The sequence below is a fragment of the Planktothrix pseudagardhii genome (assembly GCF_904830925.1).
In the GTDB taxonomy this organism is placed as follows: Bacteria; Cyanobacteriota; Cyanobacteriia; order Cyanobacteriales; family Microcoleaceae; genus Planktothrix; species Planktothrix tepida.
Genome location: NZ_LR882967.1, coordinates 3,229,600 through 3,460,285, shown reverse-complemented (window position 1 = coordinate 3,460,285; position 230,686 = coordinate 3,229,600). Strand labels below are relative to the sequence as shown.

General features: G+C 39.9%; 168 protein-coding genes and 6 pseudogenes (1 of these 174 cut by a window edge). 89 read left to right on the top strand and 85 right to left on the bottom strand.

Annotated elements, in window-relative coordinates; genetic code table 11:
- Positions 1–59, bottom strand: the 5' portion of a protein-coding gene (locus NMK36_RS14590; RefSeq protein ID WP_072720721.1) for a hypothetical protein. 310 nt of this gene lie to the left of the window's left edge; 59 of the gene's 369 nt are visible here — the first part of the coding sequence; the start codon lies at positions 57–59; its stop codon lies off the left edge, out of view.
- Positions 60–117: 58 nt separating this feature from the next.
- Here NMK36_RS14590 and NMK36_RS14585 point away from each other — a divergent pair, with 58 nt between their 5' ends.
- From NMK36_RS14585 to NMK36_RS14575, 3 genes are all read left to right on the top strand, one after another.
- The gene (locus NMK36_RS14585) at positions 118–1,920 is read left to right on the top strand and encodes a hypothetical protein (RefSeq protein ID WP_072720720.1); all 1,803 of its coding nucleotides are present in this window, start codon (positions 118–120) and stop codon (positions 1,918–1,920) included.
- A gap of 49 nt (positions 1,921–1,969) precedes the next feature.
- A complete protein-coding gene (gene thiO, locus NMK36_RS14580; RefSeq protein WP_254174041.1) occupies positions 1,970–3,061 on the top strand; it encodes a glycine oxidase ThiO in 1,092 nt (363 codons plus the stop codon).
- Between the two features lie 86 nt (positions 3,062–3,147).
- Positions 3,148–3,756: a hypothetical protein gene (locus NMK36_RS14575; protein ID WP_254174040.1), complete on the top strand. Its 609-nt coding sequence runs from the start codon at positions 3,148–3,150 to the stop codon at positions 3,754–3,756.
- Here the strand turns inward: NMK36_RS14575 and NMK36_RS14570 are convergent.
- The 3 genes from NMK36_RS14570 to pgl all read right to left on the bottom strand — a co-directional run bounded on the left by NMK36_RS14570 (position 3,737) and on the right by pgl (position 6,026).
- Positions 3,737–4,243 carry an FHA domain-containing protein gene (locus NMK36_RS14570; RefSeq protein ID WP_254174039.1) on the bottom strand — a complete coding sequence of 169 codons (507 nt, stop codon included), beginning with the start codon at positions 4,241–4,243 and terminating at the stop codon, positions 3,737–3,739. The genes NMK36_RS14575 and NMK36_RS14570 overlap by 20 nt on opposite strands.
- A gap of 265 nt (positions 4,244–4,508) precedes the next feature.
- Positions 4,509–5,246: an FHA domain-containing protein gene (locus NMK36_RS14565; RefSeq protein ID WP_072720717.1), complete on the bottom strand. Its 738-nt coding sequence runs from the start codon at positions 5,244–5,246 to the stop codon at positions 4,509–4,511.
- A 60-nt stretch (positions 5,247–5,306) separates the two neighbouring features.
- Complete coding sequence (gene pgl, locus NMK36_RS14560) at positions 5,307–6,026, bottom strand: 6-phosphogluconolactonase (protein ID WP_254174038.1); 720 nt, start codon at positions 6,024–6,026, stop codon at positions 5,307–5,309.
- A 360-nt stretch (positions 6,027–6,386) separates the two neighbouring features.
- On the opposite strand from pgl, the gene NMK36_RS14555 reads away from it, so the two are divergent.
- The 4 genes from NMK36_RS14555 to NMK36_RS14540 are packed head-to-tail and all read left to right on the top strand — an operon-like array spanning position 6,387 to position 9,518.
- On the top strand, positions 6,387–7,592 hold the full coding sequence (locus NMK36_RS14555) for a hypothetical protein (protein WP_254174037.1): 1,206 nt from the start codon (positions 6,387–6,389) through the stop codon (positions 7,590–7,592).
- An 11-nt stretch (positions 7,593–7,603) separates the two neighbouring features.
- Positions 7,604–7,762, top strand: a complete 159-nt coding sequence (locus NMK36_RS14550) for a hypothetical protein (RefSeq protein ID WP_222425265.1) — start codon at positions 7,604–7,606, stop codon at positions 7,760–7,762.
- Positions 7,763–7,783: 21 nt separating this feature from the next.
- The gene (locus NMK36_RS14545) at positions 7,784–8,932 is read left to right on the top strand and encodes an AAA family ATPase (RefSeq protein WP_072720715.1); all 1,149 of its coding nucleotides are present in this window, start codon (positions 7,784–7,786) and stop codon (positions 8,930–8,932) included.
- Positions 8,922–9,518, top strand: a complete 597-nt coding sequence (locus tag NMK36_RS14540; RefSeq protein ID WP_072720714.1) for a hypothetical protein — start codon at positions 8,922–8,924, stop codon at positions 9,516–9,518. The genes NMK36_RS14545 and NMK36_RS14540 overlap by 11 nt, the downstream gene beginning before the upstream one ends.
- Positions 9,519–9,541: 23 nt before the next feature.
- Here the strand turns inward: NMK36_RS14540 and NMK36_RS14535 are convergent, their stop codons facing one another.
- From NMK36_RS14535 to NMK36_RS14520, 4 genes are all read right to left on the bottom strand, one after another.
- Positions 9,542–10,720 carry an LptF/LptG family permease gene (locus NMK36_RS14535; RefSeq protein ID WP_072720713.1) on the bottom strand — a complete coding sequence of 393 codons (1,179 nt, stop codon included), beginning with the start codon at positions 10,718–10,720 and terminating at the stop codon, positions 9,542–9,544.
- Positions 10,717–11,445, bottom strand: coding sequence for an LPS export ABC transporter ATP-binding protein (lptB, locus tag NMK36_RS14530; RefSeq protein WP_072720712.1), 729 nt, complete (start codon positions 11,443–11,445; stop codon positions 10,717–10,719). The genes NMK36_RS14535 and lptB overlap by 4 nt, the downstream gene beginning before the upstream one ends.
- 22 nt (positions 11,446–11,467) lie before the next feature.
- Positions 11,468–12,013, bottom strand: a complete 546-nt coding sequence (locus NMK36_RS14525; RefSeq protein ID WP_072720711.1) for an LptA/OstA family protein — start codon at positions 12,011–12,013, stop codon at positions 11,468–11,470.
- Positions 12,014–12,217: 204 nt separating this feature from the next.
- Entirely contained in the window at positions 12,218–12,994 is a 777-nt protein-coding gene (locus tag NMK36_RS14520) for a LemA family protein (protein WP_072720710.1), read from the bottom strand.
- 225 nt (positions 12,995–13,219) lie between these two features.
- Here NMK36_RS14520 and NMK36_RS14515 point away from each other — a divergent pair, with 225 nt between their 5' ends.
- The 4 genes from NMK36_RS14515 to NMK36_RS14500 all read left to right on the top strand — a co-directional run bounded on the left by NMK36_RS14515 (position 13,220) and on the right by NMK36_RS14500 (position 20,639).
- The gene (locus NMK36_RS14515; protein ID WP_072720709.1) at positions 13,220–16,021 is read left to right on the top strand and encodes a cation-translocating P-type ATPase; all 2,802 of its coding nucleotides are present in this window, start codon (positions 13,220–13,222) and stop codon (positions 16,019–16,021) included.
- Positions 16,022–16,323: 302 nt separating this feature from the next.
- On the top strand, positions 16,324–17,835 hold the full coding sequence (locus NMK36_RS14510; RefSeq protein ID WP_254174035.1) for a NupC/NupG family nucleoside CNT transporter: 1,512 nt from the start codon (positions 16,324–16,326) through the stop codon (positions 17,833–17,835).
- A gap of 474 nt (positions 17,836–18,309) precedes the next feature.
- Entirely contained in the window at positions 18,310–20,115 is a 1,806-nt protein-coding gene (locus NMK36_RS14505) for an SLC13 family permease (RefSeq protein WP_254174034.1), read from the top strand.
- Positions 20,116–20,438: 323 nt separating this feature from the next.
- Positions 20,439–20,639 carry a hypothetical protein gene (locus NMK36_RS14500; protein WP_190518822.1) on the top strand — a complete coding sequence of 67 codons (201 nt, stop codon included), beginning with the start codon at positions 20,439–20,441 and terminating at the stop codon, positions 20,637–20,639.
- A 132-nt stretch (positions 20,640–20,771) separates the two neighbouring features.
- On the opposite strand, the gene NMK36_RS14495 is transcribed toward NMK36_RS14500, so the two are convergent.
- Positions 20,772–21,092: a DUF302 domain-containing protein gene (locus NMK36_RS14495; RefSeq protein WP_254174033.1), complete on the bottom strand. Its 321-nt coding sequence runs from the start codon at positions 21,090–21,092 to the stop codon at positions 20,772–20,774.
- A gap of 204 nt (positions 21,093–21,296) precedes the next feature.
- On the opposite strand from NMK36_RS14495, the gene NMK36_RS14490 reads away from it, so the two are divergent.
- On the top strand, positions 21,297–22,508 hold the full coding sequence (locus NMK36_RS14490; protein ID WP_072721577.1) for an ISAzo13 family transposase: 1,212 nt from the start codon (positions 21,297–21,299) through the stop codon (positions 22,506–22,508).
- Positions 22,509–22,730: 222 nt separating this feature from the next.
- Here NMK36_RS14490 and NMK36_RS14485 read toward each other — a convergent pair whose 3' ends face one another.
- The 7 genes from NMK36_RS14485 to NMK36_RS14455 all read right to left on the bottom strand — a co-directional run bounded on the left by NMK36_RS14485 (position 22,731) and on the right by NMK36_RS14455 (position 30,689).
- Positions 22,731–23,003: an acyl carrier protein gene (locus tag NMK36_RS14485; protein ID WP_190519008.1), complete on the bottom strand. Its 273-nt coding sequence runs from the start codon at positions 23,001–23,003 to the stop codon at positions 22,731–22,733.
- Between the two features lie 209 nt (positions 23,004–23,212).
- On the bottom strand, positions 23,213–24,022 hold the full coding sequence (locus NMK36_RS14480; RefSeq protein ID WP_254174032.1) for an acyl-CoA desaturase: 810 nt from the start codon (positions 24,020–24,022) through the stop codon (positions 23,213–23,215).
- A gap of 222 nt (positions 24,023–24,244) precedes the next feature.
- Positions 24,245–25,177 (bottom strand): acyl-CoA desaturase, encoded by a 933-nt coding sequence (locus NMK36_RS14475; protein WP_072720703.1) that lies wholly within the window; start codon positions 25,175–25,177, stop codon positions 24,245–24,247.
- A 37-nt stretch (positions 25,178–25,214) separates the two neighbouring features.
- Positions 25,215–26,168, bottom strand: a complete 954-nt coding sequence (locus tag NMK36_RS14470; RefSeq protein WP_072720702.1) for an acyl-CoA desaturase — start codon at positions 26,166–26,168, stop codon at positions 25,215–25,217.
- Positions 26,169–26,240: 72 nt separating this feature from the next.
- The gene (locus NMK36_RS14465; protein ID WP_254174031.1) at positions 26,241–27,227 is read right to left on the bottom strand and encodes an acyl-CoA desaturase; all 987 of its coding nucleotides are present in this window, start codon (positions 27,225–27,227) and stop codon (positions 26,241–26,243) included.
- Positions 27,228–27,287: 60 nt separating this feature from the next.
- Positions 27,288–29,033 (bottom strand): fatty acyl-AMP ligase, encoded by a 1,746-nt coding sequence (locus NMK36_RS14460; RefSeq protein ID WP_254174030.1) that lies wholly within the window; start codon positions 29,031–29,033, stop codon positions 27,288–27,290.
- Between the two features lie 156 nt (positions 29,034–29,189).
- Positions 29,190–30,689, bottom strand: a complete 1,500-nt coding sequence (locus NMK36_RS14455; RefSeq protein ID WP_254174029.1) for an FAD-linked oxidase C-terminal domain-containing protein — start codon at positions 30,687–30,689, stop codon at positions 29,190–29,192.
- Between the two features lie 50 nt (positions 30,690–30,739).
- On the opposite strand from NMK36_RS14455, the gene grxC reads away from it, so the two are divergent.
- Complete coding sequence (grxC, locus tag NMK36_RS14450; RefSeq protein ID WP_072720698.1) at positions 30,740–30,997, top strand: glutaredoxin 3; 258 nt, start codon at positions 30,740–30,742, stop codon at positions 30,995–30,997.
- A gap of 49 nt (positions 30,998–31,046) precedes the next feature.
- On the opposite strand, the gene gshA is transcribed toward grxC, so the two are convergent.
- The 3 genes from gshA to NMK36_RS14435 all read right to left on the bottom strand — a co-directional run bounded on the left by gshA (position 31,047) and on the right by NMK36_RS14435 (position 34,277).
- Positions 31,047–32,168 carry a glutamate--cysteine ligase gene (gshA, locus tag NMK36_RS14445; protein ID WP_072720697.1) on the bottom strand — a complete coding sequence of 374 codons (1,122 nt, stop codon included), beginning with the start codon at positions 32,166–32,168 and terminating at the stop codon, positions 31,047–31,049.
- A gap of 5 nt (positions 32,169–32,173) precedes the next feature.
- On the bottom strand, positions 32,174–33,211 hold the full coding sequence (locus tag NMK36_RS14440) for a sterol desaturase family protein (protein WP_254174028.1): 1,038 nt from the start codon (positions 33,209–33,211) through the stop codon (positions 32,174–32,176).
- An 85-nt stretch (positions 33,212–33,296) separates the two neighbouring features.
- Entirely contained in the window at positions 33,297–34,277 is a 981-nt protein-coding gene (locus NMK36_RS14435; protein WP_072720695.1) for a DMT family transporter, read from the bottom strand.
- Between the two features lie 301 nt (positions 34,278–34,578).
- On the opposite strand from NMK36_RS14435, the gene NMK36_RS14430 reads away from it, so the two are divergent.
- Together NMK36_RS14430 and NMK36_RS14425 are read left to right on the top strand one after the other, a co-directional pair.
- The gene (locus tag NMK36_RS14430; protein ID WP_254174027.1) at positions 34,579–35,814 is read left to right on the top strand and encodes an RNA-guided endonuclease InsQ/TnpB family protein; all 1,236 of its coding nucleotides are present in this window, start codon (positions 34,579–34,581) and stop codon (positions 35,812–35,814) included.
- A gap of 131 nt (positions 35,815–35,945) precedes the next feature.
- Positions 35,946–40,937 carry a type I polyketide synthase gene (locus NMK36_RS14425; protein ID WP_302184667.1) on the top strand — a complete coding sequence of 1,664 codons (4,992 nt, stop codon included), beginning with the start codon at positions 35,946–35,948 and terminating at the stop codon, positions 40,935–40,937.
- A gap of 182 nt (positions 40,938–41,119) precedes the next feature.
- On the opposite strand, the gene NMK36_RS14420 is transcribed toward NMK36_RS14425, so the two are convergent.
- The 9 genes from NMK36_RS14420 to NMK36_RS14380 form a co-directional block, all read right to left on the bottom strand.
- Positions 41,120–43,090, bottom strand: a complete 1,971-nt coding sequence (locus NMK36_RS14420; RefSeq protein ID WP_254174026.1) for a hypothetical protein — start codon at positions 43,088–43,090, stop codon at positions 41,120–41,122.
- Between the two features lie 116 nt (positions 43,091–43,206).
- Positions 43,207–43,683 (bottom strand): DUF6575 domain-containing protein, encoded by a 477-nt coding sequence (locus tag NMK36_RS14415; protein ID WP_072720691.1) that lies wholly within the window; start codon positions 43,681–43,683, stop codon positions 43,207–43,209.
- Positions 43,684–43,687: 4 nt separating this feature from the next.
- Positions 43,688–44,116, bottom strand: a complete 429-nt coding sequence (locus NMK36_RS14410) for a hypothetical protein (protein WP_072720690.1) — start codon at positions 44,114–44,116, stop codon at positions 43,688–43,690.
- A 97-nt stretch (positions 44,117–44,213) separates the two neighbouring features.
- Complete coding sequence (locus tag NMK36_RS14405) at positions 44,214–45,371, bottom strand: NAD-dependent epimerase/dehydratase family protein (protein WP_072720689.1); 1,158 nt, start codon at positions 45,369–45,371, stop codon at positions 44,214–44,216.
- Positions 45,372–45,429: 58 nt separating this feature from the next.
- A complete protein-coding gene (locus NMK36_RS14400; protein WP_072720688.1) occupies positions 45,430–46,020 on the bottom strand; it encodes a chromophore lyase CpcT/CpeT in 591 nt (196 codons plus the stop codon).
- A 132-nt stretch (positions 46,021–46,152) separates the two neighbouring features.
- Positions 46,153–46,674, bottom strand: a complete 522-nt coding sequence (locus NMK36_RS14395) for an ElyC/SanA/YdcF family protein (RefSeq protein WP_254174025.1) — start codon at positions 46,672–46,674, stop codon at positions 46,153–46,155.
- A gap of 19 nt (positions 46,675–46,693) precedes the next feature.
- The gene (locus tag NMK36_RS14390; RefSeq protein ID WP_254174024.1) at positions 46,694–48,028 is read right to left on the bottom strand and encodes a tetratricopeptide repeat protein; all 1,335 of its coding nucleotides are present in this window, start codon (positions 48,026–48,028) and stop codon (positions 46,694–46,696) included.
- A gap of 5 nt (positions 48,029–48,033) precedes the next feature.
- Entirely contained in the window at positions 48,034–49,437 is a 1,404-nt protein-coding gene (locus tag NMK36_RS14385; RefSeq protein WP_072720685.1) for an ATP-binding protein, read from the bottom strand.
- A gap of 147 nt (positions 49,438–49,584) precedes the next feature.
- Complete coding sequence (locus NMK36_RS14380; protein ID WP_072720684.1) at positions 49,585–50,595, bottom strand: CHAP domain-containing protein; 1,011 nt, start codon at positions 50,593–50,595, stop codon at positions 49,585–49,587.
- Between the two features lie 189 nt (positions 50,596–50,784).
- Here NMK36_RS14380 and NMK36_RS14375 point away from each other — a divergent pair, with 189 nt between their 5' ends.
- Together NMK36_RS14375 and NMK36_RS14370 are read left to right on the top strand one after the other, a co-directional pair.
- Positions 50,785–52,557 carry an ATP-binding protein gene (locus NMK36_RS14375; RefSeq protein WP_254174023.1) on the top strand — a complete coding sequence of 591 codons (1,773 nt, stop codon included), beginning with the start codon at positions 50,785–50,787 and terminating at the stop codon, positions 52,555–52,557.
- Complete coding sequence (locus NMK36_RS14370; RefSeq protein ID WP_254174022.1) at positions 52,535–54,091, top strand: serine/threonine-protein kinase; 1,557 nt, start codon at positions 52,535–52,537, stop codon at positions 54,089–54,091. The genes NMK36_RS14375 and NMK36_RS14370 overlap by 23 nt, the downstream gene beginning before the upstream one ends.
- Before the next feature lie 61 nt (positions 54,092–54,152).
- Here the strand turns inward: NMK36_RS14370 and NMK36_RS14365 are convergent, their stop codons facing one another.
- A complete protein-coding gene (locus NMK36_RS14365) occupies positions 54,153–54,326 on the bottom strand; it encodes a hypothetical protein (protein ID WP_186440430.1) in 174 nt (57 codons plus the stop codon).
- A 286-nt stretch (positions 54,327–54,612) separates the two neighbouring features.
- Here NMK36_RS14365 and NMK36_RS14360 point away from each other — a divergent pair, with 286 nt between their 5' ends.
- Entirely contained in the window at positions 54,613–55,707 is a 1,095-nt protein-coding gene (locus NMK36_RS14360; protein ID WP_254174021.1) for an NB-ARC domain-containing protein, read from the top strand.
- A 42-nt stretch (positions 55,708–55,749) separates the two neighbouring features.
- Here NMK36_RS14360 and NMK36_RS14355 read toward each other — a convergent pair whose 3' ends face one another.
- Complete coding sequence (locus tag NMK36_RS14355) at positions 55,750–56,898, bottom strand: esterase-like activity of phytase family protein (protein WP_245824322.1); 1,149 nt, start codon at positions 56,896–56,898, stop codon at positions 55,750–55,752.
- 133 nt (positions 56,899–57,031) lie between these two features.
- Between NMK36_RS14355 and NMK36_RS14350 the strand changes: the two genes are divergently transcribed.
- Positions 57,032–58,357, top strand: coding sequence for a tetratricopeptide repeat protein (locus NMK36_RS14350; protein ID WP_254174020.1), 1,326 nt, complete (start codon positions 57,032–57,034; stop codon positions 58,355–58,357).
- Positions 58,358–58,392: 35 nt separating this feature from the next.
- Here the strand turns inward: NMK36_RS14350 and NMK36_RS14345 are convergent, their stop codons facing one another.
- The gene (locus tag NMK36_RS14345; RefSeq protein ID WP_072720680.1) at positions 58,393–59,046 is read right to left on the bottom strand and encodes a GNAT family N-acetyltransferase; all 654 of its coding nucleotides are present in this window, start codon (positions 59,044–59,046) and stop codon (positions 58,393–58,395) included.
- A gap of 208 nt (positions 59,047–59,254) precedes the next feature.
- On the opposite strand from NMK36_RS14345, the gene NMK36_RS14340 reads away from it, so the two are divergent.
- Positions 59,255–60,436 (top strand): RtcB family protein, encoded by a 1,182-nt coding sequence (locus tag NMK36_RS14340; protein WP_254174019.1) that lies wholly within the window; start codon positions 59,255–59,257, stop codon positions 60,434–60,436.
- 104 nt (positions 60,437–60,540) lie between these two features.
- On the opposite strand, the gene NMK36_RS14335 is transcribed toward NMK36_RS14340, so the two are convergent.
- Positions 60,541–61,392 carry a DUF3598 family protein gene (locus NMK36_RS14335; protein WP_072720678.1) on the bottom strand — a complete coding sequence of 284 codons (852 nt, stop codon included), beginning with the start codon at positions 61,390–61,392 and terminating at the stop codon, positions 60,541–60,543.
- A 29-nt stretch (positions 61,393–61,421) separates the two neighbouring features.
- On the opposite strand from NMK36_RS14335, the gene NMK36_RS14330 reads away from it, so the two are divergent.
- The 6 genes from NMK36_RS14330 to NMK36_RS14305 all read left to right on the top strand — a co-directional run bounded on the left by NMK36_RS14330 (position 61,422) and on the right by NMK36_RS14305 (position 72,630).
- Positions 61,422–62,375: an SAM hydrolase/SAM-dependent halogenase family protein gene (locus NMK36_RS14330; protein ID WP_072720677.1), complete on the top strand. Its 954-nt coding sequence runs from the start codon at positions 61,422–61,424 to the stop codon at positions 62,373–62,375.
- A gap of 157 nt (positions 62,376–62,532) precedes the next feature.
- Positions 62,533–62,838 (top strand): YkvA family protein, encoded by a 306-nt coding sequence (locus NMK36_RS14325; protein ID WP_072720676.1) that lies wholly within the window; start codon positions 62,533–62,535, stop codon positions 62,836–62,838.
- A gap of 170 nt (positions 62,839–63,008) precedes the next feature.
- Positions 63,009–64,343 (top strand): 5-histidylcysteine sulfoxide synthase, encoded by a 1,335-nt coding sequence (gene ovoA, locus NMK36_RS14320; RefSeq protein WP_072720675.1) that lies wholly within the window; start codon positions 63,009–63,011, stop codon positions 64,341–64,343.
- A gap of 157 nt (positions 64,344–64,500) precedes the next feature.
- The gene (locus NMK36_RS14315) at positions 64,501–64,758 is read left to right on the top strand and encodes a helix-turn-helix domain-containing protein (RefSeq protein ID WP_072720674.1); all 258 of its coding nucleotides are present in this window, start codon (positions 64,501–64,503) and stop codon (positions 64,756–64,758) included.
- Between the two features lie 24 nt (positions 64,759–64,782).
- Positions 64,783–70,167 (top strand): ATP-binding protein, encoded by a 5,385-nt coding sequence (locus tag NMK36_RS14310; RefSeq protein ID WP_254174018.1) that lies wholly within the window; start codon positions 64,783–64,785, stop codon positions 70,165–70,167.
- Between the two features lie 156 nt (positions 70,168–70,323).
- On the top strand, positions 70,324–72,630 hold the full coding sequence (locus tag NMK36_RS14305; RefSeq protein ID WP_254174017.1) for a GAF domain-containing protein: 2,307 nt from the start codon (positions 70,324–70,326) through the stop codon (positions 72,628–72,630).
- 11 nt (positions 72,631–72,641) lie between these two features.
- On the opposite strand, the gene NMK36_RS14300 is transcribed toward NMK36_RS14305, so the two are convergent.
- On the bottom strand, positions 72,642–74,051 hold the full coding sequence (locus NMK36_RS14300; RefSeq protein WP_254174016.1) for a proton extrusion protein PcxA: 1,410 nt from the start codon (positions 74,049–74,051) through the stop codon (positions 72,642–72,644).
- 164 nt (positions 74,052–74,215) lie between these two features.
- Between NMK36_RS14300 and NMK36_RS14295 the strand changes: the two genes are divergently transcribed.
- The 3 genes from NMK36_RS14295 (at position 74,216) to NMK36_RS14285 (ending at position 87,109) form a co-directional block, all read left to right on the top strand.
- Complete coding sequence (locus NMK36_RS14295) at positions 74,216–76,372, top strand: recombinase family protein (RefSeq protein WP_254175190.1); 2,157 nt, start codon at positions 74,216–74,218, stop codon at positions 76,370–76,372.
- Positions 76,373–76,860: 488 nt separating this feature from the next.
- Entirely contained in the window at positions 76,861–80,496 is a 3,636-nt protein-coding gene (locus NMK36_RS14290; RefSeq protein WP_254174015.1) for an Ig-like domain-containing protein, read from the top strand.
- Positions 80,497–80,641: 145 nt separating this feature from the next.
- Positions 80,642–87,109: an Ig-like domain-containing protein gene (locus NMK36_RS14285; protein WP_302184663.1), complete on the top strand. Its 6,468-nt coding sequence runs from the start codon at positions 80,642–80,644 to the stop codon at positions 87,107–87,109.
- Positions 87,110–87,188: 79 nt separating this feature from the next.
- Here the strand turns inward: NMK36_RS14285 and NMK36_RS14280 are convergent, their stop codons facing one another.
- The 3 genes from NMK36_RS14280 to NMK36_RS14270 all read right to left on the bottom strand — a co-directional run bounded on the left by NMK36_RS14280 (position 87,189) and on the right by NMK36_RS14270 (position 90,181).
- Entirely contained in the window at positions 87,189–87,797 is a 609-nt protein-coding gene (locus NMK36_RS14280; protein WP_083580113.1) for a hypothetical protein, read from the bottom strand.
- 375 nt (positions 87,798–88,172) lie between these two features.
- Positions 88,173–89,132 (bottom strand): GGDEF domain-containing protein, encoded by a 960-nt coding sequence (locus NMK36_RS14275; RefSeq protein ID WP_254174014.1) that lies wholly within the window; start codon positions 89,130–89,132, stop codon positions 88,173–88,175.
- Between the two features lie 11 nt (positions 89,133–89,143).
- On the bottom strand, positions 89,144–90,181 hold the full coding sequence (locus tag NMK36_RS14270) for an IS630 family transposase (RefSeq protein ID WP_072718165.1): 1,038 nt from the start codon (positions 90,179–90,181) through the stop codon (positions 89,144–89,146).
- A 393-nt stretch (positions 90,182–90,574) separates the two neighbouring features.
- On the opposite strand from NMK36_RS14270, the gene NMK36_RS14265 reads away from it, so the two are divergent.
- The 5 genes and pseudogenes from NMK36_RS14265 to NMK36_RS14245 all read left to right on the top strand — a co-directional run bounded on the left by NMK36_RS14265 (position 90,575) and on the right by NMK36_RS14245 (position 95,563).
- Positions 90,575–90,961 carry an MAPEG family protein gene (locus tag NMK36_RS14265; RefSeq protein ID WP_072720667.1) on the top strand — a complete coding sequence of 129 codons (387 nt, stop codon included), beginning with the start codon at positions 90,575–90,577 and terminating at the stop codon, positions 90,959–90,961.
- Between the two features lie 56 nt (positions 90,962–91,017).
- Positions 91,018–91,245: a hypothetical protein gene (locus tag NMK36_RS14260; RefSeq protein WP_072720666.1), complete on the top strand. Its 228-nt coding sequence runs from the start codon at positions 91,018–91,020 to the stop codon at positions 91,243–91,245.
- A gap of 10 nt (positions 91,246–91,255) precedes the next feature.
- Positions 91,256–92,866, top strand: a complete 1,611-nt coding sequence (gene hpsL, locus NMK36_RS14255) for a hormogonium polysaccharide biosynthesis protein HpsL (protein WP_072720665.1) — start codon at positions 91,256–91,258, stop codon at positions 92,864–92,866.
- Positions 92,867–93,134: 268 nt separating this feature from the next.
- Positions 93,135–94,531 (top strand): annotated as a pseudogene (locus NMK36_RS14250) (GGDEF/EAL domain-containing response regulator).
- 3 nt (positions 94,532–94,534) lie between these two features.
- Complete coding sequence (locus tag NMK36_RS14245; RefSeq protein WP_254174013.1) at positions 94,535–95,563, top strand: GGDEF domain-containing response regulator; 1,029 nt, start codon at positions 94,535–94,537, stop codon at positions 95,561–95,563.
- 1 nt (position 95,564) lies between these two features.
- Here NMK36_RS14245 and NMK36_RS14240 read toward each other — a convergent pair whose 3' ends face one another.
- From NMK36_RS14240 to NMK36_RS14225, 4 genes are all read right to left on the bottom strand, one after another.
- On the bottom strand, positions 95,565–96,860 hold the full coding sequence (locus NMK36_RS14240) for a recombinase family protein (protein WP_072720663.1): 1,296 nt from the start codon (positions 96,858–96,860) through the stop codon (positions 95,565–95,567).
- A complete protein-coding gene (locus tag NMK36_RS14235) occupies positions 96,857–97,219 on the bottom strand; it encodes a VOC family protein (protein WP_072720662.1) in 363 nt (120 codons plus the stop codon). The genes NMK36_RS14240 and NMK36_RS14235 overlap by 4 nt, the downstream gene beginning before the upstream one ends.
- 169 nt (positions 97,220–97,388) lie before the next feature.
- Positions 97,389–98,186 (bottom strand): phycobilisome rod-core linker polypeptide, encoded by a 798-nt coding sequence (locus NMK36_RS14230; RefSeq protein ID WP_072720661.1) that lies wholly within the window; start codon positions 98,184–98,186, stop codon positions 97,389–97,391.
- Between the two features lie 136 nt (positions 98,187–98,322).
- Positions 98,323–98,829 (bottom strand): phycobilisome protein, encoded by a 507-nt coding sequence (locus NMK36_RS14225; RefSeq protein WP_072720660.1) that lies wholly within the window; start codon positions 98,827–98,829, stop codon positions 98,323–98,325.
- Between the two features lie 477 nt (positions 98,830–99,306).
- On the opposite strand from NMK36_RS14225, the gene ftsH4 reads away from it, so the two are divergent.
- Positions 99,307–101,205, top strand: coding sequence for an ATP-dependent zinc metalloprotease FtsH4 (gene ftsH4 / locus NMK36_RS14220; RefSeq protein ID WP_254174012.1), 1,899 nt, complete (start codon positions 99,307–99,309; stop codon positions 101,203–101,205).
- A gap of 87 nt (positions 101,206–101,292) precedes the next feature.
- Here ftsH4 and NMK36_RS14215 read toward each other — a convergent pair whose 3' ends face one another.
- The gene (locus NMK36_RS14215; RefSeq protein ID WP_254174011.1) at positions 101,293–102,360 is read right to left on the bottom strand and encodes a sugar transferase; all 1,068 of its coding nucleotides are present in this window, start codon (positions 102,358–102,360) and stop codon (positions 101,293–101,295) included.
- 404 nt (positions 102,361–102,764) lie between these two features.
- Between NMK36_RS14215 and ftsH the strand changes: the two genes are divergently transcribed.
- The 6 genes from ftsH to NMK36_RS14185 all read left to right on the top strand — a co-directional run bounded on the left by ftsH (position 102,765) and on the right by NMK36_RS14185 (position 111,403).
- Positions 102,765–104,618: an ATP-dependent zinc metalloprotease FtsH gene (gene ftsH, locus NMK36_RS14210; RefSeq protein WP_254174010.1), complete on the top strand. Its 1,854-nt coding sequence runs from the start codon at positions 102,765–102,767 to the stop codon at positions 104,616–104,618.
- A gap of 93 nt (positions 104,619–104,711) precedes the next feature.
- Complete coding sequence (locus NMK36_RS14205) at positions 104,712–106,271, top strand: type I restriction-modification system subunit M (protein WP_254174009.1); 1,560 nt, start codon at positions 104,712–104,714, stop codon at positions 106,269–106,271.
- A gap of 68 nt (positions 106,272–106,339) precedes the next feature.
- On the top strand, positions 106,340–106,579 hold the full coding sequence (locus tag NMK36_RS14200) for a hypothetical protein (protein ID WP_072720656.1): 240 nt from the start codon (positions 106,340–106,342) through the stop codon (positions 106,577–106,579).
- Entirely contained in the window at positions 106,576–106,989 is a 414-nt protein-coding gene (locus NMK36_RS14195; protein WP_072720655.1) for a putative toxin-antitoxin system toxin component, PIN family, read from the top strand. Before NMK36_RS14200 ends, NMK36_RS14195 begins: the two co-directional genes overlap by 4 nt.
- Before the next feature lie 28 nt (positions 106,990–107,017).
- Positions 107,018–108,034, top strand: coding sequence for a restriction endonuclease subunit S (locus NMK36_RS14190; RefSeq protein WP_254174008.1), 1,017 nt, complete (start codon positions 107,018–107,020; stop codon positions 108,032–108,034).
- 219 nt (positions 108,035–108,253) lie between these two features.
- Complete coding sequence (locus tag NMK36_RS14185; protein ID WP_254174007.1) at positions 108,254–111,403, top strand: type I restriction endonuclease subunit R; 3,150 nt, start codon at positions 108,254–108,256, stop codon at positions 111,401–111,403.
- A 189-nt stretch (positions 111,404–111,592) separates the two neighbouring features.
- On the opposite strand, the gene NMK36_RS14180 is transcribed toward NMK36_RS14185, so the two are convergent.
- Positions 111,593–112,099 (bottom strand): MogA/MoaB family molybdenum cofactor biosynthesis protein, encoded by a 507-nt coding sequence (locus NMK36_RS14180; protein ID WP_254174006.1) that lies wholly within the window; start codon positions 112,097–112,099, stop codon positions 111,593–111,595.
- An 89-nt stretch (positions 112,100–112,188) separates the two neighbouring features.
- Positions 112,189–112,527 carry a photosystem II reaction center protein Psb28 gene (psb28, locus tag NMK36_RS14175; protein ID WP_072720651.1) on the bottom strand — a complete coding sequence of 113 codons (339 nt, stop codon included), beginning with the start codon at positions 112,525–112,527 and terminating at the stop codon, positions 112,189–112,191.
- Positions 112,528–112,712: 185 nt separating this feature from the next.
- On the opposite strand from psb28, the gene NMK36_RS14170 reads away from it, so the two are divergent.
- The 8 genes from NMK36_RS14170 to NMK36_RS14135 all read left to right on the top strand — a co-directional run bounded on the left by NMK36_RS14170 (position 112,713) and on the right by NMK36_RS14135 (position 122,050).
- Positions 112,713–113,522: a tetratricopeptide repeat protein gene (locus NMK36_RS14170; protein ID WP_072720650.1), complete on the top strand. Its 810-nt coding sequence runs from the start codon at positions 112,713–112,715 to the stop codon at positions 113,520–113,522.
- Between the two features lie 359 nt (positions 113,523–113,881).
- Positions 113,882–115,285 carry a sugar porter family MFS transporter gene (locus tag NMK36_RS14165; RefSeq protein ID WP_072720649.1) on the top strand — a complete coding sequence of 468 codons (1,404 nt, stop codon included), beginning with the start codon at positions 113,882–113,884 and terminating at the stop codon, positions 115,283–115,285.
- A gap of 205 nt (positions 115,286–115,490) precedes the next feature.
- Entirely contained in the window at positions 115,491–116,573 is a 1,083-nt protein-coding gene (gene psbA, locus NMK36_RS14160) for a photosystem II q(b) protein (protein WP_254174005.1), read from the top strand.
- 336 nt (positions 116,574–116,909) lie between these two features.
- Positions 116,910–117,656, top strand: coding sequence for a DUF502 domain-containing protein (locus tag NMK36_RS14155; protein ID WP_072720647.1), 747 nt, complete (start codon positions 116,910–116,912; stop codon positions 117,654–117,656).
- Positions 117,657–117,868: 212 nt separating this feature from the next.
- Positions 117,869–118,510 carry a transcription antitermination factor NusB gene (gene nusB / locus NMK36_RS14150; RefSeq protein WP_072720646.1) on the top strand — a complete coding sequence of 214 codons (642 nt, stop codon included), beginning with the start codon at positions 117,869–117,871 and terminating at the stop codon, positions 118,508–118,510.
- A gap of 129 nt (positions 118,511–118,639) precedes the next feature.
- Complete coding sequence (ftsY, locus tag NMK36_RS14145; RefSeq protein ID WP_072720645.1) at positions 118,640–120,217, top strand: signal recognition particle-docking protein FtsY; 1,578 nt, start codon at positions 118,640–118,642, stop codon at positions 120,215–120,217.
- Between the two features lie 173 nt (positions 120,218–120,390).
- Complete coding sequence (locus NMK36_RS14140; protein ID WP_072721160.1) at positions 120,391–121,863, top strand: GAF domain-containing SpoIIE family protein phosphatase; 1,473 nt, start codon at positions 120,391–120,393, stop codon at positions 121,861–121,863.
- A complete protein-coding gene (locus NMK36_RS14135; protein ID WP_083580112.1) occupies positions 121,832–122,050 on the top strand; it encodes a hypothetical protein in 219 nt (72 codons plus the stop codon). Before NMK36_RS14140 ends, NMK36_RS14135 begins: the two co-directional genes overlap by 32 nt.
- 118 nt (positions 122,051–122,168) lie before the next feature.
- Here the strand turns inward: NMK36_RS14135 and NMK36_RS14130 are convergent, their stop codons facing one another.
- Both NMK36_RS14130 and NMK36_RS14125 read right to left on the bottom strand, forming a co-directional pair.
- The gene (locus tag NMK36_RS14130) at positions 122,169–122,678 is read right to left on the bottom strand and encodes a hypothetical protein (RefSeq protein ID WP_072720644.1); all 510 of its coding nucleotides are present in this window, start codon (positions 122,676–122,678) and stop codon (positions 122,169–122,171) included.
- A gap of 293 nt (positions 122,679–122,971) precedes the next feature.
- A complete protein-coding gene (locus tag NMK36_RS14125) occupies positions 122,972–124,636 on the bottom strand; it encodes a tetratricopeptide repeat protein (protein WP_254174004.1) in 1,665 nt (554 codons plus the stop codon).
- 239 nt (positions 124,637–124,875) lie between these two features.
- Here NMK36_RS14125 and NMK36_RS14120 point away from each other — a divergent pair, with 239 nt between their 5' ends.
- On the top strand, positions 124,876–125,235 hold the full coding sequence (locus NMK36_RS14120) for a hypothetical protein (protein ID WP_083580111.1): 360 nt from the start codon (positions 124,876–124,878) through the stop codon (positions 125,233–125,235).
- A 66-nt stretch (positions 125,236–125,301) separates the two neighbouring features.
- Here the strand turns inward: NMK36_RS14120 and NMK36_RS14115 are convergent, their stop codons facing one another.
- Positions 125,302–125,580 carry a YggT family protein gene (locus NMK36_RS14115; protein ID WP_072720642.1) on the bottom strand — a complete coding sequence of 93 codons (279 nt, stop codon included), beginning with the start codon at positions 125,578–125,580 and terminating at the stop codon, positions 125,302–125,304.
- Positions 125,581–125,794: 214 nt separating this feature from the next.
- Here NMK36_RS14115 and psbX point away from each other — a divergent pair, with 214 nt between their 5' ends.
- Both psbX and NMK36_RS14105 read left to right on the top strand, forming a co-directional pair.
- Positions 125,795–125,914: a photosystem II reaction center X protein gene (gene psbX / locus NMK36_RS14110; RefSeq protein WP_072720641.1), complete on the top strand. Its 120-nt coding sequence runs from the start codon at positions 125,795–125,797 to the stop codon at positions 125,912–125,914.
- Positions 125,915–126,115: 201 nt separating this feature from the next.
- The gene (locus NMK36_RS14105; protein WP_072720640.1) at positions 126,116–126,946 is read left to right on the top strand and encodes a Ycf66 family protein; all 831 of its coding nucleotides are present in this window, start codon (positions 126,116–126,118) and stop codon (positions 126,944–126,946) included.
- A gap of 129 nt (positions 126,947–127,075) precedes the next feature.
- Here NMK36_RS14105 and NMK36_RS14100 read toward each other — a convergent pair whose 3' ends face one another.
- Both NMK36_RS14100 and lpxB read right to left on the bottom strand, forming a co-directional pair.
- Positions 127,076–127,507: a GNAT family N-acetyltransferase gene (locus NMK36_RS14100; protein WP_072720639.1), complete on the bottom strand. Its 432-nt coding sequence runs from the start codon at positions 127,505–127,507 to the stop codon at positions 127,076–127,078.
- A gap of 75 nt (positions 127,508–127,582) precedes the next feature.
- Complete coding sequence (lpxB, locus tag NMK36_RS14095; protein ID WP_222425263.1) at positions 127,583–128,776, bottom strand: lipid-A-disaccharide synthase; 1,194 nt, start codon at positions 128,774–128,776, stop codon at positions 127,583–127,585.
- A gap of 290 nt (positions 128,777–129,066) precedes the next feature.
- Here lpxB and NMK36_RS14090 point away from each other — a divergent pair, with 290 nt between their 5' ends.
- From NMK36_RS14090 to gntT, 4 genes and pseudogenes are all read left to right on the top strand, one after another.
- The gene (locus NMK36_RS14090) at positions 129,067–131,559 is read left to right on the top strand and encodes a VIT domain-containing protein (RefSeq protein WP_254174003.1); all 2,493 of its coding nucleotides are present in this window, start codon (positions 129,067–129,069) and stop codon (positions 131,557–131,559) included.
- Between the two features lie 5 nt (positions 131,560–131,564).
- On the top strand, positions 131,565–132,560 hold the full coding sequence (gene dusA / locus NMK36_RS14085; RefSeq protein WP_072720637.1) for a tRNA dihydrouridine(20/20a) synthase DusA: 996 nt from the start codon (positions 131,565–131,567) through the stop codon (positions 132,558–132,560).
- A gap of 398 nt (positions 132,561–132,958) precedes the next feature.
- Positions 132,959–133,126: pseudogene (locus NMK36_RS14080) on the top strand (transposase); the annotation flags it as partial.
- Between the two features lie 39 nt (positions 133,127–133,165).
- Positions 133,166–134,533: a guanitoxin biosynthesis MATE family efflux transporter GntT gene (gene gntT / locus NMK36_RS14075; RefSeq protein WP_254174002.1), complete on the top strand. Its 1,368-nt coding sequence runs from the start codon at positions 133,166–133,168 to the stop codon at positions 134,531–134,533.
- A gap of 114 nt (positions 134,534–134,647) precedes the next feature.
- On the opposite strand, the gene NMK36_RS14070 is transcribed toward gntT, so the two are convergent.
- From NMK36_RS14070 to NMK36_RS14045, 6 genes are all read right to left on the bottom strand, one after another.
- Positions 134,648–134,917: an acyl carrier protein gene (locus NMK36_RS14070; RefSeq protein ID WP_254174001.1), complete on the bottom strand. Its 270-nt coding sequence runs from the start codon at positions 134,915–134,917 to the stop codon at positions 134,648–134,650.
- Positions 134,918–134,936: 19 nt separating this feature from the next.
- Positions 134,937–136,556: an amino acid adenylation domain-containing protein gene (locus tag NMK36_RS14065; RefSeq protein WP_245824320.1), complete on the bottom strand. Its 1,620-nt coding sequence runs from the start codon at positions 136,554–136,556 to the stop codon at positions 134,937–134,939.
- A 112-nt stretch (positions 136,557–136,668) separates the two neighbouring features.
- A complete protein-coding gene (locus NMK36_RS14060; RefSeq protein WP_072720632.1) occupies positions 136,669–137,814 on the bottom strand; it encodes an acyl-CoA dehydrogenase family protein in 1,146 nt (381 codons plus the stop codon).
- Between the two features lie 10 nt (positions 137,815–137,824).
- Positions 137,825–139,606, bottom strand: a complete 1,782-nt coding sequence (locus tag NMK36_RS14055) for a choline/carnitine O-acyltransferase (protein ID WP_254174000.1) — start codon at positions 139,604–139,606, stop codon at positions 137,825–137,827.
- A gap of 25 nt (positions 139,607–139,631) precedes the next feature.
- A complete protein-coding gene (locus NMK36_RS14050; RefSeq protein WP_072720630.1) occupies positions 139,632–140,603 on the bottom strand; it encodes a TauD/TfdA family dioxygenase in 972 nt (323 codons plus the stop codon).
- Positions 140,604–140,677: 74 nt separating this feature from the next.
- Entirely contained in the window at positions 140,678–144,931 is a 4,254-nt protein-coding gene (locus NMK36_RS14045) for an amino acid adenylation domain-containing protein (RefSeq protein WP_254173999.1), read from the bottom strand.
- 250 nt (positions 144,932–145,181) lie between these two features.
- Between NMK36_RS14045 and NMK36_RS14040 the strand changes: the two genes are divergently transcribed.
- The gene (locus NMK36_RS14040) at positions 145,182–146,300 is read left to right on the top strand and encodes an ISAs1 family transposase (RefSeq protein WP_254173998.1); all 1,119 of its coding nucleotides are present in this window, start codon (positions 145,182–145,184) and stop codon (positions 146,298–146,300) included.
- 233 nt (positions 146,301–146,533) lie between these two features.
- On the opposite strand, the gene NMK36_RS14035 is transcribed toward NMK36_RS14040, so the two are convergent.
- The 3 genes from NMK36_RS14035 to NMK36_RS14025 form a co-directional block, all read right to left on the bottom strand.
- Positions 146,534–146,902 carry an MATE family efflux transporter gene (locus NMK36_RS14035; RefSeq protein ID WP_254173997.1) on the bottom strand — a complete coding sequence of 123 codons (369 nt, stop codon included), beginning with the start codon at positions 146,900–146,902 and terminating at the stop codon, positions 146,534–146,536.
- A complete protein-coding gene (locus NMK36_RS14030; RefSeq protein WP_254173996.1) occupies positions 146,886–147,248 on the bottom strand; it encodes a hypothetical protein in 363 nt (120 codons plus the stop codon). The genes NMK36_RS14035 and NMK36_RS14030 overlap by 17 nt, the downstream gene beginning before the upstream one ends.
- 147 nt (positions 147,249–147,395) lie before the next feature.
- Entirely contained in the window at positions 147,396–148,316 is a 921-nt protein-coding gene (locus NMK36_RS14025) for an IS5/IS1182 family transposase (protein ID WP_072717485.1), read from the bottom strand.
- A 238-nt stretch (positions 148,317–148,554) separates the two neighbouring features.
- On the opposite strand from NMK36_RS14025, the gene NMK36_RS14020 reads away from it, so the two are divergent.
- On the top strand, positions 148,555–148,833 hold the full coding sequence (locus tag NMK36_RS14020) for a hypothetical protein (protein ID WP_254173995.1): 279 nt from the start codon (positions 148,555–148,557) through the stop codon (positions 148,831–148,833).
- Between the two features lie 8 nt (positions 148,834–148,841).
- Here NMK36_RS14020 and NMK36_RS14015 read toward each other — a convergent pair whose 3' ends face one another.
- The 4 genes from NMK36_RS14015 to NMK36_RS28795 all read right to left on the bottom strand — a co-directional run bounded on the left by NMK36_RS14015 (position 148,842) and on the right by NMK36_RS28795 (position 160,519).
- A complete protein-coding gene (locus NMK36_RS14015; protein WP_437126717.1) occupies positions 148,842–149,009 on the bottom strand; it encodes a hypothetical protein in 168 nt (55 codons plus the stop codon).
- A 131-nt stretch (positions 149,010–149,140) separates the two neighbouring features.
- A complete protein-coding gene (locus tag NMK36_RS14010) occupies positions 149,141–149,881 on the bottom strand; it encodes a GNAT family N-acetyltransferase (protein WP_072721152.1) in 741 nt (246 codons plus the stop codon).
- A 38-nt stretch (positions 149,882–149,919) separates the two neighbouring features.
- On the bottom strand, positions 149,920–150,741 hold the full coding sequence (locus tag NMK36_RS14005) for a sulfotransferase (protein ID WP_072720626.1): 822 nt from the start codon (positions 150,739–150,741) through the stop codon (positions 149,920–149,922).
- A 76-nt stretch (positions 150,742–150,817) separates the two neighbouring features.
- Positions 150,818–160,519, bottom strand: coding sequence for an FG-GAP-like repeat-containing protein (locus NMK36_RS28795; RefSeq protein ID WP_302184661.1), 9,702 nt, complete (start codon positions 160,517–160,519; stop codon positions 150,818–150,820).
- An 86-nt stretch (positions 160,520–160,605) separates the two neighbouring features.
- Between NMK36_RS28795 and NMK36_RS13985 the strand changes: the two genes are divergently transcribed.
- The gene (locus NMK36_RS13985) at positions 160,606–161,718 is read left to right on the top strand and encodes an IS630 family transposase (RefSeq protein WP_254172743.1); all 1,113 of its coding nucleotides are present in this window, start codon (positions 160,606–160,608) and stop codon (positions 161,716–161,718) included.
- Here NMK36_RS13985 and NMK36_RS13980 read toward each other — a convergent pair.
- On the bottom strand, positions 161,715–163,472 hold the full coding sequence (locus NMK36_RS13980; protein ID WP_254173994.1) for a DUF4347 domain-containing protein: 1,758 nt from the start codon (positions 163,470–163,472) through the stop codon (positions 161,715–161,717). The genes NMK36_RS13985 and NMK36_RS13980 overlap by 4 nt on opposite strands.
- Positions 163,473–164,024: 552 nt before the next feature.
- Between NMK36_RS13980 and NMK36_RS29000 the strand changes: the two are divergent.
- The 6 genes and pseudogenes from NMK36_RS29000 to NMK36_RS13960 all read left to right on the top strand — a co-directional run.
- Positions 164,025–164,168, top strand: a pseudogene (locus NMK36_RS29000) (hypothetical protein); the annotation flags it as partial.
- Between the two features lie 183 nt (positions 164,169–164,351).
- Positions 164,352–164,528: a hypothetical protein gene (locus NMK36_RS13975; RefSeq protein WP_254173993.1), complete on the top strand. Its 177-nt coding sequence runs from the start codon at positions 164,352–164,354 to the stop codon at positions 164,526–164,528.
- A 552-nt stretch (positions 164,529–165,080) separates the two neighbouring features.
- Positions 165,081–165,218 (top strand): DUF4347 domain-containing protein, encoded by a 138-nt coding sequence (locus NMK36_RS13970; protein WP_254173992.1) that lies wholly within the window; start codon positions 165,081–165,083, stop codon positions 165,216–165,218.
- Positions 165,206–165,538, top strand: a pseudogene (locus NMK36_RS28995) (DUF4347 domain-containing protein); the annotation flags it as partial. The gene NMK36_RS13970 and the pseudogene NMK36_RS28995, both read left to right, overlap by 13 nt.
- Positions 165,539–165,553: 15 nt before the next feature.
- Positions 165,554–171,100 (top strand): Ig-like domain-containing protein, encoded by a 5,547-nt coding sequence (locus NMK36_RS13965; protein WP_254173991.1) that lies wholly within the window; start codon positions 165,554–165,556, stop codon positions 171,098–171,100.
- Positions 171,101–171,246: 146 nt separating this feature from the next.
- A complete protein-coding gene (locus NMK36_RS13960) occupies positions 171,247–171,477 on the top strand; it encodes a bromodomain-containing protein (RefSeq protein ID WP_072720619.1) in 231 nt (76 codons plus the stop codon).
- A 6-nt stretch (positions 171,478–171,483) separates the two neighbouring features.
- Here NMK36_RS13960 and NMK36_RS13955 read toward each other — a convergent pair whose 3' ends face one another.
- Positions 171,484–172,737, bottom strand: coding sequence for an FAD-dependent hydroxylase (locus tag NMK36_RS13955; protein WP_254173990.1), 1,254 nt, complete (start codon positions 172,735–172,737; stop codon positions 171,484–171,486).
- A 152-nt stretch (positions 172,738–172,889) separates the two neighbouring features.
- Between NMK36_RS13955 and NMK36_RS13950 the strand changes: the two genes are divergently transcribed.
- Positions 172,890–173,966: a glucokinase gene (locus tag NMK36_RS13950; protein ID WP_254173989.1), complete on the top strand. Its 1,077-nt coding sequence runs from the start codon at positions 172,890–172,892 to the stop codon at positions 173,964–173,966.
- Positions 173,967–174,254: 288 nt separating this feature from the next.
- On the opposite strand, the gene NMK36_RS13945 is transcribed toward NMK36_RS13950, so the two are convergent.
- Positions 174,255–175,037 (bottom strand): MBL fold metallo-hydrolase, encoded by a 783-nt coding sequence (locus NMK36_RS13945; protein WP_254173988.1) that lies wholly within the window; start codon positions 175,035–175,037, stop codon positions 174,255–174,257.
- A gap of 58 nt (positions 175,038–175,095) precedes the next feature.
- On the opposite strand from NMK36_RS13945, the gene NMK36_RS28990 reads away from it, so the two are divergent.
- Complete coding sequence (locus tag NMK36_RS28990; protein ID WP_367997186.1) at positions 175,096–175,209, top strand: AAA family ATPase; 114 nt, start codon at positions 175,096–175,098, stop codon at positions 175,207–175,209.
- 103 nt (positions 175,210–175,312) lie between these two features.
- Here the strand turns inward: NMK36_RS28990 and NMK36_RS13940 are convergent, their stop codons facing one another.
- From NMK36_RS13940 to NMK36_RS13915, 6 genes are all read right to left on the bottom strand, one after another.
- The gene (locus NMK36_RS13940) at positions 175,313–175,780 is read right to left on the bottom strand and encodes a hypothetical protein (RefSeq protein ID WP_254173987.1); all 468 of its coding nucleotides are present in this window, start codon (positions 175,778–175,780) and stop codon (positions 175,313–175,315) included.
- Positions 175,781–175,855: 75 nt separating this feature from the next.
- On the bottom strand, positions 175,856–180,463 hold the full coding sequence (locus tag NMK36_RS13935) for an nSTAND1 domain-containing NTPase (protein WP_254173986.1): 4,608 nt from the start codon (positions 180,461–180,463) through the stop codon (positions 175,856–175,858).
- Positions 180,464–180,501: 38 nt separating this feature from the next.
- Positions 180,502–181,899, bottom strand: a complete 1,398-nt coding sequence (locus tag NMK36_RS13930) for a caspase family protein (RefSeq protein ID WP_254173985.1) — start codon at positions 181,897–181,899, stop codon at positions 180,502–180,504.
- Positions 181,900–182,015: 116 nt separating this feature from the next.
- Entirely contained in the window at positions 182,016–184,109 is a 2,094-nt protein-coding gene (locus tag NMK36_RS13925) for a caspase family protein (RefSeq protein ID WP_254173984.1), read from the bottom strand.
- A gap of 57 nt (positions 184,110–184,166) precedes the next feature.
- The gene (locus tag NMK36_RS13920) at positions 184,167–185,081 is read right to left on the bottom strand and encodes a peptidoglycan-binding protein (RefSeq protein WP_254173983.1); all 915 of its coding nucleotides are present in this window, start codon (positions 185,079–185,081) and stop codon (positions 184,167–184,169) included.
- A 58-nt stretch (positions 185,082–185,139) separates the two neighbouring features.
- Positions 185,140–186,036, bottom strand: a complete 897-nt coding sequence (locus tag NMK36_RS13915; protein WP_254173982.1) for a glycoside hydrolase family protein — start codon at positions 186,034–186,036, stop codon at positions 185,140–185,142.
- A gap of 410 nt (positions 186,037–186,446) precedes the next feature.
- Between NMK36_RS13915 and NMK36_RS13910 the strand changes: the two genes are divergently transcribed.
- The 5 genes from NMK36_RS13910 to NMK36_RS13890 all read left to right on the top strand — a co-directional run bounded on the left by NMK36_RS13910 (position 186,447) and on the right by NMK36_RS13890 (position 193,153).
- Positions 186,447–187,592 carry an iron-containing alcohol dehydrogenase family protein gene (locus NMK36_RS13910; protein ID WP_072720615.1) on the top strand — a complete coding sequence of 382 codons (1,146 nt, stop codon included), beginning with the start codon at positions 186,447–186,449 and terminating at the stop codon, positions 187,590–187,592.
- Between the two features lie 171 nt (positions 187,593–187,763).
- Positions 187,764–188,966 carry an aspartate aminotransferase gene (locus tag NMK36_RS13905; RefSeq protein WP_254173981.1) on the top strand — a complete coding sequence of 401 codons (1,203 nt, stop codon included), beginning with the start codon at positions 187,764–187,766 and terminating at the stop codon, positions 188,964–188,966.
- Between the two features lie 89 nt (positions 188,967–189,055).
- Positions 189,056–190,252 carry a class I SAM-dependent methyltransferase gene (locus NMK36_RS13900; protein ID WP_254173980.1) on the top strand — a complete coding sequence of 399 codons (1,197 nt, stop codon included), beginning with the start codon at positions 189,056–189,058 and terminating at the stop codon, positions 190,250–190,252.
- Between the two features lie 545 nt (positions 190,253–190,797).
- Complete coding sequence (locus NMK36_RS13895; RefSeq protein ID WP_254173979.1) at positions 190,798–191,460, top strand: PEP-CTERM sorting domain-containing protein; 663 nt, start codon at positions 190,798–190,800, stop codon at positions 191,458–191,460.
- A gap of 835 nt (positions 191,461–192,295) precedes the next feature.
- Complete coding sequence (locus NMK36_RS13890; RefSeq protein ID WP_254173978.1) at positions 192,296–193,153, top strand: PEP-CTERM sorting domain-containing protein; 858 nt, start codon at positions 192,296–192,298, stop codon at positions 193,151–193,153.
- Between the two features lie 263 nt (positions 193,154–193,416).
- On the opposite strand, the gene NMK36_RS13885 is transcribed toward NMK36_RS13890, so the two are convergent.
- Complete coding sequence (locus tag NMK36_RS13885) at positions 193,417–194,103, bottom strand: potassium channel family protein (protein WP_072720610.1); 687 nt, start codon at positions 194,101–194,103, stop codon at positions 193,417–193,419.
- Positions 194,104–194,188: 85 nt separating this feature from the next.
- On the opposite strand from NMK36_RS13885, the gene NMK36_RS13880 reads away from it, so the two are divergent.
- The gene (locus tag NMK36_RS13880) at positions 194,189–195,412 is read left to right on the top strand and encodes a cation:proton antiporter (protein WP_254173977.1); all 1,224 of its coding nucleotides are present in this window, start codon (positions 194,189–194,191) and stop codon (positions 195,410–195,412) included.
- Between the two features lie 456 nt (positions 195,413–195,868).
- Here the strand turns inward: NMK36_RS13880 and NMK36_RS13875 are convergent, their stop codons facing one another.
- The gene (locus NMK36_RS13875; protein WP_083580107.1) at positions 195,869–197,518 is read right to left on the bottom strand and encodes a glycoside hydrolase family 10 protein; all 1,650 of its coding nucleotides are present in this window, start codon (positions 197,516–197,518) and stop codon (positions 195,869–195,871) included.
- A 286-nt stretch (positions 197,519–197,804) separates the two neighbouring features.
- On the opposite strand from NMK36_RS13875, the gene NMK36_RS13870 reads away from it, so the two are divergent.
- Positions 197,805–198,677, top strand: coding sequence for an S-methyl-5'-thioadenosine phosphorylase (locus tag NMK36_RS13870; RefSeq protein WP_072720608.1), 873 nt, complete (start codon positions 197,805–197,807; stop codon positions 198,675–198,677).
- A gap of 110 nt (positions 198,678–198,787) precedes the next feature.
- On the opposite strand, the gene NMK36_RS13865 is transcribed toward NMK36_RS13870, so the two are convergent.
- Positions 198,788–200,032 (bottom strand): RNA-guided endonuclease InsQ/TnpB family protein, encoded by a 1,245-nt coding sequence (locus NMK36_RS13865; protein ID WP_254173976.1) that lies wholly within the window; start codon positions 200,030–200,032, stop codon positions 198,788–198,790.
- A 293-nt stretch (positions 200,033–200,325) separates the two neighbouring features.
- Between NMK36_RS13865 and NMK36_RS29110 the strand changes: the two genes are divergently transcribed.
- The 3 genes from NMK36_RS29110 (at position 200,326) to NMK36_RS13855 (ending at position 202,005) form a co-directional block, all read left to right on the top strand.
- Positions 200,326–200,664: a transposase family protein gene (locus NMK36_RS29110; RefSeq protein WP_438822822.1), complete on the top strand. Its 339-nt coding sequence runs from the start codon at positions 200,326–200,328 to the stop codon at positions 200,662–200,664.
- Entirely contained in the window at positions 200,615–201,172 is a 558-nt protein-coding gene (locus tag NMK36_RS13860) for a transposase (protein WP_437126719.1), read from the top strand. Before NMK36_RS29110 ends, NMK36_RS13860 begins: the two co-directional genes overlap by 50 nt.
- Before the next feature lie 104 nt (positions 201,173–201,276).
- Complete coding sequence (locus tag NMK36_RS13855; RefSeq protein ID WP_072720607.1) at positions 201,277–202,005, top strand: Uma2 family endonuclease; 729 nt, start codon at positions 201,277–201,279, stop codon at positions 202,003–202,005.
- A 59-nt stretch (positions 202,006–202,064) separates the two neighbouring features.
- Here NMK36_RS13855 and NMK36_RS13850 read toward each other — a convergent pair whose 3' ends face one another.
- Positions 202,065–202,610: a hypothetical protein gene (locus NMK36_RS13850; protein WP_072720606.1), complete on the bottom strand. Its 546-nt coding sequence runs from the start codon at positions 202,608–202,610 to the stop codon at positions 202,065–202,067.
- A gap of 13 nt (positions 202,611–202,623) precedes the next feature.
- Complete coding sequence (locus NMK36_RS13845) at positions 202,624–204,042, bottom strand: tetratricopeptide repeat protein (protein WP_245824319.1); 1,419 nt, start codon at positions 204,040–204,042, stop codon at positions 202,624–202,626.
- A gap of 201 nt (positions 204,043–204,243) precedes the next feature.
- Here NMK36_RS13845 and petP point away from each other — a divergent pair, with 201 nt between their 5' ends.
- Together petP and NMK36_RS13835 are read left to right on the top strand one after the other, a co-directional pair.
- Complete coding sequence (gene petP, locus NMK36_RS13840) at positions 204,244–204,450, top strand: cytochrome b6f subunit PetP (protein ID WP_072720604.1); 207 nt, start codon at positions 204,244–204,246, stop codon at positions 204,448–204,450.
- Positions 204,451–204,645: 195 nt separating this feature from the next.
- The gene (locus tag NMK36_RS13835; RefSeq protein WP_254173975.1) at positions 204,646–205,740 is read left to right on the top strand and encodes a Get3/ArsA fold putative tail anchor-mediating ATPase NosAFP; all 1,095 of its coding nucleotides are present in this window, start codon (positions 204,646–204,648) and stop codon (positions 205,738–205,740) included.
- Positions 205,741–205,836: 96 nt separating this feature from the next.
- On the opposite strand, the gene NMK36_RS13830 is transcribed toward NMK36_RS13835, so the two are convergent.
- Positions 205,837–206,229 (bottom strand): hypothetical protein, encoded by a 393-nt coding sequence (locus NMK36_RS13830; protein WP_072720602.1) that lies wholly within the window; start codon positions 206,227–206,229, stop codon positions 205,837–205,839.
- 356 nt (positions 206,230–206,585) lie between these two features.
- Positions 206,586–207,392, bottom strand: coding sequence for a 5'/3'-nucleotidase SurE (surE, locus tag NMK36_RS13825; RefSeq protein WP_072720601.1), 807 nt, complete (start codon positions 207,390–207,392; stop codon positions 206,586–206,588).
- A 303-nt stretch (positions 207,393–207,695) separates the two neighbouring features.
- On the opposite strand from surE, the gene NMK36_RS13820 reads away from it, so the two are divergent.
- From NMK36_RS13820 to NMK36_RS13810, 3 genes are all read left to right on the top strand, one after another.
- Positions 207,696–208,352 carry a calcium-binding protein gene (locus NMK36_RS13820; protein WP_072720600.1) on the top strand — a complete coding sequence of 219 codons (657 nt, stop codon included), beginning with the start codon at positions 207,696–207,698 and terminating at the stop codon, positions 208,350–208,352.
- Positions 208,353–208,588: 236 nt separating this feature from the next.
- Positions 208,589–210,469 carry a calcium-binding protein gene (locus NMK36_RS13815; protein ID WP_072720599.1) on the top strand — a complete coding sequence of 627 codons (1,881 nt, stop codon included), beginning with the start codon at positions 208,589–208,591 and terminating at the stop codon, positions 210,467–210,469.
- Between the two features lie 148 nt (positions 210,470–210,617).
- Positions 210,618–211,109 (top strand): inactive serine/threonine-protein kinase VRK3, encoded by a 492-nt coding sequence (locus tag NMK36_RS13810; RefSeq protein WP_254173974.1) that lies wholly within the window; start codon positions 210,618–210,620, stop codon positions 211,107–211,109.
- Between the two features lie 12 nt (positions 211,110–211,121).
- Here the strand turns inward: NMK36_RS13810 and NMK36_RS13805 are convergent.
- From NMK36_RS13805 to NMK36_RS13795, 3 genes and pseudogenes are all read right to left on the bottom strand, one after another.
- Positions 211,122–211,493: pseudogene (locus NMK36_RS13805) on the bottom strand (IS701 family transposase); the annotation flags it as partial.
- Positions 211,494–211,517: 24 nt separating this feature from the next.
- On the bottom strand, positions 211,518–212,729 hold the full coding sequence (locus NMK36_RS13800; protein WP_072721577.1) for an ISAzo13 family transposase: 1,212 nt from the start codon (positions 212,727–212,729) through the stop codon (positions 211,518–211,520).
- 127 nt (positions 212,730–212,856) lie between these two features.
- Positions 212,857–213,825, bottom strand: a pseudogene (locus NMK36_RS13795) (IS701 family transposase); the annotation flags it as partial.
- A 75-nt stretch (positions 213,826–213,900) separates the two neighbouring features.
- On the opposite strand from NMK36_RS13795, the gene NMK36_RS13790 reads away from it, so the two are divergent.
- Positions 213,901–214,533: a protein kinase domain-containing protein gene (locus NMK36_RS13790; protein ID WP_302184689.1), complete on the top strand. Its 633-nt coding sequence runs from the start codon at positions 213,901–213,903 to the stop codon at positions 214,531–214,533.
- On the opposite strand, the gene NMK36_RS13785 is transcribed toward NMK36_RS13790, so the two are convergent.
- Positions 214,530–215,642, bottom strand: coding sequence for an IS630 family transposase (locus tag NMK36_RS13785; RefSeq protein ID WP_254172743.1), 1,113 nt, complete (start codon positions 215,640–215,642; stop codon positions 214,530–214,532). The two genes, NMK36_RS13790 and NMK36_RS13785, sit on opposite strands and share 4 nt — an antisense overlap.
- 48 nt (positions 215,643–215,690) lie before the next feature.
- Here NMK36_RS13785 and NMK36_RS13780 point away from each other — a divergent pair, with 48 nt between their 5' ends.
- Entirely contained in the window at positions 215,691–217,070 is a 1,380-nt protein-coding gene (locus tag NMK36_RS13780; protein WP_254173973.1) for a peptidase domain-containing ABC transporter, read from the top strand.
- Positions 217,071–217,252: 182 nt separating this feature from the next.
- On the opposite strand, the gene tsaD is transcribed toward NMK36_RS13780, so the two are convergent.
- A complete protein-coding gene (tsaD, locus tag NMK36_RS13775) occupies positions 217,253–218,296 on the bottom strand; it encodes a tRNA (adenosine(37)-N6)-threonylcarbamoyltransferase complex transferase subunit TsaD (RefSeq protein WP_072720593.1) in 1,044 nt (347 codons plus the stop codon).
- A 239-nt stretch (positions 218,297–218,535) separates the two neighbouring features.
- On the opposite strand from tsaD, the gene NMK36_RS13770 reads away from it, so the two are divergent.
- The 4 genes from NMK36_RS13770 (at position 218,536) to NMK36_RS13755 (ending at position 221,916) form a co-directional block, all read left to right on the top strand.
- Positions 218,536–219,027, top strand: a complete 492-nt coding sequence (locus NMK36_RS13770) for a Photosystem I reaction center subunit III (RefSeq protein WP_072720592.1) — start codon at positions 218,536–218,538, stop codon at positions 219,025–219,027.
- Positions 219,028–219,206: 179 nt separating this feature from the next.
- The gene (psaJ, locus tag NMK36_RS13765) at positions 219,207–219,335 is read left to right on the top strand and encodes a photosystem I reaction center subunit IX (RefSeq protein WP_072720591.1); all 129 of its coding nucleotides are present in this window, start codon (positions 219,207–219,209) and stop codon (positions 219,333–219,335) included.
- A gap of 146 nt (positions 219,336–219,481) precedes the next feature.
- Complete coding sequence (locus NMK36_RS13760) at positions 219,482–220,294, top strand: carbon-nitrogen hydrolase family protein (RefSeq protein ID WP_072720590.1); 813 nt, start codon at positions 219,482–219,484, stop codon at positions 220,292–220,294.
- A gap of 245 nt (positions 220,295–220,539) precedes the next feature.
- Positions 220,540–221,916 carry a cation:proton antiporter gene (locus NMK36_RS13755; protein ID WP_072721147.1) on the top strand — a complete coding sequence of 459 codons (1,377 nt, stop codon included), beginning with the start codon at positions 220,540–220,542 and terminating at the stop codon, positions 221,914–221,916.
- Between the two features lie 30 nt (positions 221,917–221,946).
- Here the strand turns inward: NMK36_RS13755 and NMK36_RS13750 are convergent, their stop codons facing one another.
- The 3 genes from NMK36_RS13750 to recF all read right to left on the bottom strand — a co-directional run bounded on the left by NMK36_RS13750 (position 221,947) and on the right by recF (position 229,665).
- Positions 221,947–223,269: an ATP-binding response regulator gene (locus tag NMK36_RS13750; protein ID WP_254173972.1), complete on the bottom strand. Its 1,323-nt coding sequence runs from the start codon at positions 223,267–223,269 to the stop codon at positions 221,947–221,949.
- Positions 223,266–228,353: a PAS domain S-box protein gene (locus NMK36_RS13745; protein WP_254173971.1), complete on the bottom strand. Its 5,088-nt coding sequence runs from the start codon at positions 228,351–228,353 to the stop codon at positions 223,266–223,268. The genes NMK36_RS13750 and NMK36_RS13745 overlap by 4 nt, the downstream gene beginning before the upstream one ends.
- 154 nt (positions 228,354–228,507) lie before the next feature.
- Positions 228,508–229,665: a DNA replication/repair protein RecF gene (gene recF, locus NMK36_RS13740; protein ID WP_254173970.1), complete on the bottom strand. Its 1,158-nt coding sequence runs from the start codon at positions 229,663–229,665 to the stop codon at positions 228,508–228,510.
- Between the two features lie 195 nt (positions 229,666–229,860).
- Here recF and NMK36_RS13735 point away from each other — a divergent pair, with 195 nt between their 5' ends.
- Entirely contained in the window at positions 229,861–230,517 is a 657-nt protein-coding gene (locus NMK36_RS13735; protein ID WP_072720587.1) for a HEAT repeat domain-containing protein, read from the top strand.
- Positions 230,518–230,686 lie beyond the last annotated feature (169 nt).

The following is a 230,686-nucleotide window of genomic DNA, read 5'->3' as shown; positions in this document are numbered from 1 at the left end:
TGATCAATTAAAGAATAACACAACGCAGAGACAGTATTCACAAACAGTTGTTGAATCATAGTTGACAATCCGGCTTACTTCATTTAAGATCTGGCAATGTTTTTATGATAATCTCGAATGAACCTGCGTGCGCCATCTATTTCTACTCACATTCCTTTAATTATTTTATATCTAATCCCTCCCTTGGCAACGGCTTCGTTTATTCTTTATTATGGAGTCGATGTCCCTTATCATGATCAATGGATATTACCTAATTTATTTGAGAAATTTAAAACCGGAACTTTACAATTTATTGATTTATTTAATTTACATAATTATCATCGATTAGTTTTCCCTAAATTAATTTTTTTGAGCTTAGGTTTAACGTCAGATTGGAATATTTATGCAGAGCTAATTTGCAGCTTTTTACTAGCAATTCTAACCTTTTTATGTCTTTATCAACTCTCCAAACTCACGAACCCTGCTCAACAAGATAACTTGTTTCATCTGACAAACCTGCTAACCAGTTTAGTGTTTTTTTCTTGGATTCAATATCAAAATTGGCTTTGGGGATTTCAAGTTGCTATATTTTTAATTAATTTTTGTACTATTTTTGCTTGTTTATTATTGTCTTATCCTAAGTTTTTATCGACTAAATGGCAATATATTGGCTCGGCTATTTTATGTGGAATCGCTAGTTTTTCTTCGGCTCAAGGTTTAGCATCTTGGCTGGCTTTAATTCCCTGCGTTTTAGGGTTAGAAGGAAATTTGACTCAAAAGCGAAAGCGTCTCTTCGTTTGGATTTTATTATTTTTAATTTCTGTATATCTTTATTTCCTAGGTTATCAACCCGATGAAGCGTTAAAAAATGATGCGTTTAAAAATAATCCTGATTTAGCTCAAAATCCTACTTTATTTTTAATTCATTTTCTATTTAATATTATTGCTTCTCCCTTAATAGGTTCCCTGCAATGGTCTTGGATTTTGGGTTTGATCATCCTTTGCTATTTCTTTTATCTCCTCTATGAACTGTTAATTAAAAATCCTCATCTCTATTCTTTAACCTTTCCTTGGATATCCATTGGGTTATTTGGCTTGCTTTCAAGTGTTCTGATTGCCAAGGGACGCTATTATTTAGGCTCCGATTATGCTATTTTACAAGGTTCTCGCTTTACCACTCATACTTTATTATTATTCGTCGCTATCTTTCAACTGAGTTTGATTTGGGTTCGCTTCAAACTTTCTGCTTTAGACTTATTAAAGAATCAGGTAATTAATACTGTCCTAACCTATGGTGTGTTAGTCGGTATTGTAGGGATTTTAACAATATTGAGAGGGGAATATGCTGTTATTCAAGCAACGGATTTAAGTTTTTTCTTAAAGAGTGGTCAAACCTGTTTAACACTCATTGATTATCTGGAAGATTCTCCTTTTCTGAACACTTCAGTAGACAGTTGTTTAGTCAGAATTTATCCTGATGCTTCCTTTTTAAGACAGGAGGTAAAAAAACTAAAAAACTTACAATTAAGAACTTTTGCTGAAACAGTTCCTTTTGTATCTGACCCTAATTTAAAATATGGGTATCTTCATCCTTTACCCAATAATGAGCCTTTAGTCATTCGGCGCAAAATGCCGATGAGTTTAAGCGGGTGGGCAATTCTCCCAGATTCCCAACAACAACCTAATCTTATTTTTCTGTCCTATAATAATCAAAAATCCTTTTTTGCGAATGCTTATATTACAGTGGCTAGACCTGATATTGCTGAATTATTAAAATCAAAATCCTATACAAGAGCCGGATGGCAAATTGTTTTTTCAGGGGAATCTCTTCCTGTAGGCGAGAACAAGATTAAAGCCTGGGTTTATGATCCCAAACGTCAACAATTTATTCAATTAAATGGGGAAATTTCTGTAACCGTTAAACCCAAAAAGAAACCCTAAACCCTTAAAATAGAAAACAATAGAATTATTAGAAAAATATTTACCCGTTATGAAACCAGAAAATGAAATTATTTTAATCGGAGGCGGTTTAATCGGATTATCCCTAGCCGTTGAGTTAAAATTACGAGGGGCAACGGTAACCGTTCTAAGTCGAAATCAACAGGAAGCAGCAGGTTTAGTCGGGGCTGGAATGTTAGCTCCCCAAGCCGAACAAATTCCTCCTGGCCCCATGCTAGACTTATGTTTACGTAGTCGCGCCCTCTATAACGACTGGACACGCAAACTGGAGAAACTCACAGGATTAGAAACTGGATATTGGCCCTGTGGGATTTTAGCCCCCGTTTATGAACGTCCCGACTCTACGACCTTACCCCAAACCCCAGATACACCGAGTTACTGGCTAGAACGAGAAGCGATTTTACAGCAGCAGCCGGGGTTAGGGGATGACGTTGTGGGGGGGTGGTGGTTTCCCCAGGATGGTCAAGTGGATAACCGTCGGGGGTTAGTCAAAACCTTGTACAGGGCGGCTCAGGAATTAGGCGTTAAAATTATAGAAGAAATCACAGTCAAAACCTTAGTAACTTCCCCAGAAAAGGTAACAGAAATTATCACCAATCAAGGTAATTTTAACGCCGATCATTATATTTTAACAACGGGAGCTTGGGCTGGAGACTTATTATCAATTCCTGTATATCCCCGCAAGGGACAAATGTTATCCGTCCGAGTTCCTGATGATTTTGAACCCTTACCTTTGAAACAAGTGTTATTCGGTTCTAATATTTATATTGTTCCCCGTCGAGATGGTTTAATTGTGATTGGAGCGACATCAGAAGATGTGGGATTTACCTGCGGTTTAACCCCCAATGGCATTGAAACCTTACTCTCAGGAGCGATGCGATTATATCCGATTTTAAAAGAGTTTCCCATTCAAGAATTTTGGTGGGGATTTCGACCGGAAACGCCAGATTTATTACCCATATTAGGGCCGAGTTCTTGGGAAAATTTAACCTTAGCCGTCGGTCATTATCGCAATGGAATTTTATTGGCTCCGGTTACGGCTGAATTAATTTCTAATTGGGTTTTAGACCAACAATATGATCCTTTATTAAATCATTTTAGAAGCGATCGCTTTCAACCCTAAAAGCTAAAATTATCAGATATATAGAAAGCTGAAACCCTTTCACTTCTTACTGTTCCCTGTTCCCTGTTCCCTGCTATAAAATCCTTATGAAATGGGTCTATAAAAATTGGGATTTAGAAACCGACCTAGGGTTTATCATCCAGTGGATAGTTGTAACACAGGTGGGATTTTTAGTCAGTTTAATTTGGATAGAAATTGGAGAAAGACCCGATTTAGGAGCTTTAGAAGGAGCCATTGGCGGATTAATTATCAGTGTGTCTCAATGGTTTGTTCTCAAAGACCATATTTCCCAGAGTTGGCGATGGATTTTCGTCCATGTTTTAATCTGGACAATCATTGCGTTCACTCCAATAGGACTCTTGGGTTGGGTGGTTCCCCGAACCTTAAATCTTACCCCTCGAATTATTTATGGTGTTATCGAGGGAGTTAAATTAGGACTATGTTTAAGCCTTGGACAATGGTGGGTCTTACGCACCGAAGTCTTGAAACCCTGGCGATGGATCGTAGCTAGTGTACTGTCGTGGGGGATAGCATTACCCATCGGTTGGATGTTTGGGGGAATTCTACGTCAGGGGACAAGTTTTTTTCTGGGAGATGTGTTGGGTTTAGTCCTGGTTTGGACAATCGTTGCCGGGATGACAGGAATCGCACTGACTCGCTTATTGTGGTATCCTGTTAGACCGGGTAATTGGTAGGAAGCATCAATTTTTTACGCAGATCAACCTCCGTTGTCTCTTCCGTGTGACTGGGAAACAATGGATCAGAGGAAACTCCAGGTGAAGTTAAAACTTCCACGGAATACACAGGTTCCGACTGATGTTCCTGTTGCTGAGATGAATGATGCACCTCTATTCCTCCAGTAAAAATCAATTCTGTCGGATCAGGTTGAATATTTAAGAGAATTTTGGGCCCCGATATCGCTAAGTGAATTACTTGTCCATCGACTAAGGGAACTTGTTGAACCGCTTGTCCATTAACATAGGTTCCATTGGTTCCCAGATTCACAACAACCCAATCTTCACTTTGGCGACGAATCTCGACATGATACCGAGACACAACCGCACTATAGAGAACAACATCATTCTTGAGCGATCGCCCAATCCGAATCACATTGTCCTTTTTAAAGACCCAACTGCGGACAGGAATCGATTGGAGAGGATGTAATAATGTTAGTTTAATCACATTGGCAAAATCTAACAATCAACAGCTACGCCCTAAACTTATTTTAAATGGGAAATCTCAGATTTTGGATGGGGATATAGGGCGATTAAGGATTAAGGTTTCCCCCGAATCAAACATTCAGGAGAACTCACTCCCCCCACCATCCAAAAATCCTGGCTTTCAAAAGCTCTCGTGCAGTTGGGCATTCATTGATAACGGGTAAATTTGCTGTTTTGTACTGAACGACCCTCTACCCTCTGCCCCTGTACTCTGAGTTCTGAATCCTCTAGGACAGTTGAAAAATAAACGAAACTAAATCTCCTTTTCCTAAAGAAATGCGATCGCCGGGTCTTAACCGATGTCGATTTCCTTTGGGAAGAGAGATATTATTAATATAAGTGCCATTTGAACTGCCCACATCTTCAATATAGTACGCATCGCCCTCCATCCGAATATCAGCATGGGTGCGAGAAACAATTTCTGAGTTGGGAAATCCCGAAACATCAACATCCGGGGGCACTAAATCATTAGGTTTTCCTAAATGAATCACCGAGACATTTTGAGGTAATTCTACAGTGGCATTGGTTTGAACATGAATCAGCTTCGCCGCCTGTCGCTGTAACTGAGTCGCAGCCGCCTGGAAAGCTTGAGCTATATTAGCTGGGGGTTCCGCAACCGTCACGACAGGAACTACAGCCGGAGGAGTCGTGAGCGTCGCATCAGGAACAGCCGGAGATTTTTCTAAATTCGGCCCGGAACTGATCACCGGTTGAGGCTGAGGTTCAGCGATGGGTTCATCAGGAGGGGTAACCAAAGTCGGAATTAAGCCTTCGTTTTCACCTGAATTCGTTGGGGTAGATGTAGGCTGTAAATTCGACCCACATTGACCACAAAAAGCCGCATCCGTTTGTACCGTCGCCCCACAATGGGGACAACTCGTCATCGAAGGCAAAGGCGTATAACAAGCTTCACATTGCGTCGCGCCTTCTGGATTTTGATAATTACAATTGGGACAAACAATCATGGATTTTGATGGAAAAATTTGAGTGAGATTAAGGGTTCAGATGCTTAATTTTGGCAAATTTTAAGTTAAATTGGCTCCTGCTGCGGCATCTAATAACCACCATAATTCCCCAACCGGTTGAATCAGTCGGCTGGGATAAGCGATCGCATCGGCTTCTGAGGCAAACACCTGGGCCAAAGGTTCCTGTTTATTTGCCCCCGTAACCAAAAACATCACACAGCGAGCGTGATTAATCAGGGGTACGGTAAAGGTAATCCGAGGTTGACCGTCTTTATTGCCAACGGTAATCAAGCGATCTTGAACGGTTAAGGCTTCGGTATGGGGAAATAACGATGCCGTGTGAGCATCATCCCCCATCCCCAATAAAACCACATCAAAAACGGGGAATTCTCCGGCATTGAGATGAAAAAACTGCTCTAATTCCCGATTGTAGGTTTCGGCATCAACCTTGGGGTCGTTAGCTGCCGTTGGCATCGGATGAAGATGAGTGGGGGGGAAATTAACTTGATCTAGCCAAGCTTGTCGCGCCATGCGTTGGTTACTGTCGGGATGATCAGACTGAACATAACGTTCATCTCCCCAAAAGACATGAATTTTATCCCAAGGTAACGCTTGTTGAGCTAACGCTTCATATAACGGTTTAGGGGTGCTCCCTCCTGCTAAAGCGATTGTAAATTGATCCCGACTTTGAAGCGCGTCTTTAATTTTAACCAGAAGAATATCTAAAGCTCGCTGAGTGATTTCTTCTTTATTCGCTAGAATTTCTATAAATTTTTCCATTAGGGTAGCCTCAAAGGTTAATTTAGGCATCAAAGCAACAGGCTACAATAATGATAAGAGGTTTTGTCCGTTCGCGGTTGAGGTTTAGCACCCAGCAGTTAAGCTCAATGTTGAAAGTTAACAGTTGACTTCCCCCTAATCCCCTTGTCCCCTTGTCCCCTTGTCCCCTTGTCCCCTTGTCACCTTGTCACCTTGTCCCCTAATCCCCCTATCCCCTTGTCCCCTAATCCCCCTATCCCCTTGTCCCCTTGTCCCCCTAATCCCCTTGTCCCCTTGTCCCCCTAATCCCCCTATCCCCTTGTCCCCCATCCCCTGACTTCCCCTGTTCCTTTCAAAGCAGCAATAAGCTGTCTGTAAGCTATGTCTATTTATAAACGACTTCCTGAATTGATTCGTACTGTGGGAGAAGAATTGCAGTTTCTTTTACAACCTCGTATTTGGGGTTCTGTCAGTGTGGTGGTGGTGGTGGGAATTTTCTTTTGGCAGTTTTCCGAACACCCCGAATGGTTTAGTTTGGATCAAGAATCAACCCTTGATTCTGGTAACTCCGCGAGTCAACTTACCCCAGAAGAACAATCAATTGCGGCGGATATTGATAGTTCTAAAGTGTTATTAGATGAGTTAAATCACAATAATTCATTCCTTGCACCTTTAAATACAACGATTTCACTCGGAACAGACTTATTTAAACAAGCTCAGGAAGCTGCTAAAAAGCCGGAATCCTCCTCGAATTCCAATCCTCTCGTAGACGCTATCCTCTCAGAATCAGCCCCCAAAACTCAACCCTCAATATCGGTACAGGGGAATACTTCAACTCCTGTTAACAATCTGAATTCAGTTTCTGGTAATCCTTCAACTTCCACCGAGTCCAATCCTAACATCGGTTTAAATCAATCCGCAGAAACAACCAACCCCCAAACGACAACCACGGCTTTACAACAAGCGATGCAGAACTATCTGCAAACCCAGCAGACCGAAAATAAAGATCTGGCTGTACCGTCTAACACGGCGACTGAATCCTCACCAACCTCAGAAGTCCAAGAAACCAAGCCATCAACACTTTCACCAAATACCCTAACAAATCCCAACGCCGCGTTAAATCCCCTCTCAGGAACACCAGTAGGTGTGACACCCTTTACAGCTACTCCCACCATTACAGGACAGGCGATTCAACCGAGTTGGAGTGTTCCCAGAGCCAATACTAATCCTGTGGTGGGTACAGTTCCCCTTCCCGCTCCAAATCCCTACCAAACCAACGTGACCCTGCCTCCGGTTGTTCCTACCGTGCCCACAGTAACACCTGGAACAGCCCCCAACCCTGGATATTCTAACCTCAATTCACTTCCGATAAATAACACTGCACCCTCCTATTCCGTCACGCCGAATACAGGGAGTTACAGCACGGTTCAACCCGTTCAACCGAATAGTTACATGACCCCCAGTAATATGAATCCCAACCTACAACCGGGTCAAATCGGTCAAACCCAACCTAATTTTTCTGTTCCCAATCGTGTTCCGGGTCGTTATATTGGAGGGGGGGAAATTAATACGTTTGCCAATCCTTAGTTACTAATTAAATGGATGATAGCGTTAAAATCAGCGTCGCACTCTGGGGCAGTGGGCTAAAGTTTTGCTGTCAATCTTTAACTTCTCTAACTTTAAAACCTGAAATTTTACTTTGGTGTGATTTAATTCCTGATTTATGGGATAATAAGAATGATAAAGATCATTTATGATAATTGCTAATCACAAAAAATATGCTGACGCGGATCTATGTTAATAACTTTAGATGCCTAGTCAATTTTGAATTGACATTAGATAGCTTAAATCTCTTTCTAGGTTCAAATGGTTCGGGAAAAACTACTGTTTTTGATGTTTTAAGAAAACTACAAAAATTTATTATAGGTGATCAAGCTTTCCAACAAGATTATAAAGTATCAGATTTGTTTAAAAACAATGATTTAACAAGATGGCAAAAATCCCAGATTCAAAAATTTGAATTGGATATTCAAGGAAATGGTGGCATTTATAAATATACCCTAGAGATCGAACATCAAGGAGAGTATGCACCTCCTAGAATGCGACTAGAAAGCTTAACTTTTGACGGACAACCTCTATTTAATTTCTGGGTTGATGCGGGCGATAGAGGTATGCCTGTAGGTCAAGCTAGGCTTTATAATGACGATCCTAATCGTGAAGGTGCTTTTTTACCGTTTTTTGATTGGTCGCGTTCTGGTATTGGTTTTATTTATGAAAGACCTGACAATCAAAAGCTGACCTGGTTCAAAAAAAGGATTGCTAACTTTTTTATTGTCGAGATCAACCCTTTTGTCATGGAATCAGAAAGCCGTCAGGAGGCAAGTTTGCCGACTTGGGATATGTCAAACTATGCAGCTTGGTACAGCTATTTATCTCAGGAATCTCAAGGTAAAATACTTAAACTAACGCTGGAATTACAAAATATTATCAAGGGATTTGATTCATTTCAAAATCCTAAATCTGGTGATGTTAGGATTTTATCAGCATCTTTTACCCGTCCTAGCAAAACTACTTATCGACTTAATGAATTATCGCAAGGTCAAAAAGTTTTGATTGCGCTATATACCTTAATATATTGTTCTCCTGATGAGAATTTTACGTTGTGTATTGATGAACCCGAAAATTTCCTAGCTTTACCGGAAATAAGACCTTGGTGGGATCAGGTGATGGAGTATTGTGTTAACAATGAAGCACAAGTAATGTTAATTTCTCATCACCCATCATTAATTAATTACTTAGCAAGCAATTCAGGTTATTGGTTTGAACGAGAAGATAATGAAACTGTCCGCGTACAGCGAATTACTGATAATAAAGAAGGTTTATCAGTTGCTAAACTTATAGAACTTGGATGGATTTATGACGAGTAGATATTATGATTTACCAGAAGTAACTATTCTCTGTGAAGATATTGACCAAGAGCGATTTATTAGAGAATATTTGATCTGTCGGGGATTTAACAAGCGCAAAATTAAAGACTTTGGCAATCCTAAAGGGCAAACAATTAAGAATAACAATGCTTTGATTGTCAGGTATTATCCAAAGCTTATTAACAGTTATAGAAGTCGTAACTATAGAAATATTGCTGTAGTAGTGATGATTGATGCTGATAACGATACCCTATCTCATAGAATGCGTTCTTTACATATAGCATTAGACGAAACAGCAGGTAAGTTAAACCAAGATCCTCGAAAATCTGGTGATAAAGTTGCTATTTTTGTACCAGCTCGAAATATTGAAACGTGGTTTCGTTATATTAATAGCTATCCGTCAAGTCATCACTGTGATGAGATGACTGATTATAAAGATAAAACAATGAGTCCAGAAGAGAGGATTGAATTAGCGGAAAGATCAGCTAGAATATTGGCTAGAGAAATATGTCCTCAAGGAGTCGATGCTATTGCTTTGCCTTCTCTACGTTATGCTTGTAGGGAGTTGCAAAGGTTATGGTTGTAAATTTGGAGATCAGCATCATGTTTCTACTTAGAAGCACGAACTAATAAAAAACTTGCAATTCCAATACCTAAAAATGTTGGCAACCAAGCCGCGAAAAAGGGAGTGAGAATTTCTTTTTGACCCAAGGCTCCGGTGATAAACGAGAGTAAATAATATCCGAAAATCACGATAACGCTAATCCCGAAACTGGTCGCTCGGCTGGTACTTTGGGGTCTACTGCCTAATGCTACCCCCAATAACGCAAAGACTACACAGGAGAATGGGAGAGCATATTTTTGTTGAATTCTAACCTTGGTTTTAACAATTCTTTGTTGATCACCGCTCAATTTCATTAACTTTAAATAATCTTGAGCTTGAGCAATATTCATCTCATCAAAATCTCGTTTTTTGGACGCTAAATCCATTGGAGTGCGAGAGAGTTTAAGCTGTTTATGATCAAATCGAACAATATTACGATAAGAACCATCGGGATTAACAATATACACCGTACCATTAAAGAAATCCCAAGTATTTTGGGCGAAATTCCAATTGGCAGATTTGGAAGAAATAATTTGAGTTAATTCCGGTTGAGAACGATCTAAAATCGTCACTTCCAACATTTGACCGCGATCAAATTTTTCAGCATAAAACAATCGCACTAAGCGACTAAATTTTTTATCTGTTCCTTCAATTTTTATTTTCTCATATTCGGGATAAAAAATATTATCTTCCTGAATGGGAAGGTTGCCTTCATTTAACGCTTGTTCATAGGTGACAGAGGCTTGATAATTAGCAGCCGGAACAATCACTTCATTAAACGCAAACGTTAAACCTGTAATCAAAAAACTAAAGATTAAAGTTGGTATTAGTAACCGATATAAACTAATTCCACAACTTCTGAGAGCAATTAATTCACTATCACTGGATAAACGGCCATAAACCATTAATGCACTTAAAATCATCGCCATCGGAAAGGCTAAAACGATGAATTCCGGCATTTTTAAGAGAAAAATCTGAACAGCAATGGAAACCGCCATCCCCGATTCTGCCACTTGTCGAACTAGGTCAAAAACCGTTCCCACCGTGAGGGCAACGGAGCTAAATAATCCGACTCCAAAGACAAAGGGCGGAATGATTTCTTGGATTAAATATCGATCTAAAATTGAGAGATAGGGCAGGAAAATTTTACCTGAACCCAACGGTTTAAAAAGAGTAATTTTCATAGTTGAAAACTGTCACCAAGATAATACTGCCGCACTAGGGGATTATTGTAGAGTTCTTCGGCGGTTCCCGATGCAAAAATTTGTCCATCCCGCATAATATAGGCTCGGTCTGTAATCGCTAAGGTTTCTCGGACGTTATGATCCGTAATTAAGATTCCCAGATTGCGAGTGCGTAATTGAGCGACGATTTCTTGAATTTCAGAAACCGCAATCGGGTCAACTCCGGCAAAGGGTTCATCTAAGAGTAAAAACTGAGGCAATTCTAACCCCGCCGCTAAGGAACGAGCTAATTCTGTGCGTCGTCGTTCTCCTCCAGAAACTTGATAGCCTAAAGTGGAGGCAACTTTTTCTAAACGAAACTCCCGCAACAGAGTATGCAGACGTTTTTGCCATAAATGACGCGGAACACGAGTTTCCTGCAAAACCAATAAAATATTATCCCTGACACTGAGATGGCGAAAAATACTGGCTTGTTGAGTTAAATAACCAATGCCTAACCGGGCGCGTTGATGAATGGGTAAATGGGTAATATCAAGTTCATTGAGATAAACATTTCCTTGGGTTGGTTTTTCTAACCCCGTTGCAATATAAAATGTCGTGGTTTTTCCGGCACCATTTGGCCCTAATAATCCCACAATTTCCCCTTGAGAAACGGAGAGATTAACTCGACTGACAACGGTGCGTTTACGGTAAGATTTGTGAATATTCTCCAGCACTATTTTCATAACGGGGTTTGTTAGAAATAATTTAAGGGTTACGAGGTGCTGAAGGTGAACTTAACGGGGTTTTAAACGCAGGTTTAGGATTAAAAGGTTCCACCGTTGCGTTTTTAGGGCTGGCGGTTTCATCGGGGACTAAATACATCGATTCTACTTGTCCGCCTCCTTGAGGTAAAGCAATAAATCGTCCTTCATCAATCAAATAGGTGACGGTTTCACCTCGAATAGTGTTGCCTTCTTGCAAAACAAACACATTCCCACTCAGAACAATGCGACGTTCTCGACTAAAATATTGCGCTTGGGCGGCAGTGGCTTGAATACTGCGGGCGGGATAGTTAATCTGGACGTTACCCCGTGCGGTAACAATTCCCGTTTGAGCATCCGCTTCTTGAATATCAGACCGAACGGTCATCGCCCGTCCCACAGCGTTTTTAGCCGCAGGTACGGTTTGTGCATAGCTAGGGGAGGAACTCATCACGCTATCTGTGACCAAACTACTGATTAGAGCAAAGGGTAACAGCAGTGTGAACCCCAAGGGGAGAGTGATTGATTTTAACAGCTTGGCAATCAGCATTATGACCTTAAAAATCCTAAAACGGTAACTGGGTGATGCAATTGAGCAATCAACGGTTTTAATACGAACAATAAAAGTTTATTAAGTCTGTGTGCCTATTGTACTCGATTATTGAATGTTGACGGTTAGCGGTTGATTCCCCCTCTTCTCTCTCCGTTTCCCCTTCTCCCCCTTCTCCCCGTTTCCCCCTCTCCCCTCAGTCCTCTACGGAATATTAACTTTAGGAACTGTTTTATCCTCAGCTTGGAAATAAGGTTGTTCTTGAAAATTGAAAAGGGAACTGATCAAAATATTAGGAAAAGTTTGTAGAGATTGATTATAATTCTTGACAGCTTGGTTATAGCGTTGGCGTTCTGTGGCGATGCGATTTTCAGTTCCCGCTAGTTCATATTGAAGATTACTAAAGGTTTGAGAAGATTGCAGTTGGGGGTTAGTCGCTGCATATTGATTCAATTGTTGAATAACCGTACTGATTTGAGTGCTGGCTGCTATTTTTTCGGGGATAGAATTGGCTTTTAAATAAGATTCTCTGGATTGAATTAAAAGTTGAATAATTTCTTTTTCCTGTTTAGCTTGGGCGTTTGTAACTGCGACTAAATTAGGAATTAAATCGGCACGACGTTGCATTTGGTTTTCTACTTGCGCCCAGGAAGCATTAACATTTTGTTTGTGGCTGGCAAGAGAATTATAAATCAAAATACTCCAGAGTAGGATAACGCCAGCAATTCCCATCCCAACTTTTTGTAAAACTTTATTTTTTTCTTGAGATTGTTGCCGTTCAATCTCTTGTCGTTGATGTGTCTCCCGAACTTCTTGAATCGCTTTTTCAATCAATTCTGGGGGGATGGATACTTCTTTTCCAGCCTGTTGTAACGCTTCTACAGAATAACTATTATTGGATTCAGAATACAGTCGAGATGCAACTTCTAACACTTCAGATGCAATCTCTTCAGGAATTTTAGAATTTTCGGGATTGTTCATAGGAGTTTCTCTCCATCAATTTTAGCATTCAAACCCCTAAAATAGAATATTTTTATAGGGATTAAAAAGTGTTAATCTTTTTGAAAAAGGCTTTTTTTAAAGGGTAATAAGTATTATTTCCTCTGGACTAGCCTCAAAATAGATCGGATGCGGGTTTCCAGACATCCTACAAATCACCTATCATTTGATTAAAGTAGATTAGCCGGAACGTTTAGGACGTAGACAATGGTATCTCCCGAATCCTCATCAATGTCTTCTGATTCGACCTTAGAACCCATTACCACTTGGCACAGCTTCGCTGCTGAGAAAGCCCTTAAGGTACTCGATACAGATAGCGAAACAGGGTTAACCCCACAACAGGTGACTCAACGACAAGAACAATATGGTCTGAATGAATTAGAAGAAGGCGCGGGTCGCAGTCCCTTGGAGATTTTATGGGATCAGTTCACGAATATTATGCTCGTGATGCTGATTGCTGTCGCCATTGTATCTGCCTTTATCGATTTACGAAAGGGGGCTTTTCCCAAGGACGCCGTTGCCATTTTTGCGATTGTGATTTTGAATGGGATGTTGGGCTATTTCCAAGAAAGCCGTGCAGAACAAGCCTTAGCTGCCCTAAAACGGATGTCTTCACCCAAAGTTAGGGTGATGCGGGACGGTAAGCTGTTGGAAGTTTCAGCGAAAGAATTGGTTCCAGGGGATATTATGTTTCTCGAAGCGGGGGTGCAAATTCCGGCGGATGGTCGCTTAATTGAAGCTCAGAATTTGCAAGTCCGAGAAGCCGCCTTAACGGGAGAAGCGGAAGGGGTGATTAAAAAACCCAGTGTGGAATTACCCGAAGATGCACCGTTAGGCGATCGCATTAATATGGTATTCATGGGGACGGAAGTTGTCCAGGGACGGGGAGAAGTCATTGTCACCAATACCGGAATGACGACGGAACTGGGACGCATTGCGGAAATGATTCAGGGAGTCGAAAGTGAACCCACTCCCCTCCAGCAACGGATGTCTCAGTTAGGAAATGTGTTGGTTAGTGGGTCTTTAGCCTTAGTCGCCTTGGTGGTGATTGGTGGCGTGATTAGAACGGGCAGTTTTAGTAGTTTAGAAGATTTATTAGAAGTTTCGCTGAGTATGGCGGTGGCCGTTGTTCCCGAAGGTTTACCGGCGGTGGTAACGGTGACTTTAGCCATTGGAACCCAACGCATGGTACGACGCCATGCCTTAATTCGTAAACTCCCGGCGGTGGAAACCCTGGGTTCTGTTACCACTATTTGTTCGGATAAAACCGGAACTCTCACCCAAAATAAAATGGTGGTACAATCAGTTTATACCTTAAATGAAGTGTTTCAAGTCACCGGAGAAGGGTATGCTCCCGTTGGGGAATTACGATTGATCACCTCTGATGAAAATAGCACCCTCTCTCCTGCTGCTGAAGTTTTACAACCTATTTTAACAGCCTGTGTTTTATGTAATGATGCTCAATTACAACAAGATAAAAATCAATGGATTATTTTAGGAGATCCCACAGAAGGAGCGTTATTATCGTTAGCGGGAAAAGTCGGTTTATTTAGAGAAACTCATAATCAACAAAACCCCCGTATTGCTGAAATTCCTTTCTCTTCAGAACGCAAGCGCATGAGTGTGATTTGTCAATCTGATGATGAATTTTCGATGTTTACAAAAGGATCACCGGAGTTGATTTTAGCTCAATGTGATGCTGTTTTGGTGGGGAATACAACGGTTTCTTTAACTGAAGTTGACCGCCAACGAATTCTCGACCAAAATAATGAAATGGCCGGAAAAGGATTACGAGTTTTAGGATTTGCCACTCGATCTTTAACAACATTACCTGAAGAAGGCACTGAAGAAGCCGCCGAACAGGAATTAGTTTGGTTAGGATTAGTGGGAATGTTAGATGCGCCCCGTCCTGAAGTTCGAGAAGCGGTTAAACGGTGTCGAGAAGCCGGAATTCGTCCAGTGATGATTACCGGAGATCATCAATTAACGGCGAAAGTCATTGCTCAAGATTTAGGGATTGCTTCCCCTGATGATTTAAGTTTAACAGGTCAAGAATTACAGAAACTTTCTCAAACAGAATTAGAACAAGAAGTTGAACAAGTCAGTGTTTACGCCAGGGTTTCTCCTGAACATAAACTTCGCATTGTTCAAGCCTTGCAAAAGAATGGTGAATTTGTAGCCATGACCGGGGATGGAGTCAATGATGCTCCCGCCTTAAAACAAGCCGATATTGGCATTGCGATGGGAATTACCGGAACCGATGTTAGTAAAGAAGCCAGTGATATGATTTTGCTGGATGATAACTTTGCCACCATTGTTGCCGCCACAGAAGAAGGACGAGTGGTTTATAGTAATATTCGCCGTTTTGTTAAATATATTCTCGGTAGTAATATTGGGGAAGTTTTAGTAATTGCCTCTTCTCCGATTTTAGGTTTAGGGGGTGTTCCTTTATCGCCATTACAAATTTTATGGATGAACCTTGTCACGGATGGTTTACCTGCTTTAGCCTTAGCGATGGAGCCCGCCGAACCTGCGGTGATGCAACGTCCTCCTAATGATCCCCGTGAAAGTATTTTTGCGCGAGGATTAGGATTATATATGGTGAGAATTGGGATTATTTTTGCCATTTTAACGATTGTTTTAATGGTTTGGGCTTACGATCATACTAAAATCGCGGGTAATCCTGAACGTTGGAAAACAATGGTGTTTACAACCTTATGTTTAGCCCAAATGGGTCATGCTATAGCAGTACGTTCTGATAACCAATTAACAATACAAATGAATCCCGCAACCAATCCTTATCTTTGGGCTGCGGTTTTATTAACTACCGTTCTTCAGTTACTATTAATTTATGTTCCGCCCTTACAAAGTTTCTTTGGAACTCACCCGTTAACGTTCACTGAATTGTTAATCTGTTTAGGTTTTAGTGCCTTAATGTTTATCTGGATTGAAATGGAAAAACTGGTTCAAAGATGGTTTTTCCAACGTCGTCAAACCCCCAGTTTGTAAAGGATAACTCTTAATTGAAACCCCAAGATAACGATTATAAACTCGGTTTTTGGGTCTGGTGACATTGACGTTTGACAGGGTTAGTGGTAGCGTTGCACTCAACAACCTACGGCTAACCCTATCCTTTTTAAAACGGTCTTTGTTGTGTTTGGGTTTCGTCCCTGAACCTAACTTCCGAGTGGGTGTTGTGAGTTTCACTCAACAGTATTGCCAATTGACCCCATTCGCCATAGAATCAGGACGAGAACCCAGGGTGCTGGAAATGGGGAAATAATTAATCAGGAATATAGCCAAAAACACTTATGAGTTACCTAAATTTAATTTCTTTTTTGGGAATCTTTGGCTTATGCTTTATAGCTTGGTTATTCTCAGAAAATAAACGAGTCATCCCTTGGCGAACAATGGGTTTAGGGATTGGCTTACAATTGGTTTTAGCCTTTTTCGTATTTCTTTTCCCACCCACCAGAACGGCTTTAGAATGGTTTAGTAGCCTCCTCGATAGCTTATTTACAGCCGCAGATACAGGGGCTAGATTTGTTTTTGGGAAAAATATTGTCCCCATTCCTGGGCAAACCCCCGATGTAAATTTAGGTTATATTTTTGCATTTAGAGCTTTACCAACCGTTATTTTCTTCTCTGGCTTAATGGCACTGTTATATAACTTAGGTGTGATTCAAGTTGTTACCAATATTTTTGCTAAGTTATTCTATAAAACGATGCGTTTAAGTGGGGCAGAAGCCTTAAGCGGTGCAGCCAATATCTTTGTCGGAATTGAAGCCGCCATTGTGGTTAAACCCTACTTAGAAAAGATGACCCGTTCTGAACTGTGTGCGATTCTAAGTTGTTGTTTTGGAACGGCTGCTTCATCAACCTTAGCGATTTATGTTAGTTTCTTAAGACCTGTTTTTCCGAATATTTTAGGGCATTTAGTTTCCGCCTCTATTATGGCGATTCCAGCCTGTTTTGTGATTTCTAAAATCTTAGTTCCTGAAACCGACAAACCCCTAACATTAGGAAAATTACCCGAAGAAAAGAAAGAAGAAAACTTAATTACCCACGAAGACGGAGAACCCCATTTAGAAACCGTTGGCGGTGAATTGATGGAACGAGTTAGCCCCCTAGACTCTGCGATTATTGGGGCATTAGATGGGGTGAAAATGTCCGTTGCTATTGCTGCGGTTCTAATCTTAATTTTAGGATTAGTTTCTTTAGTCAATCAATTTTCAGCGTGGTTAGGTTTATTACCAAGTCCAGTGGGAGATGTTTTTCAAGTTCTAACCTTAGCGAATATTTTGGGATTTATTTTTTATCCCTTAACAATTTTAACGGGAGTTCCCTTTGAAGATTCTTGGACAGCTTCGGTGATTATTGGTCGTCGGTTATTAGAAACAGCAATTCCTCCCTATCAAGCCTTAGCAGAAGCCGCCAAAGAAGGATTAATTACTCCTAGAACCGTGTTAATTGTCAGTTATGCTTTATCCGGTTTTGCCCATGTCGCTTCAGTGGGAATTTTTGTGGGAGGAATGGTCGGTTTAGTTCCTTCTCGGCGAAAAGATATTTCCGAATTAGGCTGGAAAGCTTTATTTGCTGGAACCTTAGCCACCATGATGATTGCTTGTTTAGCGGGATTCTATGATAATGGAAATCCAAGTATTATGGGTGAACCTGCGACAACCCCAGCCGTTAGCACCCCTGCGGCTCCTAATACAACGGTTTCACCCACTCCAACCCCTGCACCGACAGTCACTCCACCCCCTAAAGCTTCTCCTTCCCCTAAAGCGACAACAGCACCCTCTGAAAAGCCTAAATCTTAGGTCAAGAGAGAGTAGCTGCTGACTGATGATGGGTGGGGATGACCCCGCCCCTACATCGTATAAACACTATTACATTTTTCATGACACACCTCGCCCTATAAGTGGGAGGATTCTTTAGAAGGAGATAACCCGATGGTCATGGCTCGAACCACAACTCCCAAAACCCTTCTTAGGCGTGTTCTAGTGTCGTGCGACAGGCGATGCCAATTGCCTCTACTCTCTCGCCCCGAAGGGTCTGAGCCTACTTTTAAGTCGTTTTTCACTCACTCGCTTAATCGTTTCTGCTTGTGGGGGCTAGAACTAGAGTGTCAACACCGGTTCAACCATTTCGGTTAAACGCCCTTTAACTAGAGCGTCCCACCACTGGGAATCTCACCCGTCAATTAAGGTCATCGTGGCTTTAATTATTTTAATCCTAGTTCAAATTAATGCAAAGCCTAACTAGAAGTTAGGGGTTTCTACCCAAAATTTTCGATGACCAATATTATTCTGACTCTTAGTATTGTTGTTCTGGCTTTAATTGCCTTTATTTTTGAGTGGCTTCCCGTTGATTTAACCGCCCTCACCGTTACCGTTGTGTTAATGATTTTGAAGTTAGTCACACCGGATGAAGGCATATCGGGGTTTGGTAACTCTGCCACAATTACGGTGATGGCGATGTTTATTTTAAGTGCCGGAATTACAAAAACCGGAGTTGTACAAACCGTTCGAGATTGGTTAGTGAAATGGGGCGGAAAAACGGCAGGTCAACAAATTTTAGTCATGGGATTAATTGTAGGCCCCATTACTGCATTTATTAATAACACCGCAGTTGTGGCAATTTTCTTACCCATTATTGAAGATTGGTGTCGCAAACAAAGAATTTCTCCCTCTAAATTATTAATTCCCTTATCGTATGCAACGGTTTTAGGGGGGATGATTACTGTCATTGGAACTTCAACAAACGTTTTAGCCAGTGGAATTTCTAAACAAATGGGATATGGGGAATTTCAGTTATTTCAATTTACCCCATTAGGGATTATCACTTTTATTATCGGTATCATCTATTTAGCGCTTATTGCGCCTCGACTCTTACCTGACCGCAAACCCGCAAATTTTGAAATTCTTGAACAAGAATATGGGTTAAAAGATTATGTGAGTGAACTGGTTGTTACTCCTCGTTCTAGCTTAGTCGGACAAACCGTTAATCAAAGCGAAATTCAACGCAAATTTGATTTAGATGTACTTGAATTAATTCAAAATAAGATGCGCTTTCCCCAACCTTTGGGGGATAAAGTATTAAGTGCAGGAGATATTTTAATTGTTCGCAGCAGTCGAGAAGATTTACTCAAAATTCGCGATGAGAGAGGTTTAGAACTGCTTCCCGATGTTAAGTTTAAAGAAGAATCCTTAGAAACAGTTTTGAGTTCAGGAGAAGAAAAAATAGCCGAAGTTTTAATTTTATCGAATTCTCGATTAATTGGAACAACTTTAAAAGATTTAAGATTTCGTCAACGCTATAACGCAACGGTTTTAGCCATTCGTCGGGGTTCAGAATTAGTCCAAGGACGATTAGGGAAAGTTCCCTTAAGATTTGGGGATTTGTTATTACTTCAAGGCCCTAAACAAAGCTTTATTGGGTTACAAACCACACGAGAACTGTTAGTTTTAGAAGAGCGAGATGTCGAAAATCTCAGACAAGATAAAGCTTGGGTCGCACTGGCTATTATTTTAGGCGTTATTGTTGTCGCCGCTTTTGATTTAATGCCTATTTTAGTTAGTGCTTTAGCGGGTGTGATTTTAATGGTTGTGACAGGATGTATCAAACCCGGAGAAATTTATGGCGCTGTCCGTTGGGATGTCATCTTTTTATTAGCAGGATTAATTCCATTAGGAATTGCAATGGATAAATCGGGCGCCACTCAATGGTTAGCTGATACATTGGTCGGTTTTGGCGGTCATTTATCCGGTTATTGGATTTTATTATTCTTCTATATTGCCACATCAATTCTGACAGAAATTCTCTCGAATAATGCAACGGTTGTTTTAATGATTCCGATTGCGGTAAAAGTTGCTATAACATTAGGCTTAAATCCCTTTGCCTTTATGTATGCTGTTACCTTTGCCGCTTCTAATAGTTATATGACCCCCATTGGCTATCAAACCAATACAATGGTTTACAGTCCAGGGGGATATAAATTTTTCGACTTTACCCGTGTTGGTGCTCCTTTGAGTTTAATTCTAACGATTGTTACCCCATTATTAATCGTTTGGTTATATGGATTATCCCCCATCAAATAGTAGAAACGTGAACCCCTCACTAACGTTACAAAACTATGAAGGATACAATTAAATCTTATTTCCCAGGGATATCGGCTTTATCCCATTAACATCTCAGGACTTACCCAGTGACGCTATAGCGCTACTTGAAGAGGGAACACCGAACACCGAACACCGAACAGTAAGAAGTGAAAGGGTTTCAGGATTTAGAAATGTCCTAACTGTAATGCGTAGTGCTATATCTGTAGCGTCACTGCGTAAGTCCTGTTTCCGATAACAACCGCACGCGACAGTTTCCTGATATACTCAAGAGAGAATTTAAACTCAGTTCCTCTTTTGTGCCCATGACATCCCCCCAATGGCCATTAGGTCTGATTGCCTTCACCCTAACCAGTGCGTCTATCTCTGTTCAAGCTCAAATCATCCCAGATGGAACCTTACCGATAAATTCTACCGTCACTCAACAACAAAACCGTTTTCAAATCGACGGGGGAACCATAATCTTTCTTCCCCGTTACTCTGGTTTTGCAACCCCTAAAAGTTGATTCATATAAGATTTTTGAGTGTAGATCTCCTAAACCCTCTCTACAGTAAACATAACCCTCAATTAACCGGGATACTGAAGAAGCGGTCGTTCACCAATACTAAACTCCGGGTTAATTCTAATTTTTGCTATACTATTGGACAGCCATTGTTACTAATTCTTGGAGCTTTTGATCGAGCATTTCTGCAACTCTCAAAATTTTCGGATTCTCAAATCTACCTAATAGAGATGAAGGTTGATCATAGGTAATATAAGTTTTGCCATTATATTCATCATACACAAACAATCGCAGGGGAACGTAAAGACCGACTGCCGGGTCTTCTTCAAACATTTGATTCGCAATCAGGGGATTACCCATTATATAAAGTTTAGCTTGTTTAAATTTGCCACATAAGGAAAGCACTTTACCAGATTCAAGGTGTGTAAAAATCATTAAATCATTTTTACCCACCATTGATTTAACTGCATTTTCTACTTCTGTAAAAGAGGCATTTGCATCGATCAGCTTTTGAAAAATCAGATTATTAGGAATGAAAAAGTAATAACTTGATGGGCTTCAGGTATAATGAAGTATAGGCACTGATGGCAGATTTTACAAAAATTGAGAGAACCGGGCAACGGATTTTTCGATTAAACTACACAACTTAACTTAAAACCTATGTTTTATTCTAGTTCAATTGAGGAAGAAATGAAAAAGTTTTATAACTCTTTATCAGAAAAGGATAAAAGAAGATATGCAGCGATAGAGGCTCAAAAACTGGGATGGGGAGGAATTAGTTATATCATCAAACTGTTGGGTTGTACTCGAAACACAATCGTCCGAGGAATAAAAGAGTTAAAAGAACTGGATGAACAGACTATTAATGATGTAAGAATTAGAAAAAAAGGAGGAGGAAGAAAAAGTATTTTTTCCACCCAAATTGGAATAGATGAAGCCTTTTTAGAAGTGTTAAAGTCCCGCACAGCCGGAGATCCTATGAACGAGTCAATTAAATGGACTAATTTAACCCACAAAGAAATTGCTTTGGGACTTAAGGAAGCCGGATTTAATATCAGTCCTCCCACCGTAAAGAAACTCTTAAAAAAGCATGGGTATGTCAAGCGAAAAGCACAAAAAAAGCAAACTACAGGAATTAATAAAGACCGAAATGCTCAATTTGAAAATATTGCTAGACTCGATACCCTGTATAGAGAAGCCGGTAATCCTATTATTAGTTTTGACACTAAAAAGAAAGAAGTTTTAGGGAATTTATATCGTCCAGGTACTCTGTATACAACTGAGCCTGTTACTACTTGGGATCATGATTTTTGGAGCTTAGGTCATGGAAAAGTCATTCCCCATGGCATTTACGATACTCAAAAAAACCGAGGATATGTAACATTAGGTAACAGTAAAGATACCAGTGAATTTGCTTGTAATGCTCTTAAACATTGGTGGAATCATTATGGAAAAGCTCTCTATCCTCATGCCAATTCGATTTTAGCTAAGTGTGATGGGGGTGGCAGTAATAATGCTAATCATTATATTTTTAAACAAGATTTACAAAAGTTAGTGGATGAAATTGGAATTGAGATCAGAATTGCTCATTACCCTCCCTATACATCTAAATATAATCCCATTGAACATCGACTTTTTCCTCATCTAACTCGAGCTTGTCAAGGAGTGATTTTTACCAGTCTTGGTTTGGTCAAAACTCTCATGGAAAAAACTCGTACTAATACAGGGCTATCTGTCGTTGTTAATGTCGTTGATCAGGTCTATCAAACGGGTCGGAAGGTAACTGATCATTTCAAAAAAACTCTGAAAATTGTTTTTGATGAATATTTACCCAAATGGAACTATCGAGCCGTACCTCAACTCACTCATTAATCCATTTATTGATTTTTCATTCCTTAGCTTTACCAACCATTGACTCTATAGCCATTGTCACTTGGGCAAAGGATTTTTCTGAAGACACTTTTATGTGGTTTACGGTGAAATTAATAGTTTCCATATCTGTTAATTTCTAATTTTACAAATATTTTAAATCTCTAATTTTTAAACCCCTAGCCAATAGCAAGGGGTTTAATATTTTTTCAGAACTAAATTAGCTTATGATCCAGCTAGATGTTTTGATAAAGACTCAATTGAAGGATAATCATAGGTTATGGTTGGATCAATAGAACCTCCCAACCAGTTCTCTAAATCGCTAGTTAATCCAATAGTCGCTGAGGAATCCAAGCCATAGCGGTCAAAAGAAGCTTTAACATCAACTTCCTTGGGATCAATTTCCAGAAGTTGGGCTATATAAGAAACCAACCAGCCTTGAATAGCAGATTGGTTCTTGTGGGTTTCAACAGCGATTTCTTGATTTTGAATTGCCATGATAATTTTTTCCTGAATGGGTCTGGGATAAAAATTTTGCTCACCAAAAATGGGAGCAATGGATTGGGTCGTTAAAAGTCCCTTCCCTAAATTATAAACCTAAATTTCTGGGTTTTTTTCTGGGTTTTTATGAGTGAACATTAAATTTCTAAAACAAGAAAATTAGGTTCATAATTAAGACAGTAGACGAGATAGATTTTAGTATCCTGCTATGTTGCCTTTCTAGCTGCTAAAAAAGCTTTTTTAGCTTTGATAGTATCGGCTTTAGGAATCTTGACATCCCAAATTAAACCCAGCTTTTCTAAAATGAGGACAACCCAGCCCCCGATATCAACTTGCCACCAGTCGAAACCAAAAATGGCTGATTGCGGAAAAGCATGGTGACTATTGTGCCATCCTTCACCCAAGGAAGGAAGAGCCAGCCAGAGATTGTTCCGGCTGTGATCAGGGGTATTAAAGGAGCGACCGCCAAGGACGTGACAAAAAGAGTTGACGCCATTGATGAGGTTATTGACAAAGAACATCCGCACCAGTCCTCCCCAAAGAAAGCCTTGAAAAGCTCCCAGCCATGAGTTTGTCAAAACACCGCCTAGGATAGCAGGAATGACCAGTCCTAAAATCACCCACAGCCAATAATATCGGCTCGCTGTTGTTAGGGCTTTGTCCCGCAGTAAGTCTGGAACATAGTGGATGGTATTGGGGTGTTCTCTGTTGGTCGCTAACCAGCCATCATGAGCGTGCCAAAAGCCTTTGATCTGATCCGTAACTCCTTCTCCAAAAAGATGGGGAGAATGAGGATCTCCGGGTTGATCGGCATATTCATGATGACGACGATGGGCGGCTACTGCCAACAGCAAGGGGCCAGGGTCTGCCATAGAACCTAGAATTGCTAAGGTCACTCTAACAACGACATTAGCTTTAAACGCATTATGGCTAAAAAGGCGATGCCAACCCACAGTAAAGCCAATTTGAGTTAAGAACCACAAACTGATAAACAGCCCTAAGTCCACCCAAGTCATAGGAATTCCGAACAATAGTAAAACAATGGCGGTGATGAATCCCAAAAAAGGTACAACTTCAAACAAGATGAAGTGTATGGTTTGAGGAACTCTCAGGTGAGGGGCTGTGACGGTTTTTTGTCTTTTGTCTGGATTAACAAGAGGCTCTGTAATCATTGGATCAGCTAGGTTTATGATTGCGGTTAATCATTGCTTTTCTGGGTTTAATGCTCAACTTGAAGGCTAGTTGCAGGCTTCATTACAACTCACCTTTCTTTTTTTAGCGGCGATCGCTTCGGCTGTAGGCATTTTCAAGTCCCAAACCAAACCTAGCTTTTCCAGTAGTCGAATCACGAAGCCACCGACATCGATTTGCCACCAGTGGAAACCATGAATAGCCGCATAAGGAAAAGCATGGTGGTTGTTGTGCCATTCTCCACAGGTGAACAAGGCAACCCAGAGGTTATTGCGGCTATAGTCGTCAGTCTCAAAGGGACGATTTCCTAAGAGATGGGCCAGAGAGCCAACCGTCCAAAAACCTAAATGGTGTTGAAGGAAGATACGGAGAAAGCCGCCCCATAATGTTCCGGTCAACGCCCCCATCCAAGTTCCGGTGATTACTCCACCAATAACACCAGGAATCGCTACTCCCAAAAATAGCCACAAATAATAAAGTTGGCTAATTCTGTTCAGCATGGGATCTCGCACCATGTCTTTAGCAAAGACAAAGGTGTTCGTGAGTTCATGATTGAATGTCCAACCGACATGAGAATGCCATACCCCTTCTAAAAAGCCCAATTTTTGCTCTTCTTTAACAAAGGGAGAATGGGGATCTCCGGGGGTATCGCTGTATTTGTGGTGACGGCGATGGGTGGCTACCCAATAATTGAGGGGGCCTTCTGCGGCCATAGAACCCAGGACAGCCAGGATAATTCTCACCGTCTGATTAGCCCCGAAGGCGCAGTGGGCAAAGTGTCTATGCAGCCCTACTGTTACGCCAATCGCTGTTAAAAAATACATAATTAGCAATAGCCAGATATCTACGGCACTAACACCGATCTGAAAAGCCAGGACTACTGCTGCTACAGATCCGCTTAAGGGAATGATGAGATTGCTGATGCCGTGAATTTCTTGTTGTCTTTTCAGGCGATCGCTTTTAATTGTGATTGCTTGCATTGTTGGCTCAACCTACATAAGTTTTGTAGTCGGGACTTTAATCCTGAGCTAGGGTAATTGTTTTCGCCTCTATCATCTTGGCGGTGGGCAGATTTACATCCCAAGCCCAGCCTAATTTTTCCAAGATCCAAATTACTGCATAACCAATATCAATTTGCCACCCTTTCAAACCGATAGCAGCAGAGCTTTCAAACGCATGGTGATTGTTTTGCCAAGACTCGCCAAACGTTGGGATAGCCACCCAAGGGTTATTCTTGCTTTGATCGCCTGTCTTAAAACCACGAGTCCCATAAACATGAGAGACGGAATTAACGCTCAATATGATGTTATCTACAATAAACAGGCGCACAACACCACCCCAAAGAAAGCCTTGCAATGCTCCTATTAGGGACAAATGAAGTAGTCCGCCGATCATAGTAGGAATCGCTAGACCCAGAAGCACCCAAACTAGATACAATCGGCTAATTTTGGATATGCTTTGATCTCGCAGGAGTTCAGGGGCATAATAGGTTGGATTAGGATAATCATGATCAATCAGCCAGCCAACATGGGAATGCCATAATCCCTTGAGAGTTCCGAGAAATCCCTGACCGTGAAGATTAGGGGAATGGGGATCACCGGGTAGATCACTGCACTCATGATGGCGACGATGAACGGCTACCCAGGAAATTAAGGGCCCTTGGGCAGCTACAGAACCCAATATGGCGAATATCACCCGAATGCTCTGGTGAGTTTTAAAAGCACGATGGGTATAGTAGCGATGAAAACCGACACTCACCCCGGTCATGGTCAAAGCCCACATCACAATCAGCATTCCGATCTCGATTGGCCCAATGGGTAGCCACAAAAGAGAAATGATCGCCACAATTGTTCCTAAAAAGGGAATGAAATTGTACCACCAAAAATGTTTATATTGCAGTCCTTTAATGTAGTCATTGCTAATAACCTTTGTCTTCTGATTGGGTATGGCAGTATCGAAATGTGTTGTCATTCTCTGAACTCCTAATAGATGACGCAATACAAAAATTTGGCAGTGCAAAAAATCCGGATTCAGTCAAGTTTACTAGAAATTGCTGGCATCTATTGTTAAATTTTCTGACTGTTTGTTAACCTTCAACTTTTCTGCAATCATCCCGGCTGTGGGGGTTTTGAGATCCCAAGCTAAACCTACTTTTTGGAGAGCCAGAATCACCCCACCGCCAATATCAATTTGCCACCATTTCAGACCTAACAAGGCTGAGTGTGGAAAAGCATGATGATTGTTATGCCAAGCTTCTCCAAAGTTGGCTAGAGATAGCCAGAATGTGTTGTGGCTTTGCTCTTCGGTATCAAAGGGGCGTTGTCCATAATAGTGAGCAATGGAGTTAATCGTCCAAAAGGCATGATTAACACAAAAGATTCGCACCAATCCCCCCCAGAGAAATCCTTGTAAAATGCCTATCCAAGTTCCCGTGAGAAGTCCGTCTACAATTGCCGGAATGGCTAAACCCAGGATAACCCAAGTCAGATAGAAACGATTGACTTTGGTAATTATTGGATCTCTGAGCAAGTCTTTAGCAAAAACAACCGTATTGGTAACGTCACTGTTCAACATCCAAGCAACTTGACCATGCCACAATCCCCGCAGAGTTGCCCATTTTTCTCCTTTGTATATTAAGGGGGAGTGGGGATCCCCTGGGCGATCGCTATACTTATGATGCCGACGGTGAATACTTGCCCATTGAATAACAGGCCCTTGAGCGGACATACATCCTAATATTGCTAACAGGATTCTAATGACTGTATTTGTCTTAAAAGCACCGTGAGCAAAATGTCGATGAAAACCCACTGTTATTCCCAGCATTGTCAAGGTATACATGACCAGAAATAGTCCAATGTCTACTGAACTGATCCCAAACTTAAAAGTTGTATAAATGGCTATTAATAACCCAAAAAAAGGAATCAAGATAGTAGCAAAGGCGTAACGCTGTTGCAGGGATTTAAGATAATCATTTTCTAGGGTGATCTTGGGGCTTATATTGGGTGTTGGGCTATCCACGGGTATAGACATTGATCTTTCCTCAATTTACCTAGGTTTAAATAGCAGGGGAAAATTTAAAACTCAAGGAATTTATAACTCCGATTTTCCAATCTTTCCCCCGACAATATTGAGAGTTTCGCACAGAAACTTTTCTTTGCAAATACGCCGTTGAATTTTGCCACTGGAAGTTTTAGGAATACTCCCCGTTTTAATCAGTACCGTGCCATAAGCCTGGATTTCATGTTGCTGCATGATGGCTTCGCCGATTTCTGCTACGACCTCTTTGACATTCAGATGTCGTAAATGTGTCCGTTCGACTTCAGCTACTATGACTAACTGCTCTGTATTATCTTTTTCTATTGCAAAAGCTGCACAACAATTGCCTCGCAACGCTGGATGGCTGGTTTCTACTGTTATTTCAATATCTTGGGGGTAATAATTGCGACCTCTAATAATAATCATATCTTTCATCCGTCCCGTGATGAATAGCTCACCCTCTCGCAAAAATCCTAGATCTCCAGTGCGGAGAAACGGCCCATGATGAGGATCTGCTAGATAAGCTCCAAAGGCTTGTTCTGAAAGTTCCGGTTGGTTCCAATAGCCTTGGGCAACACTTTCACCCGATACCCAGATTTCCCCGACTTGACCTGAATGACATTGCTGAAAAGATTCGGGTTCAACGATGACAATTTTGGTATCTAGCCAACCTCGTCCACATCCAACGAGATGTCTAACATTTTCAACGTCTTTAGATGCTTCTGTCACCCCATTTTGCTCTAATGCGTCGGCTGCAACGGTGCAGTAAATGGGTTCTTCTTGAACCAGTCCCCCTGAAATCATTAAGGTAGATTCAGCCATCCCATAGCAGGGATAAAAACTCTTAGCCGGGAAACCACAAGGGGCAAATTTAGCAATAAAACGCTCTAAAGTTTCTCTCCGCACGGGTTCAGAACCACTGTAAGCACTTTCCCAGCTACTGAGGTCGAAGGTTTCAAGTTGTTCATTGGTAATCTTCTGAACGCAAAGATCGTAGGCAAAATTAGGCCCGCCGCAGTGGGTTGCTTTGTAGTTTGTAATTGCCTGTAGCCATCGCCAAGGGTGTTGGATAAAACTTTCAGGTTTCATCAATACGCCCATAAATCCAGTGTACAAAGGCTGAATAATTCCATCAATTAGACCCATATCATGAAAACTGGGTAGCCAGCTAACCGATATACTGTCTTGTGTCAGTTGAAAGGCTTGTTTGATATACTGCGAATTGTGGAGTAAATTACCATGAGTTACCATTACTCCTTTTGGTGTTCCTGTCGATCCAGATGTGTATTGGAGAAAAGCTAAAGAATCTATTGTTGTTGTTGATTTCTCCCAATTTGAAGCTAGATCAATACTGATTTCATCACTAACTATTAAAGGTAAAGTTGCTAATTCGGGATAATGAGTTAGTTGTGATTTGAGTTTGCTGAATAGAGATGTTGTAGTTAGTGCTAATGTTGCTTGTGAATCTGATTTGATTGTTAAAAGCCGAGTTGCTGGTCTGTTGGGTCGAGGAGGATTAACAGGAACTGCGATCGCATCAGCATATAAACATCCAAAAAAAGCACTAATAAATTCTAAACCGGGTGGATATAATAATAATACTCTTTCGCCCCGATTAATTTTCTGACCCAGTTGATAGGCAATTGCTCTGGCTTTTTGATCCAATTCTTGATAGGTTAATTGATCTGATTCTTGTTCTCCATTTGGAAGAAACTTAAATGCTATTTGGTTAGGTTGAGCAACGGCCTGATCCCGTAGTATGTCTACTAAAGTTGAATCCCTTTTTTCTATTTTCCCCATTATTAATACTCAAAAGTTACATACAGCACATCTACGACATACTACCATTGTTACAATGCCTAAGTGAAATACCACTGTCAACGTTTCACGCTATGGCAGTGGGCACTCCCCCTTCACAGACAAACACCTCGCCTCTACTCCCCAAAACCCAGATCACTAAAATACTTCTAAATCTGAAAACCGCCCCATTTTTTGAGCCTGTGCAGCTTCACCACAAGTCGGGGGTGTGGGAAACATCTTACCTGGATTTGCCAAACCTTGAGGATTAAAAGCTAGGCGCGGCCATTGCATGGTATCTAAATCAATATGATTAAACATTTCCGGCATCAAACATTTTTTATCAGCACCAATACCATGTTCTCCAGAAATACTTCCACCCACTCTCACACAAAGTTTTAGAATTTCGCCACTTAATTCTTCTACCTGTTTAAAAGCACCAGGAACGGCATGATCATAAAGAATGACTGGATGTAAGTTGCCATCACCCGCATGAAGGGCATTAGCAATACGATACCCATATTGATTTCCTAAAGCTGAAATTTCCTTAAGAACAGCGACTAATTGAGTCCGAGGGATCACTCCATCTTGAAGAAAATAATGACTTTGATAACCTAATGCAATTAAGGCTGTTTTACGTCCTTGCCAAAGTTTTATTCGCCTTTGTTCGTCACTAGCAATTATTACATTTCTGGCTCCGTTTTGTTGGCAAATTTTAGCAACCTGCTGTTTACTGCTTTCAACTTCTACTCCTAAACCATCAACCTCTATCAACAAAACTGCCGCAGCATCTCTAGGATAACATCCGGTATTAATAACATCTTCAATCGCTTTAATCGTAGTCCCATCCATTAATTCCATTGCCGCCGGAATAATTCCAGCACTAATAATATGAGTAACCGTATCACCTGCGGCTTCAATAGTGGTAAAGTCTGCTAGAACAGTACCAATGGCTTCAGGTGTTTTAATAATGCGTAAAGTAATTTCTGTGGCAATACCTAGAGTGCCTTCTGAACCGATAAATAAACCCGTGAGATCATAACCGGGCATTTCTGAAATGATTCCCCCAACATCAACTACAGAACCGTCAGGAATTACCAATTTTAATCCCAAGACATGATTCGTTGTTACTCCATATTTCAAGCAATGAATACCCCCCGCATTCTCCGCAATGTTACCCCCAATTGTACAAACCGTTTGACTGGAAGGATCTGGTGCATAATAAAAACCTTTACCACTAATGGCTTGAGTCACCCAATTATTGATCACACCAGCTTGCACAATAATTCGCTGATTTTCTAGGTCAACTTTTAAGATTTTGTTCATTAAGGTGGTGACAATTAAAACACAATCTTCAACGGGTAGTGCACCTCCAGATAAACCTGTTCCCGCACCCCGCGTCACCCAAGGAATTTGGTTTTCATAACAGATTTTTACTACCTCTGCTACTTGTTCAGTAGTGCGGGGTAGTACCACTAATGCGGGACGTTGACGATAGCTTGTTAAACTATCACATTCATAGGTGAGCAATTCTTCCTGACGTTGGACAACTCCTTTTTTACCCACAACCGCCTCAAATTTTGGGGCAATTTTTTGCCATTGAGACACGCCATGGCTCTTCTGTACTTGTAGAGGAGAGGCGATATTCTGATTAATCATTTTGTCGATCACGCTAAAATAAAAAACGATATCCCTCGATTAAACATACCATGACTGCTAAAGTAGAAATTTACACTTGGACTTATTGCCCTTTTTGCCCTAGAGCCAAAGCCTTACTTAAGAAGAAAGGGGTTGAATTTACTGAATACTCTATTGATGGGGATGAAGACGCTAGAGCTAAGATGGCAGAACGAGCTAATGGCAGACGGAGTGTTCCTCAAATTTTCATCAATGATCAACATATTGGTGGTTTTGACGATATTTCCGCATTAGATAAGCAGGGAAAACTGGACGAACTTTTACAATAACAGTATTCAAAGCCCACGTCTTTCAAGCGTGGGATGTAGAATACCTGCCTTAATGGTCAAGTTCTTGCTTGACCAGTTCTTGAATATCTTGGGTAATAATTGAGCGAATATCAGTACCTTGATCATACATTTTTAACCACTTTTGTGCAGTATTTCCTTCCTGTAAAATTGTTTGTATAGGTAAGAGAAAATGCTCAAAGCCTTGCTGTTTTACGAAGGGCAAAACATCATTATAAATTTCATTAATCCAATGTCGAGCTAGAATTTTTCTACCGTCTTGCCAATGTCTTAACTCAGCTTCTAAACTAGATACTTTGACGGCGGCTTCATTCGCTTTTGTTAAATCAATTAAGTCTTGTTTCCGGGTTGTTGCTGGTAATTGACTCATTTCTAAAGGGTCAATTCTCGGATCATTAATCAATTGCAAAAGCCGCGCTTCTAACAAAGCGGTAATAGCCAGAAGAGAATGAGGATCTGTCACTAAATCACAAATTCTGAGTTCTAGCCGATTAAGATCATAAGGTCGGCGATCGCCATTGGGTCGAACATTATCCCAATGATGACGAACATTAAACATTGTTCCTGTGGCTAAATGTCCTTCTACCCATTCAATATATTCGGCCTGATTTTCAAATAGGGGAATATGATATTGAGAATGGGGTAAAATGTGCCAGCGTGTAGAGTGATAACCCGTAATTTGATTATCCAGAAATGGAGAGGAAGCACTTAAGGCTAAATATAAGGGTGCTTCCATTTTAATCAGCCGACAAGCTCGGATCAGCAGTTCTGGATCACTAAAACCAATGTTGATATGAACACTAGCAGTAACCACATTAGTTCCGTGGTTGCGCTCAATATATTCTAAATAAGGATTTGTATCTCCTGAACGATAAAAGCGATCGCTTCCTCCTAATGATAATGTACTTCCAGGAATTAGGGTATATTCTCCCAAGGTTTGGAGATATTTTCTGAGTTGAATTCGCGGTAATATTAATTGACTTAAAAGCTGGTTATAGCTGGCAAGAGGTTCAGTTGTATATTCTATATGGCGCTCGTCTGTTTCTTGCATAAACCTATCCACTTTGCCGATAATTTTTTCAGCCAAAGGAATCGGATCACCTTGGGGAGTACCCAGAAATATTTCTAATTCAAAGCCTTTCGTTAATAGCATAATATTTAATCCAAGTTAATGGTTTTAATTCCACTTTTTCCAGGAATTTTGGCAATTAGTAAATTAATGGCATTGACTACCGGATCTAAATAAGCCTGGGTTAAAGTCGGATAAGGCTGAGGTTGGTTTTTGCCAATACCAAATTCTAATTTTTCCTCTTTTTCGGGTAGATATAAAGTCCCAAACATCCAGTCCCAAATTCCCAAAAACTCCCCGTAGTTCTTGTTAATGTGTTGGGGTGCTATGCTGTGATGAATTTGGTGTAGAACTGGACTTATAAAAATATGGTTCCCTATCTTTCCATAATCAAGCCAGATGTGAGAATGGGCAAGATTACCACCTGCCATATAATATAGAGCGACCAAAAAATTCAGACCAAATAGAGTTATAACATGGATTTTACCAAAAAATAGATAAATTAGTATCCCTCGTAAAGGAGCGCTGATGGCTGTAGTAATCAGCTTTTTATTAAGTTCATATAAGGGGTGAGAACGATATAAACTAATGGGGGTCAAGACTTCACTGGAATGATGTAGACTGTGAAATTGCCACAGGATAGGATTTTGGTGATGCCAAGCATGGTTAAGGTAAGATGCAAAGTCAAAAACTGCAACAAATAAGAGGGTAAAAATCACGAGCGATCCCAAGTTTTCGGTTGTGAATCCGCCAAAATAACCAAAGGTTGCTTGCAGCAAATTATTGACTAGAGATGCTACTAATGATGTTTCAAACCACGCTAAACGCAAATTACCAGGAGCGAGAATATTATTGATGATAAAGATTTGATAATCTAGCAGGGCTGAAGGATGAAAGTAGATTTCTTTGGGGAAGCAAAAACTAAGAAATCCTTTAAAGTTAAGATCAGACTTAGGTTGCGATCGCCAATAAACCAGTCCAGCCAATAACAGAGAAGTTAATAAATATAGCCAATAAAGGCGACGGCTACCATTAAGGTGATGGAAGATTTGACTGCGAAAATATTCAAGAATTTGACCTAGTAATCTTTCTAGGTCTGCTACCCAAGTTGTTAATTCTGGTGTCATGGAATGTTTAGAAACAGAGAGTAGGGGGTGCTGAAATTTGCTAATTTTTATTACTGATTTAGCATTGGAGCCGAGACAAAAATATTTAGTCTGAGTCAACAGTAATTTCTTGAATGGCTGCTTTCTGAGAACCTTGAGCAGATTTAGCTAAATATATCCCAGCCAACACAGCGAAAAATGCTACCCAGTTGAGGATAGTGAGCTTTTCGGAAAATATTACCCAGGCTAATATGGCAGTAATAATTGGATCAAGCAACAGAAACAAAGATACAAAACCTGATGAAAACTTTTTCAGGTTATGGAACATAATCACCGTCGCTAGAACTTGACAGAAAAGTGCGAGGGAAATTACGGCTAACCATCCATTCACGGAAATGGGAAAAATTTGATCATCAAAAATCAAAGTTATGGGTAACAGCCAAAGAGTTCTGAACAAACAACTCCATAATATGATAGTTGTTGCCGAAAACTTAGCTCGTAGTTTTTCTGCACAGAGAGCATTGCCCGCATAAAATACAGATGAAAGTAAAGCGATCGCATCTCCTCTAAAATGAGTGCTCGTTAAGTTAAAATCTTCAAAACCAATAGTTAACGCACCGACTGAAGCTAAAATCAAACCCATAATAAATTTGCTGTCAAACCTGTGTTTTAAAAATAGCCAACCGCCTAAAGTGGCAAAGAATGGGGTGAAATTATGCAATAAATTGGAATTAGCGATATTGGTTTGAGTTAAAGACCAAGCCCAAGCCGTTAAATTAGCCGCACCAAAACCCGCAGCTAGTACAAATAATCCTATATCCTGAAGAGTCCAAGACTCCTGGGGTTTAGGGGGTTTCTGGGATACTTTACTACTGATAATTGTGATGATCTCCCAAACCCCAAGGATGACAGTAGAAATCAAAAACCGATTAAAGACTGTAGCATTAGGACTAATTTCTTGTTCGCTGACTCTGATAAATATTGGTGCTAGAGACAACATAAATACTGCTAGGGGAATTAACAGTAAAGTGTTCAGAGTTGGTTTTGTTTCAGTTTGTACTTCTGGAACATTGACTGTGATAGTCATAATTTATTAAGGAATGTTGATTGAACGGCAAGTATATACTTGGTGATGCTCAGACTACATATTGCAAGTTATTCTACAATATACCTGATTAAGCTTGATTCTATAATAGAAGATTAAGTATTTTAACTGACGAGGGGGTTTGGGGGAGCGATAAGTCCCACACTGAATTTCACACTCACCAAAAGATAACCACCAAATCAGTGTGGGTTACATGGACTCCCCCAAGTTAATTTTAAGCGGTGAATCCCGACAAAATTAACAATAATATGTTAGATTATATCTAATAGTTTTGAAAGCGATAATGTTTCAAGGGTATAAGTTCCGAATCTATCCAACGATTGAACATCAGATTGTCTTAGCCAAAAGCTTTGGCTGTTGTCGTTGGTATTGGAATTATGCCCTGAATTTGTGTCAAGAAACTTATAAACAAACAGGAAAAGGGTTATCAAGAAAAGCGATTCAAGGATTATTACCTCAACTGAAGAAGGAATATCCTTGGTTAAAAGATGCCTATTCTCAATGTTTACAAGTTGTCGCTCTTAATTTATCTACCGCTTACAAAAACTTCTTTGAAAAACGGGCTAGATTACCTCAATTCAAATCCAAACACGGTAGACAATCAATCAGTTATCCTCAAAATGTTACCTTTGAAGGGGATTATCTGAAATTACCCGGCAAGATTGGGTTGATTTATTGTCGTCGCCACCGAGAATTTGAGGGGACAATTAAAACCGTTACTATCTCAAAGAATCGTGACGGGAAATACTACGCATCCATCTTGGTTGATGATGGCAAGGAAATACCTAATTCATCAACTAATGGAAAAGCGATTGGGATTGATTTAGGATTAACCCATTTTGCAATTACCAGTGATGGTGATAAATATAGTAACCTCAAACACTTTGCCAAACATCAACACAACTTAAAACGAAAACAACAAAAATTATCTCGTAAACAAAAAGGGAGTAATAGTAGACAAAAGGCCCGATTAAAAGTTGCTAAACTCCACGCTAAAATCGCTCGTTGCCGAGAAGATTTTCTGCACAAGCTATCCCGCAAGATAGTTAACGAAAACGTAGAGACGTGCCATGGCACGTCTGTACTTGCTGTAGAAGATCTGGCAGTTAAGAATCTGGTCAGAAACCCTAAATTAGCTAAGGCAATTAGTGATTGTGGTTGGGGAATGTTCTGTACAATGTTGAAGTACAAAGCCGAAAAAGAAGGGAAAACCTATATCGAAATTGATCGGTTTTTCCCTTCTTCTAAAACTTGTAATGTCTGCCTTAATCAAGTGGGTAGTTTACCCCTTGATATTAGAAGTTGGACTTGTGAAAATTGCCAAACTCTCCATGATCGAGATATAAATGCTTCAATTAATATCAAAAATGAAGCCTTGCGGATTCTGTCGTTAGGAACTAGCGACACTGCCAATCTGAGGGGATGTAAGTCATCTGGTAAAACTTTTGTTCTATCAGATGCTATCCCCGTCGAAGTTGGAAGCCCGTACAGACGTGCCATGGCACGTCTCTACTTGTAGAGAAGTGTGGGTAGTTCACGAGGCATCGCTCCAATATTGCTAGAAGTGGTAAAATCCTAATTCAGCTATTCTCCTAGCTGCCACTATGGTTATTACTAACAATTCTCAAGCAATAAATAAAAAATATTTTTATGGAAGCTATCGCAATAATTGGAATGGGTTGTCGTTTCCCCAAAGCTCAAGATATAGAATCCTTCTGGAGACTACTGAAGGAAGGCCTAGATGCCATCACTGAGATCCCGATACAGCGATGGGATATTAATGATCTATATACTCCCAAAGCAGGTACACCGGGAAAAACCGTGTCCCGTTGGGGCGGCTTCTTAGATAATATCGATCATTTTGATCCTGACTTTTTCGAGATTCCCGTCGGTGATGCCCAGCGCATAGACCCCCATCATAGACTGGTATTAGAGGTGGCTTGGGAATCTTTAGAAAATGCTGGTATCGTCCCCCATACATTAGCAGGTAGTAAAACAGGGGTATTCATTGGCATGAGCCAAAGCGATCATAATAGACTGCTTTATAAAGATATATCTGCCATAGATGCTGAAGATGGGCCCCACACATTTCTTTGTTTTGTAGCTAATCGCTTATCTTACTTGTTAAATTTGCAAGGGCCTAGTTTAGCGATTGATACCGCTTGTTCTTCCTCTCTTGTTGCTGTACATTTAGCTTGTGAGAGTTTACGCACTGGTGAGTCTAATTTGGCTATTACTGGAGGAGTATCTTTACGTTTATCTCCAGAAGAATCAATTGCTCTTTCTCTCAAAGGGATGCTATCTCCTGATGGTCGCTGTAAAACTTTTGATGCTGAAGCGAATGGTTTTGTTAGGGGTGAAGGGTGCGGAATTGTTGTTCTCAAACGCCTTGATGATGCCCTTAAAGATAGAGATAATATTCTAGCTGTTATTAGAGGGTCGGCTGTTAACCATAATGGTCTGAGTCATGGGATTACATCTCCTAATGGACTGGCTCAACAAAGACTGCTTCAACAAGCGCTGGAAAATGCTGAAGTCTCACCCAATCAAATTGGTTATGTGGAAACCCACGGGACTGCTTCGGCTTTAGGAGATGCTATTGAATATAAAGCCTTAAAAACAATATTAATGCCAAATCGAGAACCAGATCAACCTTGTTGGCTGGGCTCAGTTAAAAGTAGTATTGGTCATTTAGAAGCGGCGGCTGGAATAGCAAGTTTAATTAAGGCAACCCTATCTCTGCAACATCGACAGATTTTTCCTAATCTACATATTAAACAAGTCAATCCTTATATTTCTCTAGCCGGGACAACTTTCTCGATCCCAACCGCTTTAGAGCCTTGGACTTCAAGCACAGAGTCAAGATTTGCTGGAGTAAGTTCTTTTGGTTTTGGGGGCACTAACTGTCATGTCATTTTAGAAGAAGCTCCGTTATTGCCTCAGAAAAGTATCGCTTCTATAGAACGTCCCCTACATCTTCTGACCCTATCAGCCAAGAGCGAAAAGGCACTATTAGACCTGGTAAATCTTTATAGAGAAAACTTGCAGAACAGTGATGCTAATTTTTCCCTAGCAGACTTCTGTTTCAGTGCTAATACCGGAAGAACTCATTTTGACCATCGTTTAGCTGTTGTGGCAGAATCACAGGCAGTATTGGTAGAAAAGTTAGCGACTATTGCTCATCAAACTGATATTTTGGGAAGGGATAAAAAGCGATCGCTCAAGGGTCAGCAACCCAAAATAGTATTTTTATTCCCTGGACAGGGGACTCAATATCTTAATTCCTGTCGTCAACTCTACGAAACTCAACCGACTTTTCGGGCTATTTTAGATCGCTGCCAAGAAATTCTCCGCCCTTATTTAGATCAGCCACTACTAAAAATTTTATATCCAGAATATCAGAACACAGCCACTCATTTATTAACTGAAACAGCCTATACCCAACCTGCTTTATTCGCCCTGGAATATGCCTTAGCTGAGTTATGGAAATCTTGGGGGATCATCCCGGATGCTGTTATGGGTTATAGCCTGGGTGAATATGTAGCAGCTTGTGTGGCTGGGGTGTTTAGTTTAGAAGATGCCCTCAGTCTAGTCGCCCAACGGGGACATTTAATGCAATCTTTATCGCCGCAGGGAGTAATGGTGGAGGTTTTGGCGGATGTGACCCAGGTGGAAACTGCTATTGCACCTTATCGATATAAGGTGGCGATCGCAGCCGTCAACAGTCCTAAAAATATCATTATTTCGGGTGAAATTGAGGCAGTTGAAGCCGTCGTCGCAACTTTGCAAAATGATAATATTAAAACCCGAAAGTTAAACTACAATCTAGCTTTCCATTCTCCTTTAATGGAACCCGTTGCCACCGCCTTTAAACCCATTGCTTCAACCATAACTTATTCATCCCCAAAAATTAGGATGATTTCTCCCATTACGGCACAGCCCATTCAAGCAGAAATCGCAACTCCTGAATATTGGTGCAATCAGATTCAGCAGCCAGTCCGATTTGCTGATAGCATTAAAACTCTTGATCATCAAGGTTATGAAATCTTTGTGGAGGTAGGCCCCCAATCTCTACTTTTAGCAATGGGTAGAGAGTGTTTAGATCCGGGTGTGGGGGTTTGGTTAACGGGGGCTAGTTCCGATGGGTCAGACTGGCTACAACTCCTGCAAAATTTAGCAACTTTATATTTACAAGGAGTTCCTGTAGATTGGCAGGGTTTTGATCGGGATTATCCTCGAAATTGGCAATTACTACCAACTTATCCCTTCCAAAAACAACGATACTGGTTTGATCAAGATGCCAATAGTTTTTACCAAACTACCCCATTATCAAACCCAGTATCAAACCCAGAAATAGCTTGTCAAAATAGTCTGAAAACCCCATCAAACCCCGATTTAAAAACAACTCTAAATTCTGATTCTACTGACGATTTAGCTTCATTGGTTTTGACTCCTACAGCCGAATCAATTCAAAATTGGATAGTCAATTGGCTGCATCAAAATTTACCCGGAGAAATTCAATTAACAGACAATAGCAAATCAGGAAAATCTTTTCTGGATTATGGACTCAAATCCATAGGAGCAGTAAAATTAGCTAAAGATTTAGAACAATTGCTCGGACGTTCCTTAGAAGCCACAATTGTTTGGAATTTTCCGACTATTGAATCTTTAGCGCTGCACTTAGCTGGTGATCCAGAAAACCCAGTTTCAACGGTTGAAGAGGAGCACAAAAAGTTAATCAGTCCATTCCCCGTTGGCAAAAAAGCGATGCAATTTAGCTTATTATATTTTGCCAGTAACGAAGCTGAATTCAAAGATGACAAGTACAGATTATTAATAGAAAGTAGCCAATTCGCTGATAAACATGGCTTTAGCGCAGTTTGGATACCCGAACGCCATTTTCATGCTTTTGGTGGACTTTACCCCAATCCTGCGGTTTTGGGTTCTGCTCTGGCAATGGTAACAGATCGCATTCGTATTCGTGCGGGTAGCGTGGTTTTACCCCTACATAACCCTATCCGAGTGGCTGAAGAGTGGGCGGTGGTGGATAACCTTTCCCAAGGGCGTGTAGATGTTGCTTTTGCTCGGGGTTGGAACCCAAATGATTTTGTTTTAGCGCCTAATCAATTTGCTAATAGTGCAGAAGTGATGTTTTCCGGGATTAAAACTGTGCAGAAGTTGTGGCAAGGTGAATCAATTTTGTTACAAAATGGTATAGGTAAAGAAACTGAAACCCGGATTTATCCCCTACCTAAACAACAGGAAATAGCGATTTGGATTACTTGTACTGGGGGAAAAGAAAGATTTGTTGAAGCGGGTGCGATGGGGGCTAATGTTTTAACTGCACTTCTGTTCCAACCCATTGAAGAATTAGCCGAAAAAATTGCTTGTTATCGAGAGTCATTGGCAAAAAATGGCTATGATGCAGAGGCGGGACAAGTGACTTTGATGCTGCATACTTTCATTGGCGAAGATATGAATTTAGTGCGCCATAAAGTTAGGAAGCCATTTACTGCTTATTTAGAAAGTTCTGTGAATCTGTGGAGACATGGAATTACGAATCTGGAGGGTTTGGAGTCCAAAGAAAGAGTACATTTATTGGCTTATGCTTTTGAGCGTTATTTTCAAACTAGCGCTTTAATTGGTACGCCCGAAAGTTGTGGGTTAATGGTGCAACAATTACAAGCTATTGGAGTTGATGAAATTGCTTGTTTAATTGACTTTGGAATTGATTCAGATTCTATTATGGCTTCTCTCTATTCCCTGAAAAAACTCAAGGAAAAATCTGAGTTAATGAGAGTATCATCTGATTGTCATCTTAATCAATCACTGACAGAAAAAGAGAAACCGTTAATTAATTTAGAACCGTCACAAACCTCACCCAAATGGATTATTGATCGTCAAGGAAAACCCAATGCTAAGTTGCGTCTTTTCGGTTTTCCTCATGGGGGAGGAGATATTTCTGTGTTTAAAAATTGGTCAAATCGTTTACCACCAGATGTTGAAGTTTATGCTATCGGACTTGCTCCTCAAACATATACTGGAAGTCAACCGACTTTTGAGTATCTGACTCCATTAGTGGCAGATTTGGCAGAATTTTTGTTACCTTATCTTGATCTGGAATTTGCTTTTTATGGTCATAGTTTAGGAGCATTAATTAATTTTGAACTGTGTCGTTATTTGCGTCGTCATCATCATAAGCAACCGATTCATTTCTTTGTCGGTGCTCAACACGCTCCCCAACTTCTTTATCCCTATCCTTCCTTAGAAAACCTGTCTCACTCCGATTTACTCAAGTTCGTGAAAGATTTAACGAATATAGAACTATCTAATTCAGTTGGAGAAGATGATCCATTTTTACAAGTGTTGCTAAATTCCTTGAAAGTAGCATCTGTGCTCCAAAAAGATCACTATTCTTACACAGAAGAAAAACCGCTAGATTGTCCTATTACTAGCTTTGTGGGTTGTGGGGATAAATTTTTGAATCAAGACCATCTTTCCGCTTGGCGCGTTCATACTAACAAGTCATTTAAGCTACATCAGGTTGATGGTAAACATCTGTTTTTGGATAGTCATCAAGAGCAGATTTTACAATTGATATCCCAAGAGCTATTAGCCTATCAACCTTTCCCCAATTCCTGAGCACTTTGGGTATAATTTGGATCTGATCAACCCGTTCTTTATACAAATTTAACAGCGAATCTAATAAAGAATCAGACAAATAATGGGGTTATAATCCTAAATTCAAAAATGAAAATATAGAAGCTCACAAAAAAGTTTTCTGAACGGAAAAAGGAATCCCTGTGAGGGTTAATAGGGTCTGATTATTGATTTTTCTGCTGGTTTTTTTGGGCTACTGCTTCATGATTTGTTCGATAAATTTTTAGTCGATCTTGACTTTCAGGATAAATAAAAGAATCTTTAGGAATAGATTCAAGTAAATTAATAGATTGTTTCCATTTTTGTTCTGATTCCTGCCAAACACTCAGAGATTCTGGAGGATTTTGCAGCATAACTGATGCTTCCATAGCAAGTTTTTTAGCAGATTCTAAATCATTTGTTGCTTTTTGTTCTTTATTTAAAATTTGGCTAATGGAGTTATAATCTTTTTGATAAATTTGTAATTTTTGGTTGATTTTTTCAGAGTCAGAATAATTTTTAGGTATTGCTTCTAATAGTTGAATAGCATCTTGCAATTGAGTTTGAGCTTGTTGCCAAACCGTTAAAGGATGGGGAGGATTTTCAATGAGTTTGGATGCTTCTACTGCTAACTTTTCAGCCGTATCTAAACGACTTTGAGGAGTTTCTGAAGCCAAAATATTTGGATTTTCTTGCTTAGACTTAAAAGGATTAAAAATTAACAGTCCAAGTCCTCCTAATAAGATTACAGCAGCAACAATTATCATTAACTGACGAATTTCTTTTTCCTTTTTCTGTTTTAATTCAGCTTCGCGTTGATGTCGCAATTCTTCCTGTTGCTGACGTTGTAATTCTTCTTCCTGTTGACGCTGTAATTCTAATTCTTGTTGACGTTGTAATTCTAATTCTTGCTGACGTTGTAATTCTAATTCTTGCTGACGCTTTAATTCTAATTCCTGTTGACGTTGTAATTCTAATTCCCGTTGACGTTGTAATTCTTCTTCCCGTTGACGTTGTAATTCTTCCTGTTGTTGACGCTGTAATTCTAATTCCCGTTGACGCTGTAATTCTGCTTCTTGCTGGCGTTGTAATTCTTCCTGTTGTTGACGCTGTAATTCTAATTCCCGTTGACGCTTTAACTCTGCTTCCTGTTGACGCTTTAATTCTGCTTTTTGCTGGCGTTGTAATTCTGACTCTTGTTGACGCTGTAATTCTGACTCTTGTTGACGTTGTAATTCTAATTCCTGTTGACGTTGTAATTCTAATTCCTGTTGACGCTGTAATTCTGACTCTTGTTGACGTTGTAATTCTAATTCTTGCTGACGCTGTAATTCTAATTCTTGTTGACGTTGTAATTCTAATTCTTGCTGACGTTGTAATTCTAATTCCTGTTGACGTTGTAATTCTAATTCCCGTTGACGTTGTAATTCTTCTTCCTGTTGACGCTGTAATTCTAATTCCTGTTGACGCTGTAATTCTAATTCCTGTTGACGTTGTAATTCTGCTTCTTGCTGACGCTGTAACTCAAGGGAAGTTTGAATTAATTGTTCATACTGTTCATTTAAACGCAAGCGATAAGTTTGCAAATGAGCAAAAATTGAATTAATATTAATTTCAGATTGAGTAATTAAAGGATTAGCAGAGGTTAAATTAAGGGATTGTTCAAACTGCATTAAAGAATCAATTAAGCGACTCCAATCATATTTTTCTATAAATTCTCTACTATCGTTCTCATCTGTCCAGTTGTTTAATTCGATTAAAATAATATCGACTAAATAGCAGAGAGCATTTTTAATCACGGGATATTGTTCAGAATCAAAGTAATATTCTAGTAACTCAACAAGATTCAATAATAACCCGCTATCAATAGCAATCTGATTCATCAAATCTAGGCGTTTAGCATATTGAATTTTCTCTTGTTTTGCAGTATCTTGATTAGCATCCATGAACGATAACTGATCAAGCGCACCAAAAACTGAATGATTTCTTTTCTCGTCGTTGATTTTAGTATTTATGGTTTTTAAATCGGGTTTAATTTCTTGTATAAATTGCAAAATATTAGAAGAGTCAAGTTCAGAACTGCTAAGAGATAATTGTATTTTTTCTACGATATTAATTAGCTGATTTTTTAAGCTTAAAACTTTGACAACATCCATTATTATACCTCCTGGCTAGTCGGATGAATACTTATCTAACTGTAATTTACCATAATATTTTCTTTAGTAGAAAGTTAAAAGTATCTCATTTTCAGCGAGAATTCCTAAAACAATATCTAAAGTTTCTCTGAAGTAAGGACTACCACTTGATTACCTTTTTTAGGAATAATTAAATTTTTAATTAATTTAATATCTTCTTCACCTCGTTCAGGATTTAATAATGAAGGATCATGATAAGAGTCTTCTTCGGGGACATAAGAATCCGGTAAATTCTCAGGAAGTACCCAAAAAGTATTTTTAACTTCTAAATCATTATCAATATCAATCGCATAATGAAAACCATCAACAGGATTTAAAATTAAATCTCTTAAAGAAACTTGACCCTGTAGATAATTTTGCAGAGAATTTTTAGTTACTCGAAAAACTAGCCATCTGTTATAAACAGCATTAACATCAGACCAACAGTAAAGATAGCTTTCTCCAGATTGATTTTCAAATAATGATAATAATGGCCCATCAAAATAAATCAGATCAGCCACATACTGAAGATGAAGTGGAAATTTATTTAAAGAACAACCATTTAAAAGATTCATAAGCTTAACTTGTCTCTAATGGAGTAATAATTTCAAATTTTTGCGATAAGTCTGTATGTTGAAATTCATGAAGACTAAAATGTCCTTTTTGATCGACTGATGAAGCAATACCATCTGTCTTGTCAATGATTCCTTTTGCAAGATGAGTTCCTAATGTTTGACTGATATTAGGTCGGTTTTTTCTTAGCTGATTATAGCGTTGTTCTGCATGGTTTTGAGTATTAAATAATGACAGAGCATAACCTTGACAACATTGTTGAGGTGTATTAAATTTTCGGTGAGGTTTTATGATCAAAACAGGTAAAAAACTATTTTCTGACTGTTCCTGATTTTCCTCAAATACAAACCGATAAGCTGTCATTTCTATGGGTTGATAATCTGTAGGTGGACAATTAGAAAGTTCATTAATATGTTCTTGATACTTAAACGTCAATCACGACCCTCCCGATTCAGTCTATCATAACACTTTACAAAACCCAAAGCTTACTGTAGAGAACCTAAGCTTTCTCTACAGTAAACATGATCCTAAATTAACCGGGATTACGCCATAAGACTTTAGGCATAATTTGGGTATTATCAACCCGTTCCTTATACTTAATAGCGAAATTCAACAGCGAATCTAACAAAGAATCCGATAGGAAATGGGGTTGTAATCCTAAATCCAATAGATTGGTATTTTTAGCGTTGAAATAATGGTCTTCTAATTCAACACGGGGATTAGGAATATTCTCGACTTCCACATCTAATCCTAAAGCAATTCCCGCTTTTTTCACCATCATGGCTAAGTCACCGACGCTATGTAATTCGGTAAACTGATTAAAGACGCGGAATTGTCCAGAATCCGCCGGATTTTCTAATGCTAATTCAATACAGCGTACCGTATCCCGAATATCTAAAAAGGCTCTAGTTTGTCCGCCTGTTCCATAGACCGTTAAGGGATGACCAATAGCGGCTTGAATACAGAAACGGTTTAACGCAGTTCCAAACACACCATCATAGTCGAGACGGTTAATTAACAACTCATCCATTCCCGTTTCTTCCGTCAGAACCCCATAAACAACGCCTTGATTTAAATCCGTTGCCCGTAAACCCCAAATTTTACAGGCAAAATGGATATTATGGCTGTCATGTACCTTGCTGAGATGATAGAAACTGCCGGGTTGTTTGGGATAGGGTAAAGTATCTTTACGACCATTATGTTCGATGGTAATATAGCCTTCCTCAATATCAATATTGGGGGTTCCATATTCTCCCATCGTTCCCAACTTCACCAAATGACAATCGGGAAAATTTTCCCGCATCGCATATAACAGGTTGAGGTTGCCAATAACGTTATTTGCTTGGGTGAGAACGGCGTGTTCTCTATCAATCATTGAGAATGGTGCAGAACGTTGTTCTCCAAAGTGAATAATGGCTTGCGGTTCAAACTTGAGTAAACTCTTGATCAGGAAATCGTAGTTATTGATATCCCCAATAAACAGGTCAATAGACTTTCCTGTTAAATCTTTCCAACGTTGAATCCGTTGCTGAATCGGGGCAATAGGGGTTAACGTATCAATACACAGTTGTTGATCCCAGTGACGTCGAACTAAACTATCCAGAATACCGACTTCATAGCCACGATTGGACAAATACAACGCTGTGGCCCAACCGCAGTAGCCATCACCACCAATAACCAGGACTTTCATAAATACACTTGTTGAATCTTGATGTGCCAATATTGGGTAAATTTATCAGGAAAGGGGATCAAATTTTTACCTCGTCCGCAAAACTTGTCCAGCGCACAAATTCAAATGGCCCTGCTAAGGCACCCCATAGTTGTTCATCGGTTTTGGGGTCGTGTCCTCGGTCGTGACTAATAAAGCGATGTTCATCAATTTCAAATTCACTCGCTAGATAGGTGACGTTTCCTTTGCGTTCCACTATACATCCTTTACCTGGTTCGACTTCTCCTTTAAAACTATGTCCTGTCCAATGGGTAATAAAAGAACATCTTTCCATTTTTTTCAAACGGTCTTTTGTTAACTGTTGTAGTCGTGCGGGTTCACGGGAAGCACCATAAAATTCCTGCTCGTTTTCAATCACATAATTCTCAATTTCAATGTGATTTTGTTTATCGACTAATTTCAACACCCGCACACGATAGGGTTGTTTTAAGTTAATATCATAGGCTTGTTCTAAATACAAGCTAACACCGTCTAATAAGGCGACAGGTAAGGGACGCATACAAACCCGAATATGGGCAAAAAAAGGCGGGTTTTCAAAGGCTTGCGCTTGGTTACTGAAGTCAGCCGCCATTAATTGCGCTAGTTTGATAATATCAGTGGAATGAGTCATGACAAAATTGGATTGAGATCAGAATCAAAGTTATTATAATATAGATGACATTCCACAGTTCATTGATGTATTCTTTTGTCCCGATTCTATACCGACAACACTGACACAAGCTGTATCTGGGAGTTATTACTCCTATCTATATTTTTGAATCCATTTTTTCTTGTTGATTAAAATGTGTTTTTCAATATTAGGAAAAATTGCTGCTAAGCATTGAATAAATAGAGAGGGAATTTGTGCTAAATAAATCAAGGGTTTTTCTTTTCTTTGTAATTTAATTATTTTGACTGGATCATCTCTAAAAATGATTTTAGCTAAACAATTTATTTTAAAATAACGAACTTGATCACAGTATATATAAATAGCTTGAATTTGATAATATTCCAGATTATCTAAAAATCGCTTTGAATATAATAAATTGTGTAAAGTTGTTAAAGATTCTTCTTCTAAACATATATCTATATCTAATATTTTAGTTCTGATTAATTCTTTCATTAATTGAGCTTCAGAAATATTTGATCCTGTAAAACTACATCCCCCACTAAGAATTAATTTATCTATCTTATCCTCCGTAATATAAAAAATTACCAAATCAATATAATTTTTTAAGTTATCATCTACAATATTACCATAGCCACAAACAATTCCTATTTTCATATTGATTTCCTTAGATTTTTTAGTTTGGTCTACCCAGAATCCAAGTATAAGCTATTTTTAGCATTCGCCTGAATCTAACGCCATTTAAAATTCCAACTTGAGCATAGGATTGAAAGCCTTTAATTAAGAAGAAAAAGGATTTCAGAATTTGTTTTTGATACCAATAAGCTAAAGCTAAATCCAATAAACAACTAGCTGTTCCATGCAAGTTAAAAATGGTTTGTCTAATTTCTAGTGCTATTTTAAAATTTTGGATAGCCGTTTCACCATCATTTTCTGCTAGATTAATCAGACCTAATTGTTCATAACAATCAGAAATTCCTCGGAAATCATCTAATTTTTTATACCCTTCAAAGGCTATTGTTGCTAATTTTTTTGCTTCTGTCAAATTTCTTTGGTTAAGATAGATATAACCTAAATGATGAGCAATAAACACTTGAGCTTGAATATCGTTAATTTGTTGCGCTTTTTCTTGAGCATTTTGCAAAATTTTAATTCCTTGGTCATACTGTCCTTTTCTCCGTAAAATAATGCCTTGATGCACTTGTGGAGTAATTATTCGATGAATTAATCCCCGTTCTTTTCTGAGGCTAATAACTTGCTCATAAATTTCTAAAGCTTGATCAAAATGACTAGCATTCATTTCATAATAAGCCAAAATCTCAAGCATTCCCGTTTTAATATCATCAAGCTGAAAATCTGATTGAGCTAGATTTTGATGCTTCAAATTTTCATCAATAATCACTAACCATTTTTGCAAGTTCCTGATTCCATCTTGATAATTTCCCAAGGAAACTTGATACATTGCTAAATGGCAATTTGCTTTTATATGTTGTAAGGATTGAGGATGGGATGTAGCAGAAATTTCTTGAAGAATTTGAAAAACCTGTATCGGATTTTGATTTAAACTACTTAACGCTATGGCTTTTAAAAGTAAAATATCATTCAAAATTTTGCTACTGGTTTTTAATGAATCTATAATTTCTTGAGTGACCCCCAGTAAAGTTTGATAAGAACCTTTGAAAGATAGATATTCAGATAAAGGGATTAATAGATTAGTCGTAGAAGGATTAATAGCAATAGGAAGTTCAAAAATAGTGATTATAGTAGAATCGGTTAGTACCCATTCGGGAATTGTACACAGGTGATGTAAAGCTTCTAAGCTATTGTTGACTTTTTGTGAAGATTGTTCATCTGAATGAGTTTTATAGTCACTCAAAAACCTAACCGTAGCTTTATAATTCATCCGTTGAAAACGGGGTAGAGTTTTAAAAAAGGCAGAATCAAGATTTAATTGTTCTAAAATTAAATCAATAGAGTTTTGATATAAAGCTTGATTTAAGAGTTGAGTCATCAAGGTTAATCCATGTTTTTCAGATATTCTAGGGCGATACTGCGGATTAAATTATGCTGTCTAATTACAGATTGATTATTTTCTACACTATCTTCAAAAAGAAAGCGATCGCGCAATGTTTCTAAAGCAATTTCTTGTTCTTCTTCTTCACAATCATCTTCTAATAAACTTAACCAATAATCAGGAGTCACAGCACAGCGATAGATGGAAGCTGAACAGAGTAGAAGATAAGCATTAAACGCATCTTTTTCTAAACGACTAAAGGTAATTTCTAGTCGAGAACGGACTCTTTTTCTGAGATTCCCAGTATATCGGTCTAATTTCCATTGGTCATTCGCACCTTGAATTATACCTTGTTCTTTAGCTTCTGCGATCGCTTTTTCTACTTCTTCAATTTCCTTTCCGTATGTATTCCAGTAAGCAATCACATTACCAAAAAAGGGTTTGTCACCAATTTCACCGGAAATAACCCTTAAAGCTAAAGGATGACCTTCATACGCTTTACCAATACGCTCTAAATAAGGTTGATGACCAGAAGCAGGTTCAATATCTAATCCTGTCTTTTCAAACAATGCTAGTTGTTCTGATGCTTCAAGTCCACTTAAAAGTTGAGAATCCCAAAAATTTTTATAGCGAGAATCTATTTGTCCGGGTAATTCTTGAGTCGTGAGAATTAAGCGACTTTGACAAATAGAACTCGCTAATAAACCGTGAAAAAACTTAACCCACCCTTCATCTTCAAAATCACTCCAGCCTTCGTCTTCATTCCCTTTCATAATCAATTCTAGGGAATCCATAACCACAAGATAACGATTTTTAACCAAGAAATTGACTAAACGATGGAGGATTTGTTCTGTATTTTTACGGTCTTCTAAGGTAACAATCTGTCCCCATTTTTCAAGCCAACGAACTGCAACACTAGCAAAATCTGAGGCTTGGTTTTGATTATCTAAATTCTCTGAATGAAATTTTGTCCAGTCATCTTTTAACCAATCTTTCCGTAAATCAAAGACTAATTTTTCAGCTAAAGCTGTTTTCCCAATTCCTGTAATTCCTGTAATAATCAAAACTCGACAACAACCTTCTATTTTCTGTTTTAATTCGGTGAGGAGTTGTTCTCGACCAACCCAAGATTCATCAAATTGAAAAAATTCGGGAACTTGTTCAGGTTGAGAAGATGTCGGACTAGAATGATCGACAACATCCTCCCACTTTACACCAACAGTTTCACAGAGTTTAATGAAAGCATCTTGGCTGATTGCTTTTCCTTCTCGAAATCGTTTCAAGGTAGCTGGTGATGTAGGAACGTAGCTACACCACATTGAAGAATTAGCTGACCAGCCTTTCTTTTTGCGGGCTTGCTCGATGGATACTCGGCCTGATTGTGAGGCTCTAAGACTAACTGACATTATAATAGGAGTAATTGATTTCTTAGGGTTATTAGCTTTAATAATCAGATTTTAATACATTTGGGGAAAATTATCTCAAATCATAGGTTGCTTTTAGAAATGGGGTGAGATGATTGATAAAAAATCATTCACCCCATAGAAAGAAAATTAAGCTGAAAGAAAATCAGATGAAGAATAGCGGATTGTACTATTAGCTGTGGATACGTTACGAGCAATCGCTAATACTTCACTATTATTACTGCTTAAAACAATTGCAGTATCATTAGCAGAATAGCCGTAAAGATTGCCAGGCTTAAGGGCATATTGACTTAAACTACCTTGGATTTTGATATAGTCATCCCGCCAGTTGAAATCTTCAATGACAGCATGACCATTTCCTAAGTAACCTTTGCCGTAATAATCTCCAATCACAAAGGTATCTACACCTGCATCTCCTCTTAAGTAATCAATTTCTCCATTACCACCAAGACCACTGTAATAAAAGGCATCTAAGACATCGTTACCATTACCACCCGTTACGGTATCGTTTCCTGTCCAACCTAGTAATGAATCATTCCCATCATTGCCAAATAGTTGATCGTTACCACTATTACCATTTAGGGTATCATTTCCTGCTGCTCCTGATACAGTGTCATTTCCAGCTAAACTATTGATATTGTCGTTACCTGCACCTCCGGTAATATTATCGTTGCCAGATGTAGGAGTTCCCCCTGGAGGTGGAGTTGTTCCACCTGTTATCGGTACAAATTTCGCACTATTAAATGCAGTTGTTCCAGGATATACAGTGCGAGAGTTAAAATATTGTCCCGCCCAGTTGGCTTCTGATAAAGTGAATGAACCATCAGAATTAACTCGTTCCACAAAACCTACATGACCGACAGAACCGGCTCCCGCTTGCCCGGGATCCCAAACCACAAAACTATTAGTTTGGGGTTGACGAGTCCATCCTCCCAAATTATCATCCCAGTAGCCAGCATTACCAAAGTATTTGGCTCCGAAACCTTGATTATTTTGAAATAATCCCTTTTCAATTGCACGACCATAAGCAAATTCAGTACACCAAAAAGTAGGATCATTGTTACCAGCAACAATCTTATTACCTGCCGCTTGATAGTTAATAGAACTAAGATTAATTCCAAAGTCTGAAGGACTAGGCATAAATTGTTCTCCTATTATTGTATTAAGGTTGAATGAATTGGGAAAAGGCTTAACCTTCTTTCCTCGGCAAGAAAGGTTTCTCGCTTCACTACACCTTGATTATTCCAAGAGATGATTTAAGCTGTCATATCTGCTAAGATCGGCTTATTCCTGATCTCAACTGATCTTGACAATGAATTAAAACTAGGTATGGTAGGTCAAACCTTTACAGCCTCGAAAGAAGGGCATCAAAAGATTCAAACTGCGATCGCAGATAGAAAATGGAAAGTCAGCGAACAGGATACTAGGCCTTTGGTTATTGCTTGTTATAGGTATATTGAGGAATATCAACAAAAGCATCAGCTAAGTGATAATGACCCTCGGTGGTTGAAAGATTTTGAACAAATTTTTCGAGTTGAAAGGGATAAACGCCAAACTCAAGAACACAAACAGGAAAAATTAGATAAAATCAAGTGGGAAATTTTAAAAAATAATAAATTTACTTTTTTAGAAAAAATTAAAACATTGATTGATTCTGGAGAAATTTATGTTCAAAATATTTCTTGGGGAACTTGGAGCCGATTTGCTTCTCATAAAACAATATATCCAGTTAACGTAAATGCTTTTAAAATTTATTGTGCTATTCTGGATTTAGATTGGCGAAAAATAACTGAGAATGAACCTCAACAATTTGATAATTTTTCCTTAAAATCTAATTTACATGAACTTCCCCATCAGCCTATATTCTATGGAAGAGAAAATGAGTTAAATCAGTTATTAGAATGGCTAAATAATAAACAAACAAGAGTTATTTTACTATCAGGAATGTCTGGAATTGGTAAAACAAGTTTAATCATAAATCTTTTAGATAAAATCACAGATCAGTTTGAGTGTATTATTTATAAAAATTTATCTAATCCTAAGTCTTTTTCTTTATTTTGGCATGATTTAACTGAACAACCTACAAATGTTACAGGAGATATAAAACAAATTATTGATTATTTTCGTAATCATCGTTGTTTACTTATATTAGATAATTGGGAAGAACTTTTAAAATCAGAACATTTAGCGGGTTATTACCGCCAGGAATATGAAGAGTATGGAGAGTTATTAAGCCAAATCGCTAAAACATCTCATCAAAGTTGTGGGCTTTTTATAAGTCAAGAAAAACCGAGACAATTTGAACTGTTATTATCTCAACAAATGCCAGTTTATTCCTGGGATTTAAAGGGATTAGATCCAGCATCTGCTCTCCAGATTTTTGAACAGCAAGGATTGGGAAAAGATACTCAATCTTTAACTAATTTAATCAGACGTTATAGTTATCACCCTGGAGTTCTTAACCTGGTAGCACAGGATATTAAACAAGAATTTAATGGAAATATTTTACAATATTTTAAACAAAGTTCACTCCTAGTAAGTGATGTCATTAGTAACTATATTATCCAGGCATTTACTAAACTATCGGCAAAGGAAATAGATATTATTTATTTACTGGCTATTATTACTGAAAATTTGTCCCAAGAACAGTTAAAACAAGTTTTTGATCACTATTTATCAGGGACAGATATTCTTGATACGATGAAATCACTCAAACGGCGATCGCTCTTAATTCAAGATGCTAATAATACAGAAATAACTTATAGCCTACCTCCATTTATTAAGAAATATGTTAGTAATTTATTTATGGAAAAGTTTTGCGCTAATATTATAGCAGTCATAAAAACACAAAATTGGCAAAATATAGGATTATTGAGGACTCATCCTTTAGTTTATCCTAATCCTAATAAAAACTTAATTAATCCTAAACTATCGAACAAAATTATAGACAAACTTATTAATTTAAACTGTTCTGAAGATTTATATACTCAATTAAAAAATTTATTATTACAAGTGGATTCAGATTCAGGGTTAGGATATTTTCAGATAAATATTAGTCATTTATTCAGTGTGATTAATCATGGAAATAGGAAAAATAATTAATCATAGATATCAGGTAATCTGTCTTTTAGGAACAGGAGGATTTGGAGAAGTGTGGGAAGTCTATGATCTCCAAGATCAAGAACATAAAGTATTAAAAATACTCCAGCAGAATAAATTTCAATATTATCCAGAAAAAGATCAAAATAAAATCATTTCTCTGTTTCAACAAGAAGCAAAAGTATTACAAAAATTAGCTCATCCTGGTATCCCTAAAGGTTATGATTACTTTACTATTACCCCAGAAGTTTATTTAACGCCATTACATTGTTTAGTCATGGAAAAAGTTACTGGAGAAAATTTAGAACAGTGGTTAGAAAAAAATCAAAAAATTACCGATATAAAAATGGCAATAAATTGGTTAAAACAACTAACGGAAACTATTGCTCTAATTCATCAAGAGAAACTGATACACCGAGATATTAAACCAGAAAATATTATCCTAAAGTCTGAGGGAACTTTAGTTTTAATTGACTTTGGTGCTGTTAGACAAATGACAACAACTTATTTAATTAAGATGGGTAAAAATGAATCTGGTACAAAAATTGTATCTCCCCTATATACACCACCAGAACAAGAATTTACAGGTTTATGTTTTCCTCAATCAGATTTTTTTGCATTAGGGCGCACTTTTGTGAGTTTATTAACAGGAAATAATCCTGAAGATTTTGCCAAAAACACACTTAAAGATGAATTTCAATCTTTAGCAAAATTAATTAACTATATGATCGAAGAATATCCGGGTAAACGTCCTCAGAATACATCAATTATTTTACAATACTTAGACGCGATAGAACAAGAAAAAAACGAAAATATTAATCAAATTTTAGAGCTAATAAAACACCAAAATTATTGGCATTATTTCTTTTTAATTCAAAAACAAAAATTTTTATTAAATACAATTCCTATAGCTACCTTTTTAGTTGTAACCTCTCTAATTTTATCTTTATTATCACCTCAAATTGCTAGACAACTTAATGATCGTGGTTTACAAGCATTTAAGCAATCCAATTATAATAGTGCTTTATGGCAATATCGTTTAGCCTTATTTTTCAATAATAAATCTGTTTCGGCTCATCATAACTTAGGATTACTTTATGACAATCAAGAACAATTAGGTTCAGCCAAAAATGAATATCAAAAAGCTATTGATATAGGAAATTTGGACGAATCTTACAATAATTTAGCTCGTTTAGAAATCTTAACAGGTAATTACAATCAAGCTATTACTTTAATTGAGACCAGTTTAAAAATTAATCCTAATTCTGAGATTAACCCTAAACATGATCTATATAAAAATTTAGGCTGGTCACAATTAAAATTAGGACAATTATCAGCAGCTAAACAATCTCTAAAACAAGCTATTGACTTAAAGTTAAATCTAGCACCCCCTTACTGTTTAATGGCGCAAGTATTAGAAGCTGAACAAAAGCCAGCACAGATAGAATGGCAAAAATGTTTAACTTATTCTGCTCCAGATAATCAGCCAGAAATCAAAGAATGGCAGGAATTAGGAAAGCAGAAAGTTAAACAATAATGATTTTATAAAACCAAACTAGACTGCCTATAATCTAGGCAAATCTAGTTAGAATTACAAACTACTTTGTTCCTCCTGTATTACCATCTGGACAATTATGATTAACCTTAACTTCAAAAGGATCTGGAGAAGCAAAAGCAGGTTGATTATAAGGCAAAATATCACCCATGAATCTTACAGTATGAACCATTAAACTCACAATCAGTAAAATTTGGGTTAAAGAAAGACGTTTCATCACAGATTACCTCTCAATAATGGGATGAGAAGCTCGTTGGCCAACTGTGCTTACTCGTATATTTCCAGAATGCTTGATAATGAATGGTTTGAAGGCTCAGTTTGTTCAATCTACTTGGCGAAATAAAATGAACTAAAACTGAACCCTTAAACCTATAAATCAATGTTCTCGTAGCGAGTCAAAATGGTCGATACAGCAAAAATCTAGTTAAAATCAGGACTTTAACATCTGATATAATGAGAAGTCAGGTAAAGTCAGGTAAAGTCAGGTGAGGGTGTTTAATCTTATGACAGAGCAATTCAGCAACTTAAGTGAAGATGAAGCTTTGGAAGTAGCCAACAGATGTTTTTATGAAAAATTTGGAGAGAAACTTAGTGATATTGAGACAATTATTTTTAGAGAATCTTGGCAGAAAAAAACTTACAATACAATAGCTGAGAGCCATGCTTATAGTCAAAACTATCTTCAAAAAGATGTAGGAAATAAATTTTGGGATAAACTTTCAGAAGCATTAGGAGAAAAAGTAACTAAAAGGAATTTTAAAGCAGCTATTGAACGAAATTGTAAAGGCTATCAACAAACCAATACTTTTGGTGGTACTCCTAAAGAGTATAGTGAAGAAACTTGGCAAAAAGAAAAAACTTATGGTCAATTTGTAGGACGAAATCCTGAAATAGAAGAACTCTTAAAATACCTAGAATCTGAACAAAAAAATAAAGTTTTAGGGATAATTGGAATACTGGGTATCGGTGGTTTAGGAAAAACTGCCCTTTGTCATCAATTAGTATCCCAAGCTTATCATGCTAAATTATTCTCAAAAATTGCTTGGGTCAGAGCAAAAGTATATCAATATTATCCGGAACAAAATCAAACTAATTCTAGCTCACGAGATTCTCGTTTAACCTTAAAAGATGCTATTAAAGACATTGGGAGTGAACTCAAATTACCTCATTTCGTATTACAAGATATTGAAAAGTGTAAAATTGAAATCAGTAAGATATTAAATAACACGCAAACTCTAATAGTTATTGATGGTTTAGAAGACACAGAAAGTCCTAAAGAATTAGCTAACGAACTACGGAGTTTATTAGGGCAAAGTACCTTGATTTTAACCAGTAGAAAGGGAACAGAGAGTGATATTTTTGAATATAGACTTGGTAAATTAAATCGTGATGTATCGCGTGAATTTATTCAAGTCATTTCAAAAGAAAAATATCCAGAAGGAAAACGCTTAAATTCCATGAAAATAATTGGAGATGCTGCTATCCATCTCATTCGTATCTACTATAAAAAATCAGCGTCCTTGGGAGAATGGCTGAAACTGTTGAATCAATTAGGTTATTTGGGCTTTATAAGTTTAGCAAAACGATTTCACCGTTAAGCTACTATTATATTATTAATTATTAGCCACTATTTATTTAATTCAACTTTGTTTAAAACTGAAGAATAAAACCTGAGTTTTATGATAATCATCTTCACCCATTAAGACTAAACTTTGATTTCCATCCGGTAAACGAGAGCCTAACGTCATTCCATTTAACTGTTGTAAAGATATTCCTAAATCTTGTAAATCAAGTAATAATTTTTTTCGCACAGGTTGTACTTTAATTAAGTCTCCTTGTAAACTCACCATACGAGAGGTGTCCGTTGCATCTCCGGTGAATAACTGATAAATTTTACCCGTGTCTTTTGATTGTTCTAAACTCAGTAATATTCCCCCTTTAGCCGCTGCAATATCCACTAAGCGTTGAGAGGTTTCATCTAGTAGATATAAGGTTTCAGAAACTAGAAAAGAAGCTCTATCTGCGATGACATAATGCAATAATCTTAATTTAGTTGAATTTTCTGGATCTCGATCTTGAATTAAAGGTTTTTCTGTCACCGTAAATAATCTAAAGGGATCTCGACCATCGGGACTAAAGCCATCGGGAGAAATTGTTAAGCCTTTAAAGCCAAATTTAGGTTCGACTCCTTGGGTTTGTTCAGATTCATTAAATTGGGGAAAATAAAAGGGAGAAAGAGGAACAGTATTTTTTAATTGTCCGGTTATTAAATCGTATTCAGCAATTAAGGGAGGAGTGTTAACATTTTCTAAATTTTCCGTCGAAATAAACACAGAATGACGCGGAGAAAAGGCAATACTTTCAGGGTAAACTTGATTTTCCAAAAGCGGTTGATCCTGTTTATCCTTGAGTATTGTTAATCCGTCTATGGTAATATCTTTTAACGGGATAGATTCAGACGGATCTAAGGTAAAGTTCAAGGTGTAAAACTTAGCTGGGGACTCTGTTTTTGCTGTATCTGATAACCCATAAAATCGAATTCTGCTATCCGTTGAGGTTCCATACCCCGGAACTTGATAAGTCAGAGATGATAACTTCTCGACAGATTGATGTTTCAATGTTGTTGAGTTTGATAATTCATATTTCCCTAAAAAACTGAGCGATAAATCAACAAACATTCTCTCCTCTGCGGACACTTGCGGAATAGAACAAGCGGTTAAAAATACCAAACTACAGAATAAAATTGCCAGATTTTTAAAAAAGCTTTTATATTTTTTGCCAACTCTCAATTTTCTTTCCTCCTGAATTCTATCCTGCTATTATCCCATATTTTATCAGGTTTCAGTAGCATTGACGGTTGCTTCTAGGGTACAATTGATTTATGCTGGCTATAATCGCTTTTAAGAATACACCGTTAACCTTATGATCAATCGCAAAAGTCTTACCATTCAAACATTAAATTATATTGTAATGGTTGTTGTTATAATTTTATATGGTTTCGGAAATATGGGAATTGCGATCGCAGAAAAGAAAAAAGAAACTGAACCTGAAAAACCCTTATTAGATGATTTTTCTCCTAACCCGTTATTCAGTAAAGAACCCGACCCTTTACTTCCTTCTCCCCCTTCTGAAGGACAAATTTTAGGCAAAAGTCAACAGGACATATTAGAACCAGAATTAGCCAAACTGAATGTAGAAGCCACCGCATTATTAGCCGCCCAAAATATTCCGGGTGCGTTTGAATTATGGAACCGAGAGTTAAGAATTCGTCGTTATTTTGGATTATCTCAAGAAATTGCTGCTTTAAATCGGGTGGGATTAATTGCTTGGAATAATAGTCAACGACTCTATATAAAATTTATCACTGAACGTCTGGATCAAATTTTACAAAAACTGCAAACAGAAAAGAATAATAATTTGGAATTATGGCAATTTTTGGGATTAGCTTTTAAGAATGTTAGAGCTAAAAATCAAGCTTTAATTGTTTATCAAACTTTATTAGAAACGGCTAACAAAAGTCAAGATATTTTAGCCGAAGAACAATATTTTAATGAGATTGCTCAAATTTATATGAATTGGTTAGATTATCCCAAAGCCTCGGAAACCTATGAAAAACTATTAGAATTACAGCAGGAAATTCGTACCGTACAAGGGGATAGGCTACCTCCTCAACCCCAACCAGCTACACCCGAAAATCCCAACCCGACACCACCACCGAGTGAAGTGCGATCGCTGCAACAATTAGCGTTTATTTATGAACAAATTGGAGAATATTTAAAGGCTATTTCTGTTCGGGAAAGACTAGCAGGCTATTATGCAAATCAACCTAATTTATTTCCCATTCCTGAAATTAAATTAGCCATTGGTGGGAATTATGAAAAATTAGGACAATTTGAACAAGCCGGATTAACTTATCAGGAAGCTTATGGTATTGCGACCTCTATTCAACAGTTTGATAACGCCAGTGAAGCATTAGGAAGATTAGGTAAACTTTATCGTTCTCAAAACCAAATTAAAACCGCTTTAGATATTTATCAAGCTCAAGTTTTAGTCAATCAACAAGCTTATAATTATTATGGCATGATGAATGCTTATGATCAAATCGGGGATATTTATTTATCTCAAAAAGCCTATCAATCTGCGATCGCAGCCTTTCAACAAGGATTAGCCTTAGCACAACAGTTAAAATACAGAGAGGATTATTTTGTGAAAAAAATTGATATTGTTAACCGTCAAATGAATCAATAATCAGTTGTCAGTTGTCAGTTGTCAGTTGTCAGTTATCAGTTATCAGTTAGAAGAATATTGTCATTAATATTTTCAATCCAATTAAAAATAGGATCGTTAGGATGACAATGGTAAACGACTTGATATAACTCTCTAATTAACTGTTTAACAATGGTTGGATTTAATTTTTCTAAGTTATGATCATGAGGCATAACCATCAACAGCATCTCTGTGGTTTTAGTGCCATCTAAAGCAGGTAAAATATAAATAATATTTTTTAACGTTTTTGCTCCTAAGCGTGTATAAAATCCGACTCTGCGTTGCTTTAATTCCCGATCTTCTCCAAAATCAGGATGTTCAACTTCTAAGACTAAAGTTTTAGATTGGTTTTTAACGAAATCAATTATATAATTCAAAAATTGAGAGCCGATTTTAATATTTCTTAAATGGGGAACTGTTGCTAAATAAGCTAATAAGATAAAATCCTGACTGGGAAGAAAATATAAAATTGACATTAAAGCCAATTGATCTTGATAATAACCCCCCCAGAGTTGAGCTTTTTTCGCTAGAATTGCTTCTTGTATGCAAGCAACCGAAACTCGTTCATAAGCAGGAAATGTTTGTTCATAAAGAGCGATCGCCACTTTAAAATCAGGATGATCAGGATTTTGAATGAGCTTAAATTGAATTTGCGGATTAGTTGAATACATAGGAGATTTTAGTTTAAAGGGAAATGATCGCCGTCCAGAAACCAGGTTTCTCCACAGATCTTAATTTGATACCATTAATCTCCCATAGAAACCTGGTTTTTAGTTCACGCAACTTAACCCTACCATAAATCCGCACACCTCTTGACAGTATGTTACAAATGTAATATAATTGACATAAATCAATATTTAGATAGACTATAAAACTCTTATGCCTTACGAAACCTTAAAACTTTCCACCCCTAAACCCGTCCTATCTTGGGCAAATCATGAGTTAGGTTCCGAAGAAACCAAAATGGCGAAAAACGTCGCTTCTTTGCCCTTTGTGTTTAAGCACGTTGCTTTAATGCCCGATGTTCACTTAGGAAAAGGGGCATTAGTTGGTTCTGTTATTGCTACAAAAGAAGCCATTATTCCAGCGGCTGTGGGCGTTGATGTGGGTTGTGGGATGTGTGCCGTTAAATTACCTTTTATTGGCGAACAAGTCGAGGGAAAACTCAAAAAAATTCGCCAAGAAATTGAAGCTGCTATTCCAGTTGGATTTAATGACAATAAAGAAATTGAAAAAGCTGTTACAAACTGGCAAGGATGGCGAGAATTTAAAGATCTACATTCTAAAGTTCAAAACTTAGAATCAAAAGCCATGAAACAAATGGGATCTTTAGGAGGGGGTAATCATTTTATTGAACTGTGTTTAGATGCAGAAAACAACGTTTGGTTAATGCTGCATTCTGGTTCTCGTCATATTGGTAATATGTTAGCCCAGAATCATATTGACACTGCAAAACATCTAGCAAAATTAGCTGAACTTAAACTACCTGACCCTGATTTAGCTTATTTTGTATCAGGAACTGCCGAATTTGCAGCCTATTGGAATGATTTACAATGGGCACAACATTATGCTCGATTAAATCGAGATATTATGATGGCACGGTTTAAACGAATTGTAGAAAAAGCCATTGCGGGAGGTAAACCCACCAAACCTTTATTAGAGGTTAATTGCCATCATAATTATTCTGAAAAAGAAGTGCATTTTGGCGAAGAAGTTTATGTTACTCGTAAAGGTGCAGTTCGGGCAGCAGAACAAGATTATGGGATTATTCCAGGTTCAATGGGAGCAAAATCTTTTATTGTTAAAGGCAAGGGAAATCATGATAGTTACTGTAGCTGTTCCCACGGCGCAGGGCGTTTAATGTCTCGAACTAAAGCCAAAAAACAATTTAGTTTGGATGATTTAATTCAACAAACTCAAGGGATTGAATGTCGCAAGGATGAAGGAGTGATTGATGAAATTCCCGGTGCTTATAAACCCATTGATGAAGTCATGAAACAACAATCCGATTTAGTTGAAGTGGTAGCCACTTTAAAACAAATTCTCTGCGTCAAAGGGTAAAAATTCCGTAGGGGCGAGGTCTTCTCGCCCTCTAACTTAAAAAATTTTTTTGTATCAAAAAATAATCATTATTTAATGTAGGCTATAGGGATAAAACCTGACTCCTAGGATTGTTTATACTCTGTAACTAATGTTAAACTCAACCATTCTCCTTTATCATTATATTGACGAATTAAACGCTGTCGAATATCAGGCTTAATTAACCAACCTGCTTCAAAAAAGAAGGGTTTTCTTAACTCTACTCGTTCAGGAATTGTAGCAGATGCCCCATCCGGCAATAATATGACTCTAACTGGGTTTTTCCCTTGATCAAAGCGAATCATTGAACCCTCAATTCTAGCTTTTGAGGATATTTTAATGTCTTGAACCCCAAACGTTAAATTTTGCAGCAGTTGATATTTACTATCAGACTCTAATTGCAACTGCATTCGAGTTGGATAAATATCAGGAGAACGTAAATCAGGATAAAGGGTAATTCCTTCACCTTTCCACTCTCCTAATAAGGCTTCAAGGGTTAAAGCAGGGCGTTCAATATCATTGCTTCCCTGACGTTTTTCTCGAATTAAAGTTAAGCTTTCTAAATAACCATCAAGATTAAATAATTCTACTAGGCGCAACCGTCGATTTTCATGAATAAACCCAAACTCTGCACCAGATTTTGAAATCGGAGACAGTTGAATAGTGCCTTGAGAAAAAGTACCATTCTCAAAAAATAAAATATCTCGTCCCAGAGATTGGTATTCTCGAACTAATTCTTTAATTTCCGGTTCAAGTGTTGGATCGGAATTAGGATAAAATCGTTTTAGGGTTAGGCGGGCTGTTCGATTTTCATTAAAACTTTCTAGGGTAAGATGACTGGGAATATCATTAATGAGTTCTCCTTGGGGTGAGAACTGGGTAAAAGACCCTTGCCATTCTCCCAGATTTTTTAGAAAACTTTTCCATTGACTGTTCATTTTGATTTTTATTAATTATAAGGTTTATAATGTTACCAAATTATCCAATCATAACACTTTTAACAGATTTTGGCTCAAAAGATATTTATGTCGGGGTAATGAAAGGAGTTATTAGTCAAATTAATCCTCAAATTAATATCATTGACTTAACCCATGAAATTCCCCCTCAAAATATTGCTATGTCCAGATTTTGTTTAATGAATGCTTATTCCTATTTCCCAGAAGGAACCGTTCATATTGCTGTGGTTGATCCTGGGGTAGGAACCCAACGACGAGCGATCGCGATTAAATTTAAAAATAGCTATTTAGTCGGGCCGGATAATGGATTATTAACGGGACTATTAGAACCCTTTTTAACGTCTAAAATTGACATTAATTCTAATCATTTAGAATCCCCGGAAATTATTGCTGTTGAATTAAATAATCCTAAATATTGGCGAACCTCTCAACCGAGTACAACCTTTCACGGTCGAGATATTTTTGCGGCGGTTGGTGCTCATTTAGCCTCTGGTATTCCCCTAGAACAATTGGGAACCTTCATTGACCTAAAAACGTTAGTACGCTTATCTTTACCATCCTGTCGATTGACTGATGATGGCATAGAGGGATGTATTCAATATATTGATGGGTTTGGAAATTTAGTCACCAATATTCCTGGGGAAGCCGTTGCGGATAAAAACTGGTATATAGCAATCAGCGAAGGTAAGAAAAAGCCCAAAAACAAAAAACACAAACCGAAAAAAAATAAACTTAAAAATAAGAAAAATTCTAAAAAAATATTGCAAACAGAGCAACATAAACTTGCGGGTTTATCTTGTCTGATTCCAAAAGGTCAAACCTATGGAGATTTGCCATCAGGTCAATTGGTCGCCTTAGTAGGTTCTCATCAGTGGTTAGAAATTGCCATGAATGGGGGAAATGCTCAACAACAATTAAAACTAGATTTAGGAGCAAAAGTCCAGGTGATTATCAGTCATCAGTAATTAGGGATTGAAAATAAAACCCTACATCTAACAACCTCACCATTACGGAAAAATCCCTGGTGAAACATCCCTACAACCCTACAGGGTTTTCTACACTTCTCGCTCCCAGTTCAATTTGTCATTATGTAAATTAGGTAGACAACATTAGGGCTGTGAAATGAAAGATCTTATTCAATCCTTTTATAATTGGTATCGCGTTACCCTACGGAATACAAAATATCGTTGGGTTGTGATTTTAGGAAGCTTACTTTATTTAGTGAGTCCGATTGATATTTCTCCTGACTTTCTACCCGTTGTCGGATGGTTAGATGATGGGATAATTGCGACCATTTTAGTCACTGAAGTATCGCAATTACTCATTGAAGGTTTAAACCGCCGCAAACAAACCCGTCAAGGGACAGAGGTTAATGAAGTTGAATCTGTGAACCGTGACCAAACCGTTGTAGACGTTTCTGTCAGCTAGATTAATTTTTTTGATATAAATCTTAAAAGGGAGTAGAGAAAATTAACCCTGATCTCTACTCCCTGTTTTAATAATAATTAATAGGAGGAGACATCTTTATTGATAAAATCAAGGAATATAACCCCAAAAAATCGGGTTTAATTCTCAGGAAACATTCATTCCCATCCACCATGAAGACTCTGACATCTAATACCCCTCCCAAACTTAATTGTTGCGATCGCAAAACTCTTCTCAACTATTTTCAGGATGCTTGGCAACTCGAAGATCTGCTCCTAAAAAGTTTAGTCGGAGAAGATACATTTTATCTGAATCCTGACCCTTTGAGAAATCCGCTCATTTTTTATCTCGGGCATTCGGCGACTTTCTATATCAATAAATTAATGCACGTTGGATTATTAGAAGAAAGCCTTAATCCAGACTATGAAATTCTGTTTGGAGTTGGGGTTGATCCCGCAACACCCACCGAATTAAATCAAGCGATCGCCCATTCGGAATGGCCGGAGGTTGCATCGACTTGGAAATATCGAGAACAAGTCTTAGAAAGACTATCAGAATTCATTGAAAAAACGCCGATTACTTTGCCAATTCTTCCCGATCATCCCCTGTGGGCGTTAATCATGGGAATTGAACATCAGCGCATTCATGTCGAAACCTCTTCGATGTTATTTCGTCAGCTTCCCCTAGAGCGAGTTCAACGCCCTTCAGACTGGAAATATGCCCCGTCTAATAATTTCACTCCTGAGAATGAAATGGTAAAAGTTGCAGGTGGAATTGCAAAACTGGGCAAAACTTTTGATGATCCAACTTATGGTTGGGATATTGATTATGGTTCACGCACTGTTGAAGTTGCACCTTTTTTAGCGAGTAAATATCTCATTACCAATCGCGAATTCCTGGATTTTGTTAAGGCGGGTGGCTACGAAAATCAAGACTATTGGGATAAAAAATCTTGGCAATGGAAAACTGAAAATAATATCCAACATCCCAAATTTTGGCGATTAGAAAAGGGCAGTTATAAATATCGCGCCCAGTTTGATGAAATGGATGTACCGTTAGATTGGCCGGCGGAAGTCAATTATTATGAAGCAATGGCTTATTGTCGTTGGAAAGGTGAAGGAACTCGGTTAATGAATGAAGCTGAGTACAATGTTGCTACTTACGGTAATGGTTTAGTCGAAGATGTAGACCATTATAATCTCAATTTTAAATTCGGTTCACCGAGTCCGGTGGGATTGTTAGAAACGGCAAAAAGTTACTCTGGACTTTATGATTTGCGGGGGAATGTTTGGGAATGGTTGAGTGATCATTTAAACCCCCTTTCAGGGTATGAACCCCATTTTCTTTATGAAGATAATTCTGCTATCTTTTTTGATACTCAACATCAAATGATGTTAGGAGGCTGTTGGATCACAAATGGCACGGAAGCTTTAAAATATTATCGCAATTGGTTTCGTCCGAATTTCTATCAACACGCTGGTTTTCGGATTGTTCAAGATATTAACTAATACAGTTATCAGTTATCAGTTATCAGTTATCAGTTATCAGTTATCAGTTATCAATACCCTTACCTGGAAAAAATAACTCTATCTTTAGATAGATGTTATGTTTAATATAACATCTGGTATGGTTCGAGCTAATTATTAATCCTTTTTACCTTTTGTTATGAAGGCTACAGAGCAACAAAGAGTAGCACAGTTAATTCGTGAAACTCGTCAGTGTCTGAATTTGTCTCAAGTTCAATTTGCCTTAAAATTAGGGGTATCATTCCAAAGTGTCAATCGATGGGAGAATGGGCGAACCAAACCCCTACCTTTAGCCTTAAATCAGATTAAGCAATTACTTGATCAGATGAGTGCTTCGCCAGAACCAACTCTGCAACAACGAAGTCGGGATCTTCTGGCTCAATATTTTTCCGACTAAGGACTAAAATAGGGGTTCAAAAGAGTGAACATTAACCTCTCAACAGATTCGTTCAGTGGGCAAGGGGAAATTCATCAGTTAATCTGTACCTTAGATTGGTCAAAAACCCTTCTCGGCCCACCGTCACAATGGCCTCAGAGTTTACGAACCGCCGTCAGTATTATCTTAAACTCTCGCTATCCGATGTTTATTTGGTGGGGCGAAGAATACATTAACCTCTACAATGAAGCGTATCGCCCCATTTTAGGAACCCGAAAACATCCCCAATTTTTCGGACAATCTGCGAAAGAATGTTGGGCTGAAGTCTGGGATGTCGTGGGACTCTTAGCCGAAAGTGTGCTGCATACAGGTCAGCCTACCTGGTCGGAAAATTTGATGCTGATCATGCACCGTTCCGGTTATACCGAAGAAACCTATTTTACCTTTTCCTATAGTCCGATTACCGACGAAAGTGGCGGAGTCGGGGGTATTTTTTGTGCTGTAACCGAAACCACCGAACAAATTATCGGAGAACGACGACTGCAAACCCTGCGAGAAATTGCCACAGCCACCACCGATGCTAAAACCGTTGAAATAGCTTGTCAGCGTGCAATTGAGGCGATCACATCTAACAACATGGATATCCCCTTCGCCCTGCTGTATCGCATTCAAGATGGCAAACAAGCTGATCTTGCGGGAACCGCCGGAATAGAACCGAATCATCCCATTGCCCTATCCCCGATTAACTTAACCGAAAATTCTGATCCTTGGCAGTTAAATCTTGTTAACCAAACTGGGGAAATGCTGCTATTAGAAGACTTAAACACCCGGTTCCAGACGTTACCAAAGGCGACTTGGAATGAACCTCCCCACGCTGCGATGGTCATCCCCTTAACCCAAAAGCCCCAATCTCAGTTAGCCGGATTTTTAATCCTAGGAATCAGCCCCCGACGTGCCTTTGATGACTCCTATCGGGGGTTTTTTGATTTAATTGCTAATCAAGTCGCCATCGCCATCGCCAATGCTCAAGCCTACGAAGCCGAACGACAACGCTCAGAAGCCTTAGCAGAACTTAACCGAGCCAAAACTGCTTTTTTTAGTAATATTAGTCATGAATTCCGCACTCCATTAACCTTAATTTTGGGTTCCCTCGAAGAAACCCTCCTCAATCCCAACCTTCTCAACCTTGATCAACAGGAACAATTACAAGTCGCCAAACGCAATAGCTTACGACTTCTCAAACTCGTGAATACTCTCCTCGATTTTTCCAGTTTGGAAGCCGAACGATTTCAAGCGGTTTATGAACCCACTGATTTATCAAGGTTTACCACAGAACTTGCAAGTATGTTTCGTTCGGCTATTGAACGAGCCGGAATGCAGTTGATCATCGATTGTCCTCCCCTCCCAGAACTTATCTATATTGATCGGGAAATGTGGGAAAAAATAGTTCTCAACCTCCTTTCAAACGCCTTTAAATTTACCTTCAAAGGCAAAATTACAGTGTCTCTGCGGTGGATGGGGGATCACGTTCAACTGAATGTTCAAGATACCGGAATTGGGATTCGCAGCAAAGACATTCCTCATGTATTTGAACGGTTTCATCGTGTTTCCGAAGCGCAAGGCAGAACCTATGAGGGATCGGGCATTGGTCTATCCTTAGTCAAAGAGTTAGTCCAGTTGCACGCAGGTACGATTGAAATTAGCAGTATTCCAGGGGAAGGGAGTTGTTTTATCGTGTCCATTCCCTCTGGCTGCGCTCATCTGGATACTGATCAGATTTGTCAGACAACTCGCTACAATTCCTCACCCCTAGAAGCCACAGCTTATTTAGAAGAGGTAATGAGTTGGGAAAATCCGTCTTGCATCGCCCCGTTAAAACCTTTTTTATCCCCTACTTCCCGCATTCTGCTGGTAGAAGACAATGGGGATATGCGGAATTATATGCAGCGTTTGTTGAGTCAACACTATCAAGTCGAAAGCGTTCATCATGGGTTAGCAGCCTTAGAAGCGATTCATCGTCAGAAACCGGATTTAGTCGTCTCTGATATTATGATGCCGGAATTAGATGGTTTTGAACTGCTGCACACCCTACGACGAGATCCCAGAACTCAAGAAATCCCCATTATTCTTTTATCTGCTCGGGCTGGAGAAGAAGCGACTATTGAAGGCTTAGAAGCCGGGGCTGATGATTATCTAATTAAACCGTTTTCAGCCCGTGAACTTTTAGCTCGTGTCCACTCCATTTTAGAACTTACTCGACTGCGACAAGAAGCGACGATTCGAGAACAAGAATTAAATACCACAAAAGCCCAGGTGATTGATATTCTCGAAAGTATTACCGATGGCTTTTTTGCTTTAGATTATCAGTGGCGATTTACCTATATTAACCAAGCTTCAGAACGGCTATTTTTGAAAACCAGAGGGGAATTATTAGGGTGTAACCTATGGGAAATTTATCCTAATTTTTTAAAATCTATTGAAGCTCAAAAACTGCATCAAGTCATGGAAAATCAGGAGGCAGAACATTTTGAAACTTCAACGATTCATCCGGGATTTTGGTATGAAGCCCACGTTTATCCTTATCAAGAAGGTTTAGCCGTTTATTGGCGAGATATTACCGAACGAAAACAAGCTGAAGTTTCCCTGCGTCAAAGCGAAGAACGATTTCGGGTGGCTCAAGAATTATCCTTAGATGCCTTTACTATTTTGCAAAGTGTGCGAGATGAAACGGGCAAAATTATTGATTTTGAGTGGACTTATGTTAATCCGAAAGCGGCTGACGTTTTACACCAAACCATTGAAAAGTTAATTGGTCAGCGACTTTTAGAAGTGCTTCCAGGGAATAAAACCAATAGTGATTTATTTGAACGTTATGTGCGAGTAGTAGAAACCGGAGAACCCCACGATATTGAGTTATGTTACCAATCGGAAGGAATTATGGGTTGGTTTCGGAATATGTGTGTTAAAATTGGTGATGGTGTGGCGATTTCTTTTAGTGATATTAGCGATCGCAAATTATCAGAAGCAGCCTTACTCCAAAGTGAAGAACGATTGCGAGTTGCCCTTAAAAGTGCACCGATTACTTTATTTAATCAAGATCAAAATTTACGCTACACCTGGATTTATAATCCCTTTCTTCAACAATCTGTTGATGAAATTATCGGTCGCAGTGATTTTGACTTACTCCCACAAGAACAAGCATCCCAACTGGTTCAACTCAAACGCCAGGTTTTAGAAACCGCTACCGGGGCACGGGAGGAACTTTGTTTGATTATCCAGGAACAGAAATATTATTTTGATTTAACCATTGAACCCCTACGCAATACGGAGGATGAAATCATCGGAGTTACTTGTTCTGGGGTTAATATTTCCGACCATAAACAAGTGGAATTAGCCTTACGCCAAAGTGAAGCCTTGGCTAATGCACGGGCTGAGGAATTGAGAACCTTTATGGAAACGGTTCCGGCTGCGGTTTGGGTTGCCCACGATCCCCAATGTCATGAGATGACAGCAAACCGGGCTGCCCATCAATTGGTACAGTTACCGTCTGGTAGCATTGTTACGGCTACCCCGGAAGATGGAAGTTATCCTTTTTTATTCACAATTCAACACCAGGGGGTTGATATTCCCCTGGAAGAGTTACCCATGCAAATAGCGGGACGCACGGGGGAGGATGTTGAGGCAGAATTTGAGTTTGTCTTTGAAAATGGGGAAGTTCGGTATATTTATGGTCGGGCGGTTCCCTTACGCGACGAGGGGGGGAAAATTCGGGGAGTTATTGGTGCGTTTTTGGATATTAGCGATCGCAAACGAGCCGAAGAGGAACTACGAGAACGCGAACAACGGTTTATTACCTTATTTCATGGCATGGAAGATTGGGTACTGGTGTACCATCTCACGCCAGATTACCAACCCGGAACGTTTATCGAAGTTAATCAACAAGCGTGTAACAAGTTAGGCTTTAGTCGGGAAGAACTGCTTACGATGTCTGTGGCGGATATTGTGGGTTCATCCTGGGTTTATCCCCAAGCCAATATAGAACAACTACTTCAGCAGAAGCGTTTGGTGGTGGAATCGGTGCATCGCACCAAACAGGGACATCGAATTCCGGTTGAAGTCAGTGCGACTCTGTTTACCCTCAATGGTTTACCAACGGTACAAGCGATTTGTCGAGATATTACTGAACGAAAACAAGCCGAACAAGAGCGAGAAAAACTGTTAACCCGTGAACGAGCCGCCCGGGAAGAAGCAGAAGTTGCAAACCGAATCAAAGATGAATTTTTAGCGGTTTTATCCCATGAGTTGCGATCGCCGTTGAATCCGATTTTAGGCTGGACAAAACTGTTACAAACTCGCAAATTTGATGCAGCAGGAACCGCCCGCGCCCTGGAAACGATTGAACGCAATGCCAAATTACAAACCCAATTGATTGAAGATTTATTAGATATTTCTCGAATTTTACGCGGAAAAATGGCGTTAAATATGGAGCCCGTTAATTTAATTTCCACCATTCAAGCCGCTTTAGAAACCGTGAAATTAGCCGCAGAAGCAAAGGGAATTCAGGTGACGTTTGAGGTGATTCCCGGCGAAGGTATGGGGGTGATTCCTCTGCGACAAGTTTTGAGAAGTCCCGAGGCTTTGTTCCCGGAATCTCAATCTTTTATCAATGTTTTAGGAGATAAAACTCGGTTGCAACAAGTGATGTGGAATTTGTTATCGAATGCGATTAAATTTACTCCTTCTGGAGGCGTTGTCGAGGTGCAATTAGAGTGTCGAGAAGGTCAAGCTCAAATTCAAGTTAAAGATACGGGAAAAGGAATTAATTCTGAATTTTTACCCTTTGTTTTTGACTATTTTCGTCAAGAAGATAGTACAACAACTCGTAAATTTGGTGGTTTAGGATTGGGATTAGCCATTGTTCGCCATCTCACAGAATTACATGGAGGAACAGTCAGCGTTGATAGTTTAGGAGAAGGACAAGGTGCGGTGTTTCTCGTCCAGTTACCTTTAATGGCTTATGAGCGGGAACAACCTCAATCTCCAACAATAGAGACTGAGGAAATTGACTTAATGGGGTTAAAAATTTTAGTGGTTGATGATGAAATTGATATTCGGGATTTAGTCGAATTTATATTAGAACAAGCTGGGGCTGAAGTGAGAGTTGCTAACAGCGCACGGGAAGCTTTGGGTTTGATGTCGGAATTTTCGCCGGATGTGTTAATCTCGGATATTGGGATGCCAGAAATGGATGGTTATGGGTTAATTGCAGAAGTCAGAAAAACATCATCCATTCCTGCGATCGCTTTAACAGCTTATGCTGGAGAAACGAACCAGGCTTTAGCTCTAGCGGCTGGATTTCAAGTTCACCTCGCCAAACCCATAGAACCTGATGAGTTAGTTCTTGCTATTATTAATTTAACAAAAAAATAAAGCGGTTAGGAATCAGATGGGGTTGTCACCCAGGCAAAAACCTGATAAAATTATAGGTATAGCCCTCGCACCTTTCTGAAAATAGGGCAGCTAAAAAAATACGACCTGTAGAAGATTGAGATAACTTCAGCTTTCACCCCAATTTGGTGCTGTGCTATGACTATTTCTAAGTCGGTTTCGACTAACGGTAAACTTTCTAAAGATACTGTATCATCGGAGTCTACAGAACCATTAACCGTGTCCGAGAAAGTTGAACCCCTTCAGGATTGGAAACAGAGTTTAGAACAGTTATTCTATTTACAGCGCTGTAGTCATCTGTTGATGGCAGTAATTGAGCCACAAACTTTAATCTTGCGTTATGGAAATGAATTATTTTGTCAAGTTTATAAGATTCATTCAACTTTATTAGGGTCAGAAACGGGATTATCGGCGAAGTTGCTGGGAAAAAATAAAAATCCTAAAATTGAAGACGGACTCTTTAACGGCTTAAATATTAAAATTTCAGATCTCTTTCAACAGTGGGATAGTTTAACCTTTGAACAACTCTATCGTTATCATCTCTTACATCACATTCTGAAGCAATATTATGACATTGATTTACAATCTTTACAACTCTTTAATCAGTCGGCGATCGCTATTTTAAATTCAGCTAATACTTCAGAACAACGATTTATTCAAATTTGGTTAAATTCCGATTTATTACAGATCACAAAACTTAATTCTCAACTCGATGACTTTGCAGAGTTTAAATTTAACTTAATGCCCTTCTCTGAGCGAGAAAGTTGGTTTTTAAAACCTGGAAATTTAGATGACATTGCCCAAAAATTAAATTTAGAAAACTATCAAGTCAAGGGAGTATTTTTGTTAGAAGGATTAGAGATTACAGAATCCGAACAAATGCGTCGTCTTACCCATCAATTAATTAGTCGAGATTTAATAGTCCAATCTCAGCAATGGGAAAATATTCAACAACAATTACAAGCTTTATTTCGAGTTAAAACTTGTTTAGTCATGAGAATTCAAGGACAAGAAGCCAAATTATCCCAGAGTTTAAATAATAATCCCCTTCACCAACCCATCATTTATCCTCTGGATACCTTAAAAGATTCTCCGATGTTACAAGCACTTCAAGACAATCAAGTCATTAATATTCCCGACCTGAGACAACAGTGTTTTACAGATTGTGAACGCTATTTAAGAAAGCTAAATATACGTTCGGTTTTATTAATTCCCTTAGTGATTCAATCCGTTAATTTACAAGGAAGTCAACAAATTTTAGGGGTGGTAGGATTAACGAGTGATCACCCCAACCATTTTACCTTAAGTGATGTTAAAAATGCCTATCAATTAATCCCAGCTTTTATTACAGCATTCTGCCATTGTTTACAAGAACAATTCACAAACTTACGCAATATTCATCCTTCCGTTGAATGGCGATTTTTACAAGAAGCAGAGCGCCGGAGTTGGGGATTTCAACCCGAAACAATTATCTTTGAAACCGTTTATCCTCTCTATGGAATTTCTGATATTCGAGGTTCATCGGAACAACGAAATCGGGCGATTCAGGTAGATTTACTAGAACAATTTCAATTAGCTATTAATATTGTAGAAGCTTTATGTGAAACTCAAAAATCCTCATTAGGAGAACAGCTTAAACTGGATTTACAAGACTATATTACTCAACTTAAAACAGAAATTAATGTTGAAATTGAAATGAGTTCAACGGATTATTTGAAAGAGCATTTAGAAATTTATTTTGATTGTTTTTCTCAGTGTAGTCCCAAGGTACAAACTGCTTTAAAACAGTATAAAGAAGCTTGTAACAATGAACATGGATGTGTTTATACTGCCCGATCTTACTATGATGAAATGTTAAACCTAATTACCTATCATTTACAACAAGTTTGGACACACTGGCAAGAGCAAATGCAGGCTATTCTTCCCCATTATTGTGAAATGGAATTTAGTGATGGAATGGATCATATTATTTATGTTGGAAAGTCCATTGATTCTCGGTTTACCTCCTTTCATATCCGCAGTTTAAGATATGAACAACTGAGGGCAATGTGTGATTGCGCCCGCAGGATATTTCGCTTAAAATCAGAACAAAAAATAACCCTAGATTTAGCCCATTTAGTCTTAGTCCAATATACCCCGATTGATATTTTTCATGATGAGAATACCGAAGGTATTTTTGCTGTTCGAGGAACCCGTGATATCCGGTATGAGATTGTTAAAAAACGGATTGATAAAGGCGTGGATAAAGACACCAAAATTCGCATTACCCAACCCGGAATGCTAACCCTAGTTTATTCAACAGAAGAAGAATGGCAAGAATATGAACAATATTTTCGCTATTTGCATCGGGAAGGGTGGGTAAATTCTCAAATTGAATTTGGAATCGTTGATCCCCTTCCGGGCGTTAGTGGGCTAAATTATGCCCGTGTTGCCATTCTGGAATAATGCAATAACCCTTACTCGTTCATCGTTTTATAGGTAGAAACAGCAGAAGGTGAACTGCGGTTGAGATATCGGAAAATCCAATATTTAAACACCGCATCTAGGATAACCGGAAAAGTAGCAATAAACAGAAAATTAAAATCCCGATTTTCAGGGAGTCCAAAATGTCGCGCTGTACTTTCTAATATTACTTCCCAACCGTGGGGAGAGTGGAACCCCACAAACATATCGGTGGATAAAATAATGATAAACGCTTTAGCACTATCACTCAATCCATAAATTAAATCCCCCATAAAGGATTTCAGAATCTCTACCTCTTTCCGGTTTGAAACTAGCACAAAACAGAACATGAAAACAGCGATAATATCAGCAAAAACATTTTTGATGGCGTTACTTCCGTCAACTTTATATTCTTCCGCTAATTCTTTGGCTTTTTCCTCTAATTTTTCATCGAGTTCCTGTGGGGTTAGGGGAGGAGCTTGACCAATTAAGGTTTGAAATTTCAGCCGTTGTTCATAATGCTGAAGTTCAACAAAAGCTTCCTCCTCCATATTAACATTCAGAAAAATAGGCGTTTGCTCTTGATTGGTAAAAATTCGATCCACAAGGGGGCCGACTACAAAATTTTTAGCCAATTGTTGCGTGAGTAAGGGAATTAAAATTAACAATAAAACAAATCGGATAGAAACAAGGGTTTTGATTTTAGATTTTCGATAGTTTTGGATCATTTCAAACTCAGATTCTGGTCTGAGTTCCTGTTGAACCCGATTTAAAGTTCTCAGTAAAGATCGAGGAAGAACACTGGGGGAAGGTTTAGTCGTTAAATCCTGTTGAATTGTTTTTCCTGAACTCGAAGTCGGACTTCCATTATTCAAAGATTTATTTGTTCCCGGAGCATTTGTAATGCTAAGATCTTGATTAATAACTGTGTTCGGTAGCAATAGAGATTGATTCGTAGGCGCGTTCATTAAAGCAACGGAATCTTCCGGTGGCATGGGGTGGTATCGAGAAATCACCGTATCAATATAATCGAGCTTTTCACAGATAATAGAAATAATTTTAGAGTCAGGTAATGAACCATTTCGTTCCAGATTATGGGTAATTTTACCGTTCACCGTTGAGGCCGGATTGAGTTGTTCAGATAATCCCAAAACCGAACGACTAGCATTAAATACCATTAAGCGAGTCTGAATCATTTTGAGATGTTTTTTTAATTCAGAATTAAAATAAGCCAAAGCGCGATCGCTATATTCAGCATGAGATTCCGAGGGAATTTTTTCTCCTTGAAAATGCTCATTTTCCAGGGAACGAATCTTTAAAGCCGCATCATAAGCTTGATCCAAAGCCCGTTCGGGTGTATCACGGAACCATTGATTCGCATTCCCAAACCATCGTTTTACGAAATTAGAGCTAGAAGTCGTCATAGTTCAGTTATCAGTTATCAGTTATCAGTTATCAGTCAGGAGTCTTCAAGTGTCCCCTATCGTATGACTTGTGACTGTTGCCTCCTACTTGCTCTGTCCTGTCTGCTGTCTACTGTCTTTTTGATCGGTACAATGTACGGGATATCTTAGCAAATTTCTATCGGATTGCTGTGCTGTCTCCTGCTTTGTGGATTACTGGAGGTTCCCGTAGTGGCAAAACCACTCGCCTCATTGAGTTATTTTGTGAATGGACACCTGTATTGGGAACACGCCCCAACCCCCAACGGGGGAAAAAGAAAACGGAAAAAAGCCGATTAAAGCTTCAACTCACGGGGACGACGACCTTAATTTTTGCGGCTAATAGTGATAATCGGATGGTCTTAGCAGAGCGTTTGACCACTACACCCCAGGGACAATATTCTTTTTACTCCACAACCCCTTTAGGCTTTTTTCAAGATGAAGTGATTCTATTTTGGCCCCTATTAGTCGAAAAGTTAGGGTTAAAAGCTCAATTTCCCCTGCGATTACGTCCTGAAACTGAACAGGAACTTGCGCTGCAACTTTGGAGTCGTGATCTAGAAATCCACAGCTTAGAACGTCCAGGGATTAGCGTTAATCGTAGGGTGCGCCAAGTCTTGGATCTTCTACAACTGGCTGCTCTGAGTCGAACCTCCATTGAAGACATTCCTCAGATTTTACAGCAGGGGTTTGACTCCCGCAGACAGACAATAGAAACCCTGAATCAACAAATCGGTTTTTGGTTGAAACAGTGGCAAAACTGGTGTTTAGAACGGGGGTTACTCACCTATGGGATAATTGCAGACCTCTATGGTCAACACCTGCTGCATCATCCCATCTATCAAAAACACTTACTGCGTCGATATCCAGTGGTTTTAGCTGATGATGTGGATGAATATCCCGCCCTCGCTCGCCACTTGTTTGAGTTCTTTCTGGAGCAGGGAAAAATGGCTGCATTTACCTACAATCCAAAGGGGGCTGTACGGTTGGGGTTAGGGGCTGATCCCAATGACCTCGCCAGTTTACAATCCCGTTGTCGTGTGGAAACCTTAGATTCACCCAGGGGTTTAGGGAAATACCTGGCGCAACCGATTTTGGAATTAGTCTTTGAAAATGCGATCGCCTTTCCTGACTCCCTCTTATTTTCTCCTTATATTAAATCAATTCAAACCCTATCACGGGCTGATTTACTGCGACAAACGGCTGAACAGATTATTGCTGGGGTAAAAACAGGTCAAGTACAACCCGATGAAATTGCCGTTATTGCTCCCGGTTTAGATGCCATTGCCCGTTATACCTTACGAGAACTGCTCAACCATGCAGGTATTACGGTGGAGTCGATGCAAGAACAACGTCCCCTCGTCAGTTCTCCCCTGGTTCGAGCTTTATTAACTCTCATGGCCTTGATTTATCCGGGAAATGGTCGCCTTGTCCACCGAGATGCGATCGCAGAAATGCTTGTCACCCTCAGTTATGAAGGGAACAGGGAACAGGGAACAGGGAACAGGGAATTGTCAACCCCTGTGATTGACCCTGTACGGGCTGGTCTGTTGGCGGATCATTGTTTTGTGCCAGATTGGGAAAATCCTCGGTTGCTTCCGGTGACGGCTTTTCCCCGTTGGGATCGGTTGGGATATCAAGCGACCCAAGCTTACCAACAGATTCTGCATTGGATTGAAGTTCAACAACAACAGTATCAACAACGACTCTTAGCCAGTCCGGTGGTGCTGTTAGACCGGGGAATTCAGCAATTTTTAATTCATGATTCTAGTTTAAGACCCGATCAATTGTCCGTCCTGCGAGAGTTAATGGAAACGGCAATTCATTATTGGGAGGTGCAGAATCGTTTACAACTGCAAACTGGTGTTACCCCTTCAGAACAAGTGGGTCAGTTTATTCAGTTATTGCGCCTAGGAGTCGTTTCTGCGAATCCCTATCCGATATCCAGTTTGGGGATTAAACCTGGGGGGGTGACTTTAGGAACGATTTTCCAATATCGGGCCAGTCGAGCATCCCATCGTTGGCACTTTTGGCTTGATGTAGGATCTCCCTTGTGGTTAAGTGGGGGAGCAAGTATTCTGTGGGGAGCACCCCTGTTTTTAAGGGAACGAGAGCATCGTCCCTGGACAGTGGAAGAGGGGTTGGAAGCTGATCTACAACGATTACGTCGTATTATTGTAGATTTGTTGAGTCGGGTCAGCGATCGCTTAATTCTGTGTCACAGTGATTTAGCGGTTAATGGCCAAGAACAACTGGGCCCCCTTTATCAGTTATCAGTTATCAGTAATCAGGATTATTATTGAACTGTAAGTTGGGGAATATTAGGTTTCGATTGGTTCAAATTGAACAAGCGAAAAAATAAGATAATATAGGAGATAGTGTTGGGACGCCACTTTTGCACAGGATCATCTACCCAAACAGTCACCCTAGAAGGTAAATTTAACCTTCAGACTAACCTATAAAATCTCACACAAGGACTTAAAATCAATGAAGTGCAAGTTTTAACTTTTCTTCTTTCTTTTTCTAAGTTCTTCATCATTTTGAATCAACAATTTTCAATTTTGGAAGGCTTCCGCAAGGAGGCTTACTCATTTTTGAAATAGAAAAATTTTACTAATAATATTAAAATGGAGTTGGCTATGTTTGTTTTCAGGTAAACAATTGAATTCGATAAATTTATAGAAATTGATGTTACTATCATCAACCCTTCTGGGAATGCTATAAATGAAACGAGGTTGGGGTGTAAGGAGTTAATTTGATTGCTTGGGTTTATTCATGAGGAGACTAAGAAATGACAAGTGCAGCAATTAATACTGTTAGGGCCAGAGTTATTAATACAGAGGAAACCCTGTTAATTTTTCCGACAGAACTTCCGGGTATCTTTCAAAGCTTCACCGGGTTAGTTGGAGAAACGTTACCTGGTGCCAATGGTGATGTAATTTTCGTCCCTCAAAATCCCCCAGCACCCACCCCAACAACATCTCCCACCCCCACAACATCTCCCACCCCCACAACACCTCCTACAACATCCCCCACCACACCCCCCACCACATCCCCCACCACACCCCCTACACCTACACCTTCTGGAAGTGGCGGGACAAATCCGGCTCCGATTGCTAATAATGACTTTTTTCAGACGAACTTTGAACAAGCAACTTTTTTTAATGTTCTGGAAAATGATTCTATTCCCGGAGGAAGTGGAACCAGTATCAGTATTGCTCAATTTAGCTCAACTTCTAATGGAACTTTAGTGTTTAATGGGGCTGGAATTTTTACTTATACTCCTGACCCGAATTTTTTTGGAGTCGATAGTTTTAGTTATACGATTGAACAAGGAACCGCCCCAGCCCAAGTTTTTATTCAAGTGTTAGCGGGGAATCGCCCGATTATTATTGAAGGAATTGGTAAAGGAACAGAAACCAGCGATTATATTACAGGTTCCTCTGGAAATGATGTGATCAACGGTTTAGGTGGAGACGATACCATCTTTGGTTTAGCGGGAAATGATGAACTTCGAGGGGATGAAGGCAATGATACCCTCTACGGTAATGAAGGAAATGATAGCCTCACCGGAGGAGAAGGTAACGACGAACTCAATGGCGGCAAGGATAATGATTTTCTCGATGGTAGTGAAGGAGATGATACTGGATTAGGACAACTCGGAAACGATACCGTCATTGGGAATTTGGGAAATGATAGCCTTTATGGAGGTCAAGGAGGCGATAGTGTTAGAGGTGGAGAAGGCAATGATCTTGTCTATGGAGATAAAGGTAGTGATGTCCTCTGGGGGGATGCTGGAAATGATACGGTAACAGGCGGAGACGAAGCAGACTTGTTGTTTGGAAATGACGGTGCTGATAGTCTCCAAGGAAATCAAGGCAACGATACAATATTTGGTGGCGTTGGTAACGATACTGCCTTCGGAGGCGAAGGAGATGATCAAATTTCGGGTGAAACTGGAGATGATTTTCTCTGGGGTGGTAAAGGCATTGATACCCTCACAGGTGGCTCAGGAAATGATACCTTCGTGATGACTCCCGAAAGTGGAGGAGGGAATTTAGAAGACGCTCAAATTGTGAATGATTTTGAATTGGGCGATCGCATTGGTTTAGCTGGGGGTTTACAATTTAGTGACTTATCGATTACCCAAAGTGCTGAAAATGCCGGGAATACGATTATTAGAAACGGCAGTGCAGGAGATTATATTGCCGTTCTCATTGGGGTAAATAGCACCACCATCAACGCGGATAGTTTTACTCCCATTTCCGGTACGATTATTCCGATTCCAACTCCATCTCCAACAACACCACCGACTCCAACAACACCACCGACTCCAACAACACCACCCACACCAACAACACCACCGACTCCAACAACACCACCGACTCCAACAACACCACCCACACCAACAACATCTCCCACCCCAACAACACCACCCACACCAACAACTCCCACACCAACGACTCCACCGACGCCAACCACTCCCCCGTTACAACCCCCCATTGCTCAAAATGACACCGTAAAACGAACTCCCGATGGTTCTGTCACCTTTAACGTGTTAGTAAATGACACCGACCCCCAAGGAAGTCAACTCACGTTAGTCAGTACCGGGACAGTTGCCAATGGTAGTGTAGCGATTACCTCTGGAGGAAATATTACGTTCACCCCTATTCCAGGTTTTACAGGGCCATCAACCTTTCCCTATACCATTCAAAACAGTTATGGCTTAACGTCCACGGCTCAAGTCTTAATCACTGTTAATGTTCCCCCGACATTATTAGTGAATAATGGGATTATTATTGCGCTTAATGATGTGGAAAATCTTACTGCTGGAAATCTTTTGGCAGTAGACCCTGATAATCCCCCGAATGAAATTTTTTACCAAATTACTCAAGAACCCAGCTTAGGGAATTTACAAGCCATCGGGTCTACACCTCAAGTTATTAATGTGGGAGAGAGGTTTACTCAAGAAAATATTAACAACGGTTCCATTGAATATAATTCTCGAAATCTATCAGGAGAAGACGACTTTCTTTTCGTTCTCACTGATAACATTGGGACGACAACCCAGAATGCCTTTAGTATCACCATTGTTGATGATATTATTTCCGGTACGGACGGCGATGATTTCATTACAGGTAGTGGTTTAAGTGAAAATATCAGAGGATTTGCTGGAAATGATACCCTCTTAGGACTAGGCAACCGAGATGTTTTACAAGGAGGAAGCGGACGAGATTCTCTCGATGGGGGAGAAGGAAATGATGTTGTGCAAGGAGATGAAGAAGACGATATTCTCCTGGGTCAAATTGGGAATGATTCTCTATTTGGAGGTCAAGGAAATGACTCTCTGGATGGAGGTGCAGGTCGCAATACCTTGTTAGGAGAAGATGGGAATGACACCTTAGTTGCTGGAGATGATAGTAATTTACTCTCCGGTGGGAATAATGATGATATTCTCATTAGTGGTATTGGGAACGATACCCTTTTAGGGGGCAGTGGAAATGATTCCCTCACTGGAAATGCTGGAGATGATTCTCTGTATGGAGAAGAAGGACAAGACCTAATTTTTGCCGGAGTGGGTCGAGACTTAGTTCTCGGGGGTGCAGATAACGATACTATTGATGCCGGAGAGAATAACGACACCATTTTTGCTGGTGATGGCAATGATTCTATCACCGGTGGAGATGGAGACGATACTATTAGTAGTGGTTCAGGGGCAGATAGCGTTTCAGCAGGAACGGGAGATGATTCCATCTTTGGTGAAGCTGGAAATGACTCGATTTTGGGTGATTTTGGAGAAGATACTATCTATGCTGGAGATGGCTTAGATAGTTTGTTTGGGGGAATTGGTAATGACGTCATCTTTGGGGATGGTGGCAATGACACAATCTTTGGTGGTGAAGATGATGATACCTTAGCTGGAGGCTCCGGGGCTGATAGTTTAATTGGGAATGTGGGTAATAATTCTTACTACTATTTAGCTCCCGCAGAAGGCGTTGATGTGATCACAGAATTTAATGTTAATGGCGATGATCGATTCCTGTTTAGTTCTCTTGGTTTCCCCGGTTTTACCACCGCAGAAGGAACCGTTGTTCCTCTACAAGGAATAATCGTTTCTAATCTGGGTTCTACAGGGGATGATATTAGTAATAAACAAGTGATCATTTTCCAAGATACCTTTGATAATGTTCAAGCGGTCAATGCAGCTTTGAAAAATCAAAAAGGTTCCAGTGATACTGCCGCTTTCTTTGTCTATCGCAATAACTTGTCTTATGCCGCTTTCCCGGGTGCTTATGTGATGGGCTATGATCCAAATTTAAGTGATGATAGTCTCCCGGCTTTTGATTTAGGAATTTTACCGTCTATTGATCCAGCAACCAGCAATATTAGTACCTTAATTACGCCTAGTGATTTTGTCATTATCTAGTTGACAGTTGACGATTAACTATTGGTACAAATAGCTGGTAAGGGCAGGTTCTCTTAGATCTTTGTGAATAATCACTCATCTGGATGAACCTGTCCCTACGACTAATTACTGATTACTAATTACTGATTACTAATTACTTAATCTTATGACAAGTTCTGCTATCAATACAACTCCTGCTACTTTAGCCTTAAGAATTTCTCCGAGTAATGGTTTGTACAATACAGGAAATGGAATCTTAATTTTTCCGACCACAGAATTTTCGGGTAAATTTGAAACATTCCCTGGAAATATTCAAAATTTAGTCCCCCTTTCTAGTGGCATCGGAACAACTTTACCTGGGGCTGCTGGGGGAGTGCTTTTTGTACCGGATGAACCGATTTTAGAAGCGATATCAATTGAAACGAATACACCTGTTTATTTAGCCAAAACAGCAGATGGTCAATATCAAACTTTAGAGGGTCAAACAACAGGAGAGATTCAAGCAGGGCCAGCCGGAAGTACAATTTTTGTTCCCGATGGATATACCCCTGCAACCCCTAGCCCTACAGCAACTCCCAGTCCAACTGCAACTCCTAGCCCTACAGCCACACCCAGTCCCATAGCCACACCCAGTCCCACAGCCACACCCAGTCCCACAGCCACACCCAGTCCCACAGCCACCCCTAGTCCTAGCCCCAGCGAGTCCCAACCCATTCGGATTCAAGGTGCGGGCACAGGTACAGAAGGTGATGATACGATTCTGGGAAGTAATCAAAATGATACGATTTCTGGCTTAGACGGAAATGACAGTATCTTTGGTTTAGGAGGAAATGACCTTCTACAAGGAGATGCAGGACAAGATCAAATTAATGGTAATGAAGGAAATGATGCCATTGTCGGAGGCGCTGATGATGACTGTTTGCGTGGAGGTCAAGGGGATGATTTGATCTTCGGTGATGCCGGGAGTGATCTGGCTTTCGGTGATCGAGATAATGATACCTTGAATGGCGGAACCGAGGCAGATAGTTTATATGGTGGCCAAGGCAATGATAGTATCCGAGGGGGAGGCGAAGATGACCTCCTCTATGGGGATAAAGGTAATGATACGCTATCGGGTGAAGTGGGTAATGATAGCGTTAACGGAGGAGATGGAGACGATATTTTATCAGGAAATTCTGGTCAGGATTTCTTGAGTGGCGGTGCGGGAGATGATCAACTCTTTGGTGGCGGAGATGACGATAGTTTAGTCGGAGGTCAAGGGGCGGATATCCTCTACGGAGATTTAGGAAATGATACTGTCTCTGGCGGTGATGATAACGATCAACTGTTTGGAAATGCCGGAGATGATGTTCTCAATGGAGATAATGGAGCGGATAGTTTATATGGAGGTGCGGGGGAAGATATTCTCAATGGCGGTAAAGGTCGAGATTTCCTCTCCGGTGATGGGGGGAATGATTTATTAGCAGGGGGAGCCGGAGTAGACACCCTGACTGGAGGTGCGGGAGATGATATTTTTGTTTTGGGTTATGTTATTACTCAAGCTCCCAATGGGGGCAGCTTTATTACAGGAACTACAGGCGGAACCAGTATTGAATTAGCAGATATTATTACAGATTTTACCACAACTGATCAGCTTGGGTTATCGGGAGGATTAACATTCCAAGATCTCGAAATTTCCCAAGGTCAAGCCTCCAATGCCAGTAATACAATTATCAAAGATAAAAATACGGGTGAATTTTTAGCGGTTTTACAAGGGGTTAATGCGACTACCTTAAGCGAATCTAACTTTGTTCTTGACCCCACTGTCCCTCTTCCTCCCACAACTCCCCCAACCCCAACCCCAACAACCCCACCGACCCCAACCCCAACAACCTCACCGACCCCAACCCCAACAACCCCACCGACCCCAACCCCAACAACCTCACCGACCCCAACCCCAACAACCCCACCGACCCCAACCCCAACAACCCCACCGACCCCAACCCCAACAACCCCACCGACCCCAACCCCAACCACTCCACCGACCACGACCCCAACCACTCCACCCATACCAACTCCCTCTCAACCCACACCTCCTCCGGTTGAACCCCCAACTCCAGCCGTTTTGCAGGCTGAAAATGATACGGTATCGGGTTTACAAAATAGTTTATTGGAGATTCCCTCTAATACAATCACCAGTAATGACACAGGGGTTGGACTGCTGACGGTGACAGAAGTTACTCAACCGTCTAATGGGACAGCAGTTTTAAATCGGGATAGTAGAATGATTACTTATACTCCTGATAAAAATTTTTCTGGTTTAGATACATTTGATTATCAAATCCGAGATGATAATGGAGCAACGGGAACGGCTACTATTACCGTTGAAGTTATATCTATTAATGAGCCTCCAATTTTAGATCTTAATAGTTCCCAACCGGGCAATAATTACAGCACTGTTTTTGTGGAAGGGACAACTCCGGTCGCAATTACTGGAAGTGTGAGTATTCTTGATGCAGATGATTCAGATTTGACTTCAGCAACGATTACTTTAATTAATAGTCCCAATGGTGACGTAGAAGGTTTGTCAATACAAGGAGCCTTACCTTCAGGGATTACAGCAGGAGCTTATGATCCGACAACAGGAATTATTCTCCTAACCGGAACAGCACCCATTTCTAGCTATGAAATTGCACTGTCTCAAGTTGTTTATAGTAATACTTCCCAAAATCCTGATCCTGAAAATCGAATCATTGATGTAGTCGTTACGGATCATGAAAATGATAGTAATATTGCAATTAGCACAGTTACTATTGATGCGGTTAATAATCCTCCCGTTAATACGGTTCCAGGAACACAATTAACAAATGGTAGTCAACCGATTGTATTTAGTCAAGCTAATAATAATCAAATTTTGATTAGTGACCCGGATGCTGATGGAAACCCGATTCAAGTTACCTTAACAGCTAGTACGGGAACTTTAACCTTGGGTGCAACACCGGCTAATGTGGAAATTTCTGGCGATGGAACAACAACAGTAACCTTAGTAGGTCGTCTGGAAAATATTAATACGGCTCTTAATGGTTTAACGTTCGCACCTCCTGCATCCTTGAATACCTCGGCAACTCTCCAAATTGTGACAACGGATAACGGAAATACAGGTAGTGGTGGCCCCCAAACAGCTTCTAGTACGATTAATATTAATCAGCCGAATCAGCCACCGAATGCGGTGAATGATAGTGTGGTGGGGACGCAAAATCAACTCTTAACAATATCCTCTTCCACTCTCTTAGCAAATGATACCGATCCGAATAATGATCCGTTAACGATTACTCAAGTTAGTAATCCCACAAATGGAACTGTTACCCTCAGTAATGGAAATGTTCTGTTTACCCCAGTCAATAACTATACAGGGCCGGCTAGTTTCTTGTATACCATTAGTGATGGTCAGGGCGGAACCAGTAGCGCGACGGTTAATATTAATATTAATCAGCCGAATCAGCCACCGAATGCGGTGAATGATAGTGTGGTGGGGACGCAAAATCAACTCTTAACAATATCCTCTTCCACTCTCTTAGCAAATGATACCGATCCGAATAATGATCCGTTAACGATTACTCAAGTTAGTAATCCCACAAATGGAACTGTTACCCTCAGTAATGGAAATGTTCTGTTTACCCCAGTCAATAACTATACAGGGCCGGCTAGTTTCTTGTATACCATTAGTGATGGTCAGGGCGGAACCAGTAGCGCGACGGTTAATATTAATATTAATCAGCCGAATCAGCCACCGAATGCGGTGAATGATAGTGTGGTGGGAACGCAAAATCAACTCTTAACAATATCCTCTTCCACTCTCTTAGCAAATGATACCGATCCGAATAATGATCCGTTAACCATTACACAAGTTAGTAATCCCACAAATGGGACGGTTACCCTCAGTAATGGAAATGTTCTGTTTACCCCAGTCAATAACTATACAGGGCCGGCTAGTTTCTTGTATACCATTAGTGATGGTCAGGGTGGAACCAGTAGCGCGACGGTTAACATTACTGTTAATCCCAATCAACCCCCAACCCTAGACTTAAATGGTAGCCAAGCGGGAAATAATACCCAAGTAGCCTTTCAACAAGGACAACCTGCTGTTGCGATCGCGAGTGGGAGTAGTATTGTAATTACGGATGCAGACAATACCACCATCCAGTCCGCCACAATTACTGTAACAAATCCACTCAATGGCGGTGGGGAAAGTTTATCAGCTAATGGTTCGTTACCTTCGGGGATTACCGCCAGTAGTTATAACAGCACCACCGGAATTTTAACCTTAACGGGGAATGCCTCACTAGCGGCTTATCAAACCGCCATTGGACAAGTTGTTTATAACAATACAGCTAATCCTCCCAATACCACCACCCGCCTAGTACAGGTTCAGGTGAATGATGGAACGAGCAATAGTAATACAGCGGCAAGTACCATTACGGTGATTGCTTTAAATCAGCCTCCTGTTGCTGTTACCGATGGCCCAATTTTTACTAACAATAGCATCCAATTCCCGATTTCTCCCTTAGCCAATGACACTGACCCCGATGGAGATGCTCTAACGTTAACTTCTGTGGATAATCCTCCCACCGCCCAAGGGTTAGTGACTCAATCGGGATCATCAGTTCAGTATACTCGTTTGGGAAGTAATACCGGGGTGGATAGTTTCAACTACACGATTAGTGATGGTCAAGGGGGGACGGCGACAGGTCAGATTAATATTGAATTGTTACCCTTAGCCGATGAAACTCCGAACTTAGTAACGGGAGGAAATTTTAGCGATAACCTCAATGGTTTGGGGGGAAATGACACCCTAAGCGGTTTGGGGGGGAATGACACCCTGCGGGGAAATGATGGTAATGATAGTTTATCAGGGGGAAGCGGAACAGATCTGTTACAGGGAGGAATTGGAGAGGATACCCTGAATGGCGGTTTAACCCCGGATACGATGACTGGAAATGAGGGAAGCGACCAATTTCGTTATGAAACTGCTAATGATGGCGGTGGGTCGGGTTTTAATGCAAGTTCTAATACAGAGATTAAAGCTCAAATTGGAAGTGCTTTATATGATACTATCACCGATTTTGAAGGCTTAGGGGCTGCGGTCGGAGATCAGATTAATTTTGCCACAACGGTGATTCAATCCTTTGCCAATATTGCCACAACGGTACAAACCAATATTACCGCAGATGTGATTCCGGGTACAAATCCGGGTCTATTTGCTTTTGATGATGGCAGTAGCACTTACCTCATTTATGATGGTAATGGTGATAATACAACGGGTAATGATTCTCGAATTTTGGCAAAATTAGACAACGTTAATGGTGTGACAACCCTTAATGTTAATGACTTTGCTGGAATTGCTGGCTTAAATCTTCCTCCAGTAGTTCAAGGGAATACGACCGTTAATATTACTGAAGATATAACTCAGAATTTGGGAATTTCATCCCCAGTTGATCCCAATAATGACCCGTTAATTATTACTGTTAATAGTATTCCTGATAGCACTAAAGGAATCGTCCGTATTACGGGTCAAACTAACTCTATTATTATTGGTCAAACCTTAACGAGTGCTGAAATTAGTCAGTTAGAATTTGTACCAAAAGCTAATGTTAATGGTTCAGCCGGGGTATTTTTATATACCGTGAGTGACGGTGAAAATCCTGCGGTCAGTCAAACGGTTACGATTAATATTACGGCGGTTAATGATTTACCTGTTGCTGTTACTGATGGCCCAATTTTTACCAATAATAGCATCCAATTCCCGATTTCTCCGTTAGATAACGATAGTGACCCCGATGGAGATGTCCTGACGTTGACTTCTGTGGATAATCCTCCCACCGCCCAAGGGTTAGTGACTCAATCGGGATCATCAGTTCAGTATACTCGTTTGGGAAGTAATACCGGGGTGGATAGTTTCAACTACACGATTAGTGATGGTCAAGGGGGGACGGCGACAGGTCAGATTAATATTGAATTATTACCCTTAGCCGATGAAACTCCGAACTTAGTAACGGGAGGAAATTTTGGCGATAACCTTAATGGTTTGGGGGGAAATGATACCCTCGTCGGTTTAGAGGGGAATGACAGCCTGCGGGGAAATGATGGTAATGATAGTTTATCGGGGGGAAGTGGAAACGACCTTCTCGATGGAGGCGCGGGACAAGATAACCTGTTTGGGGGTTTAGGACGAGATAGCCTCATTGGTAACTTAGGGGAAACAGACCTGTTTATTTATAGCGATGCACTGGATGGAGGCGGTACTGCTTTTAATGCGGTGGGAACTGCAATTACGACTCAAATTGGCAGTGGTTTCTATGATTCCATTAACAATTTTGAAGGTTTGGGTCAAGTGGGGGGTGATCAAATTAGCGTATCAACCAGTTTAATTGCAGATGCAGCTAATATTCTCCTCAGTGTACAAACGAATCTTTCAACCGATGTCTTGCCTACAAATAACCCTAGTCTATTTGCCTTTGATAATGGTAAGGATACTTACTTAATCTATGATGGCAATGGGAATAACACATCAGGAAATGATTCTCGAATTCTAGCTAAATTAGAGGGAATTACAGGCGTAACATCCTTGAATTCCGATGATATTATTCTGTTTTAGTTAGACTTTTGGGCGGGTTTTTCCCGCCCCGTTCTCACCCGAAGAAACCCAAAATAAAGACACTTGAAATTCAGTTAATTTATTGTTTTTGAGAGGGTGTATCTAATTTTAACTGAATGGAATTGTCTTTTTGCAACTCCACAACATTTTCAGGGGGAGTTAAACAAGTTTTTAAAACTTGATCAACGCCTAAATTTGTATTAGCTTGAATCAAGCCCACAACACAAAAAGACAACTTTTCAGGTAATACACTCCGACGACAACTATCAAGAATATTCAAGGGGTCGGATGAGTTAGTATTGCTGCTAATATTGACCACACAATTGGCTAATTCATCGGGACGCCGAACTTGCAAACAACCTGATAAAATTTGTTCTACAGGTAGGGCGGCAACATTTTTTTGCATTTGTGTGACACAATACCCCATATTTCTCGGCCTAGCTGCCATTGAACAGCCTTGAGTTGCCAATTCAACGGACAGACCAGCGTTAGTTAACTGTTGAGTACAGTTTCTATAGTCTTGTCGCCGAATTTGCACAAAAGACGGAAAAGCAGATGCCGGAGCAACGGGGACAAACAACGGAAATAAACTCACCGTTGCCACCACTGACAACCAACGCTGATTACGGGATAGGTGAGTCAGAAGTGCTTTTTTCAACCCAGAAGACATCACAATACAACGATTCATCGCGATTTAAAGTTTTGCACAATAATATCATAGGTAGGTTGACACTTCCTCACCCTAAAAGGGCGGAGATTCTTGGTTCACGGACTCAACTTATCTAAGCAGGTATGACAACCAACCCAGATAGAGGTTGTATCTCCCCAAAAGTGTTTAGGTCTGGCGACCAACTTCCGATAGGCCCTATCGTAGCTTTTTTGAGTCTATTGAATGCAGCCCTTTGATTCTATATTTTACCTAGGTTATAGAAACTGGAGCAAGCGATAAAAATTTTAGGTGATTTAATAAAAATTATTCTCTAAATGAGATTCAAAAATAGAATCGATTAAAAATATATTTTTAACCAATTTAAAGGTATATTTTTATTCTATTTTTGAATATTTAGAGAATATCTGAAGCGACTTTAACTTGATCTCGTCCTTCTGACTTGGCGTGATACATGGCTTTGTCTGCCGCACTAATCAACTCTTGTAAATGGGATTCTTCTCCGGGAATAGAACAGGCAACCCCTAAACTACTGGTAATATAAGAACGGATGGGAGAGGAACGATGGGGAATTTTTAAATATCGAATTTGCAGTTGAATTTCTTCAGCAACTTTACGCGCATTTTCTTGATCTAAATAGGGTAAAATTACAGCAAATTCTTCTCCCCCATAACGGGCGACTAAATAGGGTTCTGGTTCCCTAACTCTACGAACTGCCGTTTCAATAGCCTGGGCTATTTGTTGTAAACAATAATCCCCGGCTAAATGACCGTAAGTATCATTATAAAGTTTGAAAAAATCCACATCACATAAGATCATGGAAAGATAGTCTTCTTGGCAGGATTGCCATTGTTCTTGTAAGTAGCTATAAAATTGACGACGATTGGCTACTTGAGTTAAATCATCTAAAGAAGCTAGACGTTTCAGGTGTTGGTTTTCAGCTTGTAATTTAATTAATAATTTTTGCTGCATTTCAATTTGATTTTTGAGACTTTTAATCGTTGTATCAATCGGTAAATCACCAAAGGAAAAATTCGAGGCTGTCAAGGGATTATTCGCCTCAAGGGTTGAGGTAAAGGACGTTAGATATTGTACATTCAAGTCAGAATAACTATTCATCCATAACACCGGAACATTTTCAGTGATTTTAGCTTGCTTCAACTTGTGATAGGTTTCTTGGGGATTAGCTTGGTTGGGGTCAAAGGGAATCAGAATAACGTCTGGATTCGTATATTCTGCATGAAAAATCGCACTATCTGGATGAGGCGCAATCACAAAACTTAAGTGCAGTTGGTTCAATAATTTAACAAATGATCTAAAATTTAAGGGATGGGTTTCTTCTATAATAATAATCATATATAGCAATCCTAAATAGGTTGTGGCAAAATCCCGTACATAAAAAGCTTGGGAAAATCAAAAATTTGCCCCTGAGCAAAAAACTCAAATAGCCACTTAACTACTTTAAAAGATGGGCATAAATGATAGAATTTTCTCACGAAATTTTTGGTTTGTAACCAAATATCTTCAACCGGATTTTGCTCCGGCGCATTAGGAGCAAAATTTACACAAGTAATCCGCCATTCTTCTTCCGATAAATTTTGATTAACTTGAGTTAAGTAATCTCGAAAGTTTTGAGAACAATGATAAGTGGCATTGTCCCAGACTATAGCCAACCTTTTCCCCGGATTTTGCTGTTGTAAATACTGGAGAAAGTCTACGGTATTTTCTGTATTGCCCGCCGCATAACCTTTGATAATAAATTCTTTCGTTTGGTAATCTAAAGCTCCATAATAAGTTTGCCTTTCTTTTTGATTTTTGATGGGAATTTCTATTCTTCGATCCGTCCTTCCCCAAACATACCCTAAAATATCTCCCCAAAGAAGATGACATTCATCAATCATAAACACTGTCAGCTTTCCCGCCCCTATTTCCTCTTTCCAACTCGCTAACTTTTTTTCAATTTCTTCCTTTTTCTCTTGGACTAACTGCTCATTTTTAGCCGGATTCTTTTTTTGGCTTTTTTTCCAACTGATGCGAGCCTCTTCCAGCAAGCTATAATAACTTTGATGGGATTGAAACACGACTCCATACTCCCTTTCTAACAAAACTTGTAAATCAGACAATCTTAACCAATCTCTTTCCCTTAATTCTTCAATAATTTTCTGTTTGTCTTCAGGGCTTAGATAACCTTTCCTTCCTTTATATTGAAGTTTTAAACTGTCTACTCCTTCCACAAGCACCCGATTTTTCCATTGGCTAATAAATCCTTGAGAAACTTGTAATAAGTCTTGAATTTCCCGGTAGGCTTTACCTTGTAATTTGAGTTTGACAGCGATCGCTCTTTTAATTTCTCTAGGATCTTTTGTCTGATTGATAAAATCGTCTATTTCGTCGATTATATTCATTTTCCGTTGCCAGCTTTGGGGGATTATTGCTAACCTTACATTTATTATAACTCATTTGGAAGTGCTATATAGGGCTTTAATTGATTTTGATTCATCACGGGCGTGCAACCTGAGAAATTTAAGTTCAGCATTTTGACCTAATCCATTACGTCGGACTGAGTTAACTATCTAATGTTTGGTTAAAGATGACAGTGATAGCGCTTGGATGAAGCCGTGATAGTTCAAAAGCTTTGGCGTGACAGGGAAGGAAGATTTCCTGTGACTGACTGGGAAGTTTAAAAGTGATTGAGATCACAAGTTGACCTCGGTTGGCTCTGGGGTGCTGCGCGGTTGACCCTGGGTTGTTGAGGGTAGGATAGGAAAAGATAGATTTACTGTAGGGACTTTCTGGTTATGTCAATGTGGCCTAGTTTAGTAACCGCTTGTGCGTTGCTGCTATATTTAGCTGTGACGATTAATGTGGGGCGTGCCCGAATCAAGTACAAAATTATGCCCCCTCAAATGAACGGAGACGAGAATTTTGAGCGAGTGGTGCGCGTCCAACAGAACACCCTCGAACAATTGGTTTTGTTTCTCCCGACGCTGTGGTTGTTTTCGGAATGGGTGAGTCCAATTTGGGCTGCTGGTTTAGGTGCAGTTTGGGTCATCGGACGAATTTTATATGCTTGGGGATATTACCAAGTGGCTGAGAAACGGATGCTGGGGTTTGCCATCAGTTCCCTAGTAACATTTACTCTTCTTGGGGGTGCTATAGTGGGAATAATCCTTTCCAGCCTGTAGAAATTCAGATTATTTATTTTCTCAACAGTTGGTAACGCTCTGTTTTTTGGAACACGATGGCAATCGAACTTTTATCTTCAGAACAAACCCTTAACTTCGACCTCATCGAGCATCAATTGTTGCAATCGGCTTTATTACAAGCTGAAACTTTGGGTGAATTGACAGCTTTGATTGTTAATTATACTCATTGGGAAATTATGCAAGCCTTTGAACGACTTCCCTCTCCTCAACAACAGCGTGTACAGGAACTTTGGGAAGTCAATATTCCTCAACGTTGGCAATAATCATATTCTAATGTCCAACTTTCCTGGTCAACCCCAACAATCAGAACACCAGAGTCATCCCGACCCTGATCTTAACGGTTTTGAATACCCGGTGATTGATCTTGAACCGCCTTCCCCTAAGAAACCCAATTTCTGGCGGTTCTTAGCAATAGTCGCTAGTGTCGCTTTATTGATGGGACTCTTGCTATTTGCGAATGGGGTTTCTGTAAATACCACAATCTTTAGCAGTATTGCTCTAATGATTCTGGTTTTATGTTATCGATATCCCCGTCAAGGGTTATGGGCTTTTTTAATTTATTTACCCTTTGCGGGGACAATTTCTTATTGGGTTGGCAACGATCATTTTATTTTCCATTTAGCAAAAGATGGGTTTTATATCCCGGCTTTAATCGGTTTAATTGTTGAATTAAGAAAAAAAAAGTTACCGCTTATTGTTCCGCCTCAACTTAGAATTCCCCTGTTAATTTTGTTCACGATTGCTATTGTTACCCTCTTTGCTGTTAATGGTGTTCAACAACGACACGCCACGGTCGATAACCAACCGTTTGCCGTGGGACTCTTCGGCTTAAAAGTTTTACTGGGATATATTCCTCTGATTACCGGAGCCTATTATTTGATTCGGACTCGCAAAGAACTGCAATTTTTTTCTCGTTTGCAAATTATTTTAATCGTCATTTGTTGCATTTTAGGATTCATTCAATTTATATTAATAATAACGGGGTATTGTTCGGATAATAGCGGTTTACCAGAACATTTATTATTGAGGGCAAATGTGCAGCGTAAGTGTTTTGTGGGAGGCGCATTAGGATATTACCCATCGGAAAACTTTATTCGTTTACCCGGAACCTTTGTCGCGCCTTGGCATTGGTCTTGGTTTTTAGTATCCAGCACATTTTTTGGTTTTGCAACGGCCTTTAGTGACCCAAAATTGAAGTGGCGTTTAACGGGTTTAGCGGCGTTATCGTTAGTGATGCTCAATGCCATTATTTCTGGTCAAAGAACAGCTTTGTTAGCGGTTCCATCCATTGTGATTTTGTTGCTAGTGGCGACCAGTCATATCTCACGGGTTAAGCGCTTATTAGTGATTGTTGTAGGGATGGTGGCTTTAATTCTCGCCACATCAATTTTCGCACCAGAGGTCATGTCTGAACGAGTTGATAGCTTGATTGGACGTTGGAATGCTGATCCCCCGGCAGTGTTTTTAACGAAACAAACGAATTTGAGTTTGAAAGCCCATCGCGGTTTTTTAGGCAATGGTTTAGGACAAGCAACAACCGCAGCCAGAGGATTAGGAAAAACACGATTAATTGAAGCTTATTATCCTAAGTTGTACTATGAAATTGGCCCCTTTGGAGTTGCCGCTTTTTTATTCCTGGTGACAACAATTACGATTTTAGGGTTTAAATCCTATCATCAATTAATCGATCATAGTTTATGGGGTTATGGAATTACATTTTGGATTTTTATTGCTTTAATTAGCTATAATCCCTATTGGTATCCTCTCGATACCGATCCAGTGGCTGTTTATTATTGGTTTTTAGTGGGTGTCCTATTCAAATTGCCTAAAATTAAACAACAAGATCTGAAAAAAGAACAGCAACAAGAGCCCCTTCCGCTTTAATTTTTTTCAAAAACCTTGACACAAATATTCAGGGCATAAAACCAACAGGAATTGAGTAAAGCTCTAACAAAATGTTATAATTATGGCTTGTATTTTATAGAATTGACACAGTTCGGTTTAATGAGGTAAGCCACTTTACCCAATACCAGCATCCCCAGAGAAACTTTACCCAGTACACCAATAAACAATCAGAGTGGGTCTTTATTCCAACCTGTAGTGATTGGGAATGACCTCAATCCGTACCCCATTTTATCTGTTTCCAATTGAAATGAATCATTACAACCTGGATTTAACAAAAACTGAAGATATTCTCATCGTTGATGATACACCGGACAACCTCCATTTATTGTCCCGAATGCTCACTCGTCAAGGATACAATGTACGCAAAGCTTTAAATGGTGCGATGGCATTAACGGCGGCTCAAACCGTTGCTCCTGATTTAATTCTGCTGGATATTATGATGCCAGAAATGGATGGTTATGAGGTTTGTCAGAATCTCAAAGCTAATGCTAAAACCGCAGAAATTCCAGTAATCTTTTTAAGTGCTTTGGATGATGTTCTCGATTTAACAGTTATATTAAACCCCAGAATACATTAGCCCGTCTAGGAGGAGATGAATTTGCAATTTTATTAACAGAAATTCCCGACTTTCCTCATGTTATTGAATTAGCCGATCAGATTTTAGACTCTTTTTCTAAACCTTTTCATTTAGAACGACATGAAGTTTTTATTAATGCCAGTATTGGGATTGTAATCGGTCATTCAGACTATAATGAACCGGAACATTTACTGCGTGATGCAGACACAGCTATGTATCGAGCTAAAGCATTAGGAAAAGGACAATATCATATCTTTGATCCGGTGATGCACGCCGCTGCTTTAGAGCGATTACAGTTAGAAACCGATTTACGTCGGGGTCTGGAACAGCAAGAGTTAGTCGTTCATTATCAACCAATTGTCGATTTGAATAGCGGAAAAATTGCTGGATTTGAAGCCTTAGTTCGATGGCGTCATCCTGAACGGGGTTTAGTTCCACCTGGTCTCTTTATTCCCATTGCTGAAGAAACGGGTTTAATTACTCCCATTGGCTATTGGGTTTTATTTGAAGCCTGTCATCAACTGCAAACTTGGCAAAAACAAAATTTAGTGGATTCTAGTTTATTTGTTAGTGTTAATTTATCCGTTAAACAGTTTGCTCAACCCAATTTATTAGAACAAATTGATCAAGTTTTAGAACAAAGTCAACTTGATCCTGATTGTTTAAAATTGGAAATTACCGAAAGTGCGATTATGGAGAATGATAAGGATGTAGCTATCATTCTCAAAGAACTCAGAAAACGTCATATTTTAATTAGTATTGATGATTTTGGAACGGGTTATTCTTCCCTGAGTTATCTCCATTCTTTTCCGGTTGACACCCTAAAAGTCGATAAATCCTTTGTTCAACGTCTTAACTTAGAATCGGAAAATGTTGGCTTAATTCCTGTGATTATTAGTTTAGCTAAAACCATGAATATGAGTGTGGTTGCTGAAGGGATTGAATTACCTGAACAATTAGCCATCCTTAAAGAATTAAATTGTGGATTTGGGCAGGGATATTTATTTTCTAAACCGTTACCCGGAGAAGAATTAATTAAATTGCTTTCATTAACTCCCCAATGGTAAATTATGAACCCAGATGAAACTTTTTCAACTCAGGGAAATTTACTCATCATCGATGATGAACCGGATAATATTCGGGTTTTGTCAGCGTTGTTAACTCAACAGGGATATTATGTCCGCAAAGCCTTAAATGCTGACATGGCAATGATCGCGATTACCGCTTTAAAACCCGATTTAATTTTACTCGATATTAGAATGCCCCAGGTCACAGGATATGAGTTATGTAATCAGCTAAAATCCTCTCCAGACACCTATGAAATTCCTATTATTTTTATTAGTGCGCTGAATCAAGTTGAAGATATTATAAAAGCGTTTTCTGTAGGAGGGGTAGACTATATCACGAAACCGTTCAAAGTTGATGAAGTCTTGGCACGGGTCAAAAATCAGTTAACAATTTGTCTGTTAAAACAACAATTAATGACACAAAATCAAAAATTATTACAACAAAATAATCAATTACAAAATGAAATTAAAACCCGTAAAAAAGCTGAGGAAAATTTACAAACTGTGAACCGTCAATTGCAAAATTTAGCCTCTTGTGATAGTTTAACCAGTTTAGCTAACCGCCGACATTTTGATGAATATTTTGATCAAGTTTGGAAACAAATGATCGAAGAACAGCAACCCTTAGCTTTACTGGTTTGTGATTTAGATTATTTTAAAAATTATAATGATCATTATGGACATCCCGCCGGAGATATTTGCTTGAAATTAGTCGCCCAAGCCTTAGATCGATCTATTAATAATTCTACAGATTTAGTAGCTCGCTATGGTGGAGAAGAATTTGCCATTATTCTTCCCAATACGGATTTACAAGGAGCACTTAAAGTCGCAAAAACCATTCATCAAGAAGTCCAACGGCTTAAAATTAATCATGAGTATTCAAGGGTGAGTTCTATTGTAACGGTCAGTATCGGGATTTCTTATGGAATTCCTCAACCGAATACCTCTCCTGAAGAGTTATTAGAAATTGCTGATCAAGCCCTTTATGAAGCAAAACAAAAAGGTCGGAATCAATATTGTGTTAAAGTATAAATTAAAAAATAAAGATTAGCTTTAACTCCCAATTATCCCCATCTCGAATAATCTCAATTTGGTGAATAAATTCTCGAAAATAAAACCGTCGTTCAGGTTCGGATAAATCTAGCCAAAACTGTGGAATACAAACGGCTTGTGCTGTTTCTTTTAAATTAACGGGGGGAAGTTGGGCTAACTTTCCTTGTAATTGAGAAATTTCTGTCCGCAATTTATAAGTTCTTAACTCTGCTGTTTCTAAATCTAATATTCCCGCAGTTAATAAATCAGGAATTTGTAACAAAATCTCCTGTTTTTGGTTAATCTCCTGAATCATACCTTGTTTAACAATTTGTAAATCCGGTAAATTTAAACTAGAAACCGCCTCTGGTAAATCTTGACAAATTCGTTCAATCGTTAACTCTAATCCTGTTTGATAAGATAAGGCTTTGCACTTAGGATTTCGCGGACAATTTGTAGGACGTAAATACAAATATTCTTGATCTTTACGATAGGTTGTAACTCGTGAAACCGTCAGGGAAGATTGACATTCTCCACAAACAACTAACCCTGCTAAAGAACGCGGCGCACTCGCAGTTCGGGGGGGAAGGCGTTGATTTCGGCGTAATAATCGATCTATCTGGGCGGCTTCATCCCGTGAAATAATCGGAATATGGGTATTAGAAATAATCTCCCCATTTTGATATTCTAAATCCCCTCGATAAACCGGGTTTGTTAACCATCGTCGTCCCGTTGTGACAGATATTTTTTTACCATATCGTTTTTCTAAATAGCGCACCGCACCTCGCAAAGACCCATAAATTAAAAACCGCTCAAAAAACTCTTTAACAATCGGAGAAACGCTGCGATCTAAAATATAACGGTCTTTTCCCCGTCGATATCCGTAAGGTGCTTTACCCGGTGGAGGTAAGGTTTTAATTCGATTTTTAGCGTGTCCTTGACGAATGCGGCGACTCCGTTGGCGATTTTGAATTTCTATCAATAATTGCATTAAATCACTCCGATTAATAGGAGTTTCAGAGGTGTTAAAATCGGATTCTATTGCAATAATATTAATTTGAAATGATTCTAATTTTTGTAAGCGATCGCTCACTTCTAAAACAGAATCTCCTAACTCTTCTAACCGTCGAATTAATAAATATTCTGGGGGTTCTAAATCACAATCTTTCAATAATTGTTCTAGTTCTTCTCTTTCGCCTAAATCTTGATAAACCCGATCCACTTCCCATCCCCAAATTATCCGATCTGGGGGTTGTTCAAACAACGGATCAGTATAACAATAAGCAATAATTTTCATGCTTCATTTAATTCAATTATATTACCATCAGGATCTTGTGTAAACAAGGCAGCACGACCGGAAGCACTCATTTGAAAAGAACAATTATAAGTCATTAACTGTTGTTTCGCAGTTTCTAAATCTTCAACAGCAAAAGCCAAATGTCGATTTCGTCCCCATTTCTGATTATTAACTTGATCGTTAATTACAGTTTCAGCTTGAATTAAATGAATTTGAAACTCACCAATTTGATACCAAATACCCGGAAAATTTAACGGACGTTCAACTTTTTCTAAGCTTAACACTTGACTATAAAATTGTTCAGATTTTTCTAAATTAGACACTAAAATAGCAGCATGGAGATATTTATTGATTTGCATAATATCCAAAAACAAAACAATATATTAATTATATAACAGTCCTAAATAAGTAGGCCTATTTTCAATTGACTCAACCCCTAGCAAATATTGAAAATCTGATTAAATGGATGCGATCGCTAGTTGCAGAATTTTAATCATCATCCAAGGTGGGCTAAAACCCACCCTATTGTTAATTTTTAAAGAGTAAATTAGCGTTAGTGATACTAACATACTCCAAGACCTTTTGTTGAAGGTCAGTTTCAATCTCTTTGGGAGTGACAGGTTGAGGATATAATGACAGAATTTCTGTAATTTCTTTGACACACAGAGATAGCCGTTGAATATGCTTAGGTGTCATTTTGGTATCGGTGGATAAATCTAAAACCTCCTCAATAGGTGGTACCTCTTGAACTTTAGATTTATCCTCCTCTCGAACACAGGTTCCACCATCACAGTCGATGTGTAATTCATGTTGATAATGGGTCGGAATTGCCCACCCTCTTTGTCCGGCGTGTTCATGACCGAGCTTTTCATTTTCGATATATTCACCTGCGGATTCAAAACGGTGTTCATGCCAGTAGGGGATGGTAAAATAACCAAAGGATTTCCGATATTCTTCAGAATCAACCAACTCTGAAACCAGGGCACCAACCCCATGACGAACTAAAATATCATCCCATTCATGTAGTTCTTCATTATTTTTGGGGGCTCGTCCTAAAAAATGTTTACAGGCATTTTCAATAAATTTCATATTAGAGCTATTTTCATAAAAAAGCTCTAAATAAATCGGACGAACTGCTAAACTTTTTAAGAAATGACGAATCCCTATTTTTCCTTTGATAAAATCTTTTTCTAAATCAACTAATTGTTTCCGTTCAGACTCATATAATTGCCGTTCTAAAACTTGTTGATAAATCTGTTTTAAAACAAATTCTCGTTCTTCCGGGGAAGCGTCATGACGAGTCGTTACAGGTTGAGTTAACGTCATAAATAAATTAAACTCCTGTGTGCATTAATATTCCAAATCAGCCTGAATTTACCTGCTATTGTATGAGGATTGAAAATATCATTCCTGTGGCTGGGAACGAAGGAACACCCTGAAAAAAATCAACAATCAATCCGTTTTAAACACCACTTCGTTGAACATTTGCCATCAGTTTAGGGGGAGTATCTAACACTTCTAAAACAATATCCATATAGGGTTTTAATAACTGGTTACAGACACTAGGTAATTGTTCTTGTAGGCTTTCTTGAAGATAGGTATAAGCTTGAAGGCACTGGACATTTTTTTCGTGGGCAGCTAAAATATTTGCCAGCCACAGCATTAAAGATTCCTTAAAAAAGTGAGGGTCATCGCGTAACAAGGCAACAGACATCAAACACATCGTCATCGACATATCATAAACACAGCGTTTGGAATGCTTTTGCATGATTTCTGGATGAGACAGCATGAATTTCTTCAGAGCTTGTTTGATTAAACCTGCTGATTTTACCCGCAACACTTCATAGGTTTTAGTTCGAGCATTTAAGGTCTGAACATACTGATGCAGAGGTTTGAGTTCTGCATTGGTTAAATATCGTCCGTCGCATTGGGTGATTAAGTCATCCCACGTTGAATTAATCGTTGGCATTTTAATCTCCTCTGTCTAGCCAGAATCCTATCTTCTAATTTGATACAAAATTAAATCTAAGTCAAGAAATTGATGTAATTTTTAATAAAAACCCAATAATTAGTTTATTTTTACAACAGTAATTGTACGGGCAATCATGCCCAATAGATGATCCTGTGTTCACTCTTGTCAAGTGTCAAAAAACGATCCTTTGATGAGCCTGCCCTCACCCCACCGATTAGGGAAATCACGCTATGGTGAACATTATAGATCATTGGGGAGAGCCTTACAGGAACATAGAAACATGAGATTATGCCAATATGAAAGCAGACAGGAGGCAAAAGAGATTACTGTCAACCTTAAACCGAATCTCTACCCTGTCCCCTGGAAATTTATTTCTGAGGTTTATCCCAAAAGTCCATTAAAATCAACTAAATTATGAGCGTTCTCTGATTTGAAACTGTACGCCTTTAATGAGTCAACCTTTAATTAAATACCATGAGTGTAAAAGACAAACCTAAATTTCCCCGAAATCTTCCCATCGGAAGTATTTTATTTTGGTTGGGTGTAATCTTCTTAATTGCTAACCTGACATTACCCGGATTATTCGGGCCACAAATTCCTCGTGTTCCCTATAGTTTATTTATTGAACAAGTGGAAGATGGGCAAGTTTCCCAAGTTTATCTCAGTCAAGATCAAATTCGCTATTTAGTAAAAGGAGAACAGGAAAAACCGGGACAAATCCTATCAACAACTCCGATTTTTGATATGGATTTACCCAAACGTTTAGAAGCCAAAGGCGTTGAATTTGCGGCTGCCCCACCTCCTCAGAATACTTGGTTTTCGAGTTTAATTGGTTGGGTAGTTCCCCCCTTAATTTTTGTGGGAATTTGGGTGGCTGTCGGACAATTCTTACAAAGCCGAGGGGGAGGAATTGGAGGGCCACAAGGGGCACTTTCCATTAGTAAGAGTAAAGCCAAAGTTTATGTGGAAAATGATGCCACAAAAGTCACGTTCAAAGATGTGGCAGGGGTTGAAGAAGCCAAAACCGAATTAGAAGAAGTGGTGGAATTTCTTAAGACTCCCCAACGATTTTTACAAATCGGAGCCAGAATTCCTAAAGGCGTATTATTAGTCGGCCCTCCTGGAACCGGAAAAACCTTATTAGCTAAAGCCGTAGCCGGAGAAGCGGGTGTTCCATTCTTTAGCATTTCGGGTTCAGAATTCGTCGAATTGTTCGTTGGCGCAGGGGCAGCGCGGGTTCGAGATTTATTTGAACAAGCCAAAAAGAAAGCCCCTTGTATTATCTTTATTGATGAATTAGATGCCATTGGAAAATCACGGTCGAGTGGCGGAATGTATGGGGGAAATGATGAACGAGAACAAACCCTAAACCAGTTATTAACCGAAATGGATGGGTTTGCAGCCGGACAAGCAACGGTAATCGTTTTAGCGGCTACAAACCGCCCGGAAACGTTAGACCCCGCCTTACTGCGTCCCGGTCGATTTGATCGTCAAGTTTTAGTGGATCGTCCTGATTTATCCGGTCGGTTACTAATTTTAGAAATCTATGCTAAAAAAGTTAAAATTGGGACGGATGTTGACTTAAAAGCGATCGCCACTCGTACCCCCGGTTTTGCAGGGGCAGATTTAGCCAATTTAGTTAATGAAGCTGCCTTATTAGCCGCTCGAAATAAACGGGAAACCGTCAGCCAAGCGGACTTTGCAGAAGCCATTGAACGGGTAGTTGCGGGGTTAGAAAAAAAATCCCGTGTTCTCAATGAAAAAGAGAAGAAAATTGTGGCTTATCATGAAGTCGGTCACGCGATTGTTGGCGCTGTTGTTTCTGGTCAAAATAAAGTGGCTAAAATCTCCATTGTGCCACGCGGAATGGCTGCATTAGGATATACCTTACAACTGCCAACCGAAGACCGTTTCTTGCTCAGTGAAGAAGAAATGAAAGCCGAAATTGCCACCTTATTAGGGGGACGTTCTGCCGAAGAAGTGGTGTTTGGAAGTATTACCACAGGGGCAACAAATGACTTACAACGGGCGACGGATTTAGCTGAACGCATGGTCACCAGTTATGGGATGAGTAAAGTATTAGGGCCGTTGGCTTATGAAAAGGGTCAACAAAACAATTTTCTCGGCGATAATATGATGATGAATCCTCGTCGTTATGTCAGCGATGAAACAGCAAAAGCGATTGATGATGAGGTTAAACAATTGGTTGAACAAGCCCATGAAGTTGCCCTAGATATCCTGAATCAAAATAAAGAGTTAATGGAACAAATTGCCCAACAAATCTTACAAACGGAAGTCATTGAAGGGGACAATTTGCAACATTTGTTAAATCAAGTTAAGTATGAGGGTAAAATTCCCGCCGCGATCGCATAATTGATCTCATACGCCTCGACGCCTCGTTCCCTGGTTCTACCAGGGAATAGGGAATGGACAAATAAACCCTGATTGAACCCCAGATTATTATATCGGTAGTCCATTGCGCCAGCGCCTCAACAGAACAGGCAAACGAGTTACGAAAATTTTTAGGAATAAAATCATACTCCTGAAGCTACCATATTTCTGCAACAAATAAACTAGAGCCGATGGACTTAGCCATATACAATTTTTCCATAAGTGTTCTGCTAGTTCAACGTTTTCTGGGTCGAGTTTTAGACAGTCAGACAATTCAAGATTAGAGGGTAAGCTATTCGGACAAAACTCGGCATCGTACCTTGAATTTACCCACGCCTCCTCTTGCCCTTTATAGGTTTTAGATTCAGGATGTCCAAATCCGATATTGTAAACCAAGGAAGTAGTCGGAATTATATGTACCTTTTGATGATATAAAGATGCTACTGTAAATGTAATTACCCAATCTGTTTGTTGTTTTTTTTCCAGCCAAAATTGATTGATCATTGTCATTTTCGTCTGTTTAGTTGCTGGAATTTTATAAAAGCTACCAAACGGATTGTATTGTGCTGGTTGATGGGCTAAATTGAGTTCATTCCAGCGATCGCGCCAAGTCCCAAAACCCCAAGAAAATAAACGGTTAGATATCATAAAATCTTTTGATAACAGTTCATCACATTCTGAAGGGAAGTTGGCATAAGCGCTGACTGAACCCACTTGTTGGCAGTCACGATAGGCTGATAAAAGTCGGCACATCCGATCATAAAAATGAGGGTTGGGAACTGTATCATCTTCTAAATATACCAGAGAATCGTAAGTCGAAAAAACCTCTGTCAAACCTGAAATTACGTTTTGGTCGCACCCTAAGTTTTTTGTTCTGGCGACGATATGAACGGGTATAAATGTGGAAAATGCTTTTAGTAACTCAATACACTGCCGAATCAAGGGTTCGTCATCTGCCTTCCGTGGGCCATCAACAAAGGCAATAATATTTTGTGGTAGTAAAGATTGCTGCCTAATTGCTGGAAGAACCTGTGACAGCAAATCGGGGCGCGTAAATGCAACTATCATTAGGGGAGGAAGGGTTTCTGGTAATGATACCTCATCCAGAAAAATAGGCAATTCTACATGATTACTCATTATCTATGGGGCTGATTAAGAATAAGATTTATTGACTGATTATGCACCGATTATGATCTGTAAAGTCTAACACAATGGATCAATCCCAATGAATTATATCTGCTGTGCGACACAGTTGGCAATACTCCCGACAGTCTTGAAGAGTATCTGATATGAAATCTTTAAATGTTTGCTACGCATCCATTCCCGCGTAGAGACGTTGCATACAACGTCTCTACGCGGGGTTTAGGGTTATAATCTGTAGCACCGATTTCAGGATTTCATCTGACAGAAAAGCTATCCAGATGATGCTATTATTTCTATAATGCAGGTATAAAAAATCAAAAGGGCGTGCTGCTTAACAACTTACTAGGCTGGTATGAGAGAAAATCAAAGCCAACCAGAGCAAACCAGAGTAAAATTTTATGAAGATTAAAAAAAGACCTAAATTACCCAGTTCTCAAAAAGTTGCCCAGATTTTATTAATCTCAGCCGGGGTGATTTTAATCGGAAATTGGTTGTTTCCTCAACTGACTCGTCCTCGTTTTCCTAAAGTTCCCTATAGTTTTTTTATCCAACAAATTGAAGATGGTAAAGTCTCCAAAGTTTTAGTCGGAGAAAACGAAATCCTTTACCAAATCAAAGCAGACAATAATCAACCTGAAAGCATCTTATCCACCACCCCGATTTTTGATTTAGAACTTCCCAAACGTTTAGAAGCCAAAGGAGTTGAATTTGCCGCTTCTCCACCCCCGAAACAAAGTTGGTTAAGTGTTATTTTAAATTGGGTGATTCCCCCTTTAATTTTAGTCGTGGCGTTTCAATATTTCATGAAACGAGATCCCCAAGGATCATTATCCATTAATAAAAGTAAAGCTAAAGTTTATGTTAAAGGTCAAACGGATAATATTACCTTTGCAGATGTCGCCGGAGTAGACGAAGCCAAAACCGAATTAGCAGAAATTGTGGATTTCTTAAAAAATCCCCAACGGTTTACGGAAATTGGAGCTAAAATTCCCAAAGGTGTGTTATTAGTCGGCCCCCCCGGAACCGGAAAAACTCTATTAGCAAAAGCCGTAGCCGGAGAAGCCGGAGTTCCCTTTTTTAGTATATCTGGTTCGGAATTTATTGAGTTATTTGTGGGAACGGGTGCGGCGAGAGTTCGAGACTTATTTGAACAGGCGAAAAAGAAAGCTCCTTGTATTATTTTTATTGATGAATTAGATGCCATTGGTAAATCCAGAAGTAGTGGCAGTTTCCAAAGTGGCAGTAGTGATGAACGAGAACAAACCCTGAACCAATTATTAACAGAAATGGATGGGTTTGGAGTGGGAGATGCAACGGTAATTGTCTTAGCCGCAACTAACCGTCCCGAAGCTTTAGACGCGGCATTATTACGTCCTGGGCGCTTTGATAGACAGGTTTTAGTAGACAGACCCGACTTAGCCGGACGCAAAGCCGTTTTAGATATTTACGTTAAAAAAGTTAAATTAGAAACGGATGTTGATTTACACGCTGTTGCCACAAGAACCCCAGGTTTTGGGGGGGCAGAATTAGCGAATTTAGTCAATGAAGCTGCTTTATTAGCGGCTAGAAATCAACGAAAAACGGTGAAGCAAGAGGATTTTTATGAAGCCATTGAACGGGTGGTTGCTGGGTTAGAAAAACGCAGCCGTGTGTTGAATGAAAAAGAGAAGAAAATTGTCGCCTATCATGAAGTTGGTCATGCGATAGTCGGGGCGTTAATGCCGGGAGGGGGAAAAGTGACTAAAATTTCCATTGTACCCAGGGGAATGTCCGCGTTAGGATATACCTTAAGAATGCCAACGGAAGACCGTTTTTTAATGGATGAACTGGAATTCCGCGAACAAATTGCCATGCTATTAGGGGGACGGGCTGCTGAAGAATTAATCTTTGGAACTGTTACCAATGGCGCATCGGATGACCTACAACGGGCTACGGAATTAGCCGAAAGAATGGTACTTAATTATGGCATGAGTAAAGCCTTGGGACCCTTAGCTTATGAAAAAGCCAAACAGAATAATTTTTTAGGTAATGCTGATGCTAATCTTCGCCGTCCCATGAGTGAAAAAACCGCAGAAGCCATTGATGATGAGGTGAAAGATATTGTTAATAATGCTCATCAAAAAGCGTTAGCAATTTTGAATTACAACCGAGAATTATTAGATGAAATTGCTGGCAAAGTATTGAAAACAGAAGTCATTGAAGGGGAGGAATTACAACAATTTTTAGAACAGGTTAAACCTGTATCTCGATAATTGATATGTTCCATAAAACCCTTTCAATTCTTACTGTTCCCTGTTCCCTTGCGCGTAGCGCTATACAATAATTGTACGATTAACGATTGATAAATGCCTGCTAATTATACCGAACTCGAAAAACGTCTTTGGGAAGCCGCCGATGAACTGCGGGCGAATTCCAAACTCAAACCCTCGGAATATTCTGTACCCGTATTGGGGCTGATTTTCTTACGTTATGCGGATTATAAATTCAGTTTGGTTGAACAAGAATTAGCGGGGGTGAGTACCCGTCGCCGCAGTGTGGGAAAGCTGGACTATCAGGCGAAAGGGGCGTTATTTTTAACAGAAAAAGCCCGGTTTGATTATTTGCTGAATTTGCCGGAAGCTGAAGATATTGGTACAGCCATTAATCAAGCGATGAAAGCGATAGAAGATGAAAATGAAGAATTAAAAGGAATTTTACTGAAAGATTATAATCGATTAGAAAAACCAACGCTGCGAGAGTTATTAAAAACGTTTAATCGAATTAAATTAGCAGAAATTGGTGAGGATGCCTTTGGGGAAATTTATCAATATTTTTTGGGTAATTTTGCCCAAAAGGAAGGACAAAAAGGCGGGGAATTTTTTACGCCGATTTCGGTGGTTAAGTTAATTGTAGAAGTAATAGAACCGTATCATGGATTGATTCTTGACCCGGCTTGTGGGGCGGGGGGAATGTTTGTGCAAAGTGCGATGCGAGTCAGGGAAAAGTTAGGACGTGACCCGAATACTGCTATTAGTGTTTATGGTCAGGAAAAGACGGAAGGAACTGTTAAATTGTGTCAGATGAACTTGGCGGTTCATGGGGTTTCGGGTTTACGGAATATTCGCCAGGGAAATACTTATTATGAGGATATTCACAACTGCGTAGAACAGTTTGATTTTGTGATGGCAAATCCCCCGTTTAATGTGGATGGAGTGGATAAGGAACGATTGGAAAATGATCCTAGATTTCCGTTTGCTAAACCGAAGGTAGACAATGGGAATTATCTGTGGATTCAGTTATTTTATACGGCTTTAAATCCTACGGGACGGGCGGGGTTTGTGATGGCGAATTCTGCTTCGGATGCACGGGGTTCTGAGTTAGAAATTCGGCAGGAATTGATTAAAACGGGGGCGGTGGATGTGATGATTGCCGTTAGTTCTAATTTCTTTTATACGGTAACGTTGCCTTGTACCTTGTGGTTTTTCGATAAAGGAAAGGCGAAAACCCATCGCAAAGAAAAGGTGTTATTTATTGATGCGCGGCACATTTACCGACAAATTGACCGCGCCCACCGCGAGTTTACGGATGAACAGGTAGAATTTATTTCTAATATTGTGAGATTGTACCGAGGGGAAGCACCGGACACAAAAAATGGCAGTAAAATTTTACTCGATACTTATTTTCCAGAAGGAGCTTATCAAGATGTGGCGGGGTTATGTCGGGTGGCGACAAGGGCGGAAATTGAGGCGCAGGGTTGGAGTTTGAATCCTGGGCGTTATGTGGGCGTCGCCGAACGTCCGGTGGAGGATTTTGATTTTGCTGAAAAGTTGGAAGAATTGAATGAGGAATTGGAGAGTTTAAATGTTGAGGCGAGGGAGTTAGAAGAACGAATTGCTGAGAATATCGCGCAAATTTTAGGGGTTTGAGGGATGAGTATAATTAAGTTAAGGAAAATGAGATTAAACTTTCAGCCGTTAATTAAGAGGAACTATTTATGAATGCTTATAAAGCTTACATCACGATAGAAGACCCGAAACAGGTGATTTTATCAGATTTACCTTTTCAACCTGGACAGCGAGTAGAGGTGATTATTTTAGCAGAAGAAAATCCCCGTGCAGAAATGAGTCGAAAGTTACGAGAATTATTTGACCGCACCCAGGCTTTACCAGGAGTAGAAGATATTACTGAAGAAGAAATTACCGCAGAAATTGAGGCTTATCGTAGAGGAGAATGAAAGTTATTATTGATACCAATGTCTTAGTATCTGCTGTTCTAAAAGGACGCAATCCGAGAATTGTGATTCAGTTTGTGGCTGATCATCCTAATTATGAATGGATTATATCACCAGAGATTTTAACTGAATACAAGGAAGTTTTAAATCGTCCCAAGTTTCCTTTAACGGAAGAAATACGGACAGAGTGGTTAACTTTTATAGAGCAATTTACTACAGTTTTAGAAGTAAATGTTGAGGTAGATTTCCCTAGAGATAGAAAAGATGCTAAGTTTCTGGCTTGTGCTGTGGTGGCTAAGGCTGATTTTTTGATTACAGGAGATAGAGATTTAACTGAAGTAAAAACCTGGGAAGATACTAAAATTATTTCAGTTTCTTTGTTTAAACAGTTGGTCATTGATGCTAGTTCTTAAAAGTTAATGAGGGAAAAGGATAAATTTAATGAATTGGAAAGAAGCAAATCTAGGTGAATTAATTACCTTTCAAAGAGGCTTTGATATCACCAAGAAAGAATTAACACCTGGAAAATATGATGTAATTTTTTCATCTGGCTTTGGTGGTAAACATAGCGATTTTAAAGTGAAAGCTCCTGGTGTTGTTATAGGTAGAAAAGGAACCCTGGGTACGGTTTTTTTTGCTACTCAGGATTTTTGGCCGACTGACACTACGCTTTGGGTAAAAGATTTTCACGGAAACCATGAAAAGTTTGCATACTATTTCCTTCAAACTCTACATTTAGAGCAGTATGATTGTGGTGCAGCAAATCCAACATTGAACAGAAACCATATTCATACAATCCCTGTTAGGTTTCCTCCTCTCCCAATACAACGCAAAATTGCTGCTATTCTCTCAACTTATGATGACCTAATCGAAAACAATACGCGGCGAATAAAGATATTAGAAGAAATGGCGCGATCGCTCTATCGTGAATGGTTCGTTAACTTCCGTTTCCCCGGACACGAACAAGTCAAAATGGTTGATTCAGAATTGGGTTTAATTCCTGAAGGTTGGGAAGTTAAAAATTTCGGCGAAGTCTCACTGAATTTTGACAAGAAAAGGAAGCCTCTTTCATCGCTCCAGAGAGCTAAGATTCAGGGGAAATATCCATACTATGGTGCGGCTAAAATTTTTGATTACATCAATAACTATATTTTTGAAGGTAGATATTTATTAGTGGCAGAAGATGGCAGTGTAATTACAAAAGATAGGCATCCTGTTCTACAATTAGTTGATGAAAAATTTTGGGCTAACAATCATACTCATGTTATCCAGGGAAAAGAACCAATATCAACAAATTATTTGTACTTATTTATGTCAGATTTAGATATTTCTGGATACATTACAGGTGCAGCCCAACCTAAAATTAACCAAACTAATCTAAATCGTATTCCTGTAATTGTCCCCAGAGAAATACTATTGAAACAATTTAACAACATTATCGATAGTCTTTTAACTTAGGTTAAACATCTGAAGCTTAAAAATGCAAATCTTCGCCAAACCCGCGATCTCCTCCTCCCCAAACTCATCTCCGGTGAAATAGATGTTGAAAACCTCGACATCAACACCGGAAACATTGCTGCTTAAACCACTAATTACAAACCCCATTATTCCCCTATGACCTACCAGCTTAAAATCGACTACCCCGAAAATGCCTAAAATCTAACCTTTAAAATTAATATGCTTAACCCAGACTCAGAACCAGCCCTAGAACTCGAAACCCTTAAACTTTTTGAACAACTCGGCTATACCACCGCTAATTGCTATTCTGAAAAAATCGGCAATAACAGCACATTAGGACGAGAAACAAAAGCCGAAGTTGTGCTAATTTCCAAACTGCGCCCCGCCTTAGAAAAACTCAACCCCACCCTCCCCACCGAAGCCATTAACCTTGCTATTGAAAAACTCATTAGTGACAGAAGCGCCTTAAGCCTCGCTAACGCTAACCGCGAAATTTATAAACTCCTCAAAGATGGCGTAAACGTCACCTACCGCAACACCGACAACGAAGAAATTACCGAAAAAGTCCAAATTATCAACTGGAAAACCCCAACGGAAAACGACTTTTTCCTCGCCTCTCAATTCTGGGTATCCGGGGAAATGTACACTCGCCGCGCTGATTTAATTGGTTTTGTAAACGGAATTCCCCTATTATTTATTGAATTAAAAGCCCATTATAAACGCTTAGATTTAGCTTATCAGGATAACTTCTGTGATTATAGAAACACTATTCCTCAACTGTTTTGGTATAACGGAATTGTTATCTTCTCCAATGGGTCAGATAGCCGTATTGGTAGCGTTACCGCCAATTGGGAACACTTCGCCGAATGGAAAAAAATCAACTCAGAAGGGGAAACAGGGATTATTTCTCTCGATACCATGATTCGGGGAACCTGCGAGAAAAATAAATTATTAGATATTATCGAAAACTTTACGTTATTTAGTGAAGAAAAAGGGCAAATTATTAAACTTGTCGCCAAAAATCATCAATATCTCGGTGTTAATAATGCCATAGAAGCCGTTAAACAAATTCGGGAAAATCAAGGACGTTTAGGGGTATTTTGGCATACCCAAGGAAGCGGTAAAAGCTTTTCGATGCAGTTCTTTTCTCAAAAAGTGCATCGCCAAATTACCGGAAATTGGACGTTTGTTATTATCACCGACCGAGATGATTTAGACAACCAAATTTATAAAAATTTCGCCAAAACGGGCGCTGTTACCGAACCCGAAAAAGAAGTTAGGGCGAAAAGTAGCGACCATTTAAAACAACTGTTACAAGAAGATCACCGTTATATTTTTACATTAATTCAGAAATTCCGCACCGCTAAAGGCGAAAACTATCCGCAACTTTCCGACCGAGAAGATGTGATTGTTATCGCAGATGAAGCCCACCGCAGCCAATATGATACCTTTGCAAAAAATATGAGACGCGCCTTACCCAACGCTGGATTTATTGGTTTTACGGGTACACCCTTAATGATTGGAGAAGAAGCCACTAAACGAGAGTTTGGCGATTATATTAGTGTTTATAATTTCAAACAATCCATCGAAGATAACGCCACAGTTCCATTATATTATGAAAACCGCATTCCACAATTACAAATAACCAATACAGAAGTCAATGAAAATATAGCCTACGCGATAGAATCTGCTAATTTAGATGAAGAAGCAGAACATAAATTAGAACGGGAATTTTCGCGGGAATATCATTTAATTACCCGTGATGAACGGTTAGAAACAATTGCCCAAGATATTGTTACTCATTTTTTAGGACGGGGACACCAAGGAAAAGCAATGGTGATTTCCATTGACCGCTTTACAGCCGTTAAAATGTACAACAAAGTACAGGCATATTGGCAACAATATTTAACCACCTTACAAAGTCAATTAGACACCGCAGAAGCCCCAGAACGAGAACGTCTGGAAGCACAGATTAATTATATGCAAACAACCGATATGGCGGTGATCATTTCTCAATCTCAGAATGAAATAGACGCATTTCAGAAAAAAAATTTAGACATTCAACCCCACCGAAAACGGTTAGTTAATGAAGAATTAGACGAAAAATTCAAAGATGCAGATCATCCCCTGCGAATTGTGTTTGTTTGTGCGATGTGGATTACGGGTTTTGATGTTCCCAGTTGTTCAACCATTTACCTCGATAAACCGATGTTGAACCATACCTTAATGCAAACCATCGCCAGAGCAAATCGGGTATTTAAAGATAAAGTTAATGGGTTAATTGTTGATTATATTGGCGTATTTTGCAACTTGCAAAAAGCCTTAGCCATTTATGGTTCAGCTTCTGGCGGAGGAGTCCAAGAAGGAGACACCCCAGTACAAGCAAAAACGGCATTAATAGAAGAGTTGCGAAAGGCAATATTAGAAGCGACTAATTTTTGTACAGAACGAGAAATTAATTTAGAAAAACTGCAATCTGCGCCAGTATTTGAACGCATTAAATTAATCTGTGATGCAGGAGAAGCTATTCTAATTAATGAGGAATCCAAACAGCGTTATTTTGCCCTCGTTAGAAATGTAATTAAACTGTATAAAGCAATTCTACCTGATCCCGTTGCTGATGATTTTACCTCAATGCAGTATCTATTTACTGTAATTAGCGATCGCATTCGTTCGTTAACACCAGCAGTCGATATCTCAGAAGTGAAACAAGCCGTTGAGGAAATTTTAGATCAATCCATTGGAACTTTAAAATATGTGATTTCTGAATCTGAACAAATCATCGATTTAAGTCAAGTTGATTTTGAAGCATTGAAGGCTAAATTTGCCACAGGTTATCAACGCACGGAAGCCGAAAAACTTAAAGGACAAATTAGCATCAAGCTAACCCAGATGGTTAATCTTAATAAAAGCCGGATGAATTATTTAAACAAGTTTCAGCAAATGATAGATGAATATAATGCAGGTTGTCGCAATATCGAAACATTCTTTCAAGATTTAGTAGAATTTGCCCAAGAATTAAATATTGAAGATCAACGGGCTATTTCGGAAAATCTGGAAGAGGAAGAATTAGCAATTTTAGATTTACTGACGAAACCCAATATTGATTTAACAGAAAAAGAGAAGCAAGACGTTAAGAAGGTCGCCCAACAGTTATTAGAAACCCTCAAACGGGAAAAATTGGTGTTGGACTGGCGCAAGCGACAGCGAACCCGTGCGGCGGTACAACTAACAGTTGAGGAGATTTTAGATCGCTTACCCCAGCGTTACTCAACGGAATTATATCAGCAGAAATGTCAAGAGGTATATCAACACGTTTACGATTCTTATTTTGGTCAGGGAAAAAGTATTTATACCCGTGTTGCTTGAGAAGGTAATCTTATATGAAATCCTTAAATGTTTGTTACGCATCCGTATTGTGTAGAGACGCGCCAATAGCCTTCGGCATAGCTTCGCCCAGGCGCGTCTCTATGTGGGGTTTAGGGTTATAATCTGTAGCGTCGATTGAAGGATTTCATATTAAATTTAAGAAAAAGATAGACTTCAGAAACAAAATTTCTATTGATTTAAGACTTTAACTAAATGAGCTAATTCGGGTATAATTAATTGTTCCATTGCTAACTTCACTGCATTAGAAGACCCTGGAACTGAAAAAATTAATTTTCCTTGACAAACGCCAGCAACAGCACGAGAAGCCATCGCCCTTGAGCCTATTTCAGCATAACTCAATGTTCTAAAAATTTCCCCAAAACCGGGTAAGGTTTTTTCTAATAATGTCTCAATGGCATCATAGGTGGTATCTCGTGGCGAAATTCCCGTACCCCCATTGAAAATACAAGCATTCAGTTCAGGAATTTGACATAGGGTTTTCAATAATTCTGTGATTTCCGTCGGTTCATCTTTAACAATTTGATAATGCCGAATAGGATAACCTGCATTCTGTAAAAACTGCTGAATTAATTGGCCGCTTTTATCCGTTTCTGGAGTGCGAGTATCACTGACTGTAATGACAGCACAATTAACCTGAATTTCTGAACTATCTGGATGAGGAATGGTTGAATTCATAAACTGTAGATCCAGAACAACACCGATGAGAAGTTAGAAGCCAAACTTTCTCTATTTCTTATAGAATTTAACTTCTAACTCCTGAGAAATTAGGATTTACTAAATTCTAACCCATTCGCTTCTGCATAACGTTTCATAAACAACATAAAACGTTCCCATTCTTCGGGAGATTTCATTAAATGGATCGCTTCAATTTCCGTAGGTTTTCCATTAATAAACTTAGCTTTAACCTCACGGGTTATGATTTCCCCATCATCATCAATCATATACATTCCCGTGATTTCTTCCGTAGAATCATCCGCTAATGCTTTAGGATTGAGGAAATAAAATGTTGCTGTTCCTTGACTCCCATCTCGTGAACGAGTTAGGCGCACATCAGGAATTGCATCTTCATCAATACCTCTTGAAAACTGAATTTTAGCGACCATATTGTCTTGTTAAACCTTTATTCATTTAAGAGTTAACATCTTATTGTCTCACGAGATGGCACTGAAAAGGATAAAATTCCCCATAGGGTGTGTAAATACAGTCCACGGACTACCCCATCCTTCAGCAAGGATTTTACCCCCCCTTTGAGTACAATGGTGTTATTTCAGCTTGCTTATTTCAGTTCATGCCTAAAATTCGCCAATTTTGCCTGAGTTTAACTCTATTATTGAGTATCCTCGTCCTGACTTGGGGAAATGTCGCCCCTCTGTGGGCCGAAAATCTACCCCTGTCTTCCACTTTGGATGGGATGCTTCAGCAAGCGTTTACAGCCACTCAAACCGGTGAATTTGCTCAAGCAGAAACCTACTGGACAGAAATTATTAATCAATATCCCCAAAATCCGGCGATGTGGAGTAACCGAGGCAATGTTAGAGTCAGTCAAAATAAACTTCATGAAGCGATTTCTGATTATAATCAATCCCTAGAATTAGCACCTGATTTTCCTGATTCCTATTTAAACCGAGGAGTCGCCTATGAAGGATTAGGAGAATGGGAAAAAGCGATTGCAGACTATAATAAAGTCTTAGAAATAAACCCCAATGATGCGATCGCCTATAATAATCGAGGGAATGCTGAAGCAGGATTAGGAAAATGGGAAGAAGCCCTTTTAGATTATCAAACCGCCAGTGATTTAGATAAAAACTATTCCTTTGCCCGTGCCAATTATGCCTTAACATTATATCAAGTCGGACAACCGGAAGCAGCGATTAAAATCATGAAAAATTTAGTGCGGAAATATCCCAATTTTGCCGATATGCGAGCCGCATTAACCGCCTGTTTATGGGATATGGGAAAACCCGGAGAAGCGGAAAGTAATTGGGTAGCTGTAGTTGGACTTGATCCCCGATATAAAAATATTGATTGGGTGAAAACCGTTAGACGATGGCCCCCAAAAGTCGTTCTTGCCTTAAATCATTTTCTGAATTTAAAATAACCCTTTCATTTAAGATAAATTCACAATAAAAATGCACTCTTCCAGCCATGAGAGCGCATTTCCAGAGCAGATAGTATGATAGACCAATCATTTCTTTTATAAGGTAAACTATCATCGTTGAGCCTTTCCTCTCTCAATAGCATGACTTCCATCTCATCCTAATCCTATTGTTGGGCGCAGACAAAAGCATTGTTAATAATATTTTCTCGAAGTTGGGTATCACTGAGAATTGCTAATATTTCTTCACCAAAAGAAAAAGATAGGTTTCAGAAAGATAAGTCTAAAGATTGATGTGCGTCTACCTGTGGAACTGAAACAATATTTCTATAGCCACAAATTAATGAACCTTAACAAAAAAAATGACGGTTCACCATCCTCCTGCTTTAAATCAACCCAGTGCTTATTATGTGCTGATGCTGGCAATTGTGGCAGCCCTTGGCGGTTTCTTATTTGGTTTTGATACCGCCGTCATTAATGGTGCTGTCGGAGCATTAGGGAAAGAGTTTCAAGCCAATAGTTCACAAATCGGATTGGCAGTCTCTTCTGCTTTATTGGGGTCAGCCGTCGGAGCCTTCTTTGCGGGCCAGATCGCTGATCGCTACGGACGAATTAAAGTCATGATCTCGGCTGCTGGACTGTTCTTAATGAGTGCGGTGGGCTCTGGTATTGCATTCACCATTTGGGATTTCATGGTTTGGCGATTAGTGGGCGGGTTAGCCGTTGGGGCGGCGAGTGTAATTGCTCCAGCTTATATTGCAGAAGTCTCACCAGCCCATCTGCGGGGTCGCCTCGGTTCTCTCCAACAACTTGCGATTGTGATCGGTATTTTTGCCGCGTTACTTTGTGACTATTTTATTGCGTTAGGGGCTGGAAGTGCCGAAGCCCCGTTTTGGTTTAATATTCCGGCTTGGCGTTGGATGTTTTGGACAGAGATCCCTCCGGCTATCCTCTACGGAATTGGATCATTGAAAATTCCTGAATCTCCCCGTTATTTAGTCGCTCAAGGTCGAGAAGCAGAAGCTGAGGTGATCTTAGCGCGAGTGGTTGGGGGAGATACTCAAACTAAAGTGATGGAAATCCGGGCTTCGGTGGTGCGAGAAACCAAGCCTCGATTGTCAGATTTGCTGGGTCGTCACGGACTATTACCTGTGGTATGGATCGGAACAGGGTTATCCGTGCTGCAACAGTTAGTGGGAATTAACGTAATTTTCTATTACAGCAGTGTGTTGTGGCAAGCTGTGGGCTTTTCTGAACAGGATTCTTTGTGGATTACGGTAATTACCAGTGTGACCAATATTATTACTACCCTCGTTGCTATTTCTGTGGTGGATAAGTTTGGCCGCAAACCGTTATTGATTCTGGGTTCGATTGGCATGACCATCACGTTAGGAACTCTGGCGACTGTGTTTGGAAGTGCGCCCCTAGATGCGGCTGGAAATCCCAATTTAACCGGAAACGCTGGACTCATTGCCCTATTCGCTGCGAATATCTACGTTTTTTGTTTCGGCTTTTCTTGGGGGCCGGTGGTGTGGGTGATGTTAGGAGAAATGTTTAATAATCGGATTCGCGGTGCCGCTCTTTCCGTGGCAGCTACAGCCCAATGGATCGCTAATTTCGTGGTCTCCACAACGTTTCCGCCCCTTAAGGATGTGGGGTTAGGGTTTGCTTACGGTTTATATGCAACGGCGGCGGCGATTTCTCTATTTTTTGTTCTCCTACTCATCAAGGAAACACGAGGTAAGGAACTGGAAGAAATGGTATAGCGTGGAACAGGCATCTTGCCTGTTAAGTAGGGTGTCGGGTGTGCAATCATATTACTTTTTTTAATATAAAAAACTTCAATACAAGGAAATATTAATATAAACGGCTCGACAAATCTTTAACAGTAGGTTATTATAACTATATGGTTATAAAACCAAATAACGAGACACCGAACCTCGAAAAATACATACGCAATACATAACTCCAATGACAACAACCATTCAACAGCAGTTAAGAGGAAACCCATGGGAGCGGTTGTGCAACTGGATCACCAGCACCGAAAACCGCCTCTATGTGGGTTGGTTTGGGATTCTGATGATTCCAACTCTGCTTGCTGCTACCATCTGTTTCGTTCTGGCTTTCGTTGCTGCACCCCCCGTTGATATCGACGGCATCCGCGAACCCGTGTCCGGTTCACTGCTCTACGGAAATAACATCATCTCGGCTGCGGTGGTACCGAGTTCCAATGCAATTGGTTTGCACTTTTATCCCATCTGGGAAGCCGCTAACGTCGATGAATGGCTTTATAACGGTGGCCCTTACCAATTGATTGTCTTTCACTTCCTGATCGGCATCTTTTGTTACATGGGTCGAGAGTGGGAACTCTCCTATCGCTTAGGAATGAGACCTTGGATCGCCGTTGCCTATAGTGCTCCTGTGGCGGCTGCAACTGCGGTGTTGCTGATTTATTCCATCGGTCAAGGTTCTTTCTCCGATGGTTTACCCCTGGGAATTTCCGGCACATTCAACTTTATGCTCGTTCTGCAAGCCGAACATAACGTTTTAATGCACCCCTTACATATGTTGGGTGTAATGGGAATTTTTGGTGGTGCTTTATTCTGTGCAATGCACGGATCGTTAGTGACTTCTTCTTTAGTTCGTGAAACCACCGAAAACGAATCTTTAAACTGTGGTTACAAATTCGGTCAAGAAGGAGAAACCTACAATATTGTTGCAGCCCACGGTTACTTTGGACGTTTAATCTTCCAATATGCCAGTTTCAACAACAGCCGCAGCTTACACTTCTTATTGGGAGCTTGGCCTGTAGTGGGCATCTGGTGTGCCTCTCTGGCGGTGGCTTGCTTCGCTTTCAATCTGAATGGTTTTAACTTTAACCAGTCCTTACTGGATTCAGAAGGTCGCGTGATCAATACCTGGGCGGATGTGATCAACCGTGCCAACTTAGGGATTGAAGCCATGCACGAACGCAACGTCCATAACTTCCCCTTAGATTTAGCATCCGGTGCATTGACTCCTGTGGCTTTAGTTGCCCCTTCTATCAACGGTTAATTTTTAACCCACGCTAACAAAAGACGCTCTCCGAAAGGAGGGCGTTTTTTTGTGGTTAAATTTGGGTGTCGGTTGTCGGGAAGAACAAAAGGTGAGGAGGACTTTTGAAACCAGAAAGCCGCAGAAGTTGACGAGAAAACCGACTTTTGTTTCAGAATATACAAAAGCTGACATAATAAATAAATTATCTCTCAACCCTTTTAAATCGATTTGAACCCATTTTGTGGTACAGACCGAGTTGAGGAGCCTGGGTACAATGCTTGTACTTGCAATGATTCTTTACAATCGTTAACAATAAGTATCAGCCCCTTAGATAAACAGGAGAGTGGACGCTCTGTGTTCCAACGCTTGAAGCAGGACTTAAAAAATGACTTGATTGCAGGTCTGTTGGTCGTGATTCCTTTGGCAACCACGATTTGGTTGACCATCACCATCTCCAGTTCTGTGATTGAGTTTCTGACCCGCATTCCTAAGCAAATTAATCCCTTTGATGGTTTGCATCCGATTTTAGTCAACCTGCTTAATGTTTTGGTCGGGTTGGCAGTACCCCTGTTAGGGATATTATTTATCGGTTTAATGGCTCGCAATATTGCTGGACAGTGGCTTTTGGCTGTGAGCGAAAAAATCTTACAAGCCATTCCCTTAGCGGGTTCGGTTTACAAAACTCTCAAACAACTTTTAGAAACCCTTTTACGAGATTCTAATGATAAATTTCGTCGTGTGGTTTTAGTTGAATATCCCCGTCGAGGAGTTTGGTCACTGGCTTTTGTAACGGGTTCGGTCAACCGCGATATCCAGTCAGAATTGTCTGAGGAAATGGTGAGTGTGTTTATTCCCACTACCCCGAACCCCACCAGTGGATGGTATGCTATTGTTCCAGAACATGAGGTACTCAACCTCACTCTTTCAGTAGAAGATGCGTTTAAAATTATCGTATCTGGTGGGATTGTTAATTCAACATCCTCATCGGTAAAAGCTCTTCCTCCTAAACCCAATCCTAAATTAGAACCCCTTCTTCCCAGCGAAAATAGATTGCAATCTATTGTCCTAGAAGATGAGGGCGTTGGGATTAGTGAAAATTAACGGATTAGAGTTTAGATTCATTAAACGTTCAAGGGTTGGGGAAAATTCCCTAATAATAACCCCTTATTTTTTTGACTAGACTAAAGTGGTGATTCCAATTTCAAGTTTTTACACTCATTAAAGTGTGAAAAATTCTAAATTTTTCCTGAATTTTCAGGGATTCTTCTTTAATGTTGTGGTTCCCTATTCCTTATTCTTAAATTCTTAAACTTATGCAAGCTCGTCGTACTGCTCGTGAACTCGCTTTACTGGGAATTAGTCAACTCCCAGCAACTTCAGAGCGCCTAGAACCTCAAGAATTACATGATGTTTTAATTGCTGCTGTCAGAACCTTGACTGCTGAAGGTCAAGAATCTTTAGAAACGGCTGTTTCTGAGTTACAACGCAGTAGCGATCGCCTTTTAGGAAGCCAAATTCGGGCGAATGATTTAGACATTGCACGAGCGATGGTACATGAAGCCATTGAATTAGTTCAAGGCGCGATTAATCGCTTAAGTACCGCCCTGGAATTACCGGAATTAGTTCAACTGGCAAATCAACAAGAAGTCCGGGATTATGCCCTTGATATTTTAATTCAAGTCAATAGCCATAAAGCTGAAATTGATCAGTTGTTAACCGATGCTATGGTAGATTGGCAACTGAATCGACTCGCCCGTATTGATCGAGATATTTTACGAATTGCCGTTGCCGAATTAATGTATTTAAACTTAAAAGAACAAGTGGCAATTAATGAAGCGATTGAACTGGCAAAACGCTACAGCGATGAAGAAAGTTATCGCTTTATTAATGGTGTTCTACGTCGATTTGTCGATAAATTAAAAACGACTGTTCCAGAATTAACAGTTGAGAGTTAACCGTCAACAGCTATCATAATTTCAGGGGGATTTCTCAAAACCCAAACTGTTCCCTCTTATCCTGATAACTGATAACTGATAACTGATAACTGATAACTGATTCCAGCCAACAAATATTAAATAAATCCTATGGTATTTAATTGGTTTCGTCGTCAATTTAATGAAAAAACGGATCAAACTCAGGAGTCACAACCAGAGGTTAAATCTGAACCTGAAAAGGTAGAGAAACCGACTGAAACAGCCGTAGAGACGAGCGCGTCTCCACCCGCACCTCAAATTGCTGAAGATTATTTACAGTGGGCAAAAGCGGCTTATCAAAATATTCAAAAACAACAGGAACCCGAACCTGAACCCGAACCCGAACCTGAACCTGAACCCGAACCTGAACCTGAACCTGAACCCGAAGCTATCACAGAGCCGGAAGTTGAACCAACGGTTTTAACCCCAGAAATACCAGAGGCGGAAGCGAGTATTGAAACGGTTGTAGAAGTAGCTGAAACGGACGTAAAAGTACCCGAACCCGTTGTCACCCCTCAAACCGATACAACTCAGTCAGAAACCCTAGAAACGTCCGAACCCTTGCCATTTTGGGCAACAGCAGCTACGGAACGTCAAGCCAGGGTGGAACGGTTAAAAGAAACCGCCATTGAGGAAGAAGAACCCGAACCCAGCGAAACGGCATCCTCAAACGCAGGAATGGTGTTTGATGAGATGTTTATGTGGTCGGCCCAGGTCTTAGCGGATCAAGGTCGTCGTCCCGATGAAGTTGCTTTAGAAGAAATTACCTGGTTACAGAAACTCTGGAAAGCGTTAGGACGGACACGACGCAACTTACTCAACCAATTAAAAGCGATTGTTGGTCAAGGCCCCTTAAATCAACAAGCTGTTGATGAAATTGAATCCATGCTATTACAAGCGGATGTGGGTGTAGCCGCAACGGATCGCGTGATTGAAGCGTTACAAAGTAAACTCCGCCAAGAAGCCTTACCCCCAGAACAAGCGATCGCTTATCTCAAACAAATTTTAAGGGGAATTTTAGAAGAACCCTTTGAAAAGGGGTATCCCATTACCTTTGCACCAGAGAAAGATACCTTAAATATTTGGTTAGTCACCGGAGTCAATGGAGCCGGGAAAACCACAACGATTGGCAAAATTGCCCATTTAGCCCAAAAATCCGATTATCGGTGTTTAATTGCTGCTGGAGATACCTTTCGAGCAGCAGCCGTTGATCAGGTGAAAGTTTGGGGCGATCGCAGTGGCGTTGAAGTCGTGGCGAACCCCGGAAAAAATACCGATCCGGCGGCGGTGGTTTATGATGCCATTGAAGCAGCCAGAGCCCGAAATACAGAATTATTAATTATTGATACAGCCGGCCGCTTGCAAAATAAAAAGAATTTAATGGAGGAACTCAATAAAATCCGTCGAGTGATTGATAAACGCGCCCCAGAAGCCAAAATACAATCATTATTAGTTTTAGATTCTACCTTGGGCCAAAATGGGTTACGACAGGCGGAAGTTTTTTCTGAAGTTGCTCAACTCAGTGGGGTGGTCTTGACAAAACTTGATGGAACTGCTAAAGGTGGTGTTGCCCTAGCGATTGTCCAACAACTCGGCTTACCGATTCGATTTATCGGAGTTGGGGAAAGTATCGAAGATTTGCGCCCCTTTTCCAGCTACGAGTTCATTGAAGCCCTCTTAAGTGGGTAGAGATATGAAAGATGTAAAGTGTGAGGGAAGAATGTGCAGAGTGCAAAGAAGCAGTCAGCAGTCAGAAGTCAGAAATTAATTATTTCTCCCCTGCGGTCACTGCTCCCCCTGCTCCCCCTGCTCCCCCTGCTCCCTGCCCCCTGTTCCCTGTTCCCTGTTCCCTCAAACTGAACATGACAGCCTTGCCCCTACCCAGACGCTCCGATCAATTTGCTGACTCGATTTCGGGTTCTGCAACACCAGAGACCACACCAGTTTTCACCCTGAAAGAACTGGTGGCGCGTTTGCATCGAGAACAGCAAAACGTGAACGAGTTGTTAAGTTCCTTGGGGTATGCCCTGCGTAGCTTCAACAACCTGAATCAATTTTTAGAGTTAACTCCCTTAGTAGCCAGTCGGGTAACAGATGCCGATGGGGGAGCATTAGTCCTATTTAAACCCAACGGACAAGTCCGATTTCAACGGCTCCATTGTCAGGAAGGACGCCAGTGTCAAGATATTCGACAAGCAATTGAAACTGTGACCCGACAAATCTCGTTGATGCCAAAAACCAGCCTGGGAGACTTGTCTGAATCGGCTTTACAAACCTATACAGCGAATTTAGATTATCAGGTGAGTCGCTACCTGGGTTCTGATGTGCAGCTATTTGGCACACCAATTTTGGTCAATAATACGGAACGGGGACGGCTATATGTTTTTAGTCATGATGCCAATTACGTTTGGACACCGACCCGTCAAAAATTAATTCGATTAGTCGCGGATCAAACCGCCGTTGCGATCGCTAATGATGAGTTAGCAACATCCCTGCGGGAAAAAGAACGCTTAGATCGAGAGTTAGAAATTGGGGCAGAAATTCAGTTACAATTACTACCTCGAAAATGCCCGACTATCCCCGGTTTAGATATTGCTGCCCAATGTCAAACGGCTAACCGAGTGGGTGGGGATTATTATGATTTTATTCCCTCTAATTTTGACAAACGGGGTGATCATCCCTCTATTCATCAGGATGAACGCTGGAGTATTGTGATTGGGGATGTCATGGGTAAAGGAGTTCCGGCGGGTTTAATTATGACCATGACACGGGGAATGCTGCGGGCTGAAGTTCTAAACCGCCATTCTCCGGCTCAAATTTTGGGGCATTTGAATCAAGTCATGTATGCGGATTTAGAAAACTCTAACCGCTTTGTGACGTTATTCTATTCAGAATATGATCCGGCAACTCGAATGTTGTCCTATAGCAATGCCGCTCACCATCCCCCGTTATTATGGCAAGTAGCAACGAATACTATTCGACGGTTAGATACTCTGGGAATGTTGATTGGTTTAGATGCGGATAGTTGCTATTATGAAGCTCAAATCCAACTTTCTCCTGGGGATACCCTAATTTATTATACGGATGGATTTACCGATGCTATGAATCAACGGGGCGATCGCTTTGATGAGGAAAATCTTAGTAAAGCTTTTCATTGGGCGTGTCAAAATTGTAGAAATCCCCAATTGATTCTGGAATATTTGTTTGAACAAGTTCAACAATTTATTGGTTCAGGAAATCGAAATGGAGATGATATGACCCTTGTGGTGTTGCAAGTTCAACCCAACAACGGAGGTAATCTTGATGATCACGGTTCTGATACTGAATCCTATTGATGGAGTTAATAGTTTTTATCACAGTTTAGACTTGATAACCCAAGCCCCGATTTTAGCTCAACAAGTGGATGTGGATATTGTTGCTGATTTTGTCAGAACTTGGAACCATATCTTGAAAACAGGTCAACTCTGGGCATTTTTTATTGGGGTAGTTGCCGGATGGAGCCTTAAGAGTTTATTACCTTGAATATTAGGGACAAGGAGAAGGAAAGGGGAGCAAGGGGAGAAGAGGAGGGGGAGGGGAAATCATTAGCTTCTGGCTCTGCACTTGGTACTCAATAAAAGGCAATAGTCAATACCCCTGTTCAGGTTTCTTTCTTCGGGCAATAATTCACTAATTCTTTAAATAAAGCTTCATTTTGAGAAGCAGTTTGTTTGGCTTTTTCTCCGACTTCTTGGACGGTTTGTTGCGCTTGTAAGAGTTGTTGTTTTCCCTCTGGGGTAATAGAGGCTTTCTCCGCAGTCGTTAAGGTTTCACCGAGTTGTTTGAGGCTGTTGGATAGGTCTCTAAATTGTTGGGTAGCGTTTTTTTGAATGGTTTGTAAAGGTTTATCTTGAATTTTTAAGGTTTCAATGTCCTGAGAAATTTGATTTAATTGTTGTGAGAGTTTTAGGGTTGTTATTGCATCCCCTTGAGGACTGAGATTAACCACTAAGGTTTGACCTTCACCAATAGCACTAATCAGTTTTGTACATTCGGCAGATTTACTGCTACAACTAATGAGGGAAAAGGCGATCGCAACAACAGCCACGATCCTTATAGGAATGGAAAAAGATAAAGAAGATTGAAAATGCAAGTCCTCAGAAGGTTTCACAAGATTTTAGGATATTCAACCTCAACTATTGTGCAGTGTTCTGGGTAGAAAATCAAGGGTTATTTTTAAGATCTAGTAGGGAACAGGGAATAGGGAATAGGGAATAGGGAATAGGGAATTACGAATTACGAACCGGGAACAGAAGGGAAAAGAAAATAGGGAATAGGGGGTGAGAAAAAGTGATTAGCCATCTGACAATTATTTGTAGCCAATATTTAAGGACTTCATATTACGAATAGAGTGCGTGCGCTGTGGGGAGCGAAGCGAAGGATCACGCACCCTATTGTATTGGGTTAACTTTCATCTTCATCGGGTTGCAGTTCTTTTGCTTTTTCAAAGGCTGCAACGGCTTCTTCAGTTTGCCCTAACTCTTGCAAAGTTAGACCCAGATTATACCAGACATCTGCATCATTAGGTTGCAATTCCAGAGCTTGATTAAAAGAAATTAAGCCTTCTTCTAATCTCCCTAAATTGAGCATAGAAAATCCTCGATTATACAAGGCATTAAAATAGTTGGGTTCTAATTCAATGGCTTGTTGATAACAGTCTAATGCTTCTTCTAATCTCCCTAAATCGGACAACACATTTCCGCGATTATTCCAAACATAGGCATCATTCGGTTCTAACTCCAGAGCCAGTTCATAGGATTGTAAGGCTTCTTCAATTCGGCTTAAAATCTCTAAGATACTTCCGCGATTATTCCAAGCATCAGCATATTCTGGATGCAGTCTAATCGCTTGTTCAAAGGAGTCTAACGCTTCTTCAAGTCGGCCTAAACTTTTGAGAGTATTACCCCGATAAAACCAAACACAAATATGATCGGGTTGGAGTTGAATTGCTGTATTAAAGGATAGTAAAGCAGCTTCAAAATCCCCGGCTGCATCTTGTTTAATGCCTTGTTCAAACCATTCCTCTACCTCAGAGGAAGTTCTCTCAATAATTGGGGTTTCTTCTGGCAGAATTTCCGGTTGATAATTAACAAGATGTTCCTCAATAATTGGGGTTTCTTCTGGCAGAATTTCCGGTTGATAATTAACAAGATGTTCCTCAATAATTGGGGTTTCTTCTGGCAGAATTTCCGGTTGATAATTAACAGGATGTTCCTCAATAATTGGGGTTTCTTCTGGCAGAATTTCCGGTTGATAATTAACAGGATGTTCCTCAATAATTGGGATTTCTTCTGGCAGAATTTCCGGTTGATAATTAACAGGATGTTCCTCAATAATTGGGGTTTCTTCTGGCAGAATTTCCGGTTGATAATTAACAGGATGTTCCTCAATAATTGGGATTTCTTCTGGCAGAATTTCCGGTTGATAATCAACAAGAGGTTCCTCAATAATTGGGGTTTCTTCTGGCAGAATTTCCGGTTGATAATCAACAAGAGGTTCCTCAATAATTGGGGTTTCTTCCTCCGTTGAGACCGTTACTCCATCTTCCAGAAATTCCGCTTCAATAATTGGATACACCCCAACATTCTCTGAAGGTTGTGCAGGAGAGGGAACCGTTACCCCATCACCCGCAAATTCCGCATCAATAATTGGATAAGCTTCTCTGTTATCTAAGATTTTTGACTCTGTTGGTGGAGCTATCTGTTCCAAGATACTTCTCCCAATGCGTGCTGAAATATCTCCTATTTCTCCAATTTCCAAACTCGCTAACAGTAACATTCGTCGTGCGAGTTCTTCATGTTGGCTAGGTGTTTGTAGGAGTCGGTTTCCAAAGCGTTGTAACCAAGCCACTAACTCCCCTTCTTGAACTTTATTCCCAATCAACCAGCCTTTAACTTGTCCCCGACTAGCACCTTGTTGCACTGTGTCCAAGAGTTGCAGAAACAGTGCTTCATATTCCGTATCTGTCCGAGTAGGAATGGCTTCGGAAGTTGGGGATGGAGGAGAGGGCTGTTTCCCAAACAGGCGTTGAATCAGTCGTTTGAAAAATTGAATAATTCGGCGTAACATAAATAGGCTTAGACAATAGAGTTGTTATGAAGATTCAAGGCAAAACCGCCAAGATATCGGACATAATACACCTTTTTGATTCAGCCGTTTAATTCAATCCTTCTATAATAATATTAAAAGCTTACAATCTCACCCTCTGGGGTGAATAGGCCACAATCTCAAAGTTAAGTAAATTCTCGGATGTTCAGGGTCGTTGTGTTGTTATAAACTCAACTATAATTTCTACCGGATTATCACCCATGTTGAAATTTAGAGTATTAATTGGACTAACCTTGCTCCTGAGTTTATTTGCAACTGAAGCGAAAGCCCAGACTCAAAGTGTAAAATTCACTCTCGTTAACGGTACCAGTCGAACTTTAGAATCATTCTATGCTTCGCCTCCAAGTACCAGTGATTGGGAAGAAGATATTTTGGGAGTTGATGTTCTTCCCCCAGGAGAGTCAACGGAAATCACGATTGATGATGGCCGTGAAGATTGCCACTATGATTTCAAAGGGGTATTAGGCCCTAGTGATGATGGCAGTGTCGGACGGGGTGAATTAATTCAATCAGGAGTTAATGTCTGCGACGGTGGGAGTTACACCTATTACGAAAATTAGGACGTTTGCAAAAGGCAAAAGCTAGAAAACAATATGGGTTGAGTTCCCAGCCTTTTACAGGGGTTGTTACAGCATTCGTAATAGTCCCTGTTGACCAAGGAGCATTTCCCGCAGCAGACTGAAAATCCCCACCCAGATAATCGGGGTGATATCTACACCTCCCAAAGGAGGAACGATTTTACGGGTGACGACTAAAAAGGGTTCTGTCGGCCAAACAATCAAGTTGAAAGGAAAACGCTGTTGATTGACTTGGGGATACCACGTTAGGACGATTCTGAAAATAAACAAAAACGTCATTAAACCTAGAATTAAGCCTAAACCCCACATTAAAATGGTTGTATTCATAAGATGAGACAAAATATTTTAAGTTTTGTTACTGCTTCTGAGATTAATTTTAACGGTTTTGGGGTATTTTCTCAGAAACCGGGGAATGGCTGCCCCAGATTTTAACCGAAAACGGGATTAACTCAGAATTATCGCCTTTCTAGGACGATGGAGTGTCAAGTATTGTTAAAATAGTAGACCAAGAAATTATTCTAAGACAAGGATCGCATTTGTTATGACACCTTCATTGATGAACTTTTTCTATAGTTTGCTGGCTGGAATTCTGATTGTGGTGATTCCCGCCACCGTCGGTCTGATTTTTATCAGCCAGAAGGATAAAATCATTCGTTCCTAGACCGACTCTCTGGAGACAAGTCTTGGTACACTTGCCAAAATCCTTGTTAAACCGATAAACTTAGGGGCTAAGAAGTCAGAACTTAATCTGAATCCCTAGCCCCTCCTGTTTATTTTGCCAACAATACCCATCCAGAAGTGCCGATCAGTAGAGATTCTCAAGAGAACTCGCTAAGATAGGACTGGCATAGGAGAACGAATAATGGTTAATTTAGGTTTAAATTTCAGCAGCTTAGTCGGGATTATCCTCGCGGTTGCTGGTGCTGGATTATATTTCCTGCGTTCCTGGCGTCCAAAACTGGCACGGGATCATGATATTTTCTTTGCGGCCATCGGGTTACTTTGTGGCGGGATTCTGCTCTTTCAGGGATGGCGACTTGATCCCATTCTAGCGTTTGGTCAATTTTTATTAACGGGAAGTGCGATTTTCTTTGCGGTGGAAAGTATTCGCCTCAGAGGAATTGCCGTTGTCCAAGCTAAAGAACGAGCCCCCATTGTGGATGATGAACGCTATGTCAGTAACGTTTATCGGGTCGATGCAGAATTAGACGAACTCGAACCCACCGACGAATATATGCCCATGGCTCGTCAAATTCGCGGGAGTCGGGATACTCGTTTAAGTAGAGCCGATAGCTATGACGATGATGCTGTCCGTCGGCGTCCCTCTAGCCGCAAAAATAGCAGTGTTGACTATCCTCCGGTAGAAGATCGTCCTCGCAAGCGTCGTCCCCGTCCTGAATCTCGTCCTGACACTGCATCTGACTGGGGAGAACCCCCCAGAGAACGGGAAGAAAGATCGGCTAGAAAGCGTCCTAACCGTCCTCCCGCATCACCTTCAGTAGAGAAAGAGGATTGGGCCGTTTCTGAAACACCCCGTTCTCGTCGTCGTCCCTCCTCTTCTTCTTCTTCTTCTTCAGAATATCGTTATTCTGAAGATCGCAATCGCAACACGAATTCAACTGATTATGTTGAATATCGACCCGTAGACTATTCTGATGATGAGGTTGATAGTCCTTCCAATTTTGAAAAATAAATTCCATCTTGTAGGGAACACCGAACAGGGAACACCGAACAAGGAATAGGTTTCAATATCAGTTTATTTATGCTTGAGGAATGAGACTTCTGTCTGATTCCTATTTTTTTATCTATTCCCTAGTTTTTCTTAAAATTCCCCATAATGAGTTGTATTTTCGAGACTCATTAATTTGACACTATCGGATAAATGAAACCCTAGTTTTTCATAAAAAGGAACCATTTCAGGTAAACACATTAATAGAAAAGCTTCCACATCTTTTAAAGCGGGATGAGTCAGAATTTCATCGATTAATTTTTTCCCTAATCCTTGATTTTGATAGGAACTCTCCACTAAAACATCCCAAATTAAGGCTCGATAGGTATAATCTGTTAAAACTCTTGTAAATCCGATTAATTTTTGGGTATCAGAGTCTACTAGACCGATTATAATATCGGAGTGATTTAGCATTTTTTGGATGTCTTTTGAGGTGCGTTGATGACTCCACCATCCTTGTTTATAAAGTTGCTCTAAATCTTGTACTTGGCTTGGGGTTAACTCTTGAATTACGATAATAGGCAAGGGAATTATCCTTCTAAATCGTTTATTGATCACTATTTTACAGCAATTCGGTAAAAAACAAAAATTAAGAGTTGCTTACAGGGAGAGACTCTTAAGAATTTCTAAAGCTGCGCGATCGCACACTCCCTCCTCTCCTAACGCTTGCTTCATCTGTTGATACTGATTTAACATTTCTTGTCGTTTTTGTGGATTTGTTAATAATTCTATCGCCTCTTGAACGATATTTTCGGGAGTGGCTTTTTCTTGTAATAATTCAGGAACAATGGCTTGCATTTGCACTAAATTAGTCGGGGACATAAACGGAATCGAAAATTTCAGGAGATGACGAGCGACCCAAGCCGTTAAAGCACTGACTCGATAAACGACAACTTGGGGAACCTTTAATAAGGCAATTTCTAAGTTAACTGTTCCTGATTTTGCGATCGCTAAATCGGCGGCAGATAAGACTTCTAAGGTTTGATAGTAACTCGTTGTTGAAACTAAAACGGCATTCAATTGATAGGTTTTTATAGCTGTTTCAATCGCTATTTTATACTCAGGTAAAGATAAGGGAATCCAAAATTTTACCTGGGGTATTTTAGCTTGAATTTGTTGAGCCGCTTCAAATAATATGGGCATTAAATATTTAATTTCTTGCCATCGAGAAGCCGGAAGTAAAGCGATCGCAATTTCATCCGGTTGAATGCCTAATTTTCGGCGAGATTCTTCTCGACTTGGTGCTGTTTTCATCCGGTCTAATAGGGGATGACCAACCCATGTCACCTTCGCACCTTTTGATTGAAAATAACGTGCTTCTTCAGGAAAAATGGCAAGAATACGATTCGTTAGTTTAACAATTTGTGCTGTACTTTTTGAACCCAACGACCATACCCATTCTTGCGGCGCAATATAATAAAAAATAGGAATTGTTGGCAAGTTATGTTTAATAAAATTTCCCATCCCAATATTTGGCCCCATATAATCAATTAAAATAACTAAATCAGGAGGATGCTCTTTTAAATAGTGTTTGACTTGTTTTTGCATTAAATAGGTCGGGATAATATAGGGGATAGATTCTAAAATTCCAACGGAACCAATTCCTGTGGTATTCCCTAATAATTTGGCTCCTGCTGATGCCATTTTTTCTCCCCCTAATGCGATAATTTGTATTAATATTCCTGCCTTTTTAGCTTGTCTGAATAAAGCTTCAATTAACAGTGATCCTTGTAAATCACCGGAAACTTCTCCGGTACTTATAAAAATACGAATAGGGGGAGTCTTGTGAACCATTGGAAATCAATAATTAATTTTGAGAGAACGTACTATAGCAATTCTATTCCTAACCTAATTTTTAATTATAGGGGTTTACTGACCTGATCCAGAGTTTAATTCAAAATTTGAGGAAGGATATCGGACAAAACACGATAGAATCATGAATTGTAGGTGCAAGCTGTAGCTGTCCCTACAGAAGTCTTCTGAATGCTAAAAAGTAATGTAGCTCAGGAACGTTTATGATCCTTATTAGGTCTTAGTTCATAGACCTGATTCATATTGTAACTTAAATAATGGCAGTCTTATTCATGAACTCTTTATTGACTTTAGCAAGACTTTCCTGGGGAATTCTGATTTTTAGCGGTTTCAATTTTATCGGGAATACTTCTCCCACATTGGCGAGTCCTGTTCAACAGTTGGAACAGCAATCCTCAACGTTAAAATTAGCACAATTTCCTCAACAATTATCTGAGAAACCTGTAGGAGGATTATATGTTCAATCTCCTACTCAAACTCAAGTTTTTCCCCTCAAAAAAACCCAGGTTAAAGCTAAAATTTCAGGAAATCTTTCTGAAGTAGAAGTTTCTCAAACCTTTGAAAATCCGTTTAAAGAACCTTTAGAAGCGATTTATGTGTTTCCCCTTCCTGATCAAGCCGCCATTGATCAAATGGTAATCAAAATTGGCGATCGCACGATTAAATCGAGAATTGAAACCAAAGAAGGTGCGAGAGAAATCTATCAACGTGCTAAAGATCAAGGTCGCACCGCAGCTTTATTAGAACAGGAACGAGATAATATTTTTACTCAGTCTGTAGCCAATATTCAACCGGGTGAGCAAATATCCGTAACGATTCGCTATATTGATCAATTAAAATTTGAAGGGGGAGATTATGAATTTGTTTTTCCGATGGTGGTTGGCCCCCGTTATATTCCGGGTCAATTAATTGATAAAAATCAACCCAATACGAATCAAGTCCCCGATGCAGATCGGATTACACCGCCTATTATTGATCCTAATACAAAATCAGACCATAAAATTCAAGTTAATCTTGAAATAGATGCAGGTATTCCTATTGAAAATATTCGTTCAACTTCCCATAAAATTATTACCCAACAACAAGGAAATCGAGTTTTTGTTCGTTTAGATGAATCGGATAAAATTCCGAATAAGGATCTAATTCTAAGATATCAAATTTCAGGAGAAAATACAAGAGCAACGGTCTTAACAGAAGCGGATCAACAAGGGGGACATTTTGCCACTTATCTGTTACCTGCAATTCGTTATAATCCTAATCAAATTATTCCCAAAGACGTTATTTTTTTAATGGATACTTCCGGTTCTCAAGAAGGTGAACCCTTAACAAAATCCAAAGAATTAATGAAACGGTTTATTCAAGGATTAAATACTGAAGATACCTTTACCATTATTGATTTTGCAAATACGACTAATACGTTATCCGAAACTCCCCTAGAAAATACCCCGGCTAACCGAGAAAAAGCACTCAATTATATTAATCAATTAGAAGCTAATGGCGGTACAGAATTATTAAATGGTATTCAAGCGGTGATGCGTTTCCCTTCACCTCCAACGGGTCGGTTACGCAGTATTGTTTTACTCACCGATGGTTATATTGGAAATGATTCCGAAGTCATTGCAGAAGTGCAAAATAAACTTAAACCTGGAAATCGATTTTATTGTTTTGGGGTGGGAAGTTCAGTCAATCGATTTTTATTAAATCGTTTAGGAGAAATGGGACGAGGAACAGTACAAATTGTTCGTCAAGATGAACCTACTCAAACCGTTGTGGAAACCTTTTTTAAACAGATTAATAATCCCATTTTAACCGATATTGAAATTAGTTGGCAAGGGGAAGGATTAAAACCGGAAATTTACCCCATCACCTTATCAGATTTATTTGATAATCAACCTTTAGTTTTATTTGGACGTAAATTAGATCGACGCAATGGCTTATTAAAAATTACAGGAACCACAGCAAACGGCGATCGCTATGAACAAACCTTACCTGTTAATTTTCCAGTCGTTAATACGAAGGAATCTGGTAATATTGCCATTGCTAAATTGTGGGGACGGTCTAAAATCAAAGAACTGATGAATCAAATGTTTTCCGGTGAAACAAAATCTGGAGTTGACGCAGTAACACGCACCGCTTTATCGTATCAATTATTATCAAATTATACGGCATTTGTTGCTGTGAGCGAAGAAGTTCGAGTTAATCCAAATGGAACCCGTCATACCGTAGAAGTTCCTGTAGAATTACCCGAAGGTGTCAGTTATGAGGGAATTTTTGGCACACCTGCAACCCTTCAACTTCAATCTACAAATTCAATGCCTATAGGACGAGTTCGTTCAGCATCGGGTTACAATAATTATAGTAGTCAACGAAGCCCAGAACTTGCGCCTGCACCCTCTCCATTTCAAGGTGCAGATAGACTCGATACAAGGCTTCAGGCAGCTAGAAATACGGGTTCTACTATTGCAGTGGTTCAACTAACCGGAATTAGCGATCGCGCCCTTTTAGATGACTTAAATCGTTATTTACAGGGGTTAAATTTATCGATTCCAATTAATGGAAAAGTCAGTTTTGAAATGATTGTTGATCAAGGCAATGTCCAACGAGCAATTTTTGATGACCTTGACTCTAATTTAGATTTAGATGATAATCAAAAACAAGCGATAATCATTGATCAAATTCGACGATCGCTGTTAACTTGGCAACCTCCAACTTCAATCAGTGGAAAGATCAGAATAACCTTAGAATTAAAAGCAACAAAATCCTAAATTTCATGAACAATCTGAGATCAATTTCAACCTTAAATCAAAGCTATCCCCTCAGTATTGCTCCCATGATGGATCGCACTGATCGCCATTATCGTTATTTTATGCGACAAATCACCCGGCGAACGTTACTTTATACGGAAATGGTGACAACCGCAGCGATTTTGCATGGAGATCATGAAAAATTATTGAGCTTTTCTCCTGAAGAAAAACCCTTAGTTTTACAGTTAGGAGGAGATCATCCTCATCATCTTGCGACCTGCGCTAAAATAGCAGAAGATTGGGGATATGATCAGGTTAATTTAAACGTAGGCTGTCCCAGTGATCGCGTTCAAAATGGCAATTTTGGGGCTTGTTTAATGGCGCAACCAGAATTAGTTGCACAAGCCATAAAAGCGATGCAAAAAGTTGTTCAAATTCCTGTCACCGTTAAGCATCGAATTGGCATTGATGATCGGGATCGTTATGAAGATATGGCGGATTTTGTTAGAATTGTTTCTGAAGCCGGATGTCAACATTTTACCGTTCATGCTCGCAAAGCTTGGTTACAGGGTTTAAGTCCGAAAGAAAACCGCACCATTCCCCCATTACGCTATCAAGAAGTACATCAATTAAAACAAGAATTTCCCCATTTATTGATTGAAATTAATGGGGGGTTTAAAACCTTAACAGAAGTCAAAGAACAATTGCAATTTGTGGATGCAGTTATGATAGGACGTGCTGCTTATGATCACCCCTATTTATTTGCAATAGCTGATCAAGAAATCTATGGAGAAAAAACACCCCCCCTCACTCGCCGAGAAGTCATAGAAGCGATGTATCCTTATCTTGAATATTGGTTACAAAAAGGGGTAAAATTGAATAGTATTACTCGCCATTTATTAGAACTTTTTGCTGGACAACCGGGAACAAAAGCTTGGAAACGATATATTAGTGAAAATGCCCATCTTCCGGGTGCTGGGGTAGAGGTTCTTCAGCAAGCTTTAGAAAAAGTTTTAGGTTGATATAGTCAGTCTAAATCAATTGTGACAATAATTACCGTGCATCGTAGGGGCGACGCTTAACCCGTCTGGTTTTATTGATAGCGATGCGCCAGCAGGCGCGGCTAGCGCCATCGCTTATACCATAAAAGCCTTACAAGGATTAAAAATCAAACAACTTGGGCAACAAAAATATATCAACCGCCTTCAAGAATTAGGGCGGAGTGTTCAACGGCACAGCAACTTTTGGTCTTGTCAATATGGGCTTTTATGGATAGCTGGAATGGAAATTTGGGCAGACTTGGCTCAACAATTAATGAGAACTAAATGCAATAAGATCCCTTTTTTTCAAAGAGGTCAGAGAGCTATGATGTTGATTCAGTCTACCTTCTAGCTTCTTTGTCACCCCGTCAGCCGCCCAAACTCTTAAACACCATCTTCCCGATATTTGCCATTATTTTATTAATCGAACAACCAGTGGAGTCATGGAGGGATTAAACAACCGGATCAAATTAATTCTTCGTCAAAGCTATGGCTTCAAAAATTTTGAGATGATGCGTGAAAAGCTACTAGCTTGTCTTTCTTTATAAGATTTACTTATCACCATAGGTACAGGAGAACCTAAATCCATGAACATAACACTCCCAAATAGGTACGACTTCCTTTCTCGCTTCTTTAGACTAGCTTTCATCAATGTCCTGTCCAATATTATGGAGCCTCTGGCTGGGACAATCAGCTTAGCGTTCCTGGGCCATCTAACCGAAATCCATCACTTAGCAGGGGTTACTCTCTCTACCACTCTGTTTAACTTCACCTATTTCATTGTGAACTTTTTACGCATGGGAACCACTGGAGTGACAGCGCAAGCGGTGGGACGGGATGACACCGAAGATATGCTGCTGGTGGGACTGCGTAATGCTTTAATCGGACTGGGTATAGGCGGACTGCTTCTGTTGTTGCAATATCCTCTGCAACAGTTGTGGTTTGGTCTAATGAGCGTGACTCCAGAGGTTAAGGCTTCAGGTATTGACTATTTCAATGCCCGAATTTGGGGAGCGCCTGCGGTTGTCGTCAATTTTGTTCTGATTGGGTGGTTTCTCGGACGAGAAATGAGTGGCTTTGTGTTGCTGATGACCCTAGTAGGCAATGCAGCTAATGTTGTGTTCGACTACCTGTTTATTGTCCGTTGGGACTGGGCAAGCACGGGGGCGGGACTGTCTCAGGCAATTAGCCAGTATCTGGTGTTAGTAGTAGGCATAATTTTGGCGAGTCTCAATATCGAGTGGAAGGAAGCTCGAAGTGCAGCCAGAAAGTTTTGGGATGCCAGCGCATTTAAAGCGACTTTTACCCTGAACGGCAATCTCTTTATCAGGTCTTCGGCTAATATGTTCGTCGCCACCTTTTTCACGGCTCTAAGTTCTGCAATGGGGACAACTATCCTGGCTGAAAATGCCTTACTCTTACAAGTAATAATGCTTTCCAGTTACTTTTTTGAAGGAATAGGATTTGCTACCGAGACTTTGGGTGGAAATTTTAAAGGCAAACAAACAATAGATCGATTGTTGCCCCTATTGCAGGTGGCAGTCTCAACCAGCCTACTGGCGGCATTAATTTGTTCTGGAGTGTCTATCCTGTTCCCGAATACAGTCTTTGGGTTATTAACCAATCATAGTGAAGTGAAGGAACTTGTTAAAATCTATGTTTCTTGGCTACTCTCCAGACTGGGATTTAGTTCAATTGCTATGATACTGGATGGATACTTTGCAGGTTTAGCCCAAGGGCATTTTATACGTAACGCTACTTTAAGCGGAGCAATGTTTGGATTTGCGCCCTTAGCAGTCATGGCATGGCATTATCAGAGCAATCATCTCTTATGGTTGGCTCTATCAATGTTCGCAGCAATAAGAGTGGTAGTGCTTGCGGTGCAGGTGTCCGGAACATTGAAAGATGAACCTCTGGTTGTCGCCGAGCAACTGCCTGATTCACGCATAGGTTGAGCCGTCAACGTTTGCCTGTTTAAAACTTCAGCTAATTTGGTCAAAGTAGATTTTGATGGCGTAGCCTGTAAAAATCTAACCTAGCAGGTAGTTAGAAATTGGCAGCAACAACTGTTACAGTCTGCTGATAACGAAAGATTTGATAACGTTAACTGTTTCAAAATTCTCCAGTAAGAATTCTTCTGGATTTAAGGTAATACCAAACTTTTCTTCCAGAAAGCTAGCCAGTCGAAAAATGCCCAGCGAGTCAACCAGTCCTTCTTCGATTATGGACAAATCATTTGATAAAACCATATCGGGTCTATCGTACATGAAATTTTGGACAATATGCTCTTTAATTATCTGTTCTATCTGTGCTTCCGTGTACTTGTTTACGGCGGTCATTATCAATCTCCTTATTGAACTATTTTGAATTCTCTTGAAGTTCTTCGGTACGCAGTAAGGTTTTGTCAATCTTGCCTGTAGGGGTTTTAGGTAACCCAGAACGAAACTCAATTAGCTCCGGTATCATGTATTTAGGTAGACGCTGTGCACAAAAATATTCTACATCGCTCTTTTTGAGATTATTTCCATCCTGTGTGGCAATTATAGCCTTGATTTTCTTGCCGATTTCCTCATCGGGAATAGCAATTACGGCTGCTTCAACAATTGCAGGATGAGCGTATAGCGTCGTTTCAATTTCATCCAGTTCAATTCGGTATCCTCGGCTCTTAATCTGGTTATCGCGACGACCTAAATAAATATAGTTGCCATCAGAATTGAGTTTCACTAAATCCCCAGTTCGGTAAACTTTTTCTAACCATCCGCAACCTGGTACGGGGAAAGGTGTGAGAGCCTGTTGGGTTTTGTCATGATTTCCCCAGTATCCTTTCATTAAGGAGGGGCTACGCACGTAAAGTTCCCCAACTTCTCCTGGTTTGGTAATTTCTTTGTGTTCATTGACGGCAAATACCTCTGTGTTGGCACAAGCTTTGCCAATGGGCAGAGTTCTTACCTCTTCAGGAGGAATTTCCTTTACCGGATAGTAAGTACAGACATTTGTTTCTGTGGGTCCGTAGAGATTATAGTAGTTGGCTTGCGGTAGCAACTCCATAAGTTGACGCAGGTATTTAACTGGGAACACTTCCCCCGCAAACAAAATCGTCCGAATATGGGGAAATTGAGCCTGATGCAGGTTGCCGTAAACAATTAGCTGTCTCAGCACTGAAGGGACAGAATACCAGATGGTAATTTGTTGTTCTTCAATAAACTGAGCGAGGTTTCTGGGAAACACTGAGAGTTCCGGTGGTACCAGAATGACAGTCGCACCTGCTTTGATAGTGGTGAAGATATCAAAGATGGAAAGATCGAAATGAAGTGGGGCGTGATTGGAAACGCGATCGCTCCTTTGTACCTGAAAGCAATCATAAGCCCAGTTGACAAAGGTTAGAGAAGCTCGATGGCTAATCATCACCCCTTTGGGAGTGCCAGTGGAGCCGGATGTGTAGAGAATGTAGGCAAGATCGTCTTCAATCAAATTGCTGGGTGGTGATGGGTTTGGCGGTGCTTGCAACACCTCTTGCCAAGACACCATCCTGACATTTGACAGATTACCCGTGTCCTGTTGTGCTTCATCGTCAGCGAGTACCAGGCACTGGACACCAGAGGTGTTTGGCAGTTGAAGGCTGGCTATCTTTTTATGGGTACTCACCAAAGCCTTCATCTGGCAATTGTCAATGATAAAGCCTATCCGCTTCGCAGGAGCTAAGGGGTCTAGGGGAACGTAGACAGATCCAGCTTTAAGGATACCGAAAATGGCAATGACTGCTTCAATGGATTTGTTCACGTAAATGCCGACGCGATCGCCTCTTGATATCCCGCAACTTATCAAGAGGTGGGCTAACTGATTAGAAACTTGGTCTAACTCCCGATACGTGATGCTGCTATTTTTATAGATTACAGCTTCCCGGTCTGGATATTGCTTGGCACTAATTTCTAAAAGCTGTTGCAGTAGATACGGCATGGGTTTTGGGCTGTCTTCCATAGAATGTTCAAACGATAATACAGCGAGATGAATTCGTACCAATTCTTCGTAGCGCGCCGCAGCGTTGTCTCGTAATCTCGCAAATGCTCTCGCGTAAACAAAAAATCACCCTCTATAATCCCATAAATTGGGCAATTATTTGGTACTGAATCTCAGAGGTTCCTGAATAAAGCTTGCTCCCTAACGCATCCCTTAATTCTCGTTCTAGTTCTAACTCAGTTAGATAGCCATAACCACCATGAATCTGAATTGCATCAAGGCAGGACTGCACCCAAGATTCACTAATATAAAGTTTTGCCATTGCCGCTTCCATAATCGCCGTTTTTTTATTATTTTTTAACCATCCTACTTTATACAGCAGCGCTCTAGCTGTTTCAAGTCGCATCTTCATGTCAACAATTTTGCTGCTAACTAACTGAAATTTTCCAATCGATTGACCAAATTGCTGGCGCTTCCTAGCATATTGAATGCAGCTTTCTAACAGACGTTCCATAGTCCCGATCGCACTGGCAAGAATGAATCCTCGCTCCCATTCCATACTGTGATTAAAGATAGCAAGTCCCGAACCCTCTTGACCAAGACGATTTTCACTCGGCACTTCACAATTTTCTAGGAACAGTTCACCTAACTGAGTCGTTCTTAAACCCATTTTGGAAATTTTACGATTGATCGCGACTCCGGCAAAATCTTTTTCGACGATAAATCCAGTAATTCCCCGTTTTCCTTTTTCGGGAGCGACATTCGCAAATACAATGTAAAGGTCAGCAACTGGACCATTTGTGACCCAATTCTTAACACCATTTAAGATGTACTTGTCTCCCTGTATTTTGGCAGTAGTCTTAAGATTGTAAATATCCGAACCTGCTTCTGGTTCACTTGCCCCATGAGCGCCAATGAATTCACCGCTACAGAGTTTGGGGAGATACTTTTGTTTTTGAGCTTCGGTGCCAAAGGTTAAAATCGGTATTTCGCCAGCCCATATATGAGCGTTGATGGCAAAGATTAGACCATTGTCTTTACAACCATAACCTAAAGCTTCCAAGGCACAAATCGTTGTAAGAATATCTGTCCCAGTTCCCCCATAATGTTCAGGAATTGGCAGACCGATCAGACCAAATTTCCCACATTTTTCCCAACTTTCTCGGTTAAATTCTTCTCGCCAATCTAGGTCAATTAGATTTGATTGCAACTCTTGTTGGGCGAATTTAACAATCTTCTCTCTAAACTGAATTTGTTCCTCTGTCCATGAAAAGTCCATTTTTCAAAGCTCATTGTGGTGATGAATGTATTCTTATATTGGAATCTGGGTGTCGTTGCTCTATTAACAATTTTCCGATTTCTGAAAGACACTGCTTGACAAGAGCGATGAAATCTTCCGGCTGTAGATGTTTACTCGTTACAGCAAAGGTAATCTTGTTGCGATCGATGACATAGCCGATTCCATAGTCGCGACATGGACTGGGGCAGGCTATCTCTACACCCATTTTATTACTTAGGGCAGAAGCGGAGAAGCTTGGGTCTAAGATAACTTCTTCAAAGGTTTTATCTTGAAAAATATCGAGAACACTGCTGCCTTTATAGCGAGCTAAGTTATAAAGCGCATAAAGGTGCATGACCACTCCCTGCCCGTTTTTAGTGTTAAACACTCGCCATAAATGAGCGTTAACAGCACGTTTTAGAGTCCGATATCGCACTTCGTCTGAAGCTCCCTCAGTAAAGGCTTGAATGAGTTCTACAGATTCGGGTGTAACTACTAAGGCGTAGTCGTGCCGCCCGTACCGGAAGGTTCTGTTGTGTACAGCTTGCCAAGCGCTAGTAGTAATCTTACCATGCAGGCGAGTGTAAGCAATCTGTAGCGACAGGAGAAACACAGCATCAGCAATTAAACCATGTTGCTGGATAAAGTCTGACCCAAATTCGTCGAAAATTATTATCCCCATCTGAATTTGTTCGCTCAGACACTCTGCATCTGTTAATGCTTGAGCTACTTCTTCTCGGAGTTTCTGGTCTAATTTCCACCACAGTCGCTGTGGGGGTTCGAGTTCGACTGAACTGGAGGATGTAAGGGATTCTTCAAGGGGTTCAAGCTCCCGGTTGACCTCGCTTATCAACCGTGCTACCGGATAACCATCGACATTACTGTGTTCAATTGTTACAGCGAACTGACCCTCAGAGTTAAAAACGAGCCGAATAGGTTTATCGAACCATCGGTTTCGCCCACCATCTCCAGTAAAGGCAGTTCTTGCTAGCCTTTCCAAATCGGGAGGCGTTATTTCGTCTAAACAGACAACAAATAAGGCGCTATCCAATAGTTCTAGAGAGCAAGCGTTTTCTGCATCTAGGTTCGTGAGGTAGGAGCGAACTGTTGCCCACTGTTCTCTGGGGAGAGATGTCAGCACTCCCACAGGAAGTTCCCCTGGATGAGTATTTTCCAGAATCCAATCAATTTGCTGTGCTACAGCTTCCACCGACGGTAACGTATCCCCTGGGAGCAACTTTAAGACGTAAAACGTATCCCGTCGGATGACCACAATATGCTCAGAATTTTTCGCCCTTTGAAAGCTGTCACATTTGATTCCAGGAATTCGCGCACTGCCAAACAAATTGTCATACTGAGCCATACAAAGGGGAGGTTTGTTTCGTTGAAATACATCGCGATCTGGCTCTAGTTCCCGATATTTGATTTTCAGGTGGAATTGGAGGGTATTAAAAATTATGATGGCGACAATGCGGGTAAAGGAATATTTCGAGGTTGTCAAGACGGGCGAAGCCACCCCTGTGCTTCTCATATTTAGTTGTGAAGACCGCATTTCTAAATAGGTTTCCTCTTTAAATTGTTGTAAATAGTTAGTATTAGTTGAGCGGTCAATCATCTCCAATTGCTTCTGTAGTTCGACTCCACTCCCTTGTTGAAATTCCCTTACGGCGGTCTTAGTTCGCTCTAATTCTGTGTCACTCAACAGCGGTGTTACCATCTCGATATAACGAGCGCAGGTGTCTGAGAGTTTGGGCAAAGGTAGTTTTGGAAGAGACTCTTGGAATTGATACATCTACTTACACTTATAGCTAAGATAATCAGAATTGTGACATAGAAATCAAAATTTTTCTCGAACCAAAAAACGGTCTTCGTCCATGACAAACTAACATATTATCTATGACTAGAACATCACCCTCCCGCCAAGGAAAAACAACAGTTTGTTTACCAATAGTTTCTCTAATTTCATCTAGCATTGAAACATCAATTGGAGTATTGTCGCCAAAGCAAGCATAGTGAGGGAGTTCCTCTTCGTTACCGTCAAAATAAAACATCATAGCTTCGTAGATATTTTTAGGAAGAGTAGATGGATGAAATAGATCGGCTTGATTAAACCAAACTTGTTCATCTGTACGAGGATGAGTTGCAATAGCAGGACGAATCTGGCTTAATCGCAATCCTCCATCCTTCTTCCACTCAAAATCCATACCAGCTTTTCTATTATGCTCTTCTACTAGGGACTTATCTGAAGTTTTAAAAGCATCTTGCCATGAAACTCCCATGCCATTACTACTAGGTAAATTGCGGATATACTTCACTTGTTTAAGTGTGAACTTTTCCACAATCTTTGGGTTAAGACTTTTGAGGATTTGGCGACTATCAGCAATTGGTGTTTCTCCGCCCTCTTTAGGCGCAGTAATACAGCAAAAATAGAGTTGGTCTGGCCATTGGCTAGAGTAGGATAACTCATTATGCAAACTAATGGAGTATTCAGCTGGATATTCAGTTGAAGTATAAATACCACTAGCTAGTTGGGTTCGGGGAGAATTTCCATCAACATAATCTATTAAATTACCTGAAATAGATTTAACGAATTTTTCAAAAGCTAAGATTGTATTGACATCAAAACCTCGAAAAAGAATCGCTCCGTGTTTCAAAATTTTGTTTGATAAAAGTTCACTATTATCTTTGTACCATGAAAGGAGATAATCAAAATTAGACGATTCGCGTTTTGTGTCAGGTTCTACTAGCAAGGGTAGATTGTGATTCGAGTCGAAAATTCCTATTTTCATAATGATTGAGCTTTTTTAGTCAAATGAAAGAGCTTGTTAATTACCTCAAAAATTTCCACTTAACAGACCAATTACTAAGCCAATGGAGCCTGTGTTTGCTTTAGGCAAGAGAGAAGTTGTGTGGCTAACACCTGTACGTGCGGCTGTTGCATCATGGTGCTATGGTTCCCTGGAACAACATGAATGTCTATAGTAGAAGAAAACTCGTTCCAGCCCAAAGCAGGTTCTTTTCGCCTTTGTTTCAACTCTTCTGTATCACCCTCAAATACATCAACCTCACTAGAACGGAAAAGAGTAATGGGAGCTTGTTGCAGCCCCGAAGGCAAATAAGCACGATGAGCTTTCAGGGACGCAATGTATACTTGCACTAGCCCCCGTACTAACCCTATTCCCGCATCAGGGGGTAGCAAATTGACCCGTATCAACCGTTCTTTGAGATAGTTCAATTGCTCCTCCTGAGATAGGGAAGCAAGAGTTTCTTTAGATACCTCCAACTTGAGGGAGAACATATATTCAATATAGCTGGCAAAATCAAAAAGATATGCCACCTCATCTTCATCAGAATAATTCGGCTTATTAGCAACAATTGGCGCAACAACGTCAATAATTGCAAGTAGAGCGACCTCATGCCCCTGTTTGAGCAACTGAGTTGCCATCTCAAAGGCAACTACACCTCCAAACGAATGCCCTCCCAGCAGGTACGGACCAGAGGGCTGAACTGTCTGTATTGCTTCAATATAGTAGGTGGCTATCTCTTCCAACTGTGTAAAAGGCTCTGATTCGCCATCCAGTCCCCGTGCTTGCAGACCGTAGAAGGGTTGCTCAGATCCAAGATGACGCGCTAGCTCATATAAGTAAATCACATTTCCCCCAACTCCAGGCACAAAGAAGAAAGGTCGCTTCTCGGTGCCAGACTGAATTGCTACCAAAGGAGACCAAGGCAAGGAATGAGTTTCGGATCGAAGACAACTAGCTAGCTGTTCGATAGTTGGGCTAGAGAAAAGCGTTGCTATGGGCAGATTTTTCCCAAAATGCCGCGAAATTTGAGCCATTAAGAGTACAGCTAAAAGAGAATGACCTCCGAAAGTAAAGAAGTTATCCTTCATTCCAACAGTCGGAAGCTTCAAAACCTCTGACCAAATTTGCTGTAGTTGCTGTTCAACTGTGTCACGGGGAGGGACAAAGCCCATTGAGTTACTTAATTCCGTATCTGGTGTCTCCAAGGCGCGACGGTCTACCTTACCATTGGGGGTGAGAGGTAAAGAAGAAAGCATCACAAAGGCTCCCGGCACCATGTAGTCTGGGAGCTTTTGTTGGAGGAAGTGCCGCAGTTCAATGGTGGCAGGAGGTTCATGGTTGGGAACAACATAAGCTACCAGTCGTTTGTTATCTGGTTGGTCATCCCTTGCTAAAACTACTGTCTCCCGTACCTCTGGGTGTTGAGCTAGCGCTGCTTCGATTTCTCCGAGTTCAATACGGAAACCGCGAATCTTCACTTGACGATCCAGCCGACCAAGGAACTCAATGTTACCGTCTGGAAGGTAGCGGGCATTGTCCCCGGTTTTGTAGAGGCGTGTTCCTTCTTCTTGGCTAAAGGGGTTGGGGATGAATTTTTCTTTTGTCAATTCTGGGCTGTTGAGGTAGCCTCGCGCCAGTCCAAAACCACCAATATGCACTTCCCCAGGTACACCAACAGGGACTGGTTGCAGATGGCAGTCGAGCAGATAAATTTGTGTGTTGGTGATCGGGCGACCGATAGGGACAATTTTGATTGGCTCATCCTGTTGTGCCGGAATTGGATAAGTGGCAACAATTCCACAAGTTTCAGTTTGACCAAACATATTGATTAATCGTGCTTTGTGCTGAAAACCAAACGTCCACTGAGTAGGAAGATCGGACAGCAGCGGTTCGCTCGCCGACACAATTAAACGCAGTTTGTTATCTAACAGTGCTTGTTTCGTAACAGGTTCTAAGCTAGCAAGTGTATGAATGCAGTTACGCCAATAAGAGGGGACAATATCAATAACTGTCACACTATGTTGTTTAATTGTCGTAAATAGTGATTGTGGGTCTTTTCTCTGTTCAGAAGTTGCAATTTTGACAGTTGCCCCACTAGCCAGAGGCACGATCAACTGTCTGACAGAAGATGAGAAAGCAATCGATGCGGTGTGCAAATATACATCTTCTGCTGTGATATTTAGCACTTGACTCATTGCTTGGGCATAGTGACACAAATTAGCGTGTGTCACCTGTACTCCCTTTGGCTTTCCCGTTGAGCCAGAGGTATAAATGACATAGGCTAAATTAGCAACTGTTGCTGTTTGGTTTAAATTTTCTTCTGAGTGTTGAGCAATGAGATGCCTATCTGTATCTAAGCAAACAACTTGTGCCGTATGTTCAGGCAGTTCTGTTATCAAGCACTCCTGAGTCAACAACACCTTTGGTTGTGAATTTTGCAACATGAACGCTAAGCGCTCTTTGGGATAGGATGGGTCTAAAGGCACATAAGCCCCTCCAGTTTTGAGGATGCCAAGTAGACTCACTACCATCTCTAAGGAGCGATCAACGTAGATGCCCACCAGCACTTCTGGCTCCACACCTAGAGTTTTCAAGTGATGTGCTATTCTGTTCGCCCGTTGGTTCAAATCTTGGTAGGTCAGTTGCTCCCCTTCAAAAACCACCGCAATAGCATCAGGCGATCGCTCCACCTGTTCCTCAAATAACTGGTGGATACACTTATTGAAGGGATACTCTTTTGTGGCGTTGTTCCACTCTACTAATAGCTGGTGTCGCTCTGGCTCTGTGAGCAATGGCAATTCTGAAACCTTCTGTTGAGGATTAGCAACAATTCCCTCTAGTAAGGTCTGAAAATGTTGAGCCATGCGATTGATCGTACTGGCATCAAACAAGTCAGTATTGTATTCCCACGTCCCGATTAGTCCAGAGTCGCTGTTGACGAAAGCTACAAACAAATCCAACTTCGCCGTAGCTGTTTCTACCGCTACTGGACTCACCGTTAAGCCTTCCATGTCTATCTGCATCGCTGGGTAAAGCACAAACCTCACTTGGAAATACGGTGTGTAGCTTAAGTTACGCGCTGGCTGCAATTGTTCTAATAACTTTTCAAACGGTAGGTCATGATGAGCGTATGCTCCCAAAGCCACGTCCCGGACTCTTGAGAGTAGCTCCTCAAAACTCGGATTACCTGATATATCAGTCCGCAGAACCAACGTATTGAGAAACAATCCAATCAATCCCTGAAGCTCACGGCGCTCCCGGCCTGCGTAAGGCGTGCCTACGCAAATATCGGTCTGCTCTGTATAACGGTAAAGCAATGTGAAGAGCGCCGCCAACAGCGTCATAAACAGAGTAACTCCTTTGCGTTGACTTAAAATCATCAAAGCCTCTGTTAGTTCTTTTGAGAGTGCTTGTCGGTGACACGCCCCTCGAAACGTTTGAGTTGCTTTTCGCACTCGGTCAGTTGGCAGTTCCAATATTTCTGGCGCACCAGACAGTTGTTGCTTCCAATAAGCAAGTTGAGACTCTAGTATGTCTTCCTGTAACCACTGCCGCTGCCAAACAGCAAAGTCGGCGTACTGAATCGGTAGCTCTGGTAGCTCTGGTAGCAAGTCATTGCAGTAGGCTGTGTAGAAAGCTGCTAACTCCTTGACCAATACGCCCTCTGAAGGAGCATCCCAGACAATGTGATGTATTGTTAGTAACAAGATATGTTCTGTCGGTGTTAGCTTTAGCACAGAAGCTTGAATCAACCCAGAGCTACTGAGGTCAAAGGGTTGCTGGATTTGTGCCCTGGCTTTTAGCCCCCAAGCAATTTCTCTTTCACTCTCAGGTAGCTCACTCAAATCTATGACTTGCACACTCAAGGTCAAGCCAAGAGCAATAACCTGAACGGGTTGCCCCTCAACCGTTGTGAAGTTGGTGCGTAAGACCTCGTGGCGTTGAATTATCTTGTTGAGGCTTTTCTCTAAAGCGACAACGTTGAGAGAACCATTAAGTCGCAGAGCTAGTGGTACGTTGTAGAAGGGGTTAGTTGGCTCCAACTGGCTCAAGAACCACAGTCCTTCTTGGGCAAAAGACAGAGGCAAGTTACCAGTTCGCGAAACTCTTAGAAGGGGTAGGTCAGTATCATTGGCGATCGCATTGCTGTTCTGTAGCAACTTTACAAGTTCTGCCTTATGCAATGCCAATAAATTACGTACCTCTGGTGTCAGTACCTTCTTTGGTGCCCGCACGCGCAACTGGTCGTCTTCGACCCACAACTTCACACCAGCTAGGGCGAGTTCAGCTACAAATTGCTTAAGGTTCATAGAGCGATTTCCTCCATACTGTCATCGAGTTCAGTGGATGGGGATGCTGACTGGAGCAGAGCCAATGCCCATTGCTCTAGCATTAGCTCTGCTAGAGAGGAAATGCTCACACCCTCCATAATTTTCATAACAGGCATCACCCCCGACTTGAACCAGGGCTGTTTCAAAGTCGGGGGGAAAAGAGTAAAGAAATAGCGATTGCTAGCTGATAAAATCAAAAGCGGTCGCTGATTTTTTTGTAAAAATAAAGATGCTAACAACTCTAATAGAAAAACTGAAAAAAGTCAAGGATTACCGGAAAGCCCAGGGAACAAGGCATCCAATATGGCTAGTATTATTAATAGTCATTTTGGGGCTAATGTCGAGAAATTTAGGGTACAGAGAACTCGAAAATTTTGCGAAAATCAATCAATACCAACTGAGTCAAGTTTTAAAAATCAAGCTAGAAAAACTGCCATCATACTCAACAATAAGAAGAGTAATACAAGGAGTAGATTGGTTAAATTTAATTGAGATATTTAATGAATGGGCTACTTGTAATTATCCGCATCAAGAAGAACTAGATTGGTTAGCAGTAGATGGAAAAAGCCTGAGAAGCACTCTCAAAGATTTTGGAGATAAATCCCAAAATTTTGTGATGATTGTTGCACTGTTTAGTCAAAGAACAGGATGCGTATTAAACCTGAGAAAGATGGAGAACAAAAAAGAATCAGAAATCAGCCAAGCCCAAAAGATAGTAAGGGATTGCCAGTTAAAAAGAAAAGTAATAACCTTTGATGCGTTGCACTGTAATCAGAAAACTGCTGCCCTAGTTATTGAGAGCGGGAATGATTATATAATGGCTTTAAAGAAAAATCAAAAAAAGTTATATGAGCAAGTTGAAGCGGTAATAAAAAGTGAAAATCCTGTGAGTGTAGATGTGACTCATGAACACAGCCATGGCAGAAAAGTGACTCGAAAAGTTTCCATTTATCAAGTCAATAACAACTTTCACAAAGGCTGGAAACATCTGAAACTTGTGATTCAGATAGAAAGAAGTGGCAACAGAGGAAAAAAACCCTATCAAGAAAAAGTATATTATATCAGTAGTGCCGTTAACGAAGCTCAAACCTTAGCTCAAATCATTAAAGGACATTGGGGGATTGAGAATCAATACCATTGGGTAAAAGATGTAATTTTTCAAGAAGATAAAAGCCGAATTCGTAACTTTCAAGCAGCTAGCAACTTTTCAACTCTTAAAACTCTGGTAATCAATCTTTTCAGAAGTTGGGGTTTTGTATCAATAACAGAAGGACAACTTTTTCGCCTCATTCCTAAAAATTGGGGACTCAATTTGACTCCCCAATTTGGGAAAATGAAACAGCCCTGAATTTGAAGGGGGTTCCTGTCCCGATGCCATTATATCGTTTATCTCGTTCTGCCTTAAAACCGGGTATGAACCGATTTGATAATCTGATTGAGAAGTTGGTACGTTATCATCCCGAACATTGTATGACATTGAACAACCAGTTTATCATTTTGAATAGATTCCAATTTCCCGCGGCTTAAATAAACATTAAAGAGGATTTGTAAAAATACATCAAAATCAGTTTTTAACTTTTCTCAATTGTTTATTCTATCTCTCAATTTAAAGTGAAAACGTCCTGCGTAGAATATCGCACTGATTAACACATTAAGGGTTAGTTTAAGCCAAGCCCCTACTACGCCGAAAGACATAACGCTTGTTAGTAATAATGAAACAGGTATCATTACAAACCAACCGCCTAATAAACTAATATTTCGCACATAAAAAGTATCATTTAATCCCACCAAAGCGGCTCGGTAAATCATAAAAATAGCATCGCCAGCTTGGTAAAAAATATGAATACGCAGAATGGTAGTAGTGGTTGCTATGACTTCAGTGTCGTTACTGAATATTCCGATGACTAACGGCGAAAAAACTAGGGCGAGAATGCTAACTCCTTCCATCATTATAACTGCCCAGCAGGCGGCGATCGCTGGTATATCGAAAGCCGAGGATATTGCCCACTGGTGACGAAGGGACAATGGCTAAATAGTCTCGTGGTGGGCGATTGACCAGGGATAAGCTAGTGTCGTGAAAGTCGATCACCTGCGATCGCATTAAAGCACTGAGGTGGTCAAGCACAAAGCTTAACCGATTCGCTAACACTGTCACCAAGATGGCGAACTGTAAATGGCGCGTTGCTTCCTCGAACTGGGTTTTATCGGTTAGAGAAATATTCACAGCCTCTAGCCATCGCTTCAACCAGTCCCCGATTTCCGCTAATGCAACTTGATCACTTTCACCACTAGACATCTCCGAAAATCTCCAAATGCCCTCTATCGCTACTTTTGGAATCTCTAGCACTCCTGTGCCGGCTTCTCCAAAAGTAACGGATTCATAGGCTTTTTCAGTCACATTAATAATAACTAATGAATTTTATCTCTGATATACAATTATTTCTCAAAAGAATTCTGGGCAATTCTTAGATGGTAATACAATCGCTCCTATTCGCCATCTTATTAATCCACATACTGTCAAGATTACTGCTTCATAATTTTGCCTCTTTAACCGAAATCTTTCTGAAGCAACTCGATAAATTTTTATCAGTCTTATTAAATGTTCAACTACAATCCTTTGTTGGGCTTTTAACCGATTTTCTTCTCGCTTTTCCGCCGACATCTCTTGATTCCTCGGTTTCTTATACGGTGTATTAATTGCTGTTTCTCCTACATAAGCTTTATCCCCTCTGTATTTTTGATTATTCCCCAATTCCTGGCTTCTTTCTCTCCACAATTTCAGATCACTTGTTGCTCCGGTATAACCCACAGCTACATCCACTATTTCTTTTCCATTTGGCATGACAATGACTTGATTTTTAAAGGTATGTGTCTTTTTCTTTCCTGAGTAATATTTTTTCTGCTCTTCATTGTCTGTTGGTCTTTCCCTGGGCTGTTCATAGCTATCTACTACTAACTCAAATTCCACCAGAATTTTTTCTACCCACTCCCAATCACTCTCGTTTTTTTTTACTTGCTCTAGCAAACTCGCTGGTAGTAATTCTCTCAAGATTTTTATCCAGTTATGGAAAATATCATTCGCTGTTGATTCACTGACTTCAAACTGTAACCCTAACATTTGAAATGTCGGCATTTGATGCAGATAAATTAGAGTCAGTAAGATTTGTTCCTCCACAGATAATTTCTGCCGACGACCCCCACCTGCTTTAATCAACCTGATTTTAGTTTTTTCTTTTTCCTGTCGTTTTTCTTCTTCTAATAACTCCGCAGCTTGAATGAGTTCTATCATCTGTTCATATTCCATCCCTAATAGCCTTTTTGCTTGCTGGGGATTCTTGTCCAGATAGTCTCTTAATTTACTCATCTCTAATCCGGGGTAAAATTTAATTTTATCATCTTTTTACCCCTCCTTTTTTCTATTTTGGAGATGTCTAATGGATGCGAATCATTTTGGCATCTGCTTCCTGGGAGTGTCAATAAAATTTTTCAATGTTTCTATTATGTTTCTGATGTTTCCATTTTTATTAACAAGTCAGGCAAGAATAAGCTGCGTAGCAGCTTACTTTAAAACCGGACGAGAGGACAGGGAATGTTGACGCTCAGTGATGGAATTTTATGGCTTGGTCAAGGATTTTCGACGGGCTGGTTATTACGAAACTGAGCAACTGCGGCAGTTGTTCAAAGAAATTAAGGCAGCGATTGCTTCAGGAAAACTGATTGCTCTGTCTGGAGTGGTGGGTTGTGGCAAAACTTTAACGCTGCGACGGCTACAAGAGACCTTGAGGAAAGGTGGCAAGATTTTGGTTTCCAAATCTTTGTCAGTGGATAAAAGTCGGGCGAGTTTGGCAACTAGAAAATCTGATCACAACAGAAGCGATTGATGTGCTGGCTAAACGGTTGAGAACTCCGCTACAAATAATAAAATTAAAATACCTGCCAAGAAATTCTGTAAAATATCTCGAAAGGCAAACCCAATTGCTACCCCACTAATACCCAATAATTGGACTAAATCTCCCGCTTTCAAAGAAGGAATAATAATCGATAATGCGATAAACAAACCGACCAGGATTGTTGTGCCTTGGGCTAATCGTCAGACTTTTGAACTCATGCGTCGTTACTGATGTTAGTCAAATTGAGTGGAATTAAAATCTATCTAAGGTTGGTAATTGCGACAACACTCTAAAATAATTAAGAACTTATTCGTTTAAGTATTCCTGATTTAGCAAAATAAGGTTGATTTTCTGATGGGGAAATACGACCCAGACCCGGAATTTTTGATTCATCAGGAGGAGGAAGGGGTGCTGTTAAAGGTTGGGTAATATCACGCCCAACTAATCGTTTAGATAAACGAGAAATCCGAGGATTTTGTCGCATCTGAGTTTCATTCATAGCATAAATGTGCAGATCAATATATTGTTGAGCGATCGGATCATATAAATGTTCTTTCATGATTCCTTCTAATTGAAATCCTGCGGTAATTAAAGCTGCATGGACAGGATGGTTATAACCATAACAATAGGCATAATAGCGATGTAAATGATAGGCATTAAAAATTAAATCTGTCATTAATAAACCCGCTTCAATCCCATAGGAAATAGAACGATATTTTTCTTCAAAAATTCCAATTAACAGTTCAGCCCTTTTATGGAGAGCACTATAGTCGGCGGCGGCAATAATTCCAATGATGCCATGATGTTTATGAATCATTAAACATTCTAAATAACCACTTTCAGCAGGTGTTAAACGGGATCTTCTGATTAATTTTTCTCTAACTTCTTCTACGGTTTCTGCTGTATCATTCAAACGAAATAAACGCATAAATTCATAACAAGAATACATTTTTTCAAATAGAAAAATAGCATCATCGGGAGTTGTGCGTTTGAGGGTTAGAGAACATCCTTGATGCAGAATGAGAGGATTTAAAGTCATAGGGTTATAGCAGGGAATAGTTAACAAAACATAGAGAATTACAATAAACCGGGGTAAAACGTTTGATAAAACCAAGTAAAATTCTGTTGAATTGTGGTTTCAAAACGTTTGGGTAGCAGATAATTCACTAATGGCTGATGGGGATTATAGGGTTCTTCGACATATTTACCAAAAGACTGGGAATAATTAGATAATTCAAAATTAATTAAGGTTAAATTCGGTGTAATGGGTTGGAGGTTTAACCAACTGAATAATTCTGTTAAGACTTCTTGAGGATTCGTCATTAAATGCTCGTAAACGACATAAAATAATCGTTCCTGTAAACTAATTTCTAAGTCTTGAATTTGTTCTAAAGCCTTGAGACTTGAACCGATAATCCCTGGAGGAATAAATAATTTTTGAGCGCGTTCTACTCGTGAAATAGAAGCTAATTTATCAGGAAAATCTAATAGTAATGTTTTTTGATGTTGTGTTTCTATCGCACCATAGATTTGACCTAATTCTCTGACAAAAATAACCATTTTAAAATCAGGATCAATTAAATTAACTAACTCTAAATGCTCCAACCATTGGGGATGAAAATCAACAATCCAAGGTTGAGAGATCGGTTCAGACCATCCGTTGATAAACCCTCTCATTCCTAAGAGTGATCGCTCCATTGTCCCCTTAAAATCCTGATTTAATTGGTTAATTAATTCGGGGTTAGTGGTCAAAAAGTTGCGAAAGTTCAGCAGTAAGTCACAAAGAGGCGATCGCAAATAATTACTATTAATTTCAGGATGTTGGGCTAACAGTTGACTAACAAAAAACATCCCAGAGCAAGGAAGTCCGGTTAAATAAAGGTAACGATGATGGAGCATAAAAAAATGTTGAAGTTGTTAGGAATTGTTAAAGAAACCCGATTTCTTGAAGAAACCGGGTTTCGGGATTTCTTCGTTAATTAAGGGTAAAAGAATTAGCGGTAATTGAGTTAGCAGGAACACCGATTAAAGTGGCTAAAAGTTCATTATTGGCTGCGACTTGAATCAAGGTATTTCCGGCTTGAGTTCCACTCCCTTGAAGGATGGTAAGCTGATTAAAATTATAATTTTGCGTCAATTTTAACAGATCCTTACCTCCAACAAAATCTAGGATAAAATCACCATTTTCACCCGGATTTAACATAAAGATATCGGCTCCTTGACCGCCAATGAGGGAATCTGTTCCGACTCCACCATTAAGGGTATCATTGCCTAAATCTCCTGTGACTAAATCATCGCCGTTACTTCCATCTACAAAATCGTCGCCTTGACCGCCATGAATCAGATCGTTATCGTCGCCACCGTAAAGGTTATCGTTCCCTGTACCTCCTGACAACAGATCTTCTCCAGTATGACCAACTAACAGGTCGTTTCCAACTTCTCCTAATACGGTATCATTGCCTAAATCGCCACTGAGGGTATCGTTTCCTAAACCTCCGAAAATCAGGTCATTGTCTTTACCGCCTCCCACCCAGTCTTCATCGGCTCCACCATAAATTAGGTCGTTTCCAAGGAAACCATAAATCACATCTTGACCTAGGTTTCCTGAGAGGAAATCAACTTCACCATAACCGAGTAGGGTATCTTGACCGATACCACCACTGAGGGAGTTGGGACGCTCATCTCCTAAGAGCAGGTCATCGGGGGGGTTACTGGTGGGAATGGAGGTTAGATTTTTCCGAGCGATAAATTGTTCGATGGGGTCGCTCAGGGATGAGGGATTTGTTGTTTTTGGGGTGGGAGTTGAGGGAGTTGGAGTTGTGGGATTAACGGAATTTATTAACCCAACGGTGCTACTATTAATAACCTCTTGATTCGGGTCAATGTTACCGTTATCAATGATGGTTCCTCCTGTGTCTGGGTTGTTGGGATCTGTTGGGGGTTGGTCAATAACAGAAGTATCGATGGTGGTGGTAGCAATTTGAGTGGTTAGGGCTTCTCCAGTATTCTCAGCTACGACTTCGTCAAAGGATTTTGTACCACTGAAGGCGGCACTTAAATCTTCTGTGACGCTGGTTTGGGCGACTTTTTGGGCTTGGAAGATGCCATCAGTGGTGGTGGAGGTCAGGATTTGCTGGTTACTGGCGGCAATCACTTGGGATAATTGAGCCGCATTGTTGGTAATCGCCTCTAGGTTAATAGTGTTGTCTGCTGGGTCTACCTCTGCTAATAAACTGTTTATATTACCAACTGTGTTAGTAATCAAAGTTTGAATCGCTGTGCTATCACTGAGATTGAAACTGCCACTTTGCAGGAGTTGGGCTAGATTCCCAGTCACCTGAGCATCTAAGCTATTACTGCTAACACCGATAACCGTTTGCAGGGAGTTACTGATTTGACTAATCAGGGTTTGCACTGCCACTTGTGCCGCTAACACCGCTAAACCTTCAGGAGAACCCGCTTGGGCGGCTGCGATGGCATCAAAGGTGGCTAAATTAATGGTGCTGGGGAGTCCCAAAGCAGTTTTGACTTGGGTTTCGGATGCTTCTGGGGTGAGTCCTGTATCGACGAGGGTAGAAATTAAAGTCGTTAGAGGGGTAACTACCGTAGAACCGGGAACTGCCCGCAGTGTGCCTGTAAAGGCTTGTCCGGTAATGGCATCGGTGCCACCGACGACCACATATTCCCCTTCATCGAAGTCGAGAGTGCCATTGCTGTTGAGGTCGAAGTTACCCGCAATCTCCAGGGTGAAATTACCCGCAGCATCTGTGGTTGCACCAGGTTCATCGCTATCTTGGGTGCGGTTGAAGTTGGTGTCTAGGAAGGCTGTGGCTCCAGAGATGGGGCCATCTAAAGCTTTGGCTTTGATGGTTTGGGAGATAGCTGCGGGGGTGGCAACTTTAATATCGCCACTGAACACAGCATAAGTGTTAAGGTTAGTTCCTTGAAAGTCTTGAGTTTTGGTGGCTGCATTGAAGGCATAGTTCCCTGAGAAGGTGGTGTCACTGCTAATGGTGACGGTTGGGGGTGAGGTGGGTAAACCTTGGTCATTAATCGCCTTCTGAGCATCTATCGTTGCTTGGGTGATGGCAAATATAGCTCCTCCAAACCCTTGTCCATCATCGGAGGTGACACGATCGTCAGTTCCTGATCCTCCAACGGCTCTGGAATTTGAGAAACTGGAGCCTGTGATGGTGAGGTTGCCTTCCCGGACAAAAATCGCTCCTCCCATCCCTGCACCGCCAAAGATGAGGTCGCTGCCACCGATGCCGCCACTGCCGCCGCCGAAGCCGCCTCTGCCGCCGTAGTTGCTCAAGCCGCCACTGCCGTCGCTGCCGATGCCGCCACTGCCGCCATTGCCGCCGCCGCTGCCGAAGCCGCCTCTGCCGCCAAGGCCGCCGGTGCCTTCAACGCCGCTGATGCCCTCTCTGCCGCCGATGCCGCCTCTGCCACCTTTGCCGCCGAAGCCGCCTCTGCCGCCGAAGCCGCCACTGCCGCCTTCGCCGCCTTTGCCGCCACTGCCGCCGATGCCGACGATGGCATCGTCGCCGCCGATGCCGCCTCTGCCGCCTTCGCCGCCTTTGCCGCCACTGCCGCCCCAGCCGCCCCAGCCGCCTTCGCCGCCGTTGCCGCCGTTGTCGCCCCATTCGCCGTTCCTGCCGTTGATGCCCTTCCTACCGTAGCCACCATTGCTACCGTTGTTAGCTGCTATCTTCTGCAACCCAATTCCACCACCAAACTGCTCGTTGCCCCCTGTACCATTACCACCTCTAGCTTCATTCCCCTCAAACTTCACCCCATCAACCGTGACATTCCCTTGATAAATAAACAGTGCCCCTCCCATCCCCGCACCACCACCGGAGTTATAGCCATCGCCTCCCTTAGCAACTGCGTTTTTCAGGGTCAGGTTCTTAAATTTCACATTCCCTGATTTGACAAAGAAAATCGGACGGTCATCTTGATCCGCAGTACCATCATTATTATTATCCCCATTGATGGTATGTCCTTGCCCATCAACAGTCATATCGCTATCAATCAAACTCCACATCCGTATCACATCGTCGCCAAAATTCAGACGCACATCGGTATTGAGTTTGATGGTATCGGCTCCAGGGCTCTTATTGGCTCTGTCTATCGCCCAACTCAGAGTTCCTTCGGTATCTCCCTTACCGTTATCTGTGTCTTTGGTGACGATAATATCCCCCAAAAGGACTGCATTGGTTGGGTTACTATTAACGGTTTCTTTGGTTCCTTGTCCATCGGTATAACTAACTTTTACCTGTACCTTTTTCCCTACTTGGGTTTGAGATAAGGTAAACGTATTATTAGTTGCTCCACTAATATTAGTCCAGGTGACTCCATTATCTGCTGACTCTTGCCATTGATAATTAAACGTTCCTAAACCATCTGCATCCGCTAAGGTATTTGTTGCCGTTAAAATTTGGTTTTGTTCGGCTGTTCCTGTAATACTAATATTCCCTGTGGGTAAGTCATTAACGGCAATAACATTAATAGTAATTGTATTAGCTGTCACACTATCAATAATGCCGTCATTAACGGTGAACTTGAAGTTGGCATAACTGCTACCGTTAGCATTGGCAACTGGGGTGAAGACTAAGCTGGGAATATCAGCAGCAGTGATCACTTGGTTAGCTGTAACAGCAGTGCCATTCAGTTGTAATGTCCCCACTGTGGGCAGTTGGGTGATTTTTATTGATGCTAGGGTATCTGTGGTGTCTACATCACTGAAACCGAAGTCCGCCGTCGTAAAGGTGTAGTTGTTGTCTTCGTTAACGGTTAGGGTTTTGTTGGCGGCTGTGGGCGGAGTATTGGTATTATTAACCGTCAGTTGGAAACTGTTTTCAACTGTAGTATTACTACTATCTTTAGCTGTAACTTTGATAGTAAGATTACCGAGATCTGCATTAGTGGGTTTTCCGGTAAATGTTCCGGTTGTGGTGTTGAAAGTTAACCAACTGGGTAAGGTTGTACCATCCGCTAAGGTGGCGCTATAGGTTAAACTATCCCCTGCATCAATATCGCTAAAGTTATTAACAATATTCAGATTGAAATTGCTATCTGGATTGGCGGTCTGGGCGGTAATAGCTGTATTTAATACAGGGATATCATTAACGGCAGTAACATCAATAGTAATTGTATTAGCTGCCACACTATCAATAATGCCGTCATTAACGGTGAACTTGAAGTTGGCATAACTGCTACCGTTAGCATTAGCAACTGGGGTGAAGACTAAGCTGGGAATATCAACAGCAGAGATCACTTGGTTAGCTGCAACAGCAGTGCCATTCAGTTGTAATGTCCCCACTGTGGGCAGTTGGGTGATTTTTATTGATGCTAGGGTATCTGTGGTGTCTACATCACTGAAACCGAAGTCCGCCGTCGTAAAGGTGTAGTTGTTGTCTTCGTTAACGGTTAGGGTTTTGTCCGTGGCAGTGGGAGTATTGTTAAAGGCTGTTACCACAATGGAGGCGGTGGCGGTGTTGGTGCTAAAGGCTGTTGTACCGCCGTTAATGCGAGTGTCGGCTGTAGTTCCGGCTGTACCTGTGGACTGATCCCAGGCGCGGAAGGTGAGGGCAGTGGTAATAGTCCCGTTGTAGTCAGCGTTGGGTTGGAAGCGGACTTTGTTACTCGGATCTAATAATAGGGCGTTACTGTTGCTGACAACGGGGAAGTTTGTCCAGGTTGTGCCGTTGTCGGTGGAATATTGCCAGGTGCCGTTATTGTCGGCAGCAGTGATAGCAATGGCTTCGGTGATGGTGGTGGTGTCTACATCGGATATCGGGAAAAGATGGTTATAGATTTTGCTGATGGGGTTACTAGAACTATCCTTGCCCGTGAGCAGGATGTCGGTGTCCCCATCTTTGTCAAAGTCGGCGGTGGTGACGGAACTATAGCGAACACCCGTGAGGGAGACGTTGGTGTTGAGGCTAAAACCGCCACTGCCGTTGTTGCTATAGATTTGGCTGATGGGGCCATAACCATCCAAGCCCGTGAGCAGGATGTCGGTGTACCCATCTTTGTCAAAGTCGGCTGTGGTGACGGAACTTCTGTAAACACCGGTGAGGGAGATGTTGGTGTTTTCGCTAAAACCGCCACTGCCGTTGTTGCTATAGATTTGGCTGATGGGGTTATTATAACCAGCGTAGCCCGTGAGTAGGATGTCGGTGTCCCCATCAGAGTCAAAGTCGGCGGTGGTGACGGAACTTCTGTCAACACCGATGAGGGAGACCTTAGTGTTTTCGCTAAAACCGCCACTGCCGTTGTTGCTATAGATTTGGCTGATGGGTTTCTTAGAACTATCCCGGCCCGTGAGCAGGATATCGGTGTCCCCATCTTTGTCAAAGTCGGCGGTGGTGACGGAACTATAGCGAACACCCGTGAGGGAGACGTTGGTGTTGAGGCTAAAACCGCCACTGCCGTTGTTGCTATAGATTTTGCTGATGGGGTTATCAGAACCATCCTGGCCCGTGAGCAGGATGTCGGTGTCCCCATCATTGTCGAAGTCAGCGGTGGCGACGGAACTCCATATAACACCGGTGAGGGAGATGTTGGTGTTTTCGCTAAAACCGCCACTGCCGTTGTTGCTATAGATTTTGCTGATGGGGCCAGAACTAGAGGAGCCCGTGAGCAGGATGTCGGTGTACCCATCTTTGTCAAAGTCGGCTGTGGTAACGGAACTTCTGTAAACACCGGTGAGGGAGATGTTGGTGTTTTCGCTAAAACCGCCACTGCCATTGTTGCTATAGATTTTGCTGATGCGGTTATTAAAACCATCTTTGCCCGTGAGTAGGATGTCGGTGTCCCCATCTTTGTCAAAGTCGGCTGTGGTGACGGAACTTCTGTAAACACCGGGGAGGGAGACGTTGGTGTTTTCTTTGATACCTAAAGGTGGAGGAATAAGATTCCCGACAGTATCCCCACTGGAGTTGCTGTCATCTTCGTTAATAGGGGTGAGGCTATAGGTGAAGTTGGTATTATCTAATACGGGAGCATGGTTAACGGCAGTGACATTAGTAACGGTAGCTGTGGGTGTACTATTAACCGTTTCTTGTGTTCCTAATAGGTCTGTATAACTAACTTTGACCTGTACCTTTTTCCCCACTTGTGTTTGAGATAAGGTGAACGTATTATTAGTCGCTCCACTAATATTAGTCCAGGTGACTCCATTATCGGCTGACTGTTGCCATTGATAATTTAATGTTCCTAAACCATCAACATCTGCTAAGGTATTTGTTGCCGTTAAGGTTTGATTTTGTTTTGCTGTCCCTGTAATACTAACATTACCTGTGGGTAAGTCGTTAACATTAGTAACGGTAGTTGTAGGTGAACTATTAACCGTTTCTGCTGTTCCTAATAGGTCTGTATAACTAACTTTTACTTGTACCTTTTTCCCAACTTGTGTTTGAGATAAGGTGAACGTATTATTAGTCGCTCCACTAATATTAGTCCAGGTGACTCCATTATCGGCTGACTGTTGCCATTGATAATTAAAAGTACCTAAACCATCTGCATCTGCTAAGGTATTTGTGGCGGTTAAGGTTTGATTTTGGGTCGCTGTTCCTGTAATATTAACTGTTCCTGTAGGAGCGTCGTTAATATTAGTAACCACAGAAGTCGGACTACTATTAACCGTTTCTGCTGTCCCTAATAGGTCAGTATAACTAACTTTGACCTGTACCTTTTTCCCCACTTGGGTTTGAGATAAGGTCAAAGTATTATTAGTCGCTCCACTAATATTAGTCCAGGTGACTCCATTATCAGATGACTGTTGCCATTGATAATTAAAAGTACCTAAACCATCTGCATCTGCTAAGGTATTGGTTGCCGTTAAAATTTGGTTTTGTGTCGCTGTTCCTGTAATATTAACTGTTCCTGTAGGAGCGTCGTTAATATTAGTAACCACAGAAGTCGGACTACTATTAACCGTTTCTGCTGTCCCTAATAGGTCAGTATAACTAACTTTGACCTGTACCTTTTTCCCCACTTGTGTTTGAGATAAGGTAAACGTATTATTAGTCGCTCCACTAATATTAGTCCAGGTGACTCCATTATCGGCTGACTCTTGCCATTGATAATTTAATGTTCCTAAACCATCTGCATCCGCTAAGGTATTAGTGGCGGTTAAAATTTGGTTTTGGGTTGCTGTTCCTGTAATACTAACATTACCTGTGGGTAAGTCGTTAACATTAGTAACGGTAGTTGTAGGTGAACTATTAACCGTTTCTGCTGTTCCTAATAGGTCTGTATAACTAACTTTGACCTGTACCTTTTTCCCCACTTGTGCTTGAGATAAGGCAAAAGTATTATTAGTTGCTCCACTAATATCTGTCCAGGTAACTCCATTATCGGCTGACTCTTGCCATTGATAATTTAATGTTCCTAAACCATCTGCATCTGCTAAGGTATTGGTTGCGGTTAAAATTTGGTTTTGTGTTGCTGTTCCTGTAATATTAACTGTTCCTGTAGGAGCGTCGTTAATATTAGTAACCACAGAAGTCGGACTACTATTAACAGTTTCTACTGTCCCTTGTCCATCGGTATAACTAACTTTGACCTGTACTTTTTTCCCAACTTGTGCTTGAGATAAGGCAAAAGTATTATTAGTTGCTCCACTAATATCTGTCCAGGTAACTCCATTATCGGCTGACTCTTGCCATTGATAATTTAATGTTCCTAAACCATCTGCATCTGCTAAGGTATTGGTTGCGGTTAAAATTTGGTTTTGTGTTGCTGTTCCTGTAATATTAACTGTTCCTGTAGGAGCGTCGTTAATATTAGTAACCACAGAAGTCGGACTACTATTAACTGTTTCTGCTGTTCCTAATAGGTCAGTATAACTAACTTTGACCTGTACCTTTTTCCCTACTTGTGTTTGAGATAAGGTGAAAGTATTATTAGTCGCTCCATTAATATTCGTCCAGGTGACTCCATTATCGCCTGACTCTTGCCATTGATAATTTAATGTTCCTAAACCATCAACATCTGCTAAGGTATTGGTTGCCGTTAAAATTTGGTTTTGTGTCGCTGTTCCTGTAATACTAACATTACCTGTGGGTAAGTCGTTAACATTAGTAACGGTAGTTGTAGGTGAACTATTAACTGTTTCTGCTGTCCCTAATAGGTCAGTATAACTAACTTTTACTTGTACCTTTTTCCCAACTTGTGTTTGAGATAAGGCAAAAGTATTATTAGTCGCGCCACTAATATTAGTCCAGGTGACTCCATTATCGGCTGACTCTTGCCATTGATAATTAAACGTTCCTAAACCATCAACATCTGCTAAGGTATTGGTTGCCGTTAAAATTTGGTTTTGTGTTGCTGTACCCGCAATATTAACTGTTCCTGTAGGAGCATTATTCAAAAGTCCAGAAACCACAGAAGTCGAACTACTATTAACTGTTTCTGCTGTTCCTAATAGGTCTGTATAACTAACTTTTACTTGTACCGTTTTCCCAACTTGTGCTTGAGATAAGGTAAAAGTATTATTAGTCGCTCCACTAATATTAGTCCAGGTGACTCCATTATCTGATGACTCTTGCCATTGATAATTTAATGTTCCTAAACCATCTGCATCTGCTAAGGTATTGGTTGCCGTTAAAATTTGGTTTTGTGTCGCTGTTCCTGTAATATTAACTGTTCCTGTAGGAGCGTCGTTAATATTAGTAACCACAGAAGTTGGACTACTATTAACCGTTTCTGCTGTTCCTAATAGGTCTGTATAACTAACTTTTACTTGTACCGTTTTCCCTACTTGTGCTTGAGATAAGGTGAACGTATTATTAGTCGCTCCACTAATATTAGTCCAGGTGACTCCATTATCTGAGGACTCTTGCCATTGATAATTAAACGTTCCTAAACCATCTGCATCTGCTAAGGTATTGGTTGCCGTTAAGGTTTGATTTTGTTTTGCTGTACCCGCAATATTAACTGTTCCTGTAGGAGCATTATTCAAAAGTCCAGAAATCACAGAAGTCGAACTACTATTAACCGTTTCTGCTGTTCCTAATAGGTCTGTATAACTAACTTTTACCTGTACCTTTTTCCCAACTTGTGCTTGAGATAAGGTGAAAGTATTATTAGTCGCTCCACTAATATTAGTCCAGGTGACTCCATTATCTGAGGACTCTTGCCATTGATAATTAAACGTTCCTAAACCATCAACATCCGCTAAAGTATTGGTGGCGGTTAAAATTTGGTTTTGTGTTGCTGTTCCTGTAATACTAACATTACCTGTCGGTAAGTCGTTAACATTAGTAACTACAGCAGTTGGACTACTATTAACTGTTTCTGCTGTTCCTAATAAGTCAGTATAACTAACTTTTACTTGTACCTTTTTCCCAACTTGTGCTTGAGATAAGGTGAAAGTATTATTAGTCGCTCCACTAATATTAGTCCAGGTGACTCCATTATCTGCTGACTGTTGCCATTGATAATTTAATGTTCCTAAACCATCAACATCTGCTAAGGTATTTGTGGCGGTTAAAATTTGGTTTTGTGTTGCTGTTCCTGTAATACTAACTGTTCCTGTAGGAGCGTCGTTAATATTAGTAACTACAGCAGTTGGACTACTATTAACTGTTTCTGCTGTTCCTAATAGGTCAGTATAACTAACTTTTACTTGTACCGTTTTCCCCACTTGTGTTTGAGATAAGGTCAAAGTATTATTAGTCGCTCCACTAATAAGCTGTTAAGCATCTAAATAGGGTATAATGAAAAACCAAGTTTAGAAAAATCAATCAAAAGATGCCTGCTAAAAATCATTTAAATGAAAAGCAAGTAGAGAAACTACAGAAAAGATTGAAAGAGGAAGAAAATGGACAAATCCGAGAAAGAATCTTGATTTTATTATTGCTAAATGATGGTAAAAAGCAAAGTGAAATTGCCAAGTTTTTGGGCTGCTCATTAAACAAAGTATGTTATTGGTGTGTACATGGAGACCCTGACAAATTAGAAAGCCTAAAAGATGAAAGAATGAAAGGAAATTATAGAAAAGCCACAGACAAATATATAGAGATATTATTAGAAACAGTAGAAAAAGAACCGGAAGAATTAGGATATGAATTTGGGAGATGGACAGGAGAAAGATTGGCAACTTATTTAGAACAAATCACAGGAATCAAATTAAGTAGTTCACAAGTGAGAAAGATATTAAAGGAAAAAAAGTATGTTTATTTGTGGGCAAAGTATAGCTTAGAAGAGAAAAGAGATCCAGAAAAAAGAAAATTATTTAAAGATAAAATAGAAGAATATTTGAAAATAGCAAAAGAAAGTCCAGAACAATTACAGGTATGGTTTTGGGATGAAAGTGGATTTAATTTAAGAGTGATAAAAAGAAAGAATTGGTGTAAAAAAGGGAAGAGGAAACAGATTAGAGGAGACAGGAGGAAAGGAAGAGTTAATGTGATGGGAGGATTGAGGTACTCGGATAAAAAAAGATTTGTAGAATTTCTGGATAAAGGAAATGCAGATAATTTTTATCAAGTGTTAAAAAGTTTTTATCAAGAGCTAATTTATGAATGGGTATTAGCGGGAAATCAAGCAGAAGAATTTGTAGAAAAAGGAGCTAAGATCCTGATTATTCTTGACAATGCAAGTTTTCACAAAAAAGAAGAGTACCTAGAAAAAATTAAAGCAGAAATGCCGAATGTCTATTTAGAATTTCTTCCAGCATATAGTCCAGATTATAATTTAATTGAATTAGTCTGGCATTCAGCTAAAGAATATATAGCTCATCGACTCTTTAAATCAGTTGATGAGCTAGAGTGTTTATTACATCAGCTTTTAAATGAAGGACAGTTATCTATTAAATGGGGACGTAAACTTAAAAACAAAGGTAATGCTATAATCACAGTTTAAATACACAACAGCTTATCTGTCCAGTTGACTCCATTATCGCCTGACTCTTGCCATTGATAATTTAATGTTCCTAAACCATCTGCATCCGCTAAGGTATTGGTGGCGGTTAAAATTTGGTTTTGTGTTGCTGTTCCTGTAATACTAACTGTTCCTGTAGGAGCGTCGTTAATATTAGTAATACTTAAATTAGAGGTAGCTGTGGCGGTACTAAAAGCTGTTATTCCTCCATTGGTGCTGACATTCACACCCGTTTGTCCATTGCTGCCACTGGTGCCATCCCATCCTCGATAAGTGAGGCTGACATTACCGTTAAAGTTGGCATTTGGAACAAATCGAACTAAGGCTGTATTACTTAAAAGAGTCGCTGAACTGTCTGTTACTGCCCCAAATGTTGTCCAATTGTTGCCATTATCGTTAGAAAACTGCCAAGTTCCGTCACTTGCATTGCTTAAACTGGTGACAGCTATGCCACTGGGGTCGCTGTTGGCATCGGTGAAACCACTGCTTAAGACGGTGGAAACTAATGTCCCTGGATTGGTTGTCGGGTCTTCGTTAATTGTGGTTAAATTAGATACGTTAGCTGCATTTAGGACGGGGGCGCTGTTGTTGTATTCTCCCGTAGCCCCAAAAAAGCTTACCCAGTTGTTAGCTGTGGTTCCACTGGTTTTTGTAAAGGTAATACTACTGAGTGTTTTGGCTGGGTTGGGAGCGAACTTCAGCCCGTACAGGGCAGCCGTGTCAGCATCATGATAGTTGCTTCCTGTCAAATCAAAGCTTCGATCCATCCCATCAATCAGATAGTATGTGTTAGCGGATTCGGTAATGGTGTCAAACCAGTCGGGTACATCGGCTGTGCTGGTTTCATTAGTGCCATCGCTATAGTTAAATTTCACCTCTATCCCGGCTGTACCATCTGTACTGGTGGCGAACAGGTGGATGGCTGAATATTGACCAGATGTAATGTTGAAGGTAAAGCTGGTATTGTTGGCACTGAGGACTTTGGCGTTGTTGCCGTCACTGGTGTTACTGTAACCGAGTTGAATTGCGGGATGGTAGGTATTGGCTGCGAAAGAGCCGTTATCGGGTAAACCATTGCCATTAGCACCTGCTTTAAAGGTGGCAAAAGACTGAGTGATGAGGGTTTCACTCGGTTGGCTCAGGCCGTTTTGGCTGGGGTCTGTGGTGCCGTTATTATAGTTAATAATGACATCCTCGGTGAAGATTGAACTCAAGTCGAAGTTTTTGATTGCTAATACTCCGCCATAGTTTTCCATTGTTACTGCTGAAAAAGCTAGGGGGGTTTCTATTGACCCGATGGTTTTGTCTAATTTCCAGTCTCCTCCTAGGGTCGCATTGCCAGTTTTTCGGCTGGATGCTGCTATGTTGGCCCCTATCATTTGATTCAGGTGCTGGATGAATTTTTCTCCTATTTCTCCGGCTGCTACTTCACATCCATACACTAAAATATCGGCGGTTTTTGTTAGGGCTTTTCCCCACTGCTGAAGTGGTTTCCTAAAACCATCTAAATTTTCCCTATTTAGAAGGTCTGAACCGAGTTGTAAATGACCGGGGCTTCCGTGAGAAACGATATGTAGGGCTTGAATTTTTGATAAGCCTTTGAGTGCTTGTGTGATCTGTTCTACCCCACTTGGGTCTGGGTCTAAAATCACGATTTCTGCGTTTTTGTTGGCTCCTTCTATTAGGCTTGGGTAGTTGTCGATAGTGGAGTCAATGAAAATAATTTGTTTTTTCATGGTTTTCAATTCAGTTGATTAATTAATGGCCAAAGGATTCTAATCAGTAGTTGCCGGGAGATCGCACCCATTTGAAGGGATGAACGGAAAGGACGATCTCTATTGACCCGATGTACAATTTTTCCTCGGTTTAAACAGTACAATCGGGAAAATTGCCGTTGGGTATATTTGGAGAACGCCTCAATTTAACGTTAATAACTTTAGTATAACCGATTAATTATGTGTTGAATACCGTAGAATTACTGAAATTTTTTCATGAGGTTTTTGGCCCAAAATTATATCGGTGAAAATCTGGATAGGGGAGCAACGGGACTCCTGTTTAAATGTTTGCTACGCATCCGTCCAAGTAGAGACGTTGTATGCAAGGTCTCTACAGGAGGTTTAGGAGATTATTTAAAATATCCTCTTCAATAGAAGATAAAATTTTAGGCTTCATTGGATCTTAATTTTAAAATCTTTAAAATGCTTACTAAAATCTCGCTTCACTTCTTCTATTGGGACTTAAACAAAAATAAGGAGCTAAATAGGTGATAATTATTATATACCAAGCCTATTACGGGTAATGCTTTAGCTAATATTATTACCGGAAATACAGCTAATAATATTCTCAATGGTAGCGGTGCTGACCAATTATTAGGTGGGGATGGCAATGATTCTCTGAGTGGAGATGCTGCTAATGATACCCTTACAGGTGGACTTGGTGCGGATAAATTTATCTACAATACCAATGCAGCCTTTGCTACTTCTGCCGTTGGTGTAGATACGATTACCGATTTTACCATAGCCCAAGGTGATCAAATTGTATTAGATAAAACCACCTTTACCAGTATTAGTAGTATTGCGGGAACTGGGTTTTCTGTTGTTGGTGAGTTTGCCAAAGTGACCACCGATGCTCTCGCTGCGACCAGCGCGGCGGATATTGTGTATAACACTGCAACCGGAGGATTATTTTATAATCAAAATGGTACAGCCGCAGGTTTTGGCACAGGGTCTCAATTCCTTACCTTAACGAATAAACCAGCCTTAACAGCAACTCAATTTGTAATTCAAGCTTAATTTGAAATTGATAAACAGAGAAGCCGGGTTTTTTCCACAATACCTTCGTCAGTTTTTTTAACTGTAGAAGTAACCACCAAGACACGAAGGCACGAAGGAAGAGATAAAGGAGATATTATATTCAAAGGACATGATTAAACTATACCCTTGTTATTGTCACAATCATATCTTCTGAATCATCCTTCTTGCTTTCTTCGTGTCTTTGTGGTGACAAATGCAGAAGAGATCTTAAAAATTACCCCAAATTACTATTAATATTTTTTGAATTCACAATAACAATATTTAGCAAAATTATAGAAAATAACTACACGGTCAGTCTTTTAAAATCTATATCTTAGGTATAAGCACAAAAAATATATTGCTGGCTACAATGAGGTTGATTCAGTTGGTTTCAAGAACCTATACAGCTAGATTTTAGCTGTGTATTGACTTGAACATAGAGATTATTTGCCTAAACCTAGAACTTATATAAAAGGTTTAGGTGATAAGGATATTTGCATCTACATAATAAACTTCAACCTCATTTTTAATTAAAATTAGGACTATCTGGGTATGTCATTACAAAAGCAACAAAAAGCCATCGTTTTTATTGATGCTCGTGTTGAAGATTATCACATCTTATTAGAAGAAGTTGATCCAACCGCAGAAGTTATTATTTTTCCCCTAACAAAGATGGAATTCAAGAAATAACCTCTGTTCTCAGCCATCGCAAAAATATTCAATCTCTCCATATTATTTCTCACGGAAGTCCCGCAGAAGTAAAATTAGGAAATACCGAATTAAATACCCATACTCTGAATCAATATGCACCTCAAATTAAACAATGGCAAACTGCTTTTACCCAACATACCGATTTATTATTATATGGCTGTAATATTGCTCAGGGGAGTTTAGGAAAATCTTTTATTCATCACTTAGCTAAACTGACTCAAACTCAGGTTGCAGCCTCCAAAAATTTAATTGGAAATGCCGAATTAGGAGGAAATTGGACGTTAGAAGAAACCACTGGAACCATTCAAACGCCATTGTGTTTGAGTGCAAAAGCGATCGCAAATTACAAGGGAATTTTATCTGAACCTGCGATTAATTTTAGGGGTACTTTTGTGCAAAATGGGGTAACCACTTACGAAGCCCCAGGTGCTAACGACCCCAATACAATCTACACAATGAACTATGCAGGAAATAACAATACATTCAATTCTTTTGATATTGTTCTTCCCGATGTGGGAACAGTTCCCTTTGAAATCATTAAGAATTTAGATTTTCTGAAAATTCAACGAAAAGATAACCCGGAAGTTCAAGGAATTAGGGATATTTTGTGGTTTGATGGTGCTGCAAATGGCACAACAATTAATATAAATTCAGGCTATAACAGCAGCATGGACGTTGCTCTGAGAACTCCTATTTTAAACTTAGGAACTGACAATGTTTTTACGAATACAGGAAATCCTAATAACAACAATAACAATATTGAACGAATAGATTTTATAGAACCCGGAGGTTTAATTTCACCTACGACCAATGAGAATATAGGTTTTGTATTAGTTGAACGAGGAAAACCTGGTTTAAATGATCCCGTTATTATCACTCCAATTTTAGGTATTGATGAACAGAATAAACCCACAGAATTCGGGGGGTTAATTAACATTAGTGATGGGGAGTGGGGAAATTCTGGGCTTCCCGATGTTATTCCTCAAATTACCCGCCAAGATGCAAATCAAGATAAAATGCGTTGGTCTTTTACCAGTACAACACAAAGTATTGGAGGTATTTATGTTAGCTTTGCCGATTTAGGGATTAATCCTGGGGAAACTTTCTATGGTTATGCCATATTTCCAGCAGATGTAAATGCCAATATGGATTTAATCGGATTATCAGATGTCCCCTTAAATACCAATCAAGAATTAGGCGGTTTAGATGTTATTACCGGAGGATTATTAGCCAGTGCACTTAATATTGCTCCCACCAGTAGTAACAATAATGTCACTACTTTAGAAGATACTCCTTATAGTTTTGTTGCTGCCAATTTCCCCTTTACTGACCTCAATACTGGGGATACGTTACAACAGGTCAAAATTACCAGTCTCCCCACCCAAGGAACACTTAACTTTGGTAGTCAAGCTGTTACTATTAATCAAATTATTTCGATTGCAGAAATTGGTCAATTAAATTTTAGTTCACCGCTTAATGCCAATGGTGACAATTACGCGAACTTTAGCTTTCAAGTCGGAGACGGAACGGATTTTAGTGGTAATTATACCCTCACCGTTAATGTTACTCCTGTTAATGACGCGCCGGAAATTAATGACCTCAACAATAACCCCAGTTATATCTTAGGAGAAAACCCGGTTGTTCTCGATAACAATGCCATTATCAATGATGTAGAATTAGATGCTATTAACAATTATGCTGGCTCTACTCTAACTTTAAGTCGTGATGGTGCAGCTAATCCAAATGATGTTTTTAGCGGAAGTGGCACATTAGGAGCCCTTACTCCTGGGGGAAATCTAACAGTTAATGGCGCTATCATTGGCACTGTCACCAACAATAGTGGGGGTCAACTTTCCCTCACCTTCACGAATGCGACAGCAACTCAAGTAGATACGGTTTTACAACAAATTGCCTATTCTAATAGTGGTGATACTTCGGAAACAGTTACGATTAACTATAGCTTCAATGATGGCAATACAGGAAGCCAAGGTACAGGAGGCGCTTTAACGGCTACAGGTAGCCTTACGGTTAATATTAATACGCCACCCAACCAACCCCCCACAGCAACCAACGACACCGCCACAACTCAACAAGATATTCCTGTCACCTTAACCCCTCTAAATAACGATACTGACCCAGAAGGTGATAATTTAATTATTGAATCCGTTAATAATCCTAATAACGGTACAGTTAACTTAAATCCTAATACCGGAGAAGTTGTATTTACGCCTACACCCGGTTATATTGGCCCTGCAAGTTTTGAATATACTGTCAATGATGGTAATGGGGGAACAAGTACCGCAACTGCTAATATTACGGTGAATGCACCCCCCAACCAAGTCCCCACAGCAACCAACGACACCGCCACAACTCAACAAGATATTCCTGTCACCTTAACCCCTCTAAATAACGATACTGACCCAGAAGGTGATAATTTAATTATTGAATCCGTTAATAATCCTAATAACGGTACAGTTAACTTAAATCCTGATACTGGAGAAGTTGTCTTTACGCCTACACCCGGTTATATTGGGCCTGCAAGTTTTGAATATACTGTCAATGATGGAAACGGGGGAACAAGTACCGCAACGGCTAATATTACGGTTGAAGCACTACCCAACCAACCCCCTATTCTTGTTGATGATACGGCTACCACTCAACAAGATATTCCTGTTACCTTAAATCCTTTAAATAATGATACCGACCCCAATGGAGATAATTTAACTATTGCATCTGTTAATAATCCTAATAACGGTACAGTTAACTTAAATCCTGATACTGGAGAAGTTGTCTTTACGCCTACACCCAGTTATATTGGGCCTGCAAGTTTTGAATATACTGTCAATGATGGAAACGGGGGAATTAGCACCGCAACTGTTAATATTACTGTTGATGAACTTCCTAACCAACCGCCTATTCTTGTTGATGATACTGCTACAACTCAACAAGATACTCCTGTTACCTTAACCCCTCTAAATAACGATACTGACCCAGAAGGTGATAATTTAACTATTGCATCTGTTAATAATCCTAATAACGGTACAGTTAACTTAAATCCTGATACTGGAGAAGTTGTCTTTACTCCCACACCCGGTTATATTGGGCCTGCAAGTTTTGAATATACTGTCAATGATGGAAACGGGGGAACAAGTACCGCAACGGCTAATATTACGGTTGAAGCACTACCCAACCAACCCCCTATTCTTGTTGATGATACGGCTACCACTCAACAAGATATTCCTGTTACCTTAAATCCTTTAAATAATGATACCGACCCCAATGGAGATAATTTAACTATTGCATCTGTTAATAATCCTAATAACGGTACAGTTAACTTAAATCCTGATACTGGAGAAGTTGTCTTTACTCCCACACCCGGTTATATTGGGCCTGCAAGTTTTGAATATACTGTCAATGATGGAAACGGGGGAATTAGCACCGCAACTGTTAATATTACTGTTGATGAACTTCCTAACCAACCGCCTATTCTTGTTGATGATACTGCTACAACTCAACAAGATACTCCTGTTACCTTAACCCCTCTAAATAACGATACTGACCCAGAAGGTGATAATTTAACTATTGCATCTGTTAATAATCCTAATAACGGTACAGTTAACTTAAATCCTGATACTGGAGAAGTTGTCTTTACTCCCACACCCGGTTATATTGGGCCTGCAAGTTTTGAATATACTGTCAATGATGGAAACGGGGGAATTAGCACCGCAACTGTTAATATTACTGTTGATGAACTTCCTAACCAACCGCCTATTCTTGTTGATGATACTGCTACAACTCAACAAGATACTCCTGTTACCTTAACCCCTCTAAATAACGATACTGACCCAGAAGGTGATAATTTAACTATTGCATCTGTTAATAATCCTAATAACGGTACAGTTAACTTAAATCCTGATACTGGAGAAGTTGTCTTTACTCCCACACCCGGTTATATTGGGCCTGCAAGTTTTGAATATACTGTCAATGATGGTAATGGAGGAACAAGTACCGCAACGGCTAATATTACGGTTGAAGCACTACCCAACCAACCTCCTATTCTTGTTGATGATACGGCTACAACTCAACAAGATATTCCTGTTACCTTAACCCCTTTAAATAATGATACCGACCCCAATGGAGATAATTTAATTATTGAATCCGTTAATAATCCTAATAACGGTACAGTTAACTTAAATCCTGATACTGGAGAAGTTGTCTTTACTCCCACACCCGGTTATATTGGGCCTGCAAGTTTTGAATATACTGTCAATGATGGTAATGGGGGAATTAGTACCGCAACTGCTAATATTACTGTTGATGAACTTCCGACAATAGCACCTTTATCCCCTCCGGTTTTTGTACCTGATGATGAGTGTGATCTTTGTCCTCCCCTTCCTGAATTACCCAGTGTTGTCTTTCCAGAACGTCCAGTTTTAGGGTTGAGTTCTCCCAATATTGCCACAACTACGATTAACGGTACTAATGAGAATGATAGTCTGCTGGGAACACCTGGAAATGACAACATCTTCTCATTTGGAGGAGATGATGTCATTGATGCGTTACCTGGAAATGACAATATCTATAGTGGTGACGGCGATGATAGCGTTGATGGGGGAGAAGGAACTGCTTGGATAGAAGGCGGAAAAGGAAATGATCAACTTCGGGGTAGTTTTGATAATGATACCCTTCAAGGTCAAGAAGGAAATGATAGTTTATTTGGAGGCATTGATGATATTCCCCCCATATCGGGTCGTGATATTACTGGACAAGATTGGTTGAGTGGGGGGACGGGAGATGATTTCCTCTCGGCTAATGAAAATAACGATACTCTAACCGGGGATGATGGTAACGATATTGGATATGGTGGGAAGAATAATGACCTGATCTTTGGGGATAAAGGCAATGATAGCCTCTATGGAGATGAGAATAATGACACCCTCATTGGCAGTGTAACTGATGGTACTGTTCCACCAGAAGGGGAGGAAGAAGACGTTCTCTATGGTTATGAGAACAATGATTTAATTCAAGGCGGTATCGGTAAGGATACCATTTATGCCGGGGAAGGAGATGATTTCGTTTTTGGCGGTCAACAAGATGATTTGTTGCGGGGTGAATTAGGCCGAGATACTGTTTATGGTGATGAAGGTAATGATACCTTATTTGGTGGTTACTTCCCCCAAGATATGATGAGTGACCCTTCAGAGGATTTGTTATGGGGGGGAACAGGGGATGATGTTCTCTATGGTAACTTGTTTAACGATACCTTAATCGGTGGTGAAGGAAATGATACCCTCTATGGGGGGGAAGATGACGATATTCTCTATGGCGAGAATGGCGATGATTTGATGTATGGAGATCAAGGGAGTGATATTGTCTGCGGTGGCGACGGGGATGATACCCTCTATGGCGGTACAGGTGAAACTGGAAACATCAAAGATATCTCGCAATTAGAACAATTAGAGGGAGGTGCAGGAAATGATATTCTTTCAGCCAATGAAGGTATGGGTGAACTGTGCGGAGATGAAGGTAATGATACCCTCTATGGCGGTAAAGAAGCGGATACCCTCAAAGGAGGTGCAAATGATGACTGGTTGTTTAGTGATTTGGGAAATGATAGTTTAACTGGAGGAAGTGGAAGTGATCGCTTTGTAATTGCTGCGGATACAGGATTAGATCAAATTACCGATTTTCAACTCGGACAAGATTTGATTGTATTAAATCAGGGTTTAACGTTCTCTCAACTCACTCTAACTCAAGATGGAACATCGGCTTTAATTAGTTTTAATAATCAACCGTTAGTCAAGCTTAATAACATCCAAGCAGAGTTGATTTCTAGCAATGCGTTTGAGGTATTAGTTTAACAATAGTAGAGGCGGTGTATGCAACCTCTCTACTTGGGGTTTAGGGTTCATATAATTTAATGACTCCGAAGATTTATCACCTCGGATAGAAGGCAGGAAACCTTAAACAATTTTATCCTAAAAATTGATAATCATTAAGGTTTCCGATGGATTTTAAATATAAATGGAAAAATGGTGCAACTCCGACCCCGGATGAAGCTGCACATAAAGCTCATCTCCTCGATGAAAGTCAATTTGAAACGACTCAGGATCAACAAATTGCAGAGGAACAAGCCCGACAATATTTGAATGTACCCCTGCGAACGTTAGACGCAGATAAATACCCGTTACCTCATGGTGATTCTACAAGCGAAAGTGCAGATATCCAAAAGCCGTAAGTGAATTTAAAGGGCTATTTTGGGAGCACGACCAATTAAACCTGTCATTAATCGTAATGCCAAATAACGGAAAACTTTCACCTTTTTTAAGAACCCTAATCCTAGACGACGTATCTTAACTTTGGGTATCCAATTTCCTGAGAAACTTCGGTCTAAGAAATCCGTTAATCCTAAAACAATTAAATTCTCTTTTTGTCTCCAGTTTTCATAGCGTTTTAAGATTTTTTCTTGTCCGATATCTTGATGATTGTGATGGGCAGTTTTCAAGACTTCTGCTAAAGCTCCTGCATCTCGAATTCCCATATTTAATCCTTGTCCCCCCACAGGATGACAACAATGGGCGGCATCTCCCACTAATGCTAATCGATGTTGAATATAGCGATCGCTTTGCATTAATTGTACCGGATAAACATAGCGATCGCTTAATAATTCTAATTTTCCTAATAATCCTCCTGTCCGATATTCTAATAATTGCAAAAATTCGGTTTCATCTAATTCTTTTAAAGCCTGCGCTTCTGCATGGGGGGCTGTCCAAACCACTTGACAACGATTTCCGGGTAACGGTAAAACCCCCATTGGGCCACTAGGCCAGAAGCGTTCAAAGGCTACATTTTGATGGGATTTTTCAGTTTTAATCGTCATGGCTATACAAGATTGCCAATATTTCCAACCGTGAGTTTTAATTTCCGCCTCTTCCCGTAAGCGAGATTTTGCCCCATCCGCAGCGACTACAATTCGACTGCAAAATCGTTGAGAATTCCCTTCTTTTTCAATTTCAATTTCGACAAAATCAGAATAATAATTAACCGTTTTTAAAATAGCTGGACATTGCCAAACAACATTCGGACAGTGTTCTAAAAAATCATACATTGCTGATAACAGCACCCCATGTTCGCCCACATATCCTAACTCATTGGTTCCTAAATCTTGAGGTAGGAATTTAACAACATTCGGATAATCGGAATCACTTAAACTAATCTGATAAAACGTCGTAATTTTAGCTAAAATCTCATCCCAAACCCCGATTTGTTTGAGAATGCGTCCCGTTTGTAGCGTTAACGCATAAGCTTGTCGTCTTCCAATGGCGGCTTCTGGCGGTTGAGATTCAATAATGGTTACCTTTAACCCCGAATCTTTCAACCCACAGGCTAAAGTAGCCCCCACAATTCCACCCCCGACAATAACGACATCATAATCGATCTCTGGTTTGGAGGAATCCACGCAGGAAGATTGAGTTTGTAAATGCGACGACACCAGCATGATATTGAGTGATTGTACTTAGAATTTGGACTAGCTCTATTGTTACATGGTTTCAGGTTGAGTTCCATAAACCCTGTTTCTACTGATAGAGTGATGACTTCAGTATACAGATGAGCCACAATAAAAAAGGTAAAGGATGAGTCAATGTAAATATGACATTATTATTAGCCGGAGATATTGGTGGAACAAAAACGATTTTACGCTTAGTAGATGCCACCACTACAGTCGAATCAACTACAATTCAAGAACGATTAAAAACTCTCTATGAATTTCGATATTTGAGTGGAGATTATCCTGATTTAGTCCCCATTGTTAAATTATTTTTGCAAGCTGCAAGTGAACAACTGGGTTATATTCCTCAACCGGAAAGGGCGTGTTTTGCCATTGCAGGGCCAGTGGTTAATCAAACTGCAAAATTAACCAATTTACCTTGGGGCTTAGATGCTCAACATTTAAGCAAAGAATTAACCATTTCTCATGTAACTTTAATTAATGATTTTGAAGCGGTTGGTTATGGGGTAACAGGTTTACCCAAAAGTGATGTTTTAACCTTACAAAAAGGGCAGCCTCAAGCAGGTTCTCCTATCGGGGTAATTGGGGCAGGAACAGGCTTAGGACAATGTTTTGTTATTCCGTTAACTAATGGAATTAAAGTCTATCCTTGTGAAGGCGGTCATACAGATTTTGCTCCTCGTTCTGAATTAGAATTTCAGTTAATGAAATATTTATTAGCGAAACATAATATTGATCGGGTGTCTGTAGAACGGGTGGTTTCTGGGCCTGGAATTGTGGCAATTTATCAATTTTTACGCGATCGCAATTTGGCTAAAGACTCGCCATTGCGCGTCTCTACTGAAATTGCCGAAATTGTTAAAGAGTGGGAACATCAAATAGGATTAGGAGATGTTACTGTTGATCCGGCTGCTGCGATTTCTCAAGCTGCATTAGAAAAACGGGATTCCCTGTCTGAAAAAACAATGCAAATGTTTGTTGAAGCCTATGGCGTAGAAGCTGGAAATTTAGCTTTAAAACTATTACCTTATAACGGGTTATATATCGCCGGAGGAATTGCCCCTAAAATTTTACCGTTATTAGAAACTCCCGACTTTATAGACGCTTTTTCTAATAAAGGGAGAATGAAACCAATTTTAGCAAAAGTCCCCGTTCATATTGTATTAAATTCCCAGGTTGGATTAATTGGGGCGGCGGTTTGTGCTGCAATTCTTTAAAGTTAATTTGACCTAATCTCTCTTATTAAGTCAGGAAACAGTAGGGAATTTCGCAATCTTTACCTATAGCAAGTCTAAATGGATTGTACAATTATCATCTTTGTATGACCTCTCCCCCTAACCCCCTCGACCGCATGGAGAGGGGGGACTAATTATTACTATTAAACATCAAAAATTATTAATGACTCCCCCTTCCCTAATAGGGAAGGGGGTTGGGGGGTTAGGTCAGAGGGTTGGTAATGGAAAATGAAACAGCCCTGGACTCACAGCTTAGTCCTACTTCATCAATTAAATAACACTCACAGAAGGCTGTTCTAAGGAGACTTCAAATCGTTCTCCAGGTTTAGGATTGAGTACCCGTGTCGATAGATTTTCCCTGGCTAACATTGAACGAAAATCTTCAAGATTGCCACTTGCTTTTAATAAAGAAACTAACAACCCTTCATACACAACATCCCCTGCATCGGCGGTGGGTAACATCACCTTTGGCTTCACTAATTTTGCTAAGTCTAAGGCTGTTTGTTGTCCGCGAATAATTGGCCCCACCACAGGTAAACTAAGATTAATTAAAGGGGTAATGACAACATCAATAGTCGCCATATCTTTTAATTCAGGAGCATGATAGCCATGAGGTTCATAATAAACCGTATTTCCTGTTATTAAGTCTTTTAAAAGATAAGCATTTTCCAGGGTTGTTGGGCCAATAGGCGAACCTGGAAGTGCTTTAATTTCAATCTGGTTTTCTAAACAATAGGTGCTTCCATGTTCCAAGGCTCGAACTTGAGTATATCCCAATTCTTGGGCTACCTTTGCTGCATTCGGAGAACCCACAACCGGGATATTTTTATTCAGTTGTTTTAACGTTTCAGGATGGGCATGATCTTCTAATCCCTGAGATAATAAAATTAAGTCAATCTTTTGAGGAATGGGTCTTGGGCTCCGTCTTTCCCCCTTAAATAACCAATTCATATTCCCAAAGGTTAATGCACCCACTAACCAAGGATCTATCAGAACATTTTTTCCGCTTATTTCCAGTAACCAAGAATTACTATCCAGCCAAGTGAAATACATACAGGTTAACTCAATTATATCACTACTCTTATGATATAATTTTAGTGGTAGTATTTCAATGTGTTATGAAACGAACTCCCCTTATATTATTTTTATTGATGAATTAGATGCTATTGGTAAAACTAGAAGTAGTGGAAGTTTTTATATAGCCAGACTAAATCAAAGGAGATGAATTATAACAATTTTTAGATCAGGTTCAACCTGTATCTCGATAATTGATATTTTCCATCCCAGATTAGATTAGGATCGTCTTGAATTAAAGAAAGATGAGAACATTAACTTTCTTCAGTGGGCAAACTAGCTTTCCAAGATTTACAAATTGCTTGAGAACCTGCTTTAGCAATTTTTTTAACGACTAACGTAGCAATTAAAGTGGCAATAGCAGGAGCTAGTCCTAATCCAGATACAAGCAGAGGAGCCAACATTCCCGCCGCTTTTACATAATTTTGGTTAATGACTTCATCTAATACTTTCTCCGTTTCTGGATCGGAACCTAAAGGGTTACACATCAGATCATAAAGTCCTGAATTGAGTCGTTTCAGTAACTGTTGACCTGCGGCTAATACTTCAGGACTAATCGGCGCTTTAGCGGCGACATCAAGATCAATCGAATCAATCGTTAATCCTTGACTTCCACCTCTAACATCAGAGTCCATTTCTTGAACTTGAAGACCCAATTGTGCTTCTAGGGATTCTTCATCGAGTTCTAACAACTGTTGGACTAATTCATCGTAATCTTGCATTGAAAAACTCCAGTTAAGGTATACGTAAAAACAAATTGAATCATGTTTGCTTGTATTTTGCCAACAGGGGTAAAATTATTGAGACAATTTTAGTTTTTCAGGCAGAATATTATCGCAGAGATGGCGATCACTTTCATTAAGATTAACAAGAGGGTTGTGTAAATAATCCCACACTCGATCACACCCACGAATTAGCAAATTGTTTAGGGTAAAATCCCATATGGTAACTGTGTTATTACCACCCCCTGCTGCTAGAGTTTGCCAATCTGAACTGAAACTTATTCCCCAAAAGTCAGCTTTTTTCTCCTCCTTGAGTGTTATCAATTTTGTACCATCAAGTTTCCAGATTTTAATCTGATTATCTCCACAAGTTGCTGCAATCAGTTGACTATCTGGGCTAAAGCTTAGACCCAAGGGCCCTTCACTACCCGCAGGACTCCTATACTCTTCAGATGAACAATCTGCATTTATAGGCTGCAAAGAAGTAACTGAATGATCTTGGTTAATCTTCCACAGTCTTATCATATTATCTTCACTAGCTGAAGCAAGTATCCTGCTATCTGGACTGAAAGTGACATCTAAAACTGCTCTAGTGGAATCTTTAAGATCCTCAATTAAAGTTCCATCAGGTTTCCACAGCTTAACCGTCTTATCCCAACTCCCTGATGCAATTAGTTTACCATCTGGACTGAAACTAACACTATTAACAGCATTCTTATGACCATTCATGACTTGTACTAAAGTACCATTAGGCTGCCAAAGTTTAATCTTATTATCTTGACTAGCTGAAGCAATTAGCTGACCATTAGGACTAAAAGCAACATCATAAATCTCAGCATCATGAGCTTTAATTTTTTTGAGTAAATCACCTCTAGGATTCCAAATATATAGGTTTTTATCATGAGACCCAGAAACTATGAATTGACTATTAGGACTAAAACTCACACTCTCAACGCTATCATCATGTTTTAAAGTTGTGATCAAAGTACCATTTCGCTTCCATAATTTAACTGTGGTATCCCAACTGGCTGTAGCTATGACTTGATTATCAGGGCTAAAAATAACATTAGTAATCAATTTTTCGTGTCCTATGAGCTGACTTGAAACTGATTTTTGTTTTTTCCAAAGTGTAATTATGCCAATACCAAGATCATTCTCATAAGCACCAGCTATGGTTTGACTATCAGGACTAAATGCGATATCCCAAAAACCTTGATTCGTTTGACCATCTATCTTTAGAGTATCTATCAAATTGCCGTCAGTATTCCAGATTTTGATTGTGTTATCTTGACTGGCTGAAGCGACCATTTGACTATCTGAACTAAAATCGACACTCCATACTGAACTTTCATGTCCTTCTAAGGTCCTTATCAGAGTACCGTCGTTAGATTGCCAAAGTTTAACGGTCTTATCCAAACTTCCTGATGCAATTAGTTTACCATCTGGACTAAAAGTTACACATTTTACAGATTCTTTATGCCCTTTAAGAGTTTGTAGTAACCCACCCTCAAAATTCCAAATTTTAATCGTATTATCGTCACTTGCAGAAACGATTTTTTTATCATCAGGGCTAAATTCTAAGCTGTTAATATAGCTTTCGTGTCCCTTAATACTCTTTAATAATTGACCCTCAAAATTCCAAATATTGATTATTCCATTATCTCCTCCTGTAACAATAATATTGTTTCTACTGAAAGCTAAACCTCGAACACCTACCTGATTTTTAATCGTTCTTATCAAACGTCCATTAGTTGTCCAAATTTTAACTGTTCCATCCCAACTCGCTGAGGCAATCATTTTACCGTCAGGGTTTATTTTGACACTATTAATACTGGCATTATCGTCCCTGTTCTTGCTATCAGGAAGGGTTTTATAAAGATACCCATTAGTTGTCCAAAGTTTAACTGTTCCATCCCAACTCGCTGAAGCAATCATTTTACTATCTAAACTAAAATCTATATCTGAAACAATATTTTTATGATTGTCTAAATAGTTACTGGTTTGAAATCCCTGAGTCATGTTATATAACATGACTAAAATTGTCATTTCTTTACTAACTTGTACTGTGTGTGTTTTTTTTACTTCTAGTAGTCCAATTCCTGCTCGTAAACTTTCGATTAATGCTTGCAAGTTCTTATCGTCTATCATGAGTGATTCTGCGTAGGAACCTAAAGCTTCAATTTGACCCGCTAGACGATCTAAGGCATTTCTTCTTTGTGATTCAGCAATGAATGCCAATATACTTAACCCTAGTATAACTGCAATAGTAATACGCCAACCCCAACTCACAAGATGTCGTTTCTCCAACACACTCGCTCGTACAAATTTCCTTTCAACCTCATTGAACCTGCTATCTTTTTGATGAATCTCTTGAGCCAACACATCTAAATAAGGGTTACTATTCCAAAGAAATTGTTTTGGCTTAACCTTGAATATCCCTTGCTGATTTTGAGAATGCCATAGCTTTTGTATCCAATAAACTGGCAGCTTAATCAATTTAATAAATAAATTTTCAATCGGGAAAAATACTTGATCTATACCATTAATTAGAGAGTCAACTTTGTCTAAAAACTTGGATTGATAACTATCTTTGACCTGATTCCACTCCGTTGCAGCCGGAGTGAGTCGTCGTTGCAAAATTAAACCTTGCTCATCCTCCTGTTTCCACTCCAAAAGTTTTTGCCATCCTCGCACTAAAGCATCATGGGCTGGCTCTACATAGGGTTGTGCTTCACTATCAATACCATGAGTTAATAATCGTGCAGCCGAAAAACGTTGAATAACAGTCTTAACTCGTGTATTTTCCGGTTCTGGATATTCCAGTTCAGACATCGGTACTCGTCTCCTGGCTAGTTCCCCACCCACCGCCACCATCCGCAACATGACATTCCGAATGGTTTGAGAGTATGCTGGATCTTGCTTAACCAGTTCTTCATATTCTTGGTCAGCCCTTTGAGTCAGCGATCGCGTTACCCCACCCAATTCCTGATAATCTGCCTGAGTAATGGCACGATCAATTGTTTCTCCCCGGTTGTTGGCATCTTCCTGTCGCTTCAGGTATTTTAGGTAAAGTTCACTCAAGGCAAAGGACAGTAGAGGCAATGCTCCGGGCATATTTGCTACTTCGTCAATTAACTGGTCTACTAACTCATGGGGGTCAAAGTACATCACCCGTGCTGATGCAGGTGCTTCGATCGCCTCTCGTAATTCTTCCCGTTTCATCGCCGGGACAATAAATCGGGCCGTTTGCCAGTCCTTCTCTAAAACTGTATTGCGAAACTGTGGCTCAAAATCAGAACGCAGGGTTAGGACAACATGGAGTTGATTTGGATAAGTTGCGATCGCTCCTGCTAACGCTTCTAAAAACTGTTGTCGCTCAGATTCATTGTGGCAGAGTGTAATCAATTCCTCAAACTGATCGACAACTAGCAGTAACTTTCCTTGAGGATGCTCGGTAAACCAATGGCTAAGATTTTCCCCTGGGGTGAGTAAACCTAAAGAGCTTGCATCATGGTCTGGGGCGATCGCAGGTTGATTAACCAATGCTAGGGCATTATTCAAAGCCTTGAAGGGAGACTCACCGGGTCGGAAGGGCGGTAGAATAAACCAAGTATTGCTATCCTTAAGTTCTCGTAGTTTAGGGATAAGTCCGGCTTTTACCAGACTAGATTTACCGGAACCCGATGCACCCAGCACAACGGTTAGCGTACTAGAGGTGACAAACTCATAAAGTTTTTGGGTTAAACCACTTCTGCCAAAAAACAAGTCGCTGTGTTCTTCTCCAAAGGATAACAAACCTCGATAGGGATTTTTGGAAACATCCAATGGGGGAGCAGGTGGTAAATTTAGGGCGTGTCCGGGTGTCAGGAAAATGTATTCTCCCTTGTCATGTTTATTCATGGGATAGATGCCCGGAGTCTGACGGATGGCACGCACTTCCGTAGCAATTTCCACCTGTTCGCGCAAATATAAATACAGTTCAGATGCTGTAATCACCCCATCCCCGGCTGGTTTATTGGCTTCTGCGGGGGGAAAAGCATCGGCTTTGCCTTCGAGGGCTGCGATCAACGCATTGGCAAAGGGGGAATGGACTCCGGTTTGTCCCCGATCATCTTTGAGATCAAAGGCATCCAGGGCCGTCTGATCGTAGGCTGCTGAGGTGATCACTTGCCATGCGGGATCTTGAATGAAGCGATCATAGCGTTCTTTGTGAAGTGTGAACAATTCTAGGGGAATAGCTTGGCGTGTACTCGACCAACGAAAAGCACCCGCAAAACAACAGTCCAGAATTCCTAAAAAGTGACGACAAGGAAGCTGAAGCAGAGCTTTATTCACTGCTGACATTCGCAGGTAAGTGCTAATACTCCCAGACTTAGCATCTTGAGGAACAAGATATCCTTCGGGGCCATCCTCGCCATTGAGGGCAATGCCATGTCCTGCAAAATAAAAGAGAAAGCGATCGCCCTTCTGAATTTGGTTCGGTAGTTCTGTCTCTAATACCTGCCGAATTTGGCTAAGGGTAGCTGCGTTATCCACAAGCAGGGTAACAGTGTAACCATACTTGCTTTCGAGGATATGGGCAATTTCTGTGGCATCGCTGACGGCAGTTTTGAGGGAAGAAATGCCGTGGCTATAGCTATTAATGCCAATGACTAGAGCGTAACTGTGTTGAAAGTTTAACATAGGGAATACAAGGATTTGTAATCAATAAACTTTTCAGGTTAGGGTGTAAGAAAAATAGATACATATTTCCCAGAAGCAGAACCAATGTCCAGACTCTTAAATTGCTCTGAAGGTAATTTATCTTTTAGAAGATTTTCCAAACACTTAGCTCCTTCTTCATTGATTCGAGTGTAACGAATTTCATTTGCTGGTGGATTGACTTCAGGATTAGGGAATCGATATTTTTGAAAAAAGCTGTCTTCTTGAGGCAGTAAATATACCTTATTATTAAAATAATCATCCAATAATTCCTTGATTTTATTGGCTCTATTTTTTGAATTCACTCTATCTTTAGCAAAATAAATACGAATTTCATAATCTACACAACTCTTTTGAAATGTATCTGGTGGATGCTGATTAATAATTTGATTATGATTACTAATAATTGCTATATATGCCATTGAAATACCAACGACGAAACAAACCAGTACAAGTCCGATTAATTGTCGCTTTTGCAACCTGAAATTTAGAGGTTGACGTTTTTGTTTTGAAACTCCGTAGTTTTGTTGTACTTGCTCATCTCTTAAAGTATTGGAGAGATCCGCATTAGGTAAGATTGAAACAGGCATACTACGATCATATACATTTGCACCAATCAAAGGATGCTGCCTGTGTTCGGTCTCACGTTTAACATTGTCGCGCACATACTCAAATAGTTCACCAACTGTCACAATTCCATTTCCATCCAGATCAGCAGCACCTCGCATTCCTTCCAATAGATAGTGAGTGAATACTCCATGTCCTCCTCCCCACTTCGCATCTTCAAACGAAACCTCATTTGTCTCCGCAGAGGTGAGTAAAGCAATTCCTCCTCTTGCTTGACTCACTTTCTGCAGATAGCTATTGATAAGCTTAGAGTCATCAATAGCACTTCTTCGACCAATTCCTCCACCAATTGCTGCACTGTGGCAAGTATCAGCTAACACAATAACTTTCTCTGCAAGTAGATTTTCCTTCAGAGACAAGTCTATTTCCCGCATTGGTAGTGCAGTCCCTGCGATATCGTTCGGATCTGTATCGTGAGTGAGTAGGTAGACATTACCCGGTCGGTCAAAATCCGGTGTGCCATGACAGGCAAAGTAGATTACAACCAGATCTTCTCGTGCTGGCTTTTTTAAAAAAGCACGAAGTGCCTGTGTAATATTGCCTGTTGTTGCCTCCTCATTTGTTAACTTACGGATGAATTCTTTCTTAAAGTTTCCTCCACTAGCAGTGAGCAGCAGGTTGTAAAGATCTTCTGCATCCCGATCAGCGTATCTCAGATTCCAGCCCTGATAGTCATATCGCGATATACCAACAATGATTGCCCAACGATCGCAACTGCGATACTCCGTGTACAATTCTAACTCTGAGATGATGGGTTCCGCGCGTCGGCTAGTCGATTGCTGATCAGACATTTTACCAAAAAATTAAGACTAATGGGTTTTCTGAAAATTGATGAATGTCGGGCTATTCAAGAACAAATAAGCAGTAATTTACTCCAATCTAATGAATAGCCCCCTTTACAAAACAGCTATCGGGTTACTGTGATTTGAATCTCCTTCGTTGTCCACTCTTGACTCGGATCGAAAATGGGTACTGCTGCACGGGTAAGTTCTGGAATTTCAGCACCAAGAGCAGTCAGCAATTTTCCCAAGGGATTATCATCCCGTGAGAGTCCGTCTCTGGGCTCAATTTCTTTATCCAGTGGAGGTAATTCCAGCCAACGAAAATCATTCTGTTTAAGAGTTGCAAAAACTTTAAGGGTTTCTTTGGCTTGGTTGTATTTTTCAGTATTGGGTACTTTAAAGTTGAGAGGAAGCAAAATCTCTTGATTGGAATTAAACGGGTAATAAATTTTTAACTCATTTTCCAATTTCAGACGAGAAACGCCCCAGGTGGGTTCAATATCCAATACAGCAATATTTAAAACTTGAGATGAAATATTTTTGATTCGCAAGAATGTAGTTTCATCGGATTTCACAACTAAATGAGTCGGGTCGGGGAAGGGTTTTGGCTCTTTAACCATTCCGGGTCGCCAGTTAGATTGGGTCAGCAATTCCACTTCTAATTTGCTCGTTAAATCAGAAAATTGATTGCTTAATGCTTGAATAGCTTGATATTTTGCTAGGTGCACCAAGCGCTGCACCACTTTTTTTGGAGCTTCAGCATCTTCAATTTTGAGGGCTGGAGTTAGGTTTTCAAGTGGCGTACCCACGCAAATCTCATACTCACCTTGTCGGTTTACCGCAACCAGATAATCTTCTTTCTCTTGAGTATCAGCTAGTTTCAACCAGCCATTATCTGCGAGTGCTACCTCAACTGCTTTTAGGGCATCTTCTTCTTGATCTTTAATGGCTTGAGGTAGTTGATTGTCTTTTTCACCTACCGCTTTTTTGAATAGGCGTACTCCCCTTACTAAATTAACGGGTACTGACAGCATAACCGCCTGAGATCCCTGATCAATTTTTTTGTCCGAAAGTAGAACTTCAACGACATTAGCCCAGGCATCGGAAGCACCCACTGTGGCAATTTCAACAATTGCTAACTGCTCTTTTTTTTGAGTAAAATCCGTTACGCCATAAGGATAAATCGCAAAGCGAGCACCTGCACTCAGACCGTTGACCATTCCTGCATCCAGTCGAACCTGTTTCGGTTCTGAGTTTTCCTCAACCACCTCTAATACATTCACGGCATATTGCAACGAACCCCGCTCAACTCCAAACACAAAGCGATCGCTTTCTCCCGATAGCATGGGCATCTGGGAAGGGAACTTGCTTTGAATCTTGGCACTAACGCGATCATGTAATGTCTTGTAAGTCAAGCTAGAAGGAGCACTGGTTAAAGTATCGATCAGCCAGTAAGTGAGCGCTCCATGTCGCTCTTTACCACTCACTGCATACTCATAAGCGGACTCGCTGGGACGACAAGCTGCTAACAACACATAATCTCTATGTTGAGGGAACCAGCGTCCAGTCGTTGTCCCTGTTGGAGTTGTTTCCGTTAGCATTCGCCAGTTGTGGATTAGCTGCTCACGGGTTCCGACAACACTTTCGGCACTTCGGGATGCAATATCAATCTCTCCAGGGCTTCTAATGGCGATATCATCCCCTCGGGTTGCGCCCCCGGAGTGACAACTATCCAGAATTACCGTTACAACTAACCCTTTATCGGTCATGCGTTTGAGCAGGGTTGCTAATTCCACATCCCGCAGATAACGACCTTCTTGATCCCCAATATCCATCGGCACAATACCTTCATCGGGTTGGTCAGTTCCCTTGAGTTCTGGATAGATAGTTTTCGCTCGTCCTCCATGTCCAGAGTAATAAATACAAACTTGTTCTCCAGGTTGGGCAAGTTTTGTAATGGCGTGAAACTTCCCGACAATATTTTCATAAGTCGGTAGTAAATCTGAAGTAACACTCAAATCAGAAATTTCAGGATTTGGAGAAATTAGCTTAACAATTTGTTCCGATGGAATGTTGAGCGTTTTTAAGAAATAATCCCCGACAAGGTTAATATCGCGTACACAGCCCTTAAGATTTTTATACATCTGATTGGGAGTATAGCCATCAATTCCGATTAAAAGGGCATAAAATTTGGCTTTTTTCTCAGATAAGTTAGACATTTTTTCTCTGTTTTAAAAGTGTGATAAAAAAGTTATGACTTGGAAAGTAACCCTAATTTAAGCTAAGTATTTACGAGTTTCTGTGCTAACAACCCCATCGGCTTTTAAATTCTTTTTCTGTTGAAATTCTTTAACGGCTTTGTCTGTACCCGGCCCAAAAACTCCATCAGTTGACACAGTAATCGCTGCATTTTTTAAGCAGGTTTGCAACCATTTCACATCCGATCCTTCCATCATCGGTCGGCACAACCGTAGAACTCTGGGTTGTTCATCCCAAGGTGCTTTAGAAAACCCCATTGCTGGAGAACGGTTTAGTGCTGACTCGGTTTCGCCACCAATTCCATAAATTCCATCCTCTGTAATTCGTTCATTCGGATGGTTTTTATTCCATAGTTTTTGAAAGGCTAAAATAGCCGTAGAACGAATATCTTTAGTTCCGCCTCCTACATAATCAAAGTGGGGAGGATCTCCAGCTAAAGGATACCAATTTTGAGCCATTAAATAGGGTTCCCAACCTCGGGGATCTTCAATATCAAGGGCTAATCCACTTTGATGATTACTTGACCCGGGAAAGGCGACAGGACTATTCGGGTAATACCAATTAAAAAGCAACATTTGTTGGGCAATGGTGCGATAGGAGGAGTTAATAACCATTGTCATTCCTCGGGCTGCGATCGCTCGTTTTAGAGCTTCTTTTGCCGGAGGTTGCACTAAGGGAAATGCCGCCTCACCTAAATCAACATTCAGATCATCACAACTCACTAAAGCGTTAGGAATAACCAGGTTAATTTGATAAATCAGTTGTTGAGAAAGGGCATTAACAATTGCCGTAGATTCACCCGGTACATCTCGGACTAAACCATTAAAACTAGCTCGAATGGCTGAACGAGCTTCCCGTTCATAAAATTCAAAACAAGCTTCTATTTCAGGATTTTCTAAGAGATTTGGATGCTGATGTTCTGGATGAGACATGATGATTTTCCCTCTAGTTTATAATATTTATCAAAGACTGATTAGGGCTTTATAACAGTTACAAACCCAGTCTTTTCAAGGTTTCAGCACCAGCAATGCCATCTACAGTTAAATTATTTTGCTGTTGAAACTGTTTAACCGCTTGTTCCGTTTGTCGCCCCAAAATGCCATCGGGTTGCAGATTAAATCCAGCTTTTACCAGGGCTTTTTGCAATTGCTCAACGTCCTGACCTTGCATTAACGGTTGACCGGGCTCAGATAGTCGCAAAACTCGTTTAGGCTCCCAAGTTTTTGCCCATTCCCAAGGTTCACTTAAAAATAAAGAACGTTCGGCTCTCCGACGACGAGATAAACCGAGTAATGCTTGTCCTCCGGCTTTATCCCATGCCAAAAATTGATCCGCAGCCTCTTGATATTTTCCTTGGTTTAAAAGTCTTAATAGGGTTGACTCAAACAACGCTCTGGCTCCGACGTTATAACAAAAACAAACTAAAGCCGAAAATTGATTATCATTAATGTCAATTTTTACCCCATCAAGAACGGAAATTTCATATTTTTTCATTTCTTTTTTGAGGCGTTCTTCTGCTTCTGGAATTGTCATCGTCATGCCTTCATAAACCCCTTCTGTAAATCCCCAACCAATTGTCCAGATGCCCACAGGGTCAAGATAAGCTTCTACATAAGTTCCATTTGCATCTTGTTTTAATTCATGCAATCCTTCAAAACCCTGAATAAGTTTAATTCCTTCTGCATTAATTTTTCTGGTGGCTGATCTGGATTCAACAGTACCCCGTGATGCGATATCATCACTCATTTCAAAGGTTTCTGCTGAAGTAAATTCTAGGGTTTCAATTAGTAGTCGAATCTGCCCTTGAGTTTCCGTAATTTGTATAATTTGTTCTTCTTGAAACTCATAAACACTGCCATCTTTTGCGATTTTAAGGCTTCTGTCCATTTATAGACTCCGTGAGAGTTTGTATTATAAGTAATAATTGATACAAAATTTATCCGATTTTGGGGCAAGATGGATTCCTACAACGCTCCCTTTATCAGCAAAAAAAGTTATCAATCTTAATCAAATATCGGACTAAAATTAGCAAATCTCTGTTAAAGATTAGCCTTATTGTTGAGTTTATCACCAAAATTTTATGAATACAGGGTTGATTTACAAAACTTAAAACTTATATGATAGTTTTGTAGATTAATTCCTGAATGCTGTATCAAAGACAATACTCTCTAATAACTCACTAACTTTTACAACAATATTATTGTTTAAATCCTAAATCAAGAATATAGCAATCCTCTGTCCAAATTACAGATCAATGCTGTAAAGTAAAAAACTTAGCACCATTGACTTAACCTGTTATGGCTCAAACCTCTTCAACTACCAATCTAACGCCCACTTCAGTTGTGAGTTTAAAGATTGCCCCAGCCCAAGTTTTACGCAGTAATAACGCCTTAGTCGCGTCAGGAGAAGCGATCGCACGCTTTGGTCAACGTCCCTTAATCATTGGGGGCGATCGCTCTCTTGGTCTTACGGTTCAAAGTCTACAACCTATTTTAGAACGTTATCAACTCCAATGCGCCCAAGCATCCTACGGTACAGACTGTAGTGAAACCAGCTTAACCGCCCTACATCAAGCCGTCAGCAGCCATAAAGCCGATTTTATTATCGGGACGGGTGGCGGAAAAGCCCTAGATGCAGCCAAACTCATCGCCCATCAAACCCATCTCCCCATCGTCACTATCCCCACCTCTGGGGCGACCTGCGCCGCTTGGACAGCGCTTTCTAACGTTTATTCTGAGGAGGGGGCATTTTTATATGACGTCAGTTTAGATCGCTGTCCCGATTTATTGATTTTGGACTATAACTTAATTCAAACTGCTCCCCAACGAACGTTAATTGCAGGTATTGGAGATGCGATCGCTAAATGGTATGAAGCTTCCGTTAGCAGTGGACATTCCGATCAAACCTTCATGATTGCTGCGGTACAACAAGCCAGAGTGCTGCGAGATATTTTATTACAAAAATCCTTAATTGCCTTACAAGACAACGGGGGCGAAACGTGGCGGGAAGTTGTGGATGCAACGGTCTTACTGGCGGGTGTTATTGGGGGTATTGGCGGCGCCCAATGTCGCACCGTTGCTGCCCATGCAGTTCATAATGGTTTAACCCATGTTGGAGCTAGTCATGGAACGTTACACGGGGAAAAAGTGGCCTATGGGATTTTAGTACAATTGCGTTTAGAGGAGATGGTACAAGGCAACCAACTCGCCGCCAGCGCCAGACAACAACTCTTAAAGTTTTACCCCGATTTAGGTTTACCCCAAACTTTAAATGATTTGGGAATGGGAGAAATCACCTTAGCCGAACTGCGACACGCCGCCGAAGTTGCCTGTAATGAGCGTTCTGACATTCATCGTTTACCGTTTAAAGTGGTTCCCGAACAGTTAATGGCGGCAATGGTATCAACAACGGCCCCTATTGTTGAAACCAAACTGAAGAATTAAAGAGTGTCAGAATTAAGAATTAAGAAGGGAAATAAAAAAGAAGACCGTATCAGGGGAAAATAAAGAATCACCGATCAGGGTGAGAGATGCAATTATTCAGAACCCTAAATCCTGAATTCTTTGTTTTCCTTGCTCCTGAACCTATTCGTTTTCATACAACATTATTGACCAATGACATTAGATTGGATTAGCCCTGCTGACCGGATACAAGCCCTACCGCCTTATGTTTTTGCCCGTTTAGATGAATTGAAAGCCAACGCCCGTCAGCAAGGCTTAGATTTAATTGATTTAGGTATGGGAAACCCCGATGGGGCAACCCCTGAACCTGTGGTTGAAGCTGCTGTTCAGGCGTTAAGAAATCCGGCGAATCATGGCTATCCACCCTTTGAAGGAACGGCTAATTTTAGACGAGCAATTACCAATTGGTATCACCGTCGTTATGGTGTTTCCCTCGACCCTAATGGCGAAGCTTTACCTTTATTAGGGTCAAAAGAAGGATTAGGTCATTTAGCTTTAGCTTATATTAATCCGGGGGATTTAGTATTAGTTCCTAGCCCTTCCTATCCGGTTCATTTTCGCGGGCCAGTCATCGCCGGAGGAAAGGTTCATTCGATTATTTTGAAACCGGAAAATGATTGGGTGATTGATTTAGGTTCAATTCCTGATTCAATTGCAGAACAAGCTAAAATTCTCTATTTTAATTATCCTAGTAATCCCACTGGTGCAACAGCCCCCCGTGAATTTTTTGAAGAAATTGTTGCCTTTGCCCATAAATATCAAATTCTGCTGGTTCATGATTTATGTTATGCTGAATTAGCCTTTGATGGCTATAAACCCACCAGTTTATTAGAAATTCCGGGGGGCAAAGAAATTGGGGTAGAATTCCATACCATGTCTAAAACCTATAATATGGCGGGCTGGCGTGTGGGATTTGCGGTGGGAAATTCTAAGGTTTTACAAGGGTTAAGAACCTTAAAAACCAATTTAGATTATGGGGTGTTTTCAGCGTTACAAGCGGCGGCAGAAACGGCTTTAAGTTTACCGGATTCTTATTTGCAAGAAGTTCAAGAACGCTATCGCACCCGCCGAGATTTTCTGATTAAAGGATTAGCAGAATTAGGTTGGACTGTTCCTAAAACCTTAGCTACCATGTATTTATGGGTTCCCTGTCCACCAGGGATGAATTCAACGGATTTTGCTCTAACGGTTTTACAACAAACGGGTGTTGTTTTAACTCCGGGTAATGCTTTTGGTATTGGGGGAGAAGGGTATGTCAGAATTAGTTTAATTGCAGATTGCGATCGCTTAGGAGAAGCTTTAAAACGCTTGAAAGATGCCAATATTCGGTATCAACCCCAACCCGTTTCTGTTTAATTTTCCATTGTTGGGTTTTAGGATCAATTGAATTAAGGCTGAAGCCCAACAATGGAAAATCATTCATCTAATATTATGAAAAATTAATTATGGATTATGAAAATAATCAGAATTTATGTAACTTTATTGCTAAAAAAATCATAGAAAATTCTGATCATAGAATTACCTTTGCTGATTATATGAACTGGGTTTTATATCACCCAGAATATGGCTATTATACCGTTAATGAACCTCAATTTGGTGCAGCAGGAGATTTTGTTACTTCTCCCTATTTCGGATCAGACTTTGGGGAAATGTTGGCAGAACAGTTTGTACAAATGTGGGAAATTCTGGATTATCCTACCCCTTTTACCTTAGTAGAAATGGGAGCAGGTCAAGGACTATTAGCCAGCGATATTTTATTATATTTAAAAAAACAATATCCTGAATTTTACAGCAAAATCAACTATATTATTTGTGAAAAATCTGCCTTTCTTAAACAACAACAGCAAAAACAACTAAAAAATCAGTTGAATCTTAACTCATCAATTCAATGGTGTGATTTAGAGACGCTTCAAAATGAAGCTATTATTGGTTGCTTTTTCTCTAATGAATTAGTTGATGCGTTCCCCGTCCATCAAGTTATTGTTCAAAATCGTCAACTTCAAGAAATTTATATTACTATAGATCCCCAAACTACAACAGATATTAAATTTCAAGAAACTATTGGTGAACTTTCAACGGAAAACCTCACCGACTATTTTAAATTAATCGAGATTGATTTATGTTCTCCCGCTTATCCTGAAGGTTATCGAACTGAAGTTAATTTAATGGCGTTAGACTGGATCAAAACCATTGCGTCAAAACTAAATCAAGGCTTTATTTTAACGATTGATTATGGTTATCCCGCCCAACGATATTACCTGCCCAGTCGTCGTGAAGGAACTCTACAATGCTATTATCAACATCGTCATCATAATGATCCCTATATTAATATTGGTAAACAGGATTTAACCGCCCATATCAACTTCACCGCCTTAGACCGTTATGGAGAACACTATAACCTTCATTCCCTGGGGTTTACCCAACAAGCTTTATTTTTAATGGCGTTAGGGTTAGGCGATCGCATTGCAGCTTTATCCCAACCTTCAGAATACTCTGTTTCGGAAGTATTACAACGGCGAGACTGCTTACATTCTCTCATCGATCCTATGGGGTTGGGAAACTTTGGGGTTCTCCTACAATCTAAAGGCTTAAGTCCGTCTCAACAACACATACCCCTCAAAGGGTTCAATATCCCCCTTTAACCCTCTCAATTAGGATTTCTCTGGGATATAGCGCTACGCATTACGGTGTTTGACATTTTTAAACCCTGAAACCCTTTCAATTCTTACTGTTCCCTGTTCCCTGTTCCCTGTTCCCTCTTCAAGTAGCGCTATAGAATGTTAAAACACTTCCGACAGTTAAAAAAAGATCAGGCTGATCTGCACCTTTCTACGGATATTACTGAATTAAAAGTATTATTTATTACCCGTACAGTGATCAATACTGATAGTAACTTGTGATCAAACTCACAACTTTTGTCTCAATAACTTCAGGGAAATTTTATATAGACATGAAGCCGACACATCATATAGGAAGGTATTCCCAAGGTATTTTATCGTGGCTTTATATTTCCATTGACAAACTGTAAACCTTTTGTAAAAATAACCCCAATTGGCAAAAAAACTATAGACAACCCTAAACTAATTCTGTCATATTGGTAACAAGGTAGAACAAGGAAACTAAGAACACCCCTGTTCAACCCCCTTGCTTCTACCGAGGCTACTAAAATACAAAGGATGAGGCTGAGATGAAAACCACATTATCTAAAATTATTGGTTCTACTTTATTAACGACTGGAGTTGCAGTTTCCTTAATTGCAGCACCCGCACAAGCAGCGACCCTAGGAAAAGATGTCTGTAGCACCAGTAATATCTCATTAGGGGGGCCATTAGGCACTTTGGTCAATGCTACCGCTTGTAAAGGTTCTTTTGTAGGAAACGATACCGGAGCAGGAAATCCTTTACTGACTGAACTAAACGGCGGTTTATTTACCACCGAATTTAAGAGTAATCAAACAGTGAGTTGGTCATACGGCGGTAAGTCGGAAGAAGGTGAAAAAGGACTGTTTGGTTTTAATGCAGAGTATAATAAGTCTTCAGGCGATTGGGGTTTCGATTCAACACCAACATTCAACACATTTGTAGTTAGCTTAAAAAGCAATACCTACTACAGTGCTTATCTGTTCAAAGATTATGATTGGTCTAAAGGCCTAGATGGAGTATTCAGCACAATTGGTGTTTCGACTAACAAGCAAGGTAAAGCTCAAGCTCTGTCTCACGCTTCCTTGTTTGTTGCTAACGTCACCACCGTTACTCCTCCTCCGGCTGAAATTCCTGAACCCGCCACATTAGTTGGTTTAGGGTTAGCCTTCGGTGGAATGCTGGCTTCTCGTCGTCGTCAATCTCACTAAGAAATGATGCTGACATTAGTTCATGAAAACATTTCAACGCTTATGTTAACACTTGTCTCATACGATTGAGATCCTCAGCCTTTACTCATCCAATTCATAAAAATAGCGGTACTCATCACACCGCTATTTTATTGGAAAAAGCGATAACTGAAAATCCAATGCTAGTGATCTAGTCTAATCAGTTGTAGAACTTTATGCTCAAATATCAATTACTATTATCTTTAAGGATAAGTTAACTCCTTAACAAGTCAAAAACAAGAAACTTAAATTCAGATCAAGCTTAAATCTATAGTCAGTCTAAATAAAATAAACATAGTGATGGGTTATCAGGTGTCTGATAGCCCATTTTCGGTTTTTCAAAACAAGTAGAGATTGGAAACTGTGATCATCCTGTCAATCACGATTTGTTCAGGTATGAATTACCCAAAAACCTCAGAGGGTTAAAAAAGATCACGAACATCTGCGTCTTTTAGGGGATATTACGGATGTAGAAGTATTTATTATTACCCGTATACCTATCAATTAATGGACTATCTTGTGATCAAACTCACAAATTTTGTCTCTACGGATTCAGGAAAATTCTATTTAGATACAAAGCATACACATCCTTTAACCGGGTTTTCTCAGGGGATTTTACCGTATCTTTATCGTTGTATCGACAGACTGTAAAACTTCTGTGAAAATAACCTCTATTGGCAAAAAACCTATAGACAACCCCAAACTGATTCTGTCATATTGGTAACAAGGTAGAACAAAGAAATCAAAAACACCCAGATTGAAGACTTTGGTTTCTACCCAGACTACTAGAGTACAAAATATCAAGGATGAGACTGAGATGAAAACCACATTATCGACAATTATCGGTTCTGCTTTATTAGCTACTGGAATGGCAGTTTCCTTCGTTGCTGCACCTGCATACGCAGGCCCAGGAAACGGGCAAGGCCAAGGACAACAACAAACCCAAGACCAACAACAAACCCAAGGACAAGGCCAAGGACAAGGCCAAGGACAACAACAAACCCAAGACCAACAGCAAACCCAAGGACAAGGCCAAGGAAATCAAAACCTGCCTCCTGTTACCGATGATGCTTCAGCTTTTCAACTCTTCGATACAAAAACCTTTGGATTTAGCAATATCCTCACTGAAAACACTGCTGGAGATAGCATTGTTAATCAATTCCAGTTTAATGTCAGCAAAATCAGCGATAATAACGTTCTGTTCCAGTTTGAAAATCTAGGCCCAGCAGCATCGTTTATTAGCCAGATTACATTCTCTAATGCCAGTAACTTACTGACATTCATTTCTGGAGCATCAAATTTCAATTCTGGAGTTGTTCAGTTTGGACAAGATAATGGAAATTTAGCTCAATCTAACAATATTGAAGATTGGGATAAAAATAACATCTTTGGTTTTTCAACAACTGCTTCTGGTAGTGGTAATAATGGGATTGATGCCGGAGAAAAGTTAGGCTTACTGTTTGAGGGTAACTTTGCCTCCGTCATCGAAAGCTTGACGAATAAAGAGTTCCAAATTGGAATGCACGTTCAAGGACTTGATGGTGGGGGAAGTGATGCTTTTGTGAGCGGAGACCCCAAACCCCCAGTGAAAGATGTTCCCGAACCTGCAACATTAGTTGGTTTAGGTTTAGCCTTCGGTGGAATGCTGGCTTCTCGTCGTCGCAAATCTCACTAAGAAACGATACTGAAATTAGTGTCACAACATCTCAAGGCTTAAGTGGATACTTGTCTGATACGGTTAATATCTTAAGCCTTTATCTCATCCAATTCAGAAGAGTAGCGGTTCTCATCACACCGCTACTTTATTTAAAAAATCGATAACTAGAAATCTAATTCTAGTCATCTCGTAAAATCAGTAGTAGAACAACTCCATACTCACCCATTGATCATCATCACCTAGGGTGCATTTACCCACTCGGAAGTTAAAACCATAAACCGTTATCCACAAGATTGATAACCTTCAATAAAATCAATCACTTGATGTAATGTTCCAGGCTTTGTTACAATCAATATCGTTGAACCTGGTTCTAAAACCGTACTCCCATTCGGAATCATTAAATTATCTTGGGGATGGGGTTGATAACCAATAATTAAAGAACCCGTTGGAAACCGAGAATCTTGAGCAATTTCCGCCACACTCCGACCCGCAACATAACAATTTTTCGGAACCGCTAATTTTAAAACTTCAATTTGTCCTTGCTCAAAGTGCATCATTGATTCTACTTGAGGATATTCAATCGCATTCACCATCGTAGAAACCCCCAGTTCAACGGTACTGATAATATGATTTGCTCCGGCTAAACGCAGAGGTTGAGTAAAATCCGGGTGTCGCATTCGACTGATAATATGGGGAACGCCATAATGTTTAGCCAGAGTCACCATTGCTAAGTTGAGTGCATCACTTCTAAGTGCCGCCACTAAGGAATTGGCTTTACGAATACCCGATTCTAATAACACCTCTGTACTAACTGCACTGCCTTCAAAAGCCATTGCTCCTATTTTTTCCCGTGCATAACGACAGGCGTTCGGATCAATATCAATAACGGCTACAGTATGCCCCAATTCTAACAATTTTTGAGCTAAACTCAACCCCACTAAACCACCGCCACCAATCAGAACATACATAGAAACTCCTCATCCTGGGTTGACATGAATATTAGCTTCTGGCAATGTTAATCCATAATACAAAAACTTATTACCAGTATCGAGAGTGGATGTTACCGAATTAGTCAGGATTTCAATTATTCTCCTACTGGTTGCGACGATTGTAGCTTTATTATCGCGCCGGGTAGGGATTCCTTACGTTACAGGTTTAGTTTTAGCGGGTTTACCCTTTACAGAATTAATGTCTCGTCCCATTGGTTTAGACCCGTCCCTGGTTTTAAATCTATTTTTACCGATTCTCATCTTTGATGCCGGGATTAATACCGATGTCAGTCGTCTCCGTAGTACCTTTAAACCCATTGCCCTTTTAGCTGGCCCAGGAGCTATTCTTTCGAGTGTAATTATCGCGGTTCTGTTAAAATTTGGGTTGGGATTAGGTTGGATACCTGCTGCATTTATGGGGATAATTCTGGCAAATACGGATACGGTTTCTATGATTGCGGTATTTAAAGAAATCCCCGTACCCTCTCGACTCTCTACAATTGTCGAAGGAGAAACCCTGTTTAATGATGCGGCGGCGTTGGTTTCCTTCAATCTGATTTCCCAAGTTTATTCAACGGGTTCACTCACGTTTCAAGAAGGCATCCAGCAATTGCTATTTATCGCCATTGGAGGAAGTATAGTTGGGTTAGTTTTAGGTTATTTAAGCATACCTGTATTTGCCCGTTTAGATGATCCTCTCAGTAGTTTATTACTAACGGTAGCAGTAGCATTAGGAACGTTTCAGGCGGGACAATTTCTAGGCGTATCTGGTGCGGTGGCGGTGGTGGTGGCGGGATTAATTTTCGGAAATCTAGGACTTTCACGCCAAACCACCGCTTCCAGTCGCATCACGTTATTGAGTTTCTGGGAATACGCTAGTTTTACGGTAAATACCTTTATTTTTCTATTAATTGGGGTAGAGATCAATTTATTAACGTTTTGGCAAGCTGAATTAATTACGGCGAAGGCTGCACAGGATGAATTAGAAGGGTTATTAAAGTCGGGAATTTTGCCCAAATCGGTTTATGAAGAAATGCGGTCACGCTATCAGGTGAAAGTAGCCGGAGCAGAAAAGTCTTTGCGAGAATTTTATAATCGTCGTTCTGGGGAGTTGGAGCATTCTACGGGCGATTATATGAGTAAATTGGATGCCATTCGTCGCCGTTTAATCTTGGCGGAAAAAGGGGTTCTCAATGAAGCTTTGCGAAAGCGGATTTTATCAGAAACCATTGTCCGAGGACGTCTGCGAACTCTGGATGAACAGTTGCTACAACTGGAGGATGATTAATCTTTAATTTAAGCCTTGAACATAAAATGGTGATTTTGTCAAGATACCCCTAAGCTGCTTAAGGTATTTTCCAAAAAACTTGTGCATCGCCAGACATAAATTGAGTCAGAAAATCTGGATATTTGACGGTGGAATAAGGGTTGCAGCCTCTATTTTTGCCTATAAACACAATAACTCCTTGGGTGGTGTTTTTTAAAGTCTACCAGAACCCCTATAATCTCGTCAACTACTTGAGAGAAATTCTCAATCTAATTTGAGGATTTCCTGACAATCTTTTAAAAAACGGAACAATTATCAAATTTTAATTATAAAAACTTATCTTATTTCTACAGATTCTCGATAAAGTCAGTATCAAACCAATGATTTACCCTATACCCTATTTCTATCTCAGTGTTAGGGCGAGGCGACCTCGCCCCTACAATTTAGGGTTCAAAGCTGTGTTTAATATCGGATGAATTAAGACACAGAAACAACCTGTTCAACGCTTTCATTCCCCATTCTATCTACCGCACGAATGGCATAACTTCCAGGGTTAACTCGAACAGAAGTTGTATTTTTATCCACAACTTTAACTAACTGCCAACCGTTAGAAAATTGTTGATAAATTGCCCAAGAGCGGATATCGTTTTCAGCAGAAGGCATCCAAGAAATCATCCCCGAATTCACTTGAATACCACTGGGAGTTTCAGGAGGTTGATTATCCAACCAAGGCATGGGGGGAACTAAGGCTGGGGTGGGATAAATCGCACTTTTAAAAACCTCATTAATGCCTTGACGATTATCGCGGAAAAACTTCATACTAAAAAAGATATTTCCTAAAGATAATTGGGGAGATCTTTGTCGAGAAATCGCCACCTGTCGTTGCAGTTCAGATATAGGCCATTCGTTGTCAATTCGATACAGAGCATTTCCGGTATAAACATGGCGCCGCTGGGGATTATGTTGTAACCACCAATCTAATAACACTGGATAACTTTGTTGAGGCGGATCAATTTTCCAATACAGTTGAGGGGATAAATAATCCATCCATCCTTGTTCTATCCATAATTTTACATCAGCGTAGAGAGAATCATATTGATCTAATCCTACCGTTCCGGGTGCTGCTCCAGGGCGATAAATTCCAAAGGGACTAATACCAAATTTGACATAAGGTTTTGTCGCTTTAATGCCATCATGAATGCGTTTAATCATCAAATTAACATTTTGACGTCGCCAATCTCCTAACCCTAACGTTCCGCCAGCAGCACGATAGGCATTATAGATTTGACTATCAGGAAATGGAATACCATCTTTAGGATAGGGATAGAAATAATCATCTAAATGGATGCCATCAACATCATACCGTTGTACCACATCCATAATTACATTAAAGGTTTGATCTTGAACTTCCCGCGCACCGGGTTCCATCCAAACTAAATCCCCATATTGATAGGCATATTGAGGAAATTTTGAAGCCATGTGATTCGGCGCAAAGGGAGCATTTCCTCTTAATCTTGCGCGATAGGGATTAAACCAAGCGTGTAATTCAATATTGCGTTTATGAGCTTCTTCAATGGCAAATTGTAGCGGATCATAATAGGGATTTGGGGGAGTTCCTTGAGATCCGGTTAACCACGCACTCCAAGGTTCTATACTGGAACTATACAACGCATCACCATTGGGACGAACTTGCAGAATTAACGCATTTAAGTTTAATTCTTGCATTCGATTTAAGATGGCAATGAGTTCAAATTTTTGTTGATCAACGGATAAATTAGATTTAGACGGCCAATCAATATTGGCAACGGTCGCGACCCAAACCCCACGAAATTCTCGTTGATGATAAATAGCACTGGTTGAATTAACGATTCCCTGAGCTAATAAATTATCCGATTGTTCCTGTCTCAATGTAGCGATATTAACCGAAGTGGAAAGTACCGGAAATTGAATTAAGGTTAATCCCAGAAAAACACAACAGACGGAGAAAGCGAAATAGCGTTGAAAACGGGTAATTTTTCCGAGTCTAAATCGTTGAATGTGATTGTGAAGGGAACGGGTGAAAGATTTTAATCGTTTGACACCCATAGACCAAAAACGAGTCTGTTGTTGAATGGAGTTCCAATTCATGCTTTGTGTTGGAGAAGATGACTAATATCAGTTATCAGTAAATAGTGATCAGTTACCAGTTATGAAATCGTTGACAGTGATCATTAATTAGTCAAGTCTTAATTTAACTTCTTTCACTGATAACTGATGACTGATGACTGATGACTGATTAATAGCTTAACGAATAAGGGGGACATCTGACAAGAGATGTTTAACTCCGTCAACAAAATCCTTCTCTTTCCTGAGTAAATGATGCTCCATTTTCGGTACAATACCTAAGTACAACTTCGTCAAGGAAACGAACAAAATGAGTGAGGTTAAAATTGGGATTATTGGGGGAAGTGGATTATATAAGATGGAGGCATTCACCGATGTGGAGGAACTACACCTCGATACTCCGTTTGGTCATCCTTCCGATGCGATTTTAGTGGGAACCTTAGAAGGAATGCGAGTCGCATTTTTAGCTCGACATGGACGAAACCATAATTTTTTACCGACAGAATTACCTTATCGTGCTAATATTTACGCGCTTAAAAGTTTAGGCGTTGAGTATATTATTTCCGCTTCGGCTGTGGGGTCTTTAAAAGAAGAGGTTAAACCCTTAGATTTAGTCGTTCCTGATCAATTTATTGATCGAACTTATCAACGAAATTCTACATTTTTTGGTGAAGGGGTTGTGGCTCATATCGGCTTCGGTCATCCCTTTTGTTCTCAACTCTCAAAAATTTTGGGACAAGCGATCACGAGTTTAAATTTACCCGATATTGATTATCATTTATCAGGAACCTATGTCTGCATGGAGGGGCCAGCCTTTTCTACAAAAGCTGAATCTAATTTATATCGCAGTTGGGGGGGCAGCATTATTGGGATGACGAATTTAACGGAAGCCAAATTAGCCAGAGAAGCAGAAATTGCTTATACTACTTTAGCTTTAGTTACCGATTATGATTGTTGGCATCCCGATCATGATCATGTCACCGTAGAAATGGTGATTCAAAATTTACATAAAAATGCGGTTAATGCTCAAACAGTCATTCAAGAAACCGTGCGAAGATTAAAGGATCATTTACCACCTTCTGAAGCTCATTCAGCGTTAAAATATGCCATCTTAACCCCCCTAAATCAAATTCCTCCAGACCGACTCCAACAGTTAGAACTATTCTTGAAAAAATATATCTAAACGTAGGGTGGGCTATGCCCACCTAAATTCTCTATAACTTAATAACAGAAGTGTCAAATTTAAAGGATCAATACCTGTTGACACTCCCCGCTCTGAAGAGACGGGGATTCTTAAGAGATTTTCACTCTTAAAGGCTGAGTCAAACAACCCCTACCCACTCCGGCAAAACCATTGTGGCTACTTTTCTTTCCGATATTGGCAGCGCCATTACAATCAGCATTAATCAAATGCCCTTGTTGAGAACAATACAATCCACGTTTAACCCGTTTTCCAGAAAATTGATATTTTTGGGACGGGTCAGGATTGTAGACGGGAATATGATCACCATCCAAGAAACTTGCCTTACTGGTGTAAGATTCTTCCTGTTCGTGATACTTCAATCCATATCGTTCACACAAGTTTTTGAGTTTTTGTCTCAAACTCCAATAGGGAATTTGAACAAAATTCTGATTGTTTTTAGCTCCGATATTGATTTCTTGTTTGATACCGGGATTAACGCCAATAATCACCGTTCCAATCTGGTGTTCAATACACCAATTAATAATGTATCGAGCCGATTTGTTCAAATAATCTCTAACAAAATTGTTGCGGTTGAGTGTCAATCTAGCTTGACGTTTTGTGGTTCCCTTGATTTTTTGCAGATCTTTGATACTCTGCAATCTTGCATTTTCCTTGTTGAACCATTGGTTAACTGTTTTAAGTGGTTTACCATCCAAAAGAAAGGATGCCCCAACGGTACTGACACAAGTAGCAAGATTATCAAGTCCCAAGTCAATTGCAATAGCGTGGTCAGGATTAATATCTTGAGGTTCGGGTTCTGCTTCTACAACATATTCAATTTCAAAGAATCGCGCATTGTATTTGGGCAGAATTCGCACCTCTTTCAATATCTTTCCGTTCAATCGCTCAGGAAATGGAAGACGGATAGAACCGAATTCCTTTCTAAATGCGTTAGACATAGGGACTTCAAACCCTCCGTTTTTTACCTTAATGCGTGGCATAATCAACGGAAAGTAACCTTCTTTTGGAAGGTATTTGGGCAAACGAATTTGCTCAAACCGATACAACCCTTGCTTTGCTGCTTTAATCAAGTTAAAAAAAGAACGGAACGACCGATCTACCACCTTCAGCGTTTGCTGTGCAATGTCGGTATTGAGAAGTTTGTAATTCTCATTCTCTTTGCATTGATGGTAGTTCGATTCATATCTCAAGTATCTCTGCTCAGAAAAATAGAACTGTCTAACCGAGTAAAGTCCTACATTGTAAAGGTTTTTACTCAATCTACACAGTTCTCTCAGAGCCAGGAACTCTTGCTTACTGAGGTCACGAATTTGACATTTTTGAGTCAGATACATCAATTAGTCCTCTGCCTACAGCTATTATATAGCGAAAGTAGATTTTGGTGTTGATAATCTAATAACTAGGCGGCTAAAGCCGCTAATCGGTTTTCCTCCTGGCTCTGAAGAGACCAGGTTTCCAACCTCTAGGAGGTCTTGATGATCGTTCATCCCCAACCCCAACTTATGACTCCCCAGGAATACCTAAAATGGGAAGAACAACAACCCCCTGGCTCTCCTGAATAAATAGTGTAAAATGTAGCGTAAGCTACGTTTTACACTCCGACTGAATATGGACTTTCAACTAGAGCGTGTGCTTCGACCTCCCGAATATTACGGTGTTCACTTGTCAAGAACAAGAAGGTTTTATTGTTCTTAAATTAGACTTATTAAACGAGGGGATTACTTGTCCACATTGTCAAAATTATACCGATCATATTCATCAAACTCGCTCGATGTTAATCCGAGATCTATCTATTTGTGGGCAGGGAGTTTATCTGCATCTACCCCGTCGCCAATTTTATTGTGCTGGATGTAAAAAATATCCAACAGAACCCTTAGAATTTGTAGAGAAAAGGAGGAATTACACCATTCGTTATAATGAGAGCCAAGGTCAAAGAGGTTTCTGTGGATATGTGGGGAGGATTTAAAAAAGTGATTCGGGAAGTTTTTCCTAATGCTTTAATTGTCATTGACCGATTTCATGTGATGAAGTTAGTCAACAGTTCTCTGAATCAACTTCGACTTAAATTAGAACTAAAAGGCTTAAAAAATCGGTGCTTACTGCTGAAAAATTATGTCGATTTAACCCCCGAAGAGAGAAGGGATCTGAAACTGTTGTTAAAAGCCTCCCCCTGTTTGAGCATCGCTTATGAATTAAAAGAGGAACTCCGAGATATTTATGAAAGCAGTACAACGGTTCTTAGGGGAATGAGAAGATTAAAGAAATGGCTCAATTCGGCTCTCATTGTTTTTGGAAAAACCGCCCAAACTCTTAAACACCATCTTCCCGATATTTGCCATTATTTTATTAATCGAACAACCAGTGGAGTTATGGAGGGATTAAACAACCGGATCAAATTAATTCTTCGTCAAAGCTATGGCTTCAAAAATTTTGAGATGATGCGCCAAAAGCTACTAGCTTGTCTTTTTATATAAGCCTTACTTATAACCATAAGTATAGGAGAGCCGGAATTTATTGACAGTTAAGCAGTTAATTGATATAATAATAATAAAAATTCACTACCCTTGCACGGATAATCATGTTAGCTACCTCCCCCACCTACACGATTACTTGGGAAAAGTTGCCGGATGATTTTGTGCTACCCGATGACCCTGTGGATAATATTAATCAACCCGCCCTTGCTGCCGCCTTAACTGAAGGTTTACAACTTGCCGGAAAACTACCAGAAACCGCCCTTACTCCCACTAACTATGGGATTTGTGCTACGATTAATGGTAAATTAGCGATAAAAGCTCCAGATTGGGCTTATATTCACCCCATTACGGTTAGTCGAGAAGAAGTTTTTCGCAGTTATACCCCCCATTTACAGGGGAATATTCCAGCCCTAGTGTTAGAGTTTTTATCCGATACTGACGGAGGAGAATATTCCGTTAAAGAAACCTATCCCCCAGGGAAATTCTTCTTCTATGAACAGGTTTTGAAAGTACCCAATTATGGAATTTTTGACCTCAAAACCGGAATTTTAGAACTCTACCGTTTCGGGGATAACCAACGCTATCGGCTGGAGTCTGCTAATGAACAAGGCTGGTTTTGGATACCGGAAATGCAGTTGTTTTTGGGGGTATGGGAAGGAAACCGCCAAAACCGTCAAGGCTATTGGCTGCGTTGGTGGGATGAGCAGGGAAATTTACTATTGTGGGGCGCTGAACGAGTTGAGGAAGAACGTCAACGGGCTGATCAGGAGCGTCAACGGGCTGAGAAATTAATCGCCCAACTTCGCGCTGCTGGTATTGAGCCTGTGGAATAATCAGTTATCAAGTATCCGCATTATCAGTTAGTCATACAATCATTAGAGTTTATAGAATATTAACTTTTAGAGGGGGTAACTCGTCGATTTCTGAGTCTGTGTTTATCATCTTCTAGGGTATATTCTTCTAAATCATCATCTTGAGTTGAAAGGGAGTCTAATTTATCTTGAATTCCTTGGAGGGTTGCTTCGGTGACTTGAAAAGAATCTTGAAGATCATAAACAATATCCTGAGCTTCCGCAATACGAGCATAAAAGTCAGGGATAAAATCATCTTTTAACGCATCTAACTGTTGAGAACATCTGCGACTGTCTTGGGTGACTTTAAAAAATAAAATTAAAATGCTAAAAACACTAGCAGTGGGAACAAGAACAGCCAATAAAATCCAAGCTGTTAATAAAGGATTAACCCGTCTGAGACTTCGAGAAACTTCATTTTCAATTAACTCTCGGATAAAAATGCGATCGCTAAGTTGAGAGGCTTTTAAGGTAAAACTTTTCTCTATTAAAGGTCTAAATTCATGAGATTTAAAATCACAAAAATAAACAGAAAACAAGCTTAAATAAGAAGAGAAAAAACTAAGAAAAACTTGGAATATATTCATGGAAATTCAATAATTAAGAGTCAAAATTTAACTGTTGGAATTTTTCATCCTGTCGAATGAGATCAAAATCTGTTTCCCGTTTAACCAATTTTTTACAAACATCAGGATTTAACCGAATTGCTCGTTTTAAATTTTCCAGGGCCAACTCAACTTTTCCTTGAAGAGCATAACAACGAGCTTTATTATACCAAATTCGATAAAAATCAGGACGAATTTTTGCCGCTTGATTATAGGAAGAAATAGCTTCATCATACTTTTTAACTTTAGCTAAAGCAAAGCCACAATTATTCCACGCATCCATATAATTTTGTTTTAATTCAATTGCTCGTTGATAGGATAAAATTGCGGCATCATAATGATTGAGCTTTCCTAAAGCTACCCCACGATTATTCCACGCATCGGCATAATGACCTCGTAATTGAATAGCCCTTTCATAAGATACAATCGCTTCATGATACCGTTGTAATCGGGTTAAAGCAACACCTCGATTATTCCAAACCTCAGCTAAATCAGGTTTAAGTTTTAAGGCTTCATCATAATGTTGAATTGCTGTTTCTAAATGACCCTCTAAAAATAACTTATCTCCTTGTTTAGCCATAAAAACCGCTTGTTTGAGTTGTTCCTCACTGGTAGAAACAAGAGATTCTGCGGGGCAAGCTTTCCCTTCTAAAGCTAGTGTTTCCGGTTGAGATATGACTGAAGATTGAGGAGCAACTTTATCAATAGTAAAGGTTTGATTATTTTCTGATTCTGGGGAAGAAGAAAACTGAACCGGGATTAAAATTTCCGTCGCAGGATGGGTTGAAATCTCAGTTTGAGATGGAATAGAAATTCCATTACTTTCAGGTAAAGATTCAGTTTGAATCTTAGTCGGAACTCCCGTATTTTGAGGCTGTTCAACCCAGACTGCTTCAATCACAGGTAAGGGAGTTTGAGTTGTTAGAGTTTGTAATGTTTCATGGGCTAAATCATTTTTATGTTGCAATTGATATAAAATTTGTCTGGCTTCCGTTAGAACCCGCTCCATTTCCGTGAGGGTATCCACTTTTAAACTTTCAATCTCTTGTTCTGCGGATGCTGTTTGTTGGGCTAATTTTTTCAACAAAAACCACACCCCACAGGCAGCAATGGTATTCAAAAGAAGTAACAACAGTAAAACCAAACTTAATAATGATAGATGACGACGAAACGTATTATCAACTTGAGTTTCAACTAAATCTTGAATATCTTGTTCCTGTACAGAAGATTCGGATATAGGAGGGGTTTGAGCCAGGGGAAAAGCCCAGGACTCAGCCGATAAAAAGGTAAAAAAAAGTAAAATAGTCGCAGTAGCGATCCGACTGCGTTGAGCAAAGGTCTGGGGTGTCAGCATCGCCTGTGTCCAAAATAGACAAAAGGTGAAGGCGATCGCAAATGTATTTTTGTTTTTCATAACATCTAAGCGTGAATCGAGGAAATCCAAATGGGAGACCCCCAGGATCAAATCATCGAAGAACAGGAAGAATTAAGAAATACTATCATGTCTGAGTGGATTCCCCAGAGGATCTTGATTGTTAATGGACTGTCTTCTTAAATCAGGTAAACTCATATTAGAGTCAATGAATTGGTTAATACCCCAAGGAGAACACCGGACGTGTCAATCGAAATTGGTCAAAGAGTCAAGGTTCGCCGAATCAGAGAGCGAGTCCCTAATGATGTTGTCGATCAGTTAAAGCAAAATCCCTTTGGAACCGTCAAAGAATTTAAAATGGTTGACGGGAGTGGAGTCGGTTTTATTGTTCAACTCGATAACAAAACATCAACCTGGTTCTTTGAAGATGAGCTAGAAGTTTCTCGCTGATCTGCCCCCCACTGCGGGACAGAATAATTCTCAGGGGATGATCTGCATCCTGTAGCATTAGGCTGTTGTAGATCATCCTCTTAAAGCTTTTGTCATCTATCCGTCGTTTGGTCTAGTTAATTTTCAAAAAACTTGCGATAGGATCAAGGGCGATCCCATGATCAAGTTTCCCTGAGCGAGATTAGGAAATCATAAATGGCCCTGACATTAACATTTTTGGGCAAAGGTGGTACAGGTCGGACAATATTGGCGATCGCTGCGGCTAAACAATTGGCAGCCAGTGGTCAGCGAGTGTTGTTCGTCGAACAAGATAATAGTCCCGCCTGTCACCTGTTGCTAGAAACGGAAGTCGGTTGTGATCCAACACCGATCACGACGAACTTAAAAGCCGTTCAACTGAAAAGTGCAGTATTACTCGAACGCAGTTGGGAAGAGATTAAAAAGCTAGAAAGCCAATATGTTCGGACTCCCTTTTTTAGGAACGTTTATGGTCAGGAATTGGGGGTTTTACCGGGGATGGACAGTGCCCTAGCTTTAAATGCGATTCGGGAATATGACGGAAGTGGCGATTATGATGTGATCATTTATGACGGGTTAGCCAGTCAAGACACCCTGAGAATGTTGGGAATGCCAGAAATTTTAAGCTGGTATCTTCGCCGTTTTCGGAATGTGTTTATGGAGTCAGACTTAGGCAAAACCTTATCTCCTTTTGTGCAACCCATCGCCAGTAGTATTCTCAATATTGATATTTCTGGGGATACCTTTGCTCAACCGACTCAAGAAATGAATAATATCTTGGATCAAGGGAAAGCGGCGGTATCTGATCCCAACCGAGTGGCGGCTTATTTAGTGACGACCCAAGATGAAGTTGCGATCGCAACAGCCCGATATTTATGGGGAAGTGCTCAACAGGTGGGGTTAACCGTTGGGGGGGTACTGTTAAATCAAAGCTTACTCACCGGATCAATTACAGAAGCCTTTGATCCCTTAGTCGTGAGTCTGATTCCCCAATCTCACAGTCCAAACTGGCAACCCATCATCGACGCTTTACCCGATTTCACCCAGGCGCAACTCGCTCCCAAACCGATTAATATTGATGTGAATGAGCGCAAGGTGAGCTTGTTCTTACCCAGTTTTGATAAAAAACAAGTCAAGCTCACACAATACGGCCCAGAAGTCACGATAGAAGCCGGAGATCAACGGCGAAATATCTTCCTCCCCCCTGCCTTAACTGGAAAACCTGTTACCGGGGCTAAATTCCAAAACGGTTATTTAACGATTAGTTTTTAATTGAGGTTGACGGTTGACAATGAATTGTTAATCGTCAACCCAAATTAAAAGGTTTTGAGTTTACAAGAATAGAATTAAGTTTTGTGATTGAAATTATTAATAAGGATCAGATAAAGAAGATTTAGGGGAAGATTCGACTTGAGAATCAAGGGTTTGATTATTTAAGGTAACTTTTTCGTTAATCGTAACAACTATTCCGAGAAATAAAAGACTGCTAATCACCGCTAAAAGGGGTAATCCTTTTGTTAAACTTAAATCCCGTCGAATCCGGGCAAAAGGATGACTTTGCCGTCGCAGCATTTGGGCAACCGCACACTGCTGAAGACAAAAGGGATCTCTGACATAATGACCACTTCTGCTCATCACAAAATGGGTATGGCAGTGAGGACAGGTAAAGAGTCCACCTAACATTCCTACTGAGGGCAAAATGCTAGTATGATGGCAAATGGGGCAAGTAACAGAATGAGCATTAAAGGTATCTGCGTTCATAACAACTGGACTCAAACGTAGAAAACTAAGGGTTCATTGAAACTGGAGAAAATTGCAACAGCTTGGGCAGTAGGATGTGTTTCTGCTTTCTATTACTTCTAGTCTACCTCTAAGGAGAGAGAGTGTATCGTTGAGAAACGTTAACATTTGTAGAGAAGAACTTCTCCAGCAAGAGGTTAGCATCGCTCAACCACTTCTGGGTGCTCATTCAGTCTTAGCTTAGATCAAGGATAGATAGGATTGACCTCATCGGGAGTCAGCATCCCCATCTCTATTTTCCCTTCTCAGAAACCAGGAAAATCCTCGAATATTCTAGCTTTTGACTGTGATTTTCTGTCTTCTAGTGCTGCCAATTCTTACCGATTAATCAGTAAGGTCTCTGACCAAATTTGTAATTTTTGTAATTCTGTAACATGGGTAAGATTATATTGCAATGGGGTAATGGTGATGAAACCTTGACGCAAGGCATGAACATCAGTGATAAACTCATCGAATTCAGAGGGTGTATTTAACAGTTCCACATCTTCCATTAATTCTCCGGTAAGCCAATAATAGGTTTTTCCTCTAGGGTCAAGGCGTTTTTCCAAAATATCCACATAACGACGAATCCCTTGACGAGTAATCATCACTCCTTGAATCTCTTGGGATGAAACACCCGGAACATTAACATTAAGTAACATTGGTTCTGGTAAAGGATTTTTTTCTAAAGCTTGAATTAACGTTTGAGCAAATTCAACGGCTCCTTGAAACTCGCGTGAAGTATAACTTCCTAAACTAAAAGCTATACTGGGAATACCCTGAATTAACCCTTCCATCGCTGCCGAAACGGTACCTGAGTAAAGAATATCTGTTGCGACATTAGGCCCATGATTAATTCCCGCTAACACCAAATCGGGAGGGCTCTCTAAAATACCAAATAGTCCCACTTTCACCGAGTCGGCGGGAGTTCCCGAACAAGCCCAAGCGGTCACAGAAGGTGCAAAAATATCCTTGACCTGTTCAACCCGAATCGGATGATGTAACGTTAAACCATGACCTGTTGCCGATCGTTCCTGATCAGGACAAACCACCGTCACTTCATGACCAATTTGGGCTAAACCATTGGCTAAACTACGGATTCCTTGGGCAAAAACCCCATCATCATTACTAATTAACAGTTTCATAAGACTTCAGGAAAAAGGGGAAACAAACATGAGGTTACTCAACAGAGGAAACGCAATTCTAGGGAATTGATTCCTCCGTGAAATCGGGGACTATAACCCAGAGGAATAACTATCTTTTGTATAATTATTATTTTGCATCTCAAACGTTAAACAATAGTTTGGGATAAACGGTAAAATTCTAATTGCTTCATCTCTAAAAGTCAGTTGAACGGATTTCCTATACACCTTGCACCCATCTAGGTTTACATGATTTTATACTAACCTATAGCTAATACAGTTCTCAAGATTGCTTGAGCTTAAAAAATGTCTGTGTTTTTTGTTAATGACAATGGCGCTGCGATTATCAATATTGGGGGATTAAACCCACCGAGTCGGGAATCTGTGACTCAAGGGATTATTGTACCTCCTATCATCGTTAATCCGATTTTGGGAGATGCCTATTTTGACTCGACAACACTGATGATTCCACCTTTAGTAACTTCCAGTGGAGAATTATTATCGGGGACATCGGGTCATGATGTGTTAACGGGAAAAGAGGGAAATGATACTTTGCAAGGATTACAAGGGAATGATCTTCTCCAGAGTCAAGGCGGGAATGATTTTCTATTCGGAGGACAGGGGAATGATAAATTGATAGGTGGCGAAGGGAATGATGTGTTAAGTGGCGACCTAGGACAAGATTTGCTAACGGGAAATTCAGGAAATGATATTTTTATTCTTCCGGTGAGTGCGGCGGTGAACAATATTAATACTGTCGATATTATTACAGATTTTATTGTCGGTGAAGATCAAATTGGTTTAACGGATGGGTTGAGTCAAACTAATATTATTCTCACTTCTACTATTCTCAGTGGAACCCCTGGAACTTTAATTACTGTGGCTCAGTCTAATCAATTGCTGGGATTTATTGCTCATGTATTCCCTGGGGGGTTAACTCATCAATTTATTCAAGTTGATTAGCAGGATAGAATCTATTTTTCAAAATCAGCTGTTTTTTAAACTTGATTCGGGCAACTATTTTCTCCCTAGCTCTGTAATAATCCTCTCGATTTCTTCCCTTTTACTGGTTTTCATTGTTTAAATCTTATCAGACTCATTTTATAATTAAAGTCCTGAATTCGCTTGACAGTTAAGGATATTTTAATTAGGTTTGAGTTAGATTTTGCATTTTCTACAAAAAAAGAGAGTAAAAATAAATGGCTACTTTTCAAGGAACAGATTTAGGCGACGTTCTTCAAATTGGTGCTTTCCCATTGGTTAGCATCACTAAAGATGGTCAAATTCTGAATCCCCTGATTATGGTTCAAGAATCTGATTTAGCCGGAAATGATACCATCTTGTTATTGAATGGGGCTGATAAAGCCGATGGTGGAGCCGGAAATGATACCATTGATGCCGGAGCCGGAGATGATAATCCCATTAATGGTGGAGATGGGAACGATAGTATTACCCTAGGAGATGGAAATGATAACGCCATTGGGGGTTTAGGAGATGATACTATCCTCGGTGGTAAAGGGAACGATATTGCTGATGGTGGAAAAGGAAACGATTATATCGATTTAGGAGAGGGAGATGATAACGCCATTGGTGGTGAAGGAAATGATATTTTTGTTGGCGGTTTAGGTACGAATAATCTTGATGGGGGAGATGGGAATGATACCCTTTCCTATTTAAACGTTACCCCCACTTCTCCGGCGGGAGCGGCTCGAATTACAGCTAATTTAACAACAAAAGGTGAAGTTTTAGATGCTGCTTTTGTTGCCATTGCTACTGATAATATTACTGGGCCGATTGAAAATATTATTGGTGCTCCAGGTATTCCTAATGATTTAACAGGAGCCGGAGGCGATAATATTTTAATTGGGGGGGCTGCCAGTGATAATTTAGTTGGAGCCGGGGGGAAAGATACCCTGCAAGGGGGTTTAGGCGATGATTTCTACACCGTTACAACGACAGGAAATGGCACTCAAATTCAAGATACTGGAGGCAGTGCAGACAGTCTTTTTATTCCGGGTGTCACCCTGTTACTTTCGGGGCCGAGTACAACCGGTTATGGTTTAGAACGACAAGGAAAAAACCTAGCTATTGACTTAAATATTGATGGCAAAATTGATTTGACTCAAGATTTATTAATTGTTGATTTTTATGCCGATACAACAGCAAAAACCGCAGGAATTGGGTTTATTGAAAATGTTGTTAATCTGAAAGGGGAAGATATTCTCAACGCCAATATTCCCAATACTGCACCCCCTCCAACCTCTAATGTTACCTGGACAACACCAACGGCCTCTGTGAGTGATCCTGGGCCAGATGTTCCAGCACCAGGGGGTGGGAATACCGTGTTTGTTGACCAAGGAATTACATCCTATGTGTTTACTAACGCCTCCGATAATGTTTTTGTCCCCGCAACGGCTGCTAACCTTTATATTCAAGCCTTGAATGGAAATGATTTCGTTGTAGGAAGCGCATCAGCCGACAATATTAATGGCAATTTAGGGGCTGATATTATTTTAGCCGGTGGCGGGAATGATGGCGATCGCACTGTAACCATTCCAGCCAATACCATTCGCACAGCCATTCGCGGTGGAAAAGGGTCGGATAACCTCGATGGTCAAGAGGGAGATGACTTACTCAATGGTAACTTGGACAATGACACCGTATTGGGAGGTGTGGGAAATGATATTGTCCGAGGGGGCAAAGGTGCAGACGTCTTAGATGGTGGTGCAGGTACAGATTACTTGATTGGCGATGCAGATCAAGATAAACTCACCGGAGGGGCAGATGCGGATATCTTCGTGTTACCCGGAGCGTCCGTCGCTGCAACCAGCTTAAATCAAGCTGATTTAATCACTGATTTTCTCACGGGAACCGATAAAATTATGTTACCCGCCGGGATAACCTTTGCCCAACTGACATTAACGGCTGTTACCGTACAAGTTGATGGAAGTACAGCACTACCCTCTACAGCCATTCAATCAGGAACCACCTATTATGGATTGGTACAAGGGATAACCCCGGTTCAACTCACCGCAGCTAACTTTATTGCGGATGATCCCAATATTACAGTTTTAGGATAGATATTAGATCACAAACCGGGTTTGTTAATTGCCCTGACTGTTAATAGCTTTTGCTATTGCAGAAACCCGGTTTCTTGAATTTCTTGATACCAGCAAAACCATTGACTGCTAGAATGAAGTCAGGAGCTCCTTATCCCCAGACTTAACTATGAGTCACTGTCTTAATCCCAATTGCTTACAACCTAATCCCAACACTACAATTTTTTGTCAAAAGTGCGGTTCTAAATTAGTGTTACAAGAACGATATTTTGCTTTAAAAATATTAGGACAAGGGAGTTTTGATCTAACGTTTCAAGCATTTGATACAGAAAAACCCTCTCAACCCTATTGTGTAATCAAACAATCTTTTTCGCAAGTTCAAGACCCGAATGCTCAAGAAAAATCTGAGGAACTCTTTAAACAAGAAGCAATTCGATTAAAGCACTTAGGAAAACATCAGCAAATTCCTGAATTATTAGATTATTTTATTCAAGATCATCATCAATATTTAGTTCAAGAATATATTGCCGGACAAAACTTAGCCCAAAACTTAGCGCGACATGGAGCATTTTCAGAAACTAAAATCATGAATTTGTTAGCGCATTTATTACCCCTTGTAGGATTTATCCCTCTTCTGTCACTCTCCGAAATCAACAAGTAATAAAAAGTAGAGTTATCCATTGGGAAAATAAGATTGAAATTGATTAATATTCTCAATTAATTTATGAAAACCCACTAATAAATGGCGGTCGGGAAAAATATCTAGCCACGGGACAATCAACCACAATATAATAGTAGGCTGAATTATTAAACGCAGATTATTTAAAACATTTTTCCATCCCTCTTTGTGATTCCATTGTTGATGAGTTGAGCAATCGGTGGTGTTTTTTTTGCTCTCAGATTCTCGGGGACTGCCTTGACTTAAAGACCGGAAAACTTCGGAGTTGAAACTAATCATTAAATACACACAGAAAATGATTTCCCACCATTTTTCTATATCGGGAAAATCCGTCAACCGATAATCAGTCCAACCCAGTTCTTGTTTAGGAATGAAAAATCAATAAATGGATTAATGAGTGAGTTGAGGTACGGCTCGATAGTTCCATTTGGGTAAATATTCATCAAAAACAATTTTCAGAGTTTTTTTGAAATGATCAGTTACCTTCCGACCCGTTTGATAGACCTGATCAACGACATTAACAACGACAGATAGCCCTGTATTAGTACGAGTTTTTTCCATGAGAGTTTTGACCAAACCAAGACTGGTAAAAATCACTCCTTGACAAGCTCGAGTTAGATGAGGAAAAAGTCGATGTTCAATGGGATTATATTTAGATGTATAGGGAGGGTAATGAGCAATTCTGATCTCAATTCCAATTTCATCCACTAACTTTTGTAAATCTTGTTTAAAAATATAATGATTAGCATTATTACTGCCACCCCCATCACACTTAGCTAAAATCGAATTGGCATGAGGATAGAGAGCTTTTCCATAATGATTCCACCAATGTTTAAGAGCATTACAAGCAAATTCACTGGTATCTTTACTGTTACCTAATGTTACATATCCTCGGTTTTTTTGAGTATCGTAAATGCCATGGGGAATGACTTTTCCATGACCTAAGCTCCAAAAATCATGATCCCAAGTAGTAACAGGCTCAGTTGTATACAGAGTACCTGGACGATATAAATTCCCTAAAACTTCTTTCTTTTTAGTGTCAAAACTAATAATAGGATTACCGGCTTCTCTATACAGGGTATCGAGTCTAGCAATATTTTCAAATTGAGCATTTCGGTCTTTATTAATTCCTGTAGTTTGCTTTTTTTGTGCTTTTCGCTTGACATACCCATGCTTTTTTAAGAGTTTCTTTACGGTGGGAGGACTGATATTAAATCCGGCTTCCTTAAGTCCCAAAGCAATTTCTTTGTGGGTTAAATTAGTCCATTTAATTGACTCGTTCATAGGATCTCCGGCTGTGCGGGACTTTAACACTTCTAAAAAGGCTTCATCTATTCCAATTTGGGTGGAAAAAATACTTTTTCTTCCTCCTCCTTTTTTTCTAATTCTTACATCATTAATAGTCTGTTCATCCAGTTCTTTTAACTCTTTTATTCCTCGGACGATTGTGTTTCGAGTACAACCCAACAGTTTGATGATATAACTAATTCCTCCCCATCCCAGTTTTTGAGCCTCTATCGCTGCATATCTTCTTTTATCCTTTTCTGATAAAGAGTTATAAAACTTTTTCATTTCTTCCTCAATTGAACTAGAATAAAACATAGGTTTTAAGTTAAGTTGTGTAGTTTAATCGAAAAATCCGTTGCCCGGTTCTCTCAATTTTTGTAAAATCTGCCATCAGTGCCTATACTTCATTATACCTGAAGCCCATCAAGTTATTACTTTTTCATTCCTTACATTGTCGAAATCCATATTCCACCCATGTTCTTAACCCGTATAAATTACCTAATGTCTTTTTCATCTGGCTTCTCTTCTCTGTTAAATTTGTCATGACAAACGAAGTTGATGTTTCTGGCATCGTTTCTGGATCTGTGGTAATTTCCCAATAGGTTCTTGTACTTCTTTTCCCAAATATGATTTCTCTAATATATCTGGTTTCTGATTCTTGATTGCTAAAAATCCTCTCAAATTTACACCATTTGTTGGCTCTAACTTTCTGCTCGCTTGACATCCAGACTCCATGATTACTTCTTATTGCTAGTACCCAAGGAATTTGAAATTGATCTAATGTACTGATAAACGAACTACTTTCACCATAAAGGCTATCTGCTAATACCAATTCAATCTGAAATCCCCAATCAACCAATTCTGTTAGAATTTCTGATGCGATTTCAATCTTAGTTTTGTAGACATCTCCTTCTTTTAATGTTCCTTTGGGTTTAAATACTCTAAACACTAAAGGAAAGGTTATATTTTTATAAACACCGTAAGCATTAACTGATACTATTCCCCGATCTGTTTTGCCCACACTTCCCAAGTATTGTCTAGCTATATAGTCGGTTTTTTTTCCCTTTCTCCTATCTCCTGTCTCATCAATTATTACTATAATCTTCTCTCCTTTCAATGCTTTTAGAGTTCGGGCTAATCTTCTTTCCTTTAATTCCCTTGCTGACCAAGGCGAATTGGCTAAGAAATGATGCAGTGATTGTGGCGACCTAATTCCTACTATTTTAGCAATTTCCGGTAAAGATTTTCTCGGAATTGGTGAGATAATTCCTAGATGTAAGTATTTAAAACATTCGTAACTTCTCACTTCTGGGAATAGGTCTTTATAACCTTGACAATATTCATCAATCACTGAAACTGTTGGTTGTGCATCTCGGGCTAAATGTTTGATCATCTGTAATTCTACATCCATTACCCTATCCCCCTTCTAGCTACCCATCTGGTTTATTTTCTAATTTTACTCCTCGGAGACTGACAGAAGAGGGTTATTCATAAACATAATTGTATTCATCAAGATATTAAACCGGAAAATATTATTAAAAGACAGGGGGAGCATAAATTATTTTTAGTCGATTTTGGAGTTTCCAAAGCGATTACCCGCACGCCGTTATCAGTAACAGGAACTGTTATCGGTTCTTCAGGATATATCGCCCCAGAACAAGCGTTGGGAAAACCGACTTTTGCCAGTGATTTGTATAGTTTAGGAGTAACTTGTGTTCATTTATTAACCAATGTTGAAGCCTTTGATTTATTTGATGTTTTTAAAGGCAGATGGGTATGGCGAGATTATTTAACAGTTCCCGTCCATGATTCTTTGGGTCAGGTATTAGATAAACTCTTACAACAGGCAACGGATAACCGCTTTCAAACGGCTCAAGACGTCTTAAATCATCTACCCTTAAAAGCCAAACCGATATCACAACCGATATTACAACGGGTAGCAGAACCAGATATAGAATTAAAGTCAGCTAGAGGAATTAATTATTATCATTTAGAACAACTTTTAAAAGCCAAAAATTGGAAAGAAGCTGACGAAGAAACGGCTCATAAAATGTGTGAAGTGATGGGCAGAACAGAGGAAGGATGGTTAGAGGAAGAAGATAAGCTGTTGTGTATTTAAACTGTGATTATAGCATTACCTTTGTTTTTAAGTTTACGTCCCCATTTAATAGATAACTGTCCTTCATTTAAAAGCTGATGTAATAAACACTCTAGCTCATCAACTGATTTAAAGAGTCGATGAGCTATATATTCTTTAGCTGAATGCCAGACTAATTCAATTAAATTATAATCTGGACTATATGCTGGAAGAAATTCTAAATAGACATTCGGCATTTCTGCTTTAATTTTTTCTAGGTACTCTTCTTTTTTGTGAAAACTTGCATTGTCAAGAATAATCAGGATCTTAGCTCCTTTTTCTACAAATTCTTCTGCTTGATTTCCCGCTAATACCCATTCATAAATTAGCTCTTGATAAAAACTTTTTAACACTTGATAAAAATTATCTGCATTTCCTTTATCCAGAAATTCTACAAATCTTTTTTTATCCGAGTACCTCAATCCTCCCATCACATTAACTCTTCCTTTCCTCCTGTCTCCTCTAATCTGTTTCCTCTTCCCTTTTTTACACCAATTCTTTCTTTTTATCACTCTTAAATTAAATCCACTTTCATCCCAAAACCATACCTGTAATTGTTCTGGACTTTCTTTTGCTATTTTCAAATATTCTTCTATTTTATCTTTAAATAATTTTCTTTTTTCTGGATCTCTTTTCTCTTCTAAGCTATACTTTGCCCACAAATAAACATACTTTTTTTCCTTTAATATCTTTCTCACTTGTGAACTACTTAATTTGATTCCTGTGATTTGTTCTAAATAAGTTGCCAATCTTTCTCCTGTCCATCTCCCAAATTCATATCCTAATTCTTCCGGTTCTTTTTCTACTGTTTCTAATAATATCTCTATATATTTGTCTGTGGCTTTTCTATAATTTCCTTTCATTCTTTCATCTTTTAGGCTTTCTAATTTGTCAGGGTCTCCATGTACACACCAATAACATACTTTGTTTAATGAGCAGCCCAAAAACTTGGCAATTTCACTTTGCTTTTTACCATCATTTAGCAATAATAAAATCAAGATTCTTTCTCGGATTTGTCCATTTTCTTCCTCTTTCAATCTTTTCTGTAGTTTCTCTACTTGCTTTTCATTTAAATGATTTTTAGCAGGCATCTTTTGATTGATTTTTCTAAACTTGGTTTTTCATTATACCCTATTTAGATGCTTAACAGCTTAAGCCGTTTAAAAGATATTCAAGAAATTAATTTCTTTATTTCTCAATCGTTTGTTAGAGTTTTGACTCAATCTTTTACCGCTATTATTTCGTTGAGTTTAATGCTATTTTATAGTTATAAATTAACTTTATTAATCATATTTATCACCTTATTGAGTGCGACATCATCTTTAGTTTTTTTGATGTCTTTAAGAAAAAAAATTAAAGATATTATGGTATTAGAAGGAGAAACTCATGGGGTTTTAATTGAAAGTTTCAAAGGCGCAATTACCTTAAAAACAACGACAGCCGAACCTCAATTCTGGGAAGATTTACAAACTCGTTTTGGCAGATTAGCCAATTTAGAATTTAAAATCGGACAAATTGGAGTAACAAATTTTAATTTCTCTGAGATTATTTCTAGTATTGGAGGGATAGTTTTATTGTGGTTTGGAAGTACCTTAGTTATTAATAAAGAATTAACCATCGGACAACTTTTAGCCTTTAACAGTATGAGTGTTAATTTTACTGTTTTTATTAAAACAGTAGTAGGTTTACTGACTGAACTTGTTAGAATAAGAATTATTATTCAACGAATTTTTTCAGTAATTGATTATCCTTCAGAAATTGATAATGATGTTCAAAAAGAATGGGTAACATTTAAAAATAATGATATAATTTACTGTGAAAATATATTATATCATCATGCAGGAAGATTAGATTTATTTCAAGATTTTAATGTCGATATTAAAGGAGGAAAAGTCACAGCAATTATTGGGGAATCCGGTTGTGGAAAAAGTACCTTGGTAAAACTTCTAGCGGGATTATACGAATTGCAGGGAGGAACAATTAGAGTCGGGGCTTATAATTTACAAAATTTAAGTTTAGAATGTATTAGAAAACAAGTGATTTTAGTGCCCCAAGAAGCTCAGTTTTGGAGTCGGAGTATTATTGAAAATTTTAGAATTGGATCACCTCATGTTACTTTTGAAGAAATTGTCAAAGCGTGTCAATTTGCCCAAGCCGATAATTTTATTGATCAACTTCCTGATAAATATTTTACAATCTTAGGGGAATTTGGGGCTAATTTATCCGGCGGTCAGCGTCAAAGATTAGCAATAGCTAGAGCGATTGTAAATGATCCCCCTATCTTAATTTTAGATGAATCAACATCAGGATTAGATCCGATTAGTGAAGAAAATTTATTAAATGAATTATTAACTTATCGTCAAGGGAAAACCACAATTTTAATTAGTCATCGTCCTAGCGTGAATCGGAGAGCAGATGAGATTATTTATTTAGAAGAAAGTCAATTAAAATTACAAGGAAACTTAAATAAGCTCCTACAACTTGATGGACAACACTTAAATTTTTTAAGATTAAAATAGATTGTAATCATTTAAAACTGATATGAAACAGCCAGAAGTATTATCCCTGTTCCCTGTTCCCTGTTTCCTGTTCCCTTATTGTGTATATTAATATTTTTAAATTGATTTGAGATTTAATTAACTATAAAATTTATTCTCCCCTCGCCTTGCAGGAGAGGGGTTAGGGGATGGGTAAAACAAATTTATTGCTGATATAACTGCATAACTTCCTCTAACGACATTCGGGACTGTGCCCCTAATGTTAAGGGTGAAAGATGACCTTGATTAAGATGGTCTGAAGCCGCACAAGCAATCATCGCGGCGTTATCGGTACAATATTTTAAAGGGGGAAATAAAACCCGCAAATTGTGAAGTTTAGCCGCCTCTTGCAGATAGTTTCTTAACCCACTATTCGCCGCCACACCACCCCCAACTGCAATCGTATCTAATCCAAAATCTACCGCACAAGCGATCGCCCGTTTTGTTAAACTTTTAGCAACAGTCTCTTGAAAACTTGCTGCAATATCGGCAACGGGTAACGGTTGATTGTCCTGTTTTAACGCTTGCACTAACCTTAACACCGCCGTTTTTAATCCGCTAAAACTCGAATGATAGGGATGATAACCCCCATTGGGTAGAGAAATTTTGCCTTCGGGTAATGTAAAGGCTTTGGGGTTGCCTTGGCTGGCTAATTGATCAATAATAGGCCCGCCAGGATATCCTAAATTTAATAACCGGGCAACTTTATCAAAGGCTTCTCCGGCCGCATCATCTACAGTGTGTCCCAAGGTGTGATAAACGCCACAGTCTTTAACGTGAATTAAACTGGTATGACCTCCCGATACTAATAAACATAAAAAGGGCGGTTGGAGAGTGGTTTCGGTTAAATAGCTGGCGTAGATATGTCCTTCGAGGTGATGAATGCCCAGAAAAGGTTTATTCTGTACCAAGGCTAAAGTTTTAGCAGCCGTAATTCCGGTTAATAGAGCCCCTACCAGTCCAGGGGCACAGGTTGCTGCAACGCCATCAATCGCTGACCAGTCTAACCCTGCGGTTTCTAAGGCTTGGTCAAGAACAGAATTAACCATTTCTAAATGATGGCGAGAGGCGACTTCGGGTACAACTCCCCCATAAGGGTGATGAATGGCAATTTGAGATGCCACAACATTACTCAAAACTTTACGATTCTTTACAATTGCGACCCCGGTTTCGTCACAACTTGTTTCAATTGCTAAAACTGTTGCCATTGACTGATAAATTTTATGAAATGATTGGAGCTTCTATTGAGTAGCTTAATCATTACAGATCTTTTTGGGTACAGTGAACAACTGAACCTAATAGTCCCCATTCTTCTGCGTGGGTTTTGACCTCGCTACGAGGGATAACAAACGCTTTGTCCTCCCTACGTCAAGGGGATGTTTTTTACAACCCCCCTGGACTCAAAGGATAAAAAACGTATTGTTTTGTAACAAAAGGAAACACTTCTATGCGTCGATTGTTGGCTGCTATTCTAGCCCTGGGCTTGTGGATGAGCGTTGTTCCCGCAGCTTCAGCTTATAATCTCGTTCCTTGTTCTGAATCTTCGGTGTTTCAGCAACGGGCCAAAACTGCTCTCTCTTCTTCTGCTGACCCTGCACGAGTGAAAGCACGCTTTGAGCGTTATTCACAAGAACTGTGTGGTAAAGAAGACGGCTTACCCCATTTAATCGCTGATGGAAGCCTAGCTCATGCGGGAGACTTCGTAATTCCGAGCATTCTGTTCCTGTATATTGCAGGGTGGATTGGTTGGGTTGGTCGGGCGTATTTACAATATGCTAAAAAGAGCGACAGTCCCACAGAAAAAGAAATTATCATCGATGTTCCTGTGGCCCTGACCTATATGCTCAGTGGCTTCCTGTGGCCTTTAGCAGCGTTGAAAGAATTCACTACAGGTGAAATGTTCGCTAAAGATGACGAAATCACCGTTTCACCTCGCTAATTGCAGAATTCTCATCCAAAGATTGGGGAAAATTTAGGTTAACTTTATTACCTCAAAATTTTCTATCTAATCGATTCATAAACAAGATTTGTTTATGTACCAATACTCTTTGTGAATTCTGCTTTCTTTTAACTGATTAATTCTTTTTCACACGGTTGCAAACTTAGGAGAAAAAACTCATGCAGTATTTCCTGAAATATCTTTCAACAGCCCCTGTTTTAGCCGCCGCTTGGATGGCCGTTACTGCGGGAATTTTAATCGAATTTAATCGCTTTTTCCCCGATTTACTTTTCCACCCTATGCCGTAATTTAACCTTGAGTTAAATGGGGTTTTGGTTGTCGGTTGTCAGTTGTCGGTTGTGAGTTAAGGGTCAACTTTCAACCGTCAACCCTCAACCCTCAACCGTCAACCCTTAAGGATTAACTGTATTTAATTTTCGATATATATTGTTCAATGAAATCCTATCTTGCTGCGGCTATTCAAATGACCAGTACGCCTTGGTTAGATAAAAATCTAGCAGAGGCAGAAGAATTGATTGATTTAGCAGTTCGTCAGGGGGCGGAGTTAGTCAGCTTACCTGAGAATTTTCCCTTTATGGGTGAAGAAGCCGAGAAACTGGCTCAAGCTGAAATCATTGCCCAAAAAACTGAAAAATTTCTCAAAACGATTACCCAACGGTTTCAAATTACGCTTTTAGCTGGGGGTTTTCCCGTTCCCACCACCGATGGCAAAGTCTACAATACGGCGGTGTTGATGGGGTCTAATGGTCAGGAATTAGCGCGTTATCAGAAAGTTCATCTATTTGATGTTAATTTACCCGATGGCAATACTTATCGCGAATCTAATACGGTGATGGCCGGAAGTGTTTTACCTCCGGTTTATGATTCCCCAGAATTGGGAAATTTAGGATTATCGGTGTGTTATGATGTCCGATTTCCTGAACTTTATCGCCATTTATCCCAAAAGGGAGCAGAAATTTTATTTGTCCCGGCTGCTTTTACCGCTTATACCGGAAAGGATCACTGGGAAATTCTCCTCAAAGCCAGAGCGATCGAAAATACCTGTTATGTGATTGCACCTGCTCAAACTGGGTGTCATTATGGCCGTCGATATACTCATGGTCATGCCATGATTCTTGATCCTTGGGGGGCTGTCCTCGCTGATGGGGGAGATAAACCAGGGGTGGCGATCGCAGAAATTGATCCAGTCCGTCTTGAACAAGTCCGCCGCCAAATGCCCAGCCTCCAACATCGAGTCTTTAGTTAACAGTTATCAGCTATCAGTTATCAGTTATCAGTTATCAGTTATCAGTTATTAGACGGACTCGGACTCCACGATATCACTCCAGGTTTGGCGCGTCTGTACAGAAGTTAATAATTTCCCATCCATCCCCTCATCCCCTCATCCCCTCATCCCCTTGTCCCCCTGTGTCTGTTTCCGCTAAAGTAATTGGGGTGAGTTAGATGGAGTTAACTGTGGATCTAGTTACAGGGGTTTTCCCGTTGGGTTCTATGTTCTCAAGGTTTGAATTGGGATTTTTCCCAATTTTGGGAACGGCGACGGAAGCTGGCCATCCAGGGGAAGCAGAATCAACAATGGTATTACTGGGGGTTCTGCTGAGTTTAGTGGCGATTTTTGTAGCCAGTAAAGCAGGGGGAGAGTTTGCCAACTGGTTAGGGTTTCCTCCGGTTTTGGGAGAATTGCTGGGAGGGGTAATTATTGGGGTTTCTGCCCTGCATTTAGTGGTTTTTCCAGAAGGGGGAATTGATAGTTCTCGTTCACTGATTATTAGTATTCTGGAAACGACCGCCGGCTTAAGCCCCGATGCAGCAGAAGCAACGTTTAAATCTCAAAGTGAAGTTTTAGAGATTTTATCCGAACTCGGTGTGATTATTCTGTTGTTTGAAATTGGTTTAGAATCCAATATTGAACAACTGCTGGCTGTAGGAATTCAAGCTTTTATTGTGGCTTGTTTGGGGGTTGTTGTTCCCTTTGTTGCAGGAACGGTGGGATTAATTGCCATCTTCCATGTTCCCGTCATTCCGGCAGTATTTGCGGGTGCTGCGTTGACGGCTACCAGTATCGGAATTACCTCTAGGGTTCTATCAGAAATTGGTTGTTTGTCTACCCAAGAAGGTCAAATTATCTTGGGTGCGGCGGTGATTGATGATGTGTTAGGAATTTTGATTTTAGCGGTTGTTGCCAGTTTGGCAAAAACAGGCGAAATTGATATTGCTAATATCATTTATTTGATTATTAGTGCTAGTGTTTTTATTATCGGTGCGATTGTTTTAGGCAAGTTTTTTAATGGAACTTTTGTTGCTCTTGCCTCACAATTTAAAACACGAGGTCGGGTTGTGGTTCCTGCCTTAATTTTAGCGTTTCTTTTAGCCTATATTGGGGGTGCAATTCACTTAGAAGCCATTCTAGGGGCATTTGCCGCCGGGTTAGTGTTAGATGAAACTGAACCAGGTAAGGAGTTAGAAGAGCTAATTAAACCGATTGCCGATGTAATTGTTCCGGTATTTTTTGTAGCGGTTGGGGCAAAAACGGATTTAAGTGTTTTAAACCCGGCTGTTCCTGAAAATCGGGAAGGATTAATTATTGCTGTGTTTTTAATTGTGGTGGCAATTGTTGGCAAAATCTCAGCAGGTTGGGGGGTATTTGGTTTGGATAAACCCAATCGTTTAGGAATTGGCGTTGGGATGATTCCACGAGGAGAAGTGGGATTAGTCTTCGCCGCCGTTGGTTCTGCCAGTGGTGCCTTATCTCCCGCTTTGGATGTGGCGATTATTTTGATGGTTATCCTCACTACATTTTTAGCGCCTCCGTTACTGCGAATTGTGTTTAAAACTGAAACTCCATCTCCGTCTACGGAAACAACTTAAGGGAGTTTGTTAAGGGTTGACGGTTGAGCGTCAACTCTTAACCTCTGAAACAGGTAAAGAAAGGGTAACGATTGTTCCTTGGTTGAGAATGCTTTCCAGAGTTATTGTTCCTTGATGGAGTTTTACAAGGCGTTTAACAACAGTTAATCCTAATCCAGCACCGGGAGTTCCTGAGATAGAATCCGCATTACTGCCACGATAAAAGGCATCAAATACTTGGTCTAGTTCAGATTCAGGAATGCCAATTCCCCGATCTCGAATTTTAAAGATAACTTCAGTGGGTTGATAAATCAGTTCCAGATTAATTGTCCCTCCCTCTGGAGAATAACGAATTGCATTGGTTAGTAAATTAATTAAAATTTGTTTAAGAAAATTGGGATCAGCTTTAAAGATTTCAGGATGATTCCCTTTAATAGATAATTTTATGGGATGGGATTGGTTTTCGAGAGATTTCCAATCTTCTAGGATCTGTTGAGTAAATAAATCTAAATTTAAAATTTGGGGTTCAAAATTAATTAAATTAGATTCGGCTTGTGCCAATACAATTGCACTATTCAAAATCTGTTCAATGCGTTTAACGCTTTCATTGACTCGGTTTAAATGTCGGTCTAAATTTTGAGTTTGTTGTTTTTCAATTTTATATTTAATTAACTCATTAGAAGTCATAATCACCGTTAAAGGAGTCCGAAATTCATGAGAAATCGTCGTAATTAATTGAGATTTCATTTCGCTTAAAGATTGTTCTTTTTTTAAAGAAATTTCTAATTTCTTTTGTAAACTAATTAACTCTTGATTTCTCAGTCTCAGTTCTTGAGTACGTTGTTCAACTTTAGTTTCTAACTCTTGATTTAAGTTTTGGAGTTCAGTTTGGGCGGTAATGCGATCGCTAATTTCCTGTTCGAGTTGTTGATTTTTTTGCTCTAACTGTTCTTTTTGTAATTGCAGTTCTTTTTGCAATCGACTGACTTTAAGTTGGGTGGCAACCCGAACCACAACTTCTTGAACATCAAAGGGTTTCGTAATATAATCTAATCCTCCCACTTCAAACCCCATGAGTTTACTTTCAATATCATCTCTGGCCGTAATAAAAATAATCGGAATATCCCGCGTGCGTTCATCTGCCTTGAGAAAACGACAAGCTTCATACCCGTCTAACTCTGGCATCATCACATCTAATAAAATTAAATCAGGGGGCATCAATTGGGCAGAATTTAAGGCAAATTGCCCATTAGTTGCTTTGCGAACTCGATAACCTTGCTGTAATAAAACTTGAGATAAAACCCGCAAGTTATCAGGCACATCATCAACAATTAAAATATTGGCTAAAGACGGGGTAGCTGAGTTAGATTTCATGAGAGCGCGAGTGTAACCCAATGGAGAATTAATTCAAACTCAAAGTTATTGATTAATTCCGTAAGTGTGTTAATTAAAAACGGTTGAGAATTAGGAATTTGTGTTAGCAAACTGAGAAGCTTTTCAGAATCCCCAATTTGAGTCTCGATAGCAAGCTGATTCAGTAATTCTGGAGGAAGAGTGGTTAAAGCTTCGACAATGACTGCATCCTGGATTTGATGATGTTCAGCTTGGTTTGGCTTCAACTCTTCAACTGTGTACTTTACGCCTAAATGTTTCTTTAGCATCTCCCAAATAGTAGTTTCGGTTAAAGGTTTACCAACGAAATCATCGCAACCTGCATCAATTACTTGTTGGCGTTCCTCTTCAAATACACTAGCAGAAACCGCAATAATTTTGGGAAACGGCTCAAAATCAGGGGGGGTCGATAACAAAATTTGAGCTTTTTTGGCTCTAATTTCTTGAGTAGCCTGATAGCCATTCATACCCGACATTCGCATATCCATCCATATTAGATGGGGGCTGTAGGATTCTACCAGAATCAAAGCCATTTCCCCATTTTCCGCTTCTTCAACATCAAACCCCACGGAACGTAATAATTTCGCTAACCAGTGACGGTTGGCTTCTAAATCATCAACCACTAAAATTCGGTATTCAGGTTGATCGGGTGCGAGTCCAATCACTTGATATTGGGTTTGTGATAACGCCAGGGTTGTAGCGTCAATTTCAGGAAGCTGAATTGTGAATTGAAAGCAAGTTCCTATTCCAACTTGACTCCTGACGGTGATTTTACCACCCAAAAGCTCTACAAATCGACGACTAATCGGCAGTCCCAGCCCGGTTCCTTGTTGAGATTGTCGTCCAGTTGTGGTTTGTACAAAAGCATCAAACATGGTATCTAATTCTTCTAATGCAATCCCATCCCCGGTGTCTTGTACTTCAAACCCAAGTGTGTATTCAGAAGAATTAGAGCAGTTAACAGTCAGGTCTAAAGGCTTAATTCGCAGGGTGACAGAACCCCGATAAGTAAATTTTATCGCATTATCTAATAAGTTGATCAGAACTTGTCGCAATTTGCGTTCATCGGTTTGTATATATCGAGGTAACTGGGGAGATTTCTCAATGATCAGTTGTATTCCTTTAGAGCTAGAGCGCAGTTCAAAGGTATTTCTTAAATCTGCTAATAATTGATATAAATCAAATGATGTTATATCGAGGGTAACGTGATTAGCTTCAATTTTAGAAATGGATAAAATATCATTAATTAACTGTAATAAATAAGCTCCATTCCGGTTAATAATTTGTAATTTCTCTCGATGATGGGATGCTAAGGTAGAATCTCGCACCATCAGTTGCGTAAACCCTAAAATAGCATTTAAAGGGGTACGAAGTTCATGACTCATATTGGTTAAAAAGTTACTTTTAGCCCGATTAGCGGCTTCCGCTTGTTCTTTAGCTTTTTGAAGCTCGATTTTGGTTTGTTTTTGTTGGGTCATATCTAACACAAAAGCAACACATTGATTTTGTTCTTCTAATAAAGTTGCTCCTAAAATAATGGGAATTCGAGTTCCATCTTTATGTAAATATTCTTTTTCATCGGGGGGTAAAACCTTCTCAGTTAAAATTTTCTGAACCCTTTCTTGATCAGCGGCTTTACCTTCAGGGGGGGTAAGAGTATCCCAGCGTAATTGTCCCTTTTCTAACTCCTCTCGGCTATAGCCAATTATCCGTAAAAAGGCATCATTGGCTTCTAAAATTCTGCCTTCAAAATCAGCAAAAAGAATCCCCACAATATTAGCTTCAATTAAATGTCGCCATTTGGCTTCACTTTGGCGTAGGGCTAATTCTCCTAATTTTTGTTCGGTAATATCTGTTACGGAACCTGCCATACTCACTGGGTTTCCCTGTGCATCTCTGAGGGCTTCTCCCCTAGCTCGTACCCAAATATAATCACCTAATTTGTGCAACAACCGATATTCAATAAAGTAAGGACTATGAAACCGCAGATGATTTTCAATGGCTTGAAATACCAGTTGACGATCATCAGGATGAATAAAATTTCTGAACCGGGTTAAAGTGGGTTGAAATTCATTCGGTTGATACCCCATAATTTCAAAAAGTCGAGGAGAATACCAAATTTGTTCTTGATGGATATCAAACCAATCCCAAATTCCATCATTTGATCCCTTAATGGCGCGTTCAAATCGTTGTTCACTTTCTTTTAAAGCTTGTTCTGCTTGTACTCGTTGAGTAATATCTTGAAATTGAGCGACAAAATAAAGGGGATGATTCTGACGATCTTGAACAAAACCAATACTGAGTAATCCTGAAACTAAATTTCCCTTTTTATGAATTAATCGTTTTTCTAACGTATAGGTTTTAATTTTACCTTCTAATATTTGTTTAACATAACTTAAATCTCTTTTTAAATCATCAGGATAAGTAATATCATGAAACGTTAAATTTAAAAGTTCTGCCTCAGAATAGCCTAAAATTTGACAAATTGCATCGTTAACTTGTAAAAATCTACAGTTTGTTGAAATAATAAACATTCCAATTGCGGTATTGGTAAATGCACTTCTAAACCGTTCTTCACTTTGACGTAAAGCTTCTTCCGCTTGCTGACGAGCGGTGATATCCTGAATAAAGGATAAAGTAGAGGTTAAATTTCCGTGTTGATCAAAAATACCTGACGAAAACCATTCACACGTTAGAATTTCTCCGGTTTTCGTATAATTGCGGTTTTGCATTTTTAAGGTACTGGTTTGACCGGATATCATTTTCTGAATTTCCTGATAAACGTTTTCTTGATCTTCTTCATGGATCATGGAAAAATCATCATTCGATAAACCGACAACTTCATCTGCTTTCCAGCCAAATATATCTTCAGCTTGTTTTGACCAGCGTTTAATTTTACCTTGAGCATCCCATTCTATAATCGCTAAGGGTGAGTTTTCAAAATGTTCTTGAATTTGTTGTAATGCAGATTGTAGCGATCGCTCCGTTTTTTTAATATAAGTGGTATCTATTGTGGTTCCAACAATCCGATAAATTTTAGATTGTAAATCTTTTAAGGGTGTAAGGCTTGTATACCAAAACCTTTCTACATCCTTTAAAACCACGACTTCTTCATAACAAATAGACGTTCCTGCATCAATACAGTCTTGATAATGTTGAACGATCTTTTCCCAGAAAGGTAACTTTAATTCTTGAGGGGTTTTTCCTAACAATAATTTACGCGACAAACCTGTTATTCTCTCATGGGCGGAATTAGTTCCTACATAGTAAAACTCTCCATTGTCTCCAACTTCTACCACAAAAATAGGTTCCTCCACTCCCTCATAAATACTTCGTAATAATTGTTCTTGATTTTTTAAGGTAATTTCCACTTGTCTGCGGTCTGTAACATCTCTGAGGGTTCCTAATAAGCGAATGACCTCTTTGTGTTGTTGATCAAAAATCGGTTCTCCCTGGATTTCTACATAGCCAATTGAACCATCACAACGGACAATTCGTAATTCTGCTGCGAAGGGTTTTTTCGCCCATAAAGGTTTAAGAATTTCATGACGATAGATGGAGTGATCGTCAGGATAAATATACTGTAATATTTCTTCTCCTTGAGGGGGGTTAACGATAGGATCAAGACCATAAAGTTGATAAATTTCTGGACTCCAAATTGTGGTTTGAGTTTGACAATAAAATTCCCAAATACTCAGTTTTGAAATTTGTTGAGCTTGGCGCAATTTTGCTTCGGTTTTTTTGTGTTTAAGAATTTCTATTTTAAGTTGAAGTAAAGTATTTTGTAATTGAGTATTCATTCCTTTAAAAGATTGAACTAATTCCCCAATTTCATCACTTCTTTCAAAATCTCTGAGGTGTTGAATTTCACCTTCTGCAATCCGTTTAGTCGCTTGATTAACTGCTAAAATGGGTTTAATAATCCAACGACTGGTCAAGCTCCCCACACCAATCGCCAATATAAAAATACCAGTACACAGAAAAAAGGTTTGTTTAAACTGAGCATAAACTTCAGCCATGAAATCGCTTCGAGGAATCACAATAATGGTCAGTAAATCTAAACCATATTGATCGTTTAAGGGAACAACTTGTAAATAATAATGGTTTGATAAACTTCCCCAAGTTGTCGATGGAATGGGAAAATCAAGATTTTGTACAGTTTGAAGTTTTTGTAAATCCCCATAATTTTTAATTAAAAACTTTCCGATATTATTTAAGAGCGAATCTTGGCTGGTGAACAGATTAATTAGTTTTAAATTTTGAGATTTGTGTTGATCAACTTTACCTTGAGAATCTGCTACTAAATTTCCCTGTCTATCAATCAGAATGATTTGTCCCCCATCTCCAACTTGAATCTGGCTCAGAAAATTACTGAGATCAGAAGAGACAATTCCAGCGGACAAGACCCCCAACAATTTCCCTGTTTTGGGTTCATAAATTGGCGTATTGAGATTTAATCCCCAATCTTCTTGATTTCCTAATACAAAAAAGGAACCCCAGCGTGTTTTTTGACTTTTTACGGCATCTTGATACCAAGGACGCAGGGTAACACTGGGTTTCCAAAAGGTTCTTAAAAGTTTAATCGGTTTTCCCGTTTGATCAATCGCATAATCATAAATTAGGGATGAATCTTGGGGACTAGAACGCCAGAGTCGCAGTCCATTAAAATGACTAACGGCTACAAACTGATGCTGTTCATTTCCCACTAATATTGTACTAATCAACTTAAAATTATGTAAATTTAAAAATAGCTGTCTTTCTAACAGATTCAGATTGTTTAAATCTAAGTTTTCAGATTTCCAATAATCGAGTGTCAAATTTGTAATTGTTTCTGTATCTTCTGTTAGGTGTTCAATATGAGCTTTCACACGCTGAGTTATCTCATCCATGAGTTCGCTACTCATTTTCTCAATGGCACGTTGTCCACTTAAAAAGGAGAGATAACCAATAATAGATACCGTTGCTGTAATCTGGATAACAAAGGGAATAATCAAGACAAACCGTAAGGGAATTTTTTTCCAGGTTTGACTGATCCATAGAGAACGGAAGAACTGGGAGAAATCCATGATGGAATTGTTTGATTAGCTCAAACGTAAAAACCAAGGTTGTACTTGTTTCTTTGGGGGAACCCTCAGAAAGCATTGAACCTGATTCCTGGAGTTACCACAATATAGCCGATCCTAATTTGATTATACGTTGAATTTAAAATTTGGCTAGGGTTTAGCTACAGGAGTTTAGCGGGTGAATTTGTCCAGCTTTAACGCTTAAAATTTGAGTGTTCTTTAACCATTGAGTATCAAAAGACCCTAAATGGGTGGTTGTAATTAATGTTTGAAAGCGATCTTGAATGGCCTCTAACAGTTGATTTTGTCGATGTAGATCTAACTCAGCTAAGACATCATCTAATAATAGTAAGGGAGGTTCCCCCACCACCGCTTCAATCAGTTGTAATTCCGCTAATTTTAACGCTAAAACTAACGTGCGTTGTTGACCCGATGAAGCATAATTGCGGGCTAGAGTTTGATTAATGGTAAAGATCACATCATCTCGATGGGGGCCAACTAAAGAAATACCTTGTTGTTTTTCTGCGATTAATCGAGTTGCGAGTTTCTCAAAAAAAGCCTGTTGAATTTTTTCCGGGGGTGTAGTTGATAAACTTTGATTGGGTAACTCTAAATTAACATTCGGTTGATAAATAATCTCTAATAACTCCGTACTGCCACTAATCGATTGATGCCAAGCTTTAGCTAAAGGAACTAAACGTTCTAAAACCCGATTCCGCCGTCGTAAAACCCGGGTTCCGGCGATCGCTAATTGCACATCCCAAAGCTTTAATTCTTCTGGTTGAAAATCGGAAACTTCCCCATTCTGTTTAATTTGTTTCAGGAGGGCATTGCGTTGACGTAGGACTTGATTATATTGTTGTAAAATATAAGCATAAATAGGTTCTAACTGTACCAATAACCGATCTAACCAACTGCGTCGATGTTCAGGGCCACCTCGAACTAATTCTAAATCTAAACTAGAAAACTGAACGACATTTAATACACTCAAAAAATCCAAGTGACGACGCAAAGATTGACCATTGAGAGCAACCGTTCGTCCCCCTTGGGAACGCAGGGTAATGGCTAAATCCAAGGTTCCCACGTCCCGTTCCACCGTAGCACTGACTTGTCCAGTAGGTTCAGGATCAAAAATCAAATCCCGATCTCGACTTACCCGATGACTTTTGAGAGTTGAAAGCAATTCCACCGCTTCTAATAAATTCGATTTTCCTTGAGCATTATTTCCTAATAAAATCGTTTTGGGGGCTTCAAATAAAACGTTTTGATCAACATAGTTGCGGAACTGTCGTAGATGTAATACTTTTAAATACATATCAATAAAATCCAGAATTGACACAGAGGTCAGTATATATACGCATTCACTCCTCTTTCTGGAGATAGTTTTGCGGAATTAAAATTTTGCAGTAAAGTAAATAAGTCTATCGATCATCATTAATAAATCAAACCCCATTAAGACCCTTTTGTTGCAAACACAGATTTTAAATTTTAACGCTTCTGGAGGATTCTGATGCAGATCCAGCAAATCCAAACCTACCTGAATAGCCATGATTTTCAGGAGCGACTCCGGGGACTAACTGAGCTAAACGATCATGAGAGTCAAGTAGCGATTCCTCTATTAATCAGTAAACTCAGTGATCCTGAATTTATTATCCGGTCTTTTGTGGCGATGGGACTGGGACGTCAACAATCCCCCGAATCATTTCAAGCGTTGGTGGAACTCCTCGATCACGATCCCGATCCCAATGTTCGCGCTGAAGCGGCTAACTCCCTCTCCCAATATGGGGAAATGGCCATCCCTTACCTCGTGCGCTGTTTTGGTCAAGATTGTAACTGGCTCGTGCGACGTAGTATTTTAGAACCGTTGATCAGCCGTCGTCACCCCCAAGCGTTGTATGACATCTGTATTTGTGCGTTGAGTGCCCCAGAACAAGTCGCTCAAGAAGCCGCCATTGAAGGATTAGCCGGATTAGCCGGAACAGAGAAACAAACAGAAGCCTTAGAACAGCTTTTAGAATTAGTCGGAACTCCAGTTTGGCGAATTCGCACTCGTGTGGCTTTAGCCTTGAGAAAATTTAATCATCCCCAAGCCCAGGCTGCATTACACTATCTAAAAAAAGATGAAGATCATCGCGTCGTCGGGGCTGCTTTAGAAGGGGCAATCTAAAATTAGAATAAATCGGGTAATTGGAGTTAAATTGTAAACAGACAGTAATGCCAACCGCAGGAATCAACGGTTTATGACTGGGCTGTTCATTTTTGACCTTCTAATAAATGCCTTTAACATCACACAGAGATTTCATTGATTCGCACAATCCCGTCCATGTAACGCTTTT

What these genes read in the sequence shown, in the direction of transcription:
- NMK36_RS14060 (WP_072720632.1), bottom strand. Translation starts at nt 137,814, where the DNA reads ATGGACTTTTCATGGACAGAGGAACAAATTCAGTTTAGAGAGAAGATT.
- NMK36_RS14040 (WP_254173998.1), top strand. Translation starts at nt 145,182, where the DNA reads ATGCTAACAACTCTAATAGAAAAACTGAAAAAAGTCAAGGATTACCGG.
- NMK36_RS13850 (WP_072720606.1), bottom strand. Translation starts at nt 202,610, where the DNA reads ATGAATATATTCCAAGTTTTTCTTAGTTTTTTCTCTTCTTATTTAAGC.
- NMK36_RS13900 (WP_254173980.1), top strand. Translation starts at nt 189,056, where the DNA reads ATGGATTATGAAAATAATCAGAATTTATGTAACTTTATTGCTAAAAAA.
- NMK36_RS14115 (WP_072720642.1), bottom strand. Translation starts at nt 125,580, where the DNA reads ATGAATACAACCATTTTAATGTGGGGTTTAGGCTTAATTCTAGGTTTA.
- NMK36_RS14525 (WP_072720711.1), bottom strand. Translation starts at nt 12,013, where the DNA reads ATGCTGATTGCCAAGCTGTTAAAATCAATCACTCTCCCCTTGGGGTTC.
- NMK36_RS14190 (WP_254174008.1), top strand. Translation starts at nt 107,018, where the DNA reads ATGAATTGGAAAGAAGCAAATCTAGGTGAATTAATTACCTTTCAAAGA.
- NMK36_RS14360 (WP_254174021.1), top strand. Translation starts at nt 54,613, where the DNA reads ATGACAGAGCAATTCAGCAACTTAAGTGAAGATGAAGCTTTGGAAGTA.
- NMK36_RS14270 (WP_072718165.1), bottom strand. Translation starts at nt 90,181, where the DNA reads ATGAATATAATCGACGAAATAGACGATTTTATCAATCAGACAAAAGAT.
- gntT (WP_254174002.1), top strand. Translation starts at nt 133,166, where the DNA reads ATGAACATAACACTCCCAAATAGGTACGACTTCCTTTCTCGCTTCTTT.
- NMK36_RS13780 (WP_254173973.1), top strand. Translation starts at nt 215,691, where the DNA reads ATGCTTAACAGCTTAAGCCGTTTAAAAGATATTCAAGAAATTAATTTC.
- NMK36_RS13735 (WP_072720587.1), top strand. Translation starts at nt 229,861, where the DNA reads ATGCAGATCCAGCAAATCCAAACCTACCTGAATAGCCATGATTTTCAG.
- NMK36_RS28990 (WP_367997186.1), top strand. Translation starts at nt 175,096, where the DNA reads ATGTGTTATGAAACGAACTCCCCTTATATTATTTTTATTGATGAATTA.
- NMK36_RS13970 (WP_254173992.1), top strand. Translation starts at nt 165,081, where the DNA reads ATGTCATTACAAAAGCAACAAAAAGCCATCGTTTTTATTGATGCTCGT.
- NMK36_RS14330 (WP_072720677.1), top strand. Translation starts at nt 61,422, where the DNA reads ATGTTACCAAATTATCCAATCATAACACTTTTAACAGATTTTGGCTCA.
- NMK36_RS14185 (WP_254174007.1), top strand. Translation starts at nt 108,254, where the DNA reads ATGCTTAACCCAGACTCAGAACCAGCCCTAGAACTCGAAACCCTTAAA.
- NMK36_RS14325 (WP_072720676.1), top strand. Translation starts at nt 62,533, where the DNA reads ATGAAAGATCTTATTCAATCCTTTTATAATTGGTATCGCGTTACCCTA.
- NMK36_RS14140 (WP_072721160.1), top strand. Translation starts at nt 120,391, where the DNA reads ATGACAGCCTTGCCCCTACCCAGACGCTCCGATCAATTTGCTGACTCG.
- NMK36_RS14340 (WP_254174019.1), top strand. Translation starts at nt 59,255, where the DNA reads ATGCCTTACGAAACCTTAAAACTTTCCACCCCTAAACCCGTCCTATCT.
- NMK36_RS14465 (WP_254174031.1), bottom strand. Translation starts at nt 27,227, where the DNA reads ATGTCTATACCCGTGGATAGCCCAACACCCAATATAAGCCCCAAGATC.
- NMK36_RS13755 (WP_072721147.1), top strand. Translation starts at nt 220,540, where the DNA reads ATGTTCTCAAGGTTTGAATTGGGATTTTTCCCAATTTTGGGAACGGCG.
- NMK36_RS14280 (WP_083580113.1), bottom strand. Translation starts at nt 87,797, where the DNA reads ATGAATCGTTGTATTGTGATGTCTTCTGGGTTGAAAAAAGCACTTCTG.
- NMK36_RS14005 (WP_072720626.1), bottom strand. Translation starts at nt 150,741, where the DNA reads ATGCTCCATCATCGTTACCTTTATTTAACCGGACTTCCTTGCTCTGGG.
- NMK36_RS14120 (WP_083580111.1), top strand. Translation starts at nt 124,876, where the DNA reads ATGTTGAAATTTAGAGTATTAATTGGACTAACCTTGCTCCTGAGTTTA.
- dusA (WP_072720637.1), top strand. Translation starts at nt 131,565, where the DNA reads ATGAACAATCTGAGATCAATTTCAACCTTAAATCAAAGCTATCCCCTC.
- NMK36_RS14200 (WP_072720656.1), top strand. Translation starts at nt 106,340, where the DNA reads ATGAATGCTTATAAAGCTTACATCACGATAGAAGACCCGAAACAGGTG.
- NMK36_RS14425 (WP_302184667.1), top strand. Translation starts at nt 35,946, where the DNA reads ATGGAAGCTATCGCAATAATTGGAATGGGTTGTCGTTTCCCCAAAGCT.
- NMK36_RS14420 (WP_254174026.1), bottom strand. Translation starts at nt 43,090, where the DNA reads ATGGATGTTGTCAAAGTTTTAAGCTTAAAAAATCAGCTAATTAATATC.
- NMK36_RS14565 (WP_072720717.1), bottom strand. Translation starts at nt 5,246, where the DNA reads ATGATTGTTTGTCCCAATTGTAATTATCAAAATCCAGAAGGCGCGACG.
- NMK36_RS13865 (WP_254173976.1), bottom strand. Translation starts at nt 200,032, where the DNA reads ATGTATCTGACTCAAAAATGTCAAATTCGTGACCTCAGTAAGCAAGAG.
- NMK36_RS13760 (WP_072720590.1), top strand. Translation starts at nt 219,482, where the DNA reads ATGAAATCCTATCTTGCTGCGGCTATTCAAATGACCAGTACGCCTTGG.
- NMK36_RS14030 (WP_254173996.1), bottom strand. Translation starts at nt 147,248, where the DNA reads ATGTCTAGTGGTGAAAGTGATCAAGTTGCATTAGCGGAAATCGGGGAC.
- NMK36_RS13890 (WP_254173978.1), top strand. Translation starts at nt 192,296, where the DNA reads ATGAAAACCACATTATCGACAATTATCGGTTCTGCTTTATTAGCTACT.
- NMK36_RS14515 (WP_072720709.1), top strand. Translation starts at nt 13,220, where the DNA reads ATGGTATCTCCCGAATCCTCATCAATGTCTTCTGATTCGACCTTAGAA.
- psaJ (WP_072720591.1), top strand. Translation starts at nt 219,207, where the DNA reads ATGCAGTATTTCCTGAAATATCTTTCAACAGCCCCTGTTTTAGCCGCC.
- NMK36_RS14510 (WP_254174035.1), top strand. Translation starts at nt 16,324, where the DNA reads ATGAGTTACCTAAATTTAATTTCTTTTTTGGGAATCTTTGGCTTATGC.
- NMK36_RS14170 (WP_072720650.1), top strand. Translation starts at nt 112,713, where the DNA reads ATGCCTAAAATTCGCCAATTTTGCCTGAGTTTAACTCTATTATTGAGT.
- NMK36_RS14535 (WP_072720713.1), bottom strand. Translation starts at nt 10,720, where the DNA reads ATGAAAATTACTCTTTTTAAACCGTTGGGTTCAGGTAAAATTTTCCTG.
- ovoA (WP_072720675.1), top strand. Translation starts at nt 63,009, where the DNA reads ATGAAGACTCTGACATCTAATACCCCTCCCAAACTTAATTGTTGCGAT.
- NMK36_RS14585 (WP_072720720.1), top strand. Translation starts at nt 118, where the DNA reads ATGAACCTGCGTGCGCCATCTATTTCTACTCACATTCCTTTAATTATT.
- NMK36_RS14460 (WP_254174030.1), bottom strand. Translation starts at nt 29,033, where the DNA reads ATGGGGAAAATAGAAAAAAGGGATTCAACTTTAGTAGACATACTACGG.
- NMK36_RS14345 (WP_072720680.1), bottom strand. Translation starts at nt 59,046, where the DNA reads ATGTATTCAACTAATCCGCAAATTCAATTTAAGCTCATTCAAAATCCT.
- NMK36_RS14485 (WP_190519008.1), bottom strand. Translation starts at nt 23,003, where the DNA reads ATGGCAATTCAAAATCAAGAAATCGCTGTTGAAACCCACAAGAACCAA.
- NMK36_RS13835 (WP_254173975.1), top strand. Translation starts at nt 204,646, where the DNA reads ATGGCCCTGACATTAACATTTTTGGGCAAAGGTGGTACAGGTCGGACA.
- NMK36_RS14540 (WP_072720714.1), top strand. Translation starts at nt 8,922, where the DNA reads ATGACGAGTAGATATTATGATTTACCAGAAGTAACTATTCTCTGTGAA.
- NMK36_RS14390 (WP_254174024.1), bottom strand. Translation starts at nt 48,028, where the DNA reads ATGACTCAACTCTTAAATCAAGCTTTATATCAAAACTCTATTGATTTA.
- ftsH (WP_254174010.1), top strand. Translation starts at nt 102,765, where the DNA reads ATGAAGATTAAAAAAAGACCTAAATTACCCAGTTCTCAAAAAGTTGCC.
- NMK36_RS14165 (WP_072720649.1), top strand. Translation starts at nt 113,882, where the DNA reads ATGACGGTTCACCATCCTCCTGCTTTAAATCAACCCAGTGCTTATTAT.
- NMK36_RS13955 (WP_254173990.1), bottom strand. Translation starts at nt 172,737, where the DNA reads ATGCTGGTGTCGTCGCATTTACAAACTCAATCTTCCTGCGTGGATTCC.
- NMK36_RS13980 (WP_254173994.1), bottom strand. Translation starts at nt 163,472, where the DNA reads ATGAAAAAACAAATTATTTTCATTGACTCCACTATCGACAACTACCCA.
- NMK36_RS13915 (WP_254173982.1), bottom strand. Translation starts at nt 186,036, where the DNA reads ATGGACAGAAGCCTTAAAATCGCAAAAGATGGCAGTGTTTATGAGTTT.
- NMK36_RS14090 (WP_254174003.1), top strand. Translation starts at nt 129,067, where the DNA reads ATGAACTCTTTATTGACTTTAGCAAGACTTTCCTGGGGAATTCTGATT.
- pgl (WP_254174038.1), bottom strand. Translation starts at nt 6,026, where the DNA reads ATGGAAAAATTTATAGAAATTCTAGCGAATAAAGAAGAAATCACTCAG.
- NMK36_RS14350 (WP_254174020.1), top strand. Translation starts at nt 57,032, where the DNA reads ATGATCAATCGCAAAAGTCTTACCATTCAAACATTAAATTATATTGTA.
- NMK36_RS13845 (WP_245824319.1), bottom strand. Translation starts at nt 204,042, where the DNA reads ATGAAAAACAAAAATACATTTGCGATCGCCTTCACCTTTTGTCTATTT.
- NMK36_RS14400 (WP_072720688.1), bottom strand. Translation starts at nt 46,020, where the DNA reads ATGACTCATTCCACTGATATTATCAAACTAGCGCAATTAATGGCGGCT.
- NMK36_RS14395 (WP_254174025.1), bottom strand. Translation starts at nt 46,674, where the DNA reads ATGAAAATAGGAATTGTTTGTGGCTATGGTAATATTGTAGATGATAAC.
- NMK36_RS13935 (WP_254173986.1), bottom strand. Translation starts at nt 180,463, where the DNA reads ATGTTAAACTTTCAACACAGTTACGCTCTAGTCATTGGCATTAATAGC.
- NMK36_RS14050 (WP_072720630.1), bottom strand. Translation starts at nt 140,603, where the DNA reads ATGAAAATAGGAATTTTCGACTCGAATCACAATCTACCCTTGCTAGTA.
- NMK36_RS14455 (WP_254174029.1), bottom strand. Translation starts at nt 30,689, where the DNA reads ATGATTAATCAGAATATCGCCTCTCCTCTACAAGTACAGAAGAGCCAT.
- NMK36_RS14010 (WP_072721152.1), bottom strand. Translation starts at nt 149,881, where the DNA reads ATGACTTTAAATCCTCTCATTCTGCATCAAGGATGTTCTCTAACCCTC.
- NMK36_RS14495 (WP_254174033.1), bottom strand. Translation starts at nt 21,092, where the DNA reads ATGGTGGGTAAAAATGATTTAATGATTTTTACACACCTTGAATCTGGT.
- NMK36_RS13815 (WP_072720599.1), top strand. Translation starts at nt 208,589, where the DNA reads ATGGCTACTTTTCAAGGAACAGATTTAGGCGACGTTCTTCAAATTGGT.
- NMK36_RS14285 (WP_302184663.1), top strand. Translation starts at nt 80,642, where the DNA reads ATGACAAGTTCTGCTATCAATACAACTCCTGCTACTTTAGCCTTAAGA.
- hpsL (WP_072720665.1), top strand. Translation starts at nt 91,256, where the DNA reads ATGTCCAACTTTCCTGGTCAACCCCAACAATCAGAACACCAGAGTCAT.
- NMK36_RS14265 (WP_072720667.1), top strand. Translation starts at nt 90,575, where the DNA reads ATGTCAATGTGGCCTAGTTTAGTAACCGCTTGTGCGTTGCTGCTATAT.
- NMK36_RS14555 (WP_254174037.1), top strand. Translation starts at nt 6,387, where the DNA reads ATGTCTATTTATAAACGACTTCCTGAATTGATTCGTACTGTGGGAGAA.
- NMK36_RS14405 (WP_072720689.1), bottom strand. Translation starts at nt 45,371, where the DNA reads ATGAAAGTCCTGGTTATTGGTGGTGATGGCTACTGCGGTTGGGCCACA.
- NMK36_RS14435 (WP_072720695.1), bottom strand. Translation starts at nt 34,277, where the DNA reads ATGACTATCACAGTCAATGTTCCAGAAGTACAAACTGAAACAAAACCA.
- grxC (WP_072720698.1), top strand. Translation starts at nt 30,740, where the DNA reads ATGACTGCTAAAGTAGAAATTTACACTTGGACTTATTGCCCTTTTTGC.
- NMK36_RS14335 (WP_072720678.1), bottom strand. Translation starts at nt 61,392, where the DNA reads ATGAACAGTCAATGGAAAAGTTTTCTAAAAAATCTGGGAGAATGGCAA.
- NMK36_RS13855 (WP_072720607.1), top strand. Translation starts at nt 201,277, where the DNA reads ATGTTAGCTACCTCCCCCACCTACACGATTACTTGGGAAAAGTTGCCG.
- lptB (WP_072720712.1), bottom strand. Translation starts at nt 11,445, where the DNA reads ATGAAAATAGTGCTGGAGAATATTCACAAATCTTACCGTAAACGCACC.
- psb28 (WP_072720651.1), bottom strand. Translation starts at nt 112,527, where the DNA reads ATGGTCGCTAAAATTCAGTTTTCAAGAGGTATTGATGAAGATGCAATT.
- psbA (WP_254174005.1), top strand. Translation starts at nt 115,491, where the DNA reads ATGACAACAACCATTCAACAGCAGTTAAGAGGAAACCCATGGGAGCGG.
- NMK36_RS14245 (WP_254174013.1), top strand. Translation starts at nt 94,535, where the DNA reads ATGAACCCAGATGAAACTTTTTCAACTCAGGGAAATTTACTCATCATC.
- NMK36_RS13985 (WP_254172743.1), top strand. Translation starts at nt 160,606, where the DNA reads ATGCCTGCTAAAAATCATTTAAATGAAAAGCAAGTAGAGAAACTACAG.
- NMK36_RS13870 (WP_072720608.1), top strand. Translation starts at nt 197,805, where the DNA reads ATGAGTGAGGTTAAAATTGGGATTATTGGGGGAAGTGGATTATATAAG.
- NMK36_RS14315 (WP_072720674.1), top strand. Translation starts at nt 64,501, where the DNA reads ATGAAGGCTACAGAGCAACAAAGAGTAGCACAGTTAATTCGTGAAACT.
- NMK36_RS13745 (WP_254173971.1), bottom strand. Translation starts at nt 228,353, where the DNA reads ATGGATTTCTCCCAGTTCTTCCGTTCTCTATGGATCAGTCAAACCTGG.
- NMK36_RS14490 (WP_072721577.1), top strand. Translation starts at nt 21,297, where the DNA reads ATGTTTTATTCTAGTTCAATTGAGGAAGAAATGAAAAAGTTTTATAAC.
- NMK36_RS14575 (WP_254174040.1), top strand. Translation starts at nt 3,148, where the DNA reads ATGAAATGGGTCTATAAAAATTGGGATTTAGAAACCGACCTAGGGTTT.
- NMK36_RS14260 (WP_072720666.1), top strand. Translation starts at nt 91,018, where the DNA reads ATGGCAATCGAACTTTTATCTTCAGAACAAACCCTTAACTTCGACCTC.
- NMK36_RS13770 (WP_072720592.1), top strand. Translation starts at nt 218,536, where the DNA reads ATGCGTCGATTGTTGGCTGCTATTCTAGCCCTGGGCTTGTGGATGAGC.
- tsaD (WP_072720593.1), bottom strand. Translation starts at nt 218,296, where the DNA reads ATGGCAACAGTTTTAGCAATTGAAACAAGTTGTGACGAAACCGGGGTC.
- NMK36_RS13960 (WP_072720619.1), top strand. Translation starts at nt 171,247, where the DNA reads ATGGATTTTAAATATAAATGGAAAAATGGTGCAACTCCGACCCCGGAT.
- NMK36_RS14500 (WP_190518822.1), top strand. Translation starts at nt 20,439, where the DNA reads ATGACATCCCCCCAATGGCCATTAGGTCTGATTGCCTTCACCCTAACC.
- NMK36_RS14215 (WP_254174011.1), bottom strand. Translation starts at nt 102,360, where the DNA reads ATGAGTAATCATGTAGAATTGCCTATTTTTCTGGATGAGGTATCATTA.
- NMK36_RS13785 (WP_254172743.1), bottom strand. Translation starts at nt 215,642, where the DNA reads ATGCCTGCTAAAAATCATTTAAATGAAAAGCAAGTAGAGAAACTACAG.
- NMK36_RS14045 (WP_254173999.1), bottom strand. Translation starts at nt 144,931, where the DNA reads ATGAACCTTAAGCAATTTGTAGCTGAACTCGCCCTAGCTGGTGTGAAG.
- NMK36_RS14195 (WP_072720655.1), top strand. Translation starts at nt 106,576, where the DNA reads ATGAAAGTTATTATTGATACCAATGTCTTAGTATCTGCTGTTCTAAAA.
- NMK36_RS13875 (WP_083580107.1), bottom strand. Translation starts at nt 197,518, where the DNA reads ATGAATTGGAACTCCATTCAACAACAGACTCGTTTTTGGTCTATGGGT.
- NMK36_RS14105 (WP_072720640.1), top strand. Translation starts at nt 126,116, where the DNA reads ATGGTTAATTTAGGTTTAAATTTCAGCAGCTTAGTCGGGATTATCCTC.
- NMK36_RS13895 (WP_254173979.1), top strand. Translation starts at nt 190,798, where the DNA reads ATGAAAACCACATTATCTAAAATTATTGGTTCTACTTTATTAACGACT.
- ftsY (WP_072720645.1), top strand. Translation starts at nt 118,640, where the DNA reads ATGGTATTTAATTGGTTTCGTCGTCAATTTAATGAAAAAACGGATCAA.
- NMK36_RS14180 (WP_254174006.1), bottom strand. Translation starts at nt 112,099, where the DNA reads ATGAATTCAACCATTCCTCATCCAGATAGTTCAGAAATTCAGGTTAAT.
- NMK36_RS14385 (WP_072720685.1), bottom strand. Translation starts at nt 49,437, where the DNA reads ATGTCAGTTAGTCTTAGAGCCTCACAATCAGGCCGAGTATCCATCGAG.
- surE (WP_072720601.1), bottom strand. Translation starts at nt 207,392, where the DNA reads ATGAAACTGTTAATTAGTAATGATGATGGGGTTTTTGCCCAAGGAATC.
- NMK36_RS14520 (WP_072720710.1), bottom strand. Translation starts at nt 12,994, where the DNA reads ATGAACAATCCCGAAAATTCTAAAATTCCTGAAGAGATTGCATCTGAA.
- NMK36_RS14475 (WP_072720703.1), bottom strand. Translation starts at nt 25,177, where the DNA reads ATGCAAGCAATCACAATTAAAAGCGATCGCCTGAAAAGACAACAAGAA.
- NMK36_RS14290 (WP_254174015.1), top strand. Translation starts at nt 76,861, where the DNA reads ATGACAAGTGCAGCAATTAATACTGTTAGGGCCAGAGTTATTAATACA.
- NMK36_RS13800 (WP_072721577.1), bottom strand. Translation starts at nt 212,729, where the DNA reads ATGTTTTATTCTAGTTCAATTGAGGAAGAAATGAAAAAGTTTTATAAC.
- NMK36_RS13930 (WP_254173985.1), bottom strand. Translation starts at nt 181,899, where the DNA reads ATGTCTGATCAGCAATCGACTAGCCGACGCGCGGAACCCATCATCTCA.
- NMK36_RS14125 (WP_254174004.1), bottom strand. Translation starts at nt 124,636, where the DNA reads ATGTTACGCCGAATTATTCAATTTTTCAAACGACTGATTCAACGCCTG.
- NMK36_RS13905 (WP_254173981.1), top strand. Translation starts at nt 187,764, where the DNA reads ATGACATTAGATTGGATTAGCCCTGCTGACCGGATACAAGCCCTACCG.
- NMK36_RS13830 (WP_072720602.1), bottom strand. Translation starts at nt 206,229, where the DNA reads ATGAACGCAGATACCTTTAATGCTCATTCTGTTACTTGCCCCATTTGC.
- thiO (WP_254174041.1), top strand. Translation starts at nt 1,970, where the DNA reads ATGAAACCAGAAAATGAAATTATTTTAATCGGAGGCGGTTTAATCGGA.
- NMK36_RS14035 (WP_254173997.1), bottom strand. Translation starts at nt 146,902, where the DNA reads ATGATGGAAGGAGTTAGCATTCTCGCCCTAGTTTTTTCGCCGTTAGTC.
- NMK36_RS13820 (WP_072720600.1), top strand. Translation starts at nt 207,696, where the DNA reads ATGTCTGTGTTTTTTGTTAATGACAATGGCGCTGCGATTATCAATATT.
- NMK36_RS14550 (WP_222425265.1), top strand. Translation starts at nt 7,604, where the DNA reads ATGGATGATAGCGTTAAAATCAGCGTCGCACTCTGGGGCAGTGGGCTA.
- ftsH4 (WP_254174012.1), top strand. Translation starts at nt 99,307, where the DNA reads ATGAGTGTAAAAGACAAACCTAAATTTCCCCGAAATCTTCCCATCGGA.
- NMK36_RS14055 (WP_254174000.1), bottom strand. Translation starts at nt 139,606, where the DNA reads ATGTATCAATTCCAAGAGTCTCTTCCAAAACTACCTTTGCCCAAACTC.
- NMK36_RS14430 (WP_254174027.1), top strand. Translation starts at nt 34,579, where the DNA reads ATGTTTCAAGGGTATAAGTTCCGAATCTATCCAACGATTGAACATCAG.
- NMK36_RS13860 (WP_437126719.1), top strand. Translation starts at nt 200,615, where the DNA reads ATGAGAGCCAAGGTCAAAGAGGTTTCTGTGGATATGTGGGGAGGATTT.
- NMK36_RS14545 (WP_072720715.1), top strand. Translation starts at nt 7,784, where the DNA reads ATGCTGACGCGGATCTATGTTAATAACTTTAGATGCCTAGTCAATTTT.
- NMK36_RS13925 (WP_254173984.1), bottom strand. Translation starts at nt 184,109, where the DNA reads ATGTCTAACTTATCTGAGAAAAAAGCCAAATTTTATGCCCTTTTAATC.
- NMK36_RS14415 (WP_072720691.1), bottom strand. Translation starts at nt 43,683, where the DNA reads ATGAATCTTTTAAATGGTTGTTCTTTAAATAAATTTCCACTTCATCTT.
- NMK36_RS14480 (WP_254174032.1), bottom strand. Translation starts at nt 24,022, where the DNA reads ATGACTTGGGTGGACTTAGGGCTGTTTATCAGTTTGTGGTTCTTAACT.
- NMK36_RS13910 (WP_072720615.1), top strand. Translation starts at nt 186,447, where the DNA reads ATGGCTCAAACCTCTTCAACTACCAATCTAACGCCCACTTCAGTTGTG.
- NMK36_RS14235 (WP_072720662.1), bottom strand. Translation starts at nt 97,219, where the DNA reads ATGCAAATCAATAAATATCTCCATGCTGCTATTTTAGTGTCTAATTTA.
- lpxB (WP_222425263.1), bottom strand. Translation starts at nt 128,776, where the DNA reads ATGGTTCACAAGACTCCCCCTATTCGTATTTTTATAAGTACCGGAGAA.
- NMK36_RS14505 (WP_254174034.1), top strand. Translation starts at nt 18,310, where the DNA reads ATGACCAATATTATTCTGACTCTTAGTATTGTTGTTCTGGCTTTAATT.
- NMK36_RS14370 (WP_254174022.1), top strand. Translation starts at nt 52,535, where the DNA reads ATGGAAATAGGAAAAATAATTAATCATAGATATCAGGTAATCTGTCTT.
- NMK36_RS14470 (WP_072720702.1), bottom strand. Translation starts at nt 26,168, where the DNA reads ATGACAACACATTTCGATACTGCCATACCCAATCAGAAGACAAAGGTT.
- recF (WP_254173970.1), bottom strand. Translation starts at nt 229,665, where the DNA reads ATGTATTTAAAAGTATTACATCTACGACAGTTCCGCAACTATGTTGAT.
- NMK36_RS14300 (WP_254174016.1), bottom strand. Translation starts at nt 74,051, where the DNA reads ATGACGACTTCTAGCTCTAATTTCGTAAAACGATGGTTTGGGAATGCG.
- NMK36_RS14070 (WP_254174001.1), bottom strand. Translation starts at nt 134,917, where the DNA reads ATGACCGCCGTAAACAAGTACACGGAAGCACAGATAGAACAGATAATT.
- NMK36_RS14275 (WP_254174014.1), bottom strand. Translation starts at nt 89,132, where the DNA reads ATGATTATTATTATAGAAGAAACCCATCCCTTAAATTTTAGATCATTT.
- gshA (WP_072720697.1), bottom strand. Translation starts at nt 32,168, where the DNA reads ATGCTATTAACGAAAGGCTTTGAATTAGAAATATTTCTGGGTACTCCC.
- NMK36_RS14205 (WP_254174009.1), top strand. Translation starts at nt 104,712, where the DNA reads ATGCCTGCTAATTATACCGAACTCGAAAAACGTCTTTGGGAAGCCGCC.
- psbX (WP_072720641.1), top strand. Translation starts at nt 125,795, where the DNA reads ATGACACCTTCATTGATGAACTTTTTCTATAGTTTGCTGGCTGGAATT.
- NMK36_RS14065 (WP_245824320.1), bottom strand. Translation starts at nt 136,556, where the DNA reads ATGGAAGACAGCCCAAAACCCATGCCGTATCTACTGCAACAGCTTTTA.
- NMK36_RS14375 (WP_254174023.1), top strand. Translation starts at nt 50,785, where the DNA reads ATGGTAGGTCAAACCTTTACAGCCTCGAAAGAAGGGCATCAAAAGATT.
- NMK36_RS13940 (WP_254173987.1), bottom strand. Translation starts at nt 175,780, where the DNA reads ATGCAAGATTACGATGAATTAGTCCAACAGTTGTTAGAACTCGATGAA.
- NMK36_RS13885 (WP_072720610.1), bottom strand. Translation starts at nt 194,103, where the DNA reads ATGTATGTTCTGATTGGTGGCGGTGGTTTAGTGGGGTTGAGTTTAGCT.
- NMK36_RS13945 (WP_254173988.1), bottom strand. Translation starts at nt 175,037, where the DNA reads ATGTATTTCACTTGGCTGGATAGTAATTCTTGGTTACTGGAAATAAGC.
- NMK36_RS14380 (WP_072720684.1), bottom strand. Translation starts at nt 50,595, where the DNA reads ATGCCTAGTCCTTCAGACTTTGGAATTAATCTTAGTTCTATTAACTAT.
- NMK36_RS14305 (WP_254174017.1), top strand. Translation starts at nt 70,324, where the DNA reads ATGACTATTTCTAAGTCGGTTTCGACTAACGGTAAACTTTCTAAAGAT.
- NMK36_RS14025 (WP_072717485.1), bottom strand. Translation starts at nt 148,316, where the DNA reads ATGAGTAAATTAAGAGACTATCTGGACAAGAATCCCCAGCAAGCAAAA.
- NMK36_RS14230 (WP_072720661.1), bottom strand. Translation starts at nt 98,186, where the DNA reads ATGACGTTAACTCAACCTGTAACGACTCGTCATGACGCTTCCCCGGAA.
- NMK36_RS13810 (WP_254173974.1), top strand. Translation starts at nt 210,618, where the DNA reads ATGAGTCACTGTCTTAATCCCAATTGCTTACAACCTAATCCCAACACT.
- NMK36_RS13950 (WP_254173989.1), top strand. Translation starts at nt 172,890, where the DNA reads ATGACATTATTATTAGCCGGAGATATTGGTGGAACAAAAACGATTTTA.
- NMK36_RS13750 (WP_254173972.1), bottom strand. Translation starts at nt 223,269, where the DNA reads ATGAAATCTAACTCAGCTACCCCGTCTTTAGCCAATATTTTAATTGTT.
- nusB (WP_072720646.1), top strand. Translation starts at nt 117,869, where the DNA reads ATGCAAGCTCGTCGTACTGCTCGTGAACTCGCTTTACTGGGAATTAGT.
- NMK36_RS14365 (WP_186440430.1), bottom strand. Translation starts at nt 54,326, where the DNA reads ATGAAACGTCTTTCTTTAACCCAAATTTTACTGATTGTGAGTTTAATG.
- NMK36_RS13920 (WP_254173983.1), bottom strand. Translation starts at nt 185,081, where the DNA reads ATGTCTCATCCAGAACATCAGCATCCAAATCTCTTAGAAAATCCTGAA.
- NMK36_RS14135 (WP_083580112.1), top strand. Translation starts at nt 121,832, where the DNA reads ATGATCACGGTTCTGATACTGAATCCTATTGATGGAGTTAATAGTTTT.
- NMK36_RS14440 (WP_254174028.1), bottom strand. Translation starts at nt 33,211, where the DNA reads ATGACACCAGAATTAACAACTTGGGTAGCAGACCTAGAAAGATTACTA.
- NMK36_RS14225 (WP_072720660.1), bottom strand. Translation starts at nt 98,829, where the DNA reads ATGCCAACGATTAATTCAACGTGGGATGACTTAATCACCCAATGCGAC.
- NMK36_RS14240 (WP_072720663.1), bottom strand. Translation starts at nt 96,860, where the DNA reads ATGAAAATTATTGCTTATTGTTATACTGATCCGTTGTTTGAACAACCC.